The organism is Enterobacter sp. RHBSTW-00593 (genome assembly GCF_013784105.1).
GTDB classification, from domain to species: domain Bacteria; phylum Pseudomonadota; class Gammaproteobacteria; order Enterobacterales; family Enterobacteriaceae; genus Enterobacter; species Enterobacter ludwigii.
Genome location: NZ_CP056393.1, coordinates 3,044,569 through 3,275,254, shown reverse-complemented (window position 1 = coordinate 3,275,254; position 230,686 = coordinate 3,044,569). Strand labels below are relative to the sequence as shown.

The window sequence follows — 230,686 nt, the reverse complement described above, 5'->3', positions numbered from 1 at the left end:
ACTGCCAGAGTATGAATTGCACAGTGTTCAGCGTGCGGTATGCCGCCTGGCAATGTTGGGACGAGCAGAACGCCGTGGAGAACGTCCAACCTTCCGCTACTACGCCAAAGCTCCAATTGGTCCGATTGGGCCTATTGTCCCGCGCTACCCGGTCGAAAAAGCCGAAGTGATGCCTGAGCCAAAACAGGAAAGCGCACCAAACCCTGCTGTCGTTGCGATGATGGAGAAGGCCAAGGAATTATCTGACAAGGGTTTGTTCCTGAGGGCCGCCACGGTCCTGATGGATGCCTTCAACCGCTCCAAAAGCGAAGAGATGCGGGAAAAAATTCTGGATGAGCGCCAGCGCTGCCTGAGCATGGTTCAGAGAGCTAAACCATGTGGTGATGGCTGGTGCCTTGCTGGCAGAGCGAGGAACGTCTGATGAAATACTCACTGATTTACGCTGACCCAGCCTGGGAATATGGCAATACAGTAAGTAACGGCGCTGCCACCAATCACTACGGCACGACGAAGCTTATCGACATGAAACGCCTCCCCGTTTGGGACCTTGCTGCTGATGATGCTGTTCTGGCTATGTGGTTCACCGGCACGCATACCCGCGAAGCGATTGAACTGTCTGAAGCATGGGGCTTTAAGGTCCGTACGATGAAGGGCTTCACCTGGGTTAAGTTCAACCCTCTGGCAGAGCAGCACATCAACAAAGCACTTCAGGCTGGTGGAGTGGAGGACTTTTACGACTTCCTCGACTTGTTGAACGTACAGACCCGCATGAACGGCGGGAACTACACCCGAGCCAATACCGAAGACCTGCTGATCGCCACCAGGGGGAATGGACTCGAACGCCAGTGCGCCAGCATCAAGCAGGTTATCTACAGTCCACTCGGTGAGCACAGCCAAAAGCCCGCCGAGGCGCGTTTCCGTCTGGAGAAGCTTTACGGTGATGTTCCGCGCATCGAACTATTTAGCCGCTGCGGTGCACCAGGCTGGGACCACTGGGGAAATCAGTCGCTATCACCGGCTGTTGAGCTTATCCCGGCAGTAGCCGTTCCAATGGGCAAACCTCAGGAGCGTGCAGCATGAAATCCTCGGCTTATTACAACGAAATTGATCCCTATGCAGCTCAGTGGCTGCGTAACCTGATCGCTAACGGTCACATTGCACCTGGCGAAGTTGATGAAAGGAGTATTGAAGATGTCACACCTGACGATCTGCGAGGATTCACGCAGTGCCACTTCTTCGCCGGAATTGGCGTCTGGTCTCATTCCTTGCGCCTCGCCGGATGGCCTGACGATAAACCAGTCTGGACTGGCTCCTGCCCGTGCCAGCCTTTCAGCGCGGCAGGCAAAGGAGATGGGTTTGCTGACGAGCGGCACCTTTGGCCACACTTCTTCCAGCTCATCAGCGAGCGCAGGCCTCAGCATGTCTTTGGCGAACAGGTTGCAAGCGGTAACGCAAACACATGGTTCGACCTTGTACAGGCAGATCTGGAAGGAATGGGCTACGCCTTCGGGCTTGTGCCGTTTACGTCAGCGGGCATCGGTGCTCCGCACATCAGAGAGCGGGCTTATTGGGTGGCCGAGTCCATTAGCGAGCAACGTCAAAAACTGTTACCAGGACTGGAAAAAGGTAATAGCGAGGAAGGAGGCTGGCCGTCAGCCAAACCTTCAGGACTTTGCAGTGCTGGCGGCATGGGTGACACCAACCTCACGCGACTGGAAGGACTCGGCGGGAATGACAGCGCAGCGGGATGGAAAGGACAGACTGGATCAGCTACCCCGCCAGGCGTACACATGCGGGCCCTTGAGGTTAACGGTTTTTGGCGAGATGCGGACTGGCTCTTTTGTCGAGATGGCAAATGGCGTCCAGTTGAACCCGGCACATTCCCGCTGGTTGATGGGGCTGCCGCACGCATGGGACGAGTCGAGCCCGGGGTGGCAAGAGTGGCAAGCAGCAACCGCGTCGGCCGACTCAAAGGCTATGGTAACGCCATAAACGCACAAGCCGCGGCTGAATTCATTCGAGCTTACTTGGAGGTTGCGTGAAGAAGCTATCAACCGAGCAGGAAAACGCTGTGCGTGATGTAGCCCGTCAATGCTCTGATGCCATTAAAAAAGCCCTGAAGAAGAAGCCGAAGCCAAGCTGGAACGTCGTTGTACCTCCGATTCTTAAGGAGTACCACGAGAAGGTAAAACCGATGGGCGTAAGTCTGGTGATGTTCAACAGCGTAATCGGACGCCTGAACGGGCGTTATGGAGTCGAGTCATGATCGAATTAACGTCGCGCCAGAGTGAAGTGTATGAAGCTATCAAGGTTCACATTGAGAAGGTTGGCTTCCCACCAACTTTAATAGAGCTTGCTGAACTGATTGGTTGCTCATCACCGAACGCTGCTGCTGAGCATGTGAAGGCGCTAAAGAAAAAAGGTTATCTCTCCATTGCTCCTGGCGCTGCCAGGGGGATCACTGTCGTCAAAACGGAACTGGATGCAGATCCTGTAACAATCATCAAAGACCTGTTATCCGGTGCAGGCAAGGCCAGAGATAACGCGGTTGAATGGCTGAAAAAGCAGGGAGTGAATGTATGAAACTGGTGCTCCCGTTCCCGCCGAGCGTAAACACCTACTGGCGAGCCCCGAATAAGGGGCCGTTAAAAGGCCGGCATCTGATCAGCGCCAAGGGCAGGGCATATCAAAGCGCTGCCTGTGTGGCTATCGTTGAGCAGTTACGTTTTCTTCCCAAGCCTTCAACTGCACCGGCAGCCGTCGAAATTATGCTTTACCCACCTGACGAACGACGCCGTGATATCGACAACTACAACAAGGCTCTGTTTGATGCGCTTACTCACGCTGGCATCTGGGAGGATGACAGTCAGGTGCAGAGAATGCTGGTGGAGTGGGGGCCGAAAGTACCTGGTGGGCGAGTAGAGATATCGATCAAGAAACATGAACCTCTGGCGGGTGCAGCCGCCTGATAAGTGGAGAAGAGCATGAATCAGATGAATATCACCGTAATGTGTCCGACCCATCACAGCGCCGCGATGGGGCATCAAATAACGATGTCCAGCCGTGAAATTGCGAAACTGGTCGACTCTCGCCACAGCAACGTCTGCGTGACAATCGAGCGACTTATGAACTCGGGCGTAATTGGGGGGTATGCTGCAATGCAGTACACCCATCCCCAGAACCAGCAGGTTTACCATTACTACGAAGTTAACAAGCGCGATAGCTACGTTATCGTCGCGCAGCTCTGCCCAGAGTTTACCGCCCGTCTTGTTGACCGCTGGCAGGAACTGGAGAGCGGGGCCGGGATGGTGGTTCCTCAAACACTTCCTGAAGCACTACGCCTTGCCGCTGACCTTGCAGAACAGAAGCAACGTCTGAGTGAAGAACTGGCCATAGCAGCGCCTAAGGCTGAATTTGTTGATCGCTATGTTAAAGCCACTGGCTCAATGACGTTCCGGCAGGTTGCCAAGCTCCTGAACGCCAAAGAGCCCGAGTTCGCGATGTTCCTCATTGAGAACGGCATCATGTACCGACTTAACCGCGTGCTTACTCCGAAGAGCAAACATATCGAAGCAGGGCGCTTTGAAGTTAAGACCGGGACTACCAACCAGACCAACTACGCTTTCAACCAGTCTCGCTTTACCGCAAAGGGGGTGCGCTGGATTGGCGGCCTGTGGGCAGAGCATATCGCTAAGGGGCAAATTTCGTGAGAGCCATACTGACACCTGAAGTTGCTCCGATGTCCGGTGTGGTGCTGTTCCGCCCCGGAAACGAACTGCTCTGGTTATTCCGACAGGGAAGGGTGGTGATCGAAAAGCCTTCGGAAGCAATCCTGCACCTGCCATCTGGGCTGATTCCGGAAGCGCACCAGCCGCTGACAGATGATGACAGTATGCAGGCTATTTTTGAGAATGAAAGGGTTATCCAGCGTGCTGGTGGCCTGAATGGGCTTGATGCCTGGCTGGAAAGAAAATTTGAATGTCAGTGGCCTCATACAGACTGGCATGCCAGAGACTTTACCGTGATGCGGCATGCACCCGGTAGCATTCGTCTTTGCTGGGGTTGTGATAACCAGTTACGTGAACAAACCACTGAAAGACTGGCAGGAATTGCCATGCAGAACCTGGTAAAATGGTTACTCGAAAGGGTGAATATTATGCTGGGATTCAGCGAAGACCACACCCTGACGCTTCCGGAGTTCTGCTGGTGGATGGTACGCAACGATCTGGTTGACCTTATTCCTGAATCAGTGGCGAGCAAAGCCCTCAGGATAAAGCCTGAATCGCATAATTCCGTAATGAGGGAAAGCGACATTGTTCCGTCGTTACCGGCGACTGAAATCCTCCAGGAGAAGGTGAAGAAGGTTGTCTCCGTTAAGGTAGACCCCGAGTCACCGGAATCTTTCATGCTTAGGCCAAAGCGCCGCCGCTGGGAGAACGAGAAGTACACCCGCTGGGTGAAGTCGCAGCAATGCAGTTGCTGCAATAACCCGGCAGACGACCCCCACCACCTGATAGGCCATGGGCAGGGTGGAATGGGAACCAAAGCGCATGACCTGTTTGTGATACCGCTGTGCAGAGCACATCACGACGAGTTGCACGCTGATCCTGTGGCATTTGAAGCGAAGCACGGCGACCAGTTGGTGCTGTTGTTTCGGTTTTTAGATCGTGCGCTGGAAATCGGCGTACTGGCGTAAGTGGAGACGCTCATGGACCTCGATAACGTTGTTAAATTCTTTGCCCCAAAAGGAATGCATATTTCCGATAGTGTTCGCGCTACTGCCAGCGAACAACTGACGGTTACTGATGTTATGGCTGCGCTGGGTATGACTCAGGCTGACGCAGGAATTGGCCTTGCTATGTATCTTGGTAAGGCCAGAGTCAGCAAGCAGGACAGAGAAGCTTCAATAAACTGGCTTGCTGAATATGCCAAGCAATCCGCGCCTTTTGCTGTACGCCGTCTCGCAGGTAAGAAATTTCCCCTCTGTATGCTCATCATGGCCAAGTTCGCCTATAACGACTATGCATCGTCAGCTGCTGATTTATCCGATTGTCCAAAATGCAACGGTAAAGGTCTAATTGAAAAAGTCGGTACGGTCACCAAAAGCCATTACACAATGAGGATTCCTCAGTGGGCAAAAGACCTCGGACAGTCGCCATCATCTTTTGAAAAGAAACGAGAGGTGAAGAACGTTGAGCAATCACTCTGCGCAAAATGCAACGGTACCGGGAAAATAAGTAAGCGCTGCCAGTGTGGAGGAACAGGTAAGACACTGGACCGCAAAGCAACTGAGCTGCAAGGCGTACCTGTTTATAAGGAATGCAAGCGCTGCGAAGGGCGCGGTTACAGCAGGCCAAAGTCATCTGTTGCTTACCGGGGAATATTCTCTGAGCTGCCAAGTCTTCCTGATCGCACCTGGCGCTACAGCTGGAAACCATTCTACGAAATGCTTGTTTCTCGCTGCTTTCAGGAGGAGAGCTATTCAAACACCCAACTGAAAAAAGTAACACGAAACGATAATTTGACGGATATCGCGTAATTTAACGTCACGATGCTTGCAATGTTGCCGTTTTTGATGTAATTTGACACTAACGATGGGCTTTGTATGTCCACGGTTAGAAAGAAAATATAAAAAACCTCGCTACGGCGGGGTTTTGTTGTTTCTAAGGGCTGCCAAATGGCGGCCTTTTTTGTTTCCCCTCGTTCTGAGAGGACTCACGGCAATAAGAGGGGGCTAAATGTCCGATCCTGTTTCTGGCACTACGGTAGCTGCTGGTGGTCTGATGGGGGCCAGCATGTTTGGCCTGGCAACCGGAATTGATTACGGTGTGGTGTTTGGCGCATTTGCTGGTGCGGTGTTCTACGTCGCTACGGCGGTTAATATCAGCCGCCTTAAACTGGTGGGCTACTTCATCACCTCATTTATCTTCGGTGTCATCGGTGCACCGCTGCTTGGCTCTTACTTCTCCAAATGGACGGGGTATAGCGACAGGCCGCTTGATGCGCTTGGCGCGGTAATCGTAGCTGCTATTGCAATTAAGCTGCTGACTTTCGTCAACAGTCAGGATCTGGGTAGCCTGTTTGGAATTCTCTCTCGTTTACGTGGTGGAGGGACCAGCAATGGTGGCAAGTGATCCTACAGCAATGGTGAACGCCCTTATCTGTGCGGTGATCGTTATTGCTTTGATGTTCTACCAGCGCGGTGGGGCGAGACATCGCCCTCTGATATCGCTGATGGCTTATTTCACGGTGCTGGTATATGCCAGCGTCCCTTTCCGTTACCTGTTCGGCCTGTACCATGAATCGCACTGGTTTGTGGTGCTGGTGAACGTCCTGATTTGTGCTGCCGTTCTCTGGGCTCGGGGAAACGTAGCGCGTCTGGTTGATGCACTGAGGCACTAATGAACCAATCACAATTTCAAAAGGCGGCTGGGTTAAGCGCCGAATTAGCTGTGCGCTGGTTTCAGCCAGTCAGTGATGCGATGAAAGAGTTTGGCATCACCAATCCGGTAGATCAGGCAATGTTCATTGCTCAGGCAGGGCATGAATCAGCTGGGTTCATTCTGCTGGTGGAGAGCTTCAACTATCGCATTGCTGGCCTTGTTAACTTCATCCGAGCAGGCCGCATCACTACTGATCAGGCAAACGCGCTTGGACGCCGCCCTGAAGAACGAACATTACCCATTGAACGGCAGCGAGCTATCGCTAACCTGGTATACAGCAAACGCATGGGGAACAACGCTCCCGGCGACGGCTGGTTGTACCGTGGGCGTGGACTTATCCAGATTACCGGCCTCAATAACTACCGTGATTGTGGGAACGGCTTGAAGGTTGATTTGGTTAAGCAGCCTGAACTGTTGGCCGAAGATGTTTATGCAGCCAGAAGCGCAGCGTGGTTCTTTGCTACTAAGGGATGCCTGAAGTATTCCGGCGACCTGATGCAGGTGACGAAGATTATCAACGGCGGCACGAACGGACTGGAAGATCGTCGCGCTCGCTTCGGGCAGGCCAAAACGGTACTGGTGTGAGGTTGATATGGGATTAGAAACAATCGTCGGTATTGCTGCCCTGATAATGGCGGCTATCGCTGGTGCTTTTGGCATTGGGCATTCACGCGGCACCAGCAAAGCGGAAGCGAAAGCAGACCAGCAGCGCACAGAAGAAAAGGCCGCAGCAATGAAAGCTTCAGCAGAACGCTGCGTAGAAGTCATTAAGGAGGCAAGGAATGTTCAGCAGACTATTAGCCGTATGCCTGATGACGATGTTAACCGCGAGCTGCGCGAATCGTGGAAGCGTCCCGGTGGTAGTTGATACTGCCTGCGAATGGGTAAGTCCAATCTACCTGACGGATCACGACATCGACGTTATGGACCGCCAGACGAAGAAAGACATCCTGGCGCATAACAAAGCGTGGCAGGCGAACTGCCAGAAACAGGAGTGAAGCATGCTGCTGTGTTCACATTCAATAGCGGGGATATTTCCATACCCACCCAAAAGAGAGACACAGATGAAAGTTCAGGACTTAAGTCGTGCCTATAGCATCTGGGAAAACATTCGAGAACTGCAAAAACAGCGCGATCTCATCGCTGGCGGAGGTGGTCTCGGTGTGACTATCCAGTCAGCATATCAGGATGCTGCCTTTGAAGAGGCAATCCGCCCTCATGCGGTAGCAGAGCTTGAACGTCGTATTGAGGAACAGAAAAAAGTCATCATCGACCTCGGTGTTTCTTTTGCTGACGGATAGCCATTACAAAGCTCACCTGCTGGTGGGCTTGATAATGGTTTCCATCAACAATGCATGAGGGTGACAGCATGACAATTTATCAGTGCTTATGCTGCGGTAGAGTAATTGAATACAGAGATTTAAAGCCTATTGATTACTTTCCATGGTGTCATCGGATGCCAATGCTAAGAAAAATCTAATCCTATCCCCACCAGCGGATAAGACAATCAATATACCCACCAGAGGATAAAGCATGGCAAGCATGCCTGGATCCGTTCATCACGAAGGGAAAGACTGGTACCCGTTCTCTGTTAACTTTTCCGATGCAGATGGGCGTTCTTTCTCCTTCACTATATACGCCGTAAACCGTGAGCATGCCTCCTATATTGTCCAGGAGATACGCGAGACGGCCACCCTCGGCGATCAAATTGATAGCATCGTAAAATAGCAGTAATGCCAATCACCCCATACAGAGGAACAGCAATGGCTGAAATCACGGTAACACCTGCCCAGCAAATCCGCTTAAACCTGCTGCAGAACTTGAACTACGACACTGCCGCCGCTGCAGACGCGATTAAGTTTGTTGGTGACGATCCGCTGAAGTATCAAATCTTCGTTAACCAGTTAAGCCGGGTAACATCTGAAAGCGGGCTGGTGGCCAGAACGACTAAAGCTATCAAAGAGTCGGAAGAAGCCCTGCTTCTGTTTGGAGTTGAATCTGGAAGTTAACTACTGAACCTTTCACCCCCATTAAAGAAGAATAACTTCGTAATGGGTGTGAAAGGGGCGTGCAACTTTTCTCAAACAACCAGTTTTGAAACCTCAAATATGAATGTGGCGATGGTTGCAAGGTTTGCAGAAGTCGATATGAATTCCATCAGCTTGGAGTTCTTCACGATTTGTAAACGTTTCTCTTCAGTTTCGTTAGGAGAGTGTCTCATCTCCTGTACAACTGATTTCAGCACTTCCTCCGGCGTGTTGGTATCTATACCGAGAGCCTTTAAAATTTCTGATTTTTTCTCATAAATATCAGCAATTGTCCCAACGTTATGAAGTGATGATGAATCAATGGATATATCAAAACCTTCTGGAGCCCTGACAATGGTTCCTACGTGCTGAACGATGCAACCTGTAATTTTTAAACCCATTTTTATGCCCTTTGTTGATTGAGCAATCAATTTATCATCTGGAAAACTAAAAACATAAAAGAGCAGGATCAACATATGCCGAAGGTCACAATTGATGGTGTTCAGTATGAACCTGCCAGCATAGTCTCCAGCAGAATCGGGATAGCAATCACTACTCATAATCGTCCTGAAGTGTTACTACGCGCGATTGAGCAGCACATGAAGCATCTTCCATCTGGTGCGCTGGTGGTTGTGATAGACGATGGCTCAAAGCCTGCAGCGGTAGTTCCCCACGGCGTGCAGCTGCTTCGCCATGAAACATCACTCGGCATTGTTGCTTCGAAGAACGCCAGTTTAACCGCGCTGATGGACGCCGGGTGTGAGCATCTTTTCCTTTGGGACGATGACGCCTGGCCCATCGCTGATAACTGGCACCTTCCATACATCGAATCACCCGAACCGCACCTGGCTTACCAGTTTCTCGATCTGGCAGGGACGAATAAGCTGAAGGATATGGCGGTCCTGTACCGGGATGATAAGCACATCGCTTACACCGGGCAGCGCGGCGTGATGCTGTATTACCACCGTAGCGCTATCGAGAAGGTTGGCGGTTTCGATCCGGTTTACGGTCGCGGCATGTACGAACACAGCGACCTTGCCCTGCGCATCCATAACGCTGGTCTTACGACGTGGGCTTACGGTGACGTCGTCGGTTCAGAAAAGCTGATTCATTCTCTCGATGAGCATGAGGCCGTGGAGCGTTCGGTACCGAAACCAGACCGGCAGGCGCTGGTGGAACGTAACGTTAAAATCCACAACGAACGGCGCGATACCGGGTTTACCGGTTATGTGGAGTACCGGCGGCAACGCGACGTGGTAATCACTACGTTACTGACCAGTCAGCCTGACCCTCAGCGCGGCACGAAAATGACGGCCTCGCCTGACATGCTGTCTAAATGGGCCTCATCGCTTCGGAATTGTGGCCGTATCGCGCTGGTGGATGAACTTCAGACGGCACCGGCAGACGTTGAGCTGCATCGCGTTTCTGACGTGAAGATGAATGTCTACTTCCGTCGCTGGCTGCATATCTGGCAGCACCTGCGCGATCACCCTGAATACCGGTTCGTCTGGTGTACCGATGGTACCGATGTAGAAATGCTCCGTGCACCGTGGGAAGAAATGCATCCCGGCACTGTATACGTCGGTTCTGAACCGAAGACCTACGCCGACACCTGGGCGAAACAGAATCATCCTGAGCGTATCTATCAGGAATTCATTGAAACGCACCGCGGCGATGTGATGCTTAACGCTGGTCTGCTGGGTGGAACCCGCACTGATGTAATGGCGTTCGCTCACGGCATCATCCGTCTTTACTACCGGATAGAGAGTTATCGTTTCTGGAAGAAAGAACAGGCTGGCGCTGCGGTGGGTGACATGCTGGCGTTCGGTATTGTCGCGCAGTTATTCGCTGACAGGCTGGTCACCGGCCCTATGGTTCATACCGTTTTCAAGACTGATGGTATCGGTAAGGAGGCGGCATGGTGGAAACACAAGTGAAGTTTGTTGTGGTTGGCCATCATAAGCGCATTGATGCAGCTAAGGAGCTATGCGGCATACTCGATGCTCACATGCTCATTGACTACGAAGACCATGGCGCGAACTGGAACCATCGACGCGCACTTGAGTGGGCAAAAGAGCAAGGCTGCCACGTTGTTGTGTTAGAGGATGATGCTCTGCCAGTGGAAGGATTTATCTCTTCTGTTTACGACTGGATTGAGCGCTACCCAGATTCACTTATCAGCTTCTATCTCGGTACAGGAAGGCCACCTCAGTATCAGCTTGAGATTGCATCGAAGCTTATCGCTGCTGATAAGTCTCGGGCTGAATTCATCACGCTCACGCGATTGATACACGGAGTCTGCTACTGTGTCCCACCAAAGCATATCCAGAAAGTGTTGGATAAATGGAGCCACAGTAAAGCTGCTGATTATGCCGTGGGTGATGCGCACGGAGGACCAGTCATCTACCCGTGTTATTCATTGGTTGATCATGCTGATGGGAAGCCTGTTGAACCTGCGAGAGATAAGCAACCAAGAACAGAACGCCGCAAGGCATGGAGGTTACATGTCTAAAGAAGAGTCAATTCCTTGTTATTTGAGTGTAGAAGAAAGAGATGTAGCTCAGATGCTAGGTGAAGCCTGGAACCTATATCTAAAACTTCCCGTAGAACACCCCAATGAGCGCATAGAGTTTTGTCAGGCTATCCATGCGTGTCAAAGCATCGTCATGTCTCGGCCTGCGGTGAGGGCATTAAAGGATATAAAAGATTCTGGAGCAACCGATGGGAAAACTAAAGACGCTGAAGCCGCGTCTTAAAGCTATCGACACCCGCCGCATTAAACCTGTATATGGCGAGAACCGCCGAGTAAGTGGAAGTGCAAGGGTTGGCCTTAAGCGCAGGATATATGTTCGTGATGGTGGCCATTGCTGCATGTGTGGACGCGTAGTAGATCTTCATGACAGTGAGCTTGACCACCGAATAGCACTGCAGTTTGGCGGTGAAAACGATGAGCGCAACCTGTGGACGCTGTGCATCGAGTGCCACTCAGGTAAGTCATCGCGTGAAGCATCAATGAACCAGCCTGACAGTGAGGCTCTGAAGCACTCAGTGCCGAAAGATAATTCACAAGACGGCATCGTAATTCTCTAACCAAACCCCGGGGGGGGGGTATTAGCGGGTGTCAACGCCGATCGCGCTGGACACCGCGCCCCCTCTCACGCACAGAAAAAATTCCCTTTTGGAGGGTGTTAACGTGTTAACAGGACAAAAGCGCAAATACGCACTGGCGCTGATGTCCGGTTCATCCCAGGCTGAAGCAGCCCGTAAGGCCGGTTATTCCGAGAAAACCGCAAGGTCACAGGGTTCACGGCTGGCAAAAGACCCGGATGTCATCGCGTTTATCAACAAGAAACGTGCTGCAGATCCATATGATGTACCGACCAGGGATGAAAGCACTGCACCACCTCCAGTAGTTAACAGCACAGTAAAAACCTTTGAAGACCCTCTCGAATTTCTTAAGTCGGTAATGAACGACACCACAGAAGAAATTGACACCAGAAAGGATGCGGCAAAGGCAATGTTGCCTTATCTCCATCCTAAGAAAGGTGAGGGGGGTAAAAAAGATGCCCGCCACGCCGCCGCGAAGGTTGCAGCCACTGCCAGTAAATTCGGTGCCATGGCACCACCAAAGCTGGTGGTCAACAATAAGGTGTAACGTATGGCTCAGTGGTCTACCGCCTGCCTCGATTGGGAACGGCGACTAATTGCCGGTGAGTCAATCATCCCGCCACCAATTTTCCCTGATCAGGCAGAGCAGGCGCTTGGTATTTTTCGTGAGTTGCGGGTTTCTGATTTACCAGGGAAGCCAACCTTCGGCGAATGTTCTGAGGAATGGGTTTTTGATTTTGTTAAGGTCATCTTTGGTGGCTACGATGCTGAAACAGGGAACCAGCTTATACGTGAGTATGGGTTACTGATTTCAAAGAAAAACACCAAATCAACCATTGCTGCCGGAATTATGCTGACCGCTCTCATACTTTGCTGGCGTGAGGATGAAGAACACCTGATCCTGGCCCCAACAAAAGAGGTTGCTGATAACAGCTTCAAGCCAGCAGCCGGAATGATACGGGCGGACGATGAACTTTCAGATATGTTCCAGATACAGGACCATATCAGGACAATCACGCATCGGATAACACGAAATACCCTCAAAGTTGTAGCCGCTGATACTGACACGGTTTCCGGTAAAAAATCTGGCCGCATCCTGGTAGACGAGCTCTGGTTGTTCGGAAAACGCTCTAATGCTGAAGCGATGTTTATGGAGGCGCTTGGCGGTCAGGTATCACGTAATGAAGGTTGGGTAATTTTTCTTACCACACAGAGTGATGAGCCTCCGGCTGGAGTTTTCAAGGAACGACTGGATTACTGGCGTGATGTCAGGGACGGGAAAATACTCGACCAAAAAACGCTGGGTATCCTATACGAATTCCCTGAGGAAATGGTTGAGAAAAAAGCATATCTCGACCCTGATAATTTTTACATCACGAACCCAAATATTGGACGCTCTGTCAGTGCTGAGTGGATAGCCGATCAGCTTCGTAAGAACCAGGCCAAAACAGACGGCACTCTTCAGCAGTTTCTGGCAAAGCACCTTAATATCGAAATAGGCCTTAACCTCAGGACAGACCGCTGGGCTGGTGTTGATTTCTGGGAGCCGCAAATCAGGCCAGTTACCTTCACCGATATCCTGCAGCGTGCTGAGGTTGCTACTGTTGGGATAGATGGCGGTGGACTGGATGACCTTCTTGGTCTTTATGTGATCGGGCGCGACAAAAACACCCGTGAATGGATTGGATGGGGGCATGCCTGGGCACATGAAATTGCAGTACGCCGCCGTAAAAGCGAAGAATCCCGTTTCAACGATTTCGTTAAGGCTGGTGATCTGACCATCGTTAAGCGCGTAGGACAGGACACAGAAGAAGTGGCTGAATATGTCAGTCGTATCAATGATGCGGAGCTGCTGGACAAAATTGGTATTGACCCTTCAGGAGTTGGTCAGATCCTTGATGCTCTCGTTGAGGCTGAAATACCTGAAGATTCGGTAGTTGGCGTGAGTCAGGGCTGGCGGCTTGGTGGTGCGATAAAGACCACAGAGCGCAAGCTTGCGGAGGGTGTTCTTATTCATGGCGGTCAGCCGTTAATGGCCTGGTGTGTTGGCAACGCAAGGGTAGAACCCAAAGGTAACGCAATCCTCATTACCAAGCAGGCCAGCGGGAAGGGGAAAATTGACCCACTAATGGCCCTGTTCAATGCCGTTTCGCTAATGGCTCTTAATCCCGAAGCGAAGAAAAAAGATTACCAGGTATTTTTCATATAAATCACACGTCAGTTAATGACCCGCTACGGCGGGTTTTTTCGTTTCTGGAGGACAGTAAATGAAGCTTGACCGCGCATGTACGATCATGACGGTGAAAGCTGTGGATGAGGACAAACGGATAATTACCGGGATTGCCTCCACACCATCACCTGACCGTGACGGCGACATTATGGACCCTGACGGCGCGAAGTTTGGTAGTGAAAACCCCTTTCTCTGGCAGCACGACAGAACCCAACCTATCGGGAACTGCTCTGCAAAGAAAGTGAAAGAGGGACTTCAGATCACGGCGCAACTTGTTAAACCAACATCTGACATGCCATCGCAGTTGGTAGCCAGGCTTGAAGAAGCATGGGCATCTATCAAATCAGGTCTTGTAAAAGGCCTCTCAATTGGCTTCAGGCCGATTAAATACGCATTTCTGGACTCAGGCGGCATCCATTTTCTCGAATGGGAGCTACTTGAAGTCTCTGCTGTAACGATCCCGGCTAACGCCGAGTGCTCAATTCAAACGGTTAAATCTTTTGACCGCCAGTTACTCGCCGCGCTTGGCACTGAGAAACCGGTAGTTAAAACCATAAATTCTGCTGGCGCTTCAGCACCGAATAAATCTTCTCAAAAAGGAAAACCAACGATGAATATCGCTGAACAGATCAAAAGTTTTGAAAACAAACGTGCGGCGCTGGCTGGTTCACTGAGCGAAATCATGAGCAAAGCTGCAGATGAAGGCCGAACGCTCGATTCTGAAGAAACAGAAAGCTACGACAACACATCGGCTGAAATCAAATCAGTAGACGAACACTTGAAACGTCTACGTGATATGGAAGCCAACATGGCATCTACGGCTAAACCAGTAACCAAAGCGGCCAATGGCGAAGTAACTGTTGTCAGCCAGGCCCCGGCTATCATTCGCGTTGAGCCTAAGCTGGAAAAAGGTATCGCGTTCGCTCGCTTTGCCAAATCACTGGCAGCGGGGAACGGCAGCCGTTCTGAAGCGCTGCAGATTGCAAAAAATCAGTACCCAGAAGACACAAAGCTTCATCACGTTCTGAAGGCGGCTGTCAGTGCTGGCACTACGACAGACCCAACATGGGCAGGCGCGCTGGTGGAATACCAGGATTATGCGCAAGACTTTGTTGAGTTCCTGCGTCCTCAGACGATTATCGGCCGCTTCGGTCAGGGTAATATCCCGTCACTGCGTCAGGTACCATTTAATGTCCGTATCCCTGCTCAGACTTCAGGTGGTTCAGCAAACTGGGTTGGCCAGGGTAAAGCGAAACCTCTGACAAAATTTGATTTCGCAACGATCACCTTCGGTTTCTCCAAAGTGGCTTCTATCGCGGTGCTTACTGAAGAGCTGATCCGTTTCTCAAACCCTTCAGCTGACGCACTGGTACGTAATGCCCTGGCGGAAGCGGTAATCGCACGTCTGGATACAGACTTCATTGACCCCTCTAAAGCGGCGGTTGCTGATGTTTCTCCAGCATCCATCACCAACGGCATTACTGCTATCCCTTCAACTGGTGACCCGGATGCCGATGCCTCCGCTGCGTTCGGCCAGTTCATCACAAACAACCTGCAACCGAATGGCGCGGTATGGCTGATGTCAAGCACTACGGCACTTACTCTGTCTATGCGTAAAAACGCGCTTGGTCAGAAAGAGTACCCGGATATGACCATGCTTGGCGGTACATTCCAGGGGCTGCCAGTTATTGTTTCTCAGTACGTTGGTAATCAGCTGGTACTGGTTAATGCGCCTGATGTGTACCTGGCAGATGATGGTGGTGTTGCGGTGGATATGTCTCGCGAGGCTTCTCTGGAAATGCAGAGTGCGCCGACCCATGACAGCACGACACCAACTGGTGTTGAACTTGTATCCATGTTCCAGACGAACAGCGTGGCAATTCGAGCTGAACGCTGGATTAACTGGAAACGCCGTCGCGATGCAGCCGTAGCAGTTATCTCTGGTGTTGATTACAGCACTGGGTCCACAAGCTAAACAGGAGGGCGGGGGAAACCCCGCCATTTCAGATGGCAAAAATCAGATACCTTCAGCGTACACATGACTCATTGCCAGGCGATGAGAAAATTGTGAATGACCAGTGCGCAAAGGTACTGGTTCTGCTGAAAAAAGCGGAATACGTAACCGGCAAAAAAGCAGAGGTGCGTAAAAACAAAAAAGAAAACGCGGAGAATGGCTGATGTGGAACCCTTTTAGACGGAAAGAGAAAGCACTACAGCAACCACCATCCGGCGTATGGACTCCACTTTTTTCTTACGTTCGTGAGCCATTTGGTGGGGCATGGCAGCGTAATATGGAAGTAAGGAATGAAACTGTACTTTCATACTATGCAGTGTTTTCCTGCATTACGTTAATAGCAAGTGACATTTCTAAGATGTCACCTGCTATTCAGTCAAAGGATTCTAACGGTATCTGGAAGGATGTTTCTGATGCCAGTTTCGATACTCTTATCACCAAACCAAACCAGTTTCAGAACACGATTCAGTTCTTTGAAACATGGATGAACTCTAAGCTTTCACGCGGTAATACATACGTGATGAAGGTAAAAAACAGTGCAGGAAAGATTACAGAACTTCGCATTCTTGATCCGGATAAAGTTATCCCTCTGGTTGCTGATGATGGCTCTGTATTTTATCAGATTAGCCCTGACCAGATTAGCGGCCTCCCTACACAGGTTACGGTGCCGGCACGAGAGATCATTCATGACCGTTTTAACTGCCTGTTTCACCCACTGATTGGTATTTCACCTATCTACGCCTGTGGCTTGGCTGCAATGCAGGGTAAACACATTCAGGAAAGTTCAGCATTCTTCTTTAAAAACGGCGGTAAGCCCAGCGGCGTGATTACCATCCCTGGCGCTGTTGATGCTGAAAAAGCAAAAGAAATTAAGGCGGCATGGGATGTAGGTTATACCGGTGAGAACGCAGGTAAAACTGGGCTGCTATCTGGTGGAGCTGAATATAAAGCAATTACCATGTCTGCAGTGGATGCACAGACGGTAGAACAGCAAAAACTTTCTGCTGAAATGGTTTGCTCAGCATTTCACGTACCGGCATATAAGGCTGGAGTCGGTGAAATCCCAAGTTCTGACAACGTGGAGGCACTTGAACAGCAATACTATTCACAGTGCCTTCAGGTGCTCATTGAGTCAATTGAGGCATTGCTTAAGGAAACCTTCGAACTTGGCCAAAATAAGCGTGTTGAGCTTGATATTGGAGCATTGCTGCGCATGGATAGCGAACGCAGAATGAAAGCACTTGGTGAAGGGGTTAAAAACACAATTCTTACACCTAACGAAGCAAGAAAAAGTGAAAACCTTCCACCTGTTGAAGGTGGAGATGCTCTTTACCTGCAACAGCAAAACTTCAGCCTCCCTGCACTTGCAAGGCGCGATGCGTCAGATAACCCATTTGGTAAAAATACTTCTGATCCTACGCCACCTGCGAAATCAGCCATTTCTCTGGTTGAAAAGTCATTCGTAAAAACTTCACTGAGAGGGATTATTAACAATGGATGAGCGCGAATTATCTATCATTCAGGCGATCGGTGAAGAGGTGAGGGATATCATCACCGCTATGAAATCTCAGCTTGAAAGGGAAGTGAAGAGTCTCGTTACTGATGCGGTGAAGGCTGCTGTAGCTGATATTCCAGCACCGGTAGTGCCAGAGTTGCCTGACATTACGCAACTGGTAGGCGATGCGGTTAAGTCCGCCGTGGCCGAGATTCCAGCACCGGTAATTCCTGAGCTTCCTGACGTTACGCAACTGGTCAACGATGCGGTGAAGGCCGCCGTTGCCGAAATTCCGGCACCGGTAATTCCTGACCTGCCTGACGTTATTCAACTGGTCAACGATACGGTGAAAGCCGCAGTCTCCGAAATTCCAGCACCGGTAGCTCCTGATCTGCCAGACGTTACGCAACTGGTCAACGATGCGGTGAAGTTGGCTGTGTCTGAGATTCCTGAACCAGTCATCCCCAGCGATGGTCGCGATGCACTGCAAATTGAATTAGAACCGTGCATTGATGAAACAAAATCCTACCCGCGTGGAACATATGCAACTCACAAAGGAGGGCTATGGCGTTCTTATCAGAAGACCGATGGAATGCGCGGATGGGAATGCATTGTGGACGGTGTCGCCGGGGTCAACATCCAGCAGGATGAAGAACGTCTCTTCACTATCTCACTTGAAAAAGCTAGCGGACTTGTTGACGTAAAAACCTTTGCTATCCCGGTCACCATTTACCGCGATGTATTTAAGGCGGGTAAAGAGTACGAACCTGGAGACACCGTCACCTGGGCTGGTTCGCTATGGCACTGCAATAAAAAAACTGCAGATAAGCCAGGTGAACCAGGTACAAAAGGTTGGACGCTTGCAGTTAAAAAGGGGCGGGACCTGAGGGATAAACCATGATTGAACTGGTAGACCTTGACGAAGCAAAGCTTCACCTTCGAATTGATGATGATTATGGAGACTCCGATCTTGAGATGAAAATACAGGGCGGAAGCGCTGCCATATTGTCTTTCATTCAGGGAAGTCGTGAGCTCGTTGTAGATAGTTCCGGGGTTCTGGTAGAGGGAGAGCCGCTTAAGCGTTGCCAGACAGCCTTGCTTGTTTTGCTGGGCTATCTGGACAGGAACCGCGGCGGTGAGGAAGAAGAAAAACTGAAGCAGGGTGAACTCCCTTACGCTGTCACCATGCTTATTTATGACCTTCGAAGGCCGACAATAATTTAAGGAGTTGATATGGCTTGTGCAGGTTGTGCCCGCCGCCGTGAATGGATAAAAAAATGGATGAAAAAAGCCTATGAACGAGCAACTCGTAACAGAACTCCTGGCAGCGCTAAAAGCCCAGACAGCAGCTCAGACAAAACAAACTGAGGCAATTAACCGTCTGGCCAACTCGAATGAGTCACTTTGCAAATTGATAATGCAAACGCTGGCCGAAGAAGTTGAAGAGGATAACCTCCCTCAGCAAACTTACCTGAGTGACAGAAAAGTGAGGTGAAGATGAACCTCGGAAAATTGAGGCACAGGATCAGCATTGAGCGCAGAACAGGCGTGCAAAACCCTTCTACCGGCGCTATGTCATATTCCTGGGAAAAAATTGCAGATGTTTATGCTGAAGTAACACCTGTTTCCGTCAAAGAGTTCATCACCTCTCAGGCCGCTAATGTTGAGTTAATTGCCCGCGTCAAAATACGATATCGGGAGGATATTAAGAATCAGGACAGGATTACTTTCCGAGGAAAAATTTACGCGGTAGAGGGGATTCTTCCTGATCCTGATAGTGGGCTTGAATACCTCACTCTCCCATGTTCTCAGGGGGTGAAAGATGGCTGATGGTGTTGAAGTTAATATCGAAGGGCTAGATTCTCTCCTGGGTAAAATGTCAGCGATAAGTGAAGTTACACAAAGCAAGGCCGGAAGACTAGCGCTAAGAAAAGCTGCCAACATCATCAGGGATAGAGCAAGAGGTAATGCACAAAGGGTCGATGACCCCCTAACGCGAGAGGCTATTTATAAAAACATTGTCGCTAAATTTGATAACAGAAAATATCGACTTACCGGAGACATAGGTTTCAGAATCGGTGTTTTAGGTGGTGCCAGAGCCAACGTAAAAGCCAGAGACCAAAGAAAATCTGACAGACGAAGATCCAGACTAGGACAAGCATTTCTGGAAAGCATGGGTGAAATATCTGGTGCAGGGAAAGGAAACCCCGGAGGAGCAACTTATTATTGGCGTTTTTTGGAGTTTGGAACGGAGCACGCACAAGCTCATCCAATATTGAGGCCAGCCATGAATGGTGTGGATATGCAAGTTATCAGCACTTTTTCTTCTGAATTTGAAAAGGCCATTGATAGAGCAATCTCGCGCGCTCAGAAAAAAGGAGTGCCAACATGATCCCCCCGATATTTCCTGTTTGTGCAGCAAGCCAGGCGGTAACAGATCTTCTCGGTTCTGACCCGGTTAGGCTTTATCCATTTGGTATGCAAAATGACAATGTCACTTACCCTTATGCAGTGTGGCAGACCATACCAGGTGGAGAGCCAGAAAACTTCCTCAATCAGATCCCTGATATTGACCGCTTCTCCCTGCAGGTTGACATTTATGGCAATACTGATGAAGAAGTCATTTCAGTAGCAAAAGCAATCAGAAATGCAATCCAGACTAAAGCCAATATTACCCGCTGGGGTGGACAAACTCGCGACCCCAATACCAACCGTTACCGATATTCATTTGATGTCGACTGGTTTGTAAAACGATAAACCAAACCCTTCCACTCACCGGCCTTGAGCCGGTTTTTTTATTTCCGGAGATAACTATGTCAGTAGTGACTCAAGGCACACAGATGTATGTGCTCGCGAATGGTGTCGTGAGCGAAATTGAATGTATTACTTCGTTTTCACCCGGCAGTAGCCCTGCTGATCAGATTGAGGATACCTGTCTCAGTGAACGGAATACCCGCCAGTACAAAAAAGGCCTGCGTACTCCTGGACAGGCTACCGTTGCTCTGAACGCTGACCCAGCGAACGATAGTCACCTTTTGCTGAGCAACCTTGCTGAATCAAATGACCAGGCGAATTTAACATTCGCGATTGGCTGGGCAGACGGTGAATCAGTTCCGACTGCGGCGACCACGAGCGATCCTGATGCGGTTGATGGTTTGGTTCTTCCAGACGACCGTACCTGGTATGTATTCCAGGGTTATGTATCTGACTTCCCGTTTGACTTCCAGGCTAACACCGTTGTTCAGACATCCGCGACTATTCAGCGCTCTGGTCAGGGCGTATGGATCCCGAAAGCGCAACCAACTAGTTAAGTTCTATTTAACCTGAGCGGGGGAAACCCCGCCTTTTGACGGAACAAAGAAATGAAACTGACGCTCGACACGATTAAAAATGTAGGTGCATTTACGGGCCGCCCGGTAGAAAAGGAAATTGAGTGGACCGACAAGGACGGCAATAAGCATGTGGCCACCACTTATGTTCGTCCTATGGGTTTTCATGCGGCAAAGTTCGACATTCTTTCCGTAACTGGGAAATCGGACGGTGTTGCTGGACGCATTGCATCTTCAATTTGTGACGAAAATGGCGATCCTGTGTTCACTCCTGATGATATTACCGGTCATGCTGACCCGGAACGTGGCGCACTGGACGGAAGCCTGACAATTGCCCTGCTCGTAGCAATACAGGAAGTTAACTCTCTGGGAAAGGAGAGCTCAGTGCAGAAGACGAATTCTGGTGTGAATTAGTTCTCAATGGCATAGGTGGAAGAACCATTACTGAAGCCCAGGAGTTATTGAGCATCAGGGAGTATCAAATTTGGTCAGCGTACCGTTCTAAATTTGGCAGCCTTAACCCAATGATGCGTACCGAATGGGCTGCCGGTTTGGTTGCTTCTGTGCTGGCAAACGTCAACCGGGGTAAAGATACCCCACCTTTCAGAATTACCGACTTCACCCCCCACATCAACGCGCCCGCGATCACTCTCGAAGAGGCCATGAAGGAGTGGACATAAATTATGGCTGGGAAAAATCTCGGTACACTCACAATCGACCTGATTGCAAAAACGGGTGGATTTGTTGCAGGTCTTAATCAGGCAGAACGCGCCTCAGCAAAGTGGAGTAAACAGGTACAGGATGATGCGGCATCAGCCAGTGCGGCGCTGGCTGGTATTGGTGCGGCAGCTGTAACTGCTGGTCTGGCCGTAGGTGCGGCAGGGTTTCAGTTGCTGAAAAGCACTTCAAAGCAGATCACAGAAACAGATCGCTGGGCAAAATCTTTACGGATATCAACACAGGAGCTTTTAGCCTGGCAATTCGCTGCTGAAAAGGCAGGCGTATCCGGCGATCAGATGGCCGATATCTTCAAAGATATTGGCGATAAGATTGGCGACGCGGTTTTGAACAAGTCAGGAGAGGCTGTTGATGCGCTAAATGCGCTTGGCCTTTCTGCTGAGAAATTATCAAAAGTAAGCCCTGACAAACAGCTTCTGGCGATTGGTGAATCACTGAGTAAGATCGGGACCAATGCCGAAAAGACTACCATTCTGGAAAGTCTTGGTAACGACCTTTCAAAACTTCTTCCGCTGTTTGATAACAATAATGAAAAACTGAAACAGTTTATTGATCTGGCAAAAGACTACGGAGTAGCGCCAGACCCTTCATCAATAGATGATCTGGTGAAGGTGAACCAGTTATTCGAAGACATGGAAGCTCAGGTTGCTGGCCTGAAGATGGAGATTGCAGCTGGTCTGGCAAAAGTTGACCTTACACCATTGCAAAACTCTCTCGATAAGCTTCACGACGTACTGACCGATCCTGTGGTATTGCAGGGCATTTCTGATCTCGTCTCTGAGGTCGCTGAGCTTGCCGGGTGGTTGGTTAAGGCTGCCGGAGGAGCAGGGCAACTGGCAGCAAGTACAAGGAACCGGTTTGCTGCTTTAAGCGGGAAAATCGATCTCACAAATATCGACCAGGTTAATGAGAGAATCGCTTACCTTCAGAAAAATATTGAAGGTCGAGATGGAATGTATTCCCAGGGTAAATCCATGTTTGCATGGATTACTGGTGGCGATGACAGCGTTAAGGCATTGAATGATGAGTTAAACGATCTGCTAAAAACTAGGGACGAACTAGCAAAACCAAAGCCAAGTAATCTTCCTCTCGGGGCCGCCACCGTAGGGACAGACAAGCCATTTGCTCTTCCACCTGGTGGCACCAACGGTAAAGTCACCCCTGATGCAGGTGCAAAAAAACTTGAGTCTGCATTCAAGGCGCTGGAAACAAGTTATCAGCGTCAAATCGCGTTAATAGACGTAACAGGGAAAAAAAATCAGGAAGTAACTGAGGTTGAAAAACTCAGATTTGATTTAACAACTGGCAAGCTAACCGGCATTAATGCCGCGCAGCAGGAGAGGCTTCAGCAATTAGCTACTGAGGTTGACAGGCTGAATGCTCTCAAAAAGGCCAATGAAGAAAATCTGAAGCTTGCAGAGTTCGCAGCAAATCTCAGAAAGCAAAATCAAAACGATAAGTCTGCCAATGATGCAGATTTTGTTGGTGCTGGCATGGGCAAGAAAACCCGTCAGCGCATGCAGGAGTTACTGGATATCCAGAGCGGGTTTCTTGAGAAACAGGCCGATCTCCAGAAGCAGTATCAGAGTGGAGATATTACAAAATCACTGTATGACCAAGAGACTCAGGCGCTGCAGGATGCACTGAATGAACGTCTCGAAATACAGGAGGATTATTACCAAAAATCTGATGACAAAATGGGGGACTGGCAAAGCGGAATATTCGACTCGTTGAATGATTATGCTGAGAAGTCTTCTGACTATTATCAGATTGCTGCCGATGGGATGACATCTATTCTTGATAGCGCAACGTCTTCCATAGCAGATAACCTTCAGGACTTAATCACCGGGGCTGAAGATATAGGTGATTTCTTCAGTAATATTTTTGCTGACCTTGGCCAGGTTGTTATTAAAACACTCACTGAAATGGCGGCGCAGTGGCTGGTGTACCAGGGCGTTCAGTTGCTGGTTGGTAAAACTGCTCAGGCTTCTGCAGCAGGAACGCTTATAGGTAATGCTCAGGCTACATCTTTCCAGGCTCAGCTCGCAGCCTACGCATCAACAGCGGCAATCCCTATCGTTGGCCCAGCGCTTGCGCCTGCATCAATGGCTGCAGCTGCAGCTATAACTGCTCCCCTGGTAGCAGGTGTCAGCGTATCAGCCCTTTCCGGTATGGCACACGATGGTATTGATAGCGTTCCTGAAACCGGGACATGGTTGTTGCAGCAAGGTGAGCGAGTTACTACGGCGAAGACCAGTGCAAAACTGGATGCAACGCTTGACCGGGTAAATAAGCAGACCAGTGAGGGCAATGGGGGAACATACGCACCTCAGATTTATGTGAATGGGGATCCTGATGCCAGAACAATCGAGATGCTAAAGCAAGCTGTAAGGGATGGCGCTCAGCTCGGCTATAAGATGGTGAATGACGATCTGGCAAGCGGGAAGGGTAAGACATCAAAATCTCTTTCTGGTGGCTGGGGAGTAAGGAGAAAGGCTGGCTAATGGCAATCACAACCAACATTACCTATCCGCACGATTATCTTCCCGTTCCTCTTCAGGATGGATATGGATTAAAACCAGTAAGCCCGCTACTTCGTACCACTCTGACATCAGGACGAGCAAGGCAGCGCCGCCGTTATATGTCCACCCCGACTATGGCCAGCGTAACCTGGACGCTTACTGAGAAGCAGGCCCAGACCTTTGAAGCATGGTTCAGGGATGCCCTAACTGATGGTGCGGCATGGTTCAACATGAACCTCCGTACTCCGGGAGGTGAATCACCAAAGGTCTGCCGGTTCACGGATATCTATGATGGGCCGAGTCTCATCGGCGGTAATTACTGGCAGTACACTGCAGAGTTAGAACTCTATGATCGTGCAATTTTACTTCCTCCTCCATGGGGTCAGTTCCCGGAATTTATTTCCGGGATGGATATTATCGACCTTGCGCTTAACAGGGAGTGGCCAGAATCATGACTGTTTTAAATAGACTCTATGCGAGCAGTGGTAGTGAAGTGATCTTAGATACTCTGCAAATAACGGTTGGCGGTGTCGATTACTGGTTAACACGTGGATGGGATGATGTAACGGTGACTCTGGAAGACGGTAGGCAAGCGACCTTTATCGGATCAGCGATTGATATTGCTTTGCCAGCTCGTAACGCTGACGGTACGCAGGATTTGAAATTTGCCATCAGCAATATTGACGGGGTTGTTTCAACAGCTATCAGGAATGCTCTCGATAGTCTGGATAATGCCAGTCTGACATTTCGGCGTTATGTTTCTTCAGATCTGTCAGCACCTGCTGCTCCACCATATACGCTCGCTATTAAAAACGGGTCATGGACAGCAACAGAGGTACAGATTACCGCAGGGTATATGAATATCCTTGATACCGCCTGGCCTCGTTACCGTTACACACTTCCGGACTTCCCTGGTCTTCGTTATCTGACGTAAGGACTACCCATGTTTAATCCTGATAAGTACCGTTCAGTCACCTGGCTGAAAGGCGGCCGCGTTTACCCAGAGCTTGACTGTTTCGGGATAGTTAACGAAATCCGCCGTGACCTCGATTTGCCTTTGTGGCCTGAGTTCTCCGGGGTGACAAAGGACGATAACGGGCTTGACAGAGAAGCTCGTGGTCTGATGTCTGAACTGACTAAATGTGAGCCAACTCCCGGGGCCGGTATTGCATGTTATTCTGGCGGAATGGTCACGCATGTTGGTATTGTCGTCGATATTGGCGGTTCTCTGTATGCGGCTGAGTGCAACCCTAAATCCAATGTCACATTCCTTCCTCTGTCTCGTTTTGAACGTCGTTTTGTGAAAGTGGAGTATTACCAGTGACAATCAGAATTTACCCGTCAAGGCTGCCAGGCGAGCCACTGGAAACTCACGAACATTGTGATGTTAGCCTTGCAGGTTGGCTTGCCGATAATATTGATGGATGGACTCTAGACAGAGAACACCCAATTACCATAGAGGTAAATGGTAAGCCGGTATCACATGCCGAATGGCCATCCATAAAAATTAGTCCAGAAAGTGACGTAAAAATTTACCCCATCCCATATGGTACTGGTCTTGAGATTGCTGCCTGGGCAGCAGTAGCAGTTGCTGTAGCAAGTGCTGCCTATTCCATCTACATGATGAGCAATATGCAGACCGGAGGCTATAGCCAGCCTGGTAATGGCGATCAGATTGATCTTAACCCGGCAAAAGCGAACAGTGCGAAACTTGGTGATCCTATCCGAGAAATTTTCGGTAAATACCGAGTATGGCCAGATTACGTAGTACAGCCTGTCAGCCGGTTTGTTAATGAAAAAAACTTGGTTACCGATATGTTTCTGAATGTCGGTGCCGGTTATTTCACTTTACCAGCATCTGAATGGCGTATCGGTAACACGCCTTTTGCGGCATTTGGCGATGACGTTTCCTATACCGTCTATCCGCCTGGCGCTGATGTATCAGCAGATAAACGCACAGAAAACTGGTTTAACTCACCTGAAGTAGGTAACACAACATCCGGTACTGCAGGCCTTGATCTTGGAACAAGTGGTCCAGAAAACGTGAGTGTCGTAGCGGATGCATTACTTTTTAATACCAATACAGTAACGCTGATTGGTTCGACAATTACAGAGGATACTGAAATTCCATCATCCTGGACGGTTGGAACCATTATTGATATTGAAGCGCCAGACACCTACACCATTGAAATAAATAACGGTTACAGCGTCATTTATGGTTCAGTATCTGAAATGGCCCCGGTTGTTGGAATGGCAATGACGCTGGAGGTAAACAACGATACGTTTGAATTGTTTGTTGCGGCTTACAGCCCAGCTGTACCTGCAGTTCCAGGAGTCGGCGGCAACACCGCGAGCATTGCGGCCAGCGCGTCACCTACAACGTATGATTTCAGTAGCACGCCACAAACATTCACAATCACATGGAAATCGGTAACTTACACCGTTTCGCTGACCAGCAACTACGTCACCATGAGTGGGCTGGTAAATGCAATAACAAGCCAAATCAATGCATCTGGTTTGAGGGCCCGTGATAATTCCGGCCGCGTAGTGATCGACGAACAAAGCAGCCCATTTGCTGGTGGCTCAATCACCCACAGTCCATTGCCTGTCAGTGTATTTGGAAGTTCACCAGTTGATACCGCAGGGGTAAAATCAACGGGCGGAACTGCAGCGGTGCCAGCCAGCATCAGCCTCGCTTATGATTCGGCTACTGGCACAAAGTTTGCCGGAATACCTGTAGGACTCCAGCGCCTGACTTTATACCCAACCGATTACAGCTATAAAATTACTGATATTTCAGGCCTCACAATTACCGTTGGCAGGGTTCTTGTTTCTGTTGATTCATCAGGAAATCCTGTTACCACTGATGATCCTGCATGGACAGGGTTTATTCAACGAACGGTTCTTGATGGTTCGGTAACCGGCGTGAACGACGATTATGACTGGGTTGGCCCGTTCCTGTCATGTCCTGATGGAGAAACGACAGACTGCATTGAGGTTAACCTTAACTTTCAGAATGGCCTGGCCAAATACAACAGCAAGGGCAAAAAGAGATCCAAGACTGTAGGCATCCTCATTCAGTACCGGATTTCGGGAGCAACAGACTGGACGACTCTTGAGTTGTCGTATACCAGAAGTGTTGAAGATCAGATCGGATTTACACGGGTAATTAATGTGGACCCTGGTCAGTATGAAGTCAGGATGAGACGCAAGGAAGCGCCAGCAGGAGGTTCTACCCGCGATCAGGTCTACTGGCAGGCAATGCGGTCAAGACTTCCAAAGCGGCCAACGAGTTACCGGGATATAACTACAGTAGCGCTGAGCGTCAGAACGGGTAACCGACTTGGTGCTCAGTCTGACAGGCGTATCAATGTCACGGCCACCAGGCAATATGAAGAAGGTGAACCGCGCAGCATCAGCGCAGCTCTTTATCACGTACTCAAATCACTTGGGTATCAGGATAATGAAATTGACAGAGCTGCTATAGACGCGCTTGAAACAACCTACTGGACACCTCGCGGTGAGAAATTCGATTTCGCTACCACGGATACAGTCTCTGCACTGGACATGCTTAAAACCATCACTGGCGCTGGCATGGGCTATTTCCTTCTTTCTGATGGCATGGCTTCAGCCGGAAGGGAAGGTATTAAGCCATGGGCCGGGATGATCACGCCACAGGAAACGACTGCCGAACTGACAACATCATTCAAAGCACCGAATGAAGACGATTATGATGGCGTTGATGTGACGTATATTAACGAGCTCACCTGGGCAGAGGAAACTGTTCAATGCCGATTGCCTGATAAGCCCACTCCTGTAAAAGTAGAGAATTTCAAGTTAGATGGCGTTCTTGACCAGGATAGAGCTTATCGAATAGGTATGCGTCGTTTGTTGGGATATCAACTGCAAAGGCTTTCTCATGACACATCAACTGAGATGGATGCACTCTGTTATGAGTTTATGGACAGGGTAATTCTTACTGATGATATCCCTGGAAACCATACCCTAAGTTGTCTGATCGAGAAAATGAGTTATAACAGTAGCATTATAACTCTTACACTCAGTGAAGCGCCTGACTGGACTTTCCCTAATCCTCGTGTCGTTATTCGTGATCAGGAAGGCAAGGCATCTAATTTGCTTGTTCCAACCAGAGTCAATGACTTTACGCTCACAGTTCCATATAGCAGTACTCTTGCACCTGAAACATGGATAATGGGTGATCCTTCAGTAGAGCCTCCCAGGATTTTGTTTTGTTCCTCTACACGTGTGGGTTACGACGCTCTGATAGGAGAGATATCTCCAGGAAGTGACGGTACTAACGATGTTTCAGCAATTCAGTATAACCCCTCTAAATATCAATATGACGATGCAACTTACCCAGGTAATGTTGCATAAAATGAAATTGCAATCAGACCCGCTTCTGCGGGTTTTTTTATGCCCGGAGCCTGCATGACTACTTACGCCACAAACAATCCTTTGGGTTCACAAGACCCAAGAGATCTATATGATAATGCTGAAAATCTTGATCATAGAGAAAACGACCTTGTAAATGAAATTTGGCCAGACCGTCTGGGTAGAAATCGCTATACATGGCATGGTATAGAAGAAGAGGCTAAGCGCGCTATTATAGGACTTGGCTGGAATCCAGTAGGTACTTTCCAGATTGGTACAACCATAAATACTGCCGTGGATATCATCCAAGACTCTTCAACAGATATTTGGTATCGATGGGATAATTTACAGACACTTCCAAAAACAGTGCCTGCTGGGTCAACGCCTTCTTCTTCTGGTGGTACTGGTCCAGGCAAATGGCAACCCGTGGATGTTGCGGACGTTCTTCGCAAAGACCTTGCAAAGCCTACTGGGGCAGACATGGTAGGTGCGACAAATACAGATGGCACAACTCGTACCGTCCAGGAGTTCTTGCTGGCGAATGATAGTGCTGAATATCGCGCTCAGAACATCGCGAAACTGGCGGCTGTGAATTACAAAATACGCACCCTTCAGCCCGTGACTGTGTTATTTCAGGGCGATTCAATCACGGCTGGTTACGATGTTGGGTCGACCGATAAAGTGCCTGCGGAAAACGGCGACTGGGCGACACATGCCTCAATGACGTATCCAAAGCGTTTCGTTGATTTCATGCTTGAGCAGTGTGGTGTGACTGTCACTCCAGTATACCGGGCTATTTCAGGCTATACAGCACAACAGGCAGTTAACGAACCTCTGTGGCAGACAAACCCAAACTGCGACCTGGCATTTGTTATGTACGGCATTAATGACTACAGCGGGACTGCTGGATCCACCCATGAAAGTTATATGGCGGCAATGGAAACGCTGATCCGCCGACTCATTAAATGGGGTTGTGGCGTTGTTGTTATGACTTGCGGAGCTGGCGGGCAAGGTGCGCGCAACCCCGGTTACCAAATATGGGCTCAGCAGGCAAAAAACATGGCCAAAGTTTACGGCTGTCGTTTTTTTGACGCGCATGAAGTCCACTACAACCGTCTCTACGGCACAGTACAAAGTGATAGCCTTCATTTCAACTCAATAGGTTATGCGCGTATTGGGGAAGCGTTAACTTCGATGTGTGGCGCTGGTGGCTTGCTTGATACCTATGAGCCGGTCCGACATGAAGTGCAGATCTGGGGCGGTAACACTGATAATCATATTGGTTACACTAACCCTGTCGGTAATATAGATTTGGGCTATGCGAGTGGCGCATACACTAATCCAGGTATTACTGGCATTCTGGCAAATAATAAAGCTTGCCTGATGGCGTATCACTTCTATCAGGACTGCGAGGCGTTAGAGGTAGATATTATTGGTAGTTGGGCTGATGGAGGATTACAGGTTATATCAGGTGACTGGTATCGCGGGTCTGTAACATATTACCGAGACAGTATCACGATTAATAATGAGAGAAGCCAAGGCTTTAAGGGAAGTTTTGCAAATAGCCTACTTTATAACAAGGATTCCACCAGGGCTGGACAACCGAAATTCGTCGGGACGCTGTATGGAAAGGGATGGAAAACAGTAACTATATTCAACAAAACAGATGGCACTTCTCCTACTGATCAGTTTATCCAGATGTTTACCGTAAGGCCAGTTAACTTGCGTAAAGCAAACCCGGTGCGTCGTGGGCAGCAGTGGGGGAATATTGGAGTAATTCGACAGATGCTCCCTGATTCTATAGGTGCTAACACAGGCGACCCGACTCCGATCACATGGTCAACTGTAGTGCTTCCCATGCCTGATGCGCTTAAGGGAACGGCTCGAGACAACAAAGCATCGCCATTTGACTGCGGGGTAGCAAGAGTGATCCTGAAGGCTACTGGCGGGACGTTTGCTAACCATCTAATGGAAGGGTTGCTTTATAAAACCGCGAGCGGTGTTGATACTTTTACGTTCACACCAACTTATCAGTCTGGCGCGGTGGCTGACTGGCCCGTGTTTACGTTCACAAAATCACAGAAAGCCATCTCAAATCTTTACACCGCAAACCAGGTGGCTCCAAACATGCCATTGCGTGATGTACCATTTGTCGCGAATGATGTAGCTAACGGTTCTGGCCGCCCAGATCTGGGAGACTGGCTGTCAATAAGAGCGGACTGGACTGCAGTTTCAGGAGGGCAAAAAACAGCACTATGGGAGATTGAAATATGGGGCATGGAATTTAACGGTGCCCCGGTAGCTTCTGCTGTGTAAAAGTTGGCGCAAGGATGCGCCAAGTATTAAATTTGTGACAAAATTCTTTGAAATAATTTTTCAGGGAATTCAGACGATTTACATAAAAAGCTACCATCCATTTCAGAGATTACATATTCTCCATTAATAACATGTAGGAAAAAATACTCCTGATATTTGCTCTGTGAGTCTACGGTGGAGAATGACAATCTAACTTCGATTTCCGTTTTATTCAGAGAGGTAAATATGGACGATTCACCCATTGCCCCTTCAGCGATCCCCACATTAGAAACAATCCTGCCGACTTTCCTCCCATCAAAAAAGTAATCATTGAAAGCACTATCAAGTCTTTCAATTTCTTTCTTTCTTCGATTATTTTCTTCTGAAGTCACATCATGGTTTTGCATAAGAGCACTAACTAATTCATTTATCTTCATAATATTTTACCGTGAGAGTTAAAAATCAGGTGAGGAGGATATCATTTAAGGCATCCTTGCGCGATGTCTATTTGATGCATATACTGTACATGCATACAGTATAATTTTGTGAGGTAAACATGCCACGAACAGCAGACATACAGACCGCCTTCATTGCAGCTATACAGCTAAACCCCAAAGGTTATCGCTACTTGAACACGGATGAATTCATAGCAAAATTGCGAGAGAAGAATTGGCACTTTAGCCATGAAGATGCAAATTCGTGGATTGAACGATACCAGCCCGACTTCGCAGATAAGACTACAGACGGCAGTAATAACCGTTACTGGATCCTGCGCAACATGGGGAGGGTATTCTAATGGGTTTTCCTTCGCCAGCAATGGACTACCAGGAGCAAAGGCTCACAATCGATCTGCTATGTGGTATTGATGCAAATTGCCGGGTAATAGAAACGTCATGTGGATGGGCAATTGTTAATGTCGCATTAAGACCAGAGCAGGGAGATACACTACTTGTAAGAATGGATAACAGAAACGAGTTTGCAAAGCTTTATGGTGCGGCAGTAATAACTGAGGATGGTGAAGCTATAGAGGGTGAAGCTCTGGATGACGTAGAGGTTTTTGGCGTGCTAACCCATAGCCTTAACCGGGTTATGAACGCCGATTGCGTGCCAATTTAATATGGGGTTCAACCATCATTTCACCATAGTTTCACCATTGAGAATTCACAGCAATAAAAAAACCAGCCATAGCTGGCTGGTTTTAAAGAGTATTTTTGGTCGGCACGAGAGGATTTGAACCTCCGACCCCCGACACCCCATGACGGTGCGCTACCAGGCTGCGCTACGTGCCGACGCATAAAAAGAATACTACTCGATTCCGTTTTGAATGCAAGGGAATCTGTTGCTAACTGGTTTATAATTAATCAGTTAGCGATAAAGCGCTTCTCATCCGTCAGAACCTGCAGCAGCAGGCTCAGCTGCGGTTTTTGGTCTTTCAACCGCTCACCCTGCAGATTATACGTCTGATACTTCCCATTGTTGTTCAGCACCAGCGTCAGCGCTGGCGTAGTCACCACCAGCGTGCTCTCTCCGGCAGCCGTCACCCAGTTATGGCGGCGGGTGGCACTGAAGAGATCCTGCCCCTGTGAATATTCGTTTGCTGGCGTGCTGACGTGCAGCAGACGTTGCATCAGGGTCGTCATCACATCTTTATGTTCAGTCAGCATATTGATGCGCTGCGCCGGCGTTCCCGGCCAGTGGATCACCAGCGGAACATGCAGATTTGGACGAGACCACTCCATGCTCTTCGTTTCGTCACCCAACGGGATACCATGACCGGCCGTGACGATCACGACGGTGTTATCCAGCTTGCCAGACTCGCGCAACGCGTCGAGTACGCGGCCAATCTGTGCATCCACATCACCGGCAGCGCGGCTGTAGCGGCGCGCAAAGCCTTTCTGATTCGTGTCCTCAAGGTTGGTGCCGTTTAAGGCAACCCACGAGAACCAGCGGTTATCTTCCTGGGCGTAGCGTTGCAGCCAGCTTATCCACTGACTGGCGGTCTGTTCATCTGTCTGGCTCTGTGCCGCCGGCAGTGAGAAGTCTGACAGCAGCGCCTGGCGATAGAGCGCGCTGTTAAAGCCATCCGAAGAGAATAGCCCTAACTGATAACCCTGCTGATTAAGTCCGGTGATCAGTGCCGCAGGAATACGGGCGGACAGCACGCCGTCCATGTATCCGGCTGAAATGCCGTAGAACAGACCAAAGATACCCGCGTCGGTCGAGTTACCGGAACTCATATGCTGTGTAAACGTCACGTTCTTACTGGCGAAATCAGCCAGAGCAGGCATCTGCTTCTCGTAACGTGAATAATTCAGGCCATCGACGGTGATTAACAGGACGTTTTGCCCGCGGCCCATATCGCGATAGCGTAGTTCGCTCAGCGGATACTGAACGCTGACCGCTTCCGGATTACCCTGTTCGATCAGACGGCGCTGATACTCCTGCGCATCCAGCAGGCCGTGTTTTTCGAGGAAACGGCGGGCCGTCATCGGATAAGAGAGCGGCAGGTTAGCGCGCTGCATGGTAATAGGGCGATAGAAGTTCGCATCCGCCCAGATATACATGATGTGCGAGCTAATAAAGGAGACGAAAAAGAGCGTCGCAACGGGTTTCGCGTAATGGCGGCGCCGGGTCAGGCTGCGCAGTTTTTGCCAGCTCCAGGTGGCAAACAGCATCTCAATAAGCAGGATCACCGGAACGCTGATAAACATCAGCTGCCAGTCACGGGCCGTTTCGTTTTGATCCGGGTTGATCACCAGTTCCCAGACGATGGGGTTGAGATGCAGGTGAAAACGGGTAAAGACTTCGCTGTCGATAAGCAGCAGCGTTATCCCCGCCGTCGCGAGGATAGCGGACAAGAAACGCATGAGCCGCTGCGACATGACGATAAACGTCAGGGGGAACAGGATCAGCAGATAGGTGGCGAAAACCAAAAAGCTAAAGTGACCCACAACGCTCATCCAGGAGTAAATACGCCCGGTTAGCGTTGTCGGCCAGTCTGCGACAAACAGATAACGACAGCCAATGACCGTCGCTAACAGAATGTTGAACAGGGCAAACCAGTGTCCCCAGCTGACCATCTGGGAGACTTTTTCACGGTAGCGCTGACGATTCGTCACCATAAACTGTTGTTCGTTTCCCTTAATGGGCCTGGTCGTCGCTGACGGAGGACTGTAACGCCTGGGCGAAAGATTTGGCGATCGCCTGACGCTGAGCCGGAGCAACGCTGGTATTGATAAGGTTGGTGACCATATTTCCCAAAACCATCAGGGAGAGATCGGTCGGCGTTTTATGTTTTTCCAGTACGTTGACCAGCTCACTGAGCAGTTGTTCAACGTGTTCATCACTGTAGCGGGAATGTTGTGGCATAAATCAAAATCAGTTTGTTGATGAAAGGGCAACATATTACCGTAGCGACAGCTTTTTTTCCCCTTTTTTATCTGTTGTTGCACACATGACCTGGTGGTGGTTGAATACCGCCCGGTCTAAAAGGAGAGTTTATCATGAGTCTGGAAATCAACCAGATTGCCTTGCACCAGCTTATCAAGCGTGATGAGCAAACCCTTGAAGTGGTGCTTCGCGATTCGTTACTGGAACCCACGGCGACCGTTGTGGAAATGATGGCGGAGTTGCACCGCGTCTACAGTGCTAAAAATAAAGCCTATGGTCTGTTCAGCGAAGAGAGCGAACTGGCTGATAGTCTTCGTCTGCAGCGTCAGGGCGAAGAGGATTTCCTGGCGTTTAGCCGCGCCGCCACCGGACGTCTGCGTGACGAACTGGCAAAATACCCGTTCGCAGACGGCGGTATCGTCCTGTTCTGTCACTATCGTTACCTGGCAGTAGAGTATCTGCTGGTCACCGTGCTGAACAATTTAAGCAGCATGCGCGTGAATGAGCAGCTGGATATCAGCTCTACCCATTATCTTGATATCAACCATGCGGATATCGTGGCGCGTATCGATTTAACCGAGTGGGAAACGAACCCGGAATCGACCCGCTACCTGACCTTCCTGAAAGGCCGCGTCGGCCGTAAAGTGGCTGATTTCTTTATGGACTTCCTCGGCGCCAGTGAAGGTCTTAACGCCAAAGCGCAGAACAAAGGGCTGCTGCAGGCGGTTGATGACTTTACCGCCGAAGCGCAGCTCGATAAATCTGAGCGTCAGACCGTGCGCCAGCAGGTGTACAGTTACTGCAACGAACAGCTGCAGGCGGGAGAAGAGATTGAGCTGGAGTCGCTGTCAAAAGAGCTGGCGGGCGTCAGTGAAGTCAGCTTCCAGGAATTTACTGCTGATAAAGGCTATGAGCTCGAAGAGAGCTTCCCGGCGGATCGCAGTACGCTGCGACAGCTCACTAAATTTGCCGGTAGCGGCGGTGGGTTGACCATCAACTTTGATGCCATGCTGTTGGGTGAACGCATCTTCTGGGATCCGGCCACCGATACGCTGACCATTAAAGGCACGCCGCCGAACCTGCGCGATCAGCTTCAGCGCCGCACCTCTGGCGGGAAATAACAGGCATAAAAAAAACCCCGCAGAAGCGGGGCTTTTTTTTCGACGTGTTTGCGATTACGCGCGAACGAAGTCGATGTGAGTGACTTTTGGCTTGAACGCGTGACGCTGAACAGCCTGAACTTTCACTTTTTCTTCTTTACCGCCAACAACGATGGTCAGAACTTCGCTGTAGAATTCAGGTTTGTTCTGCAGGTTCCACACTTTGTCGTGATCCAGTTCGATTGCAACTGGAGCAGCTTCGCCACCGTAAACGATAGCCGGGAACTTGTTAGCGTTACGCAGGCGGCGGCTCGCACCCTTACCCTGCACGTTACGTACTTCTGCTTCGATAGTAAACATTGATTTCTCTCTGTATTTTAAACCCTACTACAGGCGACCCAGCAGCAGGTGAGTGTTCTGCTTCACGGATATGAAGCGGGCGGCATTTTATACTCAAATGCCCCTCACATCAATGAAAAGTCCCCTTAACCGCGCAATTCGTTGGCGCGACGAAAACGGCCTTCGTAATCAAACACCTTTTCCCGAACCTGCCAGAACTGTCCTTTCATACGAGCCACAACAAAATCCGGGTGGCGCAGTAACACCTGCTGGCGCACGATATCGGCCACGGTAATCCAGCGCAGCGGTATACCGGGCGTACGGGTGTGCGGGCGAATAAAGAGTTGTTCGAAGGCCATACGCTGGGCAGGCGTATGTACCCTGAAGCGCTCGCTGACGTCTGCGCCGTCTTCATCGTAATAGGTGATTTTCAGCCACTCGCCTTTGTCATCCGCGCCGGGTTGCAGTGCCATACCGGAACAGCGCAGCACCAGCGCATCTTTTAACTTCAGCGCTGCTTTTAGCATGTCATCAGGATCGACCAGAACCGTATCGCATTCGCGACAGCGACGGGCGGCAATATCGTTTTCCGCATTGCACTGCGGGCAGTTTTTAAAGCGGAAACGGAAATCGCACTGTTCGCGATGTCCTTCGTCATCTTCAAACCAGCCCTGACAGCGGCGGCCAAAATGTTCAATCAGCGTGCCGTCTGCGGTGGTTTTACCCCAGAAGGTGTTGGCAAAACCACAGGCAGGGCAAAAGACCTGAACGGGAACGTTGTCGCTTTTGCCTTTTGGCGTGCCGACTTCCGGAGAGTAGAGATCGTGCGGGTTTCCGGCGTAATCCAGAATAAGACAGTCGGTTTTCCCGGGCGCCAGGCGCAGGCCGCGCCCCACAATCTGCTGATAAAGACTGACCGATTCGGTCGGACGTAAAATGGCAATCAGATCGACATGCGGGGCATCAAACCCGGTGGTTAACACTGACACGTTCACCAGATAGCGGAATTGTTGCGCTTTGAAGGCGTCGATCAGGCGGTCGCGCTCCGGCCCGGGCGTCTCGCCGGTGATTAAGGCCGCGTCCTCGGCGGGCAGCAGCCCGGTAATTTCTCGCGCATGCTCCACGGTGGCGGCAAAGATCATGACCCCTTTGCGCGTCGCGGCGAACTCTTCTATCTGGCTAATGATATGCGGGGTAATGCGCTTTTGCTTTTTCAGCTCCTGGTTCAACTCCGCTTCGCTGAATAACCCGTTGCTCTGCGCCTGTAACCGGCTGAAATCGTACTGCACCACCGGCATGTCCAGCCGCTCGGGCGGCGTCAGGTAGCCATGCTTGATCATGTAGCGCAAAGGAAGTTCATAGATACAGTCGCTGAACAGCGCTTTCTCATCGCCGCGCACCATGCCGTGATAATGGTAGCGATAGATCCAGCCTTTACCCAGGCGAAACGGGGTCGCCGTCAGGCCAAGCAGGCGAAGGTGCGGGTTCACCTCTTTCAGGTGAGTGAGGATTTGCTGATACTGGCTGTCGTCGTCATCGCTGATACGGTGACACTCATCGACAATCAGCAGCGAAAATTCACTGCGAAACAGATCAAGGTTGCGGGCCACCGACTGTACGCTGCCAAAGACCACTTTGCCGTGGCTCTCTTTACGCTTTAGACCGGCAGCGAAAATGTCAGCTTCCAGCCCGAGCACGCAATACTTGGCATGGTTTTGCGCCACCAGCTCTTTGACGTGGGCCAGCACCAGCACGCGTCCGCGTGCCAGACGCGCCAGTTCGGCGATCACCAGGCTTTTGCCAGCACCGGTGGGAAGCACAATGGCCGCCGGGGTCTGGTGTTTACGAAACCAGGCGAGAGTGGCGTCAACGGCTTCCTGCTGATAAGGACGAAGTGTAAAAGTCATGGGGTCTCGGTTTAGTTATTTCGCATATAGTATGCCACGAAACTTTTTCCCTTGAGTGGCGCAACCAGACCATTATACTGAGCCATTCCAGACTGCTTCTTTTTCGGACCTGTTGTCCGACTTCCAGCATCATTAAGGCTAAAAAGATTTCATGCGACTTGATAAGTTTATCGCTCAGCAACTCGGCGTAAGCCGCGCTATTGCCGGGCGTGAAATTCGCGCCAGCCGCGTTACCGTGGATGGCGACATTGTGAAAGACACTGCGTTCAAACTCCAGCCTGACCATCAGGTTGAATATGACGGCAACCCCCTGACCCAACAGCACGGGCCGCGCTATTTCATGCTCAATAAGCCGGAAGGCTATGTCTGTTCTACGGACGATCCGGATCATCCAACGGTGCTTTATTTCCTCGACGAACCGGTCGCGCACAAGCTGCATGCCGCCGGCCGTCTTGATATCGACACCACCGGGCTGGTGCTGATGACCGACGACGGGCAGTGGTCGCACCGTATCACGTCTCCCCGTCATCACTGCGAGAAGACGTATCGTGTGACGCTGGAGTCTCCGGTCGCGGATGACACGGCAGAACAATTTGCCAACGGCGTTCAGTTGCATAATGAAAAAGATCTGACCCGGCCTGCCGTGCTTGAAGTGATCGCGCCTACCGAGGTTCGTCTGACCATCAGTGAAGGGCGCTACCATCAGGTGAAGCGTATGTTTGCCGCGGTGGGTAACCACGTTGTCGGTCTGCATCGTGAACGTATTGGCGCAATTGAACTCGATCCTGAGCTGGCGCCCGGCGAATATCGCCCGTTAACGGAAGAAGAGATCGCCAGCGTTGGTCTGCCTTCGCATTAATTTCAGGAGAACTCTGTGACCACCAGGCCACACTCGTCGTTCAAAATTGTCTTCATTCTTGGCCTGCTGGCCATGCTGATGCCGCTGTCTATTGATATGTATCTGCCTGCGCTGCCGGTTATTTCCGCGCAGTTTGGCGTACCGGCAGGCAGCGCGCAGATGACGCTCAGCACCTATATTCTCGGTTTTGCCCTCGGTCAGCTGTTTTATGGCCCGATGGCGGACAGCTTTGGCCGCAAGCCCGTTATTCTTGGCGGGACCCTGATTTTTGCAGGGGCAGCGGTGGCCTGTGCGCAGGCGCAAACCATCGATCAACTGATTGTCATGCGCTTTTTCCACGGTCTGGCGGCGGCAGCGGCAAGCGTGGTGATCAATGCCCTGATGCGCGATATCTACCCGAAAGAAGAGTTCTCCCGGATGATGTCGTTTGTGATGCTGGTGACGACGATTGCACCGCTGGTGGCCCCTATGGCCGGTGGTGCGGTACTGGTATGGTTCAGCTGGCATGTGATTTTCTGGATCCTGGCGCTTGCCGCGCTGCTGGCCTCGGCAATGATCTTCTTCTTTATTGATGAAACGCTACCCGCGGAGCGCCGACAGAAGTTCCACATCCGAACCACAATGGGGAATTTCGCCTCACTGTTTCGCCATAAGCGCGTGCTGAGCTATATGCTGGCGAGCGGTTTCAGCTTCGCCGGGATGTTCTCATTCCTGAGTGCCGGGCCGTTTGTCTATATCGAACTGAACCATGTTTCTCCGCAGCACTTCGGTTATTACTTTGCGCTTAACATCGTCTTCCTGTTCATTATGACCATCATTAACAGCCGCTTTGTCCGCCGAGTCGGGGCGTTGAATATGTTCCGCGCCGGGCTTTGGATCCAGTTTGTGATGGCTATCTGGCTGGTGCTGAGTGCTTTTACAGGCGTGGGCTTTTGGGCGCTGGTGGTGGGGGTTGCGGCCTTCGTCGGCTGCGTGTCGATGGTTTCCTCCAATGCGATGGCGGTGATCCTCGACGAATTCCCGCATATGGCAGGCACCGCCTCGTCGCTGGCCGGAACATTCCGCTTTGGCATCGGCGCCATCGTCGGGGCGTTACTGTCGATGGCCACGTTTAATACGGCCTGGCCGATGCTGTGGGCGATGGCGTTTTGTGCAACCAGCTCCATTCTTTTCTATCTCTACGCCAGTCGGCCGCGAAAGGTGGCCAGCTAACGCGCAAATAAGGCCCAGTCAGGGCCTTTTTTGTTGACACACATCAACCAAAGCTGCGTTCGTTTACCCTGTGTTTGTTTCTTTTATGTAAAATCTATTTGTGTAAAAAGTCACATCATTGTATTTAAAAAGGTTGAGTTAGATCGCAGAAACGGGTACATATAGCGCCGACGCGAGCCTGAACACCTATAAAAAAGCGCCGAATAGTGCAGGCTGGCGATGATGTGTTACTATAAATGTAAATAAATTGTGAAGTAAATTTTGCTTCCGGGGAACGAACGTGAATACATTACAACTCTCCATAGTCCATCGCTTGCCCCAGAGCTATCGCTGGTCGGCGGGTTTTGCAGGTTCGAAAGTTGAACCGATTCCGCAAAGCGTCGCGGGTTGCGAGAATTGTCTGGTTGCACTTAAGTTGCTGAGCCCGAGCGACGAAAATGCATGGCGAGTCATGGAGCGTCTCAGCGAGGCCCTGACGGATATTGAAGTGGACAGCTCCGTACTGGAGTGTGAAGGTGAACCCTGCCTGTTCGTGAAAAGTCAGGATGAATTTGCCGCGACCTGCCGTCTGAAAAACTTTGGTGTTGCTATCGCTGAGCCTTTCTCGGGCCAGTATCCTTTCTGAGCGCTAGTCTGCGGACAACAGCTGGCGCGTGTAGCTCTGCGTTGGCGCAGCAAATACGCGCTGGCACTCTCCCTGCTCGACCACTTCTCCCTGTCGCAACACAATCACCTGATGGCATAACGCCCGCACAACCTGTAAATCATGGCTGATAAAGATATAGGCCAGCCTGTGCTTTTCCTGCAATCCTTTCAGTAATGCCAGGATTTGAGCCTGAACGGTTCTGTCCAGCGACGACGTTGGTTCATCCAGAATGATCAGCTCCGGTTTGAGGATCAGCGCGCGGGCAATGGCGATACGCTGGCGCTGACCGCCGGAAAATTCAGCCGGGTAGCGGTGCCGGGTATCCGGATCTAAGCCAACTTCTGCCATAACGCGTATCACTTCTTCTTCCCGCTGCCGGACGGTCAATGCTGGCTGATGAACGCGCAGACCCTCTTCGACAATCTGTAATACGTTCAGCCGTGGGTTAAGCGAGGAGTTTGGATCCTGAAACACAACCTGCATGCGGGGACGAACGGGCAGCATCTGGCGACGGTTCCAGTTGTGCAGCGGCATACCGTCAAAGAGGATCTCACCCTGCGAGGCGATTAAGCGCAGCAGTGCCAGGCCGGTGGTGCTTTTTCCCGAACCGGACTCGCCCACCAGCCCCAGCGATTCGCCCGGACGCAGGGAAAAATGGATATTTTTCAATACCGGATTCTGGTCGACGATGCGCCGCAGAATCCCTTTGCGAACAGGAAACGACACGCCCAGCCCCTCAACGCGCAGCAACGGCGCGCTGTCAGCCGGCAGGGGAACCGGGTCACCCGTGGGCTCGCTATCAAGCAGACGCTGCGTATAGGGGTGCTGAGGCGCTTTCAGCAGGGTGGCTGCGGTGTTCTGCTCGACACAGCGTCCGTTTTGCATCACGGCGACGCTGTCGGCGAGCTTTCTCACAATGCTGAGGTTATGGGTGATAAACAGCAGGCTCATGTTCAGTTCGTCACGCAACTCCCGCAGCAGCCGCAGAATTTGCGCCTGCACCGTCACGTCCAGCGCGGTGGTGGGCTCATCGGCAATCAACAGTTCGGGTCGCGTGAGCAGGGCCATCGCAATCATCACCCGCTGACGTTCGCCGCCGGAAAGCTGATGGGGGAAATCGTTCAGCCGTTTTGCGGCATTGCGAATGCCGGTTCGTTCAAGACAATCCAGAATCTCCCCCCGCGCCGCCTCTTTGCGCATGCCCCGGTGCAGGGACAGCACTTCATAGAGCTGTTTTTCCAGCGTGTGCAGTGGGTTAAGGGAGACCATCGGCTCCTGGAAAATCATGGCAATGTTATTGCCGCGAATTCCGCGCAGGTTTTTTTCATCGGCATGCAGCAGCGAGCGACCGTGAAACAGAATGTCGCCTTGCGGATAGCTGACGGGCGGAGACGGAAGCAGGCGCAGGATCGACAGTGCCGATACGCTCTTGCCAGAGCCTGACTCGCCTACCAGCGCCAGCGTTTCGCCGCGCTGGATCTGCAGCGACAACTCCGTGACCACGGTACGCGCCTCACCCTGTTTCGAAAAGGCAATCGACAGGTTATCAATACTGAGAAGGGGCTGCGTCATCTTATACCGCCTTGTTGGGATCAAAAGCATCGCGCACGGCTTCGCCAATAAAAATCAGCAGTGAAAGCAGCACGGCCACGGCAAGAAAGGCGGTGATGCCTAACCACGGTGCCTGCAGGTTGTTCTTGCCCTGCAGCAGTAGCTCGCCGAGCGACGGGGAACCGATAGGGAGCCCGAAGCCAAGGAAATCAAGCGAGGTGAGGGTAGTGATGGAACTGCACAGAATAAACGGCAGGAAAGTGAGGGTCGCTACCACGGCGTTAGGAAGCATATGGCGGAAAATGATCCCGCGGTCGCTCACCCCCAGCACCTGGGCAGCGCGAATGTAATCGTAATTACGGGTGCGCAGGAATTCCGCCCGCACCACGCCTACCAGCGCCATCCAGCCGAAGATGACGGTAATGCCTAACAGCCACCAGAAGTTTGGCTGTACCACGCTTGAAAGCAGAATGATCAGAAACAGCGTCGGCATGCCTGACCAGACTTCAATAAAACGTTGACCCCACAGGTCGATTTTCCCGCCGTAGTAGCCCTGAACGGCACCTGCTACCACGCCCATCACGCTGGAAAAGACGGTCAGCATTAGCCCAAAGAGGATCGAGATCCGCGTGCCGTAGAGGATGCGTGCCAGCACATCGCCACCGTTGGCATCCGTTCCCAGCCAGTTTTGCGCGGAAGGCGGGGAAGGGAAGGGGGTGGTGGTCGCAAAGTTAATGCTGTTTGCGCCAAAACGCACCGGCGCCCAGAGTGCCCAGCCGTGCTGTTCAATTTGCTGGCGAAGCCACGGATCCTGATATTCAGCGGGCGTCGCAAACGGGCCACCAAAATCGCTTTCGCTGTATTGGGTGAGAACGGGCACATACCAGCGGTCGTTAAAGTGCACCAGCAGCGGTTTATCGTTGGCAATCAATTCCGAACACATGCTTAAGACAAACAGGACGGCAAAGATCCACAGCGACCAGTAGCCGCGGCGGTTGTGGCGAAAACGGGCCCATCGGGCCTGGTTGACGGGGCTTAAACGCGGCATCAGCGGCCCTCAAAATCAATTCGGGGATCAACCAGCGTATAGCTGATATCGCTGATGATATTCAGCAGCAGGCCAATCAGGGTGAAGATATAAAGTGTGCCAAACATGACCGGATAATCGCGCGACACGGTGGCTTCATATCCCAGCAAGCCCAGTCCGTTGAGGGAGAACATCACCTCTATCAGCAGCGAGCCGGTAAAAAACATACTGATGAACGTGGCAGGAAATCCGGCAATCACCAGCAGCATGGCGTTGCGAAAGACATGTTTCCACATGATCTGCTTTTCGCCCACGCCCTTCGCACGGGCAGTCACAACGTACTGTTTACGGATTTCATCGAGAAAGGCGTTTTTGGTCAGCATGGTCAGGGCCGCAAAGCCGCCAATGACGGTCGCAAGCACCGGCAGCGTGATGTGCCAGAAATAATCGGTGATCTTCTTGTACCAGGGCAGGGTGCTGAAATCCGCTGACACCAGCCCCCGCAACGGAAAGATATCGAAATAGCTGCCACCGGCAAAAAAGACAATCAACAGAACGGCAAACAGAAACGCCGGAATGGCATAGCCGATGATGATAAACGTGCTGCTCCAGACATCGAAGCGGCTGCCGTTGTGAACCGCTTTACGGATCCCCAGGGGAATAGAGACGAGATAAATAATCAACGTTCCCCACAGCCCCAGGGTAATCGACACCGGCAGACTTTGCTTAATCAATGTTAAAACTGACGCGCTGCGAAACAGGCTGTCGCCAAAATCAAAGCGGAGGTAGTCCCAGAGCATGTTGAAATACCGCTCGTGAAGCGGTTTGTCGAAGCCATAACGATGGGTGATCTCGGCGATGACTTCCGGATCCAGGCCACGTCCGCCGCGATAATGGCTTTCACTGATATTTCCCAGGCCGGTGCGGGCATGGCTCGCGCCCATTCCTTCGCCACCGCCGCCAGGCATGCCGCCGCTGTTGCCAAATTCAATGGCTGCAATAGCCTGGTCGACCGGGCCGCCGGGCGCGATTTGCACAATAAAAAAGTTAATCGTGATGATTGCCCAGAGGGTCGGGATAATCAGCAGGAGACGGCGGATCAGATACGCACCCATGATGATTCCTTATCGCCGCTCAGCGGGAAGTCTGGCGGCTTTGTTAACGTCATACCACCAGGTGTCGAAGCCCAGTGAATAGACAGGGCGTACGGCAGGCTCGGAGAACTTGTCCCAGCGCGCAAGCCGGTCTTCGCCCATATACCACATTGGCAGCATGTAGTAATTCCAGGTTAAGACCCTGTCGAGGGCGCGTCCCAGCGGCAGGAGTTTTTCTTTATCACCCTGCGCCGCCACAATTTTCGCAATCAAGGCATCAATCGCCGGGCTTTTCACCCCCGGCGCATTGTAGGAGGAGTCGATATAGCTGGATGCCCAGGAGATTTGCAGATCCGAACTGGGCCACGGCTGCGCGGGCCACAGGGTTTGCATCATGTCGTAATCACGGCTGCGTTTGCGGTTGGTGAGCTGCGCGTTGTCGACCTGGCGAATGTTCATGGTAATCCCCAGCCGTTCAAGATTGTGCTTAAACGGCAACACCCACTGATCGTTGCTTCCGGACGCAAGCAGCAGCTCAAAGCTTAACGGTTTGCCCGTTCTGGAATCGACGCGTTTTTTATTCTTCAGTGGCCAGCCTGCGTCATCCAGCAGTTTACTGGCTTTAAGCAGGTTGTCGCGATCGTAGCCGTCACCCTTTGACGCCGGAGGCTGAAATACCGTCGTGAACACCTCCGGTGGCAGTTCTGCTTTCAGCGGTGCCAGCAGGACAAGTTCGTCCGCTTTTGGGTAATCGCGAGCGGCGTATTCAGTGTTCTGGAAATAGCTATTTGCCCGGCTGTAAGCGCCGTAAAATAGCGCTTTGTTCATCCATTCAAAATCAAAGGCCAGGGTAATGGCTTCCCGCACCCGGCGGTCAGTAAATACCGGACGCTGAATATTAAACGCCAGCCAGCGCGTATCCTGAGCGGACGCGTTTTTATGCTCGTCTTTAACGATATACCCGTTAGCGAAGTTTTTGCCGATATACCGTGTCGCCCAGTTTTTAGCGCTGCTCTCCACGCGCATATCGAACGCACCAGCTTTGAAGGCTTCAAATGCCACGTTATCGTCAAGGTAGTAATCGTAGCGAAGGGTATCGAAATTCCAGCGGCCCCGGTTTACCGGCAGGTTTGCCGCCCAGTAGTCTTTGACCCGGGAATAGACAACATACTGCCCCATGCGCCAGTCAGTTATACGGTATGGGCCACCCGCCAGCGGGGGCGTGGAGAGCGGGTCGCTAAGTTTGTGATCTTTCCAGAACGATTCAGGCATCACGGGCAGGGAGAACAGGCTGAGCATGTTCTCTTTATTCGGCTCACTCAGCTCAATACGCACCGTGAGCGGGGCAATGGCTTTGACCGTAACGCCTTTGTAAACAATGCGGAACTGGGGAACGCCCTCAGTCATAAATTTGTGAAATGTGAAGGCAATGTCGCTGGCTTTGACCGGCGTCCCGTCGTGAAAACGCGCCCGTGGGTTAATCGAAATTTCCGCCCACGCGAAGTTATCCGCGTAACGCACGTTGTCCGCAATCAGCGGGTAGTAACTGCCGGGTTCATCATCAGACGTAACAAACAGCGTATCGTAGAGCGATTCTGTTCGCGCTGCCGCCACGCCGCGCAGGGCGAAGCGGTTGAAGTTGTCGAACGTCCCCGTGGCGGAGAGAGTCACGTTTCCGCCTTTTGGCGCGGCAGGGTTGACGTAATCAAAGTGCGTAAAATTGACCGCGTACTTTGGCTCACCAATCACAGAGAACGCGATGTTCTCTTTGATGGTTTGCGCCTGGCTGGACAGGCTCGTTAATGCCAACAGCAGCAACATAAAGCGCATAAGCATCTCGCGGCGGCTCCCTTTCGACTGACCGGCTCAGTTAAGCTGAATAATAAGTGACGTCACGGGCAATGTGAAATCATTCAACGTTCAGGCTGCCATTGGCGGAACTGCTCCAGCGGCATCGGGCGGCTAATCCAGTAACCCTGAAGGAAAACAACGCCATGTTCGCGCAGCCAGGCTGCCTGCTCCGGCGTCTCCACCCCTTCGGCGACGGTCGACATATTCAGTCGTCTTGCCAGGGTGAGTACGGCATCAAGCACCGGGGAGGTCACGGTTTCCGTCCCAATCGCGTTGACAAAACCCCGGTCAATTTTGATGTAATCCATGGTGAAACGCTCAAGGTAAATCAGCGCACTGTGGCCGGTACCAAAATCATCAATCGCAATTTCAAAGCCTTCATTGTGCAGCCATTCGAAAAGATTGTTGGCTTCCCGATGGTTAACCATGTCGCGCTCGGTGATTTCCAGCACGATCTGGAAATGATCCGGCGGCATTAAGTCCAGGAAAGTGCGCATATCCTCTTTGAAGCTTTCCGCATGCAGATGCCCCGGCGCAATGTTAATGCCCAGTTTTGCGCCCGGTGGCAGAAGGGTCTGTAATACCGGCGCGTCGCGGATGATGAGGTCAAAAAGATGCAGCGTCAGCGGCACAATCAGCTTCTGCGCTTCGGCGAAGTTGATAAAGGCATCAGGCGGAATTTCCCCCATCGTCGGGTGTTTCCAGCGCATCAGGACTTCGACACCACGCATTTGCAGCGTCTCTGCATCCACAACAGGCTGATACACCACATAAAACTGACCGCGTTTAATGGCGCTCAGGATCTCTTTGCCTGGGTTAAGACGCGTGGTGAGGATATAGAAATTAAGCGAGCCGGCCGCGATCCCGCAGACCAGTCCAAAGAACACCGCGAACAGGATTTCATCGCTCGTCCACTCTTCGGCGTACAGTTTGATCGTCAGCGGAACCTCTTTTAGGGTCGCGGTGCGTGCCGGCGTTTCATGTAAATCCTGTGCCTTCACCAGTGTGGCGGACCTGGTCGACAACGCATTGTCGCCAATGATGATGGCAATGCCCGCGAACTCGTTCTGGCGTGCGGTGTAAAGCATATAGGGAGTCAGGTTGATGTTTACCGAAGTAAACACGCCGCCGTCCTTCACCAGCGGATTTCGATACCAGATGGCAATCGCGGGTCTGTGCGGCATCATCGGTGTGCCCGGCAGTAACGCCATATCAATCTGTTTATCGATGTGCAGCTCGGGTATCAGCTCTTCCATCGGGACGTTCATCGGACCGGTGGCTGAAGAGCAGTACGCCAGTTTATCCCTGACCAGCAAAAAGGCGCGCACGTTAAGGCTAAAGGCCGCGCGAGAGGTCAGCTCCGCGTTGACGTCGTGGCAGCTGTTCAGCGTGAGCGGCTGAAGGAGATCGATAGAGCTTTTCAACTCATCGAAGTAGCTTTCCATGTAGATGCTCACGTCGTCAATCAGGGTGTCGAATCTGACTTCCCGCTTGTGGTAGCTCCAGAAAAATTGCAATGAACCCAGGAGCAGGGCTGTGATCAGGCCGGTGATAAGGCTGAGGAAAAGTATCTTGCGATTACTGGAGAAGTAGCGGGTGAACATAGACGTCGTGGTTCCTGGATTGCCGCTGAATGTATTCAGTGTAACGGGCAAAAAAAAACACCGCCGAAGCAGTGCTTTTTTTTATCATATCGTCGGCCAAGGGATAACCAACGATACAATGATTATTTTAACTGCGGGTCAGTACGCGTCGCGCTTCGTTATAGCGCTTCTTCCAGTAAGGTTCGTTCATGCTGGAAATGGTTACACCGCTGCTGGTGGAGGCATGTACAAACTGGTCATTGCCAATGTAGATGCCAACATGTCGACCTGTCGAACCCGCACGGAACAGGACTAAATCCCCGGTGCGCAGTTTAGTGCGTGAAATCGACTTGCCCATCTCCTGCTGTTCGTAAGTTGAACGCGGAAGATCTAACCCAAACTGCTCACGGAAAGTACGCTGTACGAAACCGGAACAATCAATGCCTTTTTTGGTGCTGCCGCCAAGACGATAACGCACGCCTTTCCAGTCAGCATACTGGTCCATAATACGGGACTTCACGTCCAGATTACGTACCATATTTTCAAATTCATCCTGAGAGGCTTGCAGTGACGAGGAATCTTCCATTCCCACAACACGCGTCTCAGGATGCATATTCTTTGCGGTGTTCGATGTACTACATGCAGATAACAGTACCGCCACTGCTATCGCCGGGATCCCCCGTAAGATATATCTCAAAATCGGTTGAGATTTGACCATTTTGTTTATTATCCCTTGAAGTCCTTAACGACAAATATCGTTATAAAAAATGCCAAACGTGACGAGACTAATTATCTGTTCACAATGAGACAATTCTTTCTGATCACATTTGTGGCGTAGCGCACAAATTTATTCACCAGCGAAATAATTATCTCTATGGGGCAAAACGAGTTCGAGATTAACCGATTGCATGGGGTATTGCGAGCAAAAAAAGCCTTTTTTTTATAAGAAATTGTGATACAGAAAGTAAAAATTGATAATTGTTCAAAAAACGCACGATCAAGGTTAAAAACCGTGCAACACATTCATTTTTATCACGAATATTGTGACGAAATGATGACGGGAGGGGGTGAAAGGGGAGAAAAGTGCATCAAGGATCAAAACGATCCCTGATGCATAGTGTTAATTAAGGTTAATTATTGGTTTCTGATTTGTTGCGTTTTGCCGGGGAGGTAGCGATCGAACACGGCTATTATCTTGTCGCTCAGCGGTGTCATCAGACACCACGGCAGCGCAACCAGCACAGAAGAGAGCGAACCGACTGCAATATCAGTGAACCAGTGAGCGCCAATCATTACCCGTGGGAAGGCAAAAACCACAAAAATAATCAGGGCTATCGCAAAGGCTTTTCGGCCGAAATAGCGGAGCATCACGCCGGAAAAAATAAGCAGCATCATTCCGTGATCGCCCGGGAAACTGGCCTTCGACGCATCTTTCGTTGGAATATGCAGCAGCTCGCTGACGCGATAAATATCGGGGAAGAAGAGCGTTGGGCTGGAACGCTTAACCGGAATAATGGCCGTTGCCAGCTGGTTAATTACCACCGCAAGCAGCAACATCATCAAACCAATAATCAGAATACGGCGGCGTCCTGTTTTGTCCTCTTTCAGCCAGAAAGAGAGCATCAGGCCGCCCATCGCCAGCAGCGAGCAGCCGTCAAAGGCGCGGTTATTCGTGATAGCTACCAGCCACAGGAAGGCTTCGCTCTTCACCAGTTCCTGGTTGAAGAAGTGAAAAATGGCAGAATCCAGCGGAAACCAGACACCATGATTCGCCGGGATATACCAGGAGAAAAAGAGCGCCAGACCGGCGACATTAAGCAGTAATATCAGGGGAAGTCGAGTCGTCATAACATTCAGCATAGAGTGAAATCTGGGGCAACGTTAGCCGCCCAAACTTAAACGAAGCTTCAACAGGCTGGACTGCAGGGCATTCCAGTCGGCGTTAACCGCACTAATTAACTCTATTCGGCTATCAGGTGGCGCCACATTTTGCGTTTCGATAAAGAAATCTTCGCCCTGACGGTTGATCCGCACCAGCCCTTCCGGGGTGCGCATGATTCCTTTAACACGATCGACCGGAGCCAGTCTGGCCCATTCGAGTACGCCGATGGTGTCGAATACGGTATCCGCATCGAAAATCCATCCGCAGGCCTGATAGCCCTGGCCGCTGTTAAGGTTACGACGCCAGCGCTGGTGTTCCGGCAGACTCAGGGCAGCCAGACCCTGTTTTTGCGGATGGCTGTGGGCGTGTTCCGCGCTTGCCGGGAGCGCCGCCAGGTTCAGGCGAGGCAGGTCAAGCAGGGCGTTATCAATTTTCCCCTGGGTGGTCTGCACCCGCTGACGGTTGCCACCGAAGTGCTGCCACCATGTCTCCAGTGCGGACTGGCTTTCCGCCGTTGCGCGATCCTCTTTATTGGCGACGATAATATCTGCCGAGGCGAGCTGGTCGCGGAAGTTCTCGTTGGTCACGGCTTTTTCATCCAGCAGCTGACGGGGGTCCAGCAGGCACAGCGTGGCACGCAGATCGATCCACGGCTCGTAGACCGGCGCGGTCAGTAAATCGAGAATTTGCTTCGGATGACCCAGCCCGGTCGGTTCAATCAGCAGACGGTCTGGTTTGCCCTGACGCAGCAGCGTATTCAGCCCGACCTGCATCGGCAGACCATTTACGCAGCACATGCAGCCACCGGGGATCTCTTTGATCATCGCGCCGCTGTCTGCCAGTAATGCGCCATCAATACCCACTTCGCCAAATTCATTGACCAGGACGGCCCATTTTTCTGCCGGATCCTTATTGGCCAACAGGTGGAGAATTGAAGTGGTTTTACCGCTGCCGAGAAAACCGGTAATGAGGTTGGTTTTGGTCACGTGCGCTCCAGTCGATAATTGTGATGCTATAACAATTATCCATCATCCTGGCGAAAAACGGGCGCAATGAGAAGGGGGAGGGCGAACGGAGGCAATCGCCGTTCGCCTTAAGCGCAATAATCGCTAAATATTTAACGTTTCGATAACAGCCTGACGCGCGCCATGGCGGGCGATGCGCTGATAGGCCTGGCTGATGGCCTCCACGAAAATGCTATTTTGTGCGAGATCGTGACCAAAGATTTCACTCAGCCCCAGCAGGGCGTTGACGCGCTCAGCGTCGCTGCTGGCTGCAACAAGGGTGCGGATTTTATCGCTCAGCGGATCGCGCACATCAATCGCGTCGCCGCGCTCGTCGGTACCGCTGACGTAGCGGATCCAGCCTGCAACGCCCAGGGCCAGCAGCGGCCACGCGGTTTTCCGTTCAAGATGGATGCGGATCCCATCCAGCATGCGTTGCGGCAATTTCTGGCTTCCGTCCATCGCAATTTGCCAGGTCCGGTGCTGCAGTGCCGGATTGGCAAAGCGTTCGAGCAGGCTATCGGCATAAGCCGTGAGGTCGACATCCTTAATACGCAGCGTAGGAGCCTGCTCATTTAGCATTAACCGACGTGCGGCTTCGCGAAAAGCGGTGTCTTCCATACATTCGTTGATGTGCGCATACCCGGCGAGGTAGCCCAGATACGCGAGGAAAGAGTGGCTGCCGTTGAGCATGCGCAACTTCATCTGTTCCCACGGCAGCACGTCCTGCACCATTTGTACACCAGCCACTTCCCATGCCGGGCGTCCGGCAACAAAGTTGTCTTCCACTACCCACTGAATAAACGGTTCGCAGCTGATAGCACAAGGATCTTCTACTCCAAGCTCTTTCGTGATTTCTGCCAGCGACGCCTCGGTCGCGGCGGGGACAATTCGGTCGACCATGGTCCCCGGAAAGCTCACATGTGAATCAATCCACTCTGCCAGCGCCGGGTCGCGTTTCTGGGCCATCCCCAGTACCGCGTTTTTCACCACATGGCCGTTATCAGGGATGTTGTCGCAGGAGAGGACGGTAAAAGCGGACAAGCCGCGTTCACGGCGGCGGTGGAGCGCCTCGACCAGGATCCCTGGCGCGGAGTGCGGTTCAGACGGGTTCTCCAGATCGTGAACGATCCGGGAGTTATGCAAATCCAGATTACCGGTGGCGGGATCGATGCAATAACCTTTCTCTGTGATGGTGAGCGACACAATGGCGACCTGAGGTTCACAAAATTTCTCAATGATGGCAGGCAGAGAATCCAGTTTTGCGTTCAGACATTCATGGACGGCACCGACGATAATCGGCTGGTTTCCCTCCGCCCCTTTTTCCAGCACGGTGAAGAGATGATCCTGTGCGCGCAACTGGCTCATCAGCACGTCGCCGCTGAAGAGGCTAATCTCACAAATACCCCAGTCGCCGCCTTTCTCATTCAGCACCCGGTTTGTTAACAAGGCCTGATGCGCGCGGTGAAATGCGCCGAAGCCAAAATGGACGATGCGAGAGCGTAACTGCTTACGATCGTAGCGAGGGAGCTGGACATGGGCAGGAAGCGAGGTGGAGGCAATTGTCTTCATGAAATACACACCTGATTAACCATTAATTAACAACGCCAGTGTAAAGTTATATGACAGCAAATAAAATTGGTGAGCCGTAAATATCCCCGAAGTGTGAGTTTGATCAATCAATGTGTGGCGGTGTGTTGACCCTTTACGGCAAACATGTATGGTAGTCGTCATCGTAGTCATCCATATTGGTATAATAACTTTAGAGGTGAGGCAATGGAACAGACCTGGCGTTGGTACGGGCCGAACGATCCGGTTTCTCTTGATGATGTGCGTCAGGCTGGCGCAACGGGTGTCGTGACGGCGCTGCATCACATTCCTAATGGTCAGGTATGGCCGATTGAAGAAATCAAAAAGCGTCAGGCGCTACTGGCGGAAAAAGGCCTGACCTGGTCTGTGGTGGAAAGCATCCCGGTTCACGAAGATATCAAAACCCATTCAGGTGATTATCAGACCTGGATTGCCAACTACCAGCAGAGCATTCGTCACCTGGCGGCCTGCGGTATTGATACTGTTTGCTATAACTTCATGCCCATTCTTGACTGGACGCGCACCGATCTTGAGTACACGTTGCCGGACGGCTCAAAAGCGCTGCGTTTCGATCAGATTGCCTTTGCCGCATTTGAGCTGCACATCCTGAAACGTCCTGGTGCAGAAGCCGATTACACGGCTGAAGAGCAGCAGCAGGCGCTCGCGTGGTTTAACGCAGCCAGTGACGCCGAGATTGAAAAGCTGACCCGCAATATTATTGCTGGCCTGCCGGGCGCTGAAGAGGGCTATACGCTGGATCAGTTCCGCGCGCGACTGGCGGAATACGGGAATATTGATAAAAACCAGCTGCGTGAAAACATGGCGTTTTTCCTGCGCGCTATCGTACCGGTAGCGGAAGAAGCGGGCGTACGCCTGGCTGTGCACCCGGACGATCCTCCGCGTCCTATTCTCGGTTTACCGCGTATCGTGTCCACGATTGAAGATATGCAGTGGCTGAAAGAGACCGTGGACAGTATCTATAACGGATTCACCATGTGTACCGGCTCTTACGGCGTGCGTGCGGATAACGATCTGGTGCAGATGATTGAAACCTTCGGCGATCGTATTCACTTCACGCATCTGCGTGCGACCTGTCGTGAGGATAATCCAAAAACCTTCCATGAAGCAGCGCACCTGGGCGGCGATGTGAATATGGTGGCGGTAGTGGATGCGATTCTGGCGGAAGAGGTACGTCGTAAGCACGCGGGTGACGTTCGTCCTATCCCGTTCCGTCCCGATCATGGTCACCAGATGCTGGACGATCTGCGTAAGAAAACGAACCCAGGTTATTCGGCGATTGGTCGTCTGAAAGGCATGGCGGAAGTGCGGGGCGTTGAGCTGGCGCTGAAGATGACGAAATACCCGGAACTGCTGTAACGTCTGTTGCCCGGTGGCGTTGTGCCACCGGGCGAATATCGCATTAGTCTGCGCGACCCATATAGCGTTTTTCTTCGATATGGATGCGGATTTTCTCGCCCGCGGAGAGGTATTCTGGCACCTGCACCACCAGACCGGTCGTCAGGGTTGCTGGTTTGTTGCGGGCACTTGCGGATGCACCTTTGATGCCCGGAGCCGTTTCCACGATTTCCAGATCCACGGTCTGTGGCAGCTCCAGCGCCAGCAGCACGCCATCCCAGGTCAGAACCTGCATGTCAGGCATCCCGCCTTCAGGAATGAAGAGGAGTTCTTCTTCAATCTGATCTTTGGTGAAGATATACGGGGTGTAATCTTCTTTATCCATGAACACGTATTCGTTGCCATCAATGTAGGAAAAATCAACATAGCGGCGGGTCAGGGTCACGGTATCAACGATATCGTCACCTTTAAAACGTTCTTCCACTTTCAGACCGGTACGCACATCGGCGAAACGCATTTTGTACAGCGTTGCTGCACCACGGGCGCTCGGGGCCTGAATATCGATATCTTTCACAATCAGCAGCTTGCCGTTGTAATTCAGTACCATACCTTTCTTAATTTCGTTCGCTCTTGGCATTGCAGTAATCCTGTTTACGGGTGGTAAAAAATATCGCGCCAAATTACTCGTGCTCGGCCTTTCAGGCAAGCGGAATTCGTGGCTTTTGCTATCAATACACAAAAGGTGTTACTGTGCGCGCAATGCCCGACTGCGCGGGCGTTCTTCAGCGAAAGAGAGCCTGTATGGATTGTCGTCCCGATTGTGGCGCGTGTTGTACCGCACCGTCCATTTCAAGCCCCATTCCTGGCATGCCGGACGGCAAACCTGCTAATACCCGCTGTGTGCAGCTTGCTGAAAATAACCTGTGCATGATCTTTGGTTCCCCGCTGCGCCCGAAAGTCTGTTCCGGCCTTCAGCCGTCCGCGGAGATGTGCGGCAGCACGCGCGCGCAGGCGATCACCTACCTTCTTGAGCTGGAAGCGCTCACCGCCCCTTAAACGTCCTTAATTCGCACCAGACACGCTATCGTCAGCGTACACATCACCAGCGCAATCCAGAATACCGTGTGATAGCTCCAGATCTCGGCCACGATGCCGGCCATTGAGCCTGCAATAATCCAGCCCACGCGAGTGGTATTGGTATAAAGGGTGGTGGCGGAGCCTGCCTGGCCTGGCATCAGGTCCTGGAAATAGAGCATGCCAATCCCGGCGAGTATGCCGATATAAATGGCGTTGAGAAGCTGCAATGCCAGCAAGAGTCCTGGCGTGTGCACCGTCAGCATACCGATATAGAACAGCAGTCCTGCGACAGCCGCGATGCGCATTAAAAAACGCTTTCCGAAACGCTTCGCGTAATAGCCCGCGATCAGCATGGTCGGGATCTCAAGCCCGGCCGCGGTTCCCATCATAATGCCCGCCAGCTTCTCTGGCAGATGCAGCTCATCAATAATAAACAGTGGCATGTTGATAATATAAAGGCTGTTTGTTCCCCACATCAACGTACAGATAACAAACAGGAGCAGCGCATCACGACGGTTACGGCGCGGGGCTTCCAGTACGCCTGAAGCCACTTTAGGCTCTTTGCGCATCGACGGCAGGAAGAACCACACCATGGTGCCGCACACCACAAACGCGACAGCCGCACTCAGGTACATCACCGTAAAGCCAAATCCCATCGCCAGGGCATACGCCAGCGGCGGGCCAATGACCCATGCCAGCGACACCTGGGCACGCAGAATAGAGCTGAACATCACCGCTTCACGACCGGTATGGTCGGCGTGCTCGCGGGCGAGGGCGAACATCTGCGGGTTCGCCGTGGAACCGAAGCTGCTCAGGAACACCCCCACGAACAGCAGGATGAGATAGTTGCGGTTAAAAGCAAACAACACGCAGGCAAACACCCCGAGAAGGCAGCAAAAGACGATCAGTCTTTTACGATCGCCTTTTCTGTCGGAACGCCCCGCCAGAAACTGACTCACCAGAATGCCGATGATGGCACTGCCGGTAAAAAAGAAGCCAACCATTGCCGGACGGGCGTGGACTTCATTGGTCAGAAACAGGCTCAGCGTGGGCGTCTGTAACGCCCCGGCAATGCCGGTAAGGAAGGCAACAATCAAAAACGCCGTGGACGTCAAATCAAAGGGTTTTGGCGAGGCGGCGGCAGGGGTGTTATGCATACTTTCAGTATCAGCAAGTCATAAAGAGACGCGGAGTGTACGACGCTTGTCAGAAAATAAACAGGTACTGCGGTCAATTTCGCCACGAAAAATCAAAATGCCATTTCAATTAACAGTCGCGGGCTGAACTTAGCTGAAACTGACTTGCTGAACGTCAGCAAGATTCAGCTGAGCGAAGAAGAAATGTGCTGTATCTCTAAATTCTGCATCGCCATTTGTAACTTTTCTTGCAAGGTTAAGCAGAAAGCGCAAGACTTTTTGAAACGTTTCAGCGCTATCTTGTTTTAACAAACGGAGCAGGCTAGCGCATTTTTTCTCATTTAAGCTGAAACGATTCAAGTTCAGCAGGAGAGGAGAACCATGTTCCAGTTATCTGTTCAGGATATCCACCCGGGCGCTCAGGCCGGGAACAAAGAAGAGGCCATTCGCCAGGTTGCCGCTGCCCTTGTGCAGGCGGGTAATGTCGCGGACGGCTACGTTAACGGCATGCTGGCGCGCGAGCAGCAGACCTCCACTTTCCTCGGCAATGGCATCGCCATTCCGCACGGTACAACGGACACCCGCGATCAGGTGCTGAAAACCGGCGTTCAGGTTTATCAGTTCCCTCAGGGTGTGGTGTGGGGCGACGGTCAGGTTGCTTACGTGGCAATCGGTATCGCTGCCAGCAGCGACGAGCACCTGGGCCTGCTGCGTCAGCTGACGCATGTGCTGAGCGATGATTCGGTGGCTGAACAGCTGAAGTCCGCGACGACGGCGGAAGAGCTGCGCGCGTTGCTGATGGGCGAAAAACAGAGTGAAGCGCTGAAACTGGATAATGAAACATTGACCCTGGATGTTGTGGCGAGCGATCTGGTCACGCTGCAGGCGCTGAACGCAGGCCGTCTGAAAGAAGCCGGTGCGGTAGACGCGTCCTTTATCACGCGCGTTATCAATGAGAAGCCGCTGAACCTGGGACAAGGTATCTGGCTGAACGACAGTGCTGAAGGCAACCTGCGCAGCGCTATCGCGGTGAGCCGCGCGGCCAACGCGTTTGACGTTGAGGGCGCGCACGCTGCGATGCTGGTCACCGTCGCGATGACCGATGAACAGCCGGTTTCCGCGCTAAAACGTCTTGGCGATCTGCTGCTGAATGACAAGGCTGAAAAACTGCTGAACGCTGACGCAAGCACGCTGCTGGCGCTGCTGACCAGCGATGATGTGCTGACTGATGACGTGCTGACCGCTGAGTTTGTAGTGCGTAACGAGCACGGCCTGCATGCCCGTCCTGGCACCATGCTGGTGAATACCATTAAACAATTCGAAAGTGAGATTACCGTGACTAACCTTGATGGCACGGGCAAACCGGCCAACGGCCGTAGCCTGATGAAAGTTGTCGCGCTGGGCGTGAAGAAAGGTCACCGTCTGCGCTTTACCGCACAGGGTGCTGATGCTGAACAGGCGCTGAAAGCGATTGGCGACGCCATCGCGGCAGGTCTGGGGGAGGGCGCATAATGAGCAGACGTGTTGCGACTATTACGCTGAACCCGGCATACGACCTGGTGGGGTTTTGCCCGGAGATTGAGCGCGGCGAAGTAAACCTCGTGCGTACCACTGGCCTGCATGCTGCAGGTAAAGGGATTAACGTCGCGAAAGTGCTCAAGGATCTCGGTATCGATGTCACCGTGGGCGGATTCCTCGGTAAAGATAACCAGGATGGTTTCCAGCAGCTGTTCAGCGAACTGGGGATTGCTAATCGTTTTCAGGTTGTTCAGGGCCGTACCCGTATCAACGTCAAGCTGACGGAGAAAGACGGCGAAGTGACCGATCTGAACTTCTCAGGCTTCGAGGTGACTCCGTCAGACTGGGAGCGCTTCGTGAACGACTCTCTGACCTGGCTTGGTCAGTTCGACATGGTCTGCGTCAGCGGCAGCCTGCCGTCCGGCGTGAGCCCTGAAGCGTTCACCGACTGGATGACGCGTCTGCGAAGCCAGTGCCCATGCATTATTTTTGACAGCAGCCGTGACGCGCTGGTCGCCGGCCTGAAAGCCTCGCCGTGGCTGGTGAAGCCGAATCGCCGCGAACTGGAGATCTGGGCTGGCCGTAAGCTGCCAGAATTAAAAGATGTGATTGACGCTGCCCATGCGCTGCGCGAGCAGGGTATCGCTCACGTGGTTATCTCTCTTGGTGCAGAAGGGGCGCTGTGGGTTAACGCTTCTGGCGAATGGATCGCCAAGCCGCCATCGGTTGACGTTGTCAGCACCGTTGGCGCAGGGGATTCAATGGTTGGCGGTCTGATTTATGGCCTGCTGATGCGTGAATCCAGTGAACATACTTTACGTCTTGCCACCGCCGTTGCTGCCCTGGCCGTTAGCCAGAGCAATGTCGGTATTACCGATCGTACCCAGTTAGCCGCGATGATGGCGCGCGTTGACTTAAAACCTTTTAACTAACAGCAGGAGAGGAATAATGAAAACGCTGCTGATCATTGACTCCGGTCTCGGACAGGCTCGCGCCTATATGGCGAAGACCTTGCTGGGAGCGGCGGCGAACAAAGCACATCTCGAGATGACGGATAACCCGGGCGACGCCGAAATGGTGATTGTTCTGGGTGATAAAATTCCCGCTGACAGTGCGCTGAATGGCAAAAAAGTGTGGCTGGGCGATATCAATCGCGCGGTGGCACACCCGGAACTGTTCCTGAGCGAAGCGAAAGGTCATGCGTCTGTTTACAGCGCACCGGTCGCGGCGCCGGTTGCCGCGTCCGGACCAAAACGTATTGTGGCGATCACGGCCTGCCCGACGGGCGTGGCTCATACCTTTATGGCGGCTGAAGCCATTGAAACCGAAGCGAAAAAACGCGGCTGGTGGGTAAAAGTTGAAACACGTGGATCCGTTGGTGCGGGCAACGCAATCACCCCAGAAGAGGTGGCTGAGGCCGATCTGGTGATGGTTGCGGCTGACATCGAAGTGGACCTGGCGAAATTTGCCGGTAAGCCGATGTACCGCACGTCAACGGGCCTGGCGCTGAAAAAGACCGCTCAGGAGTTTGATAAAGCGCTGGTGGAAGCGAAGCCGTATCAGGCAACGGGGTCCACGCAAACTGCGACGGAAGGTAAGAAAGAGTCAGCTGGCGCCTATCGCCATCTACTGACCGGTGTGTCTTATATGCTGCCGATGGTGGTGGCGGGCGGTCTGTGTATTGCCCTCTCGTTCGCGTTTGGTATTACCGCGTTTAAAGAAGAAGGCACGCTGGCTGCTGCCCTGATGCAGATTGGTGGTGGTTCCGCGTTTGCCCTGATGGTGCCGGTGCTGGCAGGCTTTATCGCCTTCTCCATCGCTGACCGTCCGGGCCTGACGCCGGGTCTTATCGGCGGTATGCTGGCGGTGAGCACCGGTTCTGGCTTTATCGGCGGTATCATTGCCGGTTTCCTGGCGGGTTACGTTGCGAAGCTTATCAGCTCGAAGCTGAAACTGCCGCAGAGTATGGAAGCGCTGAAACCGATTCTGATCATTCCGTTGATTTCCAGCCTGGTGGTGGGCCTGGCGATGATTTACCTCATCGGTAAACCTGTAGCGGGTATCCTGGCGGGTCTGACCCACTGGCTGCAAACCATGGGTACTGCGAATGCGGTACTGCTGGGAGCTATTCTCGGTGGCATGATGTGTACCGACATGGGTGGCCCGGTGAACAAAGCAGCATACGCATTCGGTGTTGGCCTGCTGAGTACCCAGACCTACGCGCCAATGGCAGCGATTATGGCGGCCGGTATGGTGCCACCATTGGCTCTTGGCCTGGCAACCATCATTGCACGTCGTAAATTCGACAAAGCGCAGCAGGAAGGGGGGAAAGCCGCCCTTGTACTTGGCCTGTGCTTTATCACCGAAGGGGCAATTCCGTTCGCGGCGCGTGACCCAATGCGCGTGCTGCCATGCTGTATCGTGGGGGGCGCGGTAACCGGTGCTATCTCCATGGCGGTTGGCGCGAAACTGATGGCACCACACGGCGGTCTGTTCGTGCTGCTGATCCCAGGTGCAATCACGCCAGTGCTGGGTTATCTGCTGGCGATTGTGGCCGGTACGCTGGTGGCAGGTCTCTCTTACGCGGTGCTGAAACGTCCGGAAGCGGAAGGGGTCGCGAAAGCGGCGTAAGCGGTAAAACAATAAAAAAGCCGGGTGCTTATGCGACCCGGCTTTTTTTATGCCGCCTGTTCAGCGGTTTGCTGTGCCTTCAGCCAGGCAATCTCTTCTGCCCAGATGTCCGGATTAATGGTTTCCAGCACCATCGGGATACCGTCGAAACGGGCATCCTGCATAATAAAGCGAAACGCATCGTGGCCGATATTGCCTTCACCGAGGCTGTGATGGCGGTCCACGCGGCTGCCAAACGCGCTTTTCGCATCGTTCAAGTGCATTCCGCGCAGATACTTGAAGCCCACAATGCGTTCAAACTCATCGAAGGTCTTTTTCGTCTCATCAAGCGTTCGCAGATCGTAACCCGCTGCAAAGGCATGGCAGGTATCAATACATACGCCCACGCGGGATTTATCCTCCACGCCGTCAATAATGGCCGCCAGATGTTCGAACTTAAAGCCGAGGTTACTGCCCTGCCCGGCGGTGTTCTCGATGACCGCTGTCACGCCCTGGGTTTTATCCAGCGTGATGTTGATGGATTCGGCAATGCGCGCCAGACAGGCATCTTCGTCAATCTGCATCAGATGACTTCCCGGATGGAAGTTCAACAGCGTCAGCCCAAGCTGCTCGCAGCGCTGCACTTCATCAAGAAACGCCTCGCGGGATTTCTCCAGCGCCTCCTGCACGGGATGGCCGAGGTTAATGAGATAGCTGTCGTGGGGAAGGATTTGACCCGGCCCGTAGTGGTATTTCTCACAGGCGGCTTTGAAATCATCAATCACTTCAGAGGTGAGCGGGGCGGCGCGCCACTGGCGCTGGTTCTTGGTGAACAGGGCGAAAGCGGTCGCCTCAATTTCGGCGGCGCGAATGGCGGCATTCGCAAGGCCACCTGCAGCGCTGACGTGCGCTCCAACATATTTCATAAAGGGACTCCTGTTAACCCGAAATACGTATGATAGCGGGTTAACAGGAGAAGGATGAAGTGGTTTATGCCATCAGGCTATGTACCGCGAGGTTAATCGCACCGCCACCAACGATCAGCCAGATGAAGAGTACCAGCGCCATCAGCAGCGGTTTTGCACCTGCTTTTTTCAGCGCGCTCACGTGTGTCGTGACCCCGAGCGCCGCCATCGCCATCGCCAGCAGGACGGTATCCAGCGTGACCAGCATATCCACCACGGCTTTCGGCAGCAGGTGGAAGGAGTTAAATACCGCCACCACGATGAAAAGAATCGCAAACCATGGAATGGTGATTTTACTCTTCTGGCTGCTGCCTGCCGGCGCGAGTTGTTTTACGCGAGCGGCCAGGATAATCAGGAACGGAGCCAGCATCATGACGCGCAGCATTTTGGCAATGACCGCGGCATTTTCCGCATCCGGATTAATGGCATGACCCGCCGCCACCACCTGAGCCACTTCATGCATGGTTGAACCAATATAAATGCCGTAGGTCTCCGGACTAAACCAGTGCGCAACCAGCGGGTACATGGCCGGGTAGAGGAAAATCGCCAGCGTACCGAAAATAACCACGGTCGCGACGGCAACCGTCACTTTGCTGGATTCTGCTTTAACGACAGGCTCGGTTGCCAGTACCGCGGCAGCCCCGCAAATGCTGCTGCCGGCACCAATCAGCCAGCTGGTTTGTTTATCCAGCCCAAACACTTTCTGGCCAATAAAGCAGGCCAGTAAAAAGGTGCTGGTCAGGGTCAGGACGTCAATAGCGATCCCGCTGACGCCGACATCCGCAATCTGTGAAAAGGTCAGGCGGAAGCCGTAAAGGATAATCCCGAGGCGCAGCAGATGCTGTTTGGCGAAAATAACCCCGCCATCACAGGACTTCCAGATATGGGGGTAAACGGTATTTCCCACTACCATGCCGAGCAATATTGCCAGCGTTAAGGCACTAAAACCTGCCCCGGCGACGGCCGGAATGCTGCCGCCCCATAACGCTACGCCAGTTACCACCGCGCTGAGCGCAAGACCCGGCACGAAGTGCCACAATGTACGTTGATGCTGTAAGGTGTGTTCTGACATAACCTTCTCCTTTATCTGGCTAAAAGGTTACGGCGTTGTGGCTTAAAAATAAAATTGATTATATACTTATAATCAATCTATATAAGTGGTAAGTGACCATGCACATTACGTTGCGTCAGCTGGAAGTTTTTGCCGAAGTGCTGAAAAGCGGGTCGACGACGCAGGCCTCGCAAATGCTGGCGTTGTCCCAGTCCGCCGTCAGCGCGGCCCTGACCGATCTGGAAGGGCAACTGGGGGTTCAGCTTTTCGACAGAGTGGGGAAACGGCTGGTCGTCAATGAACATGGCCGCCTGCTGTACCCGCGCGCGCTGGCATTGCTGGAGCAGGCGACAGAAATCGAACAATTGTTCCGCGAAGAGAACGGGGCCATCCGCGTTTACGCCAGCAGTACGATCGGCAATTACATTCTGCCGGAAGTGATTGCCCGCTATCGCCGGGATTTCCCGACCCTGCCGCTGGAGATGAGCGTTGGCAATAGCCAGGATGTCATCAATGCGGTGATCGATTTCCGAGTGGATATCGGTCTGATTGAAGGGCCGTGTCACAACGTCGATATCATTGCTGAACCCTGGCTGGAAGATGAACTGGTGGTGTTCGCCTCGCCAGCCTCTTCTTTATTACAGGGTGAAGTGACGCTGGAACGGCTGGCTCAGGCGCAGTGGATCCTCCGGGAACAGGGCTCCGGTACGCGTGAAATTGTCGATTACCTGCTGCTCTCCCACCTGCCGCATTTCCGGCTGAGTATGGAGCTGGGCAACTCGGAAGCCATCAAACACGCGGTCCGTCATGGGCTGGGCATCAGCTGTCTCTCCCGGCGGGTGATTGCTGAACAGCTTGAGGCCGGCACGCTGGTCGAAATACCGCTCCCGTTGCCTAAACTGGTGCGCACGCTGTGGTGCATTCATCATCGTCAGAAACACCTTTCCAGCTCGCTGCAGCGTTTTCTGCGCTATTGCGACATGTAAACCCGCAATGTGGATCCTCTCTCCGTTGGGAGAGGGGAGATGCAGATGCGTGCTTTACTTATAATCCTGGCCGAGTCATGAAGCTCTCTTATAACTGAGCATTTCTGCCGGAAGGAACGCGTATCGTCTGCTACAATCGCGCCTCATTTGTTGAAGGGACAGCATTTTCACATGGTTTCAGAAATTAAAACCACAGAAGCGCCCGCGCTACGTCGCGAACTTAAGGCGCGTCACCTGACGATGATCGCTATCGGCGGTTCAATCGGTACAGGTCTTTTTGTTGCCTCTGGCGCAACAATTTCGGCAGCCGGCCCGGGTGGGGCACTTTTCTCTTATATCCTGATTGGCCTGATGGTGTACTTCCTGATGACCAGTCTGGGCGAACTGGCGGCGTACATGCCGGTATCCGGTTCGTTTTCGACCTACGGTCAAAAATACGTTGAAGAAGGCTTTGGCTTCGCGCTGGGCTGGAACTACTGGTACAACTGGGCCGTTACTATCGCCGTTGACCTGGTCGCCGCACAGCTGGTGATGAACTGGTGGTTCCCGGACACGCCAGGCTGGATCTGGAGTGCGCTGTTCCTGGCGGTGATCTTCCTGCTCAACTACATCTCCGTGCGTGGTTTTGGCGAAGCGGAATACTGGTTCTCTTTGATCAAAGTGGCAACCGTCATCATCTTTATCGTCGTCGGTGTGGCGATGATCGTTGGTATTTTCAAAGGCGCTCAACCTGCAGGATGGAGTAACTGGAGCATTGGCGATGCGCCATTTGCGGGTGGATTCTCGGCCATGATTGGCGTGGCGATGATTGTCGGCTTCTCCTTCCAGGGAACCGAGCTGATCGGGATTGCTGCCGGTGAATCCGAGAACCCGGAGAAGAACATTCCACGCGCGGTGCGTCAGGTATTCTGGCGTATCCTGCTGTTCTATGTGTTTGCGATTTTGATTATCAGCCTGATCATTCCTTACACCGATCCAAGCCTGCTGCGCAATGATGTGAAAGACATCAGCGTTAGCCCGTTCACGCTGGTCTTCCAGCATGCCGGTCTGCTCTCCGCCGCGGCGGTGATGAACGCCGTTATCCTGACCGCCGTGCTCTCAGCGGGTAACTCCGGCATGTACGCGTCTACCCGTATGCTCTACACCCTGGCATGCGACGGCAAAGCGCCACGCATCTTTTCTAAGCTGTCCCGTGGCGGCGTACCGCGTAATGCCCTGTATGCCACAACGGTGATTGCCGGTCTGTGCTTCCTGACCTCCATGTTTGGCAACCAGACGGTGTACCTGTGGCTGCTCAATACGTCCGGTATGACGGGCTTTATCGCCTGGCTCGGGATTGCTATCAGCCACTATCGCTTCCGCCGCGGTTACGTTATGCAAGGTCATGACATTAATGACCTGCCGTATCGCTCAGGGTTCTTCCCGCTGGGGCCTATTTTCGCCTTCATTCTGTGCCTGATTATTACGCTGGGACAGAACTATGAAGCGTTCCTTGCGGACCGTATCGACTGGGGTGGTGTAACGGCGACCTACATCGGTATTCCGCTGTTCCTGATAATCTGGTTTGGTTACAAACTGACGAAGGGGACGCGCTTTGTTCGCTACAGTGAAATGGAATTTCCGGGACGCGTAAAACAATAACCGCACTTCCTCTCTTTTAGCCCGCTCGGTTGAGCGGGCTTTTTTATTGGCGATCAGAAGCTGTAGGTCATGCCGACAGTGTAACGGCGGCCATCAAGTACGGTATCGTAAGTCTCGTAATCAATCTGTTTATCCAGCACGTTATACACGCCTGCGGTTACCAGCAGGTTCTTGTTGGCGTTATAACGCAGACCCACATCAACCTGCGTGTAAGACGGTGTGCCCTGTGACATTGAGGTTCGGCTGAGATACTCAGAAGATTTGCCGCGGAAGTTCAGGCGGCTCCAGAAGCCCACATCCTGCGTAGCCTGCCAGTCCAGCGTGGTGTTGAACATATGCTTAGGCATTTTATTCAGCGGCTTACCGGAGAACTGACCGCTCTTCTGCTCGGATTCGGTATAGGTGTAGTTAGCCGTCCAGTTAACATCACGGGTGATTTTCCAGCCGAAGGTGGATTCCACACCGCGCATGTTGGCTTTATCGACGTTGACCCGGTCGCTGACAAAATCGTAGGCATGGCCGCCAATCGTACAGGCAGGGTCGGCACTGCTGTTACAGCGGCGTACTTCAGTGATTTTGTTTTTGAAGTCGGTATTGAACAGCGTAACGCCGGCGTTAAGACTGTCATTGTTATCCCAGAGCAGGGCGATCTCTTCGCTCAGGCTCTTCTCCGGCTTGAGGTCCGGGTTACCCACGATCATGCCATCCAGCCGACCGCCGCCCGTTGCCTGACCCCAGTTGGCGGAGGACTGACGCAGATCCGGTGCACGGTAGCCGGCAGAAACGCCCCCTTTTAACGTCCACTGTTCTGCAAGGTGCCACACCCCATAACCGCGAGGCGTCCAGTTGGTGCCATAGTTCTGGTCTTTATCCATACGCAGACCACCGGTCGCCGTGAAGCTATCGGTCATCGCCCACTCATCTTCAGCAAACAGCGCCCAGCTCCAGCGCGTCAGTTTGTTGAGCCCGTCCGCCGCCTCAAGCTGGTTACCGTTGTCACGCAGCTTCTCATAGCGATACTGGCCACCGAGGGTCAGGGTATGGTCGCCGAGGAAGATCTGGTTCTGGTTGTTGAAAGTGGTGTTATACGAACGCATTTTGCGAACCGGGTTATTGGTCTCTTCCTGCTGGATGTAGCTGGTAGTGTTGAAGTCGCTGTAGTAACCGCTGTGGGTAAGGGAATAGGTCGTATGTTCGTAGCGGGTTTCGCTTTTGCTGTTTGGCGTGCAGGTTGTCCCGCGGCAGGTTTCAGTCGCTTTCGACTTGCCCGGCGTGCTGTTTCGGTCCTGAAGTTCGCGGGCAAAATCGAGGTCAAAATCGTTCTGCTCGTCCGGGGTAAAGTTCAGCGTGATCCCGCCGTTACGCATTTTCTGCTCATTGAAACCGTTCAGGATCTGATCTTCCGCGCGACGTGAGAGCAGGCCTGTCACTTTTGCACCGAGCAGTCCGTCAATTAACGGGCCGGAAGCGTAGGCGTTGGTCTGGAAGATATCCCCGGAATCATGGTTCTCCTGGAACGTGGCATCGCCGTGTAACGATCCGGTCCAGGCTTTGGTATTCGAGACTTTTTTGGTAATGATGTTGATTACGCCGCCCATTGCATCTGAGCCATAGAGCGATGACATGGGCCCGCGGATCACTTCGATGCGCTCGATAGACTCCAGCGGCGGTAGCCAGCCTTGCTCAATGCCCGAGTTATCGCTGTTCGGGCGCGTGCTGCGTGTGCTGACGCGCTTGCCATTGACCAGGAACAAGGTGTATTGGGACGCCATGCCGCGAATGCTGATATCGCTGCTGCTTCCGCCGCCCGTGACGACGACGCCCGGGACATCTTTTAGCGCATCGGTCACATCGCGGTAAGCCTTGTCTTCAATCTGCTGCTTTGAAATGACGGAGATAGAGGCTGGGGCATTCTGGATTTTTTGCTCAAAACCCGTGGCGGTCACCACCACGGTATCCGGGTCGGCTGCGTGAGCAAGAGGGGAGAGCATGGCGGCGCTGATGGCAACAGCCAGTAACGTAACGCGTGGTATTGTCATTTGAACATTCCATATCAAAAAGAAAAACACTCCATCGGGTAACCCTGAGAACTGTATGTATTTGTCTTGTAAGAACTCTTTGTGATGGAGAAGAGCCTGGAATTGTACAAAAGAATGTGAAATTGTAAACACAAATGATAATCGAAATCATTTGTGTTTTGGTATTGGTTAGTGAAACTGGCTTTTATTCAAAGGGATAGGGTTTTGAGACCCGGCAGACGGAGCGCCACCGGGCAAGAAGGGAGGAACTTACTTAAACAGATGCGCCGCATGGAAGCGGAGATGATCTTCAATAAATGACGCCATAAAGTAATAGCTGTGGTCATACCCTGGCTGGATACGCAGCGTCAGCGGCCAGTCCTTCTGGCGTGCCGCTTCGGCCAGAACCGCAGGTTGTAGCTGACCGGCGAGGAACTGATCCGCATCGCCCTGATCGATCAGCGTCGGGATGGCGTCCCCCGTGTTGCTGGCCAGCATCAGCGCACAGCCGTCCCACGCCTGCCATTTATCTGTGTCACTGCCCAGATAATGGGTGAAGGCTTTCTGACCCCATGGCACCTGGGTGGGGTTCACAATCGGGGCGAATGCCGACACGCTGGTGTATTTTCCCGGATTTTTCAGCGCCATTATCAACGCGCCGTGTCCACCCATGGAGTGTCCGCTAATGGCGCAGCGGTCGCTTACCTCAAATTCGGCCTGAACCAGCGCAGGCAGTTCGTCACGAATGTAATCATACATGCGGTAATGACGTGCCCAGGGCTGCTCTGTCGCGTTCAGGTAGAATCCGGCGCCTTTGCCCAGATCGTACCCGGCATCATCGGCGACATCATCGCCACGCGGGCTGGTATCAGGCATGACCAGCGCAATCCCCAGTTCAGCCGCAATACGCTGCGCGCCCGCTTTGGTGGTGAAGTTTTCGTCGGTACAGGTTAAACCGGACAGCCAGAACAGCACGGGTGGCTTTACGCCCGTTTCAGTTGGCGGCAAAAAAATGCTGAACGTCATGGCACAGTTCAGTACGCTGGAGTCGTGCCGCCAGCGCTGCTGTCGACCTTCAAAACAACGATGCTCTTCGAGCAGTTCCATGCAGGGCTCCTTAATACGAATGGCTATTCACTCGGCCCATAATACAGAGTTTTCATTTACCTGTGAGTAACTTTCACTTTCGCAGGACGGTAAGATGCGGCATCATAAATTAACTTTTCTTTAACAATTGGAGCGGTCATGGCGCTGCGTATCGCGCTCAGTGGGTTTGTGGTTCTGGTGGTAGCGATGGGGATAGGGCGCTTTGCTTTTACCCCTCAGGTGCCGCTAATGATTGCCGCCGGGCAACTCACGCTCACCAGCGCGGGCCTGGTGGCGGCGATGAACTATCTGGGCTATCTGGTGGGAGCATGGGATGCAATGCGTGCGCACCGCTTCGTTGAAACACGCCTCTGGTTGGGTATTTTTGGTGCAGTTGCGCTGACGCTGCTTTCCGCTGCGGCTGATAACGCCGTGGTACATGGCCTGCTGCGCTTTGTGATTGGCTGCATGAGCGGCTGGTCGATGGTGCTGATTGCCGCCTGGACCAACGAGCGGCTGGGACAACTGGGGAAACCGGGTCTCAGCGCCGCGGTATTTGCCGGGCCAGGTGCAGGTATTGCGCTCAGCGGGCTGCTCGCCGTCTATATCCAGGCTAAGGCGCTCTCCGCCGGTGCAGCATGGCAAATCTACGGCGTGCTGGCGCTGGTGCTTATCGCGCTGGTGGCCCGGTATCTGCCGCGGGCGGGTCAACTTCACCGGCCAGGCAGCGCACCGGAACCGCTCGTCCTGACGAAGAATTTAAAGCGCCTGGTCTGGAGCTACAGCCTGGCCGGGTTTGGCTATATCCTTCCGGCGACTTTTTTATCGCAAATGGCGGCCGTGCGTTTTCCCGGCAGTCTGTTTGCCCAGTTTGTCTGGCCGATATTTGGTATTGCCGCCGTGGCGGGCATTGCGCTCAGCATCGTTTTACGCCACACCTCAACCTCAAACCGCAGGTTGGCTATCGTATTGTGGTTGCAGGGGGCCGGCGTACTGGCAGCCTGGCTGCTGCCGGGGATTGGCGGGTTACTGACCGGCGGCTTGCTCGTTGGGGGCGGGTTCTTGTGTGCCGTTCAGCTCTCTTTACTTTATGGGCGCGAACTGGCACCAGATCACACGCGCTACATGGCGGGACTGCTTACTACCGGTTATGCCATCGGTCAGTTGATTGGCCCGGTAACGTCGGCGTTGTCGACGTGGCTCACGCACCGACTGGAGCCTGCGCTGGGGCTGGCGGGCGTCGCGCTGTTCATCGGCGGCGCACTGGTCTGGGATCGTCAGGCCGAAAGGCAACAGCAATTGCAATAATTATCGTCGTGAATACTGGATTATGTGCGCCGCCTCACGCACAATGAGCGCACACTTTTGCCACAACGAGGGCAAAAGACGCCACACCTGCAGGAGAAAAGAATGCCATCACTCAGTAAAGAAGCAGCCCTGGTTCACGAAGCTCTGGTTGCGCGTGGTCTTGAAACGCCACTGCGTCCACCCGTTCAGGAACTGGACAATGAAACCCGTAAGCATCTGATTGCTGGGCATATGACCGAGATCATGCAACTGCTGAATCTCGATCTGAGCGACGACAGTCTGATGGAGACGCCGCACCGTATCGCAAAAATGTACGTTGACGAAATTTTCTCCGGCCTGGATTACGCCAATTTCCCGAAAATCACCGTCATTGAAAACAAGATGAAGGTAGATGAGATGGTAACGGTACGTGATATCACGTTAACCAGTACCTGTGAACACCACTTCGTGACCATCGACGGTAAAGCGACCGTGGCTTATATTCCTAAAGATACGGTGATTGGTCTGTCGAAGATTAACCGCATCGTGCAGTTCTTTGCTCAGCGTCCACAGGTGCAGGAGCGTCTGACGCAGCAGATCCTGACCGCGCTGCAAACGCTGCTGGGCACCAATAACGTGGCAGTATCTATCGACGCCGTTCACTACTGTGTGAAAGCGCGCGGCGTGCGTGATGCCACCAGTGCGACTACCACAACGTCGCTGGGCGGTCTGTTTAAATCCAGCCAGAACACCCGCCAGGAGTTTCTGCGCGCCGTGCGTCACCACAACTAATCTGACAGGGCAGGCTACATGGAGCGAAACGTCACGCTCGATTTTGTTCGAGGCGTCGCCATTCTCGGTATCCTGCTGCTTAACATCAGCGCCTTCGGCTTGCCGAAGGCGGCGTATCTCAATCCTGCGTGGTATGGCGACATCACCCGCAGCGATGCCTGGACGTGGGCCATCCTCGATCTCTTTGCCCAGGTCAAATTCCTCACCCTGTTTGCCCTGCTGTTTGGCGCGGGCCTGCAGCTACTGCTCAGGCGCGGCACGCGCTGGATCCAGTCGCGTCTGACATTGCTGGTGATCCTCGGCTTTATTCACGGGCTGTTCTTCTGGGATGGCGACATTCTTCTCGCCTATGGCTTAGTCGGGCTGATTTGCTGGCGGCTCATTCGCGATGCGCACAGCGTAAAAAGCCTGTTTAACACGGGCGTGATGCTTTACGTCATGGGCCTTGGCGTGCTGTTACTGCTGGGGATAATCTCCGGTGATGCGGCAAACCGTTCATGGATCCCCGATGCCGCCAACCTTCAGTACGAGCAGTTCTGGAAGCTGAAAGGAGGCACGGAAGCGATAAGCAACCGTGCGGATATGCTTGGCGATAACCTGCTGGCGCTGGGGGCGCAGTATGGCTGGCAGCTGGCAGGGATGATGCTGATGGGGGCATCACTGATGCGCACCGGCTGGCTGAAAGGGGAGTTTTCCCTTCGCCACTATCGCCTGACGGGAGCCGGGTTAATTCTTCTCGGCGTGCTGATTAATCTGCCGGCCGTGATCATGCAGTGGCATCTGCACTGGAACTACCGCTGGTGTGCGTTTCTGCTTCAGGTCCCGCGCGAGCTGAGCGCGCCCTTCCAGACGATTGGCTATGCGGCACTCATTTACGGCTTCTGGCCACAAATGTGTCGTGCATGGATTGTCAGTGCCATTGCCTGCGTAGGCCGTATGGCCCTCAGCAATTACATTCTGCAGACGCTGATATGCACCACGCTTTTCTATCGGTTTGGCCTGTTTATGAAATTCGACCGGCTTTCGCTGCTGGCGTTTGTTCTCCCGGTCTGGATGGTTAACCTGGCGTTTTCTGTTCTCTGGCTGCGTTATTTCCGCCAGGGGCCGCTGGAGTGGGTGTGGCGTCAGTTAACCGCACATGCTTCAGGGGTATCATTGAGAAATACATCCAGATAACGATCTGGATCACAATCATTAACAAAACGGATGTAAACGTTTTCATCTGTGTGAGCTTCTTCACGTAGTCCCCTTTCTCTCGCTGCCAAAATAGCCACCTTGCTAAACACAGGGGGTGTCTGTGAGTTGCTGCAATCCTTTGAAGGATGGTGAATATGATCACCATTCGTGACGTCGCCCGTCAGGCGGGTGTTTCCGTGGCTACCGTCTCACGCGTGCTGAACAACAGCGCGCTGGTCAGCCCTGACACCCGCGAAACCGTAATGAAAGCCGTGACCCAGCTGGGTTATCGCCCTAATGCCAATGCGCAGGCGCTTGCCACGCAGGTCAGCGATACCATTGGCGTGGTGGTGATGGATGTCTCTGATGCCTTTTTCGGTGCGCTGGTTAAAGCGGTAGACGTTGTCGCTCAGCAGCATCAGAAATACGTGCTGATTGGCAACAGCTATCACGAGGCTGAAAAAGAGCGTCATGCGATTGAAGTGCTGATCCGCCAGCGTTGTAACGCACTGATTGTGCACTCAAAAGCTTTAAGCGATGACGAGATTTCCGGGTTTATGGAGCAAATCCCGGGCATGGTGCTGATCAACCGTATTGTGCCAGGGTATGCCCACCGCTGCGTCGGGCTGGATAACGTCAGTGGGGCGATGATGGCCACCAAAATGCTCATCAACAACGGGCATCAGCGGATCGGTTTTCTGGCCTCCAGCCATCATATTGAAGATGATGAGCTGCGGCGCGAAGGCTGGCAAAACGCCCTTAAAGAACAGGGTATTACGCCGTCTGAAAGCTGGGTTGGAACCGGAACGCCGGATATGCAGGGCGGGGAGGCGGCGATGGTGGAGTTACTGGGCCGTAATCTGCAGCTGTCTGCCGTGTTTGCCTATAACGATAACATGGCGGCCGGGGCGCTGACTGCGCTGAAGGATAACGGCATTGCGGTGCCACAGCATTTATCGTTGATTGGTTTTGATGATATTCCCATTGCCCGTTACACCGACCCGCAGCTGACCACCGTGCGTTACCCCATTGCCTCTATGGCCAAACTGGCCACTGAGCTGGCGTTACAGGGGGCGGCAGGGCTGCTGGATCCGGGCGCAACACACTGTTTCATGCCGACTTTAGTGCGTCGACATTCTGTCGCTGCCCGGCAAATTGTGGTTCCGATCACTAACTGATTACATCAGCTGATGTAACCGTTTTCAATCTGTGAGTAAATTCACAGTATCTTAACAAGGCGCTGACTATGATGTCAGCGTTTTAGGGGCTGAAACGCTATGTAACAGTGATTAATCACTTTCACCATAGCCAATGTGCCGCAAACAACGAATAAAACGCATTTCTGGAGCGTTACCGAACACGGAAGATAGAAATTTTATAAGTGAACTTCGGCTGTCAGTAACGTTTCATTAACACCTGCCTGCCGATCGTTATTCACAAGAACTACCCTGCATAAAAAAAACCGGAGATACCATGAATAAGAAGGTGTTGACCCTGTCTGCTGTAATGGCAAGCATGCTTTTTGGTGCAGCAGCGCATGCTGCGGATACCCGTATTGGTGTGACCATCTATAAATACGACGACAACTTCATGTCTGTTGTCCGTAAAGCTATCGAGAAAGATGCTAAAGCAGCGCCAGATGTTCAGCTGCTGATGAATGACTCCCAGAACGACCAGTCCAAACAGAACGACCAGATCGACGTTCTGCTGGCAAAAGGCGTGAAGGCACTGGCCATCAACCTGGTTGACCCCGCTGCGGCAGGCACGGTCATTGAAAAAGCGCGCGGCCAGAATGTGCCGATTGTCTTCTTCAACAAAGAACCTTCCCGTAAAGCGCTGGACAGCTATGACAAAGCGTTTTACGTCGGTACTGACTCCAAAGAGTCCGGCATTATTCAGGGCGATCTGATCGCTAAACACTGGGCGGCGAACCCGAACTGGGACCTGAACAAAGACGGCCAAATCCAGTTCGTGCTGCTGAAAGGCGAACCAGGCCATCCGGATGCTGAAGCCCGTACCACTTACGTTATCAAAGAGCTAAATGATAAGGGCCTGAAAACCCAGCAGCTGGCATTAGATACCGCGATGTGGGATACCGCTCAGGCGAAAGATAAGATGGACGCGTGGCTGTCCGGCCCGAACGCTAACAAAATCGAAGTGGTAATTGCCAACAACGATGCGATGGCTATGGGTGCGGTAGAAGCCCTGAAAGCGCACAACAAATCAGCCATTCCTGTGTTCGGTGTGGATGCACTGCCAGAAGCTCTGGCCCTGGTGAAATCCGGTGCAATGGCCGGTACCGTGCTGAACGATGCCAACAACCAGGCGAAAGCAACCTTCGATCTGGCGAAAAACCTGGCCGATGGCAAAGGTGCGGCAGACGGTACGACCTGGAAAATTGAAAACAAAATCGTTCGCGTACCTTACGTTGGCGTAGACCAGTCCAACCTGGCTGAGTTTATCGGTAAATAAGTTATTTGAATTGTCTTCACTGGGCGCAACTTGTTGCGCCCTTTTATAACGCGATATGCGAGGCCAACAAGGTATAATTATGGTCAGCACAAATACTCAGTCATCTGGTGAATACTTGTTGGAAATGAGCGCCATCAACAAGTCATTTCCCGGGGTTAAGGCACTCGATAATGTTAATTTAAAAGTTCGTCCTCACTCTATTCACGCATTAATGGGTGAGAACGGCGCAGGTAAATCAACATTATTAAAATGTCTTTTTGGGATCTATCAAAAAGATTCTGGCAGCATTCTTTTTCAGGGGAAAGAGATCGATTTCCATTCAGCAAAAGAAGCACTGGAAAACGGTATCTCAATGGTTCACCAGGAATTAAACCTGGTGCTGCAGCGTTCTGTTATGGATAACATGTGGTTGGGCCGTTATCCGACCAAAGGTGTCTTTGTCGATCAGGATAAAATGTATCGCGACACCAAAGCGATTTTTGATGAACTGGATATTGATATCGATCCGCGCGCCCGCGTGGGAACGTTATCCGTATCCCAAATGCAGATGATCGAAATTGCCAAAGCGTTCTCCTATGATGCGAAAATCGTCATCATGGACGAACCGACATCGTCATTAACGGAAAAAGAGGTTAACCACCTTTTTACCATTATTCGTAAGCTCAAAGACCGCGGCTGCGGCATTGTTTATATCTCTCACAAAATGGAAGAGATCTTCCAGCTGTGTGATGAGATTACCATCCTGCGCGACGGCCAGTGGATTGCCACCCAGCCTCTCGAAGGGCTGGATATGGACAAGATCATCGCCATGATGGTGGGGCGCTCTCTGAACCAGCGCTTCCCGGACAAAGAGAACAAGCCGGGTGAAGTGATCCTTGAGGTTCGCAATCTCACCTCGCTGCGCCAGCCGTCTATTCGCGACGTCTCTTTTGACCTGCATAAGGGCGAAATTCTCGGTATCGCAGGTCTGGTTGGGGCAAAACGTACTGATATTGTCGAAACCCTGTTCGGTATTCGTGAGAAAGCCGCGGGCACCATCACGCTGCACGGTAAGAAAATCAATAACCACAGCGCTAACGAAGCCATTAATAATGGTTTTGCGCTGGTCACGGAAGAGCGTCGTTCGACCGGTATTTATGCGTATCTGGATATTAACTTTAACTCGTTAATTTCCAATATTCGCAACTATAAAAACAAAGTCGGGCTGCTGGATAACTCCCGCATGAAGAGCGATACCCAGTGGGTGATTGACTCCATGCGCGTCAAAACGCCAGGTCACCGCACGCAAATTGGTTCGCTGTCAGGCGGTAACCAGCAGAAGGTCATTATTGGGCGTTGGTTATTAACCCAGCCAGAAATCCTGATGCTGGATGAACCGACCCGCGGTATTGACGTCGGCGCGAAGTTTGAGATTTATCAGCTGATTGCCGAGCTGGCGAAAAAGAATAAAGGGATCATTATTATTTCTTCCGAAATGCCGGAATTGTTAGGGATCACAGATCGTATTCTGGTTATGAGCAATGGTCTCGTTGCCGGTATTGTTGACACCAAAACGACAACGCAAAACGAAATTTTGCGTCTTGCGTCTTTGCACCTTTAAGATCAGGGGCTCCTCATGAGTGCGTTAAATAAAAAAAGTTTTCTCACTTACCTGAAAGAAGGCGGTATTTACGTTGTTCTTTTAGTACTGCTGGCTATCATCATTTTCCAGGACCCTACGTTCTTAAGCCTGTTGAACCTCAGTAACATCCTGACCCAGTCCTCCGTGCGTATTATTATCGCGCTGGGCGTGGCGGGACTTATCGTGACGCAGGGGACTGACCTGTCAGCGGGACGTCAGGTTGGCCTCGCGGCGGTTATCGCGGCAACGCTGCTGCAGTCGATGGAAAACGCCAACAAGGTGTTCCCGGAAATGGCGACCATGCCCATTTTCGTGGTGATCCTGATTGTCTGTGCGATCGGCGCAGTGATTGGTCTGATTAACGGCATCATTATCGCTTACCTGAACGTGACGCCATTTATCACTACCTTAGGCACGATGATCATCGTTTACGGTATCAACTCCCTGTACTACGACTTCGTGGGGGCGTCGCCAATCTCTGGCTTCGACAGCGGGTTCTCGACCTTTACGCAAGGGTTTATCGCGCTGGGCAGTTTCCGCCTGTCGTACATTACCTTCTACGCCCTGATTGCCGTCGCTTTTGTCTGGATCCTGTGGAACAAAACCCGCTTCGGTAAAAACATCTTCGCTATCGGCGGTAACCCGGAAGCGGCGAAAGTGTCCGGCGTCAACGTTGCCCTGAACCTGCTGATGATCTATGCCCTGTCAGGTGTGTTCTACGCCTTTGGTGGGATGCTGGAAGCGGGCCGTATCGGCTCTGCAACGAACAACCTGGGCTTCATGTACGAACTGGATGCGATCGCAGCCTGTGTGGTCGGCGGCGTCTCCTTTAGCGGCGGCGTGGGTACCGTGTTCGGCGTGGTAACCGGTGTCATCATCTTTACCGTAATCAACTACGGTCTGACCTACATCGGCGTGAACCCGTACTGGCAGTACATCATCAAAGGCGGCATCATCATCTTTGCGGTCGCCCTGGATTCACTCAAATACGCGCGTAAAAAATAATCGCCTCTGGCATTACCTGGCCCGCTCACCGAGCGGGCTTTTTTGTGCTTCATGCCAGACTCGACTCCTCCCGGGTGACGATGCTCTCGAACCAGTCGAGTTCGGAGAGCTTGCAGGCAACCCACTGTTGAGAAAAAGCCTCTCCCAGGCTGTCGGTGAGATACTGACAGCGTGCAAATGTCTCGATCGCCTCCTGCTGAAACAGCGGCAGATCCGGCCCGTCCTGCTGAGGTTCAGGTAAATCCTGCTCGTCAAAATTTTCCAGCCCGTACAGCATTCCGCTCAGAAGCGTTGCCGCCACCAGATACGGGTTGGCATCAGCCCCGGCCAGCCGGTACTCAATACGCCGGTTATGGTCATCAGAGCAGGGAATACGCAGCGCGGCGGAGCGGGTGTTATAGCCCCAGGAGTTAAATAGCGGTTCCGTGAGGTTTTTACGCAGGCGGCGGAATGCGTTAACGCCAGGGGCGAGAATGGCGATGGAGGCGGGCATCAGCGCCAGCTGGCCAGCGATGCAGAGGCGCATCATGCTGTTCAGCGCTTCCACCGGTGACGCGAATACGTTTTCGCCATGAATATCGTTCAGGCTGAAATGGAAGTGCAAACCGCTGCCGGACTGCTGGCTGAACGGTTTGGCCATAAAGCTGGCCTGCAGACCCTGTTTCTCCGCAACGTAGCGGGTCAGGCGTCGCAGGGCCAGCACGTTATCGCAGACTTCAACGACGCGATGGCTATGCTTCAGGTTTAACTCGAACTGGCCAGATTCGGCTTCGGCCACGATCCCGGTCAGGGGGATACGCTGCAGGTGCGCCAGCTGCTCCAGCTCGTCAAACAGCGCCGCGTGTGCCGTTGAGGTATCCATATGAAAGCAGCCCTGATTTTGTGGATCCTGCGTGCCGCGTCCGGTCAGATAAAACTCAATTTCCGGGGCAATCACCGGGAAGAGCCCGTGCTGATGGAAACGAGCCAGAACGTTTTGCAATATCACCCTTGGCTCAAGCGGGCACGGTTTGCCGTCGCTCTCTTTCATGGTCAGCAGGATCTGCGCGTTATGCTGAGGGTCTTGCGAACAGGGGCGCAGGGAACCGCCGACGGGAACGCAGAGCCGGTCGGGCTCATCATCAAGCGGGGCGGCTATTTTGCCTTTATGGTCCATGGAGTAGACGGAGAGGGGGAAGTAACAGCCTTTTTCCAGATTTAGCATGCTTTCCACCGAGAGCCGCTTGCCGCGCATAATGCCATTGATATCGTTCAGGTAAACGTCAATATGTTTCGTCTGCGGGTAACGTTCCAGGTAATCCGCCACTTCCAGCGAGACGTTGTGCTGCATGGCATCAAGTTTGTCATCAAGCCAGAGGCCAGCGTTGAGTGCCGTCGGGAGTGATAAACCCGGGAAGTTAAAATAGGGGCGGATATTTTTCAGGAAAAACGCATTCATTATTGAGTTCATAGTCATTCTTCAATGAAGCCGTAGCGGCAGTGAACTCAGCTTAAAAGGGGCGGCGTAAAGGCGGGATAAAAAGCGTTACGCACGGTATAAAGAAAGTATAAAGGCGAGGCTATTTTTTCTCTTTTTTCTGCATATCAAGCAGTTGTTCTGGCGTGACGGCCGGGTAGCCCTGCGCATCTTCCGGCACTTCATGCATTGCCGGAATGGGTACCAGCGGACCTAAAAAGCGCGGTTCACGTTTGAAGATGTACAGATCGGCCAGAGCGCCAAAACGCGCGCCAAACTCACGTACGCGGACGCTCAGCATATCTTTAGGCGACGGTACGGCGTAGCACTGCGCCTGAATACCCATATGCAGTGCGATAAACAGCGCGCGTTCGCAGTGGAAGCGTTGGGTGATGATGATGAAATCGTTGGTATCGAACACCTTGCGCGTACGCACGATGGAATCCAGAGTGCGGAACCCGGCGTAGTCGAGTACGATATCAGCCGGATCGACACCGGCGGCAATCAGGTCTTTGCGCATGGTGACCGGTTCGTTATAGCTTTGCAGCGCATTATCGCCGCTCAGCAGCAGGTAATTCACTTTGCCGCTGTTATACGCGTTCAGCGCGCCCTGAATGCGGTAACGGTAATACTGATTAATCACCCCGGTGCGGTAATACTTGGCGGTACCCAGCACAACGCCGACCTGACGATAGGGCAGGTCCTGCAGGTCGTCAAAGATATACGGAGCCGTTTTCCAGCTCATCCAGCGATCAAGACCCAGCACGATCAACAGCAGTATGCCGACCAGGACAGACAGGCTGTAAAAAGCGCGCTTTAACATGCAGATGGCTCGTACCGAAGGTGAAATTTAACTCAGGCTACTTTACCCGCCTGGTTAGCGCAAGAAACAGCGAATCAACTGAGGGGTTTTTCAGCAAAGCGGCGGGCATTTCTGCCCGCCGGAGGCATTACGCAAGCAAAACACGGTCAATAGTTGAGCAGCCGAGCGCTTTCAGCGTTGCGGCGGTGGCATCCCACTGGATCAACGGCGCGTCGGCTTTCTCTGCCAGAATAGCGCGCTGAATGTCCGGGTAGTCATAGCCATTGAGGCTCAGCAAATTCAGGGCGCCCTGAAGCGGTGGCAGCGTCGGGTTAAAGGCGGCGTTTTCGGCATAGCTGCCGGTGAAGATGCGACCATCACGACACTGCAGCGCCACACCGCTGGGGGAGTGACTGTATGGCGTGTGGCTCTTGTTCGCCGCACGAATCGCGGCTTCGCTCAGCGCATCACCGGAAAGGGCAAAACCGTGATCCTGTTCATCCATCAGCAGCGTTTTGATGTCGAGATCTTTCGGACCAAACGCGTCAGGCAAGTAATCCCCGAGGGTATGTGGCGCACGGCCTGGCAGATTGATGCGTAACTCCAGCCCGCTGTTCAGCTCGTTCATGAACTGGCGGCAGTGGCCGCAAGGGGTGTAGTTAACGGTAATGGCGCTCAGCGCTTGTTCACCGCGCAGCCAGGCGTGGCTGATGGCGCTTTGTTCCGCGTGAACGGTCTGCTGCATGGTCGCGCCGAGGAACTCCATGTTGCCACCGAAGTACCAGGTTCCACTTACGCCGCGTGCAATCGCACCGACGTTGAAATGAGAGAGGTCGGCGCGGGCGCAGGCCGCCGCCAGCGGCAGCAGCGCGAAGGCCAGCGCGTCGTCGTCCAACCCTGTGGCTTTTTTCAGTGCCGTGACGTGTTCAGCCGTCAGCAGGGCCGGGAAATGCTCATCCGCCAGAATCGGGGCCAGAGCTGATTGCACATTCTCTGCAAGCTGGGCGAAAGCAGCTTGAAAACGTGGATGCATGGCGTTTGCCTCATAAAGGTTAATGGATCGGTAGTTTACGGAGCCGCTGAGGCTTTATATGTGATCCACTTCTCATTATGTATGCAACTTATGAAAACAAAATGAAATTTGCGCGACGCATCGCAAATTTTAACCCATGACCGCCACAATCAGCGGGAAAATAAACGGTGCGAGCAGGGAGGTGATAATCCCGCAGATCACCAGTGCGAGTGAGCTAAACGCCCCTTCCTGATAATCCAGTTCAGCGCAGCGCGCGGTGCCCAGGGCGTGCGACGCGGTACCCATCGCCAGACCTCGTGCCGCTTTGGTATGGATACGCATCGCATTCAGCAGGGTATGTCCAAAGACCGCGCCGAGGATCCCCACGAATATCACACACATGGCGCTGATGGCCGGAATCCCCCCCAGGCTGCCGCCCACGGCCATCGCAATAGGCGTGGTGACCGACTTAGGCAGAATAGAGGCCGCAATTTGCGGGGACGCGCCCATCAGCAGCGCCACCGAGGTGCCGGTGATCATCGCCACCAGGCTCCCGACAAAACAGATGGTAATGATGGATTTCCAGCGGGCGCGGATCTGGTGCAATTGCTCATATAAAGGAAAGGCGAGCGCCACCACGGCCGGCTGCAGAAGGTCGTTCAAAATTTTGCTGCCGGCAAAGTAGCGTTCATAAGGAATGCCGGTGAGAAGCAGGAACGGGATAATCACCACCATCGCCACCAGCAGCGGATTAAGTAACGGCATTTTGAAACGTGCGGCGAGTTTGCGTGCGGCGAAGAACACTGCCAGCGTTAACGGCAGCGACCACCAGATATTGGCCATCATTGTTTTGTTCCTTTCTGCCCGACCACTTTACGTTCGCCATGCACCAGATGCGAACTCCAGCTTACTACCAGGAAAACCACCAGCGTACTGACCGCGCAGGAGACCAGAATGGGTCCGAACTGCGCCTGGAGCAAATCAAAATACTGCATAACCCCGACGCCGATAGGCACGAACAGCAGCGCCATATAGCGAATAAGGACAAAGCAGCCAGGGTTAACCCATCTGGCAGGCAGAATTTGCAAGGCCAGCAAAACAAAGAGGATCAACATTCCGATGATGCTGCCGGGAATGGTGATGGGAAGCAGGGATGCGATAAAGATTCCGGCATACAGGCAGGCGTAAATCAGGACGAATGCGCGAAGATATTGCCAGATAATGTTCAATGATTTTCTCATGGTGAAAGTCCTTGATGAAACGCATTCATCATACAATTAAACCTAAAAATGTGCCACGGATCACATCATGAATTTTGAGCATACCAGACATTCCGAAATGGAACGTCTGGTATAACCTCACCGGGTTAACCGCCGGGCTTTCCTCACGCCGGGAGAGCGGCTACTATAGCGCGTCTTTTTTCACAGGTACTGCTATGCGTGTTTTACTGGCCCCAATGGAAGGCGTGCTCGACTCTCTCGTGCGCGAGCTTCTGACCGAGGTGAACGACTACGATCTCTGCGTGACGGAGTTTTTGCGCGTGGTCGATATGTTGTTGCCAGTAAAATCATTCTATCGCCTTTGCCCGGAACTGCATCATCAGAGCCGCACCTCTTCCGGCACGCTGGTGCGCATTCAGCTACTGGGTCAGTATCCCGAATGGCTGGCGGAGAACGCGGCTCGTGCCGTAGAGCTTGGTTCCTTTGGGGTTGATCTCAACTGCGGTTGCCCATCCAAACTGGTGAATGGCAGCGGTGGCGGTGCCACCTTGCTGAAAGATCCGGAGCTGATTTACCGTGGCGCAAAAGCCATGCGTGAGGCTGTACCGTCGCATCTGCCGGTGACGGTAAAGGTGCGTCTGGGATGGGACAGCGACGCGCGGCAATTTGAGATTGCCGATGCCGTGCAGCAGGCCGGGGCCACTGAGCTGGTGGTGCATGGGCGCACCAAAGAAGATGGCTATAAAGCCGAACGTATTAACTGGCAGGCGATTGGCGAGATCCGCAAAAGACTCACCATTCCCGTTATTGCCAACGGCGAAATCTGGGATTACGAAAGCGCGCAGGCGTGCCTGAAAGAGACTGGCTGCGATGCGGTGATGATTGGCCGTGGCGCGCTTAACGTACCAAACCTCAGCCGGGTGATTAAATATAACGAACCACGTATGCCGTGGGCTGATGTGGTCGCGCTGCTGAAAAAATACAGTCGCCTCGAAAAACAGGGTGATACCGGGTTATATCACGTCGCGCGAATTAAGCAGTGGCTCAGTTATTTACGCAAAGAGTACAGTGAAGCGCTGGGGTTATTTCAGGAGATCCGCACGCTGCAGACTTCCGCTGATATTGCACGGGTGATTCAGTCCAAATAATAAGCGTTAATTTGCTCACACTTTTTTAAAATATAAAACAAAGCAGGTTTTCAACGTGACGCCACGATGTTAAGGTGCCACTGTATTCAACGCAGGATTGTTACTGGTTAACAGGCAAAACCTAAGCGTTTCACAGCACGTATCGCTGTGGAGCGCTTAGGTTTTTTTTTGCCTGTTATTTACGCAGGAGAGAAATTTGGCTTAACAATTTTTACTGACGTCTTTCACTGAAATGAATAATTAAATCGCGACAGGAAAAGAGAATTTTCCTGCGACGGCTTACGCACTCAATACTCACTCACAGGTTGTTATGATGGCATATAAAAATATACACACTACACTGTGCGCGCTCGCTTTAATAACATTCCCCTCTTTATCAGGGGCACAGGAATGGAATGGAACGGTGTTAGGTTTTGAAGCGCCACCGGACCCTCTCCTGGGCGATATGGGCGGCATCCGCAAGATCATTAACGATAACGGGTTTACTTATAATCTGGGCTATCTGAACGAAATCGCCTGGAACGGAGGTGGCGGCTATAACCATGATTCTCACGTGGCGTATATTGATCAGTTTGCGCTGACCTTTAATCAGGATCTGGAGCGCTGGACAGGCGTGCCGGATGCGCGGATCGAAGGAAATATCGTCAACCGTAACCACAATGACGATCTCACCACCAGGCGTGTCCAGGATCCGCGCGTTAACTTTAACGACCTGACTCAGGAAAGCTGGGGAGGGCAGTCCATTACCCGCCTGGGCTGGCTCACCTTTGCCCGCAGTTTTGACGATCGGCGTCTGACCTGGCGCATCGGGATGATGAACAAAGTGCAAACCTTTGATCAAATCATTCCGTGTGACTTCCAGTTGCTCTCGCAGTGCGGCGGGAAATCTGCCAACTCACTGACCTGGAATAACTGGAACGTGCATACCTGGGGCTCCACGCTAGCGTATAAAGTAACGCCCACGCTGACCATAAAAGGCGGTGTGATGGAGCAAAACCCGGACGCGTCAAGCCGCAGCCATGCCTGGAGCTGGTCAACAAAGGGCAGCAAAGGAATATTACTCCCGGTTGAAATCGAAGCGCGTCCGCATATCAACGGTCTGCCGGGCGCGTACAATCTGGGCGTAGTGTTTACCAATGCGCCGCAAACCGATCTTTACCGGGGTAAATCCGGTGGGGCGGGTGCGAGCGACCCGGATGGATTTGATAAGCACAACCGCACCTGGTTTATGTATGCCGGGCTAAACCAGCAACTGACCCAACATCAAAATGATCCGAATCGTGGGTTGAGCGCCTCTTTCAGCATGAGTCTTGCCGATCAACGCACGAACTCTATGCACCAGGTATACGCAGCCTCACTGCGATACCGTGGGTTGTTTGATGCGCGTCCACAAGACTGGATTGGCTTCGGTCTGACCTGGATTGATATGAGCAGCCAGTACGCATGCAATCAACGTTACCTGAACAGCCTGAGCGGGGCTTCCGATTATAACGATCCGGCATACCATCCTGTGCCGGACCATTCGCTGAACGGTGAGTTCTACTATCGCTTTCGTCCGCTGTCATGGCTGGAGCTACAGCCGGGCATTCAATACTGGCACCATCCTGGTGGGGTTTCCCGCACGCAGGATGCCTGGGTAACCGAGCTGAAAACGGTGGTGACCTTCTGAGATCACCGTCTCAAGTTCGATCTGCGTCACGTTTCTTACTCGTGACATATTGAGGCTACGAATGAAACTGATAGAGTGCCAGAACTGGATTGTTACTGCTTAGGCAGGCAAAACCTGATTTTCTGGCATCTGCCGGAGGTCAGGTTTTTTTGTTTCTGGGGTTCCGATGAAAATCGCCAAAATTCTTAATAATAATGTGGTGGTTGTTCAGGATGAACGCGGATGTGAACAGGTCGTGATGGGGCGTGGGCTGGGGTTCCAGAAACGCGTCGGTGATGAACTGGATACCGCGCTTATTGAAAAGGTGTTTGCATTACAAAGCGATGAGTTGATGCGTCGACTCGGAGAGCTGCTGAGCCAGATCCCGCTTGAGGTGATGACCATCTGTGACTGCATTATTGGGCAGGCAGCGCAGCGGCTGGGGAAACTGCAGGACAGTTTGTATATCACCTTAACGGACCACTGCTACTTTGCGATTGAACGCCAAAAGAAAGGGCTGGCAATCAAAAATGTGCTGCTGTGGGATATTAAACGTCTCTATCCGAAGGAGTTCGAATTAGGGCAGGAGGCGCGGGCCATTATCGCCAAACGCCTGAATGTTGAACTCGAGGAGGATGAAGCCGGGTTTATCGCGCTGCATCTGGTGACGGCGCAACTGAATAGCGAAATGCCGGAAGTGATGCACGTGACGCGGGTGATGCAGGAGATCCTGCAACTGGTGAAGTATCAGCTACAGCTTGAGTATGACGAAGAGTCGCTCAGTTATCAGCGTTTTGTCACCCATCTGAAATTTTTTGCTCAGCGGATGCTTACCCGCACCGTGGTAGAAGATGATGATGTTTCGTTGCATACGGCGGTAAAGGACAATTACGCGAAAGCCTGGAAATGCGCAGAGAAAATCGCGCAGCATCTGAATAAGAGCTATCAGCGTGAGCTGACAACCGAAGAAATTATGTTCCTCGCGATTCATATTGAGCGGGTAAGAAAAGAGGGGCGCTAAGCCTCAACAATGGGATTGTTACTGCATAATGCAGGCAAAACCCGGGTGCGGTCTTTGAAAAAAGACCGTTCTCGGGTTTTTTTATTTTGTACTCAGTCAACAGGTGCCTTCGGGCATCGGATGTAAGGAAATCGAGATGGAATACCAGGCTTTAGCACAGGATATTCTCGGGCACGTTGGCGGGAAAGCGAACATCGTCAGCCTTGTTCACTGCGCCACCCGGCTTCGCTTCAAACTGAAAGAGAATCAAAAAGCGGATGCGGAAGGGTTAAAGAAAAACCCGGGGGTGATCATGGTAGTCGAAAGCGGCGGTCAGTTTCAGGTCGTGATTGGTAACCATGTGCATGATGTGTGGCTGGCGGTACGCAAGGAAGCAGGGCTGACAGATGATACCCCTGTGGTGGACGATAAGACGGAAAAAGGCAACCTGCTGGGCCGTCTGATCGACATCGTTTCCGGGATCTTCACGCCGTTTATTGGCATCCTTGCTGCGTCCGGTATTTTAAAAGGGCTGCTTGCGCTGGCCGTGGTTTGCGGCTGGCTCACGACTGAAAGTGGCACCTATAAAATCTGGTTTGCCGCAAGCGACGCGCTGTTCTTCTTCTTCCCGCTGGTGCTGGGCTATACGGCCGGGAAAAAATTCGGCGGCAACCCGTTTATTACCATGGTGATCGGCGGGGCGCTTACCCATCCGATGATGATCGCCGCCTTTAATGCGAGCCAACAGCCGGGGGCGGTATCGGAAGCCTTTCTTGGTATTCCGGTTACCTGGTTCAACTACAGCACATCGGTGATCCCGATTATTCTCGCTTCGTGGGTAAGCTGCTGGCTGGAAAAGCAGAGCACCAGGTGGCTGCCATCATCGATGAAAAACTTCTTCGCTCCGCTGATCTGTTTAGGCGTTACTGTTCCACTGACGTTCCTGGTCATTGGTCCGCTGGCGACCTGGCTGAGTCAGATACTGGCGAACAGCTATCAGGGGATCTATGTGCTGGCACCGTGGCTGGCGGGGGCGGCAATGGGGGCAGTGTGGCAGGTATGCGTAATTTTTGGCCTGCACTGGGGGCTGGTGCCGCTGATGATTAATAACCTGGCAGTACTGGGGCATGACTCGATGCTGCCCATGTTGCTGCCAGCAGTATTTGGTCAGGTGGGTGCGGCGCTGGGCATTTTCCTGCGTACCCACGATGCCCGCCAGAAAATGCTGGCAGGCTCATCCGTCACGGCCGGGATCTTTGGCATCACCGAGCCAGCCGTGTATGGCGTAAACCTGCCGCTGCGCCGTCCGTTTATCTTTGGTTGTGTCGCTGGTGCTATCGGCGGGGCGATCGTCGGCTTCAGCGATACCCACGTTTATTCCTTCGGCTTTGCGAATATCTTTACCATCGCACAAATGATCCCGCCGGGTGGGGTGAATGCCACGCTGTGGGGCGGCGTTATTGGTACGGTGGTTGCGCTGGTACTGAGCTGTGGCCTGACGCTGGTGGCCGGTATGCCGGGGCGCACAATGCCTGATTCTGCAGTGTCGGTCGGGGAAAACGACGTGTTATCCCCGATGACCGGTACCGTTCTGGCGCTCGATCACGTGCCGGATACCACCTTTGCCAGCGGCCTGCTGGGCAGCGGGGTTGCCATTATTCCTTCAGATAACAAAGTGGTTTCCCCTTTTGCTGGCGTTGTAGCTTCGCTGTTCCAGACCAAACACGCCATCGGCCTGCTCAGTGACAACGGTATTGAAGTGTTAATCCACGTAGGTATCGACACCGTGAAGCTCGACGGCAAGCCATTTACCGCCCATGTGAAGGTGGGGGACAAGGTACAGCCGGGGGATCTGCTGCTGGAGTTTGATCGTCAGGCGATTATCGATGCCGGATACGACCTGGCGACCCCGATTATTATCAGTAATAGCGACGAGTACCGCGAAGTGGTGACCGTGGCGGCAACCTCCGTGAATGCGGGAGCACCGTTACTCAGCGTAAACCATCAATAACAGGAGAATGGAATGAAGACTTTCCCGGATGATTTTTTATGGGGCGGTGCGGTTGCCGCGAATCAGGTAGAAGGCGCTTATCGGGAAGACGGTAAAGGGTTGTCCACCTCTGACGTCCAGCCGCAGGGAGTTTTTGGCCCGGTGGTTGAGCGCGTCGAGGGCGACAGCGGCATCAAGGATATCGCGATTGATTTCTATCATCGATACCCCGAGGACATCAAACTGTTCGCCGAGATGGGCTTTAGCTGCCTGCGCGTTTCCATTGCCTGGACACGCATTTTCCCGAACGGCGACGAGCAGCACCCTAACGAAGCGGGGCTGGCTTTTTACGACAAACTGTTTGACGAACTGGCCGCGCACAACATCACGCCGCTTGTCACACTGTCGCATTACGAAATGCCGTGGGGGTTGGTGAAGCAGTACGGAGGCTGGGCCAGTCGTCAGACGATTGGGTTCTTTGAGCGCTATGCCCGTACCGTATTTACGCGCTACAAAACGAAGGTAAAGCTGTGGCTGACGTTCAATGAGATCAATATGTCTCTGCATGCACCGATGACCGGCGTCGGCCTGCCGGAAACCAGCAGCAAAGGTGAGGTGTATCAGGCTATCCATCATCAACTGGTGGCTAGCGCGCTGGCAGTGAAAGCCTGCCATGAGATCATTGCAGACGCCCGGATTGGCAACATGTTGCTGGGCGGTCTGATGTATCCGCTGACCTGCAAGCCGGAAGATGTCCTGGAAACACTGCAGGAAAACCGCGCCTGGCAATTCTTTGGCGATGTGCAGTGCCGTGGTGTTTATCCGGGGTATATGCAGCGCTTCTTCCGCGATAACGATATCCAGATTGATATCACCGATGCCGATCGTGAGGCGCTGAAATCGACCGTCGATTTTATCTCGTTCAGTTACTACATGACGGGATGTGTCACCGCGGATGAGGCGCTTAATCAGCAGGCTCGGGGCAATATCCTTAGCATGGTACCTAACCCGCATCTGGCTAGTTCCGAGTGGGGCTGGCAGATTGACCCTGTCGGCCTGCGTACCCTGCTGAACGTGCTCTGGGATCGCTATCAGAAGCCGCTATTTATCGTGGAAAACGGTCTGGGCGCGAAAGACACGCCGGATGCTGACGGCGTAGTGCAGGATGATTACCGCATCAGCTACCTTAACGACCACCTGGTACAGGTGCGTGAAGCCATTGAAGATGGTGTGGAGGTAATGGGTTACACCAGTTGGGGGCCGATCGATCTGGTCAGTGCGTCTAAAGCAGAACTCTCAAAACGTTATGGCTTTATTTATGTCGATCGTGATGACAGTGGAAAAGGGACGTTAGCGCGCAGTCGTAAGAAAAGCTTCTACTGGTATAAAGAGGTTATTGCCACAAAAGGCGCTTCCCTGAAAGCATAATGATGTGAATTTGCCCGGCGCTGAGCCGGGCAATGAAATCAGAAAATCATCTTGAATACACCGGTTACCACCAGCAGCCCTATCAGAAATATAATTAAAATAACCCACAATAATATTTTCATTCGCTTCTCCCGCGTCTGTTTGTCGAAAGTAAGTGTAGCAGTGAATTTATAATGAAGATGAATTCACTCATTTAATTCATTCTTATGATGAATAATTTTCTGAGTATGAAAATGTATGACAAATTGCGGGTTGCCACGCGTTACTAAAAAAAAGAGCGACGTCTGGCGTAAGTTGCGCCTTTATTTTTCGCGTGAATGGCGTAATGAAACCTTTATCTCTGAGTATTCCCCTGGTTTTTATTCTGGTGGCCTGCGCGCCGGAACATGCCTCGGTTTCCCCTGTAAATATGCAATCAACAACGGCTGCGGTGAATACTACGCTGAGCCATACCGCGTGGCCGAAAGATGCATGGTGGAAAACGTATAACGATCCTGAACTCAATTCGCTGATTGCGAAGGCGCTGAACGATGCGCCGGATATGCAAATTGCCCGTCAGCGCATCACGCTGGCGGAAGCGCAGGCAAAAGCCACCCTGGCCGCCGGGGGGCCGGAAATTGATTTCTCAGCGGATGCTGAACGGCAAAAAATGTCGGCCGAGGGGCTGATGGGGCCCTTTGCGATAACCGATCCGGCGGCGGGAACCACCGGGCCGTGGTACACCAACGGTACTTTTGGTCTGAGCGCGGGCTGGGATCTCGATTTGTGGGGGAAAAATCGTGCACGGGTTGAAGCCCGAATTGGCCGGGTAAACGCGCAAAAAGCGGAGCTTGAGCAAACCCGGCAACTGCTTGCCAGCAGCGTGGCGCGTCTTTACTGGGCGTGGCAAACCCAGGCCGCGGTGGGGGATGTTCTCACGGAGATTAAACACCAGCAGGACACGATTATTGCAGCCGACCGCGAACTGTATCAGCATGGGATCACCTCTTCCGTAGAGGGCGTCGAAACCGACATCAACGCCAGCAAAACTGACGAGCAGCTGGCAGAAGTGAACGGAAAAATGAAAGCCGTTGAGGCGCGTCTGAGCGCCCTGACGAACACCTCCTCAGTGACGCTTACACGCCACGCCTTACCCACAGTAGAAGCCTCGCTCCCGGCCACGCTGGGGTATGAACTGCTGGCACGTCGACCGGATTTGCAGGAGGCTCGCTGGTATATCGAGGCCTCCATGAGTGATGTTGAGGCCGCCAGAGCAGCCTTCTATCCCGATGTGAATCTGATGGCTTTCTTACAGCAGGATGCCCTGCACCTGAGCGATTTGTTCCGCTCTTCTGCGCAGCAGATGGGCGTCACCGCCGGTCTGACGCTGCCCATTTTCGACAGCGGCAGGCTAAACGCCGAGCTGGATATTGCCCAGGCGCAGAACAATCTCTCCGTCGTGCGTTATAACAAAGCGGTGGTGGATGCGGTGAATCAGGTGGCGCGCACGGCCAGCGAAGTCGAAACACTGACCGCCAAAAACCAGCACCAGCAGCGTGTCGAAAAAGAGGCTGCCCGCGTTGTTGCACTGGCTCAGGCCCGCTTTCGCGCCGGCATTATCGCCGGCTCCCGCGTGAGTGAGGCCAGAATACCGGCCCTCAGGGAGCAGCTCACCGGGGTGATGCTCAAAGGCCAGTACGTTGACGCCACGCTGCAGCTGACCTCGGCGCTGGGTGGCGGCTATCATCAGGGCTAAAAAGCGCGATTATCTATACTTACCTCTTTGCAGCTTTTCTGGAGGTGAGTATGACCAAAGTCGCGATTGTTACCGCATCGGATTCCGGGATTGGGAAAACCACGGCCCTGATGCTGGCTGAACGAGGGTTTGATATCGGCGTCACCTGGCATTCCGACGAAAAAGGTGCGCTGGAAACCTGCCGCGAAGTCGAGGCGAAGGGGCGGCGTGCAGAGGCGGTTCAGCTTGATTTAAGCACTCTCCCGCAGGGGGCGCAGGCCATTGAAACGTTAATTACGCGCTTTGGTCGGCTGGACGTGCTGGTCAACAATGCCGGGGCGATGACCAAAGCGCCGTTTCTCGACATGCCGTTTGAGGAGTGGCGGGGGATTTTTACCGTTGACGTGGATGGCGCGTTTCTCTGTTCACAGATCGCTGCGCGTCAGATGGTGAAGCAGGGAGAGGGGGGGCGAATTGTGAACATTACCTCGGTGCATGAACACACGCCTTTACCGGATGCCAGTGCGTATACGGCGGCCAAGCATGCCCTGGGCGGATTAACCAAATCCATGGCGCTGGAGCTGGTCGAGCATAACATTCTGGTGAACGCCGTTGCGCCAGGAGCCATTGCCACGCCAATGAATGATATGGACGACAGTGAAGTGAAGGCCGGTTCGATGCCCGCGATCCCGCTCGCGCGGCCGGGGCATACCAAAGAGATTGCCAGCCTGGTGGCGTGGCTGTGTGACGGTGACGCCAGCTATGCTACCGGGCAATCATTTATTGTCGACGGCGGTTTTATGCTGGCGAATCCACAATTTAAGCCCGCAGGGTAGAAACTTTTCGCCCTCTCTTTGTGCGAGAGGGCGCCATTGCACTTACTCTTCATCCCGCGTCTTTTCCCGATGCTTCAGCCACAGCCGGACCGCAATCACCACCACGACAATCAGGATAACCCATGCCCAGTGCTTCAGATGCTGGTCAACATTATGCAGCCACGGACCAATCACTTCTCCACCCACATAACCGAGCGTGGTAAAGATCAGGGCCCAGGCAATCGCGCCAAGAATGTTCAGCGGCAGGAAAATTTTCGGCGGTAAATGGCTGGCGCCAATCAGTATCGGGCCGATAATCCGAAAGCCGTACATAAAACGGGTGCCAATCACGAACAGGTAAGGGTGACGCTGGATAAGCCGTTGGGCACGGTGAATTTTCTTGCGGTGCTTTGAAAAGCGCTTCAAAAGCGTAGGGCCAAAGCGCAGTCCCAGAAAGTAGAGCAGCTGATCGCCAATCATCCCGCCGAGTGCGACTGCGGCAACAACGAGTGGGAATTTGAGTAACCCCTGATGCGCGGCCACCCCGCCGAGCAGCGTGATGGTTTCTCCTTCCGCCACGCTGCCAACGACCAGTGCAGCGTATCCATAGTGTTCAATAAGACTGTTGATATCCATTACGTCAATGTCATCTCCCTTATTATGCCTCGGTTAATCATATACCCCATGAATCAATAACGGGGCAATCAACGGAAATTTCCCACTGTACATAAAATAATCTCAGGCCTGCATTATACTTAAGATATCGCTGACGGGCCGACAACAAGGGGGCGTTATGAACCATGTCTGGGGACTTTTCTCCCATCCCGATCGTGAAATGCATGTCATCAAAACGGAGAACGAAACGGTCTCGCATCATTACACGCATCATGTGCTGCTGATGGCAGCGGTGCCTGTAATCTGCGCGTTTATTGGCACAACACAAATCGGCTGGAACTTTGGTGATGGCACCGTGGTTCAGCTTTCCTGGTTTACCGGTCTTTCACTGGCCATTCTCTTTTATGGCCTGATGCTGGCGGGTGTGGCTGTCATGGGGCGTGTCATTCACTGGATGGCGCGTAACTATCCGCAACGTCCATCGCTGGCACACTGTATGGTTTTCGCCGGGTATGTCGCGACGCCGCTGTTCTTAAGCGGTATTGTGGCGCTGTATCCACTGGTCTGGTTGTGCGCGCTGATCGGTACTATTGCCCTCTTTTACACCGGTTATCTGCTGTATCTGGGGGTACCAACCTTCCTTAATATCAATAAAGAAGAGGGCCTGAGCTTCTCCAGTTCAACGCTCGCCATCGGCGTGCTGGTGCTGGAAGCGCTACTGGCTCTGACGGTTATTCTGTGGGGTTATGGATACCGTCTCTTCTAGGCTCACTGCATTGCTGGCGTAAATGCCAGCAATGCAGCATCTGTTCACGATTATCCTCTGGCGACAAAGCCCGGTGACCGCTATGATGCCGAAGCCAGCCTGCGTTTCTCCATCGACACAGGCGGTGTACGTCATAACGTGCGTGAATAATTATCAGAAGTCTCACCATGCTGAAATTCCGAGTCTCTTTACTTAGCCTGGCCCTGTTGCTGGGAGCGTCCGCTGCCGCGCCAGCGATCGCCAAAACGCCCGCCGTGACCACCGCTGCTGCCCAGCCGCAAATCGCTTCCGGCAGTGCGATGATTGTTGATCTCAACACCAATAAGGTGATTTACGCCAGCCATCCGGATCTGGTACGCCCGATCGCCTCGATTACCAAATTAATGACCGCGATGGTGGTGCTTGATGCACATCTGCCGCTGGACGAAAAACTGAAAGTGGATATCAGCCATACGCCGGAGATGAAAGGGATCTACTCCCGCGTGCGACTGAACAGCGAAATCAGCCGTAAAAACATGCTGCTGCTGGCGCTGATGTCTTCTGAAAACCGCGCGGCGGCGAGCCTGGCCCACCACTATCCGGGTGGCTATGACGCATTTATTCGTGCGATGAACGCAAAAGCCAAATCGCTGGGGATGACCAATACCCGTTACGTCGAGCCGACTGGCCTGTCGATTCACAACGTCTCCACGGCCCGCGACCTGACAAAACTGCTGATTGCCAGCAAACAGTACCCGCTGATTGGTCAGCTCAGTACGACCCGTGAAGAGATGGCGACCTTTGCGAACCCGGCCTATTCGCTGCCGTTCCGTAATACTAACCATCTGGTGTACCGGGATAACTGGAATATTCAGTTAACGAAAACCGGGTTTACTAACGCGGCGGGACACTGCCTGGTGATGCGTACCGTATTCAACGGTAAGCCGGTGGCGCTGGTGGTGATGGATGCCTTTGGTAAATACACCCACTTCGCGGATGCAAGCCGACTTCGTACCTGGATTGAGACGGGGAAAGTGCAGCCGGTACCGGCCGCGGCGTTGACCTACAAAAAGCAGAAAGCGGAGCAGATGGCAACCGCCCAGAACGACTGAGCCGGACTGCAGATGACTGTGTTTTCGCCCTCTCCCGCGGGAGAGGGCAACAGACCTCACTGCGCCTTACTCCGGCAGCGTCCAGTCTCCGTCATTGAGTGAGCGCTGCATGATCACCGTATCCCGCCAGTCACCTTTCTTATACCCAACGCTGCGTAACTGACCGACGATTTCGAAGCCGTATTTCTTATGCAGCCGTAACGAGCCGGCATTGTTGTTGCCATCCCCCACAACGGCAATCATCTGCCGCCACGGTCCTTGCTCGCAGCGGGCGATCAGCGCATCCATCAGGACGGAGCCAAAACCACGACCGGTAGTACTCGCATCCACGTAAATCGACTCTTCCAGAGTGTAGCGATAGGCATGGCGCGGACGGTATGGCGTCGCGTAGCAGTAGCCTACGACGATGCCGCGATACAGTGCGACAAGCCACGGTAAGCCATTCTCGGCCACGCTTTTCATTCGCTGACGCATTTCATCAATGGTGGGGGGAACTTCTTCAAAGGATGCGCGCCCGTGAAGCACATGCCAGGCGTAGATAGCGGCGATAGCATGCACATCGTCGGGAAGGGCATCGCGCACTTCCACTTCGGTTTCGGATAAAATATCAACAGCCGACATGATGTGCCTGCTCCTCGTAACAGATGCCGGAGAAACGTTTCTCCGGCGACAGAACGCTACTCTAGTACGATTAAGGCGCGCTTAACAATCTCTCAAATTTGGCTGTGGGAATTAATCAGACGCTTGCGTCACGGGCTGCTCCGCGTCAGGACTCTCTTTCCAGTATTTATTCCGCGTTGTTTTACCAATGCCGGGGTTCATGCTGTTTGTGGGGTCATTCTCGCGATAAAACTGCTTAAGTGCGTCAGGAGCCTTATAAAGATGCCCCACGTTATGTTCCGCAGGATATTGTGCGCCTCGCGCGTGCAGCAGCGCGAGCATCTGCTCTTTCAGCGCGTGCGCATCCACCCCTTTCTTAACGATGTAATCCTGGTGGAAGACGTAGCACATAAAGTGGCCGTAATAGAGCTTGTGGACCAGCTTGCTGTCAATTTCCGGCGGCAGGTGTTCAAACCACTCGGTATCGTTGCGGCGAAGGGCGATATCCAGCGCCAGAATGTCTTCCACCTCGTCTGAATGCACCGCCTGATAACGAATGGCGGCACCCGCAGCGGCGAAACGGTGCAGGAAGGCTTTGCTGCCCTCTTCAGGGGTACAGGCAAAGAAATCGCCTTCGGCAGTTTTGAAGAATTCATTGAGCCAGGTTTGCGCTTCGGCAATTCCGTCCCCGGCCATTTTCAGCAGCAGGTGATGCTCGTACTTATCGCGCCAGGTTTTCATCCGCTCCGGCAGATGTGACGGGAAGACGTTGCCCAGTTTCTGCATAAAGCGGTCGGTAAAGTGGGGTTTAAACAGCGGCACTTTTTCCAGCATCGCGTCGGTACGGCCCTTCATGGTGAAGAAGAACGGCATTTTATCGGTGCCGAGCTTGTCGATCATCAGGAACGTATCTTTGCCGTAGCGTTCCGCGATGTCGTAAATATCACGGTGCATGTACTCGCCCGCCACCGGAAGGTGAGCGAACTCGCCCAGAATATGACGACGGATCTCGGTCAGCACGTCCGGCTGATTGGTGCCGATGTAGAACACCTGCTGTTTTTTCTCGGCCGGGAAGGTGTCGAGGCGCACGGCAAAAACAGCCAGCTTGCCCGCACAGCCCGAAGATTCAAAAAGGCGGTCAGGGTCGGCGTTGTAACGTGCCGGGGTATCCGCTTCGATATCCCGCACGCGGGTGATGTAATCGTGGTCGTGAGCATGACGACCATCGTGCTGGACGTCTTCATCTTTCACCCGATCGTCGTCGAGCTTACTCAGGATCTGCTCCGGCGTAACGCCAAGATCAATGCCCAGATGGTTGACCAGGGTCAGCTTGCCGTTTTCATCGATACGGGCAAAAAGTGACATCTCGGTGTAAGCCGGGCCGCGCTGCACCAGCGAACCGCCGGAGTTATTGCAGATCCCGCCGATCACGGAGGCGCCAATACAGGATGAGCCAATGACCGAATGCGGTTCTCGTCCCAGCGGCTTAAGCGCTTTTTCAAGGGAGTAGAGCGTCGTGCCAGGGAACGCGAGCACCTGCTCGCCTTTATCCAGCAGATGCAATTTGTCGAGACGCAGGGTGCTGATGATCACGATGTCACGATCGTAATCGTTGCCGTTCGGCGTTGAGCCTTCAGTCAGGCCGGTGTTAGCCGCCTGCATGAGAATAATTTTGTCGGCGGCCACGCAGGCGCTCAGGACGCGCCAGAGTTCAAGCAGCGTGCCGGGAAATACCACCGCCAGCGCCTCGCCCTGACCGGAACGAAAGCCCTTACGGTAGCGGGCGGTTTTTGCCGGGTCGGTAAGCAGGTGAGAGGAGCCAACCAGGCGCGACAGTTCGTTAATAAACGTCGTGTTATCGTGAGTTCGAACAGAAGACATCTTCCACTCCTTGTGGTGGGGCAAATTTCTCGCTGTAAAGCATAGCGCGATTAACTGTTAAGCGGTCGAGTATTCACGAGAAAAATCAGAGAATAACCCTGCAACGTTCTGAGGGTTTGTGGCACACTGCGCTTTTCGCACGGTCTGGCCGAGTTCTTCCGGCGGTTATTGATGAGAGAGTAAAACGACATGAAATGGCTATGTTCTGTAGGTGTCGCCGTCAGCCTGGCGCTGCAACCTGCGCTGGCAGAGGATTTGTTTGGCAATCACCCGCTCACGCCTGAAGCCCGGGACGCGTTTGTCACGGAATTGCTCAAGAAAATGACGGTCGATGAGAAAATTGGCCAGTTGCGTCTTATCAGCGTCGGCCCGGATAACCCGAAAGAGGCCATCCGCGAGATGATCAAAGACGGGCAGGTCGGGGCTATTTTTAACACCGTCACCCGCCCGGATATCCGCAAAATGCAGGATCAGGTGATGGAACTCAGTCGCCTGAAAATTCCGCTGTTCTTCGCCTATGACGTGGTGCACGGTCAGCGTACCGTCTTCCCTATTAGCCTTGGCCTGGCATCGTCCTTTAACCTTGATGCGGTGAAAACCGTGGGGCGCGTTTCCGCCTATGAAGCGGCGGATGATGGCCTGAATATGACCTGGGCACCGATGGTGGACGTCTCCCGCGATCCGCGCTGGGGCCGCGGCTCAGAAGGGTTCGGTGAAGATACCTATTTAACAGCCACGATGGGGAAAACCATGGTGGAAGCGATGCAGGGTAAGAGCCCGGCAGATCGCTACGCGGTGATGACCAGCGTCAAACACTTTGCGGCCTATGGCGCCGTTGAAGGGGGTAAAGAGTACAACACCGTGGATATGAGCTCGCAGCGGCTGTTCAACGACTACATGCCACCGTACAAAGCGGGGCTGGATGCCGGCAGCGGCGCGGTGATGGTGGCGCTGAACTCCCTCAACGGCACGCCGGCGACCTCCGATTCGTGGCTGCTGAAAGACGTTCTGCGTGACCAGTGGGGCTTTAAGGGCATTACCGTCTCTGACCACGGCGCCATTAAAGAGCTCATTAAGCACGGTACCGCCTCCGATCCGGAAGACGCGGTACGCGTGGCGCTCAAGTCCGGCATTAACATGAGCATGAGCGACGAGTACTACAGCAAATACCTGCCGGGGCTGGTGAAGAGCGGTAAGGTGACCATGGCGGAGCTGGATGACGCCACGCGCCACGTGCTGAACGTGAAATATGATATGGGGCTGTTTAACGACCCGTACAGCCACCTGGGGCCGAAAGATTCTGACCCGGTAGACACCAACGCGGAAAGCCGTCTGCACCGCAAAGAGGCCCGCGATGTGGCACGCGAAAGCCTGGTGCTGCTGAAAAACCGCCTCGACACGCTGCCGCTGAAGAAATCCGGCACCATTGCCGTGGTGGGCCCGCTGGCTGACAGCAAGCGCGACGTGATGGGGAGCTGGTCTGCAGCGGGGGTGGCCGATCAGTCCGTCACGGTGCTGACCGGTATCAAGAACGCCGTGGGTGAGAACGCGAAAGTGGTTTACGCCAAAGGGGCGAACGTCACCAACGATAAAGACATTGTCACCTTCCTCAATCAGTACGAAGAGGCGGTGAAGGTCGATCCGCGTTCGCCGAAAGAGATGATTGATGAAGCGGTGAACACCGCTAAGCAATCTGACGTGGTTGTCGCGGTAGTGGGTGAAGCGCAAGGGATGGCGCATGAGGCCTCCAGCCGTACCGACATCACCATTCCGCAAAGCCAGCGCGATCTGATTGCCGCCCTGAAGGCGACCGGCAAGCCGCTGGTGCTGGTGCTGATGAACGGTCGTCCGCTGGCGCTGGTCAAAGAAGACCAGCAGGCCGACGCGATCCTGGAAACCTGGTTCGCCGGTACTGAAGGCGGTAACGCGATTGCCGACGTGCTGTTTGGCGATTACAACCCGTCAGGCAAGCTGCCAATGTCCTTCCCGCGCTCGGTCGGGCAGATCCCGGTTTACTACAGCCACCTGAATACCGGCCGTCCGTACAACGCCGACAAACCGAATAAGTACACCTCCCGTTACTTCGATGAAGCGAACGGCCCGCTGTATCCGTTTGGTTACGGTCTGAGCTACACCACCTTCAAGGTTTCTGACGTCAAAATGTCTGCGCCGACCCTGAAGCGTGACGGCAAAGTTACCGCAAGCGTCGAGGTGAGCAACACCGGTAAACGAGAAGGGGCAACGGTCATTCAGATGTACGTCCAGGATGTGACCGCCTCCATGAGCCGTCCGGTGAAACAGCTGCGTGGCTTCGAGAAGGTCAACCTGAAGCCGGGCGAAACCAAAACCATCAGCTTCCCCATCGACGTGGATGCGCTGAAGTTCTGGAACCAGCAGATGAAATATGATGCGGAGCCAGGCAAGTTTAACGTCTTTATCGGGGTCGATTCCGCCCGCGTTAATAAAGGCGAGTTCGAGCTGCTCTGACGTTTCCCTCCCTTGCATCCCCCGCTTTGCGGGGGATGCGTCTTACCTTATGTTAAAAAGGCATTTTGACGGTTAATTCCACCGTTTTAAGCTACGCTTTTCTCTCAAGCCTCTGAAAAAGGCAGCAAAAAAATGAGGACAGTGGAATGACGATTGCAAAGGGGATGTTGGGTTCAGCGGTGTTACTGGCGGCGCTGAGTCTGCCATTACAGGCGGCAGAACCGGTAAAAGTGGGTTCCAAGATAGATACCGAAGGCGCGCTGCTCGGTAACATTATTCTGCAGGTACTGGAAAGCCACGGTGTTAAAACCGTCAATAAAGTCCAGCTGGGAACCACGCCTGTGGTACGCGGCGCGATTACCTCCGGCGAGCTGGATATCTACCCGGAATACACCGGCAACGGCGCGTTCTTCTTCAAAGATGAAAACGATCCGGCGTGGAAAAATGCCAAAGCCGGGTATGAAAAAGTCAAAAAACTCGACGCTGAGCAAAATAAGCTGGTCTGGCTGACGCCGGCGCCGGCCAACAATACCTGGACCATCGCGGTGCGCAAGGACGTGGCGGAGAAAGGAAAGCTGACCTCGCTTGCGGATTTGAGTCGCTACCTGAAAGAGAAGGGTGACTTTAAGCTTGCGGCTTCCGCTGAGTTTATTGAGCGTCCGGATGCGCTGCCGGCGTTTGAAAAAGCCTATGATTTCAAACTGGATCAGGCCCAGCTGCTCTCTCTGGCGGGCGGTGATACCGCGGTGACCATCAAAGCCGCTGCGCAGCAAACGTCGGGCGTTAATGCGGCGATGGCTTACGGCACCGACGGCCCGGTCGCGGCGCTTGGCCTGCAAACCTTAACCGATCCAAAAGGCGTCCAGCCGATTTACGCCCCGGCACCTGTCGTGCGGGAAGCGGTACTTAAAGCGTACCCGGATATTGCTGAATGGCTCAAACCGGTCTTCGAAAAGCTGGATGCAAAAACGCTGCAACAGCTGAATGCCAGCATTGCCGTTGAGGGACTGGATGCCAAAAAAGTGGCCGCCGATTTCCTGAAACAACAAGGGCTTGTGAAGTAACAGGACAGGGCTGTGCCAATAAAATGTCATAACCGCGTACTGCTGCTGTTGGCCTGTGTGGCCATCGCGGCGGTCGCGTTACCGTTTGTGAATGTGGCCCCGAATCGCCTGATGTCGGGGGAGAGTCGCTCGCTCTGGCAGGTCTGGTCATTTACGCCGTGGTTACTGGTGACGGCACTGGGCGCGTGGGTTGCGTTGTCGCTCTGGCAAGGACGCACGGCTCAGTGGCTGACGCTGCTGCTTTGTGAAGGGCTGTTTATCGCCTTATTCTGGGGAGGCGGGCTTGCGGCAACACACATGACCTCGGCGGAAAGTCCGCTGGCAAGAACCTCTGTGGGTAGCGGTTTGTGGCTCTGGCTGGCGCTGTGTCTGCTGGCCTGCAGCGACGCTATTCGCCGTCTTATCTCAACATCCGTCTGGCGCTGGATACTCAATGCCCAGATATGGTGTATTCCGCTGCTGCTGCTGTTTAGCGGTGAGCTGAATAATCTCTCGCTGTTAAAAGAGTACGCCAACCGTCAGGAGGTGTTTAATGACGCCCTGGCGCAACACCTCACGATCCTCTTCGGCACCCTGATCCCGGCCTTACTGCTCGGCATACCGCTGGGTATGTGGTGCTATCGCCATCCTTCACGTCAGGGCGGGGTGTTTGCCGTGCTGAATGTAATTCAGACCATCCCGTCCGTCGCTCTGTTTGGCCTGTTGATTGCTCCGCTGGCCGGGCTGGTGAAGTCGTTCCCGGTACTGGGAACGATGGGGATCGCCGGAACCGGTTTAACGCCAGCCCTTATCGCGCTGGTGCTCTATGCGCTGCTGCCGCTGGTGCGCGGCGTGGTGGCCGGGCTGAGCCAGGTCGCGCCGGACGTGCTGGAAAGTGCCCATGCAATGGGGATGAGCGCGAGACAATGTTTCTGGAAGATCCAGCTGCCGCTGGCTTTGCCCCTGCTGCTGCGCAGCCTGCGGGTGGTGGCGGTGCAAACCGTTGGCATGGCGGTGATTGCGGCGCTGATCGGCGCGGGCGGCTTTGGCGCGCTGGTTTTCCAGGGGCTGTTGAGTAGCGCCCTGGACCTGGTGTTATTGGGCGTGGTGCCCACGATTGCGCTGGCGGTTGTCATCGACGCGCTGTTTGCCTTATGGCTCGCGCTGCTCAGGAGAAGAGCCAATGATTGAATTTCACGATGTCAGTAAAACCTTTGCGGGTCGTCCGGCGGCAAGCCATCTCAACCTGAATTTTGCCGAGGGCGCATTTTCCGTGCTGATTGGCACATCGGGGTCGGGAAAATCCACCACCCTGAAGATGATTAACCGCCTGGTTGAACATGACAGCGGTCTGATCCGCTTTGCCGGAGAGGAGATCCGCAGCCTGCCTGTGCTGGAACTGCGTCGTCGTATGGGATATGCCATCCAGTCTATCGGCCTGTTCCCGCACTGGACGGTCGCGCAGAACATCGCCACCGTGCTGCAGCTGGAGAAATGGTCGCGGGCAAAAACTGCCGACCGGGTTGATGAACTGATGTCTCTGCTCGGGTTAGAACCTGCGCTACGTGACCGCTACCCGCACCAGCTTTCCGGAGGCCAGCAGCAGCGGGTGGGCGTGGCGCGTGCGCTGGCGGCCAATCCGCAGGTGTTACTGATGGATGAACCCTTCGGCGCGCTGGATCCGGTCACGCGTGCCGCACTGCAGGCGGAAATGACCCGCATTCATCGCATTCTGGGGCGAACAATCATTCTTGTGACGCACGATATTGATGAGGCGCTGCGTCTGGCCGACCATCTGGTGCTGATGGACCATGGTGAGGTGGTGCAGCAGGGGACGCCGCTTGAGCTGCTGACCTGGCCGAAAAACGATTTTGTGCGTGAGTTTTTTGGCCGCAGCGAGCTGGGCGTCAGGCTGCTCTCGCTGCGTACGGTCAGCGACTATATGCGTCGACAGGACGCGACGGTGCGTGGCGAGCCTCTGCAGGAACAGATGAGCTTGCGGGATGCGCTTTCGGCGTTTGTTGCCCGTCAGTGTGAAGTGTTGCCCGTTGCGGATGCCCGGGGCGCGCCAAGTGGCACCCTGCATTTTCGCGATCTGCTGGCAGGGGAGGTGACACGTGAAGGCTCTTCGTGATCCGCTGCTCTGGCTGGTCGTGCTCTTTGTCGCTTTGCTGTTCCTGATGCCGCACAGCGCGGCGCTGTTTAGCACGCTCTTCCCCGACTTGCCGCGCCCGGTGTATCAGCAGGAGAGTTTTATTAATCTTGCCCTGGCCCATCTCTGGCTGGTGGTGCTCTCTAGTGCCATCGCTATTGTACTGGGCGTGGGGGCGGGCATCGTGGTCACGCGGCCCGCGGGACGTGAGTTTCGCCCGCTGGTGGAGACCATTGCGGCGATTGGCCAGACGTTTCCGCCGGTGGCGGTGCTGGCGATTGCAGTGCCGGTGATGGGCTTTGGTCAGCAACCGGCCATCATTGCGCTGATTTTATACGGTGTGTTGCCCATTCTGCAGGGTACGCTGGCCGGTATTGCGGCGGTACCTGCGTCGGTACTGAGCGTCGCTGAAGGGATGGGGATGAGTCGCGCAGAGCGGCTGCGCAAAGTTGAACTCCCCCTGGCGGCACCGGTCATCCTTGCGGGGATCCGTACGTCGGTGATCATCAATATCGGGACGGCGACCATTGCGTCGACGGTGGGGGCCAACACCCTGGGAACGCCGATTATCATCGGCTTAAGCGGGTTCAATACGGCCTATATTGTGCAGGGGGCGTTGCTGGTCGCGCTGGCGGCAATCGTCGTCGATCGCGTTTTTGAGCGTCTGGCGCAGTATCTCAGCCGACACCGCCACGAACAATAAACGAATACCCGGCCAGCATCACGCCGCCGATACCGCTTACGGCCATCAGAACAAAAAGGGTAATTACGGCCAGTTTGGTTGCCTTCATCATGTGCTCCTGTTGTTAACGGAACAATTATACGGTGAAGCGCAGCTGTTAATGAACCATTAAATGCCGTTACGGCTCTTCCGGGCCAAGCGAGTAAACCGGGTAACCATGTTCACGCCATTCCGTCATCAGCTGTTGCTGTGAGGCGGAAGGCACTTCCCCGCACCAGACCAGCAGGGTCTGGCCGTCGAACAATTCAGGGCGAAATTGCGCCAGCGAGTGCACAAGGACATCAACGCGCCAGCCATTCTGGGTGGCAATCCAGGCCTCCAGCCACAGACGAGTAGTATCGTGCACGTTCCAGCCGACCACCAGCGCGTCTTTTCCGTGCTTGTTCTTCGCCGAGGCAAGGCAGACGGCAATATAGTTGATCAGGACGCCGTCGAGCATACTCAGCAGCGCCTGCAGGGTGGTCTGCTGGCACTGCAGGCGTCGACGGAGCGGGATGAAAAGATGCGTGATCAGCGTTTGCGCGGGATAATCGCGCCCTTGTTCTTTTATCCATGCGCGCAGGCGCTGCAGATTGCCCGCCTGCAGAAGGCGCAGCAACGTTTCCTGTTGTTCGCGCCAGAGAAGCTGCGTGTCAGGATCGTCATGGCTGAGCAGGGATTTCACTTTGCCAACCTGCACACCGTTATCGATCCAGCTTTTGATCTCGCGGATCCGGTCGATATCGGCATCGTTGAAGAGACGATGGCCTCCGTCCGTTCTCTGCGGTTTGAGTAATCCATACCGTCGCTGCCATGCCCGTAGCGTGACGGGATTGATATCACAAAGGAGTGCCACTTCACCGATTGTGTAAAGCGCCATATTCGCCCCCTGGCTTACGCGTCCCCAGCTTAACTGTAGTCCCTGTTTACTGAACCAGGAAGAAATGGTTGTTTTTTGCACGAATAATGCGAAGCAGGCGTTAGGTTCGGCAAAAGGTGTGATGCCGGGCACGAATTGCAGCTTTTTTGCCGCGCTTCAAAGAAAGTTTACCGCCAGCAGTGTATGTTACGCGTTTTGAGGGTGTGCGGTTTTGAGTATGTACGAGTTTAATCTGGTGCTGCTGTTGCTTCAGCAGATGTGCGTGTTTCTTGTCATCGCCTGGTTGATGAGTAAAACGCGTCTGTTCATTCCGCTGATGCAAGTTACCGTACGCCTGCCGCACAAGCTGCTCTGCTATGTGACCTTCTCTATTTTCTGCATTATGGGAACCTATTTTGGTCTCCATATCGAAGACTCCATTGCCAATACGCGAGCCATCGGTGCCGTGATGGGCGGGTTGCTTGGCGGCCCTGTGGTCGGTGGGCTGGTCGGGTTAACCGGTGGTCTGCATCGGTATTCGATGGGTGGCATGACGGCGCTGAGCTGTATGATCTCAACGATCGTCGAAGGGCTGCTCGGCGGCCTGGTTCACAGCTATATGATTAAGCGCGGTCGTCCGGATAAAGTCTTTAGCCCGCTCACCGCCGGGGCGATCACCTTTGTCGCTGAAATGGCGCAAATGGCCATCATCTTGCTGATTGCCCGGCCGTTTGACGATGCGCTCCATCTGGTGAGCAATATCGCCGCCCCGATGATGGTGACGAATACCGTGGGTGCTGCGCTGTTTATGCGTATTTTGCTCGACAAGCGCGCCATGTTTGAGAAGTACACCTCGGCGTTTTCCGCGACGGCCCTGAAGGTCGCCGCCTCGACGGAGGGGATCCTGCGTCAGGGCTTTAACGAAGAGAACAGCATGAAGGTGGCGCAGGTGCTTTATAAGGAGCTGGATATCGGCGCGGTGGCGATAACCGACCGTGAACGGTTGCTGGCTTTTACCGGCACGGGCGACGACCACCATCTGCCCGGGAAACCGATCTCCTCCGCCTATACGTTGCGCGCCATTGAAACCGGCGAAGTGGTGTATGCCGACGGCAACGAAGTTCCTTACCGCTGTTCGCTGCACCCGCAGTGCAAACTGGGCTCCACGCTGGTCATTCCGCTGCGCGGGGAAAACCAGCGGGTAATGGGCACCATAAAGCTTTATGAAGCGAAAAACCGTCTGTTCAGCTCTATCAACCGTACGCTGGGAGAGGGCATCGCTCAGCTGCTCTCCGCGCAGATCCTCGCCGGGCAGTATGAGCGTCAGAAAGCGTTGCTGACGCAATCCGAAATTAAACTCCTGCACGCTCAGGTGAATCCGCATTTCCTGTTCAATGCGCTTAATACGCTCAAAGCGGTGATCCGCCGCGACAGCGATCAGGCCGCGCAGCTGGTTCAGTTCCTGTCGACGTTTTTCCGTAAGAACCTTAAGCGTCCGTCCGAGATTGTGACCCTGGCCGATGAAATAGAACATGTTAATGCCTACCTGCAGATTGAGCAGGCCCGCTTCCAGACTCGTCTGCAGGTGTCCTTGTCCGTCCCGGATGAGCTGGCGTATCAGCACCTTCCAGCCTTTACCCTGCAGCCTATTGTGGAAAACGCCATTAAACACGGTACGTCACAGCTGTTGGGAATTGGGGAGATCACCATTTCCGCCAGCCGCTTTAACCATCATCTGGTGCTAGATATTGAAGATAACGCCGGGCTTTACGTGCCTTCCACCTCAGGCGGATTAGGGATGAGCCTGGTGGATAAACGCCTGCGCGCGCACTTTGGTGATGACTGTGGCATTACCGTTGCCTGTGAGCCCGACCGATTCACCCGTATTACATTACGACTGCCGCTGGAGGAAAACGCATGCTAAGAGTGCTGATTGTGGATGATGAGCCGTTAGCACGGGAAAACCTGCGCGTTCTGTTGCAGGAGCAGCCTGACATTGAGATTGTGGGGGAGTGCGCAAACGCCATTGAGGCCATTGGCGCCGTGCACAAACTGCGCCCGGACGTGCTGTTCCTCGACATTCAGATGCCCCGAATTAGCGGTCTGGAGATGGTCGGAATGCTCGACCCGGAGCATCGCCCCTACATTGTGTTTTTGACCGCCTTCGATGAATACGCCGTCAAAGCCTTTGAGGAGCACGCATTCGATTATTTACTGAAACCGATTGAAGAGAAGCGTCTTGAAAAGACCCTCAGCCGTTTGCGCCAGGAGCGCACCGTGCAGGATGTCACGCTGTTGCCGGAAAACCAGCAGCCGCTGAAGTTTATCCCCTGCACCGGCCACAGTCGGATTTACCTTCTGCAGATGGACGATGTGGCGTTTGTCAGCAGCCGTTTGAGCGGCGTATTTGTTACCAGCGCGGAGGGGAACGAAGGCTTTACCGAACTGACGCTGCGGACGCTGGAGAGCCGAACGCCGCTCGTTCGTTGCCATCGCCAGTATCTGGTGAACATGGCGCACCTGAAAGAGATCCGGCTGGAAGACAACGGACAGGCAGAGCTGGTGCTGCGTGCCGGGCAAACCGTCCCCGTCAGTCGCCGCTACCTTAAGAGTTTGAAAGAGGCGATCGGCCTGTAAAACTGATACACTGCGCCCCATTGCATCATCGACAGTTAAGTTAAAGGCACCCATGCTCAGTAATGATATTCTCCGTAGCCTGCGCTACACCCTGAAAGCAAACAATAACGATATGGTGCGCATTCTTGCGCTTGCTGGCATGGAGTCCACCTCTGCCGGTTTCGACACCTGGATGACAAAAGAGGATGAAGAGGGGTTTGTTCGCTGCCCTGACATTATCCTGTCTGGCTTCCTGAACGGCCTCATCTACGACAAGCGCGGGAAAGATGACTCAGCACCAGAACTGGCGCTTGAGCGTCGGGTGAATAACAACACGGTGCTGAAAAAGCTGCGTATCGCGTTTTCACTGAAAACAGACGACATTCTGGCGATTATGACAGAGCAGAAGCACCGCGTGTCGATGCCGGAGATCACCGCCATGATGCGTGCGCCGGACCATAAGAACTACCGCGAGTGCGGCGACCAGTTTTTGCGTTATTTTTTACGCGGACTGACTCACCGGGTGCATCACGCTAAGCCGTGAGTGGTACCAGGGCGTGAAGGATGAAGAGGCAAAAAAAAGCCGGAGATTATCTCCGGCTTTTTTATTATTTCACCTGCTGACCTGGTTTGGCGCCTTCATCAGGGCTTAACAGGAAGATATCTTTCCCGCCAGGACCTGCCGCCATCACCATGCCTTCCGAGATGCCAAAGCGCATTTTGCGCGGTGCCAGGTTGGCGACCATCACGGTCTGACGGCCAATCAGCACCTGCGGATCAGGATAGGCAGAACGGATACCGGAGAAGACGTTACGCTTCTCTCCGCCCAGATCCAGCGTCAGGCGCAGCAGTTTGTCCGAGCCTTCGACAAATTCCGCGTTTTCAATCAGTGCGACACGCAGATCGACCTTGGCGAAATCATCAAAGGTAATGGTCTCCTGAATCGGATCGTCTGCCAGCGGGCCAGTCACCGGCGCAGCGGCAGCCTTCACCTCTTCTTTAGACGCTTCCACCAGGGATTCTACCTGCTTCATCTCGATGCGGTTGTACAGCGCCTTGAAGGTATTCACCTTGTGGCCGAGCAGCGGCTGCTGGATAGCATCCCAGGTCAGCTCGGTGTTGAGGAACGCTTCAGCGCGGGAGGCCAGCTGTGGCAGTACCGGCTTCAGCCAGGTCATCAGCACGCGGAACATGTTCAGGCCCATGGTGCAGATCGCCTGCAGGTCGGCGTCGCGGCCTTCCTGTTTCGCGACAACCCACGGTGCCTGCTCGTCAACGTAGCGGTTAGCCACGTCAGCCAGCGCCATGATTTCACGAATCGCTTTACCGAACTCACGGCTTTCCCAGGCTTCGCCAACCGCCGCGGCGGCGTCGGTGAAGGTTTTGTACAGCTCAGGATCGGCCAGTTCGGCAGACAGCACGCCGTCGAAACGCTTGGCGATAAAGCCTGCGTTACGGGAAGCCAGGTTCACGACTTTGTTGACGATGTCGGCGTTCACGCGCTGCACGAAATCTTCCAGGTTCAGGTCGATATCGTCGATGCGGGAAGAGAGCTTCGCCGTGTAGTAGTAACGCAGGCTGTCCGCGTCGAAGTGGTTCAGCCAGGTGCTGGCTTTGATGAACGTACCGCGAGATTTGGACATCTTCGCGCCGTTGACCGTCACATAGCCGTGCACAAACAGGTTGGTTGGTTTACGGAAGTTACTGCCTTCCAGCATCGCCGGCCAGAACAGGCTGTGGAAGTAAACAATGTCTTTGCCGATAAAGTGATACAGCTCGGCGTCGGAATCTTTCTTCCAGTATTCGTCAAAGCTGACGGTGTCGCCGCGCTTGTCGCACAGGTTCTTGAAGGAACCCATGTACCCGATTGGCGCATCCAGCCAGACGTAGAAGTATTTACCCGGTGCGTTCGGAATTTCGAAACCGAAGTACGGTGCATCGCGGGAGATATCCCACTGCTGCAGACCGGATTCGAACCACTCCTGCATTTTATTCGCGACTTGCTCCTGCAGCGCGCCGCTGCGGGTCCACGCCTGCAGCATTTCGCTGAAGGACGGCAGGTCGAAGAAGAAGTGCTCGGAATCACGCATTACCGGTGTGGCACCCGAAACAACAGATTTCGGATCGATAAGCTCGGTCGGGCTGTAGGTTGCGCCGCACACTTCGCAGTTATCGCCATACTGATCCGGTGATTTACATTTCGGGCAGGTACCTTTGACAAAGCGGTCCGGCAGGAACATGCCTTTTTCCGGATCGTACAGCTGAGAGATGGTGCGGTTTTTAATAAAACCGTTCTCTTTCAGGCGAGAGTAGATCAGCTCCGACAGCTCACGGTTTTCGTCGCTGTGCGTGGAGTGATAGTTGTCATAGCTGATGTCAAAGCCCGCAAAATCGGTCTGATGCTCCTGACTCATTTCGGCAATCATCTGCTCTGGGGAAATCCCCAACTGCTGCGCTTTCAGCATGATCGGCGTGCCGTGGGCATCGTCCGCGCAGATGAAGTTAACCTCGTGGCCGCGCATTCGCTGGTAACGGACCCAGACATCAGCCTGGATATGCTCCAGCATGTGGCCGAGGTGGATTGAGCCGTTGGCGTACGGCAGTGCGCACGTTACCAGAATTTTCTTCGCGACTTGAGTCATAGTAGGCATTACTTCTTTTAACTGTGAAAAGGGTTTTTGATATTACCAAAAGGGGCATTATTAAGTAAGCACAAACCACGGCCTTTCAGGTAAACTTGTTCATCTAAGGTCTTATTCACAAGAACAAAGGAGTCGGGATGAGTTCTCAATCCCAGGCCAAATCACCGGAAGCCTTAAGAGCAATGGTCGCCGGGACGCTGGCTAACTTTCAGCATCCAACCCTGAAGCACAATCTCACCACGCTGAAAGCGTTACACCATGTCGCATGGCTGGACGATACGCTGCACATCGAGCTGCAGATGCCCTTCGTCTGGACCAGCGCGTTTGACGCGCTGAAAGAGCAAACCAGCTCTGAGCTGTTGCGCATTACCGGCGCGAAAGCCATTGACTGGAAGCTGACCCACAGCATCGCCACCCTCAAGCGTGTGAAAAACCACCCGGGCGTTAACGGCGTGAAAAACATCATTGCCGTCAGTTCAGGCAAGGGTGGGGTGGGTAAATCCTCCACGGCGGTAAACCTGGCGCTCGCGCTGGCAGCCGAAGGGGCGAAAGTCGGTATTCTGGACGCCGATATTTACGGACCGTCTGTGCCTAACATGCTGGGCGCGGAAAACCAGCGCCCAACCTCGCCGGATGGCACGCACATGGCGCCGATCATGGCCCACGGTCTGGCAACCAACTCCATTGGTTATCTGGTGACTGACGATAACGCCATGGTGTGGCGTGGCCCGATGGCCAGCAAAGCGCTGATGCAGATGCTGCAGGAGACAATGTGGCCCGATCTGGATTATCTGGTGCTGGATATGCCGCCGGGCACCGGTGACATTCAGCTGACGCTGGCGCAAAACATTCCGGTCACGGGAGCGGTCGTGGTGACCACCCCGCAGGACATTGCGCTGATCGACGCCAAAAAAGGCATCGTGATGTTCGAGAAAGTGGACGTGCCGGTGCTGGGTATTGTCGAGAACATGAGCATGCATATCTGCAGCAACTGCGGACACCATGAGCCTATCTTTGGCACCGGTGGGGCAGAAAAACTGGCTGCGCAGTATCACACCCAACTGCTTGGGCAGATGCCGCTGCACATCTCGCTGCGTGAAGATCTGGACAGCGGGAAGCCGACGGTCGTCAGCCGTCCGGACAGCGAATTTGCAGAGATGTATCGACAGCTGGCGGGGCGCGTTGCGGCGCAGCTTTACTGGCAGGGCGAAGTCATCCCGAGTGAAATTGCGTTTCGCGCGGTGTGAGTGCTTTAGTCTGAATTGCCGGGCGGCGTTTGCGTCTGACCCGGCCTACGGAGATAACGTGTTGTAGGCCAGCTCAGCGAAGCGTCACCCGCGTTTAACGCTGTACGTAATGCATTAAAAAGTACTCGCCTTCCGGCGAGTCACCCTTCGCTTCAATATGCCAGCCATGGCGCTGGTAAAAGGCAACAGCCCTGTCATTCTTTACCAGACACTTCAGCGAACCCGTACTGGTGAACGCGTTTTGCACCTGTTCAAGGAGCAAATGACCGACCCCGAGACGCTGATACTGCGGATCGACAAACAGATTGTGCAGGAAATTGTCGTTCGTCCACACCGACGCAAAACCCAGTCGATGCCCGTCCTGAACGGCCACCCAAATCACTTCATCGCGGGTTGCCGCGTCAAAGTCTTCAAGCTGCCACTCGGAACCGTCCAGCCATGGCCAGGCCTCGCGCCGCGCGTGGAGATAGAGTGTTCGCAAAAAGGGGCGATCGCTCTCCTGCCAGGGCCGGATTAAAATGTCATTAGCGGTGATAGAAGATATCTCCATTGTAGGCTTTGTAGATTTTGCCATCGGCATCGCCAATCAGGACGTAGTTCTCGCCCATATAGGTCCAGTGGGTACCCGCATCCGGGGCCGGCAGGTTACGCAGCTGGTACTGTTTAATGGTGTACTCAGGCGTTTGATACTGCGCCGGTGCGGTGTCGCCAATCTTGAATTTGGTGAAATCAGCGATGAACTCTTGTTCCTCATAGGCTTTAATGCCTGATGGCGCAGCGGCGGTTTGCGGGGCAGAAAATGCGGAACCCGCCAGAGACAGTAATACACCCAGAAGCAGCAATTTACGCTTAGCCATTTTTTCTCCAGTGATATCGTTACAGATACTTTTCGTCTGCGGGTTCATGGAACGCGAGGCAGACAGTCCATTTTAAGTACCAAAGCATGGTGTGTTTGAAAAAAAATGTAACAAAAGTGGACGGTTTTGTGTAGTCGTAATGACGCGCGCAGTATCACTACAGTCAATATCTCCCGAATTTGATATTTCCAATATTTATTATTTCATTAATCAATTCTGAAAATACCTTCTCACTTCGCAAATGGACTGTTCAACGCATGCTTTCCCACGTAAGAACATTTAATATCGCCTCCGTATGACATCAATCTCTTTCCATTTTTTTCAAAAGAATGGGAACGATTTTGCTTTTTTTATCGCCAGGAAGGGAAACGTTGTCTGTTTTTTGTAATACGTCCGCTAAAACAATAACCCGTTGAAAATTTTAATGTAAATGAATTTATTTTTTATCTGTTTAACAACAAACACAACAATAAAAGAACTTTTTATATAAATGAAAAATACAACGCTATTTTCACTTTTATTTCTTTCAGTCGGCCAGTTAACTGGTTGCGTATTTTCGCCAGGTCAGGATCTCAGCATTACCGGGAAAAAAGTCATGGCTGACGGAGAAGCGAATTATCAGCTCGATCAACACGTGGAAATTTATCCCCTGACCCCGGCGCTCATTGAAAAATTGCGACCGCCTGTCCTCAAATCTCAGGCAAATCCTACTCTGGATGAGCAGGTCAAAAACTGGGAATACCGCATAGGCACCGGCGACATCCTGACGGTCACCGTCTGGGATCATCCGGAATTAACCACGCCCGCAGGGCAGTATCGTACCGCGAGTGACGCGGGTAACTGGGTGAATGCGGATGGAACGCTCTTCTATCCCTACGTCGGAAAATTGCATGTTGCAGGCAAAACGGTCGCGCAGGTGCGTGAAGCAATCACCGCGCAACTGGAGAAGGTTATTGAGAGCCCGCAGGTGGATGTCAGCGTGGCGTCTTTCCGCTCACAAAAAGCCTATGTGACAGGAGAGGTGGCAAAATCAGGCCAGCAACCGATAACCAATATTCCGTTGACGGTAATGGACGCGGTCAACGCCGCAGGTGGGCTTTCAGCGGATGCCGACTGGCGTAACGTGGTTCTCACGCATAATGGCCAGGACGCGCGCCTTTCGCTCTATGCGCTGATGCAGCATGGTGATTTAAGCCAGAATAAGCTGCTGTATCCGGGCGATATCCTCTTTGTTCCGCGTAACGATGCCTTAAAAGTGTTCGTGATGGGCGAGGTGGTGAAGCAGAGCACATTGAAGATGGATCGTAGCGGAATGACCCTGGCGGAAGCCCTGGGGAATGCAGGTGGGCTGGATCAGAATATGGCCGATGCAACCGGGATTTTTGTTATTCGCTCGGTAGCGAAAAAAGGGGCGACGGACAAAATTGCCAATATCTATCAGCTCAATGCGAAGGATGCCTCCGCGATGGTACTGGGGACGGAATTCCAGCTTGAACCGTATGACATTGTCTACGTCACCACCGCGCCGTTGTCACGCTGGAATCGCGTGATCACACAGCTGGTACCTACCATCAGCGGTGTCCATGACCTGACCGAAACCGTCCGCTTCATCCGTTCATGGCCGCAATAATGTTCAACTCAATCTTAGTGGTTTGCACCGGCAATATTTGCCGTTCGCCGATGGGGGAGCGGCTGTTGCGACAACAGCTGCCCGGCAGACTTGTGACATCGGCTGGGATTTACGGATTTGAAGGACGCCCGGCGGATGCAACTGCACGGGAGGTGGCCCGGTGTTACGGCGTTTCGCTGGAGGGGCACGTGGCACGCAAGATGACGCGCAGCATGTTGCAAACTTCCGATTTAATTCTGGTGATGGAGCCGGAGCACCTGCGTTTTATTGCCGCTGTGTCGCCCGAATGTCGCGGAAAATCGCTGCTGTTTGGCCAATGGCTGGAAAACAGGGACATTCCCGATCCTTACCGCAAAAGTCGTGAAGCGTTTGAATATGTTTTCGGGCAGCTGGTAAAAGCCAGTCAGGAATGGGCTCGTCGTGTGGGTCAAAAAGGAATTAAGCATTAATGTCTTCTCATACATCAGACAAATACGGTGCTGCCGCACCGCACAGTAATGAAATCGATCTTATGCAGCTATTTGCTGAGATGATTGATCACCGCATGCTAATCGGGCTGGTCACGCTCCTGTTTACGGTGTGCGCGGGGCTCTACGCGTTTAGCGCCACGCCGGTCTACCAGGCGGATGCCCTGGTACAGATAGAAGCAAAGCAGGACAACTCGTTGCTTAAAAACTTAAGCCAGTTTGGGTCTGACCTTTCACCCGACGCCGAACCTGAACTGTTGCTGCTTAAATCGCGCATGATCCTGGGGGGAACCGTTGATAATCTGGGGCTGACATATCAGGTAAAACAGCGCGTTCTCCCGGTTGTGGGGCGCCTCTGGGAACGTCTACGCGGCAGTAAACCGGGCAACATGACGATAGGTGAGCTTACCCTGCCCCAGCAGGAGGGAAAACCGCAAGTGGTTGTCCTGACCGTGCTGGAGCAGGGCCGGTATCGCCTGGAAGGGGAGACGCTTAAGGCTGACGGTAGGGTTGGCAAACGGCTGGTGAAAGACGGGGTCACGCTTCTGGTGACCTCGCTCAGCGCGGAGCCGGGGACCCAATTTACCCTTCAAGCCTTTACCAGGCTTGAGGCAATTAACGCGCTGCAGAAGAGACTCTTTGTCGCGGAATCCGGTAAACAGAGCGGTATGATCACCCTGACGCTGACGGGTGAAGACCCGGACAGGATAGCGGTGGTGCTCAATACGATTGCTGAAAATTATCTCAACCAGAATATTGCGCGCCAGGAGGCGCAGGATTCCCGAAGTCTGGCGTTTTTGCAGGAGCAGTTACCTAAGGTCCGTCACGAACTGGATGAGGCCGAAGCACGACTGAATGCCTATCGGGCGAAGCGCGATTCCGTCGACTTATCCCTTGAGGCGAAGTCCGTACTGGATCAGGTCGTTAACGTGGAAAATCAGCTCAACGAACTGACTTTTCGTGAGGCAGAGGTTTCTCAGCTTTTCAAAAAGGATCACCCGACCTATCGCGCATTACGGGAGAAGCGACAAACGCTCGAAGAGGGACGCGCGCGCCTGAACAGCCGGGTTTCATCTATGCCTTCTACCCAGCAGGAAGTGTTGCGCCTGAGCCGTGATGTCGAGTCCGGGCGTACCATTTACCTGCAGCTGCTGACACGCCAACAGGAACTGAACATTTCACGCTCCAGCGCCATCGGCAACGTGCGGATCATTGATACCGCGGTTACGCAACCTGAGCCAATAAAACCCCGTAAAGCGCTCATTATTCTGCCTGGCGTGCTGTTAGGGCTGATGGTCTCCATGGGCTGGGTGTTGGTTCGTACTGCCTGTCGGCGAGGGATCACCTCGTCAGAGCAAATAGAAGAGCAGGGGATGCCGGTTCTGGCGACGCTGCCGCGCTCGGTCTGGCTGTGGAAAAAAACGCATTTGCGCCGAAAGCACTTTTTGGCGCCCCACGGGAAACACAAAACTTCGGATATCCCCTTCCTGCCCACAGACCGGCCAGCGGATATGTTTGTTGAAGCGATGCGCGGACTGCGTACCAGCCTGCATTTCACGATGATGGATGCCTCAAACCAGATCGTGGTGATTACGGGCCCCACGCAGAATTGCGGCAAAACGCTGGTCAGCACGTCACTGGCATCCATAGCGGCTCAGGCCGGAAAGCGGGTGCTCTTTATCGATGCGGATATGCGTAAAGGCTATGTGCATAATCTCTTTAAGCTGAACAACCATCACGGATTATCCGCTGTCCTTGAGGGAAATGTGGCATGGCAGGAGGCGATCCAGCGCGTTGATAAGGCGGGATTTGATGTTCTGACCTGCGGTCCCCAGCCATTACGTCCCGTGGAGCTGCTCATGGGAGAACGCTTCCAGGAGGTGATGTCGGGGATGAATGCACACTATGACGTTGTTATCGTTGATACACCGCCGGTGCTGGCCGTGACCGATGCGGTGCTGATTGCCAGAGTGGCTGCAACCACGTTACTGGTTGCCCGCTTTGGTAAAACCAACGTGAAAGAGACGGAAAACTGTGTAAAGCGTCTGCAGCAGATGGGGGTGCAGGTGAACGGTGCCATTCTCAATGATATCGTGAAATCTGCGGCGCTGTATTACAGCGCGGGGTATAGCCATTTCGATTACGGCTATACCCCGAAGGAAAAGCGGCGTGAGGGTTAGTGCTTCACCAGCGTGGCGAAGTAATACACCAGGGGAATGGCGAGGATCCACAGACCGACGGGGATATCGCGCCATTTCCCGGCAATCGCTTTGATAACGATATAATACAGCAGCCCGCCCGCAATACCGGTCCCGAAACTGTTGGCAATCAGCGTAATCATCACCATCATCAACACCGGCAAGCCGTCGGTGAAGTTCGCCAGATCAACCTTACGTAAACCGCTAAACATATTCAGCCCGATGAGGATCAGGGCGGGCGCTGTGGCTTCTTTCGGGATCATCAGCGCCACAGGGGTAAACAGCAGCATCAGCAGGAACATTACCGCCGCGGCCAGCGCGGTCATGCCGGTTTTGCCGCCAGCTTCCGCGGCTGCGGACGATTCAATCAGCGCCGTGGCGGCAGGAATGCCTACCCACGGGCCAATCGCGGCGGCAATGGAGTCCACCATAAACGGGCGGTTAATGTTTGGCATATTGCCTTCTTCATCCAGCAGCCCTGCTTCCCCGCCCACCGCCAGCGTTGTTCCCATGGTGGAGAAAAACTCGGAGGCGAAGAAGACAAACAGGAATGGCAGAAAAGCAATATTCAGCGCGCCCAGCATATCGACATGCCCAAGGACGGGAGCGATGGAGTGGGGCACATCGATAAAACTGGCGGGTAATTTCGTGACGCCCATCGGAATACCCACGAGGGTCGCGAGCAGGATAGCCCACAGGATCGCACCCGGAATACGACGAGCCTGCAGGCCGATAGCCAGGAACAGGCCGAGTAACGCCACCAGTGCACCGGGTGATAAAAAATCTCCCAGCATCAGTGCGTTCGTTTTGGCATTCGCCAGCACCAGCCCGGCGTTACGGAAACCGAGTACGGCGACAAACAGCCCGATGGAGGCCGTCAGCCCCAGCTTGATGGACTGCGGCACCGAGCGGGTCACCACTTCACGCAGGCCAAACCGGGTCAGCAGGAAGAATAAAATCCCCGACCAGCAGGCGATACCCAGACCAATTTGCCAGCCAATGCCTTCACTGCCCGCAAGCGTCACCCCGACCAGCACCGAGCCACCAATTCCTGGCCCGACGATAAACGGCAGGTTGGCGTAAAACGCCATCAGCAGCGTCCCGGCAACGAAGACCAGAATGGTGCCCGTGGTCGCGGCGCCTTTGTCCATTCCTCCCACGGCCAGCAGCCCCGGGATCACCACCAGCAAATAGGCGGCGGCGAGAAAACCGGTGATACCCGCCAGGCACTCGGTGCGCACGGTGCTCCCGCGTGCACGGAGTGCAAAACGACGTTCAAGCCAGCGCCCTGGTGCTGGCGAATTCACGGTATTGTCGGCCATTATCCGGCTCTCCTTCGGTATTATTGTGTGTTGTCCGGGGTTTCCCGGTAAGAAATCAGCGGATCGACAATCTGGCGCGTGCTGCCATCGGTCAGTCCAAGATCGGTCAAATGTGGCCCGGCATTACAGGCAAGGCAGGTTCCTTCGATGGCCTTAAAGACACGATACGGCGGTTCCCAGTCGGCAATCAGACTGCTGCGATCGCGCAGCGTCCTGAACTGCAGCGCCAGCTCGGCAGGTGGCAGTTCCGACAGCATGCCCGCAATCGGCATGGCAACGTGGGCAATCACGTCACCCTGTTGCGCCAGCGCCATGCCACCACCGCTGTTGATAAGCGTATTGGCAGCCAGCGCCATATCGTTCGGATCGCGGCCCAAAACCACCAGGTTGTGAGAGTCGTGCGAGTAGCTGGTGGCAATCGCCCCGCGCAGTTCCCCCCAGCCTTCAAGCAGGGCAATTTGCGGTTTTGCTGCATGACGGGCATGGCGATGCTGAACCCAGATCAGGCTAAAGCCGTCCGGGATCTGCACGCACCCGTTGCGCACCTGCACATCTGTTTCACCCCAGCGGGTAAAGCGCGCGCCGCAGATGTGGCGCAAGCGAGCCACGCCATGGTTCGCGTTGCCAATGCGCATGCAAAAATCATCAGCGGTCAGGGCAGACAACCGTACGGTATCACGCGGCAACGTAAGAGGCGTATCAGCAACGGGTTCGAGCGTTGCCCCGTCCCGGGCAATCAGCTTTCCGGCGACGTAGACCTGGCGCGCCGTCAGTTTATCCAGCGAGTCAAACACCACCAGATCCGCGCGACGCCCGGCGGCAATCAGCCCCAGGTCGTTACGCTGCAGGCGTATGGCCGCATTGAGCGTTGCAAAACGCAGTGCGTCGGTGGCCGCTAATCCATGTTCAATCAGCAGGTTCAGCAGCGCGATGATCCCGCCTTTTTCCATGAGGATGTCTGGCGGAACATCATCGGTACAAACCGTGATGTGAGACGAAAGATGGGGGAGCGTTTTCAGGGCGCTGACAATATCGGGCAGCAGATAAGGGTGCGAACCGCGGATCTCCAGCGTCAGCCCGGCACGCAGTTTTTCCAGCGCATCGTCAGCTGACGTTAACTCATGGTCAGAAGTCACGCCTGCTGCCAGATAAGCCTGTAAATCCGCACCGCTGAGACCGCGGGCATGGCCTTCAATCAGCTTTCTGCTGTCGAGCCCGGCCTGCATAATTTCAAGCATACGCTGGCTGCCATTAAGCACCCCGTGCATGTCCATCACTTCAGCCACACCGCGCACTTCCGGCCAGCCAAGCAGGGTGTTCATCTCGTCTCCGGCAAAATCCGCCCCGGACATTTCCAGGCCGGGCGTTGAGGGCACGCTTGAAGGCGCGGCGACCATCACCTGCAGCGGCAGATTGCGGCTGGCCTCAATGGCAAAACGGACGCCGTCAATGCCCAGCACGTTGGCCAGTTCATGCGGATCCCAGAAGACCGCCGTGGTGCCCTGTGCAAGTACAATCTCCGCGTAGCGGGCGGGCATAAGATGGGAGCTTTCAAGGTGGACGTGGGTATCCATCAGCCCTGGCGACAGAAACTGGTTGTTCAGCGCGTGAGTCTCATGTGCGTCGTTGCGGCTGCCGCGCGGATGGACGCTGGCAATCAGTGAGCCCACGATACCGACATCCGCTTCGCGGATCTCACCGGTGACCATATCCACAATACGGGTATCGGTGAGGAGCAGGTCAAAGGGCATTTCGCCTCGTGCAGCCTGAACGGCGCGGCGTCGGGTTTCAGCAGTCATGCAATTAACAGTTCCAGCATCAAAATAATGACGCTACTCTATGCACACGGCAAACGTTTGCCCAGCTGATAAAACTTATGGCCCGATAACCCCGGGTTATTCTGTGACGCGTGTAATGGATAATCATGACGGAACCCTGGCAGCGCTTGCCCGCGCTCTCTCTTCGACAGCTACAGTATTTTGTCACTCTGGCGCAACTGCGTCATTTTACTGATACCGCCAGCAAACTGGCTATCAGCCAGCCGGCCCTCAGCAGTGCGTTGCGGCAAATCGAGACGGTGCTTGGGGGTAAACTGGTTAACCGGACCGCCTCGGCCGTGACGTTGACGGAGCTTGGCAATGCCATCCTGCCGCACGCGCAGCGGGTGCTCAGCGTGGCGCAGCTTGCGTTTGACGACATGCAGCACATTGTTCAGGCGGGCGGCGAAGGAACGGTGCGTATCGGGCTGATCCCTTCCGTGAGTTCGCTGCTGTTCCCCTTGTTGCCCCGGACGCTCGCGCAGGCTTTTCCCCGCCTCAGGGTGGAATTTCACGATCAAACCAACGATGCGCTGGTGGCCCAGCTGCTGAAAGGGCAGATTGATTTCGGCATTGGTGCGCTCGATAACTCGGTTCCCGACCAGCTGAACGTGTTTCCCTTACAGGATGACCCGTTTGTCGCGGTCATTCACAGCGACGATCCGCTGGCCGCGTCGGCGCACCTGCCCTGGAAGCAACTGGCAGGGCGGGATATCGCCGTGTTCTCAAAAGGTAATATTCAGCGTCTGGTTGCGGCGCTCGCGGAAAGCCACCGTTTGTCGTTGCCGACACGCTATCAGGTGGACTACATCGAAACGTTGTATGGTCTGGTGCGCTCGAAACTCGCCGTGGCGATTTTACCGCAGCTCTATACCACGCACCTCCAGGACCCGCAGCTCAGGGTGGTACATCTTCAACAACCGGCCCTGGCCCGCACGGTGGCGTTAATGCGTGCCCCGCAGCCGCTTCCTCCGCTTATCGAATCCTGCTTTACGCTGATGGCCGACACGTTGCGAACGAAATGACCCGACACTTCTTTACAGCGTGATGGCGCATTGCTCGCTAAGATGACCGTCGATTCATCAAGAGGTCACAATGGAAAACCGCAAATTCAGTCGACTGCGCCGCTGGGCGCGGGAAGGGATCATCTTCTTTCTGCTCGCGCTGGCCGTAATGTGGGGCGTGGATCAATACCGCAAGCCCACACTCCCCGCCAGCTTTAGCGCTGCACCGATGCACAGCATCGACGGAAAGCTCCACGATATAACGGCACTCAGCCAGGAACGCCCGCTGCTGATATACGTATGGGCAACCTGGTGCAGCATCTGCCGGTTTACGACGCCCTCGGTCAATACGCTGGCAGAACAGGGTGGCAACGTCGTGAGTATCGCCATGCGTTCCGGCGACGATGCAAAGCTGGCGCGCTGGATCGACAAGAAACAGCTGGTCATGCCGGTGGTCAACGATACCAACGGTGCGCTGTCGCAGGCGTGGCAGGTGAGCGTAACACCGACGCTGGTGATCGTGTCGAAGGGGAAAGTGGTCAGTACCACCACGGGGTGGACAAGTTACTGGGGAATGAAGCTCAGACTGTGGTGGGCAGGGCTGTAAAGAGAGCCCCTCTTCCGGCGGAAGAGGGGCTGGATATTACTTCGCCAGAACTTCCTGTGCGGTACGCTCAACCAGCGACAGCAGGACTTTAATGTCCTCCAGGGTCACGGTTGGGTTCAGCAGAGTCAGCTTCAGGCAGGTGACGCCGTTATGCTCGGTCACGCCGACGTTAGCACGGCCGGATTCCAGCAGCGCATCACCAATTTTCTGGTTCAGCAGGGCGATACCCGCGTCGTCCATCTGTACCTGTCCACGGAAGCGGAACAATACGCTTGCCAGCTGCGGCTGCATAACCAGTTCCAGAGCAGGCTGCTCTTTCACGTAAGCCGCAACCTGCTGTGCCAGCGTAACACCGTGATCGATGATCGCCGCGTATTGTTCCTGACCCAGCGCTTCCAGGCTCATCCACAGCTTCAGCGCGTCGAAACGACGGGTCGTCTGCAGAGATTTCGACACCAGGTTAGGCACGCCAGCTTCTTCATCGAACTCAGAGTTCAGATAGGCCGCCTGATAGCGCATCAGCTCATAGTGGCGCGCTTCTTTGAGCAGGAACGCACCGCAGCTGATGGTCTGGAAGAACTGCTTGTGGAAGTCCAGAGTAACGGAATCCACCAGCTCGATACCGTCCAGGTAGTGACGATACTGCTCAGACATCAGCAGCGCGCCGCCCCAGGCCGCATCAACGTGTACCCAGATATTCTGTTTCGCCGCCAGTTCAGCAATGGCACGCAGCGGATCGATTGCACCTGCATCGGTAGTACCGGCAGTGGCAACAATCGCCAGGATCTGCTCGCCGTTAGCATTGCACTGCTCAATTTTCGCTGCCAGATCGTTGAGATCCATGCGCGAGAATTCATCCGTTTTCACCTGCACGACGGACTGGTAGCCCAGACCCATCAGCGCCATGTTCTTCTGCACGGAGAAGTGCGCGTTTTCAGAGCACAGCACGCGGATTTTACGCAGATCGCCAACCAGGCCGTCCTGCTGAACGGAATGACCCTGACGCGCGAAGAACGCATCACGGGCCAGCATCAGACCCATCAGGTTGCTCTGCGTGCCGCCGCTGGTGAACACACCGGCGTCGCCAGCCTGATAACCCACGCGGGTACGCAGCCATTCGATCAGCTTGATCTCAATGATGGTTGCGGACGGGCTTTGATCCCAGGAGTCCATGCTCTGGTTAGTGGCGTTAATCAGTACTTCCGCCGCCTGGCTAACCACCAGGCTTGGGCAGTGCAGGTGCGCCACACACTGCGGGTGATGAACGGACAGGCTGTCTTTCAGGAAGAACTCCACGGCGCGTTCAATCGCCGCTTCGTTGCCCAGCCCTTTCGGGTTGAAATCCAGCTTAATACGGTCGCGCAGTTCCGCGACCGTTTTGCCCTGATACATCTCAGGCTGTTTCAGCCACTGCATCACAGCCTGAGTGCTTTGTTCAATCGCCTGCTGGTAAGCTTCAATGCTCTGCGCAGAGGAGAACAAAATTGGGTTTGAATCTGACATCGTGTTCAACAACTCCGGTTACGCCGGGCGAACGCCCGCAGCAAGCAGCGCCTGCTCGAATTTATCCAGGAAGACTTTCAGCTCATCATCGCTGATCAGCAGGGAAGGCAGCAGACGCAGAACAATACCGTTGCGACCACCGCGTTCCAGAATCAGGCCGGCTTCGAAGCACTTCTTCTGAATCAGTGCAGACAGCTCGCCATCACCCGGGTAGCAACCCATGTGGTCTGCCGCTTCGTGTGGCTTAACGATCTCAATCCCGATCATCATGCCCAGGCCGCGAACGTGACCGATAACCGGATAGCGTTTCGCCATCTCGTTCAGCTGGCCTTTCAGCCATTCGCCCTGTGCGGCCACTTTGCCCGCGATGTTCTGGTCTTTCAGGATTTTCAGCGTTGTCAGACCGGTTGCCATTGCCAGCTGGTTGCCGCGGAAGGTACCGGTGTGGTGGCCTGGTGCCCACGCATCGAACTGTTTCTTGATGCCGAGTACCGCCAGTGGCAGACCGCCGCCAACCGCTTTAGACATCACGATGATGTCTGGCTCAATGCCCGCGTGTTCGAAGGCGAAGAATTTACCGGTACGGGCAAAGCCAGCCTGAACTTCGTCGAGGATCAGCAGAATGCCGTGTTCCTGAGTCACTTTACGGATGCGCTGCAGCCACTCAACCGGAGCCGGGTTCACGCCGCCTTCACCCTGAACGGCTTCAAGGATCACTGCCGCAGGTTTACGCACGCCGCTTTCAACGTCGTTGATCAGGTTTTCGAAATAGTAGGTCAGCGCTTTCACACCCGCCTCACCGCCGATACCCAGTGGGCAACGGTACTGGTGTGGGTAAGGCATAAACTGCACTTCTGGCATCATACCGTTAACCGCTTCTTTCGGAGACAGGTTGCCGGTAACGGCCAGTGCGCCGTGAGTCATACCGTGGTAACCACCAGAGAAGCTGATGATACCGCTACGACCGGTCACTTTTTTCGCCAGTTTCAGCGCCGCTTCAACGGCGTCAGCACCGGATGGACCGGTGAACTGCAGGCAGTACTCTTTGCCCTGACCAGGCAGCAGAGAGAGCAGATATTCTGAGAACGCGTCTTTCAGAGGCGTAGTCAGATCCAGAGTATGTAACGGCAAGCCGCTGGTAATGACATTTTGGATGCTTTTCAGCACATCAGGATGGTTATGTCCAAGCGCAAGGGTGCCTGCGCCTGCTAAACAGTCAAGGTATTCTTTATTGTCTGCATCGGTGATCCACACGCCTTCTGCTTTAGTGATTGCTAAAGGCAGTTTGCGCGGATAACTCCTGACGTTAGATTCAAACTCGGCCTGACGGGCCAGATAGGTTTCGTTGCTTTTGTGGGCATCTACGGTGTCAATACGGACTTTATCCGTCATCATATCACTCCTACAACCGCCGCTTCGTTATGAGCAACGATTGAATAAAAAGTTAAAAAACAGATGGGGGCCTGAAAAAAACGCCGCCAATATAGAGCCTTTTGTCACGAGGCTCAATGGTTAATTTGTTTACTGTTTTATGACATGCGGTACGGGGGAGGGAATATCTTCATTTTAAGAATAAAAATTGCGCTTTATGCCAAACAAAAACAGCCGGTTACGCGTATTTTGTCAGGACTGTAAAAAGAGAGAAAAGTGTGTGACAAATCGTGCCATTGAGGGACGTTAAGGGGGGCAGATAGCCCCTTTAAGCGCATTATCTCGACATTACCTGCAAAATACCGGGGTCACGACAGGTTGTTTTTATTCCCGGACATAGCGGTTACAGGCTTCTCATTACATCTGATTGGTATAACAAAATCATGAAAGCGAGAAATCAACAGGCCTTGCATCACTGGTACTCTTCCCCTAATCTGCCAAATGTAAGTGAATTCTTACCAATGACTCGGGGTGCCCTTCTTAAATGAAGGCTGAGAAATACCCGTATTACCTGATCTGGATAATGCCAGCGTAGGGGGCCAAAATTCGGCCTACTTATCATGAGGTTGACTCTCTTTTTGTCGGTGCGCAATGCACTTGAGGTACAAAAAGGGTGTATTTATGGGGTACAGAACTCTTCCATACACGTTTCAGCGAAACGGCAACTACTACCTGCAAATTCGGCTTTCAAATGGCAGGATGTATAAGAAATCCCTTCTCACTGACAGCTATCGCGAAGCATCTGCTTTGATGATTGGCGTTACGCCACACATACCTTTTGTTAAATCATTAGCTACGCCGCTCCTCGTGTTCGAATCATTTTTGTCTAATCTGATTGCGTCAGAACGCAAGGCTGTGAGAAATCCACTTTTGTCCTATCAGCAGATAGCTCCTCCTGTTGAAATCGTGGAATCTCAACCGCCAGCCGAACCGGAAAAAGCGCTAACCATCACGGATGCGTGGGCGATGTACAAAGACGAAAAGGGGCGAAACTGGACGAAATCGATCTCAATGGCAAATGAGCGCTACATGGAAGTGTTGCTAACTGTCTTGGGTGGAGAAACCAATGTCGCGGCTATCACCAAGCAGGACATTAAACAGGTGATGGAAGTTGTTGAGAACCTCCCTAAGCGAGTTGTGCAGCCTTACCGGTCAATGACAGTGCAGCAGCTGATTGAATGTGATGAAGTGCCACCAGATGATTTGGTGGGGATTGAAGCTATCCATAAGCATCTCAAAATCTACAAATCACTGTTCAAAACGTTTCTAACTGAAAGCAAAGACGTTTTGCAGAAATCGCCAACTGATGGCGTAGTGGCTGCACCTTCAAAAGCGAGATTTGGTGCTTACAGCACTGCGGAGATGAAAAAGTTTGTAGGGTGGGCGCTCAAGCAGCCAGATAACTGGCAAAAATGGATCACGTTATTATTGGCATACACGGGGGCGAGAAGAGGTGAGATAGGCAAGCTGGAGAAGTCACAGATAAAATATGATGAGGATAGCCAGCGTTACTACTTCCTGATAGCCGAAGGAGGGCAGGGGAAAACCGAGAACGCTACAAGGCAGGTGGTCATCCATCCTAAGTTAATTGAATGGGGTTTCATGGAGTACGTTGATCGCCAGTGGAAAGAGCGGATTTTTTCAGAAGTGGCAGGTACAAACATGACTAAGATCGGTAAAGTATTTGCTGATGTTCGGGATCAGTTGGGTATTCCTTATCTGGACGATTATGGACAGAGACGGTTGCTGCATTCTATCCGTCACTCGGTCTGCTCTGCGGCAATGGCTGGTTGGGTGACCAACATTCTTCACCTACAACAGACGGTAGGCCATGAGAAGAGCGGCGGGATCACGAAACGCTATTTACATAAGTTTCCACTATCATCAGTTTGCTATGTTATTGATGGGATTTATTGGATCTGAGATAGCAAATTCGTTATGAATGTTTTGCTATGATAACGTGAAAGTTAAGTATTTATTTGTATTACAGACCATTCCAATAGTGCATTTTTTGAACAAAAACACCAAAACATCACTTGACTGTATATTAATACAGTATCTATAATCAGTGCAAGAAATCGACAACATATACTTGGTATGATAAATTTTGTCCATGATAACAAGAAGGTATTGTGGATATGCTACTACCAATACGAGTTGATAAACGGTTTTTGAACTTATTTAAGACTGTACAAATAGACACTTGCCCACAGCAATCAACGTTAAACTTGCATATATTGAATATTGAAAGCAATCAATTCATATATTCAAAGTTGGTTGAAGAACTTCGGGAACTTATTATTAGTTATGTACATTCTAATAGGCGAATTGAAGAGTTTAAACAAAACTATCCTGCTTATAGTCCTAAGCCATTCTTTGAAGCAATACAAAAATTCCGAAGTTACACTTCAAATGAAGGTGAATTGGGTGAGTTGCTCTTATATGCCTTTCTTGAGGCAGGATTAAATGCTCCCAAACTACTTTCCAAAATGGAATTGAAAACGGATTCAAATGACTATATTAAAGGTTCTGATGGTGTACATTTATTAGAAACAGACGATAGTTTCCAGTTAATTTTTGGTGAGTCTAAGTTGTATGCCGATCTGTTAGACGGCGCTCGAGAGGCATTTGATTCTATAGTTGACTTCAAGGCTAATGGAATGGGGTTTGAAAGAGGGTTAATAGATACACATGTTATAAATGAAATGGTTTCAGAAGCTGGATATGAAAAGATAAAAGAAGTTTTGCTACCCTCTGGTAATAATGGACCGGATCTCGACCTGTCATTTGGTATATTTCTCGGATTCGAACTACCAGTTGATAATTCCATCTTAGCATTGAAGACCAAAGAATTCAGAGAGTGGGTAAATGAATCTGTTAAAGAGCATGCTTCACGTGTTGTTAAAACTATACAAAAAAAGATTATCAATCATGGATTATTTGGGCATGAGTTTCACATATATATAGTCCCTTTTACGAATATAGATATAACGCGTAAGCAGCTAATTAAAGATATGTTAACTATAGAGGGGGATTCATGAGTGAATTAAGCTCTAATAATATTCATTTAGCGGCTCGCCTTGCAGAAGATGCTTTTGCGAGCCCTTATTTCAAAGAAATATATAAGTATATAAGTGAATTATATGACAAGTTTTTATTTGATCGTGGAGCGATAAGAAATTTTGAGCTGTCTGAAACCAATAAGATCTCGCATGCTTTACGTTTTGCCGATATTTTGTCTCACTCCGATGTTGAAGTATATAGAACTCGTGCATTTGAAATAATAAGCAAAATAGCGGCATTCAAAAATGATGATCCATACTTCAAATTTATAGGTTCAGCGGTTATAAATAGAATTGGGGTATACGCAGCTGAAAAATTAATATCTGATGGGGTCTCATTACCCTTAGATCGAGAGATAGACTCCATAATAAAAAAATCGGTACAAAAAACAGATGACGATGGGATATATTTCACGGACAGGCAATATGAGTTGTATCAATTATTGAAAAACAGTTCAACTATTAGCTTTGCTGGCCCAACCTCAATGGGGAAATCATTTGTTATTAATGCCTATATTAAAGAGATTACGTCGAAATATAATGACAAAAATATAGTGTTGATCGTACCTACAAGAGCATTAATAAGCCAAAATGCCCTTAAGTTAAAAAATGAAATGGCGAATTCGGCATGCTCTAACAGCTATACGATAGTTACCACATCATATATGATCGATAGCGAGGTTGATAGCGGTTATATTTTTATATTAACACCTGAAAGATTGGTTAGTCTTATTAGTACTATCCCTGAACTAAAGATTGATTATTTATTTGTGGATGAGGCTCAAAAACTTACAACTAAGAATGACTCAAGGAGTCTTGTTACGTATTCGGCAATAGAGCAGACTCTTAATAATAATCCGGGCGCAAAGCTATTCTTCTCATCGCCTAACCTATCAAATCCTGATGTGTTCAATTCTCTCTTTAATCGTTCTAAATCAAATGTTTATAGAAGTACAGAAGGTGCCACTGCACAAAATATGTATTTTATTGATTTATTAAATGACAGTTTTAGTGTTGTAAACACACACGATAGAAACCTTGAAAAAATTGAAAGGGATTTTAACAAGTATAAAAGTGCGAATGATTTAATTTATAAATTAAATCACAAAAAAAGTAAGATCATATACTGTGGTGGTGTTGAAAGTACCCTTGTTAGAACCAGGGATTTTATCAAATATCTTAAAATAAATAACAGAGCTATAAAGCCAAAAAATATAGAGATATCAGCACAAATTAAAGAGTTTGTTCATGATAATTATGAACTTGCTGAAGCTATTAATTACGGTGTTGCCTTTCACTTCGGTAATTTGCCACAATCGATTAGAGATCTAATTGAACATAACTTCAAAATAGGAAATATAGAATATCTCTTTTGTACGTCAACCCTTCTCGAAGGTGTGAACTTACCTGCGAGATCTGTTTTCATTCTAACTCATAAAAAAGGCCTTAGCCCTTTAGAGCCTGTTGATTTTTGGAATTTGGCAGGCAGGGCTGGTCGATTAGCTATGGAATTATCAGGAGATATTTTTTGTATTAGGGATGAAGTTAAGATATGGGATAATAAAGCAATCAATAACATTCTATTATCAGATAGAAATGATATAACATTGACGCCAAGTTTTTATATTGAAGACAAAAAAAGATTAAATGAGTTGCATGAAATAATAGCAACGGGAGAAACAGGAAAGATTAAGAATTCTGAATTTCTGCGAACATTAGGTGATATGATTAGAATTGATACGATGCGGGATGAGAAACATCTTCCGTTAATTAATTATTTTCAGCACAGTGGTAAGCCAGAAATCGTATTAAGTGCAAAAAATAGCACTAAAGATATTAATCTACCACTTAATATACTTCTGGCAAATAGTCATATTCCTGTTGACTCACAGTATAATGCGTTTAATAAAATAAAATCACTCAGTGTTAATGAAATAAAATTGTCATGGCAGCCCTCATATGATGAAATTAAATCGAAGCTGAGCTTGATTTTTGAGCTTTATCAGATAGATAAGTTCGCAACTGGTCAAAATCGTCTATATTCTAATTCGATCCCTTATTACGCACTTATACTTTCTCAATGGATGTATGGTAATAGCCTTCAAGAGATAATATCAGGGGCAATAATATACAAGAAAAACAAAACCATTTATATAAAGAATGCACCAATTCCTTTTGATAGCAATAATTCATCACATATAACAGCATTAGTAAATGATACAATTAAAGATATTGAGTTGCGAGTGGGATATTTATTGCAGAATTATATTTCACATTATTGTCAGCTCTTAACTTATATTCATCATGGAAATCCAGGCGCAAATTGGTCACAGTTCATCGAATTTGGATCAAATGATCCTATCGTGTGGCATTTGCAAATGATGGGTTTTTCAAGGGATTGCGCAGTATATCTCAAAAGGAATTTTTCAAAACATTTGAAAATGAACGTTGAGTCTAACAAGTTAGTAATAAAAAATAAGTCAACAATTAAGGAGTTGGTTAAAAAAAATAAACTTTACTCATTGGAAATTCATTCGCTTTTATGATTTTCGTAAGCCAGAGGTTAGTTAAATAGCCTCTGGTAAAACTCATAGTTTAAGTGTGCCACTTTAATTTGAGTTAGTACTTAATTTTGTAACTATATTGATCTCTACTACCGGTACAACGGTGATAAACCTGCCAGGATGCTTAAACTGCTAAGCTCGATCTTTTCTACCCCGGTCCAGCGATATCCTGAATCTTAAAATATCAGAGAGATGAGCGAATGTTTTAAGTCGGCAGAAGGTGGCTTTGCTGGTCGCTATCTATACTGTACCGCTGCTGATGGTGCAACCTTGCACTAACCACTCTCTCATCTGTTCAAATGTCTCTTTGGTAGATCGTACGCAATGATTACTTTCCTTCATTATTGTAAACATGGCTTTATCGACTGGCGCAGATAGCGCGACAGCCCTTCTAAAGCAAATGTCAGGATTTGGATTTACTTTTGGGTTGACTAATTATTGCACAAGGGTGGAGCAACCTCTCAAGCTCGACACTTTTCACTTTCGGATGAATCTTAATCATTGTAAGTTTATTCCTTGCTCATTTCTTACGGTAAAGGAAGACAGATGAACGTGAATATCAAGCCAATTTTTGGCAATTGGGATTTAGGATATGCAATGGATAAGCATATGATTAAAAGTACCTATTTGGGTGATAATGAATATGGACGGCCTCAGTTTCATAACGAACGTACTGAAGTTGGTGAGGCACTTTATCAGCTGAAATATCAGCATGACTGGAACCAAGTTGAACCACTCGCGCAGTGTCTTTTTGAAAAAGCACTTCCTCTTTTTAAGGATATTCAGCTAATCATTCCGATGGCTGCCTCTAATCCAAGAGCCAGACAGCCAGTCACAGCAATTGCTGAAGTTCTTGCAAGTAAAATGGGATTTGGGATGAATTGTTTTGACGGATTAATCCTGAAAAAAGCCGGTGGTCCCTCTCTCAAAAATCTGAGCACCAGAGCAGAAAAACTTGAAGCTGTATCGAATATGTTTTCATATCAAGAGCTTATATCTTCTGAAGGGACTTACAACGCACTTATCATTGATGACCTCTATCACACGGGTGTATCGATGGAGGCGGCGGTTGCGGCGCTTCGTGGATATAGTAAAATAGATAAAATCTATGTCGCGGCCCTGACTTGGAAACCAGAATGAAAACCGTTTTTGTAGCTGGATCGATAACCATTAAAAAATTGGCCCCTCAAATCGTTGAGAGGTTGAAGAAAATCGTCGATAAGAATTTCAACGTTGTGGTCGGTGACGCAACAGGCGTTGACTCATCCGTGCAGCAGGAGTTGTTACAGTTGGGATGTCGTGCTGCTACGGTATTCAGTAGTTCTATAAGACCACGCAATAACCTCGGCTCGTGGCCCGTCAACGTCGTTCATACAGATCATACACCTGGCACGCGCGCATTTTTCACCGCAAAAGATATTAAAATGGCGGAAGCCGCTGATTATGGTCTCATGGTGTGGGATACCAAAAGCCCTGGCACATTAAGTAATGTTATTGAACTTTTATCCCGTAAAAAGTATTCAGTAGTATTTATTAATAAGTCTAAGGAGTTTATTGTTATCAAAGAACCAAAAGATGTAGACAAGTTGATAAGCTGTATGTCTGCTTCCGCGCTCGAAAAAGTTGAAGAAAAAATAAAACTTTCTGAAAGATTGGCGCGACTAAAAAATGAGCAGATAGGACTTATTTAACTAAAAATGGACACTTTAATAATGGATAAAAAACAGCTTTAATAGGCTATTTTAAAAGAAATACAAGCACTGATTGATATCCGCTCTCGCTATGAGAAGGCGCGAGACGCGTGCCTTAGCGAGTTGCAAAGAAATTGTGAACGTAGTGAGGAGAGCATGGCGCAGGAAGCCAGACGTGAAGAGTATCAGATTGAATTGCGTAATGCTGACCATTCAGCTAAATTAGCGTTAGATGCTCAGGAATTAATTGTCTCTGACCTGACTGAGTTGTATTCAACATTTTTAATGACAACCGTTTCCGAGCGATTTACCCCAACAGTCATGGGTATATGGGTATTTACGGATAATCCTGTCACGCGGCTTTTATTAATTGTATAAAATCTGTTAAATGCTCATCGCTTAAAGCATTAAGCAATTTCATTTTCTCCCCGATCTCTATCTTTTAACTGGATAAAATATCGCCAGTAAATAATTTGATATTGAAATGAATATTTATTGGATAAATGTCCCATTGTTTCTTTTGGGTATACGCAAATGAGCCAAGACTGTAGTAGTCCACTACTTTGGACCTATTTAGCACCCTTAGTCGCTTCTACTGTGAGTAAGTTGCCTTGTTACTTGAACTGCTAAGCTCTAATTTATCCAACTCCCTACCTTAGTACTCAGAATTCTCAAATATCAGTGAGGATGCTCATATTGCCTTTAATCGGTAGAAGGTGGCTTTGCTTATACCTAATCTACGTTGTACCACTGCTGGAGAGAAACCTTGATCCAGCAATTCCTTCACCTGTTCTACGGTTGCCTTGATAGGTCTGCCACAATGCTTGCCCTCTGATTGAGCACGCTTGATACCTGCTGTTCTACGCTCTGCGATCAGATCTTTTTCCAGGCTGGCAAGTCCTGCCATCATAGTGAGCATCGCTTTACCAACTGGCGTTGACAGGTCGAACCCTTCACGCAAGCTGACAACTTTCACGCCTTTCGTCTGCAACTTTTCGACGGTAGAAAGAACATCAATCGTGTTACGCCCCAGGCGGTCTATAGCAATCACGATCAACGTATCGCCTTCTCGTACATAACTGAGTAGTTCACCAAACCCTGGACGCTCTCCAGCCTTGATTGCACCACTCACCGCTTCATCACTGAACCAGCGAGTAACGCTATAACCAGCATCGGCTATCTGCTGCTTCTGGTTTTCAACGTTTTGGTCGCGGGTGGAAACTCGCACATATCCGATCACAGTTGTCATGATGTTCTCTAAGTCTCAAAAGGTAGTATCAAAATAATAGTCGTCTCAAAATAAAAGATCAACCTTTTGAGACAAGGCGAAGCCGCATTCTTTCGTTGCGTCGGTGTGGTCTTAAAAGGAGATGGTTTTGAGACTGGATAGCAAAGGTTTAAGAATGGAGGCTTAGAACGAGAATATGTGGAGGTTGGAAACTTGGAATTGATGGTCAACTTATTGGGCGTGATTGCTCACGCCTTCGTTTAGATCTCAGAACACAGGCTCAGCGTGTAAAGTGCCGTTTCACCATCGTTGTTAGTTGGGCGCATAACGAAAATTGGATCACTGCCGTTGTCGATGTAAGTAACCGCTATTCCACCGTCTGGGGTGGCGTACATCTTCGCAATACTTTTCTCTCCAATGAAACCCAGCCGCCAGGTTTTACCACCCATGCTCACTTTCATACTTTTGTCCTGAACATCAAGACGAGTCTCGACTGAGGATTTTTGGCTACCAGAATCGATCTGCCCTTCCTGGATCGCCTTACAGGTGAATGTGGTTGCACTTGAGACGAAGGGGAGAGCGATCAGCGCCGCGAGAATCAATCTTTTCATGGTCTTCCTTATTCTTGTTTGATTTGGTGACAAGGCGCTGTTAGCGCATTACCTTATCTTACCACTTTAATTAATAAAATCGATCTTATAGATCAGTAAAATCGATCGATTTGAGTGGCACAATGCTATGGTATAAATATTGAGCACTGAGTCATTCGACGATAACAATCAACTGGAGTAGGACTTATGAATAAGGCAATGTTGGTGATGTCAGGACTACTGTTTTCACCGTTGGCGGTAGCAGGGCAGATCACAATGACCGATCCCCAGCAGGAAACGACGGAGAGCGGAAAGACGCTCTGCACATACCAGAACAGCATTTACCTGTTCACCTACGTAACAAAGGGCAAGTGCCCATTTGCGAAGACATTTGACACTGATGATGCTCGGTAGTCGCTGGGATAAAACGAGACGGGTAATTTAAAATTCGAATCAAGGCAGTTTGCTTAACATAAGCATCATAATGATTTTATTATCATTTCTGTGAATCCCGCACGGAGCAAGGTTTTATGCACGGTAGGTGATAGTTTTAATTGTTATGATCTCGGTGGGTATGGCAGCTTTACCCCACATCAATGGTGCTTCTTTAAATGCGAATTACCAGTGGGTTTACCATTATTAACCATCGCTTTAGTAGGATTAATCTTAGGGTTGTTGTATGGACGGTACGCAGTGAGCAGGGCGACGCTCTACCGTTGGGTGAAGGGCTGAGGGTAGGCAATAGTTACCTATGTACCCGGCAATCAATGCCGCACTACCCCGGCAATGTTTACCTTCCTACCCCGGCAATGATTGCCACCAATACTATAGTTAATAACCTAATTAATACTCTATCTTTATAATCTTTAAGATCTTCTGATATTTGCGCTGACTTAGGTCAGGCTACCCCGCGCAAGAATAATAATCATCATCATCTTTTTTGCATTGTCCCTGCTCGGTACTCTCCGGGCAAGTGACCTGTTTCGCCTTTGGTTGGCTCCTCGGTCAGCCCCGTACCGCTCATGGAACAAGCGACAGCGTTCTCTTAACATCTGTATTGTGCAATGGCTTTGCCACCGTGAAACGGTTGCACAAGAATCTTAGCGCTGTGCGCGGAATTATCATCTGACCAACCAACTACCGTTGATTGACCACCTGATAAGCTGACTAACCTCAACCATCCATTCATGAACTAACGTTCATCCATGTAAGGTTTCAGCAAGTCAGAGGCTAAAGTTCACTGTTCACCATGCTACGGTTCCAGTTCACCAAGCCAACCAACCAATCTCCTGTTAACCCTCCTACTTCTGTAGTCGTGTTATGGGTTCTTGGGGTTGGGATAAGTGCCAGAGGTGCGCCATACGTCACCAGAACGCACAGGAAGCCCGTAGAGCGATTAAAGAGGGTGGGTGATGAATGGTAGCCTGAAAGCCTCAGAACGTCGCAGAGAGCGTTACAGGCTGTTTTTTTGTGTTTCTTGTGGCTGTCTTCTCTGGTGGCAATTTCTACCATAAATTTCAGTTTACAGCAACCATCAACTTTTTGTATAAAGCACTTAATGCGCTTGACTTTTTAGAAGTTATTGAAAAATATCTTGACAACAGGTGCGTCTTTAGTGTACTATGAGAAGTATAGTGATAAGCGTTATCATTTGAACCTCCATCTAACAACATTCCATCACGCATGAATTGCAGCCTCCACCAGGTGTTTGGTGCGGGGGCTTTTTTGCGTCTGGAGAAAACCAAACAGGAGCAAATAACATGCGTTACTTCAACGTTGACCAAATCTACGCAGATTTGATCACAGGCCGAACAACACGAACACTTGTTTACAGTTCACTTGTCCGGGCGCGTAAGAATGAACAGCCCGATAGAGTGGAGATGTTCGAGGAAGCGATCCGACGCTTTGACGAATGGCGAGCAACGCCAAACTTCACGCCAGTGACCAGCTAACCCAGAAAAAGGAACAGACAATGAAGATCAACTTTGACTCAGCAACTTTCCAATCTTTATTACAGCGTGCCAACGCAGAAGGGAAATCGATCCCAAAATTGGTAAACGAACTATTAACCACCGTCCTTACTAAAGAGGAAACAAATGACAAAACAGAAATCAACACCCGCAGTTAAAACCATTGAAGAAGCAAAAGCGCAAAGCCGCCGTGCCAAAGGTAAACAAAGATACGTAGCCACTGAAAGCTGGCTGACGATGTTTCGATATTGGTATTCGCCATCTGGGAAAAGATATAAAGCCACCGCCTCAGCGATAGCAATTTATAGCTTTATCGCAGGACTTAACGAGCAAGGTAAAGAATGCTACGCCAACCAAGATACATTAGGCAAAGTTGGCAGGGTGGAGGCTCGACAGGCACGAAACATTATCAGGATGTTTGAAGATTTGGGAGTTGTCCACGTCGAGGACAGGAAAGGGCAAACGAGCATTTACACTGCATTTCCTTTCACCGATGCTCACATTACCCCACCAGAAGCATTAACAGAGCAGCTGCCTGTAGCAGTGTCTGACGAAGTGCCAGCCCCTGAGCCAGTTAAGGCCGCAGAGGAACAGTCAATTCCTGATTGGGATGACATTCCTTGTGCCTGGGATGACTTTGATTATCAATCGGCACCAACGATGCCCATTCAGCAGGACAGGCCAGAGTTTCCCTGGGGCGGTGTAGCTATTTGCAAACCGAATGGACAACCACCAGATGCCGCTGTGAAATGGGCGCTAACAGAGACAATGGGTGATGAGAACGCAGCCTACCAACTAATTTCCAGAGTGGTTTCTGAACGCACTGGAAGAACAGAAGTCTTTACTCCGCAAACGGAAGAAGATTTTGATTCAATACCATTTTAACCAGGAGGATTATGATTACCCAGCTCTACATCTTCTTATTCTTTCGCGCTGTCTGGTACATTGCCACCCGCATCCAGAAAAGAAAAAAACGAACACTTAGGGATTACACTGACTGAAACTCTTCAGTGACGTTTTCTACGCCAGGCGTTTTAAGAAGCACGCCATTAAGATGGATCACAAATTTGTTATCATGGCTGGCATATCCGGCAATTTGGCGACAAACATCTACAGGGACACGAACTGCCAACATGACTTCGGCATCGTCATTAAGCTGAATACCGATCAGGTAATCGAAATCCCAGGAGCGAATTCCGCCTAACTGGGTTTTATTGACTCTGGTTTTGACCTGCAATAGCGTGCCATCGCCTAATCTTACATCGGCGCTTTTATGGGAGTTTGGCAATAATTCACCGCCATAAAGTTGCTTTACGAGATGTTCACCATAATCACCAGTGACATTACCACCTCGGGCAAAAATGCCCTTGCAAGCAGTCACCGCTTCTCGATACTGCCGATATGCTTCACGTGCACTCATCCATCTAACCTCGTTAACTAAACGTAGATACCGATGATCTTGTTAATCACAGCTTCGAGGTATCAAGCCCAGCGGCTTTAAGCCGTTCGGTGAGATTCCTCATTTTGCTGAATTCAGTACCAAAACTGGCTTTAAGTCCCACACCCTCGCAAAACTCTTTAGCAGTGACGTTTTTCAGGTGGTCGGCGTATTTGATCATCTGGAGGTGCATTTCAACCGTTTGACCATTTCGCGGTGCGCTGTTGATGGCTTGCTTAATGTTCTCGTAGATCTGGGTTTCTGTCATTTGTATATCTCACTTATCAAGTTTAGATAAATAATATAAATTAGCTAATTTAGATAATCAAGGGGTTTTGTCATACAGATATGGGGTACAAACTGAGGTACAAGGTGGGGTACAGCGTGAAGAAGCGATAACCGGAAGGGCGGGCTTGCAACAGCAAGCAACTTACCCTAAGCTGGCAAAAAGTATAGAGATTCAATCTACATGACTCGGGGTGCCCCATCGCTGATGGGCTGAGAAATACCCGTACCACCTGATCTGGATAATGCCAGCGTAGGGAAGTCAGATGCCTTCCCGGTCATCGCTTCTTCACGCACGGCAGGAGCGATACCATGCAGCCTGACCTGCTCGATTTACACGTTTTACATCAGTTTCGAACCCGTTCCCCACTTACCCACTGTATGACCAACGATGTGGTACAGACCTTTACGGCCAATGTGTTACTGGCGCTTGGCGCTTCCCCGGCTATGGTGATTGAAGCCGAAGAGGCCGAGCAGTTTTCCGCGCTCGCAGATGCCCTGCTGATTAACGTCGGGACGCTGACGGCGCCGCGCGCCCAGTCGATGCGCCGGGCGATTGAGAGTGCAGTGGCAGCAGGGAAACCCTGGACGCTTGACCCGGTTGCCGTAGGGGCGCTGACGTTCCGCACCCGTTTTTGCCACCAAATTCTCGCCCTGAAACCGGCGGCCATTCGCGGCAATGCCTCGGAAGTTCTCGCCCTTGCCGGGATGAGTGCGGGCGGGCGCGGCGTCGATACCGCCGACACGGCGGCAACTGCGCTGCCTGCCGCGCAGGCGCTGGCTCGCCAGACGAATGCCATTGTGGTGGTCACCGGTGAACGGGATTACGTCACCGACGGGCAGCGCACCCGCACGGTCGTGGGCGGTGACCCGATAATGACCCGCGTGGTGGGAACGGGATGCGCGCTCTCGGCAGTCGTGGCGGCGAGCTGCTCGCTTCCCGGTGACCGGCTGGATAACATCGCCGCCGCCTGCGGATGGATGAAACGTGCCGGAACGGCGGCCGTCACCCGGTCTGGTGGTCCCGGCAGTTTTGCCAGCGCGTTCCTCGACGCGCTCTACACTCTGGAGGAACGGGTATGAAACGGATTAACGCCCTTACCATTGCCGGTACCGACCCAAGCGGCGGCGCGGGCATTCAGGCTGATTTGAAAACTTTCTCCGCACTCGGCGCATACGGCTGCTCGGTGATTACCGCGCTGGTGGCGCAAAATACGCGTGGCGTGCAGTCGGTTTACCGCATTGAGCCGGACTTTGTCGCCGCACAGCTGGATTCGGTTTTCAGCGATGTGCGAATCGACACCACCAAGATTGGGATGCTGGCCGAGACCGACATTGTTGAAGCGGTGGCAGAACGGCTTAAACGTTACCAGGTGCAAAACGTGGTGCTGGATACCGTGATGCTGGCAAAAAGCGGTGACCCGCTGCTGTCCGCCTCCGCCGTCGAGACGCTGCGAAATAAGCTGCTGCCGCAGGTTGCGCTTATCACGCCTAATCTGCCTGAAGCCGCTGCGCTGCTGGATGCGCCGCACGCGCAGAATGAGCGCGAAATGAAAGAGCAGGGGAATGCGCTCCTGGCGATGGGCTGCGGCGCCGTGCTGATGAAAGGCGGTCATCTTGATGATGAAGAAAGCCCTGACTGGTTGTTTACCCACGACGGTGCGCTGCGTTTCACGGCCCCGCGGGTACAGACCAAAAACACCCACGGGACCGGCTGCACGCTCTCTGCCGCGCTGGCGGCTTTGCGCCCTCGTCGTGACAACTGGAGGGATACGGTCCGCGACGCTAAAATCTGGCTCTCCGAAGCGCTGGCAAAAGCCGATACTCTCGAGGTTGGTCACGGTATTGGTCCGGTACACCATTTTCATGCCTGGTGGTAAGCCGTATACTGGCAACACACACCAGGCCTGAGAAAAACAGAGATGGAACAAGCGCATACCCGGTTAATCGACCAACTGAATGAACGCATTGCCGCCCCGGACAACACGCCGCTGTATCTGAAATTTGCCGAAACGGTAAAAAACGCGGTACGCAACGGGGTGCTGGAGCATGGGAATATACTGCCCGGCGAGCGCGATCTCAGTCAGTTAACCGGCGTGTCGCGCATTACCGTGCGCAAAGCGATGCAGGCTCTGGAAGCCGAGGGCGTAGTGACGCGCGCCCGCGGCTACGGGACGCAAATCAATAACATCTTTGAATACTCGCTCAAGGAAGCGCGCGGTTTTTCTCAGCAGGTGGTGCTGCGCGGCAAAAAACCCAACACGCTGTGGGTGAATAAACGGGTGGTGAAATGCCCGGAAGAGGTGGCCAGCCAGCTGTCAGTGCCGCCGGAGAGCGAGGTCTTTTTGCTTAAGCGCATCCGCTATGTGGATGATGACGCCGTATCGATTGAGGAGTCCTGGGTGCCGGTAGGGTTGATTCACGATCCGGATGCAATTGGGATTTCCCTGTATGACTACTTCCGTAGCCAGAATATCTTCCCGCAGCGCACCCGCTCGCGCGTCAGTGCCCGCATGCCGGACAGCGAGTTTCAGACGCATATCCGCATGGATGACAAAATCCCGGTGCTGGTGATCAAGCAGGTTGCACTTGATCAGCAGAACCGGCCCATTGAGTTCAGCATCAGCTACTGCCGTAGCGATTTATACGTCTTTGTGTGCGAGGAGTAACGCCTCGCGCCCTGGCGCGCAGTCGCCGCCGCGGTGGCTAACGACCCAGGCCGCCACTGCGTTGCCAAGCGTAACGGCATCAGCCAGCGACCATCCTGCCGCCAGCCCGGCAAGCGTGCCACCGGCGTGGCTGTCGCCCGCACCGATCGTGTCGACGACGGTTGCGGGAAACGCCGGAACGTAGCCCGATTTATCACCCTCATACCAGGCGGCACCGTCTTTATCGTGGCGAATAATCAGCGCAGAACTAAACCGCTGTAGCCACTGCGGGCCGAGTGTTTCAGCTTCCATGCCAAATCGTCCCGCTGCCATCTCCGCTTCCTGGCGATTAAGCGATACCATCGGCTTACAGGCCATGATCCGCGCCATCAGCGCATCAGGAATATCGGCAATGCGCGGCCCAAAGTCGATAAACGCGGTAACGTTTTCCAGGCCTTCCAGCCAGTCCGTCAGGAGCTCTCCGCACGGTGACGCCAGCTGATAGCCTGAGAGGTAGACCAGGCTTTCAGGCGGCACGTGCAGCGCATCCAGCCAGCGCTGTTGCCACTGGTTCTCCACGCCGCTAAACGACATAAAGGTCCGCTCACCGTCCGGTTCGACCAGCGCCAGACACCAGCCGTTGTCGCCCGTTTCTACTTCAACGACGCTGTGCAGATCCTGTTTTGCCATGGCGTTACGGATGATGTCTGCCCACACTCCGTGGCCGACGGGGAGCGCGTTTTGCGCGGCGATCCCGAGCCGTTTCAGCGCAATAGCAATATTTAGTGCACAGCCGCCGATATTGACACCCTGTTGTTTGAGTTCGATATCACACCCGCGCCAGGGCAGGGCATAGGCGTCGGCGATCACGTCGATGACCGCGGCACCCAACACCGTGACCGGGCGAGTGGCGTGCAGTGTTTCAAGGCGTGCAGCAAAAGCACTCATACGCCCTCCCTTTGCTCCCGGAAGTGCAGCAGTTTTTCACAGTAGTGGTTAAAGTCGAGGCGGTTTACGGCGTCGAGTTCCTCCTTGTACGCCGGGTCAATCGCCTGTACGCCGTGAAGCGCACCGCAGATTGCCGTCGCCATCGCGCCGATGGTGTCCGTATCACCGCCGAGGTTGGCACACAAAATGGCGCAGCGGTTCGGGTCGGTGCCTGCCAGTTCGACCATCGCAATCGCCGCTGGAACCGACTCAAGCGTGCTGGTGCCCGCGCCAATAAGCTGGTAAACCTGCTCGCTGGCGGAATCGATGCCGTTGGCTTCACGCACGGTCTTAAGGGCGAGCTCAATCCGTGCCGCCAGCGATGCGCTGAAGGTGGTTGTTTTCGCTTCCTGTGCGTAGCGGGCAATACCTGGCAGGGCATCGACGATGTTCTGCCAGCGTTCACCGTCAATGGCACGCGACACTGCCCAGGCTATCACCACCGCGCCGGCAATCGCGAGGTCGGATTTATGGGTCGGGCTGGAGGCCAGCGCCACCTCTGCGACAAAGTGCTCCAGACGCGTGGCCGGCAGCAGGCAGCCCAGCGGAGAGGCGCGCATCGCCGCACCGTTGGTGACGCCGTTGTTTTCCAGCTCACTGACCGGCTTGCCGTCACGAATAGCGTTAAGCGCAATCTTCGATGTCGGACCTAACACATTCTTGTTAAACGCATCGAACGACTCCGCCCAGTGCAGAATATGTTTGCCGATAACATCTGCGTTGATCTGCCCGTCGCATTCGATAATCGCATCCGCCAGGCATAACGCCATTGACGTATCGTCGGTGAATTCTGCCTGCTTAAAATAGCAGGCGGCGTTATTTTCAGCCGGTCCGGGTAAAAAACGGTCGATCCAGCCGAAGTGCGCTTTGACGCGCTTTCTCGGCCAAAGCTCCGACGGCATGCCCATCGCATCCCCTAACGCTTGCCCGTAAAGGGCACCGAGAACACGTTCTTGTTTCATTTAACTTCCCCTCGTGTCAGCGCGGTATCGCCTTCAACCACCTCAATTGCGGTGATCTCTTTGTCCGATTCGCGGAAAAACAGCATAAACAGCACGGCGATCACGGCAATCATGATCCCTCCGAATGCCCACATTCCGGCCCAGTTGAAGGTCAACCCATTCACCGGCTCTTTGTATGCGAACATTTTTTCCATCATCACGCCGCCCAGGCGGTAACCTAACAGGCTACCAAACCCCTGACAGCACAGCGTAATCAGGCCTTGTGCGGCGGTGCGCATATGCACCGGCGCTTTTTTATCCACGTAGATATACGCGGTCACATAGTAGAAGTCGTAGCTCACGCCATGCAGCAAAATGCCGAGGAACAGCAGGGCATAGGTGAAGTACTGGTCGGCACCACCGTAAACAAAGAAGCCATAGCGGATGGCGGCGGTGAGCAGGCCCAGCAGCAAGACCTTCTTAATACCAAAGCGTTTGGTGAAGAACGGCAGCGCCAGCATAAAGAAGATTTCGGAGAACTGGCCGAGCGTCATCCAGCCGGTGGCGTTTTTCATCCCCACTTCGGTGAGATAGCCGTTGGCAAAGATGTAATAGAAGGCCAGCGGCATTGCGAACAGAAATGAGCAGAAGAAGAACACCAGGAAGTTTTTATCGCGCAGCAGGATCAGCGCATCCAGCCCCAGCATGACTTTGAAATCCATCTTGCCGGTACTCTTCGGCGGGGTGTTCGGCAGGAACAGCGCAAAGACACCGAGCAGGGCGGAGCTGCCCGCCGTCATCAGCAGCGGAATATTGGTATCGGAAATGTCGTTATAGCCCATCATCTGCGGCAGGAAACCGCACGCCAGTCCCGAGGCGATCCAGCCGAGGGTGCCCATCACGCGGATACGCGGGAAATCAGCCTCCACATCATCCACATTGGCGAAGGCAATACTGTTGGTCAGCGCAATGGTCGGCATATAGGTCAGGGAGTAAATCAGCAGCAGCGGGAAAAAGGTGCTGAACTGGGTTTGCTGTGCGGCGAAGTACATCACGATGGCACCGGCGAACATCAGTACGGCCAGTACTTTCTGCGCAGCGAAAAAGCGGTCGGTCAGTGAACCCACCAGAATGGGGGAGAGGATCGCGGCAATCGCGGTACAGGCATAAGACCAGCCAATTTCCCCGGCGGTAAAACCGCTTTTGCTCAGCCACAGCCACAGCGGTACAAACCACGCGCCCCAGATAAACCATTCAACAAACATCATGAATGACAGTTGGACTTTCGTTTTCATTGTTTAATCCTGCATGTCAGAGAGGGTACGCCTTTAACATACCACCTAATAATACCTTTTAAATACCTTTGCGGTGATTGTTTGATCAATGTAACAGTTTTGTTGTACACGAATCGAGCCAGCAGATTGTGCTGAAAAAAAATGCAAATGGTGGAAAATCTGTTAAGTCGGTACCAGGCTTAGTCTGCCCATAACGCTATGGGTCTGGATAAACACTCACCGACATCACGTCGGGCTTACGGGAGCATCACATGACTGATATTGCGCAGTTGCTTGGCAAAGACGCCGACAGCCTTTTACAGCATCGTTGTATGACCATTCCAGCCGACCAGCTTTATCTGCCTGGCCACGATTACGTCGACCGCGTGATGGTTGATAACAACCGTCCGCCTGCGGTACTGCGAAATATGCAGACCCTCTATAATACCGGGCGACTGGGGGGAACCGGGTATCTTTCTATTCTGCCGGTTGACCAGGGCGTTGAGCACTCCGCGGGCGCCTCCTTTGCGGCGAACCCGCTGTATTTCGATCCGAAGAACATCGTCGAACTGGCGATAGAAGCGGGCTGTAACTGCGTGGCGTCCACCTATGGCGTACTGGCCTCCGTATCGCGTCGCTATGCCCACCGCATTCCATTCCTCGTCAAACTAAATCACAACGAAACCCTGAGCTACCCGACCGAATACGATCAGACGCTTTACGCCAGCGTAGAGCAGGCGTTCAATATGGGTGCGGTAGCGGTCGGGGCGACGATCTACTTTGGTTCTGAGCAGTCGCGTCGCCAGATTGAAGAAATTTCTGCTGCCTTCGAACGCGCGCATGAGCTGGGTATGGTCACCGTTCTGTGGGCGTATCTGCGTAACTCCGCATTTAAGAAAGACGGAGTGGACTACCACGTTTCTGCCGACCTGACCGGCCAGGCGAACCATCTGGCGGCAACCATTGGCGCGGACATCGTGAAGCAGAAGATGGCGGAAAATAACGGCGGTTATAAAGCGGTAAACTTCGGTTACACCGATGACCGGGTCTACAGCAAACTGACCAGCGAAAACCCTATCGACCTGGTGCGTTATCAGCTGGCGAACTGCTATATGGGACGTGCCGGGTTAATTAACTCCGGTGGTGCGGCGGGTGGCGACACCGATCTCTCCGACGCGGTGCGCACGGCGGTTATCAATAAGCGCGCGGGCGGTATGGGGCTGATCCTGGGCCGTAAGGCGTTTAAAAAATCGATGGCTGACGGCGTGAAGCTGATCAATGCCGTGCAGGATGTGTACCTGGACAGCAAAGTGACTGTCGCTTAAGACTTTTTGTAAAACGCTGGCCGGGTCAGGCGTTACCGCCGCCCGGCCACACTGTCAACGCAGAAGCTGGCAGTCCGGTGGCAGCCGGCACTGTAGCGCGCCCGGTAACACCTCAATGCGGAACTGCTTCCCGCTCAGCGGCTCTCCGTCAAGATTAAACGTCATGCCGTGTGGGGCATTCACTTCAAACCACGCGGATTTACCGGCAATAATATTCGGGCTCTCTTCTGGCTGGGTCAGGGTGGTAAACAGCGCAGGCAGCAGGCCATCACCCGTGAAAATACGCAGCTGTAACTGACCATCATTGATCAGCGCCTCCGGGCATAACTGCTGTCCGCCACCTGCCTGACGGCCATTGCCGATACCAATCACCAGCGCATCACCCTGCCACTGAAAGTTCTCGCCGTGAATCTCACAGCGGTCCGGCTTCAGGGTATCCATGCGCATCAGGCCATGGATCAGATACGAGACGCCGCCCAGCGCTGCCTTCAGCTTTTCAGGGGTTTCGCTGGTAATGCGCGTCCCGAATCCACCGGTCGCCATATTGATAAAACAGGTTTTTTCATTCACCTGAGCAATATCCACGGCGGTGGCTTTGCCGAGGATAGCCAGCTGCAGGGCTTTTCCCAGTTCTTCGGGGATGCCGGCGCTGGTGGCGAAATCGTTGGCCGTACCGAGCGGCAAAATGCCCATCACCGGGCGGTCGGTTGCGGGAAGATCTATCAGAGCGCCGGCAATTTCATTAATGGTGCCATCGCCCCCGCCAGAAATAATGGTTTCGACCCCGAGCTTCAGACCTTCGTCGATATAGCGTGCCGCATCACCTTTTTCCCACGTCACTCGCACGTGTATACGCGCACCGTCTTCACGCAAATCCGTCACTGCCTGGCGCAACAAATCGTTGCCCGCACTTTTGCCATTGAGAATCAATAAACTGTCTGGATAGATTGCCATCCGCGCTGCTCCCTTTTTTAGCGTTAGTAAGAGTGTATAGCAGGGAGGAAAAAAGCGGGTAAGAACAGGATGAAAGGGAAAAAATAAGCCCGCGTAAGGGAGATTACGCAGGCTAAGGAGGTGGTTCCTGGTACAGCTAGCATTTATGGGTTATGTTTTTCAGCGGGGGGATAATACCCGTATTGAACGAAGCGGTATGTGATCCGATTCTAAGAATTATCCCAGCGCGAAAAAATTTCCCTGCTTGATTATTTACTGTGCGGGTTACGGGTACTTTCACCGTTGAAATTACGCATCAGCAGCGCAAACTCCAGCTCCACTTCTTCGGGTACCGGCAGCCAGACGGTATGGCCATTGCCTGGCGCCACGTCAATTGCTTCGCCTTTACCGTTTTCCAGATGTTCCAGGGTGAAGTTCATGTTGCCCTGCGGGGTCATCAACTCCAGGCTGTCGCCTTTGGTGAATTTGTTCTTCACCGCCACGGCGGCCAGCGCACCTTTGCGCTCACCGGTAAAATCACCGACAAACTGCTGGCGCTCGGAAACGGAATAGCCGTGTTCGTAGTTCTGGTAATCGTCATGGGTGTGACGACGCAGGAAGCCTTCGGTATAACCGCGATGCGCCAGGCCTTCCAGGGTTTCCAGCAGGCTGGTATCGAACGGCTTGCCGGCAGCGGCATCGTCGATGGCTTTACGGTACACCTGAGCAGTACGCGCGCAGTAGTAGTAGGACTTGGTACGGCCTTCAATTTTCAGGGAATGCACGCCCATCTGCGTCAGACGCTCAACGTGCGCAATCGCACGCAGGTCTTTGGAGTTCATGATATAAGTGCCATGCTCGTCTTCAAAGGCGGTCATGTACTCACCCGGACGTTTGGCTTCTTCAATCATGAACACGCTGTCAGTTGGCGCGCCGATGCCTAAGGTTGGCTCCACGTTGGTCACCGGGATCGGCTCATGTTTGTGGACGATATTGCCGATGTCGTCTTCTTTGCCTTCCTGAACGTTATATTCCCAGCGGCAGGCATTGGTGCAGGTACCCTGGTTCGGGTCACGCTTGTTGATGTATCCCGAGAGCAGGCAACGACCGGAGTAGGCCATGCACAGCGCGCCGTGAACGAAGATTTCGATTTCCATATCCGGCACCTGCGTGCGGATCTCTTCAATCTCTTCCAGCGAAAGTTCACGAGACAGAATGACGCGGGTCAGCCCCATCTGTTTCCAGAATTTCACCGTTGCCCAGTTAACGGCGTTGGCCTGAACGGAGAGGTGAATATCCATCTCCGGGAAGTTCTCCCGAACCAGCATGATTAAACCCGGGTCCGACATGATCAGCGCGTCCGGTCCCATATCAACCACCGGCTTCAGATCGCGGATGAACGTTTTCAACTTGGCGTTATGCGGCGCAATGTTGACCACCACGTAGAATTTTTTGCCCAGGGCATGTGCTTCGTTAATGCCGAGTTGCAGGTTCTCGTGGTTGAATTCATTGTTACGTACGCGCAGCGAGTAGCGCGGCTGGCCAGCATAGACGGCGTCAGCACCATAGGCGAAAGCGTAACGCATATTTTGCAGCGTTCCCGCCGGGGAAAGGAGTTCCGGTTTAAACATGTTTGTTCTCGTTCTGATGACAGGTCAGATCCGCATGCACCAGGTGCAGCGGTAAGGGGAGATCCCCCACTTTAAGGGCGGGCATTGTAGCGCTGAGGGACAGGGAGGTAAAGCGCCGGGTCGTACCATCGCTAACCCGGCCGGAGGCGTGTCGTCAGGTATTGTCTTTTACCGTCTGGCTTGAACCGTTAGTTTTGACCGACGCGATGCCTTTATCTCGCGACTGTTCTGAGGCATACATCTGGCTGCTGCCAATAACCTGATGATTCCCGGCCTTCAGATTGAAGTGGAATTTACCGTTGGTGGCCACTTTCTTCTCATAACGTTCATCAGAAGGGCTATTGGTGCGAACGGAGGCGATACCGTTTTCGGCGGAATTTTTGGTGGTGTAAAGCTCACTGGTCAGGATCGTTTCTCCGTTTCCTGCTTTGAGAACAAACCTGAACTGACCATCACTGCTTTTGTTTAACTCGAACCAACCAGACATAGGAACTCCTTGAACGAAGTGGAATTATCTGCACCAGTTATCAATAAGCGAACCGGTAATGTGAGTATGGTTGATTCTTCGTTGCTTTCCAGAAATGAAAAACCCGCCAGCAGGCGGGTTCGGTAAGCTAAATGCTCAGGCTATCCTGCAGGCATCGGCTTCCCATCGATAGCCCACGCCATACACCGCGCGGATAAATGACTGCTCCGCGTCGAGCGCTTCCAGCTTGCGGCGCAGGTTTTTAATATGGCTGTCGATAGTACGGTCAGTCACGACGCGGTAATCATCATACAGACGGTTCAGCAGTTGCTCGCGGGAGAAGACCTTCCCCGGCTCGTGGGAGAGGGTTTTCAACAGGCGGAATTCGGCTGGGGTGAGATCCAGTAGCTTGCCGCGCCAGCTCGCCTGGAAACGGCTTTCATCGACGATAAGTGGGCTTTCCGCGTCCAGTACCTGCAGTTCACGATGGGGCTTACAGCGGCGCAGAATGGTTTTTACGCGCGCGACCACTTCACGCGGGCTGTATGGCTTGCAGATGTAATCATCCGCGCCAATTTCGAGGCCCAGCAGGCGGTCGATCTCTTCGATTTTCGCCGTCACCATCACCACCGGCACGTCTGAGAAGCGACGAATTTCCCGGCACAGGGTCAGGCCATCGGTTCCGGGGAGCATCAGATCCAGCAGGATCAGGTCCGGCGGCGTCTGGCGCACATAAGGCAGCACCTGATCGCCATGGCTGATAAGCGTGGGGGCATAGCTTGCCGCGCGTAAATAGTCGATCAGTAACTGCCCGAGCTTCGGCTCGTCTTCGACAATCAAAATGCGTGGCGTGTTTTCGTCAATCGGTAACTCGGTCATGCTTCTCTCGATAAATCCCGTTCCAGAGGTAACTCTACTGTAATGCTTACCCCGCCAAAAGGCGAATGGGCGGCGCGGATCGTGCCATTATGGGCCTCGACGATGTTTACGCAAATCGCCAGTCCCAGACCGGACCCGCCGCTGGCGCGATTGCGGGAGCCTTCGGTGCGATAAAATCGCTCAAACAGTTTTTCCAGCTGTGCATCCTGCACGCCGGGGGCTGAATCCGCAAAGGTCAGGGCAAAATGCCCGTTTTCTTGTTTGCCGGAAATATGCAGGCCACCGCCGCTGTCGGTGTAGCGCAGGCTATTTTCCAGCAGATTGTTGAACAGCTGCATCAGGCGGTCTTTGTCGCCAAACACCACGGCACTGTCAGGCAGTGAGAGATCGATTTTCAGGTTGCGGCTGGCGAAACGTTCGCGGAAGGCACCGCTTACCACCTCCAGCACGTTTATCACATCGACGGGCGCTTTCTGGTAGGCCAGCGCGCCTTCGTCCGACATGGAGAGCTGGTGGAGGTCATCGACCAGTTTGGTCAGCGTGCCCACTTCCGCCTGCAGCGAGGCCACCGATTCGGGAGTGAACTGACGCACGCCGTCCTGAATAGCTTCCAGCTCGCCGCGCAGCACCGCCAGCGGCGTGCGGAGTTCATGGGAAATATCAGCCATAAAATCGCGTCGCATCTGCTGGTTTTTTTCCAGGGTGCTGGCGAGCTGGTTAAAGTCCTGCGCCAGCTTGCCGAGTTCGTCCTGGCTACGGGTATCGACGCGGGTGGAGAAATCCCCGGCGGCCAGCTTATGCGTCCCTTCCACCAGCCGTTTAACCGGCGCGAGCAGACCGCGGGCCAGCGGGAAGGTCGCGAGCGCGGCCAGCAGGGTGGAGAGCGCGACAATCAACCAGCTGGTGCGGCGCTGCTGGCGATCAAAGTTGATATCGGTGTTGCGCGTCAGGCGTTCAACCGGCGAGGCGATCACCCAGCCGACGGTGGCGTTATTCACTGTGATCGCCCGCTTTGTGCCATCCGGCGGAATGGGCGCGCGCGGGCCAACCAGTACGCGCATATCCTGGTCTATCACCCAGAACTGGGTGCGCCAGCCGTGCGGCGGCATCCCGGGCCCCGGGCGATCGTCACCGGTATCATGCTCAAGCGAGCGCAGGATCTGGAATACGAAGCGGTCGTTATTGCGCAGAAAACGCCAGTTACCGTGCAGGGCATACTGATCGCTCAGCGCATCGCTCAGCCCCTGTAAACGCTGTTCATTACCATGCTTAATGTAATCAATAAAACCCCGTTCGAAACTGACCCGCACGGCCCAGTGCATGGTGACCAGCAGCACGATACAGGTGGCAAATATCGCCACAAAGAGTTTACCGGTAATGCCCGGACGCCAGAATTTCATGGTGCACTCCTTTTGCCGTGTCGGATAACGACGTTCTTACGGGTATCATCCGGCACTCTGGCGAAGATGAACGCGGGCAGGGCGATAATCACCGCCATGCTGAGATAGGTATACAAAAAGACCTGATGGGCGACCGGCGTGTCGACGCTGAGATGATGCTGTCCGTACATGCCGAGCAGTAAACCGGCAAGGGTCACCCCTACGCTCATGGAGAGCTGCATGATCATCGACAGCAGGCTGTTTCCGCTGCTCGCTAGGTCATCCGGGAGTGCTTTTAACGTCAGGGTATTCATTGATGAAAAGCGCACAGAGTTAATGATGCCCTGGCAGAACAGCACCAGCGGCAGCGCGTAGTACCAGCCCAGCAGCGCCACGGCCATAAACAGCAGGCTCACCAGGGCCAACCCAAGCGTCGCGGCAACCAGGACGTGGCGATAACCAAAACGGTTAACCACCTGCACCACGATGCGTTTCATTCCCATGCTGCCAAGTACCATCGGGATCATCATCAACCCGGCGTGAAACGGTGAAAATCCCATTCCAATCTGCAAAAAGACCGGCGTCATAAAGGGCAACATGCCGCTGCCGACGCGCCCGGCAAAGCTCCCGAACAGGCCCAGACGATAGGTGGGGTTTTTAAACAGATCGAGCGTGAACAACGCGCTCTCGTTACCTCTGGCATGCCAGAGGTACCACAGGATAGCGGTAATGCCGAGCGCCACCAGAAGGCCAAGCGTCAGGGCTGAAATCCCGAGGCCTTTTTGGCCATCAAGCGCGAGGGTGAGCATCGCCATCCCCGCCGCCAGCAGGATAAAACCCAGGAAATCAAAGCGCCGGGTCTGCATGGTGTAGTTAGGCATCAGCATCAGGGTGGCAATCGCGCCGATGATGCCCACCGGCAGGTTGATTAAGAAGATCCAGTGCCAGGAGGCATACTCCACCAGCACTCCACCCAGCGCCGGGCCAAGCAGCGGGCCGACCTGGCCGGGCAGGGTGACGAAGGTCATTGCGGCCATGTACTGCTCGCGGGGCACAATCTTCATCACCGTCAGCCGCCCGACAGGCACCATCATCGCCCCGCCAATGCCCTGTAACGCGCGGGCCATCACCAGCTGATCCAGCGTATTCGCCTGGGCGCAAAACAGCGAGCCTGTGGTAAACAGCACGATGGCGGTGAAAAAGATATTCCGCACGCCCACTTTGTCCGCCAGCCAGCCGCTGGCCGGAAGCATAACGGCCACCGTTAATACATAGGAGACAATCACCATATGCATATGCAGCGGACTCTCCCCCAGGCTTTTTGCCATCGAGGGGAGGGCGGTATTGACGATGGTTGTATCCAGCGACTGCATAAAGAAGCCGAAGGCGACAATCCACAGCTGCCAGCGCACGTGACGTGGGAGGTCGGTCATTTATTCGGTTACCGTCGTTCTGTTTTTACGCGAAAAACGCACCCGCAGACGGTCAAAGAACAGATAGACCACCGGCGTGGTGTAGAGCGTCAGCAGCTGGCTCATCACCAGCCCCCCGACAATTGTGATCCCCAGCGGCTGGCGCAATTCTGAGCCGTCACCGCTGGAAATCACCAGCGGCAGCGCGCCAAACAGCGCCGCCAGCGTGGTCATCATGATCGGACGAAAACGCAGCAGACAGGCCTGGAATATGGCCTCTTCTGGCGTCAGGTTGCCATTTCGCTGGGCGTCCAGCGCGAAGTCCACCATCATGATGGCGTTTTTCTTCACGATGCCAATTAACAGCATGATACCAATCAGCGCAATCAGGCTGAAGGGCGCGCCGAACAGCTCCAGCGCCAGCAGCGCCCCGACGCCCGCCGACGGCAGCGTGGAGAGAATGGTCAGCGGATGGACGTAGCTTTCATAAAGCACGCCCAGCACGATATAGACTGTCGCAATGGCCGCCAGAATCAAAATCACCTGCGAATTCATGGTCTCCTGGAACACCTGCGCGGTACCGGCAAAACTGCCGCGTACCGTGGACGGCACGCCAAGCTGGGTCATCGCACGGTTGATCGCATCGCTGGCCTCAGAGAGGGACGAACCGGCTGGCAGGTTAAAGGAGATGGTCGATGCCGCCGAAAGGCCCTGGTGGTTCACCGACAGCGGCGCGTTCGCCGGCTGCCAGCTGGCAAAGTAAGAGAGCGGGATCGCCTTACCGTCGTTATTAATCACAAACATTTTGTCCAGCGCGCTGATGTCCTGGGTGTAACGCGGGTCCACCTCCATCACCACCTTGTATTGGTTCATGGGCTGGTAGATGGTGGAAATCTCACGCTGGCCGAAGGCATTGTTCAGCAGGCTGTTGGCGGCATCGACGTTAATCCCCAGACGTGACATGGTTTCACGATTGTAGGTCAGCGCCATTTCTGCGCCGTTGTCCTGCTGATCGGAGTTAACGTCCGCCAGCTGTGGCAGGGCGGCCAGCGCCTTGCGGATCTTAGGCTCCCACTCGCGCAGGGCGGCTAAATCGTCAGAGAGTAACGTGTACTGATAGCTGGCGTTAGCCTGACGCCCGCCGACGCGGATATCCTGAACGGCCATCAAAAACAGATTTGCGCCCGGCTCTTTGGCGAGCTTCACGCGCAGGCGGTCGATAACCTGCTGGGCGGTTTCATTGCGCTCGTCACGCGGCTTCAGGGTGATAAACATCATCCCGCTGTTCACCCGTGAACCGCCGGTAAAGCCGGTTACGTTATCTACCGCTTTATCTTCGCGGATGATCTTCATAAAGTCCTGCAGCTTGCCGCGCATGGCCTGAAACGAAATACTCTGGTCTGCCTGGATCCCGCCCATCAGCACCCCGGTGTCCTGCTCCGGGAAGAAGGTTTTCGGGATAGTAATGTACATCCAGACGTTGAGCACGATGGTGCCAATCAGCACCAGGCCGACAATGCGCGTATGCCTCAGCACCCACTTCAGAGACTTACCATAGCTCTCCTGCATCGCCAGCAGGAAGCGACCAAACCCCTTACGGCGCGGCTGAGAGTGTGGCTTGCTGCGTTTTAACATCCAGCCGCACATCATCGGCGTAAGCGTGAGGGACACAATCAATGAAATACCGATGGCGACCGAGAGCGTGACGGCAAACTCCCGTAACAGCCGGCCAGGCAGGCCGCCCATTAGCAGTAACGGCAGGAACACCGCCACCAGCGACAGGCTCATCGACAGTACCGTAAAGCCCACTTCACGCGTTCCCTGCAGTGCGGCCTGCAGCGGTTTCATCCCCGCCTCCAGATGGCGCGAGATGTTCTCCAGCACCACAATGGCATCATCCACCACGAAGCCGGTGGCAATCGTCAGCGCCATCAGCGACAGGTTGTTAAGGCTAAATCCGCACAGGTACATCGCCGCGAAGGTCCCTATCAGCGAGACAGGCACAGCCACCGCAGGGATCAGCGTGGCCCGGCCTGAACGCAGAAACAGGAAGACCACCAGAATCACCAGCGCAACGGAGATCACAAGCGTCTGCTCCACCTCTTCGAGCGAGGCGCGAATGGTGGGGGAACGATCCTGGGCAATCTGCAGATCGATCGCCGCCGGGATGGTCTGCTGGAGTTCCGGCAATCTCGCGCGGATACCGTTCACCGTCTCAATAATGTTGGCTTCCGGCAGCTTGCGGATCATCAGTAAAATGGCCGGTTTGGCGTTGGTCATCCCGGCGTTTCGCACGTCCTGCACCGAGTCGGTGACGCTCGCGACATCGCTCAGGCGCACCGCCGCACCGTTGTTGTAGTGAATGATCAGCGGCTGGTATTCCGCAGCGGTTTTCAGCTCATCGTTAGTCTGGATCTGCCAGCGGTGGCTACTGTCCTCAATGGCCCCCTGCGGTTTGCGCACGTTTGCATTGCTGATGGCGGAGCGCACATCGTCCAGGGAAACACCCTGGTTAAACAGCGCCTGCGGGTTTAAGCCCACGCGCACGGCGGGCAGAGAGCTTCCGCCAACGCTGACATCACCCACGCCGTTAATCTGGGCGAGAGTCTGCGCCAGTTGGGTGGAGGCGAAATCGTACAGTTGCCCCTGCGAATAGGTGTCCGAGGTAAGCGTCAGGATCATGATCGGCGCATCGGACGGGTTCGCTTTACGGTATGTCGGACGGCCCGGCATCCCGCTCGGTAGCAGGTTCTGCGCGGCGTTGATCGCCGCCTGCACATCGCGCGCGGCGCCGTTAATATCCCGGTCGAAGCTGAATTCCAGAATGATGCGCGTGCTGCCAAGCGAGCTGCTGGAGGTCATCTCGTTGACCCCGGCAATTCGCCCGAGTGAACGTTCCAGCGGTGTGGCAACCGACGAGGCCATGGTTTCCGGTGATGCACCGGGCAGCGAGGCGCTGACCATGATCACCGGGAAATCCACCTGCGGCAGCGGGGCCACCGGCAGCAGCCGGAAGCCCAGGACGCCGCACAGGGTGATGGCGAGTGAGAGTAAAATCGTCGCCACCGGGCGATAAATGAAGAGGGCGAAAAACTTCATTTACGCCTCCTCTTCACGTTTCGGGAAGCGGCTTTTCGTCCACAGCGCCAGACGGTCAAACAGCAGATAAATAACCGGCGTGGTGAACAGGGTCAGGACCTGGCTTACCAGCAGGCCACCGACCATACCAATCCCCAGCGGACGACGCAGCTCGGCACCAACACCGGTACTGAGCATCAGCGGCAGGGCACCTAGCAGGGCGGCGAGCGTGGTCATCAGGATCGGGCGAAAACGCAGCAGGCAGGCCTGGAAAATTGCCTCGCGCGGCGACATCCCCTGCTCGCGCTCGGCGGCAAGGGCAAAGTCGATCATCATGATGGCGTTTTTCTTCACGATCCCGATAAGCAGGATGATCCCAATGATGGCAATCACGTCCAGCTCGCTCCCCGCCAGCATCAATGCCAGCAGCGCCCCCACGCCCGCCGTTGGCAGGGTGGAGAGGATGGTAATAGGGTGAATAAAGCTTTCATACAGCACACCGAGCACGATATACATCGCCACCACGGCCGCGACAATCAGCCAGATGGTGTTGCCCAGCGCGGCCTGGAACGCCAGCGTGCTGCCCTGGAACTGGGTCTGAATATCGGACGGGAAGTTCAGCGTCTTCTCTGCGGCCAGAATGGACTCCACCGCTTCGCCCAGCGAATAACCGTCCGGTACGTTAAACGAGATGGTGGTGGACGGGAACTGATCCAGATGGTTAATCGACAGCGGTGTGTAGCGCTCCTCTACCGTCGCGATGGCGCTGAGGGGCACGATGCCCCCGTCTTTGCTGGTCAGGCGCACCGAATCGAGCGCGGCCAGGCCGGGCGTGTTTTCCGTGTTGTGTTCCAGCACCACGCGATACTGATTCGCCTGGGTATAGATGGTGGAGATCAGACGCTGACCGAAAGCGTTATACAGCGCGTTATCCACGTCGGCCATGGTGATCCCAAGCCGACTGGCGGTATCACGGTTGACGTTCACATATGCCGCCAGCCCTTTGTCCTGCCAGTCGCTGCTGACGTCCGAGAGCTGCGGCAGGGCGTTGAGTTTATCCACCAGTTGCGGTACCCAGGTGCTGAGTGCATCAAGGGTGGTGGCCTGCAGCGTGAACTGGTACTGGGTACGGCTCACCTGGGTATCGATGGTTAAATCCTGAATCGGCTGGAGGTACAGCTCAATACCCAGGACGCGCGCTACGGCAGTTTGCAGGCGGTCGATCACCGTCTGCACGCGGTCGTCGCGATCGTCAAGCGGTTTTAGGTTGATCTGCAGGCGGGCACTGTTCAGCGACGGGTTGGTGCCATCGACACCGACATACGAGGTCAGGCTCTCTACTGCCGGATCTTTCATGATGATCTCTGACACCTGCTGCTGACGCTGCGCCATGTTAGCGAAGGAGACCGTCTGCGGTGCCTGAAGCGTGCCCTGGATAATGCCGTTGTCCTGAATCGGAAAGAAGCCTTTCGGGATGAAAATCCACAGCATAACGCTGAGCGCCAGCGTACCAAGCGCCACGCCAAGGGTTGCCCATGGATGGTTAAGCACTTTCGCCAGCACCCGCCCGTAAGCGGCAATAATGCGTTCGAACATCCGCTCAGAGGCGCGCGAGAAGCGGTTTTGCTTGCGCAGGGAGGCATGGCTCAGCATTCGGGCGCACATCATCGGCGTGAGGGTAAGTGACACCACGGCGGAAATCAGAATGGCGACGGCCAGCGTCACGGCAAATTCGCGGAACAAACGCCCGACGATATCGCCCATAAACAGCAGCGGGATCAGTACCGCAATCAGTGAGAAGGTGAGGGAGATAATGGTAAAGCCGATCTCGCCCGCTCCTTTCAGCGCCGCGGCTAACGGTTTTTCGCCTTTTTCGATATAGCGCGAGATGTTCTCGATAACAACGATAGCGTCATCGACCACAAAGCCGGTGGCAATGGTAAGGGCCATCAGCGTCAGGTTATTTATCGAAAAATCGAGGAACACCATGACGGCAAATGTTCCCACCAGTGAGAGCGGCACGGCGACGGCAGGAATGAGGGTCGCCGGGACGTTACGCAGGAACAGATAGATGATCATCACCACCAGCGCAATCGCCAGCATCAGTTCAAACTGGGTGTCAGTCACGGACGCGCGAATATTGGTGGTCCGGTCAGACAGTACTTTCACGCTAACTGACCTGGGCAGGCTTTCAATCAGCTGCGGCAGCATAGTGCGAATGCTGTCTGCGGTTTCAATGATATTGGCACCCGGCTGGCGCTGGACGTTCATCACGATTGCCTGCTGTTTGTTGGCCCAGGCGCCGAGCCAGCTGTTTTCCGCACCTTGCTCAACGGTTGCCACATCGCCCAGACGCACCGGCGCACCGTTCTGGTACGCGACGATCAGCTGTCGATATTCATCCGCGGACTGCATTTGATCGTTCGCCGAGAGGGTGACGGCCCGGGTTGGGCCATCAAGCGAGCCTTTCGCCGAGTTGACGTTGGCGTTACTGATGGCGCTGCGGATGGTTTCGCTGGTGAGGCCCAGCGCGGCAATGGCCTGGGCATTGAGCTTCACGCGCACCGCCGGACGTTGACCGCCGGCAAGCGTAACCAGCCCCACGCCAGAGACCTGTGAAATTTTCTGCGCCACGCGCGTTTCGACCATGTCTTCGACCTGAGTCATCGGCATAGCGGAGGAGGTGACAGCGAGCGTCATGATCGGCGGATCCGCCGGGTTTACTTTGCTGTAGACCGGTGGGTTGGGCAGGTCCGATGGCAGCAGGTTGGTGGCTGCGTTAATCGCGGCCTGTACTTCCTGTTCGGCAACGTCGAGTGAGAGTGTAAGCTGGAACTGCAGCGTCACCACGGATGCTCCGCCGGAGCTTTGCGAGGACATTTGCTTCAGGCCAGACATCTGACCAAACTGGCGCTCCAGCGGCGCGGTGATGGCCGACGTCACCACATCCGGGCTCGCACCCGGATAAAGGGTGACCACCTGGATGGTGGGATAATCCACTTCCGGCAGCGCCGAGACGGGCAGGAAGCGATAGCCAATAATCCCGGCCAGCAGAATTGCCACCATTAACAGCGTGGTGGCAACAGGGCGCAGAATAAACAGGCGTGAAGGCCCACCTGTAGAGCTCGGGGGCATAACCTGCATCAGGACGTCGCTCCCTGCTTAGCAGGCTGTTGCTGGCCTTCAACCACTTCGACTTTCGCCCCCTCGGTGAGACGATCAATGCCGTCGGTAACCACGCGGTCACCTGCGGAAAGGCCGGCGCTGATCACCACCGTCTGGCTGTCCTGAATGCCGGTTTTCACCAGATGCTTGCTGACGTTATTCTCGCTGTTAAGCACCCAGACAAAATTCCCTTCGTTGCCCATCTGCAGCGCCGCCGTCGGGATAACGACCGCATTTTCTTGTGTCGCGACCAGCATCCGCGCATTCACGAACTGATTTGGGAAAAGCGCATCATCCTGATTGTTAAAGCGGGCTTTTAACTTGATGGTGCCGGTGGTGGTGTCAATCTGGTTATCCAGACTGAGCAGGGTGCCTTCGCTCAATTTTTGCTTGTTGGTGCGATCCCAGGCTTCCACAACCAGCCCTTTGCCGGCTTTTTGCGCCTGAACCACGGTTGCGATGTCGCTCTCCGGCAGGGTAAAGACTAAATCGACAGGATGCGTCTGGGTGATGACCACGATACCGGTGGTATCGCCGCTGGAAATCTGGTTGCCAATATCAACCTGCTTCAGACCGACGCGGCCGTCAATCGGGGCGGTGATGCGGCTCCAGTCGAGCTGTAACTGTGCGCTGGCCACGGCGGCTTCGTCAGCTTTAAGGGTGCCCAGCGCTTCGCTGACCAGAGACTGCTGCGTATCCAGTTCCTGACGCGATACCAGGTTGGTTTTCACCAGTTGCTGGTAGCGTGCCAAATCGCGTCGGGCGTTCGCGAGCGTGGCCTTGTCTTTCGCGAGCTGGCCCTGCGCCTGCGCGAGGGTGACTTTAAACTGGCTTGGGTCAATTTCTGCCAGTAAGTCCCCGGCTTTAACCTGCTGGCCTTCCTGGAAGTGAAGCGCCATCAGCTGCCCGTCCACACGGCTGCGAACCGTAACGGTGTTGGCGGCGGTAATGGTTCCCAGCCCGGAGAGATAACGGGGCACCGCTTTATTTACCGCAGTAGCCGCCTGAACGGGAGCCAGCGCACCGCCGCGCATGCCGTGACGTCCGCCACTCGCGGGACGCTGTGATGGGCTGCTGGCACCTGCGGAAGTGTCAGAAGAGTCATTGTGCCAGAACCAGGCGGCGGCAAGAGCCACCACAATGATGCCAGCGGCGATTGCCCAGCGGGATTTGTTACTGCCTTTCATCGTTATACGTTCTCATCCTGAATACTTCGGGGAATGATACTAGTTTAGTCAGGCAACACGGCAGAAAAATGGAGGAAATATGGAAGACTGTCTGGATTTGTCTGATTGGCAGGGGGAGGGGCGCGGCGTGAGACGGCCTTCAAATCGGATCAATTGCCAGTGCATAATTTACCAGGAATATTCCCTGCCACCTGAAATATTCTTATTATTTATCTGCCGGGTGAGAAACGGAGAAAGATAACAATTGGTTTTATTATTTAATTTGTCTTTAGGAAAATTTCATTATTCATCATGTAAGGATCGGAATATTCTCTGATATACCAATATTTTTCATCTTGTTATCAAATCATTAACAAACTAATGATTTTTTGCAATGTGACGTATTTATTTGATTTGAAATATGTTTTTGTTATTCCCTTCAATGCACCACTTTTGATTTGTATCAAAAAGCTAAAACAGTTTAAATTACCTAAAATTGCGATAATTATAGATTTTTATTTTAAAAATGTTATTTAAATGGTTTTATGTTTTTATTTAAGCGATCTCGTCATGAATGATTATGAGAAAAATCCTAACGACGGAGGGTTTTTTCGTCATTCGATTGGTTGTCCTGAAACATAATTCAAATAATACTTTTTCGGCGCGGTAAATCCCGTTCGCATTTAAATGGAGCTTCCAGGTTATTTATTAAATGGCACCTGGCAGTACGTTTGTTCTCAGGAGATGAAAATGAAAAAATTATTACTGGTGGCCTCTCTGGTTTCTGTATTTGCTGCTGCAAATGCTATGGCTGATGTTACGGCATCTGCCACCGCATCATGGGATGCAACGGCAACGAAAGATACAACCAGCCTGCTGGTCGTGACCCCATTGAACTCGCTGACGTTTCAGTATGCAGAGGGCCTGAATGGGTTTAACACTCAGGATGGCGCTTTTGATGTGACGATTCAGGGACAGGAAAGTGCAACCGATTTTGAACTGACTGCTCAGGTCATCAGCAATACGCTGACCAATGCAAGCGGTGATGCATCTACCCTGAATGTGGGCGTGGCATGGAATGGTCAGGCGCTGTCTAACTCTGCCGAAACCGTTCTGGTGAATGCGGCTTCCACTTCAGGTCTGGAAAGCCTGCTGGCCGATGGCGCCTATAACGGCGCTGAGCGTGTAAGCGATCAGTCCAGCTTCAAATTCTCCATCGCTTCAGCGACTTCTGACGGTTCGACTGCTGTAACTGACTATTCTGCGCTGCCGGATGGTTACTGGACGGGTGACGTAAAAGTTCAGTTCAATGCAACCTGGACCACTCCAGCGTAATGAATATTAATTCGGGAGAGGCTCTCTCCCGAATTTCGCAGGAATGCACTGATGAAGAAATATTTGCCACTCGCAGCGCTGGCAGGGATGGTCGTATCCTTTTCCAGTCTGGCGATTAATGTGGGTGATATCACGTCGATAATGACGGCCGATCAAAACGCGTTATCAAAAGAAATTATCAACACCACTGATTCCGCCCGCTATGTGAGCGTTACCGTAAAAAGGCTCTCTTCACCGCTGCCTGACGGAACAGAAATGCAATTTGAAACGTCGGGAGAATTACTTTCTACACCGGCGAGCCTTATTTTACCCGGTGAGGCGAAAGATGTTTTTCGCTTTTTCTATAAGGGCCCTGAAGATGACAAAGAACGTTATTACCGGCTGCAGTGGGTTGACGAACCCGTAAGCGAAAGCGCATCGACTAAGGCTGGCAAAGCCGCGATTGCGACGGCGTCGGCAGAAATCGGGACAATTCTGGTCGTGGCGCCACGCAAGGAACGATTTGAATACGGTCGTGACGGGGATGTCATCACCAACAAAGGCAACGTCTCGTTTCGGGTCATTGCTTACGGAGCCTGCAAAGAGGCGTCACAGGATCGGGGACGCGGGTGTCGCGAGCGTTATTACGTCATGCCAGGTACAAAAATAAGATTGCAGAAAAGCGATGTGTCAAACAGTCGCACCCGCATTGGGATTTGGCATGGCAAGCAATTTATTACAGTGAAGTAATACACGGCGTCATTTCCGGTACCAGTAATAAAAATACCGAAAAGTAAGGATGCGTATGTCTTTTAAATATCTTATAGGAGGGAGTTTATTACTCTCTTATGCGCTAACATCAGGGGTTGCGCATTCTGCACCGGTTAAGATTGGTAATTATGTTATTCCAGGGGCATTCGCGCGTTCTCTTGAACAGGGGATGACGGTCCCCGTTTATATCCGCTACCAGGAGACGGATACAAAAAGCCAACAAAAAATTGCTGATGCGGTCATCTCGCTGGTTGAGGGAAATATCGTTGTAAAATCCATTATGGTTGCCGATTTGCCCAATAACGCGGTGCTTTCAGAAAAAACGCGCGAGATGGTGGAAAAAATAGGCGATGCGAAATTTATCGACAATACCTCTCTTGCCCTTTCGCGAGACGCACGGCTGAAATTAAACGTCTCCTCTTTTCATCTGGAGATGATTGTCAGCCGGGATGCCCTGACTGAAGCGGTAGTCGCCCGCAGTTCATTGCTGGGACCGTCCAGCGTTGATCGACTGTCTACTGTGCTGAATTACAACTTTGGCACCTATTACAATGACTACCGCAATGGCAGCAGCTCTCGCAGTTATTTAACCCTGGATAACACCACCTCGTTGAGAGAGCACCACCTCAATATCAATGGCTCGGTCTATGGTATTGGCGAGAGTAACCGCTCCAGCAAACTCTATCGTGCCATGTATGAGCGCGATTATGAGGGTTATCGTCTGGCGTTGGGCATGCTCGACACCTGGAACGTTCAGTCGATCGCCAGCCTCAATGCGCTGAATGGCGGCAAGATCTACGGCGTCAGCTACGGCAATAAAGGCAGTACGGTGGTTGAAAACACCTCCCTGTCCTTGATCCCAATAACCATATTTTTGCCGTCTGCCGGTGAAGTGCATGTGTTTCGTGATGGGCGCTTGTTAAGCGTTCAGAACTTCAACATGGGCAGCTACGAAATTGATACCAGCCGGTTCCCTTACGGTGTGTATGACGTCACGGTGGATGTCGTGGTAAATGGCCGGACGGTGAACACCCGCGTCAGTCGGGTGAATAAAATTTTTGCCCGCCAGCAGGCCGCAGGCCTGCATGAAGTCGCATGGCAAATTTTTGGCGGTTCACTTGATTACGACCGCGTGAGTTATAAGCGCAATCATTACCGTGATGCCGGCAGTGAACAGACCTGGATTGCGGGTGGTGCGGCCTCGTTAACCCTGGCAATGCTCTCCGGGCTCACCCTGAAAACGACAGGCTATGGGTTTGATGACAATGCCGTCAATGAAACGGACATTACTCTTAACGTCAACGAATATGCCAGCGTCGGGACACAAACGCTGGTGGCGAACGACGGAACATGGCGCAACGTCAGCAGCGCCAGTCTTAATGCTCCAGGCGGGTTTGGATCGCTGTGGGCGTCGCGGGAAGACAGCAAAATCGGTAACCGTCTGCCGGTGCAGGAGCGGGATAACTATTCGGTTGGCGCAACATTGAACCTGAGCCGGTTTATTCCGCACGGTGGCACGTTAACGGTCAGCCAGACCGAAAACCGCTATTCCGGTAATACCTACCGAAACCTGGATTACAGTACCACCCTCTATGCGGGACGGTACGCCACAGTGGGGTTACGGGCCGGGGTACAGCGCTATTACTACAACAATACGAATGATGACGGACGTCAGGAACGCTATGTCAGCCTGGATTTATCGCTGCCGCTGGCCTCGTGGATGAGTGTCGGGGTTTCACGCGATCGTTACGGCGCAACACAGGGCAATATCAGCGCGCGTAAACAATTTGAGGATAGCGTCATTACGTCTGCAGGCATTTCCGCCTCGACTCGCCTGAGTGGAGAGCAGAACTACGACAACAATTACGCTGTAAATGGCAACCTGAGTTATGACACCCGCTATAACGGCGGTACGGTTTCGGTGACCCGTTCAGCGGACAATTCGACCAATATGAACTTCTCCTCTCAGGGTTCCGTTGCCTGGGCGGGTGGGGATTTTGGTCTGAGCAAAGAGCGACAGCGCTCGGGCATTATTGTGAAAACCGATCTTGTGGGTGACGGAAAGCTGGCCGCAAAAATAAATAACCGAAATTATATTCTTAGCGGCAAATCGAGCTTTATTGCACTCCCGCCTTATGCGCAATACAAGCTGGAAATTATGAATGATAAAAACTCTGAAGACAGTTTTGACATTGTCTCGGGCCGTAAACAGGCGCTTAACCTTTATCCCGGTAACGTCGGCGTGGTGTCACCTGAGGTGAAAAGCATGGTGACCGTGTTTGGCCGGGTGCGATATCCGAATGGTGAACTGGCGTCAAATACGGACATTCATAACCACATCGGCAAAACGCGCACCGACGCGAAAGGTGAGTTCGCTATTGATATTGATAAGAAGTATCCCGTTATTACCCTGGTGTCCGCCAACGGTAATATCTGCGAAGCGGATTTAGATCTGGAAAAAGCCAGGGGCGCTGCGTGGGTAGGGGATGTTAAATGTGCACCGCAAACCACGATGGCGCAGAGATAATGCTATGAAAAAAAGTGCTTCCGTTTTTATTTCGCTCCTGTTTTTGGCGGGGTTAATTCCCTTCTCCGCAAGGGCACTGACTGCCTCATCGTCAGGGGCGATCAACAACACGTTTTTATTTATCGAGAACGACATTGACGGTGAGTATTTCATTACGCCGTCCGCGTTAGATCCCCGTTTCAGCGGGTCAAATACCTGGGTTAAATACGGCACATCCCAGGTCAGCCTCGGTTATCTGGGTTATGTCATTTGGACTGCGCCGGCCAATAATTATCAGGATATGTGGATTGATAATTCGCCCATTGATGCTCCTTTCACAGGAATACGCTGCTACCGAGGTTCGCAGTGTCCGACGACGGGCTACATTGCCGGGCAGGGGGTGGATAACAATGGTTTTTACCACGCGCAGGTTGGATCCGTGGCGGGGGTTATTGGCGGAGCGTATGGCTTTGCTTCGCTGAGCAACTCAGCCTATGAGTATTTTCGTAATATGCCGACGGGTGGCAGCGAAACCTATGTTTTTAACCGCTGCTATACCTCGGTTAACTATGATTACGCCTCAGGACAACGCTGTAAGGATCAGACAACAGGTCGCTGGAATTACATCAATTACACGTTAAACAAGCGGGGACATCTGGCGCTGGAATCAACAAGTGCCTTTCAGGAGCTGTGGATCGCCAGTGATGGAACCCCAAGCATCACAAATGATTCCGGATCCTGTGAGCTGGGTGTTGTCAGTAACGTTGATGGCGTAATTTGTAAAATGGTCAAATACAACCTTGAGCAGACACAAAATTTGACGGCATCGTTGACGTTCAGAGCGTATATCGATTCTGCTGCGTTGGGTTTTACCCCTTCCGCAACCACCGTGAAATATTCAGGAAATGGCTCGACATGGTATAACTTCAGCGCCTCGACGGCGTATTACAACGTCTTTTCGTCATCTGGCCAGTATATCTATGTCTTTTTGTCGAAAACATTCCTTAAGAATCTGGTGGATGCAGGCGTCAGTATTACCAACAGCCAGCCCTTTACGTTTGCGTTTACGAATGCATTAACCCCGGAGTCAGGCTATTACCAGTTTACTCCCTCTTTGCAGCTCAATATTGTGCCGAAGGAGTATGGGATTAGCATTGTCTCATCGAATAATACGGCCTCTGCCAGTGGAAGCGGCACCATCGGAGATGACGCGCCGATCGAGATGGATTACGTCGTCACCGTATCGGGACCCCGTCAGGCCGACAGTATTACGGCCCAGGTTATCGGGGACAGCACGACAATCAACGATACCCCTTACTGCCTGTTTACGTCGGCCCAGGGGGGGATAAACGTGCCTGTCCCTGCCTATCTGCAATACAACACCGCGTCGGGAAGCCCTACTCAGGTGAGGAACAGCTGCAGTGAAAATGCCATTAGTCTGAACGATGCGTTATGGCAACAGGTGCCATGGGATGCCAACAACACGGATGATGGCAGCTTTTTCAGCACCAACTTAACGCTGCTGTTCCCGATGAATGATTCCCGCTCAGCACTGACGGTGGCTGGCGCTGACTGGGAAGGCGTGGTCAGCGCCAGTGGTGAAATCAAAGTCACCGCGAACTGGCTGGGAGTAACAAAATGATGCGCTGGCGGAAGGTCACGGAGGGTGTGGTGGGACTCTGCATTGCGCTTTACACGCTTTCTGCCCACGCGCTGTATCTGGACTCCACGATCTATGATATTCCCGCAGAGCGGTCGTTCATTAGCAAACGTATTTACAACGACAGCCACAAACAGAATGTGTACAGCATTTCGGCGATTAAAATCGACCGTCCAGGACCGGGTGGGGAAAAGCGTCTGCCAATAGAGGATGGGGAGTTGCTGTTTACACCGCTCACGTTTTCGCTCGCCCCGGACGCCGGGGAGTATTTTAAGATCTTCTATCGCGGGCCCGAGGATGACAAAGAGCGTTACTACCGGATTCAGTTTCGCGAGATGCCGGTAACGCTGTTTGCTGAACGTCATTCAGGCAAAGCAAGTGAAGCTGTGCCCGCTATTGCATTGGATACGATACTTGTGGTCAGGCCCAGAAAGCTGACGCTAGGTTATACTCTGGATGAGCAAAAAGGGGCGCTGACAAATACCGGCAATACGTTTTTCAGGATCATCGTACACAAGGGATGTCAGTCAACCGATGACGAGGCGACGATGCGCTACCTGCTGCCTGGAGAGACCTACCAAAGCAGCGCGTTAAACACTAAAAATAAAAAATTCATCGTTGCGTTGAAAAAATATATACCGATAGGCGATGGTTGTTTTAAAAATAACAGTTAAAGTTTAAAGAAACAGTTCTTATATTGCTAACTGAACTCTGGGAATATATTCTGTACTGCGTGCTGGCATTGCCGCCGATAATAAAAGAGTTCCCGGATGAAAAAGATAATCAATGATCATATTGTATACGATTCAGAGACCAGAGCGCTAAGTGTACAGGGAGAAAGAGTGATTCTGTCCGCTGCAACGGCAAGATTACTGGAGCTCTTTATTGCGAACAACCGCAAACAATTACATCGGGATCTGATTATAGACGAAGTGTGGGGAAGGTATGGGTTGATCCCATCAGGTCACAGTCTGAATAAAAATGTCAGTATTTTGCGCAAAACGTTAGCAGAACTGGGAATGGATAATCTGATCGCAACTATCCCCCGAGAAGGATTTGTTTTTCAGGCGCAGATCGAAAACGTAATAGAAGATGCGTTGCCGCATAGCATCACTGCATTAACCTCCGCCACCAAACCCGGGTTAAGGCGATACGGTAAAACGATCGTTGGCGGAATGTTAGGCATCAGCCTGGTGATATCTGGCTTTGTCCTTCTGCCAAAATTATTACGAGATACCGATGGTGTCGTGCATGTACAAAAATCCGGTTCCTGTGAAATATTTACGACAGATGATAATTCAGTTGAGAAAATATCCACTTTTTTGAATTCATCCCGATGGCAGCAATTCAAATCTATCTGTAAGGGAAGAAATAAGGTCATTGTGTTTTATGATGACAATGGATTGTCTGCAGGTAATAAACTAAAGGAATCATTTTTCAGTATTTGTACGTTAGGCTCCCGGGGAGTTGCACATGCGTGCGAAAATTATGTATTTTAGTCTTGCCGTAGCGCTTGTTATCATTTTTTTGTTTTTATTTAAACGTCATGAGGTTCCGGCAGCGCTGGTATGCTCAGCGAAGAACCATCTTGTGCTCAATACGCAAAAAACAGGTATGCACATCGAAGGGGAGGTATTGCTGGTTTTCAGGATATCATCTGCTGAAGAGGGGGTATTGTCACAAGTGGGCGTGATTAATGTTAATGGGAAAAGTTACGCCATTAACCGTTCCACGATGCTTAAATTTTTAGGTAATGATAGTGACGGCTACATACGTACCCAACGGGTTTCTGTGATCAAAAATGATAATGATGATTTGCCTGATGAGATCACGGGATTAATTATGTCTAAACAACACAACTTCTATTATAAAATAATGCATATTGCGAACAATGTGTACGGTATACGCGATTTGCGACGCACCCTGTTGGTGTGTCGGGCAGCGTAATCCTCAGAATAGGGTATCGTCTTATTCTGAAATAATAACCCATGTGTCGCATTATTTATGGTTTTTTATTCTGTTAAAATCGGGTTTATTATCACTAAAGTTTGTCTGAATGTGAATATAAGCGCATAAGTTTGTACTCATTTCGGACCTCAGAATTCGCTACCGATACAGCAAGAATATTCTTATCATTTCCCCTGCGCTCAGTTTTATTGCAAGGGGGATAAGCTACTACACACTATGCAATCTAAAGGCATTTTATTTGTTTTACCTTAAGTCTATGTGAATACCAGGTCAATTGTGAATACACTTTCCTGTTCGGGAAGGCTGCGTTTTACAATGAAAACGTGATGGTGATTATTATGAATAAGAAAAAGGTCTTCCTGCTCAGTTATGACATTTATCTTTTCGCCGGGCTTAGGGCTTTTTTGCCTAATCTGGTACTGGTCGACAGTCAGACATTTATATCAGAGTCAGACCTTTCTTTTCAGCAATACAACTCCTGTCTGTTAATTGTTGATAACCGGATGCCCTTTTTCCTGGTGAAGAAATGGCTACATCGTAACAGTAGCCAGTTTATCATGGTAAACAGCGTTGTTCTCAGGGTGAGCGAAAATGAGTGTATTAATCGAGGCTATGAATACAGTACCTCAATTGATGTAACACTGCATTATACGACCGTCATCGATATACTCACGCGTATACTGATGACCACCCCGCAACCGGAATCACGCGTAAAATCAGATGAGCTGGACGTTTTCGCGTTAACCGAATTTGAGGCAGACATGCTTAATGCCATGATGACGAAAGAGGGGCAGGCCGAATTCTGCCGGGCAAATTCATTGACCACAAAATCCCTGTATCGCTACCGGGATAAAATAACGCACAGGCTTGGTTTTAAAAATTTTATTGAATCTATTATTTTTCTTATCCGCAATGGTTTCCTGACTGAAAGAGATGTGGGGCAGAACAGTACGTTAATGCGCAAATCCACCGGGCATAGTTATGATAATAATGATGCGGGGCGTCTGAGTCTGGCACTCAAAAATGATGAAATTTTACCTTATTATCAACCCGTTGTCGGTGCAGGTGGTGAGCTGTGTGGTATAGAGATTTTGGCCCGCTGGCCATTAGGGCATAATTACACGATTTCGCAGCGAGAATTTATTCCGCTGGCAGAAAGCTGTGGCCTGATTAACGAACTCACCAGCTATTTAATGCATAAAGTTGCCAGTGACTTAAAGCAAAAGAATAACGGGTTAAATACACCGCTGTTTGTGGCGTTTAATGTCAGTCCAACCACGTTAAGTAACCCGGTGTTTTATTGGGAGTGCCTCAATTTTTTAGAGCTGACAGAATCGTTACCGGTGAAGCTCATGATTGAGATCACCGAAAATCAAACGCTGGCCGTGACGCCTGCAATAAAAGAACTGATCCGTTCACTGCGTAATCGCGGGGTGATGTTTGCTCTGGATGACTTTGGTACAGGATACGCGAATTTATGCTATCTGAATGAACTCGAACTGGATGTCATAAAAATTGATAAGACCTTTATCAACGCTATCCAGGCTGATAACCAACCGCTGCCGATGCTGGAATCGATTATTAATCTGGCGATGATTCTGGGGCTGCGTACCGTGGCGGAAGGGGTGGAGTACGCTTATCAGCGAGAGTGGCTTATCAGCAAACAGGTGGATTACCTGCAGGGGTATCATTTCCTGCCCCCGGTGCCGTTCGCTGATTTCCGGCGATTCGTCGAGCAAAGCCAGCCGGCGACAAGAGAAGCGGCATGCAAAAAGGGCAGCGTGCTGCCAGGTAAAAAGGAAAATGTGCGTTTTAACGCGCTGTAAACGACGGAAGCCCTGCGCATTTCGAGGGCTTCCGTCGGGGCTTAACGGAACATCACCTGTGCCCAGCGGGCCAGACCTGCCGTTACGGAGCCAAAGTCATCGCCACCGGCAATCGGAATACCCGGAAGCTGTTCCGCCAGCGCTTTCTTGATAAGCGGTGAGCGGGCGCTACCGCCGGTCAGGTAAATCACATCCGGCTTCTCTTTACCATTCTCCAGCGCCAGTTGCACCTGCTCGAGGATCCGCTGCAGCGGCTGGGCGAGTGCCGTTTCCAGCCCTTCCTGCGATATCGCGGTCGCCAGCTCATCACTGATAAAAGGTAATGAGACAGCGTGTTCAGCACGGTCAGAGAGGGCGATTTTGCTCTCTTCAGCGGTACGCACCACGCGATAGCTGAGACGCTGACGCCACACTTTATAGAGCAGGGCGACTTTATCCGCGTCCTGCGCGTCGCGTACCAGATCGTTCAGGAAGCGCCCGTTCGCGGTGCTGTAAAAATCACTCTGCGCCGGAACGTCGTTGATGGCGATGGCGTTCCACCAGGGCAGAATTGGCAGGGCAATGCCTTTTTCGGTTTGTCCGCCCATGCCGAGCAGCGGCATCAGGCTTTTAAATGCCAGAGCAATATCCAGGTCGTTACCGCCTACGCGGCAGCCGCTGTGGCCCAACAGGCTGGTTTCGCGGTCACGACGCTGATGCCATTGTGGCCCCATCAGCAGTAAAGAGCAGTCGGTGGTGCCCCCGCCGATATCCACAACGAGCACGCGTTGCTCTTGCGTTAATGTGGCTTCAAAATCCAGTCCTGCCGCTACCGGCTCATACTGGAAGACCACGTCACGGAAACCGGCTCGGTGTGCGGCGCGATCGAGGATCCCCTGCGCTTGCTGGTTAGCCTCTTCACCGCCCAGACCCTGGAAGTTGATCGGGCGACCAATAACGGCCTGCGTGATGGGATCGGGTACCTGGGTCTGCGCCTGGTTACGGATGTGCAGCATCATGGCGCACACCAGGTCTTCGAACATCGCCACCTGCTGTGGTTTTAACCCACTGGCGCCCAGAAACGACTTCGGTGATTTAACGAAGTAAACCTCTTCCGGATCGTCAATGTAATGGCCCAGCGATGAGAGGCCAAACTGCACGCTGGAAGGGGTCACGTCGATATCTTCGTCGCGGTTAAAACTGACCGCCCGGCGCAGCAGCGCCTGGGTTTCCGCTGCGGTAGCGGGCACCTGATGATGACGGAACAGCCATTCGCTGACCGCTTCGCGAGTGGGTGCGCAGAGCATTGATGGCAGCAGCGTGCTCTCTTTTTCCATCTTCAGGAGCTGTGGTTGCCCGTTTTGCATAATGGCAACCGAACAGTTTGCCGTACCGTAGTCAAATCCAATAAACACGATTAATCCCCATGCCAGTGAGAAGGGGCGAGACTTTAGCGAAATGTCTGCCTGGCGACAACAGGAATATGAAAGCAAGGCGAAACAAGGCCTTTCGGTTTATGCTGAGGGGAACAAAAAAGGAGCGATGATGTATACCCTGACCTGGCAACCCCCTTACGACTGGCAATGGATGTTTGGTTTCCTTGGCGCACGTGCGGTAGCGGGCGTAGAGACCGTCACGGACCACTATTATGAGCGCAGTTTCGCCTGCGAGGGGCATCAGGGGATATTTCGCGTTACGCCGGACAGCCAAACCCCTACGCTTACCGTGACGCTCAGCCCGGGCTTGATTCCGGTTGCGCAGCCCTGCCTTGAGCGTATCGGGCGGCTTTTCGATCTTGACTGCGATCCTCAGGCGATCCGCTCGACACTGGGGGATCTGGGGGCAGCACGACCAGGCTTACGGTTGCCGGGGGCGATGGATGCCTGGGAGCAGGGTGTGCGGGCGATACTCGGGCAACTGGTTAGCGTGGCGATGGCGGCAAAATTGGCTTCCCGCGTTGTCGCCCTGTGCGGGGAGCCGGTTGAAGACGCCCCGGGTTATCTCTGCTTCCCGACCCCGCACGCGCTGGCCGCAGCGGACCCTCTGGCGTTGAAAGCGCTTGGAATGCCGGTAAAGCGGGCCGAGTCGATCGTTCATCTGGCTCAGTCTGTGGTGGACGGGACGTTTCCGCTTTCCCCTCCTGCGGATATTGAGGCGGGAATGAAGGCCTTACAGCAGCGGCCCGGGATAGGACGCTGGACGGCAAACTACCTGGCCCTGCGCGGCTGGCAGGCGAAGGACGTTTTTCTGCCGGATGATTATCTGATTAAGCAACGTTTTGCCGGGATGACGCCTGCGCAAATTCGGCGGTACGCCCAGCGCTGGCAGCCCTGGCGCTCGTATGCGTTGCTGCACATCTGGTATACCGACGGCTGGGCGCCATCAGTTGATGGCGAAATAGCTGGTATTAAGCAGTAGATCCAACGGCTGCGGCTCGGCGATGGTGTCGCCGTAAATAAAATCAATGCCGATGCCGGAGAGCGTGTCCATCATGATGGGCTGGTTACACGGACCGGCGATGGTTTTCATGCCCAGGCGCTGGGCGTGCCCCTGAACGATCGTCACCATCATCTCATCCATCAGGTTGCCATAAACATTCGTCACCATTTCCGTATCAAGCATCAGATAATCGGCCATATTGGCGCTGAGGTGGCTAAAGACGTTCATATCGCGTCCCACCTGGCTGAGCACGACGCGGCAGCCAGCATGGCGAAGCTTTTGCAGGCCCTGCTGCAGGTTCTCATCCGGGTTACATACCACGTCGGCAGCGATAACCAGATGCAACAGACGGCCCGGCATGGGGCTCTTCTCCAGCAGGTCGACAAGTTCATCAACCAGCGTGACGCTTGCTAAACCTGCTTCAGACAGCGGAAGCGCGACCCCCATGCCTTTGTGGGCGACCTGTGCGGCGGAGGTGCGGAAAAACTCGTTGAAGATACGTCTGTCAAGGGCGTGCAACAGTTCAAGCTCCGCAAGTCCGGAGCGGAACGCATGCTCTTCCTGCACTTCGCCCTGGCTGGTCCACAGGCGTAATGAAATCAGCCAGAAGTTGCAGCTTTCCGGTATCCTTGGAGACGCGACGCTGCGGGCAATCATCATCAGGTGATTGTCTTTAATCATGTGCCACTGCTCATCAAGCGACATCATGCTGCGCATGCCGTGGTCCCGTTCCTGCTGGGGTTCATAAACCGTGACGACGCCGCGTCCGCTGTTTTTCGAGGCGTAACAGGCGATATCCGCCTGCGACATGATTTCTGAAGCCTGATGGTTATTTTCATCAATCAGAGTAATACCCGCGCTGGCGCCGATCCGGTGCAGACGTCCTTCCCACATAAAGTGATAGTCATTGATGGTGTTAATCAGGCGGCCGGTAATATAACGCGCGCTTTCGATATTGCAGTCCGGGAGCAACAACCCGAATTCGTCCCCGCCGAGACGAGCCAGCACGTCGCTGGAGCGGAGCATGGTCAACATTAATGACGAAAGCTCCCGCAGCAGAGCATCACCCGCCGCATGGCCTGCGGTGTCGTTGACGGCTTTAAAACGATCGAGATCGATAAACACCAGCGCATGACGCTGGCGTGTCTCCTGTACGGTTTGTAAGAGACGTTTGAGGTGGTTTTCGAAACTGACCCGGTTTGCGAGGTGGGTGAGGGCATCGTGCGAGGCACTGTAACTGAGCTGACGCAGCATTTTGCGCGATTCCGTCACGTCCTGAATTACAATCACGGAGCCAATGTTTTGCCCGTCCAGCGTACTGAGCGGGGTAATGCTGTAGTGGATATCGTAGTTGCCGCCGGTACGGCAGTTCAGCACCACGTCCTGGTCTATATCGGAACGAGACATATCGCCGCTGTGAATATTCTCCATCAGCGGTCCCTTTTCACCAAAGGTGATGTGCAACACCTTCAGGACTGGCTGCCCGATAGCCTCGGTCTGCAGCCAGCCGCTCATCTTCTCGGCAACCGGGTTCATAAAGGTGACATTCATGTCGATATCGGTACACAACACCGCTTCGCCGATGGAATCGAGGGTAATGTGCAAACGCTCTTTTTCCTGGAACAGCGCTTCGTTGAGCTGCTTCACCTCGGTCATGTCCATGTTGATGCCGAGCAGGCGTTCGACTTCACCCTGTTTGTTCAGTACCCGGTTCGCCAGAGAGCGTATATGGCGCACGCCTTCTTTAACACGAATGCGGAACTCAAGCTTAAACGGCAAACGTGAAATGAGGGAATCCCGGAGCACCTTTTCAGCGTGAGCGCGGTCTTCCGGGAGCATCGTTTCGTGCCAGAGCTGCCAGGTGGGCTTGATGTGCGGCGGGATCTCATACAGCTCAAACATCCGCTTATCCCAGCTGATAATGTCCGGCTCCAGATCCCACTCCCAGATGCCGATACCGCCCGCTTCGTTGGCGAGGGTGATGCGCTCCATCAGGCGTTTATTGACCCACTCGGTCTGCTTCAGGTCGTTAATATCTTCAATCTGGGCGATAAAATAGAGCGGTGAACCGTCGGTGTGGCGTACCACGGAGACGGCAAGCAGTGCCCAGACCACTTCACCATTGCGGGTGTAGTAACGCTTCTCAAGGGTGTAGGTGTTGATGTCGCCGTTGACCAGCTGCTCCAGCTGTTCGAGATCGGTATTCAAATCTTCCGGCCAAGTTAACTGCTGGAAGGTGAGGGCCTGAAGCTCCGTCTGGCTGTATCCCAGGAAGTTACACAGGGCTTTATTGGCCTGAAGCCACTGCCCCTCAATGCTGACCAGCGCCATGCCAATGGCGGAATACTCCATCGCGTTACGAAAACGCGCTTCACTTTCGGTGATATGTTTGCGTTCGGCGCGAAAGGCATACATCACCATGGTCATAATATTGGCCGGCAACAGCATCATCAAAAAGGGCAGCCAGGGCGCGTTTAGCGTCACCAGCAGGTTTTGCGGCGTCATGGATGCAGGGTTACGCGTCATGATCAGCGAGACCATCATCACGGTGACCAGAAACACCAGAAACGCCTCCATTCGCGGCAGGCGCACGGCGCTCCACATAAGCAGAACGATAACGCAGGTGAAGGGCCACGGCAGCCAGGTAATCGCCATCCAACTGAGAGCCAGCGTCACGGCCATGGTGGCGAGCGTTTCCAGCAGCAATTTTGGGTTGCGGTGACGCAGCAGATAATGAGGTTTAAACAGTAACCCTAACGGCACCAGCGCCAGCGCACCAATGGCTTCTGATAACACCCAGACGAGGAAATTACGCAGCGGCTCCGGACCCGGCACCAGAAGATACACCAGCACCCCGCCAACCAGCGGTGGCACCAGCGCACTGCCGATGGACAGACGGATCCAGTCATTCAGATTCTGCAGGGGGTTATACCACGGGAGCAGTTTACGCAGTAACACCGCGCCAATCACGGCTTCAACCACGTTGATAGCGGTATAGGTCGGGTTGATCGACGACCAGGAGAAAAGCATCCACGCGGCCAGGATATTGCCAAACGAGCAGGCCAGAGCGATACCCGGCCACATCTTTCCTGCATGACGGTAAAAGGCCACCATCATGATGGCGGTAGGGAACCAGAGCGGGGCGAGCAGGGTGCCGAAGCGGGTCAGCTCCAGCGAAAATAAGGTAAAGATAAAGGTGACCAGGCCCAGACAGACAAGTCGCAATAAAGGATGTGGGGTGGTAACCAAAACCCGCTGGTATTGTTTATTCATTACCGCTTTATCCAGAGACGCCATGCCGTCAGGAGAGAAATCCGGACGAGTGAATTTGATAATTTGGTTTATGCTAGTACAAACAATTTACAATTCATATGGCGACTGCTCATAATTTGACATCATAGACTTATTAAATAGTTACTCGGTAAAAAATCCCCGGCAAACGCTGAAAAAACGTGCGTTTAAATTTCACAAAGGGATCATTTCGTCGCTTTTCACCCTGTCTCGCAGAACCTGCGCTTTCGACTGGTATCATGCCCGCGAAATCCCTATAATTGCCGCGTTTGACGCTCCGGCGTCGTCCTTCCTTAACATCCAGGTTAATCAGGTCGCTAAATTTATGACTGATAAGTCTCATCAGTGCGTCATTATAGGCATCGCCGGCGCATCGGCTTCAGGTAAAAGTCTTATTGCCAGTACGCTTTACCGCGAACTGCGTGAACAAGTTGGTGATGAGCATATCGGCGTCATTCCCGAAGACAGCTATTACAAAGATCAATCCCATCTGTCGATGGAAGAACGCGTAAAAACTAACTATGACCATCCTAATGCGATGGATCACAGCTTACTGTTCCAGCATTTAGAAGCACTTAAAAGCGGCCAGGCAATTGAACTTCCCGTCTATAGTTATGTAGAACATACCCGTACGCAGGAAACGATCCGTATCGAACCGAAGAAGGTCATTATCCTTGAAGGTATTTTGCTTCTGACCGACTCCCGTCTGCGTGAATCAATGAACTTCTCGATTTTCGTCGATACGCCGCTGGATATCTGCCTGATGCGCCGCATTAAGCGTGACGTGAATGAGCGTGGACGTTCGATGGACTCCGTGATGGCGCAATACCAGAAAACTGTCCGCCCGATGTTCCTGCAATTCATTGAACCATCCAAGCAATACGCCGATATCATCGTGCCTCGCGGCGGTAAAAACCGCATAGCCATTGATATCTTAAAAGCGAAAATCAGCCAGTTTTTTGAATAAGCCGCGCGAATTGTGTACCGTTCAGGGATAACCTGGTTTTGCCCTGAGTCTTTATGGCTTCAGGGTACGATGCATGAAAGGAGAAAGTGCGATGCGTCTTTGTGATCGCGATATTGAAGCCTGGCTGGATGAAGGCCGTCTGTCTATTACACCACGTCCACCAGTGGAGCGTATCAATGGTGTGACTGTTGATGTGCGCCTGGGAAATAAATTCCGCACCTTTAGCGGCCATACCGCACCGTTCATCGACCTTAGCGGGCCGAAGGATGAAGTCAGCGCCGCGCTTGATCGCGTGATGAGTGATGAAATCGTTATTGACGAGGGCGAAGCCTTTTATCTGCATCCGGGTGAACTGGCGCTGGCGGTGACCTATGAATCCGTGACGCTGCCTGCGGACCTGGTCGGCTGGCTCGATGGCCGTTCTTCTCTGGCGCGACTGGGGCTGATGGTTCACGTGACCGCGCACCGTATCGATCCAGGCTGGTCGGGCCGTATCGTGCTCGAGTTCTTCAATGCCGGTAAACTGCCTCTGGCACTGCGTCCCGGGATGATGATCGGCGCACTGAGCTTTGAACCGCTAACCGGTCCGGCAGATCGTCCTTATAACCGCCGTCAGGACGCTAAATATCGCGACCAGCAGGGTGCGGTCGCGAGCCGTATTGATAAAGACTGATCGTTAGTCCACTGAGGATGCTATGAGAAGAGTTCTGACAACGCTGATGATTTTGCTGGTGGTTCTGGTTGCTGGCCTTTCGGCGTTAGTCCTGCTTGTTAACCCTAATGATTTCCGTGCTTACATGGTGCGGCAGGTCGAAGCGCGTAGTGGTTATCAACTGAAGCTTGATGGGCCGCTGCGCTGGCACGTCTGGCCGCAACTCAGCATTCTCTCAGGCCGCATGTCGTTAACCGCGCCGGGTGCCTCCCAGCCGCTGGTCTCTGCCGATAACATGCGTCTTGATGTGGCGTTGATCCCGCTCTTTTCACACCAGTTGCAGGTCGACCAGGTGATGCTGAAAGGGGCGGTGATTCAGCTGACTCCGCAAACTGAAGCCGTGCGTGACTCGGATGCGCCGGTCGCCCCGCGGGAAAATACGCTGCCCGACGAGCCGACGGATACGGGCTGGTCATTTGATATAGCCAAACTGAAAGTCGCCGACAGCGTGCTGGTTTTCCAGCATGAGTCCGACGAGCAGGTAACCGTCCGTAACATCAACCTGAAGATGGAGCAGGACGCCCATCATGTTGCCTCGCTGGAGTTTAGCGGAAGGCTGAACCGCGATCAGCGCGATCTCAATCTGTCGCTGAACGCCAACGTGAATGCCTCAGATTACCCCCATCAGCTCACGGCGGATATTCAGCAGCTGAACTGGCAACTGATGGGAGCCGATCTTCCTGCCCAGGGGATCACCGGTCAGGGAACGCTGCAGGCCGTGTGGCGCGAAGAACAAAAACAGCTTGAGCTGGATAATCTCAACCTGCAGGCGAACGACAGCAGTCTGACAGGGCAGGCGAGCGTCACGCTTGAGGAGAAGCCGAAGTGGGTAATGAATCTGCAGTTTGACAAGCTCAATCTGGAGAACTTACTTCCGCCTCAGCCAGCAGGTGCAACCGACGGTAACGCTGCTCAGAATGGGCAAAGCCAGCCGTCCAAGCCGCGTCCGGTCATCTCCTCGAGTCTTGATCAGCCAGACTATAACGGTCTTCGTGGATTCACGGCCGATATCTTACTGAAAGCTAACAGCCTGCGCTGGCGCGGTATCGATTTTACCGACGTGAGCAGCCAGATGTTTAACCATAACGGTTTGCTGGTGATCTCCGAACTGAGCGGCAAAATGGGCGCCGGACATCTTTCTCTGCCGGGCACGCTGGACGTGCGTAAAGAGACGGCCAGCGCCGAATTCCAGCCGCGTCTCGACAACGTTGAGATTGGTACCATCCTTAAAGCCTTTAATTACCCGATCTCCTTAACGGGCCAATTGACGCTGGCGGGTGACTTCTCGGGGACGAAGATTGATGCTGAGGCTTTCCGCCGCGAATGGCAGGGGCAGGCCCATCTTGATCTGAAAGATTCCCGTATGGAAGGGCTTAACTTCCAGCAGCTGGTGCAGCAGGCGGTGGAGCGCAGCAGTGATGTCAAAGCCCAGGAAAACTACGACAGCGCAACGCGCCTCGACAGCTTTACCACTGACCTGACGCTGGATAACGGGCAGCTCACCCTCGACGGAATGCAGGGGACATCTTCACTCCTGTCGTTAACCGGTGAAGGTAAGCTGGATCTGGTGAAAGAGACGGCGGATACCCGATTTAACGTGCGGGTACTTTCCGGCTGGCAGGGTGAAAGTAAACTGATCGACTTCCTTAAAGAGACGCCGGTTCCGCTCACTGTCTATGGCAAATGGCAGGCGCTGAATTACAGCCTTCAGGTGGATCAGATCCTGCGCAAACATCTGCAGGACGAAGCGAAACGTCGTCTGAACGACTGGGCGGATCGGAATAAAGATTCACAGTCAGGGAAGGATGTGAAGAAGCTGTTAGATAAGCTTTGATGCCCGAGCGCCCGGTAGCGCACATGCTACCGGGCAAAACAACTCATTAAACCTCATAGTCCAGTTCTTCTTCATCCCGCAGTGGAATGAGCTGCACCTTCTGTACACGGTGGCTCTCAACCTGCAACGTTTTAAGCAGATAGTCGCCCACCTGAACCTCTTCTCCCGGTTGCGGGATACGCTGCAAATATTCCATCAGCAGACCGGCAATAGTGTGATACTCGCGTTTTTCATCCAGCGGTAGCGGCACATATTGCACCAGGTCTTCCAGCGGCATATGGCCGTTCGCCGTCCACGACCCGTCGGCATTTTTCTGGATGTCGTGGCGCGCATCAATCTCATCCACCTCGTTGGGCAAATTACCGGCGATGGTTTCCATGACGTCGCTGAGCGTGACCAGTCCTTCAACGGAACCGAATTCATCCACCACAAAGGCAAAGTGAGTGCGCGCGTTACGGAACTGCTCAAGAGCAGAAAGCAGCTGCAGTCCCTCAGGGAAGACCAGCGGCTGGCGTACCAGGGCACGCAGATTAAGTGCTTCACCGTGCAGCTGCTGTTGCAGCAGGTCGATGATGTGCACCACGCCCAGCAACTCCTCTTCCTCTTCACCGCCGGTGACAACCACGCGGGTGTGCTGGTTTTTATCCAGCAGGGCGCGAATGTGCTCCTCCGATGCCGTCAGGTCGATATGCTCAATGTCATGCCGTGATGTCATGATGCTGCTGACCGTCCGCTGATTCAGATTGAGCACGCGCTCAATCATCAGTCGCTCCTGCGGATTAAAGATCAGCCCGTCACTGTGATCGGCAAGCATCGCGGCGGATTCTGCATCCAGTTCTGCATCCTCTTTTTTCCCGCTCAGCAGGCGCATGACCGTGTCGGCCGTGCGTTGACGTAACGTCTGATTTGCTGAGAGGAAGCGGCGACGGTTGAATATCGCCAGCTGGTTCAGCGCTTCAATCATTACTGAGAAACCAATGGCGGCATACAGATAGCCTTTCGGAATGTGGAATCCAAACCCGTCTGCCACCAGGCTAAAGCCAATCATCAGCAGGAAACTCAGGCAGAGAATAACAATGGTCGGGTGGCTGTTAACGAACCGGGTCAGGGCTTTACTTGCCATCACCATCAGCGTAATGGCAATGATCACTGCGGCCATCATCACGGCCAGGTGGTCAACCATCCCGACGGCGGTGATCACCGAGTCCAGTGAGAAGACGGCGTCCAGCACCACGATTTGCGCCACCACAGGCCAGAATTTTGCCCCGCGTCGCTGGGTCGGGTTTTCACTGTCTTTGCCTTCGAGCCGCTCATTAAGTTCAACCGTCGCTTTAAACAGCAGGAACAAGCCACCGAAGAGCATGATCAGGTCACGGGCGCTGAAGCTCAGGCCGTGAACGGAGAACAGAGGCTGTGTGAGCGTGACCAGCCAGGAGATAGAGGCCAGCAGCAGCAACCGCATCACCATCGCCAAAAGCAGGCCCGTTACGCGAGCGCGGTCACGCTGAGAAGGGGGCAGTTTTTCGGCGAGGATGGCGATAAAGACCAGATTATCAATACCGAGCACCAATTCGATGACGACCAGCGTCACCAGTCCGGCCCAGATTGATGGATCGGCAATCCATTCCATAGTAATAGCAATACCTTCTGTTATATGACGAATGTCACACTTCGATCATGGATAAAGCGGCGGGAAATTGCAATGCCGGGCTGAGATTTCTCTTAATAAGGCCGAACAAAAAGAGAGCAATACGCTGGCGCTGTAAATAAGGTAATTACGTATATTTTATTACGCACAGTACATTTTAGGATATATCGCAATTAATGGTTTTTATTGTTGCTTTGTCAATATAAAGAAAATCCTAAAAGGTCAAAACTTTGCTCTTAATATTAATCTTAAAAACAGTTATTAGGACAGTTGTCTCCTTGCCTGCTATTAGGTTAGCTGCAACAATTCCTCCAGCATCAAATGTTAAATCTCCTTGTTGCTATTATTGTTTCGGTCTTCAGGAATGGTTATTGATTATCCGTCGGGCGTTTTTGCGGCTGATATATTTCCAGAAGACCTTGTTCAAGAGGGTGTCTATCCATAACACATTGTTTAGTCAGTGGATTGGTAACTGAAAGCCAAGGGCGGTAGCGTGCCTGAAAGCGTGTGAATCAGCCTCGATTATTCTGTCAATAGCCAATGGATGAATAAGCTTTTTTTAGGACTGATGCCAGTTATATTTCTATTTGATTAACTGCATGCTGAAACCCAATACGACCCGGCTTATTTTAAATTGCACAGGATAATTACTCTGCCAAAGTGATAAATAATCAATGATGAAATCCAAAATGAAATTGATGCCATTATTGGTGTCTGTGACCTTGATGAGTGGTTGTACGGTCTTTCCCGGCAGCAATATGTCAACAATGGGTAAGGATGTGATCAAGCAGCAGGATGCCGATTTTGATCTCGACAAAATGGTGAATGTTTATCCACTCACGCCACGTCTGGTCGAACAATTACGCCCACGTCCGAATGTTGCTCAGCCGAATATGTCTCTGGATCAGGAGATTGCCTCCTACCAGTACCGTGTGGGGCCGGGTGATGTCATCAACGTCACCGTCTGGGACCACCCTGAACTGACCACACCAGCGGGCCAGTACCGTAGCTCAAGCGACACCGGTAACTGGGTACAGTCAGACGGCACCATGTTCTATCCCTATATTGGCAAGGTACACGTTGCCGGGAAAACGCTCGCCGAAATCCGCAGTGATATTACCGGCCGCTTAGCGCAGTACATCGCCGATCCGCAGGTGGACGTTAATATCGCCGCATTCCGCTCGCAAAAAGCCTATATCTCCGGACAGGTGAATAAATCCGGCCAACAGGCCATCACCAACGTACCGCTGACCGTTCTGGATGCCATTAACGCCGCCGGCGGTTTAACCGACGGTGCCGACTGGCGCAACGTGGTTCTGACGCACAACGGCAAAGAGCAGCGCATTTCGCTGCAGGCGCTGATGCAAAACGGTGACCTGACTCAGAACCGTCTGCTCTATCCGGGCGACATTCTCTACGTACCGCGCAATGACGATCTGAAAGTGTTCGTGATGGGCGAAGTTAAGAAACAGAGCACCCTCAAAATGGACTTCAGCGGCATGACCCTGACCGAAGCGCTGGGTAATGCAGAGGGTATTGATCTGACCACCTCCAACGCCACCGGTATCTTCGTGATCCGTCCGCTGAAAGGTGAGGGCAGTGCGAAAGGCAAGATTGCCAACATCTACCAGCTGGATATGTCCGATGCGACGTCTCTGGTGATGGCAACGGAGTTCCGTCTCCAGCCATACGATGTGGTGTATGTCACCACCGCACCGGTTGCCCGCTGGAACCGTCTGATCAACCAGTTGCTGCCAACCATCAGTGGCGTTCGCTACATGACGGATACGGCGCGCGACATTCATACCTGGTAATCCGCGATGTTTAACAAAATTCTGGTGGTATGCGTGGGGAACATTTGCCGTTCCCCCACGGCTGAACGGCTGCTGAAACTCTACCAGCCCGAACTGACCGTTGAATCCGCAGGGCTGGGTGCGCTGGTCGGTAAAGGTGCCGATGAGCGCGCAACGAGCGTGGCCCGCGATCATAACCTTTCTCTCGACGGGCACATCGCCCGTCAGGTCACCGGCCGTATGTGCCGGGAGTATGACCTGATCCTGACGATGGAAAAACGCCATATCCATGCGCTGTGTGATATCGCACCGGAGATGCGCGGCAAGGTGATGCTGTTTGGTCACTGGGACAATGAACGCGAAATCCCCGATCCATATCGCAAAAGCCATGAGGCCTTCGAGGCGGTATACACCTTACTTGACCAGTCTGCCCGTCAGTGGGCGCAGGCACTGAAAGCTCAGCAGGGATAACAATGACAGAAAAAACAAAACCTTCTGCCGCCCCGACTTCGGGCAGTGATGAAATCGATATTGGTCGCCTGGTCGGCACCGTCGTAGAGGCAAAGTGGTGGGTGCTTGGGATCACCGCTGTATTTGCCGCGGCGGCCGTCGTCTATACGCTGTTTGCGACGCCAATCTACAGTGCCGATGCGCTGGTGCAGATTGAGCAGAATACCGGTAACTCGCTGGTGCAGGACATTGGCTCCGCACTGGCGAACAAACCGCCGGCCTCCGATGCGGAAATTCAGCTGATTCAGTCGCGCCTGGTTCTGGGTAAAACCGTTCACGACCTCGGCCTTGATATCTCCGTCACCAAAAATACCTTCCCGATCTTTGGTGCCGGCTGGGACCGTCTGATGGGACGCAGCAACGATACGGTTAAAGTGACTGACTTTGTGCTGCCAAAAGGAAGCGCGGATCAGACCTTTACCCTGACGGTGTTAGGCCCGAAACAGTACCAGTTGACCAGCGATGCGGGCTTTAGCGCGCGCGGTGAAGTGGGGCAGATGCTGACGAAAGAGGGTGTCAGCATGATGGTCAGCGCGATCCACGCCCAGGAGGGCGGTGAATTTACCGTGACCAAATTCTCCACGCTGGGAATGATTAACAATCTGCAGAACAACCTGACCGTCACCGAAAACGGCAAGGACACCGGTGTCCTGAGCATGACCTTTACCGGTGAAGATAAGGATCAGATCCGCGACATCCTCAACAGCATCACCCGTAACTATCTTGAGCAGAACGTTGAGCGTAAATCGGCTGAAGCAGCGAAAAGCCTGGCATTCCTCGCCAAACAGCTTCCGGAAGTCCGCGCCCGTCTGGATGATGCCGAGAACAAGCTGAACGCCTATCGTCAGGATAAAGACTCTGTCGACCTGCCACTGGAAGCGAAATCCGTTCTCGACTCGATGGTTAACATTGATGCCCAGCTTAACGAGCTGACCTTCAAAGAGGCGGAGATTTCCAAGCTTTATACCAAGCGTCACCCGGCCTACCGTACGCTGCTTGAGAAACGCCGCACGCTGGAAGAAGAGAAGGCGAAACTCAACGACCGCGTCACTGCGATGCCTAAAACGCAGCAGGAAATCGTACGTCTGACCCGCGATGTGGAATCCGGACAGCAGGTGTACATGCAGCTGCTGAATAAACAGCAGGAGCTGAAAATCACCGAAGCCAGTACCGTTGGTGATGTGCGCATCGTTGACCCGGCCATCACCCAGCCTGGGGTGCTGAAGCCGAAGAAAGCCCTCATCATTCTCGGCAGCATTATTCTGGGTCTTATCCTCTCCATCGTTGGCGTGCTGCTTCGCTCGCTGTTCAACCGTGGAATCGAAAGCCCGCAGGCACTGGAAGAGAGCGGTATCAACGTCTACGCCAGCATCCCGCTGTCGGAGTGGCAAAAATCGCGTGACAGCGTCAAAACCACCAAAGGCGTTAAGCGTTACAAACAAAGCCAGCTGCTGGCCGTGGGTAACCCAACCGATCTGGCCATCGAAGCGATTCGTAGTCTGCGTACCAGTCTGCACTTCGCCATGATGCAGGCCAAAAACAACGTCCTGATGCTGACCGGTGTCAGCCCGTCAATTGGTAAGACCTTTGTTTGTGCCAACCTGGCGGCGGTGGTGAGCCAGACCAATAAACGGGTGCTGCTGATCGACTGTGATATGCGTAAGGGCTATACCCACGAACTGCTGGGTACCAATAACGTCAACGGGCTGTCGGAAATCCTGCTGGGCAAAGGTGAGATTAGCCAGAGTGCAAAACCGACGACGGTGCCGAAGTTTGACCTTATTCCGCGTGGTCAGGTGCCGCCGAATCCATCAGAGCTGCTGATGAGTGAACGTTTTAGCGAGCTGGTGGAGTGGGCGAGCAAAAACTATGACCTGGTGTTGATTGATACCCCACCAATTCTGGCGGTGACCGATGCCGCCATTGTGGGCCGCCATGCCGGCACCACGCTGATGGTGGCGCGTTACGCGGTGAACACGCTGAAGGAAGTGGAAACCAGCCTGAGCCGCTTCGAGCAAAACGGAATTGAAGTGAAAGGGGTGATCCTGAACTCCATCTTCCGTCGTGCGACCGGTTACCAGGACTACGGTTACTACGAGTACGAATACAAGTCTGACAGTCACTAATCGTTAGCTTTCGGGGAAGACCATGACTACACAACGCCCTTTAGTTTCTATTTATATGCCGACATGGAATCGTCAGCAGCTGGCGATCCGCGCAATAAAATCTGTGCTGCGACAGGATTACGATAACTGGGAACTGATCATCGTTGATGACTGTTCTTCCTCGTACGAACAGCTGCAAAAGTTTGTGACTGACCTTAACGACCCGCGCGTGGTTTACACGCACAACGAGATTAACTCCGGTGCGTGCGCGGTGCGTAACCAGGCGATTATGCAGGCTAAAGGCCAGTATCTGACCGGCATCGACGACGATGACGAATGGACGCCGAACCGTCTGTCGATCTTCCTGTCGCACAAAGCACAGCTGGTGACGCATGCGTTTTTGTATGCCAACGACTATGTCTGTCAGGGTGAAGTTTACTCGCAGCCTGCCAGCCTGCCGTTGTACCCGAAATCGCCTTACTCACGCCGCCTGTTCTATAAACGCAACATCATTGGTAATCAGGTCTTTACCTGGGCGTGGCGCTTTAAGGAGTGCCTGTTCGATACCGAGCTGAAGGCTGCGCAGGATTACGACATCTTCCTGCGCATGGTGATGGAGTATGGCGAGCCGTGGAAGGTGGAAGAGGCGACGCAGATCCTGCATATCAATCACGGGGAGATGCAAATCACCTCGTCGCCGAAGAAATTCTCTGGTTACTTCCACTTTTACCGCAAGCACAAGGACAAATTCGACCGTGCCAGCCGGAAGTATCAGCTGTTTACCCTCTATCAGATCCGCAATAAGCGCATGAACTGGCGCACGCTGCTCACGTTGTTGTCCGTGCGTAACGGCAAGCGTCTGGCTGATGGACTTCGGGGGAAATAATGTTTCTGGAAGATTGCCGCGCTAACAGCTGGAGCCTGCGCCCGTGCTGCATGGTTCTGGCGTACCGCATCGCGCATTTTTGCTCGGTGTGGCGCAAGAAAAATGTTTTAAACAATCTCTGGGCAGCACCGGTGCTGGTGCTGTACCGCATCATTACTGAATGTTTTTTTGGTTATGAAATTCAGGCCGCTGCCACCATTGGTCGCCGTTTTACCATTCATCACGGTTATGCCGTGGTGATCAACAAATTCGTTGTAGCCGGTGATGATTTCACTATTCGCCACGCCGTCACCATCGGTAACCGTGGGCCCGACAGCCTGGCCTGCCCGGTGATTGGCAATAACGTCGAGCTGGGCGCGAACGTGGTCATCATTGGCGACATCACGATTGGTAACAACGTCACGATAGGCGCAGGCAGCGTGGTGCTGGACAGTATTCCGGATAACGCGCTGGTGGTGGGTGAGAAAGCCCGCGTGAAGGTGATCAAATGAACATTCTGCAATTTAACGTCCGTCTCGCAGAGGGCGGGGCGGCCGGTGTGGCGCTGGATCTTCACCAGCGCGCGCTGCAAAAAGGACTTCAGTCTCGTTTTATTTACGGTTATGGCAAAGGCGGTAAGAAAAGCGTCAGCCACGATAACTACCCGCAGGTACATAAGCACACGCCGCGCCTGACTTCCGTGGCCAACATTGCCTTGTTCCGCCTGTTTAATCGCGATCTGTTTGGCAATCTTAATACCCTTTATCGCACCGTGACGCGCTCCCAGGGGCCGGTTGTGCTGCATTTCCACGTGCTTCACAGCTACTGGCTGAATCTGGAAGAGGTGGTGGCGTTTTGCCAGAAGGTGCAGGCCCACAAACCGGATACCCGCTTCGTCTGGACGCTGCACGATCACTGGAGCGTGACCGGTCGCTGCGCCTTTACCGACGGGTGTGAAGGCTGGAAAAGCAACTGCCAGAAGTGCCCGACGCTGAGCAACTATCCGCCGGTGAAAGTGGATCGTGCCCATCAGCTGGTGGCCGGAAAGCGCCAGCTGTTCCGCGACATGCTCTCGCTCGGCTGTACGTTTATCTCTCCAAGCCAGCACGTGGCCGATGCCTTTAACAGTCTGTATGGGGCAGGGCGCTGTCAGATCATCAATAACGGTATCGACGTGGCGACGGAAGCGATTCTGGCCGAACTTACCCCGGTTGCAGAAACCCCGGGTAAACCAAAAATCGCTATCGTTGCGCATGACCTGCGTTACGACGGCAAAACCAATCAGCAGCTGGTGCGCGACATGATGGCGCTGGGTGACAAGATTGAACTGCACACCTTCGGCAAGTTCTCGCCGTTCGAAGGGGCTAACGTGGTGAATCACGGGTTTGAAACAGACAAGCGCAAACTAATGAGCGCCCTCAATGGGATGGATGCGCTGGTATTCAGTTCGCGCGTGGATAACTACCCGCTGATCCTGTGCGAAGCGCTCTCCATCGGTGTGCCGGTGATTGCCACCCACAGCGATGCGGCACGTGAAGTGCTGGAAAAATCGGGCGGGACCACGTTTGCGGAGCATGAGGTGCTGCCTCTGGTGCAACTGCCGAAGGCGCAGATCGCGCAGGCCGTTTTTGGTACCGACCTGGAATCGTTCCGCAACCGCAGCCGCAAGGCCTACAGTGGACAACAGATGCTGGAGGAATATGTCTCGTTCTATCAGAGTCTGTAGTTATCTGCTGCTGCCGCTGATTTACCTGCTGGTCAACGTCAAAATTGCCCAGCTTGGCGAAAGCTTCCCGATAACCATAGTGACCTTCTTGCCCGTTCTGCTTCTGCTGTATGTCGACAAAATCAACCTCAAGAAGCTGATGATGGCCTTAGGGCTGGGCGTGGGTCTGACGCTATTTAACTACATCTTTGGTCAGTCTCTGGATGCCAGTAAATACGTCACCTCCACCATGCTGTTTGTTTATATCGTCATTATTATTGGCATGGTCTGGAGTATTCGTTTCAAGGTTATTTCGCCACACAATTATCGGAAAATCCTTAGGTTCTTTTATATTGCCGTTGCGTTAATTGTTATGCTTGCTGCACTGGAAATGGCGCAAATTATTTTGACCGGTGGCAGTAGCCTGATGGAGATAATTTCGAAATATCTCATTTACAGTAACAGCTATGTATTGAACTTCATCAAGTTTGGCGGAAAGCGTACGACAGCCCTCTATTTTGAACCGGCGTTTTTTGCTCTGGCACTAATCTCAATTTGGCTCAGCATCAAACAGTTTGGTATCAAAACCCCTAAGACCGATGCTATGATTCTTGCAGGAATTGTTCTGTCAGGATCGTTCTCAGGGGTAATGACATTTATCCTGTTTTACCTGCTGGAGTGGGCGTTCCAGTACCTGAACAAAGATGCGATTAAGAAAAAACTGCCGCTGGCGATTATCTCTCTGACAGTATTTATGGTTGGCGTGATATTTGCCTTCCCATACATCTCAGAACGCCTGGGAGATTTGGGAACCGAAGGCTCGTCATCCTATTATCGTATCATTGGTCCACTGGTGATGGTGGGTTATTCCTTAACCCATATCGATGGTGTAGTAAGATTCGGCTCACTTTACGAATATGTTGCATCATTCGGAATCTTTAACGGTGCGGATGTCGGTAAAACCATAGACAATGGCCTGTATCTGTTAATTATCTATTTTTCGTGGTTCGCCGTACTGTTGACACTGTGGTATCTGTTTAAAGTTTTCAAAATGATGATTAACGCGTTTGGTGATAACCAGAACTTTCGCGTGCAGCTTTATCTGTTTACACCGGTGTCGTTGTTTTTTACCGGGTCAATATTTAGCCCGGAATATGCTTTCTTGATTGTCTGTCCGTTTATTCTGCGCAAAGCGCTTAATATTACGAACGTATGACGAAATGAGGTGATTTATGTTTCTTAGCGTCATTACTGTCGCTTTTCGTAATTACGAAGGGGTGGTAAAAACCTGGCGCTCGCTGCGCAACCTGGCGCGCGATCCAAGCCTCACCTTTGAGTGGATTGTGGTCGATGGCGGCTCGAACGATGGTACGGCGGAGTTTCTGGAAAAACTCAACGGTGAGTTCAACTTACGTTTCATCAGCGAGAAAGATAAAGGCATCTACGATGCGATGAATAAAGGCATCGACATGGCGCAAGGCCGTTATGCCATCTTCCTGAATTCCGGTGACGTATTCCATGAGGATGTGGCGTTATTTGCCCGTCAGCTGGCGCGCCAGAAAGAGGATGCGATGTACATTGGCGACGCGCTGCTCGATTTTGGCGATGGCCATAAAGTTTGCCGCAGTGCGAAACCCGGCTGGTATATCTACCACAGTTTGCCTGCCAGCCATCAGGCCATTTTCTTCCCGGTAAAAGGTCTGAAAAAACAGCCTTACGATCTGCAGTATAAAGTTTCTTCAGATTATGCGCTGACTGCCAGCCTGTATAAATCAGGTTACCCGTTCCGTCGAATTAAAGGGCTGGTATCTGAATTTTCAATGGGCGGCGTGTCAACGTCTAATAATCTGGAACTGTGCCAGGATGCCAGAAATGTGCAGCGTAAAATATTAGGCGTGCCGGGGTTCTGGGCGGAATTATCTTATTTATTACGTCTGCGTACCACCGGTAAAACGAAAACCTTATATAACAAAGCCTGAATATAAGGAAACGTAATGCAGGATCTTAAAGGTTTCTCCGTGCCGAAAGGCTTTCGGGGCGGGAGCGGTATTAAAGTGCAGTTGTGGTGGGCCGTACAGGCCACCTTATTTGCCTGGTCACCGCAAATACTGTACCGCTGGCGAGCTTTTTTATTGCGACTGTTTGGCGCAAAAATCGGAAAAAACGTAGTCATTCGCCCGTCGGTAAAAATTACCTACCCGTGGAAATTAACGCTTGGGGATTATGCGTGGGTAGGGGATGACGCGGTGTTATATACCCTTGGCGATATTACGATTGGCGCAAATTCAGTGGTTTCACAGAAGTGTTATTTGTGCACCGGCAGTCACGATTTTATGAGTCAGCATTTTGATATTACCGCCACTCCGATTGTGATTGGCGAAAAATGCTGGCTGGCGACAGATGTTTTTGTTGCACCTGGTGTTTCTGTTGGCGATGGCACGGTAGTCGGTGCCCGCAGCAGCGTTTTTAAATCGCTACCGGCAAATAAAATTTGCCGTGGCAACCCCGCAGTGGTGATACGCGAACGCGTTGAAACTGATTAAATTCATAAGTAGAGGAATATAAACATGTCTAAAGTCGCTCTCATCACCGGCGTTACCGGACAGGATGGTTCTTACCTGGCAGAACTGCTGCTGGAAAAAGGTTATGAAGTACACGGTATTAAGCGTCGTGCTTCTTCATTCAACACCGAACGTGTGGATCACATTTATCAGGATCCTCATGCGGCGAACCCGAAATTCCATCTGCACTACGGCGACCTGACCGATACTTCCAACCTGACCCGTATTCTGCAGGAAGTGCAGCCGGATGAAGTGTACAACCTGGGCGCGATGAGCCACGTTGCGGTCTCCTTCGAATCTCCGGAATACACCGCTGACGTTGACGCAATGGGTACGCTGCGTCTGCTGGAAGCGATTCGCTTCCTCGGCCTTGAGAAGAAAACCCGTTTCTACCAGGCATCCACCTCTGAGCTGTACGGTCTGGTGCAGGAAATTCCTCAGAAAGAGACTACCCCGTTCTACCCACGTTCTCCGTACGCGGTGGCGAAACTGTACGCGTACTGGATCACCGTGAACTACCGTGAATCCTACGGCATGTATGCCTGTAACGGCATTCTGTTCAACCACGAATCCCCACGTCGTGGTGAAACATTCGTTACCCGTAAAATCACCCGCGCTATCGCTAACATCGCACAGGGTCTGGAATCTTGCCTGCACCTCGGCAACATGGATTCCCTGCGTGACTGGGGCCATGCCAAAGACTACGTAAAAATGCAGTGGATGATGCTGCAGCAGGAAAAACCAGAAGACTTCGTTATCGCAACCGGCGTGCAGTACTCCGTACGTCAGTTCGTTGAGATGGCTGCCGCTCAGCTGGGTATCAAACTGCGCTTCGAAGGTACCGGCGTGGAAGAGAAAGGCATCGTGGTTTCCGTAACGGGCCATGACGCACCGGGCGTGAAACCGGGCGACGTGATTGTACAGGTTGACCCACGTTACTTCCGTCCTGCTGAAGTGGAAACCCTGCTGGGCGACCCAACCAAAGCACACGAAACACTGGGCTGGAAACCAGAAACGACTCTGCAGGAGATGGTTTCCGAGATGGTTGCCAAAGATCTTGAAGCAGCGAAAAAACACTCCCTGCTCAAGTCTCATGGCTACGAGGTTGCCATCGCGCTGGAGTCCTGAGAATGACAAAACAACGTATTTTTGTCGCGGGTCATCGCGGAATGGTGGGTTCCGCGATTGTTCGCCAGCTTGAACAGCGCGGTGATGTCGACGTGATTGTCCGTACCCGTGACGAGCTGAACCTGCTCGACAGCAAAGCGGTACAGGACTTCTTCGCCAGTGAACGTATTGACCAGGTGTATCTGGCGGCGGCGAAAGTGGGCGGCATTGTTGCCAACAACACGTATCCGGCGGATTTCATCTACGAGAACATGATGATTGAGAGCAACATCATTCACGCAGCGCATCTGCACAACGTGAATAAGCTGTTGTTCCTCGGCTCATCCTGTATCTACCCGAAAATGGCGAAGCAGCCGATCGCTGAGAGCGAACTGCTGCAGGGCACGCTGGAAGCAACCAACGAGCCGTATGCGATTGCCAAGATTGCCGGGATCAAGCTGTGCGAATCCTACAACCGTCAGTATAACCGCGACTATCGTTCGGTGATGCCGACCAACCTGTACGGACCGCATGACAACTTCCACCCGAGCAATTCGCACGTGATCCCGGCGCTGCTGCGTCGTTTCCACGAAGCAACGGCCGAAAATGCACCGGATGTGGTGGTGTGGGGCAGCGGGACGCCAATGCGTGAATTCCTGCATGTGGATGACATGGCGGCTGCCAGCATCCACGTAATGGAGCTGGATCGTGAGGTGTGGCAGGAAAACACCGAACCGATGCTGTCGCACATTAACGTCGGTACTGGCGTGGATTGCACCATTCGTGAGCTGGCGCAAACCATCGCGCAGGTGGTGGGTTACAAAGGCCGCGTGGTCTTTGACGCCACCAAACCGGACGGCACGCCGCGCAAACTGCTGGACGTGACCCGTCTGCATCAGCTGGGCTGGTATCACGAGGTATCACTGGAGCAGGGGCTGGCAAGCACCTACCAGTGGTTCCTTGAAAACCAGCACCGCTTCCGGGGGTAATGATGTTTTTAAGTCAGGAAGATTTTGCCACGGTAGTGCGTTCCACTCCGCTCATCTCAATTGATTTGGTGGTGGAAAACGAACGCGGCGAGTTCTTGCTGGGAAAACGAACCAACCGTCCTGCACAGGGCTTTTGGTTCGTGCCCGGCGGGCGCGTGCAGAAGGATGAGACGCTGGAAAATGCTTTTGAGCGTCTCACTCTGGCGGAACTGGGCCTGCAACTGCCGATGGCGGCAGGCCAGTTTTACGGGGTCTGGCAGCACTTCTATGACGATAACTTTTCGGGCACCGGTTTCACCACGCACTATGTGGTGCTCGGTTTTCGCCTGAAGGTGAGTGAGGCAGACCTGCGTCTGCCTGATTCTCAGCATGACGACTACCGCTGGCAGACGCCAGAGGCGTTGCTGGCCAGTGACAATGTGCATGACAACAGTCGTGCCTATTTCCTGGCCGATCGTCAGTCCGGAGTGCCGGGCTTATGAAAATTCTGGTGTACGGAATCAACTATTCGCCGGAGTTAACCGGAATCGGTAAATACACCGGCGAAATGGTCGAGTGGATGGCGAGCCAGGGACATGACGTGCGGGTCATTACCGCGCCGCCATACTACCCGGAATGGAAAGTAGGTGAGCGCTATTCAGGCTGGCGCTACCGTCGCGAAGAGGGTGCCGCGACCGTCTGGCGTTGCCCGCTGTACGTGCCGAAACAGCCCTCAACGCTGAAGCGGTTACTTCATCTGGGCAGCTTTGCCCTGAGCAGTTTCTTCCCGCTGATGGCGCAACGTCGCTGGAAGCCGGATCGCATTATCGGTGTGGTGCCAACGCTGTTCTGCACCCCAGGCATGCGCCTGCTGGGCAAACTCTCCGGCGCGCGCACGCTGCTTCACATTCAGGATTATGAAGTGGACGCCATGCTCGGCCTGGGAATGGCCGGCAAAGGTAAGAGCGGGAAGGTGGCGAAACTCGCCAGCGCCTTCGAGCGCAGCGGCCTGCATAACGTGGATTATGTCTCGACCATCTCGCGCTCAATGATGAACAAAGCGCAGGAGAAGGGTGTACCGGCGGAAAAAGTGATCTTTTTCCCTAACTGGTCTGAAGTGGCGCGTTTTCGCGACGTGACAGACAGTGATGCTCAGGCGCTACGCGCTCAGCTCGGTTTGCCTGACGACCAAAAAATCATTCTTTACTCAGGCAACATCGGCGAGAAGCAGGGGCTGGAGAGCGTCATCGACGCCGCACAGCAACTGAGCCATCAACCCTGGATGTTTGTCATCGTCGGGCAGGGCGGCGGAAAAGCGCGACTGGAAAAAATGGCCAGCGAGCGCGGCCTGACGAACGTGAAATTTTTCCCGCTTCAGTCTTACGAGGCACTGCCTGCGTTGCTGAAGATGGGCGACTGCCATCTGGTGGTACAAAAGCGCGGCGCGGCAGACGCGGTGCTGCCGTCCAAGCTGACCAACATTCTGGCAGTGGGCGGTAACGCGGTGATCACGGCGGAAGCCGAAACAGAATTAGGCCAGCTGTGCGACAGCTATCCGGGGATCGCCGTTTGCGTGGAACCGGAATCGGTCCCGGCGCTGGTCACTGGCATTGAACGGGCACTTGCCATGCCAAAAACGAACACGGTGGCACGTGAATATGCCGAACGCACGCTCGAGAAAGAGAACGTGCTGAGCCAATTTATTGCAGATATACGGGGATAAATCATGAGTCAAACCACTTTGTATCCGGTTGTGATGGCAGGTGGCTCTGGTAGCCGGTTGTGGCCGCTGTCCCGCGTGCTCTATCCAAAACAGTTCCTCTGCCTGAAAGGGGAGCTCACCATGCTGCAGACGACGGTTAACCGCCTGCAGGGTGTGGAGTGTGAAAGCCCGGTGGTGATTTGTAACGAACAACACCGCTTTATTGTCGCCGAGCAGCTGCGCCAGCTGAACAAACTCACAGAAAATATCATTCTGGAGCCTGCCGGACGTAACACCGCCCCCGCGATTGCGCTGGCGGCGCTGGCGGCCAAACGCAGCAGCCCGGATTGCGATCCGCTGATGCTGGTTCTGGCGGCAGACCATGTTATTCAACAGGAAGAGTCGTTCCGCGAGGCGGTACGCGCAGCTATTCCTTACGCCGAAAACGGCAAACTGGTGACTTTCGGCATCGTGCCGGACCTGCCGGAAACCGGCTACGGGTATATTCGTCGTGGCAATGTGACCCCGGGCGAAGGCGACAGCGTAGCGTTTGACGTGGCGCAGTTTGTCGAAAAACCGAATCTGGAAACCGCGCAGGCGTATGTGGCCAGCGGTGAATATTACTGGAACAGCGGGATGTTCCTGTTCCGCGCTGGCCGCTACCTGGAAGAGCTGCGCAAATATCGCCCGGATATTCTGGACGCCTGCGAGAAAGCGATGGCGGTAGTGGATCCGGATCTCGATTTTATCCGCGTTGACGAAGCGTCTTTCCTCGCCTGCCCGGAAGAGTCAATTGACTATGCGGTAATGGAACGCACGGCCGATGCCGTTGTGGTACCGATGGATGCGGGCTGGAGCGATGTTGGCTCCTGGTCCTCCCTGTGGGAGATCAGCGCCCATACCCCGGAGGGTAACGTCCACCACGGTGATGTTATCAGCCACAAAACGGAAAACAGCTATGTCTACGCCGAGTCCGGTCTGGTGACCACAGTTGGCGTGAAGGATCTGGTGGTCGTACAGACGAAAGACGCCGTGCTGATTGCTGACCGTAATGCCGTGCAGGACGTTAAAAAAGTGGTGGAGAAGATCAAGGCCGATGGTCGCCATGAACACCATATCCACCGCGAAGTGTATCGTCCGTGGGGCAAATATGACTCCATCGATGCCGGTGAACGTTACCAGGTGAAACGCATCACCGTGAAACCGGGGGAGGGGCTGTCGGTACAGATGCACCACCACCGTGCCGAGCACTGGGTCGTGGTGGCGGGTACCGCCAAAGTCACGATTGATGGCGAAGTGAAACTGCTGGGCGAAAACGAGTCAATCTATATTCCACTGGGAGCCACGCACTGTCTGGAAAACCCGGGGAAAATTCCTCTCGACTTAATTGAAGTGCGCTCCGGTTCGTACCTGGAAGAAGACGATATTGTCCGTTTCCAGGACCGTTACGGGCGGGTATAGCGCCGTCTCTAAAGCCGGATTGCGTTTCGCGCATCCGGCCTGCGAATGAATAAAAACAAATTTGCCTGTTAATCGGGCGGGCCAACTGTTGCCTGAAAAAGGGGTCATCATGGAAAAATTAACCTGTTTTAAAGCCTACGATATTCGCGGCAAGCTGGGCGAAGAGCTGAATGAAGACATTGCGTGGCGCATTGGCCGCGCATACGGCGAATATCTTAAGCCACAAACGATTGTCCTGGGCGGCGATGTGCGCCTGACCAGTGAGTCCCTGAAGCTGGCGCTGGCAAAAGGGCTGCAGGATGCGGGAGTGGACGTGCTGGATATCGGCTTGTCCGGCACCGAAGAGATTTACTTTGCCACCTTCCACCTCGGCGTGGACGGCGGTATCGAAGTGACGGCCAGCCATAACCCGATGGACTACAACGGTATGAAGCTGGTGCGCAAGGGCGCGCGTCCAATCAGCGGCGATACCGGTCTGCGTGACGTGCAGCGTCTCGCCGAAGCCAACGATTTCCCGCCGGTGAACGAAGCAAAACGCGGCAGCTATAAGCAGATCGACCTGCGTAAAGCGTACATCGACCACCTGCTGGGCTACATCAACGTTGCAAACCTGAAACCGCTGAAGCTGGTGATCAACTCCGGTAACGGCGCGGCCGGCCCGGTGGTGGATGCGCTCGAAGCCCGCTTTAAGGCCCTGAACGTCCCGGTAACCTTCGTTAAGGTCCATAACACCCCGGACGGCAACTTCCCGAACGGTATCCCGAACCCGCTGCTGCCGGAGTGCCGCGACGACACCCGTAACGCGGTCATCGAACACGGTGCCGATATGGGTATCGCCTTTGACGGCGATTTCGACCGCTGCTTCCTGTTCGACGAAAAAGGCCAGTTCATCGAAGGCTACTACATTGTCGGCCTGCTGGCGGAAGCGTTCCTCGAGAAGAACCCGGGCGCGAAGATCATTCACGATCCGCGTCTGTCCTGGAACACCGTGGATGTGGTGAACGCCGCGGGCGGCCAGCCGGTGATGTCCAAAACCGGTCATGCCTTCATCAAAGAGCGTATGCGCGAAGAAGACGCCATTTATGGCGGCGAGATGAGCGCCCACCACTATTTCCGTGATTTTGCCTACTGCGACAGCGGGATGATCCCGTGGCTGCTGGTGACCGAGCTGCTGTGTCTGAAAGGGCAGACCCTTGGCGAGCTGGTACGCGACCGCATGGCGGCCTTCCCGGCAAGTGGCGAAATCAACAGCAAACTGGCGCAGCCGGCCGAGGCCATTGCCCGCGTGGAGCAGCATTTTGCCCTCCATGCGCTGGAAATTGACCGTACCGACGGCATCAGCATGGCGTTCCCGCAGTGGCGTTTTAACCTGCGCTCTTCAAATACCGAGCCGGTGGTGCGCCTGAACGTGGAATCCCGCGCGGATACCGCGCTGATGGAAGCGCGAACGAAGGACATTCTGGCGCTGTTGAATCAGTAAATAGCTTTCCCCCTCACCCTGATGTGGGGTGAGGGGGCAGGTGTTGAACTAAAGGAACAACGATGACGAATCTAAAAAAACGCGAACGAGCGAGAACGAATGCATCGTTAATCTCCATGGTGCAGCGTTTTTCTGATATCACCATCATGGTCGGCGGATTATGGGTGGTGAGTTGGGTAAGCGGGCAATCCTTCTTCTACATGCATCTGCTCATGGCGCTGATTGCGCTGGTTGTGTTCCAGATGATCGGGGGGATGACCGACTTCTACCGTTCGTGGCGTGGTGTGAAAATGACCACCGAACTGATGCTGTTGCTGCAGAACTGGACATTAAGCCTGATCTTCAGCGCAGGGCTGGTGGCATTCAGCCATGATTTTGATAATCGCCTGGTGACGTATCTGTGCTGGTACCTGATTACCAGCGTCGGCATGGTCGTATGCCGCACCCTGATCCGTTTTGGTGCCGGCTGGCTGCGTAACCGCGGTTATAACCGTCGCTTTGTCGCCGTGGCGGGGGATTTGCCGGTAGGGAAGGTGCTTCTCGATAGCTTCCGCAAAGAGCCATGGTTAGGTTTTGAAGTGGTCGGGATTTATCATGACGCGAAGCCTGGCGGCGTGCCTTCAGACTGGGCTGGTAATTACGAACAGCTTATTGAGGACGCGAAAGCCGGCAAAATTCATAACGTCTACATCGCGATGCAGATGAAAGATGAATCCCGCATTAAGAAACTGATGCGTGAACTGGCCGATACCACCTGTTCGGTGATCCTGATCCCGGACGTCTTTACCTTTAACATCCTCCATTCCCGTATTGAAGAAGTGAACGGCGTGCCGGTCGTGCCGCTGTATGACACCCCGCTGTCGGGTATCAATCGCGTGCTCAAGCGCCTGGAAGATATCGTGCTCTCTTCACTGATCTTACTGCTGATCTCCCCGGTGCTGTGCTGCATTGCCCTGGCGGTGAAGCTGAGCTCCCCGGGCCCGGTTATTTTCCGTCAGACCCGCTACGGCATGGACGGTAAGCCCATCATGGTGTGGAAATTCCGCTCAATGAAGGTGATGGAGAACGACAAGGTCGTGACCCAGGCGACGCAGAACGATCCACGTGTGACGCGGGTGGGGAACTTCCTGCGCCGTACCTCGCTGGATGAGCTGCCGCAGTTTATCAACGTCTTTACCGGTGGCATGTCGATTGTCGGACCCCGTCCCCATGCCGTGGCTCACAACGAACAGTACCGCTCGCTGATTGAAGGCTACATGTTGCGCCATAAAGTGAAGCCAGGCATTACCGGCTGGGCGCAGATCAACGGCTGGCGCGGCGAGACCGACACGCTGGAAAAAATGGAAAAACGCATCGAATTCGACCTGGAGTACATCCGTGAATGGAGCCTCTGGTTCGATATCAAGATCGTCTTTCTGACCATCTTCAAAGGTTTCGTGAACAAAGCGGCGTACTAAGATGAGCTTACGTGAAAAAACCATCAGCGGCGCCAAATGGTCAGCGATAGCGACCATTGTCATCATTGGCCTCGGCCTGGTGCAGATGACGGTGCTGGCGCGCATTATCGATAACCACCAGTTCGGTCTGCTGACCGTCTCGCTGGTGATTATCGCGCTGGCCGATACGCTGTCTGACTTCGGCATTGCTAACTCGATTATCCAGCGCAAAGAGATCAGCCATCTGGAACTGACCACGCTCTACTGGCTGAACGTTGGGCTGGGGGTGTTCGTTTTCGTGCTGGTGTTCCTGTTGAGCGATGCCATCGCCAGCGTGCTGCACAACCCCGATCTGGCACCGCTGATGCGTACGCTCTCGTTTGCTTTTGTGGTGATCCCGCACGGGCAACAGTTCCGCGCGCTGATGCAGAAAGAGCTGGAATTCAACAAGATTGGGATGATCGAGACCAGCGCCGTTCTCGCAGGGTTTACCTTTACCGTGGTCAGCGCCCATTTCTGGCCGCTGGCCATGACCGCTATCCTCGGGTATCTGGTTAACTCTGCCGTGCGTACGCTGCTGTTCGGCTACTTTGGTCGCAAGATTTACCGTCCTGGGCTGCATTTCTCTCTCGCTTCGGTGTCATCCAACCTGCGTTTTGGCGCGTGGCTCACCGCCGACAGCATCATCAACTATGTCAACACCAACCTCTCCACGCTGGTGCTGGCACGCATCCTCGGGGCGAGCGTCGCGGGCGGGTACAACCTGGCGTACAACGTTGCGGTAGTACCACCAATGAAGCTCAACCCGATTATCACCCGCGTACTGTTCCCGGCGTTCGCCAAAATTCAGGACGACACCGAGAAGCTGCGCGTCAATTTTTACAAGCTGCTCTCTGTGGTGGGCATTATCAATTTCCCGGTTTTGCTGGGGTTGATGGTGGTCTCGAGCAACTTCGTGCCGCTGGTGTTTGGCGAGAAGTGGAACAGCATTATCCCGATACTGCAGCTGCTGTGCGTGGTGGGGCTGTTGCGATCCGTTGGCAACCCGATTGGCTCACTGCTGATGGCTAAAGCGCGGGTTGATATCAGCTTCAAATTCAACGTGTTTAAAACGTTCCTGTTTATTCCGGCGATTATCGTCGGTGGACATATGGCCGGCGCCATTGGGGTCACGCTGGGTTTTCTGCTGGTGCAGATCATCAACACCGTTCTGAGCTACTTCGTGATGATCAAGCCGGTGCTGGGCTCCAGCTACCGGCAGTACATTCTGAGCCTGTGGCTGCCGTTTTATCTGTCACTGCCTACCCTTGCGGTGAGCTATGGACTGGGCATCGTGCTCACTGGCCATCTGCCGCTCGCGGCCATGCTGGCAATACAGGTCGCAGCAGGTGCACTGGCGTTTGGCGTGATGATTGTGCTGTCACGTAATGCGCTGGTGGTGGAGATGAAGCGCCAGTTTTGCCGTAACGAAAAAATGAAAACGCTGCTTCGCGCAGGCTAGTTATTTAAGAGGCCATTATGAAATTACTTATTCTTGGCAACCATACCTGCGGCAACCGTGGCGACAGCGCCATTCTGCGCGGTTTATTGGATGCGATTAACACCCTTAAGCCTGAGACTGAAGTGGACGTGATGAGCCGTTATCCGGTCAGCTCTTCCTGGTTATTGAACCGCCCGGTAATGGGCGACCCGCTCTACAGCCAGATGAAGCAGCACAACAACGCTGCCGGCGTGATGGGACGCGTGAAGAAAGTTCTGCGCCGTCGCTATCAGCACCAGGTGTTGCTGTCCCGTGTAACTGATACCGGCAAGCTGCGTAACATCGCCATTGCTCAGGGCTTCACGGATTTCGTTCGACTGCTGTCGGGCTACGACGCCATTATTCAGGTCGGCGGATCGTTCTTCGTCGATCTTTACGGTGTGCCGCAGTTTGAGCACGCACTTTGCACATTCATGGCGAAAAAACCGCTGTTTATGATTGGTCACAGCGTCGGGCCGTTCCAGGATCCGCAGTTTAACCAGCTGGCAAACTATGTCTTCGGCCACTGCGATGCTCTGATCCTGCGTGAGTCGGTAAGCCTCGATATGATGAAACGCAGTGAGATTGACACCTCTAAAGTGGAACACGGGGTGGACACCGCCTGGCTGGTGGATCATCAGGACGACAGTTTCCAGGCGAGCTACGCAGTGCAGCACTGGCTGGACGTGGCGGCGAAACAGAAAACGGTCGCCATCACCCTGCGCGAACTCGCACCGTTTGATAAACGTTTAGGCACCACCCAGGCGGCGTATGAGAAAGCGTTTGCTGACGTAGTGAACCGTGTGCTGGACAGCGGATACCAGGTGCTGGCGCTTTCAACCTGTACCGGCATCGATAGCTATAACAAAGATGACCGCATGGTGGCGCTGAACCTGCGCAACCTGGTAAACGATCCGTCCCGTTATCACGTGGTGATGGACGAACTGAACGACCTCGAGATGGGCAAATTGCTCTCAGCCTGTGACCTCACCGTGGGCACGCGTCTGCACTCGGCGATCATTTCGATGAACTTTGGCACGCCGGCCATTGCGATTAACTACGAGCACAAGTCAGCCGGCATTATGCAGCAGCTTGGCATGCCTGAAATGGCCGTTGATATTCGTCATCTGCTGGATGGTTCGCTTGGCGCGATGGTGGGCGATACCCTGGGGCAACTGCCTGCCATCAATGAACGCCTGGCCGTCGCGGTGAAAGCCGAGCGCGAGAAGGGAATTGGGATGGTGAAATCGGTGCTCGACCGCGTCCGGGAGGGGAAATGAAGGTTGGTTTCTTCTTACTGAAATTTCCGCTGTCGTCTGAAACCTTTGTGCTGAACCAAATCACCGCGTTTATCGATATGGGATACGACGTGGAGATCATCGCCCTGCAAAAGGGCGATACACAAAATACCCATGCGGCGTATACGCAGTATGGACTGGAGGCGAAAACCCGCTGGCTGCAGGACGAGCCCTCAGGAAGAGTAAATAAGCTGCGCCACCGGGCCAGCCAGACCTTACGCGGGATCCATCGTGCGTCGACCTGGCGCGCGCTGAATATTTCCCGCTATGGCGCGGAATCTCGCAACCTGATCCTGTCCGCCATTTGTGGTCAAACGGCGCAGCCGTACCGCGCCGATGTGTTTATTGCTCACTTTGGCCCGGCGGGCGTGACCGCCGCCAAACTGCGTGAGCTGGGGGTGATTGACGGTAAGATTGCGACCATCTTCCACGGTATCGACATCTCCAGCCGCGAGGTATTGAACCACTACACGCCCGAGTATCAGCAGCTTTTCCGCCGTGGCGACATGATGCTGCCCATCAGCGACCTGTGGGCCGGGCGTCTGAAAAACATGGGTTGTCCGCAGGAAAAAATCACCGTTTCGCGTATGGGCGTGGATTTAGAGCGCTTTACCCGCCGCCCGGTCAAGGTACCGGGAAAACCGCTGCAGATTATTTCTGTGGCTCGTCTGACGGAGAAAAAAGGTCTGCACGTGGCCATCGAAGCCTGCCGCCAGCTGCGAGCGCGCGGCGTGGATTTCCGCTATCACATTCTCGGTATTGGCCCGTGGGAGCGTCGTCTTCGCACGCTTATCGAACAGTATCAGCTGGAAGATTATGTGGAGATGCCAGGCTTTAAGCCAAGCCACGAGGTGAAGGCCATGCTGGATGAGGCGGATGTATTCCTGCTGCCTTCCGTGACCGGCGCCGATGGCGATATGGAGGGGATCCCGGTTGCGTTAATGGAGGCGATGGCCGTCGGTATTCCGGTGGTGTCGACCCTGCACAGCGGGATCCCGGAGTTAATCAAGTCTGATTACTCCGGCTGGCTGGTACCGGAGAATAATGCGATGGCCCTTGCGGATCGTTTAGCCGAATTTAGCGGCATCGACCAACAGGCGCTGGAGCCCGTTATCCACAACGCCCGACAAAAAGTTGAAGCAGATTTTAACCAGCAGGTGATTAATCGCCAGTTAGCGAGCCTGCTGCAAACGTTGTAACGCCGAGGTTGTATGCTGAAAAAGATTACCCGACGCACCTTTGTCTCTTCTTTATCCGTCCTGGCGGCTACGCCGCTGCTGTCGTCCCGCATTGCGCGGGCGGCAACCGGAAAGACGGTCTCTGTTAACCAGTACAATAACAACGACTGGATCGCCGCCTTTAAGCAGGCGTTTAACGAAGGCGACACCGTTGTTGTCCCTGCCGGGCTCACCTGTAAAAACATCAATACGGGCATTTTCATTCCTGACGGTAAAACGCTGTTGATCCGCGGTGCGTTAACGGGCAATGGTCGCGGACGCTTCGTGCTGCAGGAAGGCAGTAAAGTGATTGGTGAAGGTGACGGCCGCACGGAGAACATTACGCTGGACATTCGCGGTTCAGACTGTGTGATCAAAGGGCTGGCAATGAGCGGCTTTGGACCGGTGACGCAGATCTACATTGGCGGCAAAAAGCCGCGCGTCATGCGCAACCTGCTGATTGATAACATCAGCGTAAGCCAGGCGAACTACGCCATCCTGCGCCAGGGATTCCATAATCAGATAGATGGCGCGCGCATCACCAACAGTAAATTCAGCCATCTGCAGGGCGACGCGATTGAGTGGAACGTCGCCATTAATGACCGTAACATCCTGATCTCCGATCATGTGATTGACAACATTAACTGTACGAACGGCAAGATCAACTGGGGCATCGGCATTGGTCTCGCCGGCAGCACCTACGACAACGATTATCCGGAAAAGCAAACCGTGAAGAACTTCGTGGTGGCAAATATCACCGGCAGCAACTGTCGTCAGTTAGTCCACGTCGAAAACGGTAAGCACTTTATTATTCGCAATATTAAGGCCAAGAATATCACTCCTGACTTCAGCAAGAAGGCGGGAATAGACAACGCCACGGTGGCCATTTATGGCTGTGATAATTTCATAATTGATAATGTCGATATGGTCAATAGTGCCGGCATGCTAATCGGCTACGGTGTAATAAAGGGCGACTATCTCTCGATACCTCAGAACTTTAAGCTGAATGACATTCGCCTGGATAATCGCCAGCTTGCGTACAAACTGCGCGGAATACAAATTTCCTCCGGCAACGCCACCTCTTTTGTGGCCATCACCAACGTTGAGATGCAGCGGGCTACGCTTGAGTTGCACAACAAACCGCAGCACCTCTTCTTGCGTAATATCAACGTGATGCAGGAAGCTGCCGTCGGCCCGGCGCTGAAGATGAATTTCGACCTGCGTAAGGATGTGCGAGGCAAGTTTATGGCTAAAGATGAGACCTTACTGTCGCTGGCGAACATCAAGGCTGTGAATGAGAAAGGGCAGAGCTCCGTGGATATTGACCGCGTGGACCAGCAGGTGGTGAATACGGAGCGGCTGAATTTTGCGCTCCCGCACAGATAATCGACAATTGCCTTTTTTTGCGACTATTCCTGGCACAGAAACGCGATCTATTCAGATTACAACTACTGTTTTTTGTGATGTGGTCCCCTAACATCATATAAGAATCACGGCAAATCATGCTGGCGAAAACAGGTTAAAGAGCTATAATTCGTCAACCATTTTAAGGTGGAAGAAATAATGATTAATTTGAAAGCAGTCATTCCGGTAGCAGGCTTGGGCATGCATATGCTGCCAGCCACAAAAGCCATTCCTAAAGAGATGCTGCCGATTGTCGACAAACCGATGATTCAATACATTGTCGATGAAATTGTTGCTGCAGGGATCAAAGAAATCGTCCTGGTTACGCACTCCTCCAAGAATGCGGTAGAAAACCACTTCGACACCTCTTACGAACTCGAAGCGTTGCTTGAGCAGCGCGTAAAACGCCAGCTGCTGGCTGAAGTGCAGTCTATCTGTCCTCCTGGCGTAACTATCATGAACGTGCGTCAGGCGCAGCCGCTGGGTCTGGGCCACTCCATTCTTTGCGCACGCCCGGTCGTGGGTGACAACCCGTTCATCGTTGTACTGCCGGATATCATTATCGACAGCGCATCTGCCGATCCGCTGCGTTACAACCTGGCGGCAATGGTGGCGCGCTTCAACGAAACGGGCCGTAGCCAGGTACTTGCTAAGCGCATGAAAGGCGATCTCTCTGAGTACTCTGTTATCCAGACTAAAGAAGCGCTAGAGACGGAAGGGCAGGTGAGCCGTATCGTTGAGTTTATCGAGAAACCGGATCAGCCGCAGACGCTGGATTCTGACCTGATGGCCGTTGGCCGTTATGTTCTCAACGCGGATATCTGGGCCGAGCTGGAAAAAACCGAGCCGGGTGCCTGGGACCGTATCCAGTTGACCGATGCGATTGCTGAACTGGCTAAGAAGCAGTCTGTTGATGCGATGCTGATGACCGGTGACAGCTACGACTGCGGTAAGAAACTGGGCTATATGCAGGCATTTGTGAAGTATGGCCTGCGTAACCTGAAGGAAGGTCAGAAGTTCAGAAGCCGGATTGAGAAGTTGCTGGCTAGCGACTGATCCCTCTCTGTCTTTTGAATAAGCGGCAGTTATCATTTGGCTATGTAAAACATAACCAAAATGGTGACTGCCGTTTTTTGTTATTAATTATAATGATAACATGGGGTTATCTGATTCAAATGTGGACTGATTTGTAACGATTTGTGCTTGTTTCTAAGACCATTTAGGATGACAATTAACGCCAGTTTTTGTCTGTAATCAGACCCAAAATCCTTTATCTAACTTTCGCTCAGTGCACTGGTAGCTGTTAAGCCAGGGGCGGTAGCGTGCAAAATTTCTGAAACCGTTATTATTAATCGGGTTCCAGAGCATCAATATCTCGATATACCCAATAGATGGAATAGCTAACGTGAAGATTCTTGTTACGGGCGGTGCCGGTTTTATCGGCTCAGCAGTGGTGCGACATATTATTAAAAATACTCAGGATGCAGTCGTCAATGTGGATAAGCTGACGTATGCCGGTAACCTGGAGTCACTGACCGACGTTAATGATAGCGATCGTTATGTCTTTGAACATGCGGATATTTGCGATAAGGCGGCAATGGATCGCATTTTCGCCGAGCACAAACCGGATGCGGTGATGCACCTTGCGGCAGAAAGTCACGTTGACCGATCTATCACCGGCCCCGCTGCATTTATTGAGACCAATATTGTCGGTACCTATGTGCTGCTGGAAGCCGCACGGGCTTACTGGTCAACGCTGGATGGCGCGGCCAAAGCGGCGTTTCGTTTCCACCACATCTCAACTGATGAAGTGTACGGTGATTTGCCTCACCCTGATGAACATCCTGCGTCTGCTGAGTTGCCGCTGTTTACCGAAACCACAGCCTATGCGCCAAGCAGCCCGTATTCCGCCTCTAAAGCCTCCAGCGATCATCTTGTACGCGCGTGGCTGCGTACCTATGGTTTCCCTACGATTGTGACTAACTGCTCAAATAACTACGGCCCGTATCATTTCCCTGAAAAGCTGATCCCGTTGGTGATTTTGAATGCTCTGGACGGTAAAGCGCTGCCAATTTACGGCAAAGGTGACCAGATACGTGACTGGCTGTATGTTGAAGACCATGCACGTGCGCTGTATACCGTTGTAACCCAAGGTAAGCCGGGTGAAACATATAACATTGGTGGGCATAACGAAAAGCAGAATCTGGATGTGGTACACACCATTTGCGATCTGCTGGATGAAATCGTGCCGAAAGAAGGCTCCTATCGCGATCAGATTACTTACGTCGCTGACCGCCCCGGGCATGACCGCCGCTACGCGATTGACGCGCATAAAATTGGTGTTGAGCTGGGTTGGAAGCCTGAAGAGACATTCGAAAGCGGAATACGTAAGACTGTTGAATGGTATCTGAATAATAAAAGTTGGTGCATGCGAGTGCAGGATGGTAGTTATCAACGTGAACGTCTGGGGTTAGTATAAAATGAAAGGTATTATCCTTGCGGGTGGATCGGGGACGCGTTTGTACCCTATTACAATGGGTGTCTCGAAGCAATTATTACCTATTTATGATAAACCAATGATTTATTATCCATTATCAGTTTTGATGCTTGCGGGTATAAGAGATATTTTAATTATTACGACACCCGAAGATCAGGAAGGGTTTATACGTCTTCTGGATGATGGAGCAAAACTGGGCTTGAATTTACAGTATGCAATTCAGCCTTCGCCAGACGGATTGGCACAAGCATTCATTATTGGTGAAGAATTCATCGGTAATGATTCTGTTTGTCTGGTATTAGGTGATAATATTTTTTATGGACAAGGTTTCTCTCCTAAACTAAGAGAAGCTGCAGTCCGTGCGACATCTAAGGCGACGGTGTTTGGATATCAGGTTAAAGATCCAGAGCGTTTCGGCGTCGTCCAATTTGATGAGGATCGCAATGTGTTATCGATAGAAGAGAAGCCCGCTAAACCAAAAAGTAATTATGCAGTTACCGGGCTTTATTTTTATACAAACGAAGTCGTAGAATACGCAAAACAGGTTAAACCATCAGAACGTGGTGAGCTTGAGATTACGTCAATCAACCAAATGTATCTTGAAAAGGGTAACCTTGTGGTTGAAATGCTGGGTCGTGGTTTTGCCTGGCTTGACACAGGGACTCATGAAAGCCTTTTGCAAGCAGCTCAATTCGTTGAGACTATCGAAGTTAGACAGGGGTTTAAAGTCGCTTGTCTTGAAGAGATTGCATTTAACAATGGATGGTTAGCTAAGGCAGACGTATTAAAACAAGCTGCCTTAATGTCCAAAAATGGATATGGCCAATACCTGTCCCAACTTATTAAGTAATAAATAGTGTCTGAACTAAAAAATAAAACAGTCAATGGTCTAAAATGGAGTGCCCTAGAGCGAATACTTTCTCAGGGCATTCAGCTCATTCTGATGCTGATTCTAGCTCGTCTGTTAGGGCCAAAAGCCTTTGGTCTCATTGGAATGTTAGCAATGTTTATTGCAATAGGTCAGGTATTTATAGATAGCGGCTTCAGTTCAGCTCTGATAAGAAAGACCGATCGCACGAATACTGATTATTCGACTGCATTCTATTTTAATATTATAGTTGCTATCTGTTGCTATCTTTTGCTGTATTTTTCTGCAGGATATATCGCTAATTTTTATCAGCAACCCGAATTAGTGTTATTAGCGAAAGTCATTGGCTTATCATTAATAGCGAATAGCTTCTCAGTTGTGCCAAGAACTATTTTGACAGTGTCAATGAACTTCAAAGCGCAAGCGAAAGCGTCGATTTGCTCTGTTATTCTGGGGGGGATCGTTGCGTTGATTTTCGCCTGGAAAGGCTATGGTGTGTGGGCGCTGGTTGCGCAAACTCTGTCTGTCTCTGTTTTGAGCGCATTGTTTCTTAATATAATAACACGTTGGGTTCCAGCACTAAGTTTCTCAAAAAAATCATTTAACTATCTGTTTGGCTTTGGCGGCAAATTATTGGTATCCGGGTTACTTGATACGACATATAATAATGTCTATCAGCTCATCATTGGCAAGAAATTCAGTGCTGAAAATGTTGGTCAGTTTACGCAGGCCAACCAGATATCAAGCATTCCTGCCATGACAATGACTAATATTATTCAGCGCGTAACCTATCCTATGTTTAGTCATATACAGGAAGATAGTCACAAGATGGACGAATATTACCTGCTCACAATGAAAGTGGCTGCGCTGTTCATATTTCCATTGATGGCCGGTGTCGCCATACTCGCACAACCTTTGCTGCAACTTGTGTTAGGTTCGCAATGGCATGAAGCCGCAGGGCTTGTAACAATCCTTGCCCTTGCTTATATGCTTTATCCAATCCATGCCATAAACCTGAATGTTTTACAGGTAAAAGGCCGAAGTGATTTGTTCCTGAAGCTGGAAATAATTAAAAAAATCATTGGGATTTCAATTGTTACCGTAACAATGAATTACAGCATTTACATAATGTGCTTTGGTTTATTGATTCATTCTTATTTTGCACTCGTATTAAATACGTATTACACCGGAAAACTGACTGGTTTAACGGTCTGGCGACAGTTCAAAGAAGTGTCACCTATCTGGTTAATTACTATGCTTTCTTGCTTTATTGCCAAAATCATTGCGATGAATCTTTCAGCACAAAATATTTGGCAGATTATAATTATGTTAACTTTAGCGCCTGGTATATATGTTGGAATGATTTACCTTACGCAAAGAAACTTATTTAAGATTGTGTTGTCTATCAGAGAATAGAGAAAACTAAATGAAAAATATACCAGTGACTCAACCCTTTCTTCCTGAATTAAGTGAATTTATTCCTTATCTTGAAAAAATCTGGGATAATAAGTGGTTAACAAATAATGGTCCATTCCATCAGCAGCTAGAAAAAGAATTGTGTGAGTATTTAGGCGTTGACTACATTTCTCTTTTTAATAACGCAACAATCGCGTTAATCACCGCGCTTCAGGCATTACGTATTTCGGGTGAAGTGATTACCACACCGTACTCATTCATTGCCACCAGTCATTCTATTCTGTGGAACGGCCTGAAGCCGGTATTCGTCGACATTGATCCCGACACGTTCAACATCGACCCGAAGAAAATCGAAGCGGCTATTACGCCTAATACTACCGCTATTATGCCGGTGCACTGCTATTCCAGCCCATGCGATGTAGAAGCAATTCAGGAAATTGCTGATAATTACGGGCTTCGCGTGATCTATGATGCTGCACATGCATTTGGCGTAAATTATAAGGGGCAGAGCATATTACGCTTTGGCGATATGTCCATCCTAAGTTTCCATGCTACAAAGGTCTTTAACACCTTTGAAGGCGGTGCGATAATTTGTCAAGACGCCAAGACCAAGCAGCGTATTGATAGATTGAAGAATTTTGGTATTGCCGATGAGTTAACAGTCACTGCGCCGGGTATCAACGGTAAAATGAGTGAGATCAATGCTGCTTTTGGTTTAGTTCAGTTGAAACATATCAACAGTGCCATTGAGCAGCGTAGAAGGATTGATCTGGCTTATCGCCGGGAGCTTACGCAAATCAAAGGTATTACTGTTCCTGCAGCTTCTGAACACTCTAATAGTAACTATTCATATTTCCCAGTTCTCATTGAACCTGAGTTCCGCATGACCAGGGATGAACTCTATTTCGAACTGAAAAAGAATAATGTTTTATCGCGTCGCTATTTCTATCCTTTGATCAGTAACATGCCTATGTACCGCGGAATTGAATCAGCAGCTATTGAGAACCTGCCTTTGTCTAATGCAGTTTCGGATAAAGTACTATGTCTGCCCATTTTTAACGAAATGGATGAGAATGATTTTTCTCGTATTATAAATATTATCCGAGGGTAATATGGCTATCTTAACCCGTGAAGAAATTGAACAGATGGGATTTGCCTCCGTAGGGGAAAATGTTCTTATCTCAACGAAAGCGTCATTCTACGGTGTATCTAGAATCCATATCGGAAACAATGTCCGGATAGACGACTTCTGTGTTATTTCCGCAGGAGAAGGAGGCGTTTTTATTGGTAATTACATTCATATAGCGGTGTATTCTTCCCTAATTGGTGCCGGAAAAATTTCATTAATGGATTTTGCAAATATTTCATCACGGGTTTCTATTTACGCTAGTAACGATGATTATTCTGGCCAATTTATGACTAACCCAATGGTTCCGCCGCAATTAACTAATGTATTGCATGCTTCAGTCACAGTCGGTAAACATGCGATCATTGGGTCAGGTACAGTAGTTTTGCCTGGAGTAACCATTGGTGACGGAGTGGCTATTGGCGCTCTTTCTCTTGTAAAAGAGAATTGTGAGGATTTTTATATTTATGCGGGCAATCCTATGAAAAAAATAAAGGAAAGATCTCGTAATTTAATTGATAAAGAGAATATATTACATTCGCTACCTAATTAATTAAATATTAACAGTTAAAAGGGATTCACGATGGTGGGCGAAATTGTAATTTCTGTATGCTGCATTACCTATAATCAAGAAAAGTACATTGATGATTGCATCAGCAGCATATTAGCTCAGAAACTATCTTATAATTATGAAATCATTATTGGTGATGATTGTAGTACAGATTCAACACGTGAGAAATTAAAAGAATGGTCCCTTAAATACCCTGACAAAATCAAGGTTATATATAATGAAAAAAACCTTGGGCCAAACGGTAATATTCTTTCTGTTTTCAATAAAGCTAAAGGACAATATATAGCCTTTTGTGAAGGGGATGATTACTGGATAGATGAGTGCAAATTACTCAAACAGTATAATGCGTTAAAAGGCAATCCTGACGCAGAATTTTGCTTCCATAGTGCATATATGGAACGAGATAACAAAAGGTTAAAATCCTTTAGTTTTGGTAATGTAGAAAATATATTTTATACAAAAGATGTTCTGCATGTTGTTGGGCAATTTGCTCCAACAGCATCGTATATGTTTAAAAGAAGCATCGTTGACAAACTCCCAGCCTGGTTTACGGAATGCTGCGTAGGTGATCTTTTTCTTGAATTATATTCTATGGAAAATGGAGGGATCTATTTACCTGAACCAATGTCAGTATATAGAGTCAATACTATTGGTTCATGGTCCGAAGCTATAAGAAATGATATTCGGAAATTCACCGAAAGACATTTGAATATTGTAAAATATTTAGAGTTAGCAAGATCCGATTTTGAAGGCTGTACAAATGAGTTTAATCAAAAAATAGCTAATGTTTATCTAAACATGTGTACAAGATTCATCTTCGATAAAGATTATAGTTCTTTCCAAAAATATCTCGAGAAAGCAAACAGTGTGACTCTTACTTTTACAACTAAACAAAAGGTTTATAATAGATTAAAATACATACCACAGATAATATATTTTATTCATTATCTGAATTCTTTTATCCGAAATTGAGAGTGAAAAAATGTATTGGATCTATTGTCTAGCCTTTCTTTTCGGTACGAGTTTATTAGAGCGTGGTTATTTTTCAGCAATCGCATACAAATTATCACTTTTTATTCTTTTCATATTTGTTACAGGTAATTATTATAACGGTATTGACTGGATTAATTATCAACATCATTATGAATTAATAGTCCAAGGTTCAGGCTCTACAGATTTTTTTGCGTACGAACCTGGTTTCATGCTAATCTTGTATTTCTTTGGCACTGTAGTTAATATTGAAAATTTCCATGCGGTAGTATTTTTTTCCAGTACTGTAGCAGTATTATCCATCATCAAATTTATTAAAATAATCCCTTTCAGATTTAATCGAAGTTTATTCTTGTTCAGTACAATTGCATTTATTTACCCTTTATTTAATGATGCAATTAGACAGTTATTAGCATTTAGTATTTTACTACCATTGCTACCTAAAATTCGCGATTGTTCATTAAAAAAAATCATTATTATTTGTTTGTTTGCTTCATTATTTCATGCTTCTGCAATTTTAATGATACCTGTCTTAATTTTATTAAGAATACAATTCACTAAACATAACATGATATTACTATTTATTTTTTCTGCGGTTTTTGTAATATTGTTGCTCAGTTTGCCTGTCCTCATTATGTCAATGAGTGGTATTATCCCTAATTATATTTATTCTAAATTAGTAAGCTATCTTTTAAAAACTACCGAGCTAAAGCTAGGTCTCTTTTCAATTATTGACTGTATTGGCATTTTAATCATATTCCTATCGCATAGGCGTGATAATCGAGGAGAGTTAGATAAGAATTTATATGCTATGGGTGCTTATTTATTTTTCCTATTTCATTTGGCTTTTTATACTGCTCCATTTTTACAACGGTTATTATATTATATATTTCCATTGGTTATTCTGTACGCAAACTTTATTTTCTCTCGTAGTCAGATATTTTCTGTTACAAAAACTTTGCTACCAATAACATTAATTATGACTCTTTCTGTTTTCTTTAGAAATATCACAAACCCATATTATATATATGATCTAAATAATCCAAAGTTTTTCTATAGTAATTTATTTCAAAATAATCCGATTAATATTGATCATTTAAAAGCCAGTAAGTGTATGGTTATAAGTGAAATCGATCCAGAATTCTGCCCAAGATAATATCTATGAAAGTATTAATATTAACAGACGAACTCTACCCTTATCATATTGGCGGTGCTGGAGTTGTTGCATCGCAAACAGCTCAAACCTTAATTGGTAGAAATATTCCCTGCACGATTATGTGTTCTAATCCTAAGAAAACTCTATTACGCAAGCTATACAATATATTATGGCCTTTTTGGGGGGCATTCACATTTATATTCTCATTAATAAAGAATGATAACGATGTTATTTTAGTAAATGATCTTCGTTCCGCCTACATTCTTGGAGTTATTGGAACGAAAAAAATACTTAATAAGGTTGTATACATAGTTCATGGTACTGAAATTGATATTGTTTATAAAAAACGAAGTAAAAAAAACTCATTAATTTTAATTTCCTTTTTTTATAGTCGTTTTTTGAGCCGTTGTAAGAAAGTTATCTTTGTCAGCCAGTATGTTGCTTCACGCACACAAAATGAGTTACGTCAACAGGGTATCAAACTAAAAAAAGAAGTTGTCAGCTATGCGGGTCTGAATGCTGACATGTTAGATTTTGCAATGCAAATTCCTGTACTCAATACTAAAGACGTTTCTACGATCCGATTGGTTTCTTTCTCGCGATTAGAAAGACGAAAGGGATATCTTACGATGATGACTATATTCGAAGCTATGCTCGAAAGGGGGGCTGATCTTATTTGGGACATTTATGGGACTGGTCGTCTAGAAAGTGACATAGTGAAAGAAATTAAAGACAAAGGATTAGAAAAGCGCATCCGTATAAAAGGTATGATTGACCGTGGCAGTATTACTTCGCATATAAACCCCACCAATTATGATGCATATTGGTTATTGCCCATTGAACCAGAAGCCTTTGGATTAACATTTATTGAATCAGCAGCTATTGGATTACCAGCAATCGGTCCTATGAAATATGGCATTACCGAGGCTATAGGTAATAATGTTAGTGGTTTTTTTTATGAAGACCCAGAGAAACTAGTTTCTGATTTGGAAAAAATAAAGGCAAATAAAGAATATTACATGATTACTTGTAAAAACTGGGCTTTAAAATTTAAAGCTAGTAACTTTATAGACGATATTTTAAATTAAGGTTAGGGAATGAAAATAGTTTATGTCATTACCGGCTTAAGCATGGGAGGGGCTGAAAAACAGGTGTGCCTCCTCGCTGATAAAATGGCTGAAAGAGGTAATGAAGTAAGTTTGGTTTCGCTGGGAAGCAATGCAAAAGTCCTGCCTGAGCATAAAGATGTCAAAGTTATTCAGATGTCTATGTCTAAGGAGCCGCTTTCATTAATGAAAACATTATTTTCATTAAGAAGAATTATAAAATCCCAAGAGCCGGATGTAGTTCACAGCCATCTTTTTCATGCAAATATTATTTGTCGTTTGTTACGCTGTTTTACTAGGATAAATATTTTAATCTCTTCATCTCATAGCAGATATGAAGGTGGCAGATTGAGAATGTTTTTATACAGAATTACTTCTCCTTTGTGTGATTTGATAACAAATGTAAGTATTGATGCTGTAAATGAAAATATTCGGAAAAAGATTGCACCTCGTGATAAAATTATTGCCGTAGGTAACGGTATTGATACAAATAAATTTAAATTTCATTCTGCTGCTAAAAAGAAAATTTTATCTGAATTTTTCTTGGATGAAGAACATACTATAATGTTGTCTGTTGGAAGATTTACGGAAGCAAAGGATTATTCAAATTTGCTTCACGCGTTCAAAATTCTAATAAGTGAGAAAGGAAAGACTAATCTCAGGCTATTGATTGCGGGAGATGGCGAATTATTTGAAAAGATTTCTTTATTAAGAAACCAACTTGATCTTGTTCCCTATGTTATTTTTTTAGGCATGAGGCATGATATACCTCAGTTGATGAGCTCAGCAGATATATATGTCATGTCATCTGCTTGGGAGGGAATGCCATTGGTTATAGGTGAGGCAATGTCCTGCAACTGCCTTATAGTTACTACTCGCTGTGGTGGGGTTGCCGAAATTTTGGGCGACTGTGGAACAATTGTGCCAATTAACTCTCCAGCGCAACTTGCCGATGGTATTCTCCATACTCTTGCATTAGATGATGTTGAAATTAATAAATTAAAAAGAAATGCAAGAAGTCGTATAGAAAATAAATTTTCTATTAATGCTGTAGTTGATAATTGGTTAAATATTTATAAAAATCATGCAAAATAAAACCATAGCGATAACAGCAAATACTTGCTGGTATATTTACAATTTCCGAAGAAACACTATTATTACTTTGTTAGATCATGGCTACAGTGTTATTGCATGTGCTCCACGTGATGACTATACATATATGTTAGAATCTCTTGGTTGTAAATATCAGGATGTCAAAATTGATAAAAGTGGTTTAAATCCAATAAAAGATCTTTATACCATTTTTAATTTCTATACGCTCTTTAAGACTAATCATGTGGATGTAGTACTGAATTTTACTCCAAAAAATAATATCTATAGTACTTTTGCAGCTAGATTATGCAAAATAAAGGTTATTAATAACATCGCTGGTTTGGGTACTGCATTTGGTAGTTCTGGTCTAATTAACTTCATAGTTAGACATTTATACAGATATAGCCAGAAAGAAGCAGATTTTATATTCTTCCAGAACCAAGAGGATTATTCAATATTTCAGCGCTTAGGCATAAATAAACGTTCTATGGATATTTTGCCTGGATCAGGAGTTGATCTAAAACGCTTTAAATTTCAAGAAGCAACTGATAATGGTATTACCCGATTTGCAGTTGTCGCAAGGATGCTGTTTGATAAAGGTATTGTACAATATGCGGATGCGGCTAAGATTTTAAAAACCAAATACAGAGATAATGTTGAGTTTTTACTTATAGGATTTATTGACGATTTGAATCCCCGGTCAATTACTTCAGCAAAAATGAAAGAATGGGTTGATGAAGGGCATGTAAAATACCTCGGTGTATCAGATAACATTGAGGACATTCTGGGGGATGTAGATTGCGTTGTTTTGCCCTCGTTTTATAGAGAAGGTGTGCCAAAATCCTTACTTGAAGCAGCGGCGATGGGTAAGCCTCTTATTACAACTGATAATGTCGGATGTAGGGAAACAGTTGAAGATGGTAAAACAGGGTATCTATGTCAGCCACGTTCAGTATCTGATTTATGCGACAAGATGGAGCTTATTATTAATATGCATTTAGAGGATAGAATAGCTATGGGTAAAGCTGGACGAGAACTTATTGAGAAAAAGTTTGACGAGCAAATAGTCATTAAAAAGTATCTGATGGCGCTTCAAACTGTCTTAAATAAATAATCCCCTATTAACATAGGTATTGAAAATGACGATATTAGTTACTGGAGGGGCCGGTTATATTGGTTCTCACACAGTGTTAGACCTTTTAATCAATGAATATGATGTTGTAGTACTAGATAATTTATCAAATTCCTCTTCGGAATCTTTGAAAAGGGTAGAGATTTTATCTGGGAAGAAAATACAGTTTCATAATATAGACTTGCTCGATAAAGAACTCCTGCAGTCATTGTTTCATAAATATGATTTCCAATGTGTAATTCATTTCGCAGGATTAAAATCCGTCGGCGAATCAGTATTGAATCCATTAAAATACTATGATAATAATTTAACTGGCACACTTAATTTATTATCAGTTATGCAAGCTCAAAATGTCAAAAACTTAATATTTAGCTCATCAGCTACGGTTTATGGACATCCTGAAAGGATTCCTCTTAGTGAAGACTGCCTTACAGGCGGTACGACCAACCCGTATGGCAGTTCGAAATTGTTTTTAGAACAAGTTTTAAAAGATGTTACTGTTGCTGATAATACATGGAATATTATCTCCTTGCGTTATTTTAACCCTGTTGGTGCTCATCCTTCCGGGATGATTGGCGAAGACCCGGCTGGAATACCTAATAATCTCGTGCCTTATATTACTCGCGTTGCGATCGGCAAATTAAAAAAATTATCTATTTACGGTAACAATTATCCAACCAAAGATGGCACTGGAGTAAGAGATTTTATCCATGTGCAAGATCTTGCTACTGGGCATACAGCAGCACTAAATAAAATTAACTCTTTATCTGGATATCATGTATTCAATCTAGGTACAGGAAGACCTCATTCAGTCCTTGAACTTGTCTCATGTTTTGAAAGAGTAACAAACGTAAAAATTCCTTTTGTATTTGTAGCAAGAAGACCTGGTGATGTTGCTGAATGTTGGGCTTCGCCGAACCTGGCAAATGAGGTTCTTGAATGGACAGCCCATCATTCTCTTGAAGAAATGCTTATAGATTCATGGAATTGGCAGAGAAAAAATCCTGAAGGATATGTATAAAACTACATATTTATTAAGGCTAAGAAATGTTCTAATTTTTATTTTTAAACTTCTGTCCCGCGATATTAAACTACCCACCAAACATAAAGTTGAGTTAACATTAGATAAACATTCAAGCCGCGCACAGTCGTGGCGACCACACCTGACAGGAGTATGTAATGTCCAAGCAACAAATCGGCGTTGTCGGTATGGCAGTGATGGGGCGCAACCTGGCGCTCAACATCGAAAGCCGTGGTTATACCGTCTCCGTTTTCAACCGCTCCCGTGATAAGACCGAAGAAGTCATCGCTGAGAACCCAGGTAAGAAACTGGTTCCTTTCTATACGGTTAAAGAGTTTGTTGAGTCCCTGGAAACGCCTCGTCGTATCCTGTTAATGGTGAAAGCGGGCGCAGGTACCGATGCAGCCATCGATTCCCTGAAACCTTACCTGGACAAAGGCGACATCATCATTGATGGCGGTAACACCTTCTTCCACGATACCATTCGTCGTAACCGTGAACTGTCTGAAGAAGGCTTTAACTTTATCGGTACCGGCGTATCCGGCGGTGAAGAAGGTGCACTAAAAGGTCCATCTATCATGCCTGGTGGTCAGAAAGAGGCGTACGAACTGGTTGCGCCAATCCTGACAAAAATCGCTGCGGTTGCTGAAGATGGCGAGCCTTGTGTGACCTATATTGGTCCAGACGGTGCGGGCCATTATGTGAAGATGGTTCACAACGGCATCGAATACGGCGACATGCAACTCATCGCAGAAGCTTACTCCCTTCTGAAAGGCGGCCTGAACCTCTCTAACGAAGAGCTGGCTGAAACCTTTACCGAGTGGAACAAAGGTGAGCTGAACAGCTACCTGATTGACATCACCAAAGATATCTTCACCAAGAAAGATGAAGAGGGTAAATACCTGGTCGATGTAATTCTGGATGAAGCTGCGAACAAAGGTACCGGTAAATGGACCAGCCAGAGCTCCCTGGATCTGGGTGAACCGCTGTCCCTGATCACCGAATCCGTATTTGCGCGTTACATCTCTTCCCTGAAAGAGCAGCGTGTTGCGGCATCCAAAGTGTTGTCTGGCCCACAGGCTAAACCCGCCGGTGACAAAGCTGAATTCGTCGAGAAAGTTCGCCGTGCTCTGTACCTGGGTAAAATCGTCTCCTACGCGCAGGGCTTCTCTCAGCTGCGTGCCGCGTCAGACGAAAACCACTGGGATCTGAACTACGGTGAGATCGCGAAGATCTTCCGCGCAGGTTGCATCATTCGTGCACAATTCCTGCAGAAAATCACCGATGCTTATGCGGAAAACGCGGGTATTGCTAACCTTCTGCTGGCGCCATACTTCAAGAAGATTGCCGACGAATACCAGCAGGCGCTGCGTGACGTGGTTGCTTACGCTGTGCAGAACGGTATCCCTGTACCGACCTTCTCCGCTGCGGTGGCGTACTATGACAGCTACCGTGCTGCCGTGCTGCCAGCGAACCTGATTCAGGCGCAGCGTGATTACTTCGGTGCGCATACCTATAAACGTACCGATAAAGAAGGTGTGTTCCATACCGAATGGCTGGATTAATCTGATTTAACTCAGTCTGATAATTAAGCCCGGTGATGTTCACCGGGCTTTTTTTATCACGAATAAGCCCATCTGGACTTGCTTTGTCCAGCGAGCGTCTTTCAACTCCGTATAAACCACTGCATTTTCACATTTTCGCAGCCAGGCATTCGCCTTGACAGCCGCTCAACTTAAGAGGTAAAAACCTCAACAGTTGTTTATTGCGGTGGTGTACTTACGCCTCCTGAAACTTAAACTTGAAGAAGTTGAACGAATGAAAATAACTATCTCCGGAACAGGCTATGTAGGCCTATCAAACGGCATTCTGATCGCACAAAACCATGAAGTGGTGGCGTTGGATATCGTTCAGTCTAAAGTGGATATGCTTAATCAAAAGCAATCCCCGATTGTCGATAAAGAAATCCAGGAATACCTCGCCAACAAATCGCTGAATTTCCGTGCAACGACGGACAAAGAAGACGCCTACCGCGACGCAGATTTCGTCATCATCGCCACACCAACGGATTACGACCCTAAAACCAACTACTTCAACACTTCAACCGTGGAAGCGGTGATCAAAGATGTTATCGCAATCAACCCAAAAGCGGTGATGATCATCAAATCGACCATTCCAGTAGGCTTCACCAAATCGATTAAAGAAGAGTTGGGTATTGATAATGTCTTCTTCTCGCCAGAGTTTCTGCGCGAGGGCAGGGCGTTATACGATAACCTGCATCCATCCCGTATCGTGATCGGTGAGCGCTCTGAGCGTGCGGAGCGTTTTGCTGCTCTGCTTCAGGAAGGCGCAATCAAGAAAGATATCCCTGTGCTGTTTACCGATTCCACCGAAGCCGAAGCGATCAAGCTGTTCGCGAATACCTACCTGGCAATGCGCGTGGCTTACTTCAACGAGCTGGACAGCTATGCCGAGAGTCTGGGCCTGAATACCCGCCAGATCATCGAAGGCGTGTGCCTCGACCCGCGTATCGGCAACCATTACAACAACCCGTCGTTTGGTTATGGCGGCTACTGCCTGCCAAAAGATACCAAACAGCTGCTGGCGAACTATCAGGCTGTGCCAAACAATTTGATTTCAGCGATCGTTGATGCAAACCGTACGCGCAAGGATTTCATCTCTGACTCAATTCTCGCGCGTCAGCCGAAAGTGGTGGGTGTCTATCGTCTGATCATGAAAAGCGGCTCTGATAACTTCCGCGCCTCTTCTATTCAGGGGATTATGAAGCGTATTAAAGCGAAAGGCGTTCAGGTCATTATTTATGAACCTGCGATGCAGGAAGATGAGTTCTTCCACTCCCGTGTGGTTCGCGATCTGGACGCTTTCAAGAAAGAAGCGGATGTGATTATCTCGAACCGTATGGCGGAAGAGCTGGCAGACGTGGCGGATAAGGTTTATACCCGCGATCTGTTTGGTAGCGACTAATCTCCTTTCTACCGCACATAAAAAACCCGGCTCATGCGCCGGGTTTTTTTGTATTAAACCTTATAGAAATTACGGTACCAGTCGACAAAGTTCTTCACTCCGTCTTTTACCGAGGTCTGCGGTTTAAATCCAATGACGTCATACAACGCCTTCGTATCGGCGCTGGTTTCCAGCACGTCACCGGGCTGGATGGGCATCATGTTTTTTTCTGCCTTTTTACCTAACGCATCTTCCAGCGCGGTAATGTAATCCATCAATTCGACAGGCGAGCTGTTACCGATGTTGTAGACGCGATACGGCGCGGAGCTGGTCGCTGGCGAACTGGTCTCAACGGTCCAGTTCGCATCAGCCTGAGGGATCACATCCTGCAGGCGGATGATCGCTTCAGCGATATCATCGATGTAGGTGAAGTCACGCTTCATCTTGCCGTAGTTGTAGACATCGATACTCTTGCCTTCAATCATCGCTTTGGTGAACTTAAACAGCGCCATATCCGGACGACCCCACGGACCGTACACGGTAAAGAAGCGCAGTCCCGTCGTGGGCAGGTTGTACAGGTGGGAATAGGTATGCGACATCAGTTCATTGGCTTTTTTGGTCGCGGCATAAAGTGAGACAGGGTGATCGACCGAATCGTCAGTTGAAAAAGGCATCTTGCGATTCAGACCGTAAACGGAGCTGGAAGACGCATACAGAAGATGTTGTACCTTGTGATGGCGACAGCCTTCCAGCACGTTGAGATGCCCTACCAGGTTGGCATCTGCATAGGCGTGAGGGTTTTCAAGCGAGTAGCGTACACCTGCCTGTGCGGCCAGGTGGATGACGCGATCAAATTTCTCACGGGCGAACAGTGTGGTCATGCCTTCACGGTCGGCCAGGTCCAGCTTGTGGAAGGCGAAACTGTCAGATGTCAGCAGATCCAGACGTGCCAGCTTAAGATTGACATCATAGTAGTCATTCAGGTTATCAATACCGACGACCTGATGACCGGCATCCAGGAGTCGTTTGCTGACATTTGCGCCGATAAAGCCTGCTGCACCCGTTACCAGAAATTTCATATCTTCCCTCATAAACATGTGTTCTTACTGATGCCATAACGCATCACATTGCGTCTATCATAGCGCGGCGGATGCCAGTTACATAACCCATCTTTCCGATTTAACTCATCGGATTCTTATAGAAAAATTCATAGCAACAGATACACTATGTGAACATGTTTATTTTTGCCCTTTATCATCTGTTAGGGATTGTATGACGCAGAACAACAATAACCTGGTCAGCAGAAGTAATGACCTGGAGCAAATTGATTTACTTGATTTAGTGCTGCAACTGTGGCGTGGGAAGTGGGTTGTTGGAGCTTTTGTTGCTGTATTTATCATATTGGCTGGGATCTACATCACCGTAGCAAAAGAGAAATGGACATCGTCCGCTATCATAGCCCAGCCGGATGCGGCACAGATTGCCACTTACGCGAATGCTCTGAATATCCTTTACGGTAGTGCGGCACCTTCAATGCTGGATATTCAAAACCGTGCCATTGGCCGTTTCAATTCCTCATTTTCTGCTTTAGCTCAGGTGCTTGAAAACCAGGAAATGCCAGAAAAGCTGACCATCGATGCAACCGTTAAGGGTCAACCTCTGCCGTTAAGCGTCACTTATCAAGGTGAGTCTGCAGAAGCGGCGCAGAAACAGCTTGCGCAGTACATCCAGCAGGTAGACGAGCAAACGGCGAAGGAACTGGCGCTCGACCTTAAAGATAACATTAAGCAGCAGATCACCAGCCTGAACGACTCTCTTGAAAACCAGGAGAAAGTTGCTCAGGAGCAGAAAGAACTCCGTATTAAACAGATTTCAGAGGCGCTGAAGAACGCTGAAGCGGCCAAAATCACTTCTCCACAGATTCAGCAAACTCAGGACGTGACGCAGGAAACCATGTTCCTGTTAGGCAGCGAAGCGTTGAAATCGATGATTGAAAACGAAGCTTCACGTCCGCTGGTGTTCTCTGGAGCGTACTATCAGACTAAGCAGAACTTGCTGGATATCGAGAAGTTGAATGTTAACCCGGACACCATTCATGTCTATCGCTATGTCATGAAACCGGATCTTCCTATCTATCGTGACAGTCCGAAAAAAGCCATCACTCTGATCCTTGCTGTCCTGCTTGGCGGGATTATCGGTTCGGGTGTGGTGCTGGGCCGCAACGCATTGCGGAACTACAAACTAAAAGCGTGATTCTCATCAGATAAAAAAACCGGGGAAATTCCCCGGTTTTTTTATTTATGTCTCTTACGTAGATTCTCAATCACCACCGTCAAATCCAGCTCCTGATCCTGCAGCAGCACCAGCAGGTGATACATCAAATCCGACGCCTCGTTGGTCAGCTCCTCGCGGTCATGCACGGTCGCGGCCAGTGCTGTCTCAACGCCTTCTTCCCCCACCTTTTGCGCAATACGTTTAGTCCCGCTGGCGTACAGCTTAGCCGTATACGAACTTTCAGGATCCGCCGTTTTACGCTCAGCGAGTAACTGTTCCAGCTGATACAGGAACAGCCACTGGTGGCTTGCATCTCCGAAGCAGCTGCTGGTCCCTTTGTGGCAGGTTGGGCCGATCGGATTCGCCAGCACCAGAAGCGTATCGTTATCGCAGTCCGGCGTAATGCTGACTACATTCAGGAAATGGCCAGAGGTTTCCCCTTTGGTCCACAAGCGTTGTTTGGTACGCGAGAAAAAGGTGACCTTGCCGCTGTCGATGGTTTTGGTTAGTGCATCCTGGTTCATATATCCCAGCATCAGCACTTCACCTGAGACGGCATGCTGTACAACCACCGGCAGTAATCCGTCAGTTTTTTCCCAGTCCAGTTGTGCTTGTTGTTGCTCTGTTAACATACCCTGATCTCCACGCCCTGGTCGGCCAGGTACGTTTTTAACTCACCAATATTGATAATCTGTTTGTGGAACACGGAGGCCGCCAGCGCACCGTCAACGTTTGCATCGCGGAAGGCTTCCAGGAAATGTTCCATGGTGCCTGCACCGCCGGAAGCAATCAGCGGTACGTGGCAGACCGCGCGGACTTTTTTCAGCTGCTCCAGGTCGTAACCGTTACGCACGCCGTCCTGGTTCATCATGTTCAGCACAATTTCGCCTGCGCCACGTTTCTGGACTTCCTGCACCCAGTCCAGCGTCTCCCATTGGGTTACGCGGGTCCGGCTTTCGTCGCCGGTGTACTGGTTGACATGGTATTTACCCGTTGCGGCGTCATACCAGGTGTCAATCCCCACGACAATACACTGTACGCCAAAGCGATCGGCCAGACGGGTAATCAGCTCCGGGTCTGCCAAAGCAGGGGAGTTAATGGAAATCTTATCGGCACCAAAGGAGAGGATTTTTGCCGCGTCTTCCGCAGATTTAATCCCGCCTGCCACGCAGAAGGGAATATCAATCACTTCTGCCACGCGCGCCACCCAGCTTTTATCCACGACGCGGCCATCGCTGGAGGCGGTGATATCGTAAAACACCAGCTCATCTGCGCCTTCTTCAGCGTAGCGTTTTGCCAGCGGGACGATATCACCAATGATTTCGTGGTTGCGGAATTGCACGCCTTTCACTACCTGGCCGTCACGTACGTCCAGGCAAGGGATTATCCGTTTTGCCAGCATTGAATCGCCTCCGTCACAGTAAATTTACCTTCCAGCAGGGCCCGGCCCACAATCACGCCCTGTACACCCGTTCCGCGCAGCGCGGCAATATCAGTGATATCACCAATACCGCCCGACGACTGGAAGGCCACCTGCGGATAACGCGCGCAGATTTCTTGATATAAAGAAACGTTAGAGCCTGCCAGCGTGCCGTCGCGGGAGATATCGGTGCACAGCACGTGCTTCAGGCCAACGGGCAGATACCTCTCAACCAGCTCTTCCAGCGTCACCCCGGAATTTTCCTGCCAGCCGCTGACTGCAACCTGCTTGTTACCCTGTTCGTCGATACGAACATCCAGCGCCAGCACCAGCGCGTCAGCGCCAAAGCGGCGGAACCAGGCTTTAACCTTTTCAGGATCGTTAACGGCAGTCGAGCCGACGACCACACGCGCCACGCCAGCGTCCAGCAGCGCCGCAACGTCATCTTCCGTACGCACGCCACCGCCTACCTGGACGGGCACATCCACGCCGGCCACCAGTTTTTTAAGAAGTGGGATTTGACGTTTTGTCGGATCTTTTGCGCCAGTCAAATCCACCAGGTGCAGCACCTGCGCGCCCTGGGCGGCATAATCCTGCAGACGTGGCAAGGGGTCGTTACCGTAGTCGCGTTGCTGCCCGTAATCGCCCTGATGGAGACGGACAACCGTGCCGTCGATTAAATCTAAAGCGGGAATAATCATTACATCTCCAGGAAGTTTTTCAGCAACTGTGCGCCTGCGGCACCCGAACGTTCCGGGTGAAACTGCACGCCGAAGAAGTTATCTTTCTGCACCGCCGCGGTAAATGCTTCGCCGTAATTGCACTGGGCAATGGTGTACGGATTTACCGGCATGGCGTAGCTGTGCACGAAGTAAAAATAGGCCCCGTCTTCAATGCCGCGAAACAGTCTGTCACCGGCTTTGGCATAAACACGGTTCCAGCCCATGTGCGGCAGAGGCAGACCGTGATCGGTCATTTTCGGCACGTCTTCGTCGATAATCCCGAGCAGATCAACACCGTTACTCTCTTCACTGCGTCGGCCCAAGAGCTGCATGCCCAGACAAATTCCCAGCACCGGTTGAGTACAGGCTTTGATGAGACTCACCAGCTCACGCTCGTGGATCTGATCCATCGCCGCCTGCGCTGTCCCTACGCCGGGCAGAAAAAGTTTATCGGCGCGCAGTACGACGTCCGGGTCGCGACTCACGTCCGGCGCATAGCCGTGACGGGCAATTGCCGATTTTACGGAGTTCAGGTTGGCGCATCCGGTATCCAGAATCACCACATTCATTACAGCACTCCTTTCGATGAGGGCAGGGCGTCACCTTCCACACGAATCGCCTGGCGAAGGGTACGGCCAAAGGCTTTGAACAGGCTTTCCACGCGGTGGTGGTCGTTCTTGCCCTTGGTCTTGAGGTGCAACGTCAGGCCCATGGTGTAGGACAATGAACGGAAGAAGTGTTCAACCATTTCGGTGCTGAGGTCGCCCACGCGCTGGTAGGTGAAATCCGCTTTGTATTCCAGGTGTGGGCGCCCGGAGATATCCATTGCGCAGCGCGCCAGGCACTCGTCCATCGGCAGCACAAAACCAAAACGGTTGATGCCGCGTTTGTCGCCGAGCGCCAGCTTCAGCGCTTCACCCAGCGCCAGGCCGGTATCTTCCACAGTGTGGTGATCGTCGATATACAAATCGCCTTTCACGGCGATCTCCATGCGGAAACCACCGTGGGTCGCGATCTGGTCCAGCATATGGTCAAAGAAACCCACACCGGTGTGGATCTTGCTGCCGCCTTCACGATCCAGCCAGACCTTAACGTCGATTTGCGTCTCTTTGGTGTTGCGCTCAACGTGCGAGTAGCGGTCACGCTGGGTCAACTGCTCACCAATTTTTGCCCAGTTAAGGGTGGAACGGTCATAGCGCAGCCCGGAGATACCCATGTTCTCCGCCAGCGTAATATCGGTCATGCGATCGCCAATGACATAGCTATTGGCTTTATCCAGCACGTCATCCGTCAGGTAGCGTTCGACCAGCTTTACCTTCGGCTTGCGGCAGTCACATTCATCGGCAGGCAGGTGTGGGCAGATCAGCACCTCATCAAATTCAACGCCCTGAGAGGTCAGCACCTGCATCATTAGATTATGCGGGCCGTCAAAATCCGCCTGCGGGAAACTGTCGTTACCCAGCCCGTCCTGGTTAGTGATCATCACCAGCTTATAGCCGGCTTTCTGCAGCTTGAGCAGCACCGGGATTACATCGGGTTCAAAAGCCAGTTTGTCGAAACGATCGACCTGAAAATCGGTTGGCGGCTCCGAAATAAGGGTACCGTCACGATCGATAAAGAGGGTCTTCTGGCTCATACTTTCTCCGCTTTCAGGGCGTCAATCACGCGCTGACTCTCTGCACGGGTGCCTACGGTAATACGCAAACAGCCGCTTAAGGATGGTTGTTTATTTTGGTCTCGTAAGATAATGCCCTGATCCCATAAAGATTTAAATACGGCACTCGACGCGGTAAAGCGTACCAGGATGTAGTTGGTTTCAGAGTCGAATACCTGCTCCACGCAGGGAATATCTTTCAGGGCAGTGACCAGATACTGCCGTTCTTCAAGAATTTGTGCCACGCGTTCGCGCATTGCCTTGATCCCCTGAGGGGCCAAAGCCTGCGCCGCAATGTCGGCAACCGGCGTAGAGAGTGGATATGGCGCAATCACTTTCATCAGCAGGTCGATGACTTCTTTATTGGCCAGCGTAAAGCCGCAGCGCAGGCCAGCGAGGGCGAAAGCTTTTGACAGCGTACGCAGTACAACCAGGTGCGGGTACTCCTCGAGCCAGCCAGCCAGCGTCGCCTGCGGGCAGAACTCAATATAGGCTTCGTCAGCCACCACCAGCGCTTTACCGCGCGTCATCTCCAGCAGGGTTCGAATGTCCTGCGGGTTGATAATCTGCCCGGTCGGGTTATTTGGACTGCAGACGAACACCACTTTCACGCCGTCAAGATTATCGGCAATCCCCTGTAGGTCGAGCTGCCAGTCTTCCAGCGAAAGCACGTTACGGCACGCCACGCCAAAGGTTTCTGCACTGACGCTGTACATTCCGTAGGTTGGCTGGCAGTACATCACCGCGTCTTTCCCCGGTTCGCAGAAGGCTCGGATCAGCAGTTCAATGCCTTCATCTGCACCCCGGCTGACCAGCACCTGCTCAGGCTTTACGCCTGCGTACCGGGCGTAATTTTCGATAACCGCTTTCGGCTGGCATTCCGGATAGCGGTTCAGCGTTTGCTGCGACAGCTCGAACTGTACGGCCGTCGGGTATTCGTTAGCGTTCAGCCAGACATCACCGTTGCCACCCAAACGACGAGCAGACTGATAAGGCGTCAGGCGACGGACATTTTCGCGGGCTAATTCTTCAATGCTCATGCTTGCTCCTTCATGGCTGCAACGCGCAGCGTAACGGCGTTTTTGTGGGCGGTCAGACGTTCGGCGGCGGCCAGGGTCTCAATGGTGGAGGCCAGAGAGGCAAACCCCTCGCGGGACAGCTCCTGTACGGTCATGCGTTTCTGGAAATCCGCCAGTCCGAGGCTCGAACAGGTTGATGTATAGCCGTAGGTTGGCAGAACGTGGTTGGTGCCGGAAGCGTAATCGCCGGCGGATTCCGGTGACCAGTCGCCAAGGAAGACCGAACCTGCGCTGGTAATGCTGTCAACCAGATCGCGCGCATTGCGGGTCTGGATAATCAGGTGTTCCGGGCCGTACTGGTTTGAGATGGCAATGCACTGCGCCAGATCGCGCGCCACAATCAGGCGGCTTGCTGAGAGTGCCTGGCGTGCCGTGTCGGCGCGCGGCAGGTCGGCAAGCTGACGTTCAACGGCTTCACCCACGCGTCTTGCCATATCCGCATCCGGCGTAAGCAAAATAACCTGTGAGTCCGGGCCATGTTCTGCCTGGGATAACAGATCGGAGGCGACGAAGTCCGGCGTTGCACCGCTGTCGGCAATCACCAGCACCTCAGAAGGACCGGCAGGCATATCAATTGCGGCACCGTCCAGGCGCTGGCTGACCTGACGCTTTGCTTCGGTCACATATGCGTTGCCCGGGCCAAAAATTTTGTCCACTTTAGGAATGGATTCGGTACCAAACGCCAGCGCGGAAATTGCCTGTGCACCACCCACTTTATACACCGCCTGTACGCCACACAGTTTTGCCGCATAGAGAATTTCATCGGCAATCGGAGGCGGCGAGCACAGTACAACTTTCTGACAACCGGCGATGCGTGCCGGGGTTGCCAGCATTAATACGGTAGAGAACAGCGGGGCGGAACCGCCGGGGATGTAAAGCCCCACCGACGCAACCGGACGCGTGACCTGCTGGCAGCGTACGCCGGGCACGGTTTCCACATCGACCGCCTGCAATATCTGCGCGGTGTGGAAGGTATCAATGTTTTTCACTGCGACGGCCATCGCCTGTTTGATCTCGTCACCGAGGCGGCTTTCCGCGTCCGTGATTTCCTGTTCAGTTACCTTTAAAGCGCCAACCTCGGTTTTATCAAACTTTGCGCTGTATTCCCGCAGCGCATCGTCGCCACGGGCTTTGACGTTATCAAGGATCTCGGCCACGGTGCGGGTAATGCTTTCTGAGGCAGAAATCGCCGGACGCATCAGCAGCGCGCGCTGTTGTTCTTGCGAACAATCGTTCCAGTTGATGATTGTGTTAAAGCTCATGGCCATCACTCCATCATCTTCTCAATTGGCAGCACCAGAATTGAGCTTGCGCCCAGCGCCTTCAGTTTTTCCATGGTCTCCCAGAACAGGGTTTCGCTACTGACCATGTGCATGGCGACGCGCTGCTGGTCACCGGCCAGAGGCAGGATGGTCGGGCGCTCTGCGCCTGGCAGCAGGGCAATGACCTCATCAAGACGTTCGGTTGGCGCGTGCATCATGATGTATTTCGATTCACGGGCCTGAATCACGCCCTGAATACGGGTCAGCAGTTTGTCGATCAGCTGCTGTTTCGCATCGGCCATTTCGCCGTCGCGCTGGATAAGGCACGCTTTGGAGCGGTAAATCACTTCCACTTCGCGCAGACCGTTCGCTTCCAGCGTGGCGCCCGTAGAGACGAGGTCACAGATGGCGTCAGCCAGACCCGCGCGCGGCGCCACCTCAACAGAGCCGTTCAGCAGGCAGGATTTAAACTGCACGCCTTTCTGATCCAGGTAACGTTTTAACAGGTGAGGGTAGGAGGTGGCGATACGCTTGCCGTTCAGCGCGGCCGGGCCGTCCCAGGCTTCATCGACAGGCGTGGCCAGCGACAGGCGGCAGCCGCCGAAGTCCAGACGACGCAGGGTAAAATAGCGTGGATCTTCACCCTGGGCACGGCGGGTAAGGAGCTCTTCTTCCAGCACGTTTTCACCGATGATGCCGAGGTCAACAACGCCATCCATCACGAGGCCGGGAATATCGTCATCACGCACGCGCAGAATGTCGATGGGCATATTTTCAGCCAGGGCAATCAGGCGCTGGGTGTGCAGGTTGATTTTAATCCCGCAGCGGGCGAGCAGTTCGCGTGAATCATCACTCAAACGGCCTGATTTTTGAATAGCTATGCGTAAACGTGAGTTATCTAACATTCTGTTTTCCTCGTTAACCTGTTTTAACCTGTCTGAATTTGGTCCAAAAAAAAGCCCCCGGAAGAAGATCTTCCGGGGGCTTTTTCATGCGTTCATGCACCACTGGAAGATCCAAACGTCTTCCAGCACACATCGCCTGAAAGACTAGTCAGGATGATGGTGATGATGGTGGTGTTTAAATTGAACGCGTGTCATAAAATTCTCGATGAATGCTTATTCATTTGATGTCTTTTAACCTAAACCAGTTGTATGACTGATTGCAAGGGCTTTTTTTGATCATTAATTCATTTCATATTGACGCTATGAATTGTGTGTTCTGCCGGGCTGGCGTAGCCTTAAGAAAGACGAGTAAAAGTCAGGAGAATTCGCATGAAAAAGGTCGCGATTGTCGGTTTAGGTTGGCTGGGAATGCCGCTGGCGATGTCATTAGCCGCAAAAGGCTGGCAGGTGACCGGAAGCAAAACCACGGCGGATGGGGTAGAAGCGGCGCGCATGTGCGGTATTGACGGCGTCGAGCTGCGTCTGGAACCCGAACTGGTGTGTGATGCTGACGATCTGGACACGCTGATGAACGTTGATGCGCTGGTGATTACGTTACCGGCACGGCGCAGTGGCCCGGGCGAATCATTTTATCTGCAGGCGATGCAGGAGATTGTCGACAGCGCGCTGGCGCATCACGTCCCACGCATTATTTTTACCAGCTCAACCTCGGTCTACGGCGATGTTGACGGCGTGGTGAAAGAGACCTCTGAGCGTCATCCCGTTACCGCGAGCGGTAAAGTGCTGAAAGAGCTGGAAGACTGGCTGCATCATCTTCCCGGCACCCAGGTCGATATTGTACGGCTGGCAGGTCTGGTTGGCCCCGGACGACATCCAGGGCGCTTCTTCGCGGGAAAATCCGCGCCAGACGGACAACATGGCGTCAATCTTGTGCATCTTGATGACGTAATTGCCGCAATAGAACTACTCTTACAGGCTCCAAAAGGTGGGCACATCTATAATATATGTGCGCCTTCTCATCCAGCGCGTAGCACGTTTTACCCGCTGATGGCACGCCAGCTGGGTCTGGTTCCGCCTGTTTTTGGTGAAGCAAAGGACGAAAGTAAAGGCAAAATTGTTGATGGCAATCGCATTTGTCATGAGCTGGGGTTTGAGTATCAATATCCCGATCCGCTGGTGATGCCGATGGAATAAGTTTCTCAGCGGAAACGATCGCACACCGGAAGGGGGCGAACATGAAACCGCTGCTGGATGTTCTTATTATTCTGGATGCACTGGAAAAAGAGGGGAGCTTTGCCGCTGCTTCGGCAAAGCTCTTCAAAACCCCGTCGGCGCTGAGCTATACCGTTCATAAACTGGAAAGCGATCTTAATATCCAGATCCTCGATCGCTCTGGTCACCGCGCCCGTTTTACCCGTACCGGGCAGATGCTGCTGGAGAAGGGGCGCGACGTCCTGCATACCGTTCGCGAACTGGAAAAACAGGCCGTCAAACTGCACCAGGGATGGGAGAACGAACTGGTCATCGGCGTTGATGATACTTTTCCGTTTTCTCTTCTGACGCCGCTGATTGAGGAGTTCTATCAGCACCACAGCGTAACCCGATTAATCTTCATTAATGGCGTGCTGGGCGATTCATGGGATGCCTTAACTCAGGGCAGGGCAGATATTTTTGTCGGTGCGCTGCATGAACCGCCCCAGTTAAGCGATTTCGGTTTCGCCCGGCTGGGTGTGCTGGAGCAGGTTTTCGCCGTCGCGCCACACCATCCGCTCGCGCAGGAGCCGGAACCCCTTAACCGGCGCACGATTAAAGGCTACCGCGCCATTGTGGTCGGTGACAGCTCGCGTCCCGACTGTGCGGCCTCCACGCAGTTGCTTGATGAGCAGGAGGCGATCACGGTGTTCGACTATAAAACCAAGCTGGAGCTGCAAATCAGTGGCCTGGGGTGCGGCTATTTACCCCGCTATCTGGCGCAGCGGTTTTTAGACAGCGGTGCGCTTGTTGAAAAACAGGTGCTTGCACAAAGCAGCAATGAATCGGTGTGGGTCGGCTGGAATGAACAAACTGCGGGGCTGGCAAGTGCCTGGTGGCGGGACGAAATTTTAGCAAATAGTGCTATTGCTGCCGTTTACTCGCAAAGCAGCGTCGAGAAATCAGCCAGTTAGAAAAAAGAAAATCGCCCCGGGCGTTGCAAAGTATTGCCTTTTGTATCCGATGTGGGGCAAAATGCGCCGCTGCAACCAAATGAATAATCGACGATATAAAAGGCGTCGGTTATTTTTTTTTGCACGTATGAAACGAAACTAAAAACCAAGAGGCCGGGCTTCGTACCGGATAGATATTTACTAAAATCCGACAGTTGTTGTCGCTGAGGAATACAGAAATGGGGCAATTTTTCGCTTACGTGGCGGTTATCACCGTAAAGGAGAATAACTATGTCGCATAACGCAACTCCAAACACCTCTCGCGTGGAATTACGTAAAACCCTTACGTTAGTTCCGGTTGTTATGATGGGCCTTGCCTATATGCAGCCAATGACGCTGTTCGATACATTCGGTATCGTATCAGGCCTCACAGACGGTCATGTGCCGACGGCTTACGCCTTCGCACTGATTGCGATCCTCTTTACCGCGCTGAGCTACGGTAAACTGGTCCGTCGCTATCCGTCTGCCGGTTCCGCCTACACCTACGCCCAGAAATCCATCAGCCCGACCGTTGGCTTTATGGTGGGCTGGTCTTCGCTGCTCGACTATCTGTTCGCGCCGATGATCAACATTCTGCTGGCTAAAATTTATTTTGAAGCACTGGTGCCGTCGATCCCTTCGTGGATGTTCGTCGTGGCGCTGGTGGCCTTTATGACGGCGTTCAACCTGCGCAGCATCAAGTCCGTTGCGAACTTTAACTCCGTTATTGTTGTGCTTCAGGTCATCCTGATTGCCGTGATTCTGGGCATGGTTATCTTTGGTGTCTTCCACGGTGAAGGTGCAGGTACCCTGGCGAGCAGCAAGCCTTTCTGGTCTGGTGATGCGCATGTGATCCCGATGATTACCGGGGCAACCATTCTGTGCTTCTCCTTTACCGGTTTTGACGGCATCAGCAACCTGTCTGAAGAGACCAAGGACGCAGAGCGTGTTATCCCGCGTGCTATCTTCCTGACGGCGCTGATTGGTGGTCTGATCTTTATCTTTGCGACCTACTTCCTGCAGCTGTACTTCCCGGATATCTCTCGCTTTAAGGATCCGGATGCCTCTCAGCCAGAAATTATGCTCTACGTGGCGGGTAAAGCGTTCCAGGTTGGCGCGTTGATCTTCTCCACCATCACGGTACTGGCATCCGGCATGGCCGCGCACGCAGGCGTTGCACGTCTGATGTATGTAATGGGTCGTGACGGCGTATTCCCGAAAAGCTTCTTCGGCTACGTTCACCCAACCTGGCGTACGCCGGCGATGAACATCATCCTGGTCGGCGCTATTGCTCTGCTGGCGATTAACTTTGACCTGGTGATGGCAACTGCGCTGATTAACTTCGGTGCGCTGGTGGCGTTCACCTTTGTTAACCTGTCGGTTATTTCTCAGTTCTGGATCCGTGAAAAGCGTAATAAAACGCTGAAAGACCACTTCCAGTATCTGTTCCTGCCGATGTGTGGTGCGCTGACCGTGGGTGCGCTGTGGGTTAACCTGGAAGAGAGTTCCATGGTGCTTGGCCTGATTTGGGCGGGTATCGGCCTGGTTTACCTGGCGTGCGTCACGAAGAGCTTCCGTAACCCGGTTCCTCAGTATGAAGACGTTGCGTAAGAACTAAGTAAAAAAAAACCGGAGACCATCGCCTCCGGTTTTTTTTCGCCCAAAATCTGTCAGACGATTTCCTGCGCATACTGATACAGCGCTTTTAACAGCGCCTGCTTTTCAGCATTTCCTTCATACTGGCTATACAGCATCTCCAGCTCCTGCGCGTAGCTCTGCAGAAACTCCGGTGTAAACACATGACGACGATGCTGAAGCCAGCGCGCCTGTTCGGTTTCATCCAGCGTTCCAGGATAGTTGCGCGCGCGATAATTAAACATCAGTTTTTCGATACGTGCGTCCGCGAAGGTAATATCCAGCGCGGGTAAGTTACGCGGTTCGGTTTGCAGAACAATATTCATTGCCGCACGGTCTGCGTCGCTGAAAAAGCCGTTGTACAGCTGCGCATCGACGTTGTCTGACGGAACAAAGGGTTCGGCTTCGGCAAAGATCGCCACCGCTTTCTCACGCACCTGCGGGTTTTCACGCAGCACCTTGAGGTTATCCAGGCAACGCTGACGGTTAATCCCCAGCCTGTCGGCATCCTCTGCGCGCAGCGTATTGGCCTGGGCCAGGACCGGACATTTATTGATATGGACCAGTTTGACCGGCACCGCGGGCAGATCGCCGAGTTCATCTTTCGGGGTATAGAGCCGTTCGCGCAGCGTATCGCTGTCGAGATCGAGCAGCGGTGTAATATCACCGGCTAAATCCACCATAATCACGGCATTACGGTTATCCGGATGCCAGGCCAGCGGTGCGACCCAACTGGTATTGCCGCGCCAGGCGCCAAACATACCGGAGATATGCACCAGCGGTTTCATCTGCGGCACATCAATCAGCGTGGTGAGTTTCTGCTTGCTGCGGTGGGTCAGCAGATAGTCAAACAGCCGTGGCTGAGCGGCTTTTACCAGCTTTGCCATAGCAATGGTGGCGTAGACATCGGCCATCGCATCGTGGGCATTACTGTGCTCAATACCGTTTGCACGCGTCAGGTGTTCCAGTCTGAAGCTCGGCAGCCCTTCATCATTCTCAGGCCAGTTGATGCCTTCCGGGCGCAGCGCATAGCAGGCACGCATAATGTCGAGCAAATCCCAGCGCGAGTTGCGGTTCTGCCAGCTCCAGGCATAAGGATCGTAGAAGTTGCGGTAGAAGATATTGCGCGTCACTTCGTCATCGAAACGGATGTTGTTGTAACCGACCACGCAGGTATTCGGGACGGTGAACAGGTCGTGAATGCGCCGGGCGAATGCGGCCTCGTTCACGCCTTTGTCCCGGGCTTCCTGTGGGGTGATCCCGGTGACCATTACCGCGCCGGGCTGGGGCAGGTAGTCATCGGCCGGCTTACAGTAAAAGACCTCAGGCTCGCCAATGATGTTGAATTCATCGTCGGTACGGATGGCCGCAAACTGTGCCGGTCTATCCAGCGCCGGGTGGGTGCCAAAGGTTTCGTAGTCGTGGAACAAAAATGTAGGGCGCGCGGCTGAATCAGACACCAGTAATACCATCCTGTTAAAAAATGACGTCTCTATGGTAAACGATCGTGCAGGTCAGTCCGAATAAAAAGCGCCATCACCGTGCAAATTTGCGAGGCCGCTTCAGCGTAAAATCTGCTTTCTGTCACATTTTTTTGCAATTAAGCCAGGTAACGACAACAGAACTCCCGTAAAAAGGTCATCGATTTTTAATGACCTGAGGATATACCGTTGAAACGCCGTCTGTTTATTGCTGTTTCTTTACTCGCTTCGAGTGTCTCTTCTGCCTTCGCGGCCGATCCGCTGGATTTTTCGCCGCAGCCTCCGGCCATTCAGGCGGGCTCCTGGGTGCTAATGGATTACACGACTGGTCAGATCTTAACGGCGGGCAACGAACATCAACAACGTAATCCGGCGAGCCTGACCAAGCTGATGACGGGCTACGTTGTCGATCGGGCCATCGACAGCCACCGCATTACCCCGGATGACATCGTTACCGTTGGCCGCGACGCGTGGGCAAAAGGGAACCCGGTGTTTGAAGGATCGTCGCTGATGTTCCTGAAAGAGGGCGATCGCGTCTCGGTGCGTGACCTGAGCCGTGGACTGATTGTGGATTCCGGTAACGACGCCTGCGTGGCGCTGGCGGATCACGTAGCGGGTGGTCAGCCGCAGTTTGTGAAGATGATGAACGACTATGTACAAAAGCTGAACCTGCGCGATACCCACTTTGAAACCGTCCACGGTCTGGACGCGCCGGGCCAGCACAGCTCTGCCTATGACCTGGCCGTGCTCTCCCGGGCTA

Annotated in this window: 218 protein-coding genes, 1 tRNA gene, 2 riboswitches and 1 other annotated feature (2 of these 222 running past the window's edge); of the genes, 149 read left to right on the top strand and 70 right to left on the bottom strand. The window is 52.2% G+C overall.

All coding sequences use genetic code 11. The features are described from left to right. The 17 genes from HV242_RS15535 to HV242_RS15455 form a co-directional block, all read left to right on the top strand. A protein-coding gene (locus HV242_RS15535) for a hypothetical protein (RefSeq protein ID WP_181616777.1) crosses the window boundary here: on the top strand, positions 1 to 421 show its 3' portion. Its footprint begins 74 nt before the window's first position; the window shows 421 of its 495 coding nt (coding positions 75-495); its start codon lies beyond the left edge, outside the window; the stop codon is at positions 419 to 421. After that, the gene (locus HV242_RS15530) at positions 421 to 1,080 is read left to right on the top strand and encodes an MT-A70 family methyltransferase (protein ID WP_181616776.1); all 660 of its coding nucleotides are present in this window, start codon (positions 421 to 423) and stop codon (positions 1,078 to 1,080) included. Before HV242_RS15535 ends, HV242_RS15530 begins: the two co-directional genes overlap by 1 nt. After that, entirely contained in the window at positions 1,077 to 2,042 is a 966-nt protein-coding gene (locus HV242_RS15525) for a DNA cytosine methyltransferase (protein WP_181616775.1), read from the top strand. Before HV242_RS15530 ends, HV242_RS15525 begins: the two co-directional genes overlap by 4 nt. Next, the gene (locus tag HV242_RS15520; RefSeq protein ID WP_023293907.1) at positions 2,039 to 2,266 is read left to right on the top strand and encodes a hypothetical protein; all 228 of its coding nucleotides are present in this window, start codon (positions 2,039 to 2,041) and stop codon (positions 2,264 to 2,266) included. The genes HV242_RS15525 and HV242_RS15520 overlap by 4 nt, the downstream gene beginning before the upstream one ends. Further along, positions 2,263 to 2,583 carry a LexA family protein gene (locus HV242_RS15515; RefSeq protein ID WP_181616774.1) on the top strand — a complete coding sequence of 107 codons (321 nt, stop codon included), beginning with the start codon at positions 2,263 to 2,265 and terminating at the stop codon, positions 2,581 to 2,583. The genes HV242_RS15520 and HV242_RS15515 overlap by 4 nt, the downstream gene beginning before the upstream one ends. Continuing rightward, positions 2,580 to 2,969 (top strand): RusA family crossover junction endodeoxyribonuclease, encoded by a 390-nt coding sequence (locus HV242_RS15510; protein WP_023338483.1) that lies wholly within the window; start codon positions 2,580 to 2,582, stop codon positions 2,967 to 2,969. Before HV242_RS15515 ends, HV242_RS15510 begins: the two co-directional genes overlap by 4 nt. Before the next feature lie 24 nt (positions 2,970 to 2,993). Continuing rightward, positions 2,994 to 3,710, top strand: a complete 717-nt coding sequence (locus tag HV242_RS15505; RefSeq protein ID WP_346655044.1) for a phage antirepressor KilAC domain-containing protein — start codon at positions 2,994 to 2,996, stop codon at positions 3,708 to 3,710. Further along, on the top strand, positions 3,707 to 4,696 hold the full coding sequence (locus HV242_RS15500; protein ID WP_181616772.1) for a DUF968 domain-containing protein: 990 nt from the start codon (positions 3,707 to 3,709) through the stop codon (positions 4,694 to 4,696). The genes HV242_RS15505 and HV242_RS15500 overlap by 4 nt, the downstream gene beginning before the upstream one ends. Before the next feature lie 12 nt (positions 4,697 to 4,708). After that, positions 4,709 to 5,539, top strand: coding sequence for an antitermination protein Q (locus HV242_RS15495; protein ID WP_181616771.1), 831 nt, complete (start codon positions 4,709 to 4,711; stop codon positions 5,537 to 5,539). A gap of 199 nt (positions 5,540 to 5,738) precedes the next feature. Next, on the top strand, positions 5,739 to 6,134 hold the full coding sequence (locus HV242_RS15490) for a phage holin family protein (protein ID WP_180251512.1): 396 nt from the start codon (positions 5,739 to 5,741) through the stop codon (positions 6,132 to 6,134). Then, positions 6,121 to 6,402 carry a phage holin family protein gene (locus HV242_RS15485; protein ID WP_181616770.1) on the top strand — a complete coding sequence of 94 codons (282 nt, stop codon included), beginning with the start codon at positions 6,121 to 6,123 and terminating at the stop codon, positions 6,400 to 6,402. The genes HV242_RS15490 and HV242_RS15485 overlap by 14 nt, the downstream gene beginning before the upstream one ends. Continuing rightward, complete coding sequence (locus HV242_RS15480) at positions 6,402 to 7,028, top strand: glycoside hydrolase family 19 protein (RefSeq protein ID WP_181616769.1); 627 nt, start codon at positions 6,402 to 6,404, stop codon at positions 7,026 to 7,028. The genes HV242_RS15485 and HV242_RS15480 overlap by 1 nt, the downstream gene beginning before the upstream one ends. A 7-nt stretch (positions 7,029 to 7,035) precedes the next feature. Further along, complete coding sequence (locus HV242_RS15475) at positions 7,036 to 7,311, top strand: hypothetical protein (protein ID WP_181616768.1); 276 nt, start codon at positions 7,036 to 7,038, stop codon at positions 7,309 to 7,311. After that, positions 7,262 to 7,441, top strand: coding sequence for a hypothetical protein (locus tag HV242_RS15470; protein ID WP_181616934.1), 180 nt, complete (start codon positions 7,262 to 7,264; stop codon positions 7,439 to 7,441). Before HV242_RS15475 ends, HV242_RS15470 begins: the two co-directional genes overlap by 50 nt. Before the next feature lie 66 nt (positions 7,442 to 7,507). Then, positions 7,508 to 7,744, top strand: coding sequence for a hypothetical protein (locus tag HV242_RS15465; RefSeq protein ID WP_181616767.1), 237 nt, complete (start codon positions 7,508 to 7,510; stop codon positions 7,742 to 7,744). Positions 7,745 to 7,976: 232 nt separating this feature from the next. After that, positions 7,977 to 8,171 (top strand): hypothetical protein, encoded by a 195-nt coding sequence (locus tag HV242_RS15460; protein ID WP_094935432.1) that lies wholly within the window; start codon positions 7,977 to 7,979, stop codon positions 8,169 to 8,171. A gap of 35 nt (positions 8,172 to 8,206) precedes the next feature. Further along, complete coding sequence (locus HV242_RS15455) at positions 8,207 to 8,452, top strand: DUF2560 family protein (RefSeq protein ID WP_181616766.1); 246 nt, start codon at positions 8,207 to 8,209, stop codon at positions 8,450 to 8,452. A gap of 71 nt (positions 8,453 to 8,523) precedes the next feature. On the opposite strand, the gene HV242_RS15450 is transcribed toward HV242_RS15455, so the two are convergent. Continuing rightward, a complete protein-coding gene (locus HV242_RS15450) occupies positions 8,524 to 8,946 on the bottom strand; it encodes a hypothetical protein (protein ID WP_181616765.1) in 423 nt (140 codons plus the stop codon). Here HV242_RS15450 and HV242_RS15445 point away from each other — a divergent pair, their 5' ends adjacent. From HV242_RS15445 to HV242_RS15335, 23 genes are all read left to right on the top strand, one after another. Further along, positions 8,947 to 10,407 carry a glycosyltransferase family 2 protein gene (locus HV242_RS15445; RefSeq protein ID WP_181616764.1) on the top strand — a complete coding sequence of 487 codons (1,461 nt, stop codon included), beginning with the start codon at positions 8,947 to 8,949 and terminating at the stop codon, positions 10,405 to 10,407. It begins immediately after the preceding gene. Next, the gene (locus HV242_RS15440) at positions 10,389 to 10,982 is read left to right on the top strand and encodes a hypothetical protein (protein WP_181616763.1); all 594 of its coding nucleotides are present in this window, start codon (positions 10,389 to 10,391) and stop codon (positions 10,980 to 10,982) included. The genes HV242_RS15445 and HV242_RS15440 overlap by 19 nt, the downstream gene beginning before the upstream one ends. Beyond that, a complete protein-coding gene (locus tag HV242_RS15435; RefSeq protein WP_181616762.1) occupies positions 10,975 to 11,226 on the top strand; it encodes a hypothetical protein in 252 nt (83 codons plus the stop codon). Before HV242_RS15440 ends, HV242_RS15435 begins: the two co-directional genes overlap by 8 nt. Continuing rightward, a complete protein-coding gene (locus HV242_RS15430; protein ID WP_181616761.1) occupies positions 11,192 to 11,560 on the top strand; it encodes an HNH endonuclease in 369 nt (122 codons plus the stop codon). The genes HV242_RS15435 and HV242_RS15430 overlap by 35 nt, the downstream gene beginning before the upstream one ends. A gap of 103 nt (positions 11,561 to 11,663) precedes the next feature. Continuing rightward, entirely contained in the window at positions 11,664 to 12,125 is a 462-nt protein-coding gene (locus HV242_RS15425) for a terminase small subunit (RefSeq protein ID WP_181616760.1), read from the top strand. Positions 12,126 to 12,128: 3 nt separating this feature from the next. Further along, the gene (locus HV242_RS15420) at positions 12,129 to 13,787 is read left to right on the top strand and encodes a terminase large subunit (protein WP_181616759.1); all 1,659 of its coding nucleotides are present in this window, start codon (positions 12,129 to 12,131) and stop codon (positions 13,785 to 13,787) included. 58 nt (positions 13,788 to 13,845) lie between these two features. Further along, complete coding sequence (locus HV242_RS15415) at positions 13,846 to 15,783, top strand: phage major capsid protein (RefSeq protein ID WP_181616758.1); 1,938 nt, start codon at positions 13,846 to 13,848, stop codon at positions 15,781 to 15,783. A gap of 202 nt (positions 15,784 to 15,985) precedes the next feature. After that, positions 15,986 to 17,323 (top strand): phage portal protein, encoded by a 1,338-nt coding sequence (locus tag HV242_RS15410; RefSeq protein WP_181616757.1) that lies wholly within the window; start codon positions 15,986 to 15,988, stop codon positions 17,321 to 17,323. After that, positions 17,316 to 18,218 (top strand): hypothetical protein, encoded by a 903-nt coding sequence (locus HV242_RS15405; RefSeq protein ID WP_181616756.1) that lies wholly within the window; start codon positions 17,316 to 17,318, stop codon positions 18,216 to 18,218. The genes HV242_RS15410 and HV242_RS15405 overlap by 8 nt, the downstream gene beginning before the upstream one ends. Beyond that, on the top strand, positions 18,215 to 18,541 hold the full coding sequence (locus tag HV242_RS15400; protein WP_032659043.1) for a head-tail connector protein: 327 nt from the start codon (positions 18,215 to 18,217) through the stop codon (positions 18,539 to 18,541). The genes HV242_RS15405 and HV242_RS15400 overlap by 4 nt, the downstream gene beginning before the upstream one ends. 70 nt (positions 18,542 to 18,611) lie before the next feature. Continuing rightward, positions 18,612 to 18,812: a hypothetical protein gene (locus tag HV242_RS15395; protein ID WP_181616755.1), complete on the top strand. Its 201-nt coding sequence runs from the start codon at positions 18,612 to 18,614 to the stop codon at positions 18,810 to 18,812. A 2-nt stretch (positions 18,813 to 18,814) separates the two neighbouring features. Then, on the top strand, positions 18,815 to 19,147 hold the full coding sequence (locus HV242_RS15390; RefSeq protein ID WP_181616933.1) for a phage head closure protein: 333 nt from the start codon (positions 18,815 to 18,817) through the stop codon (positions 19,145 to 19,147). After that, positions 19,140 to 19,709, top strand: coding sequence for an HK97-gp10 family putative phage morphogenesis protein (locus tag HV242_RS15385; RefSeq protein WP_181616754.1), 570 nt, complete (start codon positions 19,140 to 19,142; stop codon positions 19,707 to 19,709). Before HV242_RS15390 ends, HV242_RS15385 begins: the two co-directional genes overlap by 8 nt. Next, entirely contained in the window at positions 19,706 to 20,074 is a 369-nt protein-coding gene (gene gp17, locus HV242_RS15380; protein ID WP_181616753.1) for a tail completion protein gp17, read from the top strand. Before HV242_RS15385 ends, gp17 begins: the two co-directional genes overlap by 4 nt. Before the next feature lie 56 nt (positions 20,075 to 20,130). Next, on the top strand, positions 20,131 to 20,628 hold the full coding sequence (locus HV242_RS15375) for a phage tail tube protein (protein ID WP_181616752.1): 498 nt from the start codon (positions 20,131 to 20,133) through the stop codon (positions 20,626 to 20,628). A 51-nt stretch (positions 20,629 to 20,679) separates the two neighbouring features. Continuing rightward, positions 20,680 to 21,060 carry a phage tail assembly chaperone family protein, TAC gene (locus HV242_RS15370; RefSeq protein WP_181616751.1) on the top strand — a complete coding sequence of 127 codons (381 nt, stop codon included), beginning with the start codon at positions 20,680 to 20,682 and terminating at the stop codon, positions 21,058 to 21,060. Between the two features lie 47 nt (positions 21,061 to 21,107). Next, complete coding sequence (locus tag HV242_RS15365; RefSeq protein ID WP_220131405.1) at positions 21,108 to 21,326, top strand: phage tail assembly protein T; 219 nt, start codon at positions 21,108 to 21,110, stop codon at positions 21,324 to 21,326. A 3-nt stretch (positions 21,327 to 21,329) separates the two neighbouring features. Then, complete coding sequence (locus HV242_RS15360; protein WP_181616750.1) at positions 21,330 to 23,888, top strand: phage tail tape measure protein; 2,559 nt, start codon at positions 21,330 to 21,332, stop codon at positions 23,886 to 23,888. Then, the gene (locus HV242_RS15355; protein ID WP_181616749.1) at positions 23,888 to 24,361 is read left to right on the top strand and encodes a hypothetical protein; all 474 of its coding nucleotides are present in this window, start codon (positions 23,888 to 23,890) and stop codon (positions 24,359 to 24,361) included. Before HV242_RS15360 ends, HV242_RS15355 begins: the two co-directional genes overlap by 1 nt. Next, positions 24,358 to 24,840 carry a DUF1833 family protein gene (locus HV242_RS15350; RefSeq protein WP_181616748.1) on the top strand — a complete coding sequence of 161 codons (483 nt, stop codon included), beginning with the start codon at positions 24,358 to 24,360 and terminating at the stop codon, positions 24,838 to 24,840. The genes HV242_RS15355 and HV242_RS15350 overlap by 4 nt, the downstream gene beginning before the upstream one ends. Positions 24,841 to 24,849: 9 nt before the next feature. Further along, entirely contained in the window at positions 24,850 to 25,230 is a 381-nt protein-coding gene (locus tag HV242_RS15345; protein WP_181616747.1) for a nitrite transporter, read from the top strand. Then, a complete protein-coding gene (locus HV242_RS15340) occupies positions 25,227 to 28,301 on the top strand; it encodes a host specificity factor TipJ family phage tail protein (protein WP_181616746.1) in 3,075 nt (1,024 codons plus the stop codon). Before HV242_RS15345 ends, HV242_RS15340 begins: the two co-directional genes overlap by 4 nt. Before the next feature lie 54 nt (positions 28,302 to 28,355). Then, positions 28,356 to 30,614 carry a GDSL-type esterase/lipase family protein gene (locus HV242_RS15335; RefSeq protein ID WP_220131400.1) on the top strand — a complete coding sequence of 753 codons (2,259 nt, stop codon included), beginning with the start codon at positions 28,356 to 28,358 and terminating at the stop codon, positions 30,612 to 30,614. Positions 30,615 to 30,640: 26 nt separating this feature from the next. Here HV242_RS15335 and HV242_RS15330 read toward each other — a convergent pair whose 3' ends face one another. Further along, positions 30,641 to 31,030, bottom strand: coding sequence for a hypothetical protein (locus HV242_RS15330; RefSeq protein WP_181616744.1), 390 nt, complete (start codon positions 31,028 to 31,030; stop codon positions 30,641 to 30,643). Positions 31,031 to 31,149: 119 nt separating this feature from the next. Between HV242_RS15330 and HV242_RS24295 the strand changes: the two genes are divergently transcribed. Further along, positions 31,150 to 31,389, top strand: a complete 240-nt coding sequence (locus HV242_RS24295) for a hypothetical protein (protein WP_249417844.1) — start codon at positions 31,150 to 31,152, stop codon at positions 31,387 to 31,389. Further along, positions 31,389 to 31,709, top strand: coding sequence for a hypothetical protein (locus tag HV242_RS15325; RefSeq protein ID WP_181616743.1), 321 nt, complete (start codon positions 31,389 to 31,391; stop codon positions 31,707 to 31,709). Before HV242_RS24295 ends, HV242_RS15325 begins: the two co-directional genes overlap by 1 nt. A gap of 96 nt (positions 31,710 to 31,805) precedes the next feature. On the opposite strand, the gene HV242_RS15320 is transcribed toward HV242_RS15325, so the two are convergent. The 3 genes from HV242_RS15320 to HV242_RS15310 form a co-directional block, all read right to left on the bottom strand. Then, positions 31,806 to 31,882 (bottom strand) — tRNA-Pro (locus tag HV242_RS15320). A 72-nt stretch (positions 31,883 to 31,954) separates the two neighbouring features. Then, on the bottom strand, positions 31,955 to 33,715 hold the full coding sequence (gene yejM, locus HV242_RS15315; RefSeq protein WP_050737118.1) for an LPS biosynthesis-modulating metalloenzyme YejM: 1,761 nt from the start codon (positions 33,713 to 33,715) through the stop codon (positions 31,955 to 31,957). Between the two features lie 19 nt (positions 33,716 to 33,734). Then, complete coding sequence (locus HV242_RS15310) at positions 33,735 to 33,962, bottom strand: YejL family protein (protein ID WP_001135586.1); 228 nt, start codon at positions 33,960 to 33,962, stop codon at positions 33,735 to 33,737. Between the two features lie 134 nt (positions 33,963 to 34,096). Between HV242_RS15310 and yejK the strand changes: the two genes are divergently transcribed. After that, the gene (yejK, locus tag HV242_RS15305) at positions 34,097 to 35,104 is read left to right on the top strand and encodes a nucleoid-associated protein YejK (RefSeq protein WP_014170942.1); all 1,008 of its coding nucleotides are present in this window, start codon (positions 34,097 to 34,099) and stop codon (positions 35,102 to 35,104) included. A gap of 54 nt (positions 35,105 to 35,158) precedes the next feature. Here the strand turns inward: yejK and rplY are convergent, their stop codons facing one another. Beyond that, positions 35,159 to 35,443, bottom strand: a complete 285-nt coding sequence (gene rplY / locus HV242_RS15300) for a 50S ribosomal protein L25 (RefSeq protein WP_014170941.1) — start codon at positions 35,441 to 35,443, stop codon at positions 35,159 to 35,161. A 125-nt stretch (positions 35,444 to 35,568) separates the two neighbouring features. After that, positions 35,569 to 37,329, bottom strand: a complete 1,761-nt coding sequence (locus HV242_RS15295; protein WP_050737117.1) for a DEAD/DEAH box helicase — start codon at positions 37,327 to 37,329, stop codon at positions 35,569 to 35,571. Between the two features lie 151 nt (positions 37,330 to 37,480). Between HV242_RS15295 and rsuA the strand changes: the two genes are divergently transcribed. From rsuA to HV242_RS15280, 3 genes are all read left to right on the top strand, one after another. Continuing rightward, entirely contained in the window at positions 37,481 to 38,188 is a 708-nt protein-coding gene (rsuA, locus tag HV242_RS15290) for a 16S rRNA pseudouridine(516) synthase RsuA (protein ID WP_014170938.1), read from the top strand. A 15-nt stretch (positions 38,189 to 38,203) separates the two neighbouring features. Further along, positions 38,204 to 39,400: a Bcr/CflA family multidrug efflux MFS transporter gene (locus HV242_RS15285; protein WP_014170937.1), complete on the top strand. Its 1,197-nt coding sequence runs from the start codon at positions 38,204 to 38,206 to the stop codon at positions 39,398 to 39,400. Positions 39,401 to 39,680: 280 nt separating this feature from the next. After that, positions 39,681 to 40,025 carry a YejG family protein gene (locus HV242_RS15280; RefSeq protein ID WP_014170936.1) on the top strand — a complete coding sequence of 115 codons (345 nt, stop codon included), beginning with the start codon at positions 39,681 to 39,683 and terminating at the stop codon, positions 40,023 to 40,025. Positions 40,026 to 40,028: 3 nt separating this feature from the next. On the opposite strand, the gene yejF is transcribed toward HV242_RS15280, so the two are convergent. The 9 genes from yejF to HV242_RS15235 all read right to left on the bottom strand — a co-directional run bounded on the left by yejF (position 40,029) and on the right by HV242_RS15235 (position 51,610). Continuing rightward, entirely contained in the window at positions 40,029 to 41,618 is a 1,590-nt protein-coding gene (gene yejF / locus HV242_RS15275; RefSeq protein ID WP_050737116.1) for a microcin C ABC transporter ATP-binding protein YejF, read from the bottom strand. A 1-nt stretch (position 41,619) separates the two neighbouring features. Then, positions 41,620 to 42,645, bottom strand: coding sequence for an ABC transporter permease (locus tag HV242_RS15270; RefSeq protein WP_050737115.1), 1,026 nt, complete (start codon positions 42,643 to 42,645; stop codon positions 41,620 to 41,622). Then, positions 42,645 to 43,739, bottom strand: coding sequence for a microcin C ABC transporter permease YejB (locus HV242_RS15265; protein ID WP_014170933.1), 1,095 nt, complete (start codon positions 43,737 to 43,739; stop codon positions 42,645 to 42,647). The genes HV242_RS15270 and HV242_RS15265 overlap by 1 nt, the downstream gene beginning before the upstream one ends. Before the next feature lie 9 nt (positions 43,740 to 43,748). After that, on the bottom strand, positions 43,749 to 45,554 hold the full coding sequence (locus HV242_RS15260) for an extracellular solute-binding protein (RefSeq protein ID WP_050737114.1): 1,806 nt from the start codon (positions 45,552 to 45,554) through the stop codon (positions 43,749 to 43,751). A 77-nt stretch (positions 45,555 to 45,631) separates the two neighbouring features. Next, entirely contained in the window at positions 45,632 to 47,173 is a 1,542-nt protein-coding gene (locus tag HV242_RS15255) for a cyclic di-GMP phosphodiesterase (protein WP_020883182.1), read from the bottom strand. Positions 47,174 to 47,300: 127 nt separating this feature from the next. Beyond that, positions 47,301 to 47,870: a bifunctional murein DD-endopeptidase/murein LD-carboxypeptidase gene (gene mepS / locus HV242_RS15250; protein ID WP_014170930.1), complete on the bottom strand. Its 570-nt coding sequence runs from the start codon at positions 47,868 to 47,870 to the stop codon at positions 47,301 to 47,303. A gap of 416 nt (positions 47,871 to 48,286) precedes the next feature. Continuing rightward, positions 48,287 to 49,000: a phosphatase PAP2 family protein gene (locus HV242_RS15245; RefSeq protein WP_025203633.1), complete on the bottom strand. Its 714-nt coding sequence runs from the start codon at positions 48,998 to 49,000 to the stop codon at positions 48,287 to 48,289. A gap of 33 nt (positions 49,001 to 49,033) precedes the next feature. Continuing rightward, complete coding sequence (locus HV242_RS15240; protein ID WP_050737113.1) at positions 49,034 to 50,020, bottom strand: CobW family GTP-binding protein; 987 nt, start codon at positions 50,018 to 50,020, stop codon at positions 49,034 to 49,036. Positions 50,021 to 50,143: 123 nt separating this feature from the next. Continuing rightward, positions 50,144 to 51,610, bottom strand: a complete 1,467-nt coding sequence (locus HV242_RS15235; RefSeq protein ID WP_050737112.1) for a mannitol dehydrogenase family protein — start codon at positions 51,608 to 51,610, stop codon at positions 50,144 to 50,146. Positions 51,611 to 51,814: 204 nt separating this feature from the next. On the opposite strand from HV242_RS15235, the gene uxuA reads away from it, so the two are divergent. Beyond that, positions 51,815 to 53,005: a mannonate dehydratase gene (gene uxuA / locus HV242_RS15230; protein WP_032678583.1), complete on the top strand. Its 1,191-nt coding sequence runs from the start codon at positions 51,815 to 51,817 to the stop codon at positions 53,003 to 53,005. A 43-nt stretch (positions 53,006 to 53,048) separates the two neighbouring features. Here uxuA and yeiP read toward each other — a convergent pair whose 3' ends face one another. Next, positions 53,049 to 53,621 carry an elongation factor P-like protein YeiP gene (gene yeiP, locus HV242_RS15225; RefSeq protein WP_008500940.1) on the bottom strand — a complete coding sequence of 191 codons (573 nt, stop codon included), beginning with the start codon at positions 53,619 to 53,621 and terminating at the stop codon, positions 53,049 to 53,051. A 164-nt stretch (positions 53,622 to 53,785) separates the two neighbouring features. Here yeiP and HV242_RS15220 point away from each other — a divergent pair, with 164 nt between their 5' ends. Next, entirely contained in the window at positions 53,786 to 54,040 is a 255-nt protein-coding gene (locus HV242_RS15220; protein WP_025203636.1) for a YkgJ family cysteine cluster protein, read from the top strand. On the opposite strand, the gene setB is transcribed toward HV242_RS15220, so the two are convergent. Beyond that, a complete protein-coding gene (gene setB / locus HV242_RS15215) occupies positions 54,037 to 55,218 on the bottom strand; it encodes a sugar efflux transporter SetB (protein WP_063858292.1) in 1,182 nt (393 codons plus the stop codon). The genes HV242_RS15220 and setB overlap by 4 nt on opposite strands. A 360-nt stretch (positions 55,219 to 55,578) precedes the next feature. On the opposite strand from setB, the gene fruB reads away from it, so the two are divergent. Genes fruB through fruA form a run of 3 tightly spaced genes read left to right on the top strand, consistent with a single transcriptional unit; the run spans position 55,579 to position 59,346 of the window. Next, a complete protein-coding gene (gene fruB / locus HV242_RS15210) occupies positions 55,579 to 56,709 on the top strand; it encodes a fused PTS fructose transporter subunit IIA/HPr protein (RefSeq protein WP_014170920.1) in 1,131 nt (376 codons plus the stop codon). After that, entirely contained in the window at positions 56,709 to 57,647 is a 939-nt protein-coding gene (gene fruK / locus HV242_RS15205) for a 1-phosphofructokinase (protein WP_014170919.1), read from the top strand. The genes fruB and fruK overlap by 1 nt, the downstream gene beginning before the upstream one ends. Before the next feature lie 16 nt (positions 57,648 to 57,663). Next, complete coding sequence (gene fruA, locus HV242_RS15200) at positions 57,664 to 59,346, top strand: PTS fructose transporter subunit IIBC (protein WP_025203638.1); 1,683 nt, start codon at positions 57,664 to 57,666, stop codon at positions 59,344 to 59,346. A 47-nt stretch (positions 59,347 to 59,393) separates the two neighbouring features. Here fruA and nfo read toward each other — a convergent pair whose 3' ends face one another. Both nfo and HV242_RS15190 read right to left on the bottom strand, forming a co-directional pair. Beyond that, on the bottom strand, positions 59,394 to 60,251 hold the full coding sequence (gene nfo / locus HV242_RS15195) for a deoxyribonuclease IV (RefSeq protein ID WP_014170917.1): 858 nt from the start codon (positions 60,249 to 60,251) through the stop codon (positions 59,394 to 59,396). A gap of 64 nt (positions 60,252 to 60,315) precedes the next feature. Next, a complete protein-coding gene (locus HV242_RS15190) occupies positions 60,316 to 61,362 on the bottom strand; it encodes a YeiH family protein (protein ID WP_032678578.1) in 1,047 nt (348 codons plus the stop codon). A 98-nt stretch (positions 61,363 to 61,460) separates the two neighbouring features. On the opposite strand from HV242_RS15190, the gene yieE reads away from it, so the two are divergent. Beyond that, on the top strand, positions 61,461 to 62,327 hold the full coding sequence (gene yieE, locus HV242_RS15185; protein ID WP_014170915.1) for a DNA-binding transcriptional regulator YeiE: 867 nt from the start codon (positions 61,461 to 61,463) through the stop codon (positions 62,325 to 62,327). A gap of 171 nt (positions 62,328 to 62,498) precedes the next feature. Continuing rightward, positions 62,499 to 63,968 (top strand): amino acid permease, encoded by a 1,470-nt coding sequence (locus HV242_RS15180; protein WP_020883191.1) that lies wholly within the window; start codon positions 62,499 to 62,501, stop codon positions 63,966 to 63,968. A 53-nt stretch (positions 63,969 to 64,021) separates the two neighbouring features. Here HV242_RS15180 and HV242_RS15175 read toward each other — a convergent pair whose 3' ends face one another. Continuing rightward, on the bottom strand, positions 64,022 to 66,007 hold the full coding sequence (locus tag HV242_RS15175; protein ID WP_050737104.1) for a ligand-gated channel protein: 1,986 nt from the start codon (positions 66,005 to 66,007) through the stop codon (positions 64,022 to 64,024). Positions 66,008 to 66,256: 249 nt separating this feature from the next. After that, on the bottom strand, positions 66,257 to 67,093 hold the full coding sequence (gene fghA, locus HV242_RS15170; RefSeq protein WP_044868058.1) for an S-formylglutathione hydrolase: 837 nt from the start codon (positions 67,091 to 67,093) through the stop codon (positions 66,257 to 66,259). A 138-nt stretch (positions 67,094 to 67,231) separates the two neighbouring features. On the opposite strand from fghA, the gene HV242_RS15165 reads away from it, so the two are divergent. The 7 genes from HV242_RS15165 to mglC all read left to right on the top strand — a co-directional run bounded on the left by HV242_RS15165 (position 67,232) and on the right by mglC (position 75,425). After that, on the top strand, positions 67,232 to 68,380 hold the full coding sequence (locus HV242_RS15165; RefSeq protein ID WP_032678574.1) for a YbfB/YjiJ family MFS transporter: 1,149 nt from the start codon (positions 67,232 to 67,234) through the stop codon (positions 68,378 to 68,380). 102 nt (positions 68,381 to 68,482) lie between these two features. After that, positions 68,483 to 69,151 (top strand): GTP cyclohydrolase I FolE, encoded by a 669-nt coding sequence (folE, locus tag HV242_RS15160; protein WP_020883194.1) that lies wholly within the window; start codon positions 68,483 to 68,485, stop codon positions 69,149 to 69,151. A gap of 18 nt (positions 69,152 to 69,169) precedes the next feature. Beyond that, positions 69,170 to 70,327, top strand: a complete 1,158-nt coding sequence (yeiB, locus tag HV242_RS15155; protein ID WP_050737103.1) for a DUF418 domain-containing protein YeiB — start codon at positions 69,170 to 69,172, stop codon at positions 70,325 to 70,327. 155 nt (positions 70,328 to 70,482) lie between these two features. Then, complete coding sequence (galS, locus tag HV242_RS15150; protein WP_020883196.1) at positions 70,483 to 71,505, top strand: HTH-type transcriptional regulator GalS; 1,023 nt, start codon at positions 70,483 to 70,485, stop codon at positions 71,503 to 71,505. A gap of 295 nt (positions 71,506 to 71,800) precedes the next feature. Then, complete coding sequence (gene mglB / locus HV242_RS15145; RefSeq protein ID WP_014170907.1) at positions 71,801 to 72,799, top strand: galactose/glucose ABC transporter substrate-binding protein MglB; 999 nt, start codon at positions 71,801 to 71,803, stop codon at positions 72,797 to 72,799. A gap of 79 nt (positions 72,800 to 72,878) precedes the next feature. Next, on the top strand, positions 72,879 to 74,399 hold the full coding sequence (gene mglA / locus HV242_RS15140) for a galactose/methyl galactoside ABC transporter ATP-binding protein MglA (RefSeq protein WP_020883197.1): 1,521 nt from the start codon (positions 72,879 to 72,881) through the stop codon (positions 74,397 to 74,399). A 15-nt stretch (positions 74,400 to 74,414) separates the two neighbouring features. Next, a complete protein-coding gene (gene mglC, locus HV242_RS15135; RefSeq protein WP_014170905.1) occupies positions 74,415 to 75,425 on the top strand; it encodes a galactose/methyl galactoside ABC transporter permease MglC in 1,011 nt (336 codons plus the stop codon). A 49-nt stretch (positions 75,426 to 75,474) separates the two neighbouring features. Here mglC and HV242_RS15130 read toward each other — a convergent pair whose 3' ends face one another. The 5 genes from HV242_RS15130 to HV242_RS15110 all read right to left on the bottom strand — a co-directional run bounded on the left by HV242_RS15130 (position 75,475) and on the right by HV242_RS15110 (position 79,936). Continuing rightward, positions 75,475 to 76,863, bottom strand: coding sequence for a glutamine synthetase family protein (locus HV242_RS15130; RefSeq protein ID WP_040017992.1), 1,389 nt, complete (start codon positions 76,861 to 76,863; stop codon positions 75,475 to 75,477). A 121-nt stretch (positions 76,864 to 76,984) separates the two neighbouring features. Then, positions 76,985 to 77,704: an outer membrane permeability protein SanA gene (gene sanA, locus HV242_RS15125; RefSeq protein ID WP_014170903.1), complete on the bottom strand. Its 720-nt coding sequence runs from the start codon at positions 77,702 to 77,704 to the stop codon at positions 76,985 to 76,987. A gap of 127 nt (positions 77,705 to 77,831) precedes the next feature. Further along, positions 77,832 to 78,716 (bottom strand): cytidine deaminase, encoded by an 885-nt coding sequence (gene cdd, locus HV242_RS15120; protein ID WP_044858476.1) that lies wholly within the window; start codon positions 78,714 to 78,716, stop codon positions 77,832 to 77,834. 129 nt (positions 78,717 to 78,845) lie between these two features. Next, on the bottom strand, positions 78,846 to 79,541 hold the full coding sequence (locus tag HV242_RS15115; RefSeq protein ID WP_014170901.1) for a CidB/LrgB family autolysis modulator: 696 nt from the start codon (positions 79,539 to 79,541) through the stop codon (positions 78,846 to 78,848). After that, the gene (locus HV242_RS15110; protein ID WP_050737102.1) at positions 79,538 to 79,936 is read right to left on the bottom strand and encodes a CidA/LrgA family protein; all 399 of its coding nucleotides are present in this window, start codon (positions 79,934 to 79,936) and stop codon (positions 79,538 to 79,540) included. Before HV242_RS15110 ends, HV242_RS15115 begins: the two co-directional genes overlap by 4 nt. A 194-nt stretch (positions 79,937 to 80,130) precedes the next feature. On the opposite strand from HV242_RS15110, the gene dusC reads away from it, so the two are divergent. The 5 genes from dusC to HV242_RS15085 all read left to right on the top strand — a co-directional run bounded on the left by dusC (position 80,131) and on the right by HV242_RS15085 (position 87,129). Continuing rightward, positions 80,131 to 81,063, top strand: coding sequence for a tRNA dihydrouridine(16) synthase DusC (gene dusC / locus HV242_RS15105; protein ID WP_050737101.1), 933 nt, complete (start codon positions 80,131 to 80,133; stop codon positions 81,061 to 81,063). 313 nt (positions 81,064 to 81,376) lie between these two features. Continuing rightward, positions 81,377 to 82,732: a carbohydrate porin gene (locus HV242_RS15100; RefSeq protein WP_050737100.1), complete on the top strand. Its 1,356-nt coding sequence runs from the start codon at positions 81,377 to 81,379 to the stop codon at positions 82,730 to 82,732. A 166-nt stretch (positions 82,733 to 82,898) separates the two neighbouring features. Continuing rightward, positions 82,899 to 83,732 carry a BglG family transcription antiterminator LicT gene (licT, locus tag HV242_RS15095; RefSeq protein WP_063858293.1) on the top strand — a complete coding sequence of 278 codons (834 nt, stop codon included), beginning with the start codon at positions 82,899 to 82,901 and terminating at the stop codon, positions 83,730 to 83,732. 136 nt (positions 83,733 to 83,868) lie between these two features. After that, a complete protein-coding gene (gene bglF, locus HV242_RS15090; protein ID WP_050737099.1) occupies positions 83,869 to 85,722 on the top strand; it encodes a PTS beta-glucoside transporter subunit IIABC in 1,854 nt (617 codons plus the stop codon). Between the two features lie 12 nt (positions 85,723 to 85,734). Next, the gene (locus tag HV242_RS15085; RefSeq protein WP_050737098.1) at positions 85,735 to 87,129 is read left to right on the top strand and encodes a glycoside hydrolase family 1 protein; all 1,395 of its coding nucleotides are present in this window, start codon (positions 85,735 to 85,737) and stop codon (positions 87,127 to 87,129) included. 38 nt (positions 87,130 to 87,167) lie between these two features. Here HV242_RS15085 and yohP read toward each other — a convergent pair whose 3' ends face one another. Further along, entirely contained in the window at positions 87,168 to 87,251 is an 84-nt protein-coding gene (gene yohP / locus HV242_RS24530) for a small membrane protein YohP (protein WP_015572324.1), read from the bottom strand. A 203-nt stretch (positions 87,252 to 87,454) separates the two neighbouring features. Between yohP and mdtQ the strand changes: the two genes are divergently transcribed. Beyond that, positions 87,455 to 88,864, top strand: coding sequence for a multidrug resistance outer membrane protein MdtQ (gene mdtQ / locus HV242_RS15080; RefSeq protein WP_041162776.1), 1,410 nt, complete (start codon positions 87,455 to 87,457; stop codon positions 88,862 to 88,864). Positions 88,865 to 88,914: 50 nt separating this feature from the next. Beyond that, on the top strand, positions 88,915 to 89,679 hold the full coding sequence (locus tag HV242_RS15075; protein ID WP_020883205.1) for an SDR family oxidoreductase: 765 nt from the start codon (positions 88,915 to 88,917) through the stop codon (positions 89,677 to 89,679). A 42-nt stretch (positions 89,680 to 89,721) separates the two neighbouring features. On the opposite strand, the gene HV242_RS15070 is transcribed toward HV242_RS15075, so the two are convergent. After that, the gene (locus HV242_RS15070; RefSeq protein WP_020883206.1) at positions 89,722 to 90,294 is read right to left on the bottom strand and encodes a DedA family protein; all 573 of its coding nucleotides are present in this window, start codon (positions 90,292 to 90,294) and stop codon (positions 89,722 to 89,724) included. Positions 90,295 to 90,451: 157 nt separating this feature from the next. On the opposite strand from HV242_RS15070, the gene HV242_RS15065 reads away from it, so the two are divergent. After that, positions 90,452 to 91,039, top strand: a complete 588-nt coding sequence (locus HV242_RS15065; RefSeq protein WP_014170891.1) for a Yip1 family protein — start codon at positions 90,452 to 90,454, stop codon at positions 91,037 to 91,039. Between the two features lie 167 nt (positions 91,040 to 91,206). Continuing rightward, positions 91,207 to 92,130, top strand: coding sequence for a D-alanyl-D-alanine endopeptidase (gene pbpG / locus HV242_RS15060; protein ID WP_014170890.1), 924 nt, complete (start codon positions 91,207 to 91,209; stop codon positions 92,128 to 92,130). Between the two features lie 66 nt (positions 92,131 to 92,196). Here pbpG and HV242_RS15055 read toward each other — a convergent pair whose 3' ends face one another. Next, positions 92,197 to 92,751: a GNAT family N-acetyltransferase gene (locus tag HV242_RS15055; protein ID WP_020883208.1), complete on the bottom strand. Its 555-nt coding sequence runs from the start codon at positions 92,749 to 92,751 to the stop codon at positions 92,197 to 92,199. A gap of 111 nt (positions 92,752 to 92,862) precedes the next feature. Then, positions 92,863 to 94,611 carry a D-lactate dehydrogenase gene (gene dld / locus HV242_RS15050; protein WP_050737097.1) on the bottom strand — a complete coding sequence of 583 codons (1,749 nt, stop codon included), beginning with the start codon at positions 94,609 to 94,611 and terminating at the stop codon, positions 92,863 to 92,865. A gap of 189 nt (positions 94,612 to 94,800) precedes the next feature. On the opposite strand from dld, the gene bglX reads away from it, so the two are divergent. The 5 genes from bglX to HV242_RS15025 all read left to right on the top strand — a co-directional run bounded on the left by bglX (position 94,801) and on the right by HV242_RS15025 (position 100,996). Next, on the top strand, positions 94,801 to 97,098 hold the full coding sequence (gene bglX / locus HV242_RS15045; RefSeq protein ID WP_050737096.1) for a beta-glucosidase BglX: 2,298 nt from the start codon (positions 94,801 to 94,803) through the stop codon (positions 97,096 to 97,098). 146 nt (positions 97,099 to 97,244) lie between these two features. Next, positions 97,245 to 98,162 carry a glycine betaine ABC transporter substrate-binding protein OsmF gene (osmF, locus tag HV242_RS15040; protein WP_014170886.1) on the top strand — a complete coding sequence of 306 codons (918 nt, stop codon included), beginning with the start codon at positions 97,245 to 97,247 and terminating at the stop codon, positions 98,160 to 98,162. Between the two features lie 12 nt (positions 98,163 to 98,174). Then, positions 98,175 to 99,332 carry an ABC transporter permease gene (locus HV242_RS15035; protein ID WP_025203650.1) on the top strand — a complete coding sequence of 386 codons (1,158 nt, stop codon included), beginning with the start codon at positions 98,175 to 98,177 and terminating at the stop codon, positions 99,330 to 99,332. Continuing rightward, the gene (locus HV242_RS15030; protein WP_032678565.1) at positions 99,325 to 100,275 is read left to right on the top strand and encodes an ABC transporter ATP-binding protein; all 951 of its coding nucleotides are present in this window, start codon (positions 99,325 to 99,327) and stop codon (positions 100,273 to 100,275) included. Before HV242_RS15035 ends, HV242_RS15030 begins: the two co-directional genes overlap by 8 nt. Further along, entirely contained in the window at positions 100,259 to 100,996 is a 738-nt protein-coding gene (locus HV242_RS15025; RefSeq protein ID WP_044867649.1) for an ABC transporter permease, read from the top strand. The genes HV242_RS15030 and HV242_RS15025 overlap by 17 nt, the downstream gene beginning before the upstream one ends. Here the strand turns inward: HV242_RS15025 and HV242_RS15020 are convergent. Both HV242_RS15020 and mlrA read right to left on the bottom strand, forming a co-directional pair. Further along, entirely contained in the window at positions 100,971 to 101,084 is a 114-nt protein-coding gene (locus HV242_RS15020) for a protein YohO (RefSeq protein ID WP_010433613.1), read from the bottom strand. The genes HV242_RS15025 and HV242_RS15020 overlap by 26 nt on opposite strands. Positions 101,085 to 101,153: 69 nt before the next feature. Beyond that, positions 101,154 to 101,894: an HTH-type transcriptional regulator MlrA gene (mlrA, locus tag HV242_RS15015; protein ID WP_020883214.1), complete on the bottom strand. Its 741-nt coding sequence runs from the start codon at positions 101,892 to 101,894 to the stop codon at positions 101,154 to 101,156. A gap of 217 nt (positions 101,895 to 102,111) precedes the next feature. Between mlrA and HV242_RS15010 the strand changes: the two genes are divergently transcribed. The 3 genes from HV242_RS15010 to HV242_RS15000 are packed head-to-tail and all read left to right on the top strand — an operon-like array spanning position 102,112 to position 105,033. After that, positions 102,112 to 103,797 (top strand): sensor histidine kinase, encoded by a 1,686-nt coding sequence (locus tag HV242_RS15010; protein ID WP_025203652.1) that lies wholly within the window; start codon positions 102,112 to 102,114, stop codon positions 103,795 to 103,797. Further along, positions 103,791 to 104,510 (top strand): two-component system response regulator BtsR, encoded by a 720-nt coding sequence (gene btsR / locus HV242_RS15005; RefSeq protein ID WP_020883216.1) that lies wholly within the window; start codon positions 103,791 to 103,793, stop codon positions 104,508 to 104,510. Before HV242_RS15010 ends, btsR begins: the two co-directional genes overlap by 7 nt. 52 nt (positions 104,511 to 104,562) lie before the next feature. Next, positions 104,563 to 105,033, top strand: a complete 471-nt coding sequence (locus tag HV242_RS15000; RefSeq protein WP_014170878.1) for a YehS family protein — start codon at positions 104,563 to 104,565, stop codon at positions 105,031 to 105,033. A gap of 64 nt (positions 105,034 to 105,097) precedes the next feature. Here HV242_RS15000 and metG read toward each other — a convergent pair whose 3' ends face one another. Further along, positions 105,098 to 107,131: a methionine--tRNA ligase gene (gene metG / locus HV242_RS14995; RefSeq protein ID WP_020883217.1), complete on the bottom strand. Its 2,034-nt coding sequence runs from the start codon at positions 107,129 to 107,131 to the stop codon at positions 105,098 to 105,100. A 137-nt stretch (positions 107,132 to 107,268) separates the two neighbouring features. Here metG and apbC point away from each other — a divergent pair, with 137 nt between their 5' ends. Further along, entirely contained in the window at positions 107,269 to 108,378 is a 1,110-nt protein-coding gene (gene apbC, locus HV242_RS14990) for an iron-sulfur cluster carrier protein ApbC (protein ID WP_020883218.1), read from the top strand. Between the two features lie 94 nt (positions 108,379 to 108,472). Here the strand turns inward: apbC and HV242_RS14985 are convergent, their stop codons facing one another. Further along, positions 108,473 to 108,928: a GNAT family N-acetyltransferase gene (locus HV242_RS14985; protein ID WP_370385320.1), complete on the bottom strand. Its 456-nt coding sequence runs from the start codon at positions 108,926 to 108,928 to the stop codon at positions 108,473 to 108,475. Continuing rightward, entirely contained in the window at positions 108,903 to 109,235 is a 333-nt protein-coding gene (locus HV242_RS14980) for an RcnB family protein (protein WP_008500887.1), read from the bottom strand. Before HV242_RS14980 ends, HV242_RS14985 begins: the two co-directional genes overlap by 26 nt. A gap of 490 nt (positions 109,236 to 109,725) precedes the next feature. Between HV242_RS14980 and HV242_RS14975 the strand changes: the two genes are divergently transcribed. Genes HV242_RS14975 through HV242_RS14965 form a run of 3 tightly spaced genes read left to right on the top strand, consistent with a single transcriptional unit; the run spans position 109,726 to position 113,512 of the window. Further along, a complete protein-coding gene (locus HV242_RS14975) occupies positions 109,726 to 110,865 on the top strand; it encodes a polysaccharide export protein (protein WP_047955871.1) in 1,140 nt (379 codons plus the stop codon). Then, positions 110,865 to 111,314, top strand: coding sequence for an arsenate reductase/protein-tyrosine-phosphatase family protein (locus HV242_RS14970; RefSeq protein WP_050737094.1), 450 nt, complete (start codon positions 110,865 to 110,867; stop codon positions 111,312 to 111,314). The genes HV242_RS14975 and HV242_RS14970 overlap by 1 nt, the downstream gene beginning before the upstream one ends. Then, positions 111,314 to 113,512: a polysaccharide biosynthesis tyrosine autokinase gene (locus HV242_RS14965; RefSeq protein ID WP_050737093.1), complete on the top strand. Its 2,199-nt coding sequence runs from the start codon at positions 111,314 to 111,316 to the stop codon at positions 113,510 to 113,512. The genes HV242_RS14970 and HV242_RS14965 overlap by 1 nt, the downstream gene beginning before the upstream one ends. Here the strand turns inward: HV242_RS14965 and HV242_RS14960 are convergent. Further along, entirely contained in the window at positions 113,509 to 114,852 is a 1,344-nt protein-coding gene (locus HV242_RS14960) for an NCS2 family permease (RefSeq protein ID WP_050737092.1), read from the bottom strand. The two genes, HV242_RS14965 and HV242_RS14960, sit on opposite strands and share 4 nt — an antisense overlap. A gap of 20 nt (positions 114,853 to 114,872) precedes the next feature. After that, positions 114,873 to 116,651 carry an adenine deaminase gene (locus HV242_RS14955; protein WP_050737091.1) on the bottom strand — a complete coding sequence of 593 codons (1,779 nt, stop codon included), beginning with the start codon at positions 116,649 to 116,651 and terminating at the stop codon, positions 114,873 to 114,875. A gap of 122 nt (positions 116,652 to 116,773) precedes the next feature. Here HV242_RS14955 and HV242_RS14950 point away from each other — a divergent pair, with 122 nt between their 5' ends. Continuing rightward, positions 116,774 to 117,694, top strand: coding sequence for a LysR family transcriptional regulator (locus HV242_RS14950; protein ID WP_160890458.1), 921 nt, complete (start codon positions 116,774 to 116,776; stop codon positions 117,692 to 117,694). A gap of 70 nt (positions 117,695 to 117,764) precedes the next feature. Further along, entirely contained in the window at positions 117,765 to 118,280 is a 516-nt protein-coding gene (locus tag HV242_RS14945; protein ID WP_050737090.1) for a protein disulfide oxidoreductase, read from the top strand. 36 nt (positions 118,281 to 118,316) lie between these two features. Here the strand turns inward: HV242_RS14945 and HV242_RS14940 are convergent, their stop codons facing one another. Both HV242_RS14940 and HV242_RS14935 read right to left on the bottom strand, forming a co-directional pair. Then, positions 118,317 to 119,783 carry a pyridoxal phosphate-dependent decarboxylase family protein gene (locus HV242_RS14940; RefSeq protein ID WP_025203662.1) on the bottom strand — a complete coding sequence of 489 codons (1,467 nt, stop codon included), beginning with the start codon at positions 119,781 to 119,783 and terminating at the stop codon, positions 118,317 to 118,319. 18 nt (positions 119,784 to 119,801) lie between these two features. Further along, complete coding sequence (locus HV242_RS14935; protein ID WP_014170865.1) at positions 119,802 to 121,178, bottom strand: diaminobutyrate--2-oxoglutarate transaminase; 1,377 nt, start codon at positions 121,176 to 121,178, stop codon at positions 119,802 to 119,804. A 493-nt stretch (positions 121,179 to 121,671) separates the two neighbouring features. After that, positions 121,672 to 121,768: riboswitch (TPP riboswitch) on the top strand. Positions 121,769 to 121,835: 67 nt separating this feature from the next. On the opposite strand from HV242_RS14935, the gene HV242_RS14930 reads away from it, so the two are divergent. The 6 genes from HV242_RS14930 (at position 121,836) to HV242_RS14905 (ending at position 128,909) form a co-directional block, all read left to right on the top strand. Beyond that, positions 121,836 to 123,137 (top strand): tyrosine-type recombinase/integrase, encoded by a 1,302-nt coding sequence (locus tag HV242_RS14930; RefSeq protein WP_181616742.1) that lies wholly within the window; start codon positions 121,836 to 121,838, stop codon positions 123,135 to 123,137. A gap of 215 nt (positions 123,138 to 123,352) precedes the next feature. Next, positions 123,353 to 124,255, top strand: a complete 903-nt coding sequence (locus HV242_RS14925; RefSeq protein ID WP_065370540.1) for a HamA C-terminal domain-containing protein — start codon at positions 123,353 to 123,355, stop codon at positions 124,253 to 124,255. Beyond that, on the top strand, positions 124,252 to 126,822 hold the full coding sequence (locus HV242_RS14920) for a DEAD/DEAH box helicase (RefSeq protein WP_181616741.1): 2,571 nt from the start codon (positions 124,252 to 124,254) through the stop codon (positions 126,820 to 126,822). Before HV242_RS14925 ends, HV242_RS14920 begins: the two co-directional genes overlap by 4 nt. Before the next feature lie 564 nt (positions 126,823 to 127,386). Beyond that, complete coding sequence (locus tag HV242_RS14915) at positions 127,387 to 127,980, top strand: phosphoribosyltransferase (protein WP_181616740.1); 594 nt, start codon at positions 127,387 to 127,389, stop codon at positions 127,978 to 127,980. Next, positions 127,977 to 128,531, top strand: coding sequence for a hypothetical protein (locus HV242_RS14910; RefSeq protein ID WP_181616739.1), 555 nt, complete (start codon positions 127,977 to 127,979; stop codon positions 128,529 to 128,531). Before HV242_RS14915 ends, HV242_RS14910 begins: the two co-directional genes overlap by 4 nt. Positions 128,532 to 128,687: 156 nt before the next feature. Further along, on the top strand, positions 128,688 to 128,909 hold the full coding sequence (locus tag HV242_RS14905) for a hypothetical protein (protein WP_181616738.1): 222 nt from the start codon (positions 128,688 to 128,690) through the stop codon (positions 128,907 to 128,909). Between the two features lie 313 nt (positions 128,910 to 129,222). On the opposite strand, the gene HV242_RS14900 is transcribed toward HV242_RS14905, so the two are convergent. After that, entirely contained in the window at positions 129,223 to 129,780 is a 558-nt protein-coding gene (locus tag HV242_RS14900; protein ID WP_181616737.1) for a recombinase family protein, read from the bottom strand. A 239-nt stretch (positions 129,781 to 130,019) separates the two neighbouring features. Further along, a complete protein-coding gene (locus HV242_RS14895; RefSeq protein ID WP_032161738.1) occupies positions 130,020 to 130,370 on the bottom strand; it encodes a hypothetical protein in 351 nt (116 codons plus the stop codon). 198 nt (positions 130,371 to 130,568) lie between these two features. Here HV242_RS14895 and HV242_RS24290 point away from each other — a divergent pair, with 198 nt between their 5' ends. From HV242_RS24290 to HV242_RS14880, 4 genes are all read left to right on the top strand, one after another. Then, a complete protein-coding gene (locus HV242_RS24290) occupies positions 130,569 to 130,763 on the top strand; it encodes a hypothetical protein (protein ID WP_248274861.1) in 195 nt (64 codons plus the stop codon). Positions 130,764 to 132,109: 1,346 nt separating this feature from the next. Continuing rightward, a complete protein-coding gene (locus HV242_RS14890) occupies positions 132,110 to 132,301 on the top strand; it encodes a hypothetical protein (RefSeq protein ID WP_072202930.1) in 192 nt (63 codons plus the stop codon). Positions 132,302 to 132,321: 20 nt separating this feature from the next. Beyond that, positions 132,322 to 132,477: a hypothetical protein gene (locus HV242_RS14885; protein ID WP_048229743.1), complete on the top strand. Its 156-nt coding sequence runs from the start codon at positions 132,322 to 132,324 to the stop codon at positions 132,475 to 132,477. Continuing rightward, positions 132,446 to 133,204 (top strand): hypothetical protein, encoded by a 759-nt coding sequence (locus HV242_RS14880; RefSeq protein ID WP_032161741.1) that lies wholly within the window; start codon positions 132,446 to 132,448, stop codon positions 133,202 to 133,204. Before HV242_RS14885 ends, HV242_RS14880 begins: the two co-directional genes overlap by 32 nt. Before the next feature lie 103 nt (positions 133,205 to 133,307). Here the strand turns inward: HV242_RS14880 and HV242_RS14875 are convergent, their stop codons facing one another. Then, positions 133,308 to 133,739 carry a DUF6998 domain-containing protein gene (locus HV242_RS14875; protein ID WP_032444776.1) on the bottom strand — a complete coding sequence of 144 codons (432 nt, stop codon included), beginning with the start codon at positions 133,737 to 133,739 and terminating at the stop codon, positions 133,308 to 133,310. Between the two features lie 46 nt (positions 133,740 to 133,785). Next, on the bottom strand, positions 133,786 to 134,025 hold the full coding sequence (locus tag HV242_RS14870) for an HTH-like domain-containing protein (RefSeq protein WP_001318412.1): 240 nt from the start codon (positions 134,023 to 134,025) through the stop codon (positions 133,786 to 133,788). Positions 134,026 to 134,222: 197 nt separating this feature from the next. Continuing rightward, a riboswitch (TPP riboswitch) is annotated at positions 134,223 to 134,319 on the top strand. Positions 134,320 to 134,354: 35 nt separating this feature from the next. On the opposite strand from HV242_RS14870, the gene thiM reads away from it, so the two are divergent. The 3 genes from thiM to HV242_RS14855 are packed head-to-tail and all read left to right on the top strand — an operon-like array spanning position 134,355 to position 136,711. After that, a complete protein-coding gene (gene thiM / locus HV242_RS14865; protein ID WP_050737089.1) occupies positions 134,355 to 135,125 on the top strand; it encodes a hydroxyethylthiazole kinase in 771 nt (256 codons plus the stop codon). After that, the gene (thiD, locus tag HV242_RS14860) at positions 135,122 to 135,922 is read left to right on the top strand and encodes a bifunctional hydroxymethylpyrimidine kinase/phosphomethylpyrimidine kinase (protein ID WP_050737088.1); all 801 of its coding nucleotides are present in this window, start codon (positions 135,122 to 135,124) and stop codon (positions 135,920 to 135,922) included. The genes thiM and thiD overlap by 4 nt, the downstream gene beginning before the upstream one ends. A gap of 42 nt (positions 135,923 to 135,964) precedes the next feature. After that, on the top strand, positions 135,965 to 136,711 hold the full coding sequence (locus HV242_RS14855) for a GntR family transcriptional regulator (protein ID WP_014170861.1): 747 nt from the start codon (positions 135,965 to 135,967) through the stop codon (positions 136,709 to 136,711). On the opposite strand, the gene HV242_RS14850 is transcribed toward HV242_RS14855, so the two are convergent. From HV242_RS14850 to HV242_RS14840, 3 genes are read right to left on the bottom strand one after another with little or no spacing between them, the layout of a single operon-like run. Then, complete coding sequence (locus HV242_RS14850) at positions 136,685 to 137,638, bottom strand: PfkB family carbohydrate kinase (RefSeq protein ID WP_020883236.1); 954 nt, start codon at positions 137,636 to 137,638, stop codon at positions 136,685 to 136,687. The genes HV242_RS14855 and HV242_RS14850 overlap by 27 nt on opposite strands. Continuing rightward, entirely contained in the window at positions 137,635 to 138,639 is a 1,005-nt protein-coding gene (locus HV242_RS14845; RefSeq protein ID WP_020883237.1) for an ADP-ribosylglycohydrolase family protein, read from the bottom strand. Before HV242_RS14845 ends, HV242_RS14850 begins: the two co-directional genes overlap by 4 nt. Then, the gene (locus tag HV242_RS14840; RefSeq protein ID WP_020883238.1) at positions 138,636 to 139,913 is read right to left on the bottom strand and encodes a nucleoside permease; all 1,278 of its coding nucleotides are present in this window, start codon (positions 139,911 to 139,913) and stop codon (positions 138,636 to 138,638) included. Before HV242_RS14840 ends, HV242_RS14845 begins: the two co-directional genes overlap by 4 nt. A 251-nt stretch (positions 139,914 to 140,164) precedes the next feature. Between HV242_RS14840 and fbaB the strand changes: the two genes are divergently transcribed. Then, positions 140,165 to 141,217: a class I fructose-bisphosphate aldolase gene (gene fbaB, locus HV242_RS14835; protein ID WP_050737087.1), complete on the top strand. Its 1,053-nt coding sequence runs from the start codon at positions 140,165 to 140,167 to the stop codon at positions 141,215 to 141,217. A gap of 54 nt (positions 141,218 to 141,271) precedes the next feature. On the opposite strand, the gene yegS is transcribed toward fbaB, so the two are convergent. From yegS to HV242_RS14790, 9 genes are all read right to left on the bottom strand, one after another. Continuing rightward, positions 141,272 to 142,171 (bottom strand): lipid kinase YegS, encoded by a 900-nt coding sequence (gene yegS, locus HV242_RS14830; RefSeq protein WP_014170856.1) that lies wholly within the window; start codon positions 142,169 to 142,171, stop codon positions 141,272 to 141,274. Between the two features lie 248 nt (positions 142,172 to 142,419). Further along, positions 142,420 to 143,781 carry a prephenate-dependent tRNA uridine(34) hydroxylase TrhP gene (gene trhP, locus HV242_RS14825; RefSeq protein ID WP_014170855.1) on the bottom strand — a complete coding sequence of 454 codons (1,362 nt, stop codon included), beginning with the start codon at positions 143,779 to 143,781 and terminating at the stop codon, positions 142,420 to 142,422. A gap of 154 nt (positions 143,782 to 143,935) precedes the next feature. Further along, positions 143,936 to 144,268 carry a YegP family protein gene (locus tag HV242_RS14820; RefSeq protein ID WP_014170853.1) on the bottom strand — a complete coding sequence of 111 codons (333 nt, stop codon included), beginning with the start codon at positions 144,266 to 144,268 and terminating at the stop codon, positions 143,936 to 143,938. 135 nt (positions 144,269 to 144,403) lie between these two features. Then, entirely contained in the window at positions 144,404 to 145,126 is a 723-nt protein-coding gene (baeR, locus tag HV242_RS14815) for an envelope stress response regulator BaeR (protein ID WP_014170852.1), read from the bottom strand. Continuing rightward, complete coding sequence (baeS, locus tag HV242_RS14810; RefSeq protein ID WP_020883244.1) at positions 145,123 to 146,526, bottom strand: envelope stress sensor histidine kinase BaeS; 1,404 nt, start codon at positions 146,524 to 146,526, stop codon at positions 145,123 to 145,125. The genes baeR and baeS overlap by 4 nt, the downstream gene beginning before the upstream one ends. Further along, positions 146,523 to 147,938, bottom strand: a complete 1,416-nt coding sequence (gene mdtD, locus HV242_RS14805) for an MFS transporter (protein ID WP_014170850.1) — start codon at positions 147,936 to 147,938, stop codon at positions 146,523 to 146,525. The genes baeS and mdtD overlap by 4 nt, the downstream gene beginning before the upstream one ends. Beyond that, positions 147,939 to 151,016: a multidrug efflux RND transporter permease subunit MdtC gene (mdtC, locus tag HV242_RS14800; protein ID WP_032678545.1), complete on the bottom strand. Its 3,078-nt coding sequence runs from the start codon at positions 151,014 to 151,016 to the stop codon at positions 147,939 to 147,941. It lies immediately after the preceding gene. Beyond that, the gene (locus HV242_RS14795) at positions 151,017 to 154,139 is read right to left on the bottom strand and encodes an MdtB/MuxB family multidrug efflux RND transporter permease subunit (protein WP_181616736.1); all 3,123 of its coding nucleotides are present in this window, start codon (positions 154,137 to 154,139) and stop codon (positions 151,017 to 151,019) included. It abuts the gene before it with no gap. Beyond that, a complete protein-coding gene (locus HV242_RS14790) occupies positions 154,139 to 155,347 on the bottom strand; it encodes an MdtA/MuxA family multidrug efflux RND transporter periplasmic adaptor subunit (protein ID WP_050737051.1) in 1,209 nt (402 codons plus the stop codon). Before HV242_RS14790 ends, HV242_RS14795 begins: the two co-directional genes overlap by 1 nt. Positions 155,348 to 156,076: 729 nt before the next feature. Here HV242_RS14790 and ecpA point away from each other — a divergent pair. From ecpA to HV242_RS14750, 8 genes are all read left to right on the top strand, one after another. Next, complete coding sequence (gene ecpA, locus HV242_RS14785) at positions 156,077 to 156,661, top strand: common pilus major fimbrillin subunit EcpA (protein WP_020883247.1); 585 nt, start codon at positions 156,077 to 156,079, stop codon at positions 156,659 to 156,661. A gap of 51 nt (positions 156,662 to 156,712) precedes the next feature. Continuing rightward, complete coding sequence (locus tag HV242_RS14780) at positions 156,713 to 157,390, top strand: EcpB family pilus assembly chaperone (RefSeq protein ID WP_025203674.1); 678 nt, start codon at positions 156,713 to 156,715, stop codon at positions 157,388 to 157,390. Between the two features lie 55 nt (positions 157,391 to 157,445). Further along, a complete protein-coding gene (locus HV242_RS14775) occupies positions 157,446 to 159,938 on the top strand; it encodes a TcfC E-set like domain-containing protein (protein ID WP_050737050.1) in 2,493 nt (830 codons plus the stop codon). A gap of 4 nt (positions 159,939 to 159,942) precedes the next feature. After that, entirely contained in the window at positions 159,943 to 161,559 is a 1,617-nt protein-coding gene (locus tag HV242_RS14770; protein ID WP_072126439.1) for a fimbrial protein, read from the top strand. After that, positions 161,559 to 162,251: a molecular chaperone gene (locus tag HV242_RS14765; protein ID WP_446661848.1), complete on the top strand. Its 693-nt coding sequence runs from the start codon at positions 161,559 to 161,561 to the stop codon at positions 162,249 to 162,251. Before HV242_RS14770 ends, HV242_RS14765 begins: the two co-directional genes overlap by 1 nt. Before the next feature lie 96 nt (positions 162,252 to 162,347). Then, positions 162,348 to 163,076, top strand: coding sequence for a winged helix-turn-helix domain-containing protein (locus tag HV242_RS14760; RefSeq protein WP_050737049.1), 729 nt, complete (start codon positions 162,348 to 162,350; stop codon positions 163,074 to 163,076). Beyond that, positions 163,051 to 163,524, top strand: a complete 474-nt coding sequence (locus HV242_RS14755; protein ID WP_050737048.1) for a hypothetical protein — start codon at positions 163,051 to 163,053, stop codon at positions 163,522 to 163,524. The genes HV242_RS14760 and HV242_RS14755 overlap by 26 nt, the downstream gene beginning before the upstream one ends. 359 nt (positions 163,525 to 163,883) lie before the next feature. After that, entirely contained in the window at positions 163,884 to 165,371 is a 1,488-nt protein-coding gene (locus HV242_RS14750) for an EAL domain-containing protein (RefSeq protein WP_050737185.1), read from the top strand. A gap of 41 nt (positions 165,372 to 165,412) precedes the next feature. Here the strand turns inward: HV242_RS14750 and yegD are convergent, their stop codons facing one another. Continuing rightward, positions 165,413 to 166,765 (bottom strand): molecular chaperone, encoded by a 1,353-nt coding sequence (yegD, locus tag HV242_RS14745; protein WP_050737047.1) that lies wholly within the window; start codon positions 166,763 to 166,765, stop codon positions 165,413 to 165,415. Between the two features lie 130 nt (positions 166,766 to 166,895). Here yegD and alkA point away from each other — a divergent pair, with 130 nt between their 5' ends. Then, a complete protein-coding gene (gene alkA / locus HV242_RS14740; protein WP_050737046.1) occupies positions 166,896 to 167,768 on the top strand; it encodes a DNA-3-methyladenine glycosylase 2 in 873 nt (290 codons plus the stop codon). Here the strand turns inward: alkA and HV242_RS14735 are convergent. Further along, a complete protein-coding gene (locus HV242_RS14735; RefSeq protein WP_050737184.1) occupies positions 167,733 to 171,062 on the bottom strand; it encodes a diguanylate cyclase in 3,330 nt (1,109 codons plus the stop codon). The genes alkA and HV242_RS14735 overlap by 36 nt on opposite strands. Before the next feature lie 343 nt (positions 171,063 to 171,405). Here HV242_RS14735 and udk point away from each other — a divergent pair, with 343 nt between their 5' ends. The 3 genes from udk (at position 171,406) to asmA (ending at position 174,593) form a co-directional block, all read left to right on the top strand. Then, positions 171,406 to 172,047 carry a uridine kinase gene (udk, locus tag HV242_RS14730; protein WP_020883256.1) on the top strand — a complete coding sequence of 214 codons (642 nt, stop codon included), beginning with the start codon at positions 171,406 to 171,408 and terminating at the stop codon, positions 172,045 to 172,047. A 91-nt stretch (positions 172,048 to 172,138) separates the two neighbouring features. Next, positions 172,139 to 172,720: a dCTP deaminase gene (gene dcd, locus HV242_RS14725; protein ID WP_020883257.1), complete on the top strand. Its 582-nt coding sequence runs from the start codon at positions 172,139 to 172,141 to the stop codon at positions 172,718 to 172,720. A 22-nt stretch (positions 172,721 to 172,742) separates the two neighbouring features. Beyond that, on the top strand, positions 172,743 to 174,593 hold the full coding sequence (gene asmA / locus HV242_RS14720) for an outer membrane assembly protein AsmA (RefSeq protein ID WP_050737045.1): 1,851 nt from the start codon (positions 172,743 to 172,745) through the stop codon (positions 174,591 to 174,593). A gap of 46 nt (positions 174,594 to 174,639) precedes the next feature. On the opposite strand, the gene HV242_RS14715 is transcribed toward asmA, so the two are convergent. Beyond that, positions 174,640 to 176,223, bottom strand: a complete 1,584-nt coding sequence (locus tag HV242_RS14715) for a TerC family protein (protein ID WP_050737044.1) — start codon at positions 176,221 to 176,223, stop codon at positions 174,640 to 174,642. Positions 176,224 to 176,915: 692 nt separating this feature from the next. Between HV242_RS14715 and HV242_RS14710 the strand changes: the two genes are divergently transcribed. From HV242_RS14710 to ugd, 34 genes are all read left to right on the top strand, one after another. After that, the gene (locus HV242_RS14710; protein ID WP_014170829.1) at positions 176,916 to 178,055 is read left to right on the top strand and encodes a polysaccharide export protein; all 1,140 of its coding nucleotides are present in this window, start codon (positions 176,916 to 176,918) and stop codon (positions 178,053 to 178,055) included. A gap of 6 nt (positions 178,056 to 178,061) precedes the next feature. After that, complete coding sequence (gene wzb / locus HV242_RS14705; RefSeq protein ID WP_014170828.1) at positions 178,062 to 178,505, top strand: low molecular weight protein-tyrosine-phosphatase Wzb; 444 nt, start codon at positions 178,062 to 178,064, stop codon at positions 178,503 to 178,505. A 2-nt stretch (positions 178,506 to 178,507) separates the two neighbouring features. Next, positions 178,508 to 180,670, top strand: a complete 2,163-nt coding sequence (gene wzc / locus HV242_RS14700) for a tyrosine-protein kinase Wzc (RefSeq protein ID WP_032680628.1) — start codon at positions 178,508 to 178,510, stop codon at positions 180,668 to 180,670. 22 nt (positions 180,671 to 180,692) lie between these two features. Continuing rightward, on the top strand, positions 180,693 to 181,535 hold the full coding sequence (wcaA, locus tag HV242_RS14695) for a colanic acid biosynthesis glycosyltransferase WcaA (protein ID WP_014170826.1): 843 nt from the start codon (positions 180,693 to 180,695) through the stop codon (positions 181,533 to 181,535). Continuing rightward, on the top strand, positions 181,535 to 182,026 hold the full coding sequence (gene wcaB / locus HV242_RS14690; RefSeq protein ID WP_014170825.1) for a colanic acid biosynthesis acetyltransferase WcaB: 492 nt from the start codon (positions 181,535 to 181,537) through the stop codon (positions 182,024 to 182,026). The genes wcaA and wcaB overlap by 1 nt, the downstream gene beginning before the upstream one ends. Then, positions 182,023 to 183,240, top strand: a complete 1,218-nt coding sequence (gene wcaC / locus HV242_RS14685; RefSeq protein ID WP_014170823.1) for a colanic acid biosynthesis glycosyltransferase WcaC — start codon at positions 182,023 to 182,025, stop codon at positions 183,238 to 183,240. The genes wcaB and wcaC overlap by 4 nt, the downstream gene beginning before the upstream one ends. Then, a complete protein-coding gene (gene wcaD / locus HV242_RS14680; RefSeq protein WP_020883262.1) occupies positions 183,215 to 184,435 on the top strand; it encodes a colanic acid polymerase WcaD in 1,221 nt (406 codons plus the stop codon). Before wcaC ends, wcaD begins: the two co-directional genes overlap by 26 nt. A 16-nt stretch (positions 184,436 to 184,451) precedes the next feature. Continuing rightward, positions 184,452 to 185,198 carry a colanic acid biosynthesis glycosyltransferase WcaE gene (gene wcaE / locus HV242_RS14675; protein ID WP_014170821.1) on the top strand — a complete coding sequence of 249 codons (747 nt, stop codon included), beginning with the start codon at positions 184,452 to 184,454 and terminating at the stop codon, positions 185,196 to 185,198. Between the two features lie 15 nt (positions 185,199 to 185,213). Next, positions 185,214 to 185,762, top strand: a complete 549-nt coding sequence (gene wcaF / locus HV242_RS14670; protein WP_020883264.1) for a colanic acid biosynthesis acetyltransferase WcaF — start codon at positions 185,214 to 185,216, stop codon at positions 185,760 to 185,762. Positions 185,763 to 185,786: 24 nt separating this feature from the next. Further along, entirely contained in the window at positions 185,787 to 186,908 is a 1,122-nt protein-coding gene (gene gmd, locus HV242_RS14665; protein WP_014170819.1) for a GDP-mannose 4,6-dehydratase, read from the top strand. A gap of 2 nt (positions 186,909 to 186,910) precedes the next feature. Further along, the gene (gene fcl / locus HV242_RS14660; protein WP_014170818.1) at positions 186,911 to 187,876 is read left to right on the top strand and encodes a GDP-L-fucose synthase; all 966 of its coding nucleotides are present in this window, start codon (positions 186,911 to 186,913) and stop codon (positions 187,874 to 187,876) included. Between the two features lie 2 nt (positions 187,877 to 187,878). Continuing rightward, complete coding sequence (locus HV242_RS14655; RefSeq protein ID WP_072126435.1) at positions 187,879 to 188,358, top strand: GDP-mannose mannosyl hydrolase; 480 nt, start codon at positions 187,879 to 187,881, stop codon at positions 188,356 to 188,358. After that, positions 188,355 to 189,578, top strand: a complete 1,224-nt coding sequence (wcaI, locus tag HV242_RS14650; protein WP_025203687.1) for a colanic acid biosynthesis fucosyltransferase WcaI — start codon at positions 188,355 to 188,357, stop codon at positions 189,576 to 189,578. The genes HV242_RS14655 and wcaI overlap by 4 nt, the downstream gene beginning before the upstream one ends. A gap of 3 nt (positions 189,579 to 189,581) precedes the next feature. After that, positions 189,582 to 191,018, top strand: coding sequence for a mannose-1-phosphate guanyltransferase (gene cpsB, locus HV242_RS14645; protein WP_014170815.1), 1,437 nt, complete (start codon positions 189,582 to 189,584; stop codon positions 191,016 to 191,018). A 109-nt stretch (positions 191,019 to 191,127) separates the two neighbouring features. Then, positions 191,128 to 192,498, top strand: a complete 1,371-nt coding sequence (gene cpsG / locus HV242_RS14640) for a colanic acid biosynthesis phosphomannomutase CpsG (RefSeq protein WP_032680630.1) — start codon at positions 191,128 to 191,130, stop codon at positions 192,496 to 192,498. Between the two features lie 62 nt (positions 192,499 to 192,560). Beyond that, positions 192,561 to 193,955 carry an undecaprenyl-phosphate glucose phosphotransferase gene (gene wcaJ / locus HV242_RS14635; RefSeq protein ID WP_014170813.1) on the top strand — a complete coding sequence of 465 codons (1,395 nt, stop codon included), beginning with the start codon at positions 192,561 to 192,563 and terminating at the stop codon, positions 193,953 to 193,955. 1 nt (position 193,956) lies between these two features. Continuing rightward, complete coding sequence (wzxC, locus tag HV242_RS14630; RefSeq protein WP_050737043.1) at positions 193,957 to 195,435, top strand: colanic acid undecaprenyl disphosphate flippase WzxC; 1,479 nt, start codon at positions 193,957 to 193,959, stop codon at positions 195,433 to 195,435. Between the two features lie 17 nt (positions 195,436 to 195,452). After that, positions 195,453 to 196,733 (top strand): colanic acid biosynthesis pyruvyl transferase WcaK, encoded by a 1,281-nt coding sequence (gene wcaK, locus HV242_RS14625; protein WP_024908095.1) that lies wholly within the window; start codon positions 195,453 to 195,455, stop codon positions 196,731 to 196,733. After that, positions 196,730 to 197,950 (top strand): colanic acid biosynthesis glycosyltransferase WcaL, encoded by a 1,221-nt coding sequence (wcaL, locus tag HV242_RS14620; protein ID WP_050737042.1) that lies wholly within the window; start codon positions 196,730 to 196,732, stop codon positions 197,948 to 197,950. The genes wcaK and wcaL overlap by 4 nt, the downstream gene beginning before the upstream one ends. A gap of 12 nt (positions 197,951 to 197,962) precedes the next feature. Next, a complete protein-coding gene (gene wcaM / locus HV242_RS14615) occupies positions 197,963 to 199,354 on the top strand; it encodes a colanic acid biosynthesis protein WcaM (protein ID WP_025203690.1) in 1,392 nt (463 codons plus the stop codon). Between the two features lie 177 nt (positions 199,355 to 199,531). Further along, positions 199,532 to 200,428: a GalU regulator GalF gene (gene galF, locus HV242_RS14610; RefSeq protein WP_050737041.1), complete on the top strand. Its 897-nt coding sequence runs from the start codon at positions 199,532 to 199,534 to the stop codon at positions 200,426 to 200,428. 349 nt (positions 200,429 to 200,777) lie between these two features. Beyond that, entirely contained in the window at positions 200,778 to 201,851 is a 1,074-nt protein-coding gene (rfbB, locus tag HV242_RS14605; RefSeq protein ID WP_044866268.1) for a dTDP-glucose 4,6-dehydratase, read from the top strand. 1 nt (position 201,852) lies between these two features. Further along, complete coding sequence (rfbA, locus tag HV242_RS14600) at positions 201,853 to 202,719, top strand: glucose-1-phosphate thymidylyltransferase RfbA (protein WP_044866266.1); 867 nt, start codon at positions 201,853 to 201,855, stop codon at positions 202,717 to 202,719. A 6-nt stretch (positions 202,720 to 202,725) separates the two neighbouring features. Next, complete coding sequence (locus HV242_RS14595) at positions 202,726 to 204,153, top strand: lipopolysaccharide biosynthesis protein (protein ID WP_044866265.1); 1,428 nt, start codon at positions 202,726 to 202,728, stop codon at positions 204,151 to 204,153. A 10-nt stretch (positions 204,154 to 204,163) separates the two neighbouring features. Then, positions 204,164 to 205,264 (top strand): dTDP-4-amino-4,6-dideoxy-D-glucose aminotransferase VioA, encoded by a 1,101-nt coding sequence (vioA, locus tag HV242_RS14590; RefSeq protein ID WP_044866263.1) that lies wholly within the window; start codon positions 204,164 to 204,166, stop codon positions 205,262 to 205,264. A 1-nt stretch (position 205,265) separates the two neighbouring features. Continuing rightward, positions 205,266 to 205,832: an acyltransferase gene (locus HV242_RS14585; RefSeq protein WP_044866262.1), complete on the top strand. Its 567-nt coding sequence runs from the start codon at positions 205,266 to 205,268 to the stop codon at positions 205,830 to 205,832. A gap of 30 nt (positions 205,833 to 205,862) precedes the next feature. Further along, positions 205,863 to 206,822, top strand: a complete 960-nt coding sequence (locus tag HV242_RS14580; protein WP_063858298.1) for a glycosyltransferase family 2 protein — start codon at positions 205,863 to 205,865, stop codon at positions 206,820 to 206,822. A gap of 10 nt (positions 206,823 to 206,832) precedes the next feature. Further along, a complete protein-coding gene (locus HV242_RS14575; protein WP_044866261.1) occupies positions 206,833 to 207,996 on the top strand; it encodes an EpsG family protein in 1,164 nt (387 codons plus the stop codon). Positions 207,997 to 208,001: 5 nt separating this feature from the next. After that, the gene (locus HV242_RS14570) at positions 208,002 to 209,084 is read left to right on the top strand and encodes a glycosyltransferase family 4 protein (protein WP_044866260.1); all 1,083 of its coding nucleotides are present in this window, start codon (positions 208,002 to 208,004) and stop codon (positions 209,082 to 209,084) included. 9 nt (positions 209,085 to 209,093) lie between these two features. Continuing rightward, positions 209,094 to 210,197, top strand: a complete 1,104-nt coding sequence (locus HV242_RS14565; protein ID WP_044866258.1) for a glycosyltransferase — start codon at positions 209,094 to 209,096, stop codon at positions 210,195 to 210,197. Then, positions 210,187 to 211,308 carry a glycosyltransferase family 4 protein gene (locus HV242_RS14560; protein WP_044866257.1) on the top strand — a complete coding sequence of 374 codons (1,122 nt, stop codon included), beginning with the start codon at positions 210,187 to 210,189 and terminating at the stop codon, positions 211,306 to 211,308. The genes HV242_RS14565 and HV242_RS14560 overlap by 11 nt, the downstream gene beginning before the upstream one ends. Positions 211,309 to 211,333: 25 nt before the next feature. Then, positions 211,334 to 212,347: a UDP-glucose 4-epimerase GalE gene (galE, locus tag HV242_RS14555; RefSeq protein ID WP_072049758.1), complete on the top strand. Its 1,014-nt coding sequence runs from the start codon at positions 211,334 to 211,336 to the stop codon at positions 212,345 to 212,347. A 158-nt stretch (positions 212,348 to 212,505) separates the two neighbouring features. Next, on the top strand, positions 212,506 to 213,912 hold the full coding sequence (gene gndA, locus HV242_RS14550; protein WP_044866255.1) for an NADP-dependent phosphogluconate dehydrogenase: 1,407 nt from the start codon (positions 212,506 to 212,508) through the stop codon (positions 213,910 to 213,912). A 253-nt stretch (positions 213,913 to 214,165) separates the two neighbouring features. Then, entirely contained in the window at positions 214,166 to 215,332 is a 1,167-nt protein-coding gene (gene ugd / locus HV242_RS14545; protein WP_044866270.1) for a UDP-glucose 6-dehydrogenase, read from the top strand. Positions 215,333 to 215,385: 53 nt separating this feature from the next. On the opposite strand, the gene HV242_RS14540 is transcribed toward ugd, so the two are convergent. Beyond that, positions 215,386 to 216,390, bottom strand: a complete 1,005-nt coding sequence (locus HV242_RS14540; protein ID WP_050737039.1) for an NAD-dependent epimerase — start codon at positions 216,388 to 216,390, stop codon at positions 215,386 to 215,388. A gap of 193 nt (positions 216,391 to 216,583) precedes the next feature. On the opposite strand from HV242_RS14540, the gene wzzB reads away from it, so the two are divergent. After that, entirely contained in the window at positions 216,584 to 217,564 is a 981-nt protein-coding gene (gene wzzB, locus HV242_RS14535) for an LPS O-antigen chain length determinant protein WzzB (RefSeq protein WP_044868270.1), read from the top strand. A 41-nt stretch (positions 217,565 to 217,605) separates the two neighbouring features. Here the strand turns inward: wzzB and hisIE are convergent, their stop codons facing one another. The 9 genes from hisIE to hisL all read right to left on the bottom strand — a co-directional run bounded on the left by hisIE (position 217,606) and on the right by hisL (position 224,822). Continuing rightward, the gene (gene hisIE / locus HV242_RS14530) at positions 217,606 to 218,217 is read right to left on the bottom strand and encodes a bifunctional phosphoribosyl-AMP cyclohydrolase/phosphoribosyl-ATP diphosphatase HisIE (protein ID WP_044868269.1); all 612 of its coding nucleotides are present in this window, start codon (positions 218,215 to 218,217) and stop codon (positions 217,606 to 217,608) included. Next, positions 218,211 to 218,987: an imidazole glycerol phosphate synthase subunit HisF gene (gene hisF, locus HV242_RS14525; protein WP_014170794.1), complete on the bottom strand. Its 777-nt coding sequence runs from the start codon at positions 218,985 to 218,987 to the stop codon at positions 218,211 to 218,213. Before hisF ends, hisIE begins: the two co-directional genes overlap by 7 nt. Beyond that, on the bottom strand, positions 218,969 to 219,706 hold the full coding sequence (gene hisA, locus HV242_RS14520; protein ID WP_014170793.1) for a 1-(5-phosphoribosyl)-5-[(5-phosphoribosylamino)methylideneamino]imidazole-4-carboxamide isomerase: 738 nt from the start codon (positions 219,704 to 219,706) through the stop codon (positions 218,969 to 218,971). The genes hisF and hisA overlap by 19 nt, the downstream gene beginning before the upstream one ends. Further along, positions 219,706 to 220,296, bottom strand: coding sequence for an imidazole glycerol phosphate synthase subunit HisH (gene hisH, locus HV242_RS14515; RefSeq protein WP_020883288.1), 591 nt, complete (start codon positions 220,294 to 220,296; stop codon positions 219,706 to 219,708). The genes hisA and hisH overlap by 1 nt, the downstream gene beginning before the upstream one ends. After that, positions 220,296 to 221,363, bottom strand: a complete 1,068-nt coding sequence (gene hisB / locus HV242_RS14510; RefSeq protein ID WP_181616735.1) for a bifunctional histidinol-phosphatase/imidazoleglycerol-phosphate dehydratase HisB — start codon at positions 221,361 to 221,363, stop codon at positions 220,296 to 220,298. Before hisB ends, hisH begins: the two co-directional genes overlap by 1 nt. Next, positions 221,360 to 222,421: a histidinol-phosphate transaminase gene (gene hisC / locus HV242_RS14505; protein WP_032678504.1), complete on the bottom strand. Its 1,062-nt coding sequence runs from the start codon at positions 222,419 to 222,421 to the stop codon at positions 221,360 to 221,362. The genes hisB and hisC overlap by 4 nt, the downstream gene beginning before the upstream one ends. Beyond that, complete coding sequence (gene hisD / locus HV242_RS14500) at positions 222,418 to 223,722, bottom strand: histidinol dehydrogenase (RefSeq protein ID WP_050737183.1); 1,305 nt, start codon at positions 223,720 to 223,722, stop codon at positions 222,418 to 222,420. Before hisD ends, hisC begins: the two co-directional genes overlap by 4 nt. A gap of 5 nt (positions 223,723 to 223,727) precedes the next feature. After that, complete coding sequence (gene hisG, locus HV242_RS14495; RefSeq protein ID WP_000886595.1) at positions 223,728 to 224,627, bottom strand: ATP phosphoribosyltransferase; 900 nt, start codon at positions 224,625 to 224,627, stop codon at positions 223,728 to 223,730. Between the two features lie 45 nt (positions 224,628 to 224,672). Beyond that, positions 224,673 to 224,796 (bottom strand) — a sequence feature (His leader region). Next, the gene (hisL, locus tag HV242_RS14490; protein ID WP_001364200.1) at positions 224,772 to 224,822 is read right to left on the bottom strand and encodes a his operon leader peptide; all 51 of its coding nucleotides are present in this window, start codon (positions 224,820 to 224,822) and stop codon (positions 224,772 to 224,774) included. Its footprint overlaps the feature before it by 25 nt. A 174-nt stretch (positions 224,823 to 224,996) precedes the next feature. Here hisL and HV242_RS14485 point away from each other — a divergent pair, with 174 nt between their 5' ends. From HV242_RS14485 to plaP, 4 genes are all read left to right on the top strand, one after another. Beyond that, a complete protein-coding gene (locus HV242_RS14485; protein ID WP_014170788.1) occupies positions 224,997 to 225,821 on the top strand; it encodes an SDR family oxidoreductase in 825 nt (274 codons plus the stop codon). A 41-nt stretch (positions 225,822 to 225,862) separates the two neighbouring features. After that, positions 225,863 to 226,792 (top strand): LysR substrate-binding domain-containing protein, encoded by a 930-nt coding sequence (locus HV242_RS14480; RefSeq protein ID WP_050737038.1) that lies wholly within the window; start codon positions 225,863 to 225,865, stop codon positions 226,790 to 226,792. A gap of 218 nt (positions 226,793 to 227,010) precedes the next feature. Further along, the gene (yoeI, locus tag HV242_RS14475; RefSeq protein ID WP_099458931.1) at positions 227,011 to 227,073 is read left to right on the top strand and encodes a membrane protein YoeI; all 63 of its coding nucleotides are present in this window, start codon (positions 227,011 to 227,013) and stop codon (positions 227,071 to 227,073) included. After that, the gene (gene plaP, locus HV242_RS14470) at positions 227,063 to 228,421 is read left to right on the top strand and encodes a putrescine/proton symporter PlaP (RefSeq protein ID WP_014170786.1); all 1,359 of its coding nucleotides are present in this window, start codon (positions 227,063 to 227,065) and stop codon (positions 228,419 to 228,421) included. The genes yoeI and plaP overlap by 11 nt, the downstream gene beginning before the upstream one ends. A gap of 59 nt (positions 228,422 to 228,480) precedes the next feature. Here the strand turns inward: plaP and sbcB are convergent, their stop codons facing one another. Next, positions 228,481 to 229,917, bottom strand: coding sequence for an exodeoxyribonuclease I (gene sbcB, locus HV242_RS14465; RefSeq protein ID WP_153852495.1), 1,437 nt, complete (start codon positions 229,915 to 229,917; stop codon positions 228,481 to 228,483). 198 nt (positions 229,918 to 230,115) lie between these two features. Between sbcB and dacD the strand changes: the two genes are divergently transcribed. After that, positions 230,116 to 230,686: the start of a serine-type D-Ala-D-Ala carboxypeptidase DacD gene (gene dacD / locus HV242_RS14460; protein WP_014170783.1), read on the top strand. Its footprint extends 596 nt past the window's final position; only the first 571 of its 1,167 coding nucleotides appear in the window; its start codon is at positions 230,116 to 230,118; its stop codon lies off the right edge, out of view.

Bases quoted from the DNA above. Each gene is read 5' to 3' on its own strand.
- HV242_RS15530 (WP_181616776.1), top strand. From the start codon at position 421: ATGAAATACTCACTGATTTACGCTGACCCAGCCTGGGAATATGGCAAT.
- HV242_RS15525 (WP_181616775.1), top strand. From the start codon at position 1,077: ATGAAATCCTCGGCTTATTACAACGAAATTGATCCCTATGCAGCTCAG.
- HV242_RS15515 (WP_181616774.1), top strand. From the start codon at position 2,263: ATGATCGAATTAACGTCGCGCCAGAGTGAAGTGTATGAAGCTATCAAG.
- HV242_RS15510 (WP_023338483.1), top strand. From the start codon at position 2,580: ATGAAACTGGTGCTCCCGTTCCCGCCGAGCGTAAACACCTACTGGCGA.
- HV242_RS15505 (WP_346655044.1), top strand. From the start codon at position 2,994: ATGAATATCACCGTAATGTGTCCGACCCATCACAGCGCCGCGATGGGG.
- HV242_RS15495 (WP_181616771.1), top strand. From the start codon at position 4,709: ATGGACCTCGATAACGTTGTTAAATTCTTTGCCCCAAAAGGAATGCAT.
- HV242_RS15490 (WP_180251512.1), top strand. From the start codon at position 5,739: ATGTCCGATCCTGTTTCTGGCACTACGGTAGCTGCTGGTGGTCTGATG.
- HV242_RS15485 (WP_181616770.1), top strand. From the start codon at position 6,121: ATGGTGGCAAGTGATCCTACAGCAATGGTGAACGCCCTTATCTGTGCG.
- HV242_RS15480 (WP_181616769.1), top strand. From the start codon at position 6,402: ATGAACCAATCACAATTTCAAAAGGCGGCTGGGTTAAGCGCCGAATTA.
- HV242_RS15475 (WP_181616768.1), top strand. From the start codon at position 7,036: ATGGGATTAGAAACAATCGTCGGTATTGCTGCCCTGATAATGGCGGCT.
- HV242_RS15470 (WP_181616934.1), top strand. From the start codon at position 7,262: ATGTTAACCGCGAGCTGCGCGAATCGTGGAAGCGTCCCGGTGGTAGTT.
- HV242_RS15465 (WP_181616767.1), top strand. From the start codon at position 7,508: ATGAAAGTTCAGGACTTAAGTCGTGCCTATAGCATCTGGGAAAACATT.
- HV242_RS15460 (WP_094935432.1), top strand. From the start codon at position 7,977: ATGGCAAGCATGCCTGGATCCGTTCATCACGAAGGGAAAGACTGGTAC.
- HV242_RS15455 (WP_181616766.1), top strand. From the start codon at position 8,207: ATGGCTGAAATCACGGTAACACCTGCCCAGCAAATCCGCTTAAACCTG.
- HV242_RS15450 (WP_181616765.1), bottom strand. From the start codon at position 8,946: ATGTTGATCCTGCTCTTTTATGTTTTTAGTTTTCCAGATGATAAATTG.
- HV242_RS15445 (WP_181616764.1), top strand. From the start codon at position 8,947: ATGCCGAAGGTCACAATTGATGGTGTTCAGTATGAACCTGCCAGCATA.
- HV242_RS15440 (WP_181616763.1), top strand. From the start codon at position 10,389: ATGGTGGAAACACAAGTGAAGTTTGTTGTGGTTGGCCATCATAAGCGC.
- HV242_RS15435 (WP_181616762.1), top strand. From the start codon at position 10,975: ATGTCTAAAGAAGAGTCAATTCCTTGTTATTTGAGTGTAGAAGAAAGA.
- HV242_RS15430 (WP_181616761.1), top strand. From the start codon at position 11,192: ATGGGAAAACTAAAGACGCTGAAGCCGCGTCTTAAAGCTATCGACACC.
- HV242_RS15420 (WP_181616759.1), top strand. From the start codon at position 12,129: ATGGCTCAGTGGTCTACCGCCTGCCTCGATTGGGAACGGCGACTAATT.
- HV242_RS15415 (WP_181616758.1), top strand. From the start codon at position 13,846: ATGAAGCTTGACCGCGCATGTACGATCATGACGGTGAAAGCTGTGGAT.
- HV242_RS15410 (WP_181616757.1), top strand. From the start codon at position 15,986: ATGTGGAACCCTTTTAGACGGAAAGAGAAAGCACTACAGCAACCACCA.
- HV242_RS15405 (WP_181616756.1), top strand. From the start codon at position 17,316: ATGGATGAGCGCGAATTATCTATCATTCAGGCGATCGGTGAAGAGGTG.
- HV242_RS15400 (WP_032659043.1), top strand. From the start codon at position 18,215: ATGATTGAACTGGTAGACCTTGACGAAGCAAAGCTTCACCTTCGAATT.
- HV242_RS15395 (WP_181616755.1), top strand. From the start codon at position 18,612: ATGAACGAGCAACTCGTAACAGAACTCCTGGCAGCGCTAAAAGCCCAG.
- HV242_RS15390 (WP_181616933.1), top strand. From the start codon at position 18,815: ATGAACCTCGGAAAATTGAGGCACAGGATCAGCATTGAGCGCAGAACA.
- HV242_RS15385 (WP_181616754.1), top strand. From the start codon at position 19,140: ATGGCTGATGGTGTTGAAGTTAATATCGAAGGGCTAGATTCTCTCCTG.
- gp17 (WP_181616753.1), top strand. From the start codon at position 19,706: ATGATCCCCCCGATATTTCCTGTTTGTGCAGCAAGCCAGGCGGTAACA.
- HV242_RS15375 (WP_181616752.1), top strand. From the start codon at position 20,131: ATGTCAGTAGTGACTCAAGGCACACAGATGTATGTGCTCGCGAATGGT.
- HV242_RS15370 (WP_181616751.1), top strand. From the start codon at position 20,680: ATGAAACTGACGCTCGACACGATTAAAAATGTAGGTGCATTTACGGGC.
- HV242_RS15360 (WP_181616750.1), top strand. From the start codon at position 21,330: ATGGCTGGGAAAAATCTCGGTACACTCACAATCGACCTGATTGCAAAA.
- HV242_RS15355 (WP_181616749.1), top strand. From the start codon at position 23,888: ATGGCAATCACAACCAACATTACCTATCCGCACGATTATCTTCCCGTT.
- HV242_RS15350 (WP_181616748.1), top strand. From the start codon at position 24,358: ATGACTGTTTTAAATAGACTCTATGCGAGCAGTGGTAGTGAAGTGATC.
- HV242_RS15345 (WP_181616747.1), top strand. From the start codon at position 24,850: ATGTTTAATCCTGATAAGTACCGTTCAGTCACCTGGCTGAAAGGCGGC.
- HV242_RS15335 (WP_220131400.1), top strand. From the start codon at position 28,356: ATGACTACTTACGCCACAAACAATCCTTTGGGTTCACAAGACCCAAGA.
- HV242_RS15330 (WP_181616744.1), bottom strand. From the start codon at position 31,030: ATGAAGATAAATGAATTAGTTAGTGCTCTTATGCAAAACCATGATGTG.
- HV242_RS24295 (WP_249417844.1), top strand. From the start codon at position 31,150: ATGCCACGAACAGCAGACATACAGACCGCCTTCATTGCAGCTATACAG.
- HV242_RS15325 (WP_181616743.1), top strand. From the start codon at position 31,389: ATGGGTTTTCCTTCGCCAGCAATGGACTACCAGGAGCAAAGGCTCACA.
- yejM (WP_050737118.1), bottom strand. From the start codon at position 33,715: ATGGTGACGAATCGTCAGCGCTACCGTGAAAAAGTCTCCCAGATGGTC.
- HV242_RS15310 (WP_001135586.1), bottom strand. From the start codon at position 33,962: ATGCCACAACATTCCCGCTACAGTGATGAACACGTTGAACAACTGCTC.
- yejK (WP_014170942.1), top strand. From the start codon at position 34,097: ATGAGTCTGGAAATCAACCAGATTGCCTTGCACCAGCTTATCAAGCGT.
- rplY (WP_014170941.1), bottom strand. From the start codon at position 35,443: ATGTTTACTATCGAAGCAGAAGTACGTAACGTGCAGGGTAAGGGTGCG.
- HV242_RS15295 (WP_050737117.1), bottom strand. From the start codon at position 37,329: ATGACTTTTACACTTCGTCCTTATCAGCAGGAAGCCGTTGACGCCACT.
- rsuA (WP_014170938.1), top strand. From the start codon at position 37,481: ATGCGACTTGATAAGTTTATCGCTCAGCAACTCGGCGTAAGCCGCGCT.
- yejF (WP_050737116.1), bottom strand. From the start codon at position 41,618: ATGACGCAGCCCCTTCTCAGTATTGATAACCTGTCGATTGCCTTTTCG.
- HV242_RS15270 (WP_050737115.1), bottom strand. From the start codon at position 42,645: ATGCCGCGTTTAAGCCCCGTCAACCAGGCCCGATGGGCCCGTTTTCGC.
- HV242_RS15265 (WP_014170933.1), bottom strand. From the start codon at position 43,739: ATGGGTGCGTATCTGATCCGCCGTCTCCTGCTGATTATCCCGACCCTC.
- HV242_RS15260 (WP_050737114.1), bottom strand. From the start codon at position 45,554: ATGCTTATGCGCTTTATGTTGCTGCTGTTGGCATTAACGAGCCTGTCC.
- HV242_RS15255 (WP_020883182.1), bottom strand. From the start codon at position 47,173: ATGTTCACCCGCTACTTCTCCAGTAATCGCAAGATACTTTTCCTCAGC.
- mepS (WP_014170930.1), bottom strand. From the start codon at position 47,870: ATGGTCAAATCTCAACCGATTTTGAGATATATCTTACGGGGGATCCCG.
- HV242_RS15245 (WP_025203633.1), bottom strand. From the start codon at position 49,000: ATGACGACTCGACTTCCCCTGATATTACTGCTTAATGTCGCCGGTCTG.
- HV242_RS15235 (WP_050737112.1), bottom strand. From the start codon at position 51,610: ATGAAGACAATTGCCTCCACCTCGCTTCCTGCCCATGTCCAGCTCCCT.
- uxuA (WP_032678583.1), top strand. From the start codon at position 51,815: ATGGAACAGACCTGGCGTTGGTACGGGCCGAACGATCCGGTTTCTCTT.
- yeiP (WP_008500940.1), bottom strand. From the start codon at position 53,621: ATGCCAAGAGCGAACGAAATTAAGAAAGGTATGGTACTGAATTACAAC.
- HV242_RS15220 (WP_025203636.1), top strand. From the start codon at position 53,786: ATGGATTGTCGTCCCGATTGTGGCGCGTGTTGTACCGCACCGTCCATT.
- setB (WP_063858292.1), bottom strand. From the start codon at position 55,218: ATGCATAACACCCCTGCCGCCGCCTCGCCAAAACCCTTTGATTTGACG.
- fruB (WP_014170920.1), top strand. From the start codon at position 55,579: ATGTTCCAGTTATCTGTTCAGGATATCCACCCGGGCGCTCAGGCCGGG.
- fruK (WP_014170919.1), top strand. From the start codon at position 56,709: ATGAGCAGACGTGTTGCGACTATTACGCTGAACCCGGCATACGACCTG.
- fruA (WP_025203638.1), top strand. From the start codon at position 57,664: ATGAAAACGCTGCTGATCATTGACTCCGGTCTCGGACAGGCTCGCGCC.
- nfo (WP_014170917.1), bottom strand. From the start codon at position 60,251: ATGAAATATGTTGGAGCGCACGTCAGCGCTGCAGGTGGCCTTGCGAAT.
- HV242_RS15190 (WP_032678578.1), bottom strand. From the start codon at position 61,362: ATGTCAGAACACACCTTACAGCATCAACGTACATTGTGGCACTTCGTG.
- yieE (WP_014170915.1), top strand. From the start codon at position 61,461: ATGCACATTACGTTGCGTCAGCTGGAAGTTTTTGCCGAAGTGCTGAAA.
- HV242_RS15180 (WP_020883191.1), top strand. From the start codon at position 62,499: ATGGTTTCAGAAATTAAAACCACAGAAGCGCCCGCGCTACGTCGCGAA.
- HV242_RS15175 (WP_050737104.1), bottom strand. From the start codon at position 66,007: ATGACAATACCACGCGTTACGTTACTGGCTGTTGCCATCAGCGCCGCC.
- fghA (WP_044868058.1), bottom strand. From the start codon at position 67,093: ATGGAACTGCTCGAAGAGCATCGTTGTTTTGAAGGTCGACAGCAGCGC.
- HV242_RS15165 (WP_032678574.1), top strand. From the start codon at position 67,232: ATGGCGCTGCGTATCGCGCTCAGTGGGTTTGTGGTTCTGGTGGTAGCG.
- folE (WP_020883194.1), top strand. From the start codon at position 68,483: ATGCCATCACTCAGTAAAGAAGCAGCCCTGGTTCACGAAGCTCTGGTT.
- yeiB (WP_050737103.1), top strand. From the start codon at position 69,170: ATGGAGCGAAACGTCACGCTCGATTTTGTTCGAGGCGTCGCCATTCTC.
- galS (WP_020883196.1), top strand. From the start codon at position 70,483: ATGATCACCATTCGTGACGTCGCCCGTCAGGCGGGTGTTTCCGTGGCT.
- mglB (WP_014170907.1), top strand. From the start codon at position 71,801: ATGAATAAGAAGGTGTTGACCCTGTCTGCTGTAATGGCAAGCATGCTT.
- mglA (WP_020883197.1), top strand. From the start codon at position 72,879: ATGGTCAGCACAAATACTCAGTCATCTGGTGAATACTTGTTGGAAATG.
- mglC (WP_014170905.1), top strand. From the start codon at position 74,415: ATGAGTGCGTTAAATAAAAAAAGTTTTCTCACTTACCTGAAAGAAGGC.
- HV242_RS15130 (WP_040017992.1), bottom strand. From the start codon at position 76,863: ATGAATGCGTTTTTCCTGAAAAATATCCGCCCCTATTTTAACTTCCCG.
- sanA (WP_014170903.1), bottom strand. From the start codon at position 77,704: ATGTTAAAGCGCGCTTTTTACAGCCTGTCTGTCCTGGTCGGCATACTG.
- cdd (WP_044858476.1), bottom strand. From the start codon at position 78,716: ATGCATCCACGTTTTCAAGCTGCTTTCGCCCAGCTTGCAGAGAATGTG.
- HV242_RS15115 (WP_014170901.1), bottom strand. From the start codon at position 79,541: ATGATGGCCAATATCTGGTGGTCGCTGCCGTTAACGCTGGCAGTGTTC.
- HV242_RS15110 (WP_050737102.1), bottom strand. From the start codon at position 79,936: ATGAGAAAATCATTGAACATTATCTGGCAATATCTTCGCGCATTCGTC.
- dusC (WP_050737101.1), top strand. From the start codon at position 80,131: ATGCGTGTTTTACTGGCCCCAATGGAAGGCGTGCTCGACTCTCTCGTG.
- HV242_RS15100 (WP_050737100.1), top strand. From the start codon at position 81,377: ATGGCATATAAAAATATACACACTACACTGTGCGCGCTCGCTTTAATA.
- licT (WP_063858293.1), top strand. From the start codon at position 82,899: ATGAAAATCGCCAAAATTCTTAATAATAATGTGGTGGTTGTTCAGGAT.
- bglF (WP_050737099.1), top strand. From the start codon at position 83,869: ATGGAATACCAGGCTTTAGCACAGGATATTCTCGGGCACGTTGGCGGG.
- HV242_RS15085 (WP_050737098.1), top strand. From the start codon at position 85,735: ATGAAGACTTTCCCGGATGATTTTTTATGGGGCGGTGCGGTTGCCGCG.
- yohP (WP_015572324.1), bottom strand. From the start codon at position 87,251: ATGAAAATATTATTGTGGGTTATTTTAATTATATTTCTGATAGGGCTG.
- mdtQ (WP_041162776.1), top strand. From the start codon at position 87,455: ATGAAACCTTTATCTCTGAGTATTCCCCTGGTTTTTATTCTGGTGGCC.
- HV242_RS15075 (WP_020883205.1), top strand. From the start codon at position 88,915: ATGACCAAAGTCGCGATTGTTACCGCATCGGATTCCGGGATTGGGAAA.
- HV242_RS15070 (WP_020883206.1), bottom strand. From the start codon at position 90,294: ATGGATATCAACAGTCTTATTGAACACTATGGATACGCTGCACTGGTC.
- HV242_RS15065 (WP_014170891.1), top strand. From the start codon at position 90,452: ATGAACCATGTCTGGGGACTTTTCTCCCATCCCGATCGTGAAATGCAT.
- pbpG (WP_014170890.1), top strand. From the start codon at position 91,207: ATGCTGAAATTCCGAGTCTCTTTACTTAGCCTGGCCCTGTTGCTGGGA.
- HV242_RS15055 (WP_020883208.1), bottom strand. From the start codon at position 92,751: ATGTCGGCTGTTGATATTTTATCCGAAACCGAAGTGGAAGTGCGCGAT.
- dld (WP_050737097.1), bottom strand. From the start codon at position 94,611: ATGTCTTCTGTTCGAACTCACGATAACACGACGTTTATTAACGAACTG.
- bglX (WP_050737096.1), top strand. From the start codon at position 94,801: ATGAAATGGCTATGTTCTGTAGGTGTCGCCGTCAGCCTGGCGCTGCAA.
- osmF (WP_014170886.1), top strand. From the start codon at position 97,245: ATGACGATTGCAAAGGGGATGTTGGGTTCAGCGGTGTTACTGGCGGCG.
- HV242_RS15030 (WP_032678565.1), top strand. From the start codon at position 99,325: ATGATTGAATTTCACGATGTCAGTAAAACCTTTGCGGGTCGTCCGGCG.
- HV242_RS15020 (WP_010433613.1), bottom strand. From the start codon at position 101,084: ATGAAGGCAACCAAACTGGCCGTAATTACCCTTTTTGTTCTGATGGCC.
- mlrA (WP_020883214.1), bottom strand. From the start codon at position 101,894: ATGGCGCTTTACACAATCGGTGAAGTGGCACTCCTTTGTGATATCAAT.
- HV242_RS15010 (WP_025203652.1), top strand. From the start codon at position 102,112: ATGTACGAGTTTAATCTGGTGCTGCTGTTGCTTCAGCAGATGTGCGTG.
- btsR (WP_020883216.1), top strand. From the start codon at position 103,791: ATGCTAAGAGTGCTGATTGTGGATGATGAGCCGTTAGCACGGGAAAAC.
- HV242_RS15000 (WP_014170878.1), top strand. From the start codon at position 104,563: ATGCTCAGTAATGATATTCTCCGTAGCCTGCGCTACACCCTGAAAGCA.
- metG (WP_020883217.1), bottom strand. From the start codon at position 107,131: ATGACTCAAGTCGCGAAGAAAATTCTGGTAACGTGCGCACTGCCGTAC.
- apbC (WP_020883218.1), top strand. From the start codon at position 107,269: ATGAGTTCTCAATCCCAGGCCAAATCACCGGAAGCCTTAAGAGCAATG.
- HV242_RS14985 (WP_370385320.1), bottom strand. From the start codon at position 108,928: ATGGAGATATCTTCTATCACCGCTAATGACATTTTAATCCGGCCCTGG.
- HV242_RS14980 (WP_008500887.1), bottom strand. From the start codon at position 109,235: ATGGCTAAGCGTAAATTGCTGCTTCTGGGTGTATTACTGTCTCTGGCG.
- HV242_RS14975 (WP_047955871.1), top strand. From the start codon at position 109,726: ATGAAAAATACAACGCTATTTTCACTTTTATTTCTTTCAGTCGGCCAG.
- HV242_RS14970 (WP_050737094.1), top strand. From the start codon at position 110,865: ATGTTCAACTCAATCTTAGTGGTTTGCACCGGCAATATTTGCCGTTCG.
- HV242_RS14965 (WP_050737093.1), top strand. From the start codon at position 111,314: ATGTCTTCTCATACATCAGACAAATACGGTGCTGCCGCACCGCACAGT.
- HV242_RS14960 (WP_050737092.1), bottom strand. From the start codon at position 114,852: ATGGCCGACAATACCGTGAATTCGCCAGCACCAGGGCGCTGGCTTGAA.
- HV242_RS14955 (WP_050737091.1), bottom strand. From the start codon at position 116,651: ATGACTGCTGAAACCCGACGCCGCGCCGTTCAGGCTGCACGAGGCGAA.
- HV242_RS14945 (WP_050737090.1), top strand. From the start codon at position 117,765: ATGGAAAACCGCAAATTCAGTCGACTGCGCCGCTGGGCGCGGGAAGGG.
- HV242_RS14940 (WP_025203662.1), bottom strand. From the start codon at position 119,783: ATGTCAGATTCAAACCCAATTTTGTTCTCCTCTGCGCAGAGCATTGAA.
- HV242_RS14935 (WP_014170865.1), bottom strand. From the start codon at position 121,178: ATGATGACGGATAAAGTCCGTATTGACACCGTAGATGCCCACAAAAGC.
- HV242_RS14930 (WP_181616742.1), top strand. From the start codon at position 121,836: ATGGGGTACAGAACTCTTCCATACACGTTTCAGCGAAACGGCAACTAC.
- HV242_RS14925 (WP_065370540.1), top strand. From the start codon at position 123,353: ATGCTACTACCAATACGAGTTGATAAACGGTTTTTGAACTTATTTAAG.
- HV242_RS14920 (WP_181616741.1), top strand. From the start codon at position 124,252: ATGAGTGAATTAAGCTCTAATAATATTCATTTAGCGGCTCGCCTTGCA.
- HV242_RS14915 (WP_181616740.1), top strand. From the start codon at position 127,387: ATGAACGTGAATATCAAGCCAATTTTTGGCAATTGGGATTTAGGATAT.
- HV242_RS14910 (WP_181616739.1), top strand. From the start codon at position 127,977: ATGAAAACCGTTTTTGTAGCTGGATCGATAACCATTAAAAAATTGGCC.
- HV242_RS14905 (WP_181616738.1), top strand. From the start codon at position 128,688: ATGGCGCAGGAAGCCAGACGTGAAGAGTATCAGATTGAATTGCGTAAT.
- HV242_RS14900 (WP_181616737.1), bottom strand. From the start codon at position 129,780: ATGACAACTGTGATCGGATATGTGCGAGTTTCCACCCGCGACCAAAAC.
- HV242_RS14895 (WP_032161738.1), bottom strand. From the start codon at position 130,370: ATGAAAAGATTGATTCTCGCGGCGCTGATCGCTCTCCCCTTCGTCTCA.
- HV242_RS24290 (WP_248274861.1), top strand. From the start codon at position 130,569: ATGTTGGTGATGTCAGGACTACTGTTTTCACCGTTGGCGGTAGCAGGG.
- HV242_RS14890 (WP_072202930.1), top strand. From the start codon at position 132,110: ATGCGTTACTTCAACGTTGACCAAATCTACGCAGATTTGATCACAGGC.
- HV242_RS14885 (WP_048229743.1), top strand. From the start codon at position 132,322: ATGAAGATCAACTTTGACTCAGCAACTTTCCAATCTTTATTACAGCGT.
- HV242_RS14880 (WP_032161741.1), top strand. From the start codon at position 132,446: ATGACAAAACAGAAATCAACACCCGCAGTTAAAACCATTGAAGAAGCA.
- HV242_RS14875 (WP_032444776.1), bottom strand. From the start codon at position 133,739: ATGAGTGCACGTGAAGCATATCGGCAGTATCGAGAAGCGGTGACTGCT.
- HV242_RS14870 (WP_001318412.1), bottom strand. From the start codon at position 134,025: ATGACAGAAACCCAGATCTACGAGAACATTAAGCAAGCCATCAACAGC.
- thiM (WP_050737089.1), top strand. From the start codon at position 134,355: ATGCAGCCTGACCTGCTCGATTTACACGTTTTACATCAGTTTCGAACC.
- thiD (WP_050737088.1), top strand. From the start codon at position 135,122: ATGAAACGGATTAACGCCCTTACCATTGCCGGTACCGACCCAAGCGGC.
- HV242_RS14855 (WP_014170861.1), top strand. From the start codon at position 135,965: ATGGAACAAGCGCATACCCGGTTAATCGACCAACTGAATGAACGCATT.
- HV242_RS14850 (WP_020883236.1), bottom strand. From the start codon at position 137,638: ATGAGTGCTTTTGCTGCACGCCTTGAAACACTGCACGCCACTCGCCCG.
- HV242_RS14845 (WP_020883237.1), bottom strand. From the start codon at position 138,639: ATGAAACAAGAACGTGTTCTCGGTGCCCTTTACGGGCAAGCGTTAGGG.
- HV242_RS14840 (WP_020883238.1), bottom strand. From the start codon at position 139,913: ATGAAAACGAAAGTCCAACTGTCATTCATGATGTTTGTTGAATGGTTT.
- fbaB (WP_050737087.1), top strand. From the start codon at position 140,165: ATGACTGATATTGCGCAGTTGCTTGGCAAAGACGCCGACAGCCTTTTA.
- yegS (WP_014170856.1), bottom strand. From the start codon at position 142,171: ATGGCAATCTATCCAGACAGTTTATTGATTCTCAATGGCAAAAGTGCG.
- trhP (WP_014170855.1), bottom strand. From the start codon at position 143,781: ATGTTTAAACCGGAACTCCTTTCCCCGGCGGGAACGCTGCAAAATATG.
- HV242_RS14820 (WP_014170853.1), bottom strand. From the start codon at position 144,268: ATGTCTGGTTGGTTCGAGTTAAACAAAAGCAGTGATGGTCAGTTCAGG.
- baeR (WP_014170852.1), bottom strand. From the start codon at position 145,126: ATGACCGAGTTACCGATTGACGAAAACACGCCACGCATTTTGATTGTC.
- baeS (WP_020883244.1), bottom strand. From the start codon at position 146,526: ATGAAATTCTGGCGTCCGGGCATTACCGGTAAACTCTTTGTGGCGATA.
- mdtD (WP_014170850.1), bottom strand. From the start codon at position 147,938: ATGACCGACCTCCCACGTCACGTGCGCTGGCAGCTGTGGATTGTCGCC.
- mdtC (WP_032678545.1), bottom strand. From the start codon at position 151,016: ATGAAGTTTTTCGCCCTCTTCATTTATCGCCCGGTGGCGACGATTTTA.
- HV242_RS14795 (WP_181616736.1), bottom strand. From the start codon at position 154,139: ATGCAGGTTATGCCCCCGAGCTCTACAGGTGGGCCTTCACGCCTGTTT.
- HV242_RS14790 (WP_050737051.1), bottom strand. From the start codon at position 155,347: ATGAAAGGCAGTAACAAATCCCGCTGGGCAATCGCCGCTGGCATCATT.
- ecpA (WP_020883247.1), top strand. From the start codon at position 156,077: ATGAAAAAATTATTACTGGTGGCCTCTCTGGTTTCTGTATTTGCTGCT.
- HV242_RS14780 (WP_025203674.1), top strand. From the start codon at position 156,713: ATGAAGAAATATTTGCCACTCGCAGCGCTGGCAGGGATGGTCGTATCC.
- HV242_RS14775 (WP_050737050.1), top strand. From the start codon at position 157,446: ATGTCTTTTAAATATCTTATAGGAGGGAGTTTATTACTCTCTTATGCG.
- HV242_RS14770 (WP_072126439.1), top strand. From the start codon at position 159,943: ATGAAAAAAAGTGCTTCCGTTTTTATTTCGCTCCTGTTTTTGGCGGGG.
- HV242_RS14765 (WP_446661848.1), top strand. From the start codon at position 161,559: ATGCGCTGGCGGAAGGTCACGGAGGGTGTGGTGGGACTCTGCATTGCG.
- HV242_RS14760 (WP_050737049.1), top strand. From the start codon at position 162,348: ATGAAAAAGATAATCAATGATCATATTGTATACGATTCAGAGACCAGA.
- HV242_RS14755 (WP_050737048.1), top strand. From the start codon at position 163,051: ATGCGTGCGAAAATTATGTATTTTAGTCTTGCCGTAGCGCTTGTTATC.
- HV242_RS14750 (WP_050737185.1), top strand. From the start codon at position 163,884: ATGAATAAGAAAAAGGTCTTCCTGCTCAGTTATGACATTTATCTTTTC.
- alkA (WP_050737046.1), top strand. From the start codon at position 166,896: ATGTATACCCTGACCTGGCAACCCCCTTACGACTGGCAATGGATGTTT.
- HV242_RS14735 (WP_050737184.1), bottom strand. From the start codon at position 171,062: ATGAATAAACAATACCAGCGGGTTTTGGTTACCACCCCACATCCTTTA.
- udk (WP_020883256.1), top strand. From the start codon at position 171,406: ATGACTGATAAGTCTCATCAGTGCGTCATTATAGGCATCGCCGGCGCA.
- dcd (WP_020883257.1), top strand. From the start codon at position 172,139: ATGCGTCTTTGTGATCGCGATATTGAAGCCTGGCTGGATGAAGGCCGT.
- asmA (WP_050737045.1), top strand. From the start codon at position 172,743: ATGAGAAGAGTTCTGACAACGCTGATGATTTTGCTGGTGGTTCTGGTT.
- HV242_RS14715 (WP_050737044.1), bottom strand. From the start codon at position 176,223: ATGGAATGGATTGCCGATCCATCAATCTGGGCCGGACTGGTGACGCTG.
- HV242_RS14710 (WP_014170829.1), top strand. From the start codon at position 176,916: ATGATGAAATCCAAAATGAAATTGATGCCATTATTGGTGTCTGTGACC.
- wzb (WP_014170828.1), top strand. From the start codon at position 178,062: ATGTTTAACAAAATTCTGGTGGTATGCGTGGGGAACATTTGCCGTTCC.
- wzc (WP_032680628.1), top strand. From the start codon at position 178,508: ATGACAGAAAAAACAAAACCTTCTGCCGCCCCGACTTCGGGCAGTGAT.
- wcaA (WP_014170826.1), top strand. From the start codon at position 180,693: ATGACTACACAACGCCCTTTAGTTTCTATTTATATGCCGACATGGAAT.
- wcaB (WP_014170825.1), top strand. From the start codon at position 181,535: ATGTTTCTGGAAGATTGCCGCGCTAACAGCTGGAGCCTGCGCCCGTGC.
- wcaC (WP_014170823.1), top strand. From the start codon at position 182,023: ATGAACATTCTGCAATTTAACGTCCGTCTCGCAGAGGGCGGGGCGGCC.
- wcaD (WP_020883262.1), top strand. From the start codon at position 183,215: ATGTCTCGTTCTATCAGAGTCTGTAGTTATCTGCTGCTGCCGCTGATT.
- wcaE (WP_014170821.1), top strand. From the start codon at position 184,452: ATGTTTCTTAGCGTCATTACTGTCGCTTTTCGTAATTACGAAGGGGTG.
- wcaF (WP_020883264.1), top strand. From the start codon at position 185,214: ATGCAGGATCTTAAAGGTTTCTCCGTGCCGAAAGGCTTTCGGGGCGGG.
- gmd (WP_014170819.1), top strand. From the start codon at position 185,787: ATGTCTAAAGTCGCTCTCATCACCGGCGTTACCGGACAGGATGGTTCT.
- fcl (WP_014170818.1), top strand. From the start codon at position 186,911: ATGACAAAACAACGTATTTTTGTCGCGGGTCATCGCGGAATGGTGGGT.
- HV242_RS14655 (WP_072126435.1), top strand. From the start codon at position 187,879: ATGTTTTTAAGTCAGGAAGATTTTGCCACGGTAGTGCGTTCCACTCCG.
- wcaI (WP_025203687.1), top strand. From the start codon at position 188,355: ATGAAAATTCTGGTGTACGGAATCAACTATTCGCCGGAGTTAACCGGA.
- cpsB (WP_014170815.1), top strand. From the start codon at position 189,582: ATGAGTCAAACCACTTTGTATCCGGTTGTGATGGCAGGTGGCTCTGGT.
- cpsG (WP_032680630.1), top strand. From the start codon at position 191,128: ATGGAAAAATTAACCTGTTTTAAAGCCTACGATATTCGCGGCAAGCTG.
- wcaJ (WP_014170813.1), top strand. From the start codon at position 192,561: ATGACGAATCTAAAAAAACGCGAACGAGCGAGAACGAATGCATCGTTA.
- wzxC (WP_050737043.1), top strand. From the start codon at position 193,957: ATGAGCTTACGTGAAAAAACCATCAGCGGCGCCAAATGGTCAGCGATA.
- wcaK (WP_024908095.1), top strand. From the start codon at position 195,453: ATGAAATTACTTATTCTTGGCAACCATACCTGCGGCAACCGTGGCGAC.
- wcaL (WP_050737042.1), top strand. From the start codon at position 196,730: ATGAAGGTTGGTTTCTTCTTACTGAAATTTCCGCTGTCGTCTGAAACC.
- wcaM (WP_025203690.1), top strand. From the start codon at position 197,963: ATGCTGAAAAAGATTACCCGACGCACCTTTGTCTCTTCTTTATCCGTC.
- galF (WP_050737041.1), top strand. From the start codon at position 199,532: ATGATTAATTTGAAAGCAGTCATTCCGGTAGCAGGCTTGGGCATGCAT.
- rfbA (WP_044866266.1), top strand. From the start codon at position 201,853: ATGAAAGGTATTATCCTTGCGGGTGGATCGGGGACGCGTTTGTACCCT.
- vioA (WP_044866263.1), top strand. From the start codon at position 204,164: ATGAAAAATATACCAGTGACTCAACCCTTTCTTCCTGAATTAAGTGAA.
- HV242_RS14585 (WP_044866262.1), top strand. From the start codon at position 205,266: ATGGCTATCTTAACCCGTGAAGAAATTGAACAGATGGGATTTGCCTCC.
- HV242_RS14580 (WP_063858298.1), top strand. From the start codon at position 205,863: ATGGTGGGCGAAATTGTAATTTCTGTATGCTGCATTACCTATAATCAA.
- HV242_RS14575 (WP_044866261.1), top strand. From the start codon at position 206,833: ATGTATTGGATCTATTGTCTAGCCTTTCTTTTCGGTACGAGTTTATTA.
- HV242_RS14570 (WP_044866260.1), top strand. From the start codon at position 208,002: ATGAAAGTATTAATATTAACAGACGAACTCTACCCTTATCATATTGGC.
- HV242_RS14565 (WP_044866258.1), top strand. From the start codon at position 209,094: ATGAAAATAGTTTATGTCATTACCGGCTTAAGCATGGGAGGGGCTGAA.
- HV242_RS14560 (WP_044866257.1), top strand. From the start codon at position 210,187: ATGCAAAATAAAACCATAGCGATAACAGCAAATACTTGCTGGTATATT.
- galE (WP_072049758.1), top strand. From the start codon at position 211,334: ATGACGATATTAGTTACTGGAGGGGCCGGTTATATTGGTTCTCACACA.
- gndA (WP_044866255.1), top strand. From the start codon at position 212,506: ATGTCCAAGCAACAAATCGGCGTTGTCGGTATGGCAGTGATGGGGCGC.
- ugd (WP_044866270.1), top strand. From the start codon at position 214,166: ATGAAAATAACTATCTCCGGAACAGGCTATGTAGGCCTATCAAACGGC.
- HV242_RS14540 (WP_050737039.1), bottom strand. From the start codon at position 216,390: ATGAAATTTCTGGTAACGGGTGCAGCAGGCTTTATCGGCGCAAATGTC.
- wzzB (WP_044868270.1), top strand. From the start codon at position 216,584: ATGACGCAGAACAACAATAACCTGGTCAGCAGAAGTAATGACCTGGAG.
- hisIE (WP_044868269.1), bottom strand. From the start codon at position 218,217: ATGTTAACAGAGCAACAACAAGCACAACTGGACTGGGAAAAAACTGAC.
- hisF (WP_014170794.1), bottom strand. From the start codon at position 218,987: ATGCTGGCAAAACGGATAATCCCTTGCCTGGACGTACGTGACGGCCAG.
- hisA (WP_014170793.1), bottom strand. From the start codon at position 219,706: ATGATTATTCCCGCTTTAGATTTAATCGACGGCACGGTTGTCCGTCTC.
- hisH (WP_020883288.1), bottom strand. From the start codon at position 220,296: ATGAATGTGGTGATTCTGGATACCGGATGCGCCAACCTGAACTCCGTA.
- hisB (WP_181616735.1), bottom strand. From the start codon at position 221,363: ATGAGCCAGAAGACCCTCTTTATCGATCGTGACGGTACCCTTATTTCG.
- hisC (WP_032678504.1), bottom strand. From the start codon at position 222,421: ATGAGCATTGAAGAATTAGCCCGCGAAAATGTCCGTCGCCTGACGCCT.
- hisD (WP_050737183.1), bottom strand. From the start codon at position 223,722: ATGAGCTTTAACACAATCATCAACTGGAACGATTGTTCGCAAGAACAA.
- hisG (WP_000886595.1), bottom strand. From the start codon at position 224,627: ATGTTAGATAACTCACGTTTACGCATAGCTATTCAAAAATCAGGCCGT.
- HV242_RS14485 (WP_014170788.1), top strand. From the start codon at position 224,997: ATGAAAAAGGTCGCGATTGTCGGTTTAGGTTGGCTGGGAATGCCGCTG.
- HV242_RS14480 (WP_050737038.1), top strand. From the start codon at position 225,863: ATGAAACCGCTGCTGGATGTTCTTATTATTCTGGATGCACTGGAAAAA.
- plaP (WP_014170786.1), top strand. From the start codon at position 227,063: ATGTCGCATAACGCAACTCCAAACACCTCTCGCGTGGAATTACGTAAA.
- sbcB (WP_153852495.1), bottom strand. From the start codon at position 229,917: ATGGTATTACTGGTGTCTGATTCAGCCGCGCGCCCTACATTTTTGTTC.